Below are 230,686 nucleotides of genomic sequence, written 5' to 3' on the forward strand. Positions count from 1 at the left end.
GGTTGCGGCGCCCAAAAATATCTCCGGCACGACCGGCGGCAACCAGGGTGAGGCCGAAGGTCAGGGTGTAGCCCGCAACGATCCACTGGATCTCCTGGGATCCCGCGTTCAGGCTGGATTCAATGGAGGGAAGTGCAACGTTCACGATCGAGACATCAAGCAGGGTCATAAAGCCAACGGCAAGAATGATGCTGAATGGAACCCACTGACCCCGTAGTTCCGAACTTCCCCTAGCCACACTAAATCCTTCCGTTGCCACCTGCGGCAAAACACCACATCGCACCATGGACTACGGTGATGATATGCACACCGGTGATACGGATTTCGAGTACGAGCGCCGTTTTATCGCGCTCTCTTTACCCACTGAACTACTTGTTGATAATAGGCCAGACGTGATCGTCCAAACTTACTTCCTTGCATCAGAGGGGTATGGACTGCGAGTTCGTCTCCAAGCAACACAGCCCGAAGAGATTCTGCCCATGGATCTCGAAGGCAAGGAAGCAGTTGCGCTGTTTGCGGACCGATTTGACCTCTGCATGCTCACCGTCAAGGGCCCCTACATCGGAGGAACCCGCTACGAGGCAGAACGTCCCATTGATGTTGGCGTCGGCGTGCAGATGAGCCTCCTGGGGGGCCTCACTCTCGCAAAAAGACGCTTCGGAGTTTGGCTCGGCCAGGACGGTTGGGTTATCGACGAGTTCACGGGTGAGAATCGACCGTTGATCGTCGCCGAATGCGAACGAACCTCCCCTGTGATTAACCTCGAAATCCCCTCGTTTGTCACAGCCGAGATCACCGGAGACTCCCGGTTCTCCAATGATGAGCTTGTCAACAACCCCTACGAGAACTGGAAAAGCACCTACCTCGAAGAACTTGCCTCCCTCACCTCCCGCTTTGAGAGCGGGTTCGGTGAGAACAGGCATTTTTCAGCCTAGGAGCTCCGTTACATCCGGTCGGGCGCGGTGACCCCCAGCAGTCCGAGGCCGTTGGTGAGCACCTGGGAAACCGCATCGTTGAGCCAGAGACGTGCAACATGGGCATCGGTGACTTCCTCCCCCGCCCGCGGTGTCACGCGGCACTGTGAGTACCAACCGTGGTACGTCGATGCCAAAGATTCGAGGTAGCGCGCCACTCGATGTGCCTCTCGAAGAGAGGCCGCCTGTGCCACCAGGGCCGGGAACTGGGCCAGCGCCCCGAGCAGTTCCTTATCAGCGGGGTGATCCAGCAATTCCGGGTGGAACCCGGCCTCCTTTGATACACCGTGCTCGGCAGCATTTCGCGCCACCGAGCAGGTGCGCGCGTGGGCGTACTGCACGTAGTAGACAGGGTTGTCGTTGGTGTTTTGGGTCAGAATATCGAGGTCGATAATCAACTTGGTATCAGCCGAAACACGAACCATCGCATAGCGTGCAGCATCGACGCCAACCGCGTCGACCAGGTCCTCCTGGGTCACTACGTTGCCGGCACGCTTCGACATACGAACCGCGACGCCATCTTTCACCAGGTCGACCAGCTGACCGATGATGATCTGCATGTTGACTCCGGGGGTGTCCCCGAGCGCCGCACAGACTGCCATCATGCGCCCCACGTAACCGTGGTGATCGGCCCCGAGAAGGTAAATGGCGGTGTCTGCTCCGCGTTCACGCTTATCCAGGTAGTAGGCAACATCTCCCGAAAGGTAGGCGGGCTCCCCATCAGACTTGATGAGGACACGGTCCTTATCGTCCCCAAAATCGGTTGAACGCAGCCACAGTGCCCCGTCGTTCTCAAAGATGACACCCCGATCACGAAGCGCGTCGATAGCGCGATTAACCGCACCCGACTCATGAAGGGAGTCCTCATGGAAGTAGACATCGAATGCGACGCGGAAGTCGGCGAGGCGAGCTTTGATCTCTTCGAACATGATCGCCACACCCTCGCGGCGGTACACCTCAAGGGCTTCCGCATCATCAAGGGTGGCGGGATCCGGCCGACCCGCAGCTGCCTCTACTGCACGAACACTGTCGGCAATCTCAGTAATGTAGAGGCCGCCGTAACCATCCTCGGGTGGCTGCTGGCCGCGGGAGCGCGCCAGGAGGGAGGCAGAAAAGCGATCGATCTGCGCCCCGTGATCGTTGAAGTAGTACTCGCGGGTGACATCAGCGCCCGAAGCCTCGAGGAGGCGCGCCAAGGCATCACCCACGGCGGCCCAACGAGCCCCACCCAGATGCACCGGGCCCGTGGGGTTGGCCGAGACAAACTCAAGGTTGATCTTCTGACCGGCCAGGGCGTCATTCGAGCCGTAGGTCGTACCGGCTTCAAGAATTGTTCGAGCCAGTTCCCCAGCTGAGGCGGCATCAAGGCGGAAATTCAGGAAGCCTGGGCCTGCGACCTCAGCGGCTGCGATCCCGTCCTCTTCACGAATACGGGCAGCAAGAAGCTCTGCTAGTTCACGGGGGTTCATGCCCGCTTTCTTCCCCAGGCGCATCGCAACGTTGGTTGACCAGTCCCCGTGCTCGCGAACACGAGGACGCTCAACCACGATCTCTACTGGGACATCTTCTTCACTGATGGCAATGTCTCCTTCGGTGGAAGCCGAAAGGAGAGTCTGGCGGATTAGCCTACCGAGTTCTTCTGGGGTCATGTAGCCAGATTAGTCGGTTTGAGGCAGGACTCGACACTACGGGGATGCCTCTGGGACACGTTGACTGATAGTTCTCACACTTCGCGGTTCTCCACAGGCTCCATCACCCACCGTGGCGATGCAAACCGTAAATCGGCATTCTTGGTCGCACCGACCACTCTTCGGACCTAAGGAGATGCAGATGCCACCTGATGACTGCCCATCATGGTGTAGCCGAGAGCACGAGGACTTCTCCTCGGGTGAACTAGAGCCGGCCTTTGGCGATGACTTCAGTGACTACATCCATTCAACTAGGCAGGCTCCCGTTCCTGCCGTCACCTTGCGCAAGTGGGGGGTCGGCGCAGCCACGGTTGAAAACGAGGTGCTCGAAGTCGTCCTCTTCCAGTATCAGTTTCACCAGGGATCCCCGGGCCCGGATATCGCCCAGGAAGAGTGGGTTTTCATCGGCGGTGATGAGAACGCCTTCACCTTGACTCGCGAGAGCGCCAAACGGCTTTACCGCCAGTTGGGCACTGTGCTGGCCTACTAGGGGTGAACCTGCCCCCGTGCCCAGCGCCCTAGTGAAACTCTGGAAGATCTCGGGCCGGAAGGATATCCTCTACCCCCACATCGAGGGCATTCGCAATGGCTACCAGCGTCGTGAGGGTCGGGTTGGCAGTGGCACCCTGGCTATCCAGCCCACGTTCCAGGCGCTGATAGGTGTACCTCGAAAGACCCGCGGCGTAGGCTACGCTCTCCTGCGACATTTCCCGGTCTCGTCGAACACTGTGCAGGATATCGCCGAGATCCCGGGCGTACTCAGCCCACACCTCGGAATCACGGAGTTTCGACATGAGACTACCGTTCCGGACGGGGCCTACAAATACGACCTCATAGGTTAGGCCACTTATATGTGGCATCCCAGGGTGGAAGTTACCCTACGCTACGGGGGCTCCAACCCCCTCTGGACTGCACCTTTGTGGTTTCCTTCAGCTCCGGAGGGCCCGGGTTCGTCACATTGAACGAGCTAGGTGCTCATCCATGATTTCTCGGGCGGCAATCGTGATATCCCTCCAGCGGGGTTCTGTGCCGCCCATTTGGACCTGCCTTGCGAACTCCTCAAGTTCAAAGTGCATGCCTTCAACCGGAGCAGGGTGTGGAGCATCAAGCAGAACCTCACGCGTTCCTATGCGTGGAATGAGCTCTATGTGTGACGGCTGAGCCAAGTTATCGATAGTGAGCGCTCCACCCTCTCCCACAATCGTTGAGGGAGTGACACTGGAGATGACTTTCGAGTAAACGATGTCAACCAGCATCGAACCGTAGTCAAGGAGGATGGATCCAAGTGCTTCAAAGCCATTCTCAAGGCGCACACTGGTTCCACTGGTGGAGTGCGGGATTCCGAACCAATCGAGTGCCGGTTCGAGGCAGTAGACCCCTATGTCCGCTACCGCACTATTACCCAGGCCCGGATCAAATGCGTTGGGTGCCTCACCGGCCCGATGCCGGTCATAGCGTGAGGAGTACTGGAGATTTTCCAGGTGTGCGTAGCGCAACTTTCCAAGTCTTTGGAGAGCCTGCCTTATTAGCTCGTGATGGGGGGCGTGAAGGCTTCTGGTCGCCTCCATCGCCACAACACCCTTATCTTCAGCTGCCGCAAAAACTCGCCGCGTGATTTCAGCGTTCTCCGCCATGGTCTTTTCGAGGAGGACGTGCCTACCGCGGGCAATGGCCGCAAGCGCCTGTCCTGCGTGCGCCGAGGTCGGACTGGCAACATAGACGGCGTCGACGTCCTCGAACATCCCATCGAGGTCGCTGTAAGAAGCGGCCAGCCCATGCTGCTGCGCAAACGCGGCACCCCCCTCTATGGTGCGAGAGAAAACGCCGTGGGGAACCACCGCACCATTGGTTTGCCGTGCGGCCTCAACGAACCAACTGCTGACGAAGTTGGTTCCGATAATCCCAAATTTCATGGGACTAGTTCATGCGCTGCGCAAACGCACTCTCTGAGTGCACGTACCTCTCAAGGTGATCACGCTCTGCCTCTAGGTCATCGAGGCGCGCCTTGACAACGTCACCAATCGATACAATCCCGACAAGATGACCACCATCAACCACCGGCAGGTGACGGAAGCGTCCGTTGGTCATGACGGTGGCAAGTTCCTTCACTTCGTCATCCGGGGAGCACGTGGTGACGGCTGTGGTCATGATCGCCGTCACCGGATCATCCACGCTTCCTGCGCCGGCCAGGTAGCGAACCACGTCACGCTCAGAGGCAATGCCCGCCAGGGAGTCCTCATCCAGGATGACAATTGCGCCAATCCTCTTCTCCCACAGCAGGGAAACTAGTTCGGCTATCGTCGCAGTTGAAGGAAGCGAGACAACGTCGCTTCCCTTCTTTCTTATGATTCCAGTAACGTCCATGGGAAAAAAGTACCACTCGTGACGCAGATCACTGAAAGGTGTCCATTGCCCGGACCATGCTCACCCTGCCTAGAGTTGCCCCATGGAGATTGAGCTATATAGCGAAGAGCGCCACCGCGCCTTCTCAGAGATGTTCCTCGACTATTTCCTGGGCGACTTTAAAGCGCCCTTCTCAGAGGAGATGATCCGGGACGAGATTATCCCCAAGTACACCGAACTCTCGAAGCAAAACATCGCCCCCATCCTGCTTGCGGTCGAAGAGGGCGACCCAATTGCATTCATCAACTTTCAGATCGACTCTGAGAACAGCAACTGGAACGAACGCCCGGGGTGGGGCATGATCCGCGAGATCCACGTCAACCCTGGCTTCCGCAGGCACGGGGTCGGTTCCGTTCTGGTCCGAATCGCCACCCGTGTCATGAGGGGTTCCGGCGCCACACATGCCTACCTGACCACCGAGGACACCTTTGAGTTCTGGGAGAAACTGGGGTGGAAGCGCACCGATTCCATCGCCCCCAACGGAGGCACCATCATGGAAAAGGATTTGACCGAGGACGAGGACGCCACACAGTGAACCGTCACAGGATCTTTGACATACCCCTGGCAGACATCTACCCCCTCTACCTCACCAAGGTGACAAAGAAGGGGCGCAGCGAGGCTGAACTGACAGAGGTCATTAACTGGCTCACCGGCCTGGGTGACGGCGACCTTGCCAGGCACCTTGAGGCTCGCACCACGCTCGAAGACTTCTTTGCCTCCGTGGACCTCAATCCCAACGCCTCCCTGATCACCGGCAGCATCTGCGGATACCGCGTCCAGGATATTGAGGATCCCCTCATGCAGAAGATCCGCTACCTGGACAAACTGGTTGACGAGTTGGCCAAGGGACGCCCAATGGAAAAGATCCTCAGAGTCGGCTAGGTGACCCGGGGCCGCGCATCCAGCTCGTGGCGACACCGCCCCCTAGCCTGCAACCTCCATGCCCAGGGCAACGATCCCGCGATGAATCTCCTCATCCGAGAGATCCCTGAGGGTTTCATCGACGGCGGGCGCCACCAGACCCGTAAGGAACATTCCCACCTTCACCCTTCGAATGGGGTCGGGGTTGTCCCCAAGAAGCTGCTCTCGCATCTCTCTAAAAAGACTTCCTTCACTCCTCACAAGGGAGATAACAGCAACATCGCTGAGCATGACCGCGTAGAGACTCCGGTTGGCGATGGCTCCATCCGCAAGTCCCTCAACCACCGTTCTCACACGGTCCTCATGTTCGGAAGTTCCCCGGGCCGCCTCGACCAGAGATTGGAGACCTGTGATTGCCGGTTCGAGGACGGCGGCAACAATGCCGTCTTTCGAGCGGAAGTGATAATAGACAGCCGCTTTTGTAACTCCCATCTCGTTTGCAATCATCTGGAGGGAGGTCCCATGAACACCGTTTTTGGCAAAAAGTGCCAGTGAAACGTCAACGATGCGGTCCCTGGTAGAAAGTTCAGCGCTCATAGAAAGTAAATCTACTTGCCGATCGGCTAGTTTCGCTACACAATGGTACTGGTCGTCATGGAGGACGACACTAAATAGACAGAGTGGAGCCAAAAACCATGAGCAAATCTGTTGTCCCTTCGGGTCCTGTTGCACACGATACCGAGGTCGACCTTCTAGTTATCGGATCGGGCACCGGCCTGGCTGCCGCCCTTTCGGCAGACGAGCTCGGCCTCAACGTCCTGGTCGCCGAAAAGTCCGAAGTCGTAGGTGGTAACACCGCCCTGTCCGGTGGCGCCTACTGGATCCCAGGCAACCCGGCCCTCATCCGCGACGGCTTTGATGACACGGTGAAGCAGGGACACGAGTACCTTGAGGCAATCGTCGAGGACTCTCCGAAGGATCGCTGGGAGTCCTTCCTAGAGAACGGCCCCGAAGCAATCGAGATGATCGAGCGCACCACCCCCCTGGAGTTCTTCTGGGCTGAGGGCTACTCGGACTACCACCCTGAGAACCCCGGCGGCGCCGCCATCGGTCGTACCTGCGAGTCGAAGCCGTTTGACGCTTCCGTCCTCGGCGAAGAACGGGCCCGCCTGCGCGGCGGCCTCATGGAAGCCCCCATCCCCATGCCGGTCACCGGAGCCGACTACAAGTGGATGAACCTGATGGCCCGCACCCCGCTGAAGTCGTGGCCCAAGATCATCAAGCGCGCCGTTCAGGGTATTGGCGGCCTAGCCTTCAAACGCGAGTACACAGCGGGCGGCCAGGCCCTCGCTGCCGGTCTCTTTGCCGGTGTGGTTCAGGCCGGTATCCCGGTGTGGACCCGCACCTCCCTCGTCGACCTCATTGAGGAAGATGGGGCAGTCGTTGGCGCCGTCCTCGAACAGGATGGCAAGAAGGTTACCGTTCGCACCCGACGAGGCGTGGTTCTTGCCGCCGGTGGTTTCGAGCGCAACATGGAGGCCCGCCGCAAGTACCAGGGCGAGTCCCTCACCCAGGACCTCAGCCTGGGTGTGGATGAGAACCAGGGCGATGCCATCTGGATGGCTCAGCGCCTCGGCGCAGGTACCCGCCTGATGAATGAAGCCTGGTGGTTCCCTGGCGTTACCCCGATCAACAAGGGTGACAGGCCGGGCGTTTTGCTAGCCGAGCGTGCTCTTCCCGGATCGATGATCGTTGATGAGACAGGACGTCGTTTTGTCAACGAAGCCACCGGTTACATGGTCTTCGGGCAGACCGTCCTGGAGAACCGTGCTGCCGGTCGCCCGATCGAAGAAATGTGGCTGGTCGTCGACCAGGCTTACCGCAACCGTTACGTCTTTGCCGGTTCGATCTTCCCGACCATGCCGTTCCCGAAGGAATGGTATGATGCGGGCATCGTCGTTTCCGGTGACACTCCCCGTGAGCTTGCCGAAAAGATGGGCGTTCCAGTCGAATCCTTCCTCGAACAATTCAGCGAGTTCAACGCCATGGCCGAGGCCGGCATCGACAGTGATTTCGAGCGCGGTAACTCCGCGTACGACCGCTACTACGGTGACCCGACCCAGAAGCCGAACGCGAACCTTCGTCCTCTCGGTGGCAAGCTGTACGCCGTCAACATCTCCCTGTCCGACCTGGGAACCTGTGGTGGCCTGATGGCTGATGGATCCGGTCGTGTTCAGCGCGAGGACGGCACCGTTATCCCCGGCCTCTACGCCATCGGTAACACCGCGGGGAACGCTTTCGGTCACGTGTACCCGGGTGCTGGCGCCACCATTGCCCAGGGCATCGTCTTCGGTCACGCCGCAGCTAAGGACGCCGCGCGCAAGTAACTCAGTCTAGAGCCAAGACAAACCAATGGGGGCCCCTGTTACAGGGCCCCCATTGCCTTACCCGGGATCTAGGCTTTCGCCTCCTGGGCCAAGCAGTACCTGATGCTCTCACGGATAGCATCCTCGACAGACTCTTCACGCAAGCCCAGCAGCTCCACCGTTTCAGCCGGATCTGTGACGGCATCACGGGACTGGAACACGGCTGAGTCAGCCAGGTGGATTCCATGTTCGACGCCGGCTGAGGCAGCCTGGGCATCGTAGCCCTCCATGGTTTCCTTCACGGCTTCCAGTGGCACTGTGATCACCTGCGCCGGATCACGATCAAGCTCCTCACAGATGATCCTGTGGAAGTCCCGGTAGGACAGGTTATGCATGTTGATGGCGTAGCGCCCCTCATGGGATCCGTTCTCCATGGCTCCCACCGCAGCCTGCGCGACGTGACCAACTGTGACCGAAGAGGTCGAGCCCTCCTGGACAACAACGACCTCGGGCTGTTTACGAACGATGTCGATGAACATCTGCCACAGCGGGGTCCGTCCCGGCATGGTGCCAAAGATGAACGGCAGACGCAGTGTCATCACGTCCATTTCACCGGCGCCCTCTATGCAGGCCACCTCTTCCTGGAGGAGGCGCGTGCGCGGGTACCCGTTGCGGGTGGCATAGCCCAGCTCTGGCCACTCCTCGGCAAAACGTGCCGTGTAGGACCCATAGAGGACGAACTTCTTGACCCCGGCTTCACGCGCCAGTCGGGCGATGCGCTGGGTGGGGACAACATTCTGTTCGTAGAAGAAGTATGAGGACGGTGCCGGAGGTGTCACACGCTCATCAGCCCCAGCGGCGTAGAAGACCGCATAGGCGCCCTTGAAGATCGCGAGGATTTCCTCGTCGCTCATATCGTTGAGGTTGCCGAACAGAGATTCGACTCCCTCGGGGAAAAGGTCTTCGACAGGAAGCGGGGGAAGGGCGAGCGAAGTGACTTCGTACCCCTTGCTCAAGAGCTCCAGAGTCGTGTGGTAACCAAGTAGTCCCGTACCGCCGATAACGATTACCTTCTTAGCCATTTCTACCTCTATCTACTGGTTTAAATACCCTCAGATTAAGGTGCAGAAGCAGCAGACCAACCTGACTAAAGGCTCAGTTCAGGCGTGATCTAATCGGCTAGTTTCCTCAGTCACAGTGACTCGTCAAAACCTTGACCATCAGGTAGTTCTGCAGTTTGACCCCGTTCACCAAGACGGTTCGCTCTTCCTCGACCTCGAACCCTTGGGCCCGGAAAAAGGGGATCGCTGTGATGCTGACGTTCGAGGTCTTTAGTTTCAGGCACGGCTGCATCCGGTTTTCTGTCCAGGGGATAAATGGAAACATCATAACGTTGGCTTCACAGTGAAGGGGCGGAACCACCCGGGGGAATCCCCTCCAACCACCAATCGACAGGTGGGGGTGCCCATGCTGTACTTGGGCATGAAACTGTTGAAAAGGTATCGCGCTACCGGAGCCGACTTTCCGTTCGGGGACCCGACCAAAGCGCACCGTGGTGTTGCCATGGAGGGCTACTTCTGGCACATCACAGAACGCGAAGCCGGACGAACGCTCATTGCACTGTGCGGTGCCAATCGTGGCCCCGAGGGTCCCTGGGTCACCATCGGCCCCGGGTGCCCCTCGGTGGCCTTGGCCGGCTGATCCCTATGTCCTTTCGCATCGCGTACACCACCCGCACCTGCGGGTCGGGTCGACATCGATCGAAGCGAGTCGTGCCTGTTGACTGCACCGCTGCATGCCCTCCTTTTGAGCTCATTCCGTGTCTGGCGGTCCGCGGTTTAGGTCCAAATCCAGTGGGACGCACGGCGCGGGCTCGGGCGACCTTGGTTTTGGCATGTGGGGCGCTGAGTCTTCCACGCCTGAACCCGTTTCTTGGCCGCGAAGCGAACGGGGTGCCTTGGCCTTTTCTGCCGTAAGACGGCCTGGCAGCTGCGGTAGGCCGGGCCTGTTTCGACAGCTTCTCCGGTCAGACGCGCAGGGCGGTGCCTCAGAGAGCCGCCCTGACTGCCCCCTTCACTTCACCGGGTGTCGGCCGCCCGTGTTAAGATCTTCGTAGGTTCAAGAGTTGCAGCTTTCAGTACCTGGCTGGCTGCACGGCAACCCTCTCCATCGAGCGGGGTGCCCCGGGGGAAGAACCGGCATGAGCAGACGTTCATGCAAGTCGATGGGTCTTGGTGTGTTTGCGCTGGGATCCGGTGAGGAATGTTCCTATGTTTGTTTTTCCAGTTAATCCTGATGTTGAGAGAGCTGATGGTCGGGACCCCGCGGAGGCGTGGGGTGAGGTGCCTGAGGCTGATCGGTACGCGTGGTCTAGGTACATGTTGGATCACTGCCCTTTGTTTCCGGGGGCGGGCATTATGACGTTTATTGCTAGGGGTGTTGTTAACGGTGGCGATCACGTCCCGCAGGTGTGGAAGGAAACGGCTGCTGAGCTGCATGAGGCTGGATTTACACCGCTCTATTATTATCTGCTGGCTCAGTTGCTGTCGGAGAAGCACAGGCGGAATGAGCTGGATGAGGCAGCCCATGGGCATCTTTTCAAGCAGTGGTACGGGCAGCCGTTTCCGGACTTCCGGCTTGATGCGAAGGCGTGGGAGCCGTGGGTTCGGCGGGTGGCGCAGTCGGAGTCCCCAGGGCGCGCGCTGGACCACGTGCTACATGGGCCGGACTTGCCGGCGCTGGGGATGCTGATTTCTGCCGAAGGGGTGGTGCAGGCAGTGCGGGACTGACGGGGTTGGTGCGATCAGCTCAGCCGCTGCGGGATGCGGTTGAGCTGGTCTGCTAGGTGCTCCCACGGCGCACTGAGGTCCAAGGTATTGGCTGCGATTCGAGTGCCTTGGATCGTTACTTCAAGATTGGGGTGTTCCTTGTCGTCCGTTTTCGCGTATAACAACAGGCCGGCCACTGTCCCATCCTGATCAACATCCAAGTTCTTTGCGTAGGCCAAGATTTGGTAAAGATGGTCGGAACGTACCGTTCGCTTGCCGTGACGCCCTTGCGCCAATGGCTGCGAATAGTATTTGGCGTCGACAACTAAACGTTTGTTGCCTTTGCGTAAAACCAGGTCAGTGCTCATAGCGGGTAGCTGACTGTGAACATGCTGGCCCTCGCCCAAATCCCAAGGAACCCTAGGCGCAGACGGAACCAACTGGGGATGGTGAGACTTGAAGTACTCGAGCAAAAAACGTTCGTACAGAGCGTGCATTTCCTCTTCCGGTACCCAAGCCTCCAGGTTCGTGTCCCCAGGGGAGTCCTTGGGGAGAAGGCCGCGGACAATCAGTTCGCCCAGCAGCTCGGCGATGCGGTCGCCGAGGCCCATGCCGCCGCTCTCGCTCATGCGAAGCCGAGCATGGCCGTGTTCGTCGCCGAGGCGAACGCTCGCGGTGTCGAGGTCGTCGAGCACGATCACGCCGTCAAGAGCGGCGACCGTTCCGGTCACGCCGAGGGCAACACCGTGACCGGCATCACCTACCGGATGCGCGACGAGACCACACCCAAGCGCCGGATGCGCCGCCGCAAGGCGTCAGCGCCCAGCTCGGAGTTCACACATGACGCTCTCTGCGCCGAGTTCGAGCCGCAGCCTGTGCCTGTGGCACCGGGCCCCGCGCCGCAGCACGCGGCGTCGGCCCAGTACACGAGCCCGTCTGGTGTGAAGGCGTGAGGGTAGAGACCCCGAGGTTTCGCGCCTCAGGGTGTGGCTGATCTAGAGAGGTTCACCGCAGCTTCTGCAGAACGCCTCTCCGTCCTCGTACATCTGGCCGCAGCAATAGGTGGGCCCGCCGCTCACCTCGAAGCACTCTTCACCATTGAAGTCCATATGGCCGCTCTCAATAACTTCATCGCAGCCCTCGTAGATCAGTTCAGCCATGGCCTAGCCACGTTTCGGGTTGCGGCCCACGAGTCGAACGACGGCTTTGAAAGGGCCGCCGGACTTTTTCGTCCCGACGTAATCGCCGCGTTTGTTGTATTTGTCCCAGAGTCCCGTGCGAGAGTTCTTCTTCTGGTCACGATCCTTGACTAGCCCAACGCGCTTGCAAGCTCCGGTGTTCTTCGCCTTGCTGACCTCCTTGAGGCTCATCATAGCCAGCGTGGGCACTGCCGGAGCGACCAGAATCCAGTCGCAGAAACGCACCGCGTACCACTTTCGCGGAACTTCAGACGAGAGCCAGAGGATCGAGGTTCGAGCAAAAGGGTAAAGGGTGTAGACGCACCAGTCCCCACCGAAACCCGAGCAATCGACCGGGCGGGCGGTTCTCCTGGTTTACCAGCGTTCTGCTCACGCGCACGCACGCGAGTTAGTCGCGAGACCGCCGCAACCATGTACCAAAGTGCGTACACCCTTTCGCTTCTTGCGTTTCAAAAGGGTGTACGCGCTCTCGCCAGCCTCGCGACCTCGTTCTGCCGCGTGATTCCGCCACTTCTGACCGCTGATCCGCCGCAAATCCTGCGTACACCCTTTTGTGGAGCCCTCGACACCCGTCTGGTGCAGTACCTGACGGTGAGAGGATCCCTTCGCTCGTCAGGCGCTCGCGTGAGAAGGTGGGGTCTTGGTCTGAGGTCGTGTGGTGTTCTAGGAGGCGAGAATCTGCTTGGCGATTTCTAGCCCCGCTGGGCCGTCCAGTTCAGGAAGCTCTGCCCAGCGCCCGCCTGACACTGTTACTTCGACGCCTGGCACCCAAATTGTTGTTCCGATGACGGCAGAGATGCCGATGTCGACTGTCATCGTGAACGCGTCACCGTTGTTCACGGTTACCCATTCGTCGCTGACGCGCTCGAAGCCTGCCATGCCCTCTAACGGGCTGTAGTCGGGCTGCTCCGAGATCGCCGCGAATCTAACTTCCACCGACCGAGCATTATCTGGCGTGACGTCCTCTGGCGGCGTCTCCCAGCCGCAGTGAATATCAGTCTCGGAAACGCTGTTCCAGTCATAAGGGTTGAGCCCTTCCACCCAAGTCGCCACGAACGGTTGTACGTCATCGCAAGACTTAATATGGGCGAATGAGAAGTCGCCGTCAGCGCTAGCATGCTCGGCTGGGGCCTTCGTGGTGGCTTCGGCAGGGGAAGGGGTATCGTGCTGGTCAGCCGGGGCTGAGCATCCAAGAAGTGAAAACGCGAGAGCGGTCGTCACGCACGCTAGAAAGGTTATTCTCATAGCTAAAGTATAGGCCGGAAGGTGCTGTGAGTGGCCAACGCAGTTTGGGCGTGTAGCCCAGTAAGAACACGAGTTCAAGCCAGGGTCGTGCCAGCAAGTGATTCGCGGTATTGCGTGCTGAAGAGTGCGAACTAAATGGCGAAGTAGCAGCGCACAGCTTGAGTAAACATGCCTAGGCGTGTGCGCGAGCTTCCTGGTAGGCCCAGCCGCACCGGTCGGTGCCGTCAACCCGGCCTCGACAAACTCACCCCCGGAGAGTTTGAGATGAGCTACACGGACACAAAAGCGGCCTGATCGCCCAAACCCCCGAATGCGAATAAGACTTGGGGCAGCGCCGTTTCCGCAGTGCCGCCCGTCCCGGCGCAGCACCGGCGGCACGACGGTGCCCCGCACCCGCGAAGCGGGGGCGGGGCACCGTCACAGACCCGCGCAGAGCCCGCGCCAACCGATCAGCTCGCGCGCTGCTGGGCCATGCGGCGGGCCAGCTCGTCGTCGCGGTTCCCTCTCGCCTGGTAGCGCATCGCCGCCTTCACGGAGGAGTGCCCGAGGCGATCCATCGTCTCCTTCAGGGTCGCACCGGTCTGCGCGTAGCGGGTGCCCGCGAAGTGCCGGAGCCCGTGGAACGGCAGGTCGGGCCGTCCGGCGGCGACGACGGCCTTGTGCCAGTGCCGCCAGAACGAGGTCTGCGGCAGCCAGCCGGTGCCGTCGTGGTTGGTGGTCAGCAGGGCATTACCGATCTTCCCACGGGCCTGCTCGGCGATGATGCGGGCATCGTCGCCGTAGACGACGACGTTGCGCACGCCTGCGAGGGTCTTGACCTCGCCGACGTCGCGCCCGTTCTTCTTCGTGTACACGACCTGCCGGGAGACGCTGATGCGCACGCAATCGACCTCACCGGCCTCGTCGCGCTCGACCACGACATCCTTCGCCCGCAGTTCGGTGTTTTCGCCCCAGCGCAGCCCGGCACCGCAAGCGAGCACGACCAGCGCCTTATAGCGCTCGTCGATGCTCGACAGGATCACGTCCAGCTCGGCATCGGTCGGCGGCTCCACCTTCTTGCCGGTCGACGCCGTCGAGCCTCCCTGATCTGGCAGGGGTTCTTCTCGAGGATGCCGTCATCAACAGCAGTCTTGAGCACCGACTTCATGAGGTCCTAGGCGCGAGAGGTCTGCGAGACGCGCCCCGTCTCGATCTGGGCCGCACGCCAGTCGCGCACCATCTCGGGCGTGATCTCGCCGAGCCTGCGCACGACCATCTCGGCGAGCGGGCCGCCCTTGCCGATCTTGTCCTTCTTCGTGGCCACACCTGCCGGGCGCAGGTATCCCTCGTAGTTCTCCAAGGTGCGGGGCCGCAGCGGCTCCCCGCGCGAGTTCGTGCGGGTCTCGATCCACTTCGCGGCGTACTCGCCCAGCATCACCTCGCGGCGGGCGGCCTCTGCCGCCGCCTGCTCGGCCTGCGCCGCGCGCGCTGCCGGGGGCTGCCAACTCTCCTTGGCGATCTCGGCCTGCCGCTCCGCCAGCGCTTCACTGGGTAACACCAGAAGACCACCGGCGGAGACTCGGAACCCTCACGCTCTGGAGATCCGAACTCAGTCCTCGTTCTCCTGGGCCGCCCTCAGCAGGCGTCCGTACGCCAACACCGCGAGAGCCGCGGACTGCTCATTGAGCACCCCGTCATCAAACACTGCCCGCGGCGAGTGGTTGAACTCGGCTTTGTCGTAATCCATTTCTGGAGGGGTCGTGAAGAAACCTGCGAAGGTCGAGGGGATCTTATCTGCCACGAAAGCAAAGTCTTCGGATCCCATCATCGGCTCATTTACCACCACAACCCTCTTCTCGCCGAAGACTGAGCGCAGATCCTCAACCGCCATATCAGTGGTGGCAGAATCGTTGACGGTTGGCGGATAGATTCGCCTGAACTCAAAATCGACCTCGCAACCGTAGCCAGAGGCCACCCCTTCCAGCAGTTGCTTCAACCCGGTCTCGAGGTGGTCAACACTCTGGTCCGTAAGGGTACGAATCGTCGCCCCAAGTGTCACTTCTTCTGGGATCACGTTAACAGCGTTTCCGCCGGTGCTCACCTGGGTCACTGACACGACAACCGGGTCGAAGGCATTCATCATCCGGGTGACGAACGCCTGTATGGAAAGGATCGCCTGCGCCGCAACGGGCACCGGGTCGATCGCTCTGTGAGGCTGGGATCCGTGTCCTCCACGTCCTCGAATCGTCGCGTACATCTGATTGGAGGACGCTGTCGCGGTGCCGTCTTTGGTGGCAATGACTCCGCGTGGGCCGGGACCTACATGGAAGGCATAAGCTGCTATGGGCTGCTTTCCGGCGGCATCCAGTACGCCCTCGTCAATCATGATCTCGGCACCACCAAAGCCCTCTTCACCGGGCTGGAACATGAAGACTACATCCCCTGGCAGATCCTCTTGGTGAGCAGCAAGCAGTTTCGCAGCTCCCACCAGTCCTGCCGTGTGCATGTCATGACCGCAAGCGTGAGCAGTCTTCTCAAACTTAGAAGCGTACGGCAAGCCGGTCTCTTCCTGGAGAGGTAGGGCATCCGTATCTCCCCTCAGTAGAACGGCTGGACCTTCCCTGCCACCCCGAAGCACGGCGACCACCGAACTCAGTCCCTTCCCAAGAGTGATCTCCAGTGGCAGTCCCTCCAGGGCTTCCAGGATCCGCTTCTGGGTTTCTGGGTTGTCCAGGCCCAGCTCAGGTTCCTCGTGAATGGCTCGGCGTAGATTGACGAGGTCGCTCTGAAGAGCCTTCGCCTCCCCCACAAAATCTGGCATTGGTTTTTGTGCAGTCATCTTGCTCTACACCTTTTCTATTTGTTTCTATTTGTCCCGCTGCAATGTTGCAGATCTAAATGTTGCAGATCTAATCGACTTAAGTCAGTCGATCAACACACTGACTTTCTTGCGAGTATAGGCACAGACAAGTGTTCTCAACTCATTTGCGTGATTCATATGCAGCTAGCATTCCGGACGGGTCGTTGATCCTGATGCTCTACTGACCGGATCGGTCGCCCTTCAGCGCTTCGAGCCGGTTGCCGGGTGGAACGCGAAGGTCATCGAGCTCCGCCGCGTCATCATCGAATGCAAGCACTGATCGGCTTCCCCGATACGGTGCGACCGCTTCCTCGATCCTCTGCGTAGCTCGTCCTTATGTCCGCCGTCCGGGAGCCTGCGCCCACCGGCAATCAGCCCCGCGAGAGTGATGTAGGTGATCGCGACGTCGCCCGTCAGGGACACGAGCCACTCGACGACACGAGGCTCCGGCGAGGGACGAAAGATCTCCGAGATGACATTTGTGTCAAGAATGATCACTCGAAGTCCACCGCCCTTGCGACGTCATCGCGCGTCGGAATCGGCAGTTCATCGACCCCGCCGACGTCCCGTGCCACAGACAGCAGAACCATGCCAATGCGTGGCCGTCGAGCGGCCTTCGTCAGGATGTCACGAACCTCGGCCTCCATGGACCGCCCGTGCTCCTTCGCCTGCGATGCGAGCTGTTGCTTCACGTGGTCATCGAGACCACGCACGATGATGGATGACATCAGCGCCACCCCCCCTCTGCTATCAACTATGATCGCTCTCATTTTTCGATGCGGAAAGACCAGAACAAGATAACGAAGCCCCGCCGATTACGAAGATCGACGGGGTCCCCGAAGCAGAATCAGCTCACATCAAACGTTGAAGCGGAACTCCACCACGTTCTGGACACAACAACCATCAGAGATAAGCCGCCCCGACACGTCACCTCAGTGAGCGGTTCCTGGATCGAAAGTGAGCTCGGGTGGGTTGCCAGCACCACCTTGCTGCTAGGCTCAAGCGCATGGTTGAGTCGGTGCAAGCCACGCTGAGAACCGCTCTTTTCTCGGCAAGCCTGCCCGCACTGCTTGCCATCGCCTGGTGGCTTTCGCTCAGACAGCGCCTCCCCACACCAGACGAGCCCTGCAACTTGCAAAACTGGGGTTGCTCAACAGGGATATCACTTCTCGGGTCACTCCTTCTCTACGGAATTCCCGTAGTCTTCCCACTAGTGACCCTCTACGGCCAGCACCGCCTGATCTGGCGAAGCCAGACGGTTCTGACCATTCCCCAAATGATCGCATCGCTGTCTCCAGCGCCACTCATTATCAGTATCTTGGCATTCGTTCTGGGAGTGAAGGGCGAGGGCGAACTGGCAGCTCTAGCCGTCCTCGCCTACATTCCGACAATGGTCGTGGCTGCGCTCCAACAGGTTCTCATTCGCCACCAACTTTTGCGGCGGCAGATGGAGCGGCCAGCTTCAAGCCCGCCAGCGACGGCTTCGGCCAGCCTGCTCTTAGGTTGCTATACACTCCTCCTGCCGGTTGGTGCGATCCTCACGTGGGGCCCCTCCGGGAAGAGCTTCCAGCAGCTTCTTCCTGGAGCCACACTGGTTCTGCTCTTTCTAGCCTTCTGCGCCGGCTCCTGTGCAGCCTTTGCTCTTTATTTCCTCGTCCGTTCGTCTACCTCACCAAGTCCCCTGGGTAGAGCGTTCCGAGTGTTGAGTGCGCTCGCAGGGGTCACCGGTGTTGTCGTTGTGAGCGGGTGGGGACTGCTCACGGCGCTGATCCAGAATGAAGTCGTGGAGGAAGTGGCCGCGGCTGGTTCAACCTACCTGGGAACCAGGGGCGACTACCCGCCCACCTGCTACCACCTGTACAACGGTGGTCTTCTAATGGAACGGGCCTGCGTCTCTGCTGAACAGTTGGGGCTCGGCGTGCCCGATGCTGCACTGTCAAACGACCTGACACCTGAGGCCTCACTAGGTCCGCAATCACCGCAGTCTACACCGCCTCCTTCAGAGATCAAAACCTCGCCCGACGTCTATCCTGCTGAAAACGTCGTTGCTTCAAGCGGAAACTTGGGGATCGTCCAAACAGCTTCATCACTTGGCCAAAAAGGAACCTACGCCTTTGCTCAGCGCTCGAATGGGCCGTGGGTTCTTGGCGCAACGATAGTTGAGGATGCTGCCTTCACCGATTTTGTGAGGGTGGAGCACCTTCTTCTGGCAGCGTTCGCACCCAGTCCAAATTTTTCACTGATGGTCAGCATTGACGATGGCCGTACTTGGCAGCCTGCAGACCTGCAGTCCGCCGCAATCCCGGAGGAAATGCGGTATTTCCATGATCTCGTTTACGACAACGGCGTCTTCCTCCTCACCACCGGCTACGCTAGTTGGGTGGTCTCCGGTGGCGTGAACAAATGGATAAGCAGTGACGGCCTCACGTGGAAGCCGCTGGTTACCAGCCATTAGGAGGATGATCCTTCACCAGCAGAGGTGGCAACACGCGATCGCCGCAGAAACTCGACCTTCTGCTTGAAATCTAGTGCCGCTGCCGAGTGTTTCGACCAGGCGCAACCACATCGAACCCAGCAGCTGCGGACGCCTCTGTGAGTCGGTGGTCGTAGGTGAGAACGGCGTCGACGCTAAGCCGGATAGCCGCTTCCAAATGAAGCACGTCAAGAGTCCGGAGGTACCGCATCGGCAGCAACCCGGCCGAACGGTAAACGGCACGATCAAGCGCTGCCAACGAGACGCCATCAAGGATCGCGGTGACTCTGGCTTGGTCAAGCTCCTCCCTAACCGCAACCCGCCGCAGCTCCGTCTCCAGAAGATCACTCGACACTAGGTTGGCATCTACTTGGTCAAGCCACTCCACCAACGCCTCAGTCTCAGGTTGGCGTATGAGGAGTGCGGCGAGCGCCGAAGTGTCAACGTAAACAAGGGGGGCGCTCACACGCGGTCCTCCCGAAGCTCGTCAATGATGTCCGACATCGCACGGTCACTGCGGGTCGGCTGAGGTGCAAGTGCCGCCCAGCCGCCGACGCGCTTGGCTGGCCGAACAATCGGCAGCCCGGCCGGCTGAGCATCAAGCGGGACAATGCGGCCAACAGGAACGCCATGATTCGTCAGAATGAACGGCTGCCCCTGACTCACAAGGCGAAAAACACGGCCAGATTCGTTGCGCAGCTCGCGCTGAGACAAGCTCTCCACGGGTATTTCGCTCAGACTCATGCCACTATCGTAGCACGCGTGCTACACGTTGAAACGAAATTCAACCACGTCACCATCGGCCATCACGTAGTCCTTGCCTTCGATGCGGACCTTGCCCTTGGAGCGCGCTTCAGTCATGGTGCCGTGTGCAAGCAAGTCTTCAAAGCCAATGACCTCGGCCTTAATGAAGCCCTTCTGGAAGTCGGTGTGGATAACACCTGCGGCCTCGGGCGCAGTTGCACCCTTCTTGATGGTCCAGGCGCGTGCTTCCTTGGGTCCGGCAGTCAAGTAGGTCTGCAGGCCAAGGGTGTCAAAACCAACGCGAGCCAGCTTGTCCATGCCGGACTCTTCCTGACCGGTCTCAGCCAGAAGCTCACGGGCCTCGTCCTCATCAAGTTCGACAAGTTCAGCCTCAAGCTGCGCGTCAAGGAAAATCGCGGGAGCGGGGGCCACCAGGTCTGTCAGCTGCTGCTGCAGTGCTTCGTCCTCAAGACCATCCTGGTCCATGTTGAAGACGTAGATAAACGGCTTGGAAGTCATCAGCTGGAAGGTGCGCAGGGCGTCCTGATCCAGTTTGGCTCCCTCTGCTCCGGACAGAAGTTTGCCCTCAGACAGTAGCTTCTGGGCGGCAACCGCGGTGTCGAGAACGATCTTCTCGGTCTTCTTACCACGCACCTCTTTTTCAAGGCGGGGAATGGCCTTTTCGATCGTCTGCAGATCAGCCAGCAGAAGCTCGGTGGTGATGGTCTCGATATCGTCTTCAGGGTTGATGCGACCGTCGACGTGAACGACGTCCTCATCAGCAAAGACGCGGGTCACCAGGCAGATCGCGTCGGCCTCACGGATGTTGGCCAGGAACTGGTTGCCAAGCCCCTCACCCTGCGAAGCACCGCGAACGATTCCCGCGATGTCAACGAAGGAGACGACAGCGGGAACCAGCTTCTGGGAACCGTAGAGCTCAGCAAGCTGGCCGAGGCGGGGGTCCGGAAGCGGCACGATCCCAATGTTGGGTTCAATGGTCGCAAACGGGTAGTTCGCAGCCAGAACGGTGGCGCGAGTGAGGGCGTTAAACAGGGTCGACTTGCCAACGTTGGGCAGTCCCGCGATTCCAATAGTCAAAGACACGCCACAAGTCTAGGCGAGGACGAGCCCGTTTCACCGAGCCGATTCGGTGAGAACCGGCTCAGCGAACGAGTATTTCTTGAGGGTTCCTAGCGCGTGTGGTTAGGGGCCGGGGCGCGTCCCTTGACGTGAAGGGGCAGCAGTCCCTTGTTCTTGAGGTCGTTCTTCAGGTTGCGCGGCAGGGCAAAGGTGATGGTTTCGACCTGGGTGCGCACCTCCTCGACCTCGCCAAAACCACGGTCCTGCAGCCATTTAATAACGTCCTTGACCAGGATTTCCGGCACAGAGGCACCGGAGGTGACACCGACCGTGGTGACACCTTCGAACCAGGCGGGGTCAAGTTCGCTGGCCATGTCAACGCGGTAGGAAGCGCCCGCACCGGCATCGAGAGCAACCTCGACAAGTCGAACAGAATTGGAGGAGTTCGCGGAGCCAACCACGACCATGACATCAGCGCGCGCCCCGATGGCCTTGACGGCATCCTGGCGGTTCTGAGTGGCATAGCAGATGTCGTCCGAGGGCGGATCAATCAGCAGAGGGAAGCGTTCCCGCAGGCGACGCACCGTTTCCAGCGTCTCATCAACACTGAGTGTGGTCTGCGAAATCCACACCACTCGGGCGGGATCACGCACCACGACATCATCGACCTCATCCGGGGAGCCGATAATCTGAATGTGATCGGGAGCCTCACCGTAGGTTCCGTCTACTTCTTCGTGGCCCCGGTGCCCGACCAGGATGATGTCGTAGTCCTTGTCAGCGAAGCGCACGGCCTCTCGGTGGACCTTGGTCACCAGCGGGCAGGTGGCGTCGATGGTGCGTAGGTTACGTACCGCGGCATCTGCGTGAACCTGGGGGGAGACACCGTGGGCGGAAAAGACCGTCACGGCACCTTCGGGGATCTCATCGACTTCCTCAACGAAGATCGCACCGCGATCGATCAGGGTTTCAACGACGTACTTGTTGTGGACGATTTCCTTGCGCACGTAGACGGGGGCACCGTGCAGTTGCAAGGCCCTCTCGACTGCTTCGACAGCGCGGTCAACACCGGCGCAGTAGCCCCGGGGGGCTGCTAGGAGGATTCGCTTGCCATCCACACTGGCTGAGACCTGTGAGTTCATACCCCCAATCTATCGAACGATTGGGAGTTACTGACAGTGGAGTTGCGAACAGCTGACTGCCTCACGCCCTGTCGCCGGTTTCCTTTGGTGTCGGAGCCACGTGGCAGACTGCTTTCATGACCAGTAACCATGTTCCACCGAACGGTCTTGCCAGGACAGCACGTGAGACGACTGCGGAAAACCCGTGGCCGCTTCGCCTGCTCACCAGCAACATCCGTGTTTATGTGGAAAAGATGTCTGAGCTGTGGGTTGAAGGACAGGTCGTTCAGTACAACCCACGTGGCTCAACCCAGGTTTCGTTCTTCACCCTGCGGGATGTAAACGAGGACGTGTCCATGCAGGTCACCGCATTTGGTGGCATTGTCGCCAGCAGTGGTGATGGGTTCGGGGAGGGCGCTCGCGTTGCGGTTCGTGTCAAACCGTCATTCTGGGAGAAGAGGGGGACGCTCTCCCTCCAGGCTAAAGAGATCCGCCTGCAGGGACTCGGTTCACTTCTGGCCCAGATTGAAAAGCTGCGACAGCAGCTAGCAGCAGAGGGACTGTTCAACGCCGACCAGAAGAAGCCCCTCCCCTTTATCCCCCGACGCATCGGATTGATCTGCGGTAGGGATGCCAAGGCGAAGGATGATGTCCTAGAAAATGCTCGGGTTCGCTGGCCCATGGCCCAGTTTGAGATTCGTGAGGTCGCAGTTCAGGGACAGTACGCGGTGCACCAGGTTTCCAGTGCGATAGAAGAGCTCGATGCGATTCCTGAGATCGACGTGATCGTTGTGGCGCGCGGGGGTGGGTCAGTTGAGGATCTGCTGCCATTTTCAGATGAGCGCATTGTCCGAACGGCTGCCAATGCCACCACCCCGATCGTTTCGGCCATCGGGCATGAGGGCGACGCGCCCCTGCTCGACCTCGTCGCCGACTATCGGGCCTCTACCCCAACGGATGCAGCCCGGCGAATCGTGCCTGATTACCGCGAGGAACTGAAGGAAGTCCACCACTACCGGGTCAGGGGCAGTGCGGCCGTAGGACGCATGGTGACTCGGGAGTGGGAGATTCTAAACCTCCTGATGAGGTCCCCGGTCCTGCAGAGGCCGACAGCAACGATTGAGCAGCAGGCCGCCGGACTTGAGCAGGCTGTGATTCGCCTGAGGGCCGCAGCACAGAGAACCCTGTCGCAGAACCAGTCGGAACTGGCACAGCTGACGGGAATGCTCAGGACACTCTCTCCCACCGGAACACTGGAACGCGGCTACTCCATTCTGCGTACCTCATCTAAGAAGATCATTCGCAGTGCCGAGGAAATCAAGAGCGGAACCCTCATCGAGGGCATGCTCTCTCAGGGAACCTTCGTAGCCAACGTGGTTGGTTCAAACCCCACCGGATCCTTTATTACACCCCAGCCCACCGACGCCGAATCACAGGAGTAAGAAGATGACAACTGATAACCCCGTGGCAGCCCTCCCGGATCCCGCCACCCTCCCCTACGAAGCCGCAAAAGCCGAGCTCAAGCAGATTGTCCAGGCCCTAGAGGCCGGCTCAATCCCCCTCGAAAATACCCTAGAGTTATGGCAGCGAGGTGAGGCGCTTGCGGGTCGTTGCAAGGCTATCCTCGACGCGGCCTCCGCTCAGATTGAGGCTGTTACCAACCAGCAGTAGACCTAGTCGAAGTGGAGTAGGCAGTGGGCCGTGAAGTAACCCCATCGGTTCTTGTGATTGGCGAAGCCCTGATGGATCTTGTCATCCATTCGGGACATAGCATCGAAGATGCCGAAGCAGTTCCCGGTGGTTCACCCGCCAACGTCGCACTCGCCCTCGGCAGGCTTGGACTCAGTGTCGACCTGGTGACCTGGATTGGTCCCGATAGGTTCGGGAGGCAGATTCGCGAACACCTTGAGGACTCTCAAGTTCGAATCGACAGTGCCAGCTCGGGTGCTGCTCGAACCTCCACAGCCGAGGCGTACCTGGATGAGCAGGGGGCGGCCACATACACCTTCAAGCTTGACTGGGCTCCCAGGGTCCCCATAACTGTTCCCGACACTGCATTAGTCGCACATACCGGTTCGATTGCATCCGTCATCCAGCCTGGCAGCAATGCAGTTTTGGATGCCTTCAAGCGGGCACGTGAGACGGCACTGACAACATATGATCCGAATGCTCGGCCCTCCCTCATGGGTTCACGGGAAGAGGCTCGAGCCACTATAGAGGCGTTTGTGACTCAGAGTGATGTTGTGAAGGTTTCTGATGAGGATCTTGAGTGGCTGTTCCCGCAGCAGGATCCGCTCGACTCTGCCAAGCAGTGGATGGAGCGCTTCTCGCCAGCCCTCCTGGTGGTCACCCGGGGCGGTGAGGGACCGGTGGCTTGGACCTCACAGGGCGCCAAGGCTGAGCTGATGCCAGAATCAGTGTCGGTGGTTGACACGGTTGGTGCCGGTGACACTTTCATGGGGGGCCTGATTGATGCGCTGTGGCGCAGGGACCTCGTGGGACGCGAAGCTGCCCAGGCAGTTCGGGACCTCAGCGATGAGCAGCTGCTGTCGATACTCAGTGACGCCAGCAAACTGGCCTCGATTGTCGTTCAGCGCCGCGGAGCCAACCCACCATGGGCTGTGGAACTAGGTCGCTAGACCCCTATTTGCCGTGCCGCCGTTCCCTCTGGGAGAACGAACGCAGGGCTCGAAGAAAATCAACCTTCCGGAAGTCCGGCCAGAAGGTCTCACAGAAGTAGTACTCGGAGTGTGCAGACTGCCAGAGCAGAAATCCTGAAAGCCTCTGCTCACCGGAGGTCCTGATGATGAGGTCGGGATCCGGCTGCCCCCGTGTGTAAAGATGCTCGGTAATATCCGCGACCTTCAGCGACTTCGCCACGTCCTCGATGGTGAGCCCCTTCTGAGCCGCATCCTCAAGGACACCCCTCATGGCATCAACAAGTTCCTGGCGTCCCCCGTAGCCAACCGCGATGTTGACCTGCATGGCATTCTCAAGGGTCTCTGTCTTCGCGCTGTGGGCATTCACTGCCTCGACAAACTCCGGGGAGAGCAGAGTCATATCACCGACAATGTTCACCCGATACTCTCCGGTCTCAACCAGGCGAGCTACCAGCTGCTCAATAATGACGAGCAGTTCCGTTATCTCTGTTGAGGAGCGCGAAAGGTTGTCGGTGGACAGTAACCACAGCGTAACGACTTCGGTATGAACCTCGTTGGCCCACTTCAGAAAGTCCAAGACCTTTCCAGCCCCGGCACGATGTCCCTCAGAAGCCGGCGAACCACCAGCCTTGGCCCACCGCCGATTACCGTCCAGAATGACCCCAATATGGCGGGGAAGACTCTCTCGGTCGAGTGATCGTTGCAGGCGAAACTCATAGACTTCGTAAAGAAAATTCCCCTGCATGATTCCTGCCTTAGGTCGGTCAGAACAACTGTACCCAACCACCGGTATTGAACATTGCAATCCCACCCAACGTCACCACTTCGGGGGAGAAAGGCGGGGAAACTGTGCCCGTGCGGAGCTGGAGCATTGGGTAATGATGTAGCCTAATGAACCGGAGAGGATCCACATGCCAGTAGCTTCTAGACAGCCCGTCGCCTGGATACCGGGACACCCCGTGACCAGAAAACCACGTATGCGCGGATGGGTTCATTTCGCAGCTGCGCCACTGTCACTAGCCGCGTCCATCGTCCTCGTCGTCCTTGCCCCCACCACTGGGTTGAAGTGGGCATCGGTCGTGTACATGGCGTCCTCGTTTATCCTCTTCGGGATCTCAGCGCTGTACCACCTGTTCTACTGGACTCCGAAGTTCGAGATGGTTCTGAAACGCCTCGATCACTCCAACATCTTCCTGCTTATTGCGGGCACCTACACCCCAATTACCGTGGGGACACTTCACGGCAGCAGTCGCGTCACCCTTTTGACGCTGGTCTGGATCGGGGCCCTCCTAGGGATCGCCATCAACCTGCTCTGGCCCAAGGCACCACGTTGGCTCTCCACCCTCATCTACGTGCTGCTGGGTTGGACCGCCATCTGGTTCCTGCCTGAACTCTGGCAGAAGGGCGGTGCTGCAATGGTTATTCTGCTCGCGGCCGGCGGCGTCCTCTACACCATTGGCGCCGTTGCCTACGCCCTCCGCAAGCCCAACCCCTGGCCTGAATGGTTCGGTTTCCACGAGATCTTCCATGTCTTCACCGTGCTCGCCTGGGCCTGCCACTGCGTCGCTGCTTACATCGCAGTCCTGACCTGATTGCCGAGGACGGCCCTCAGTTCCCCATGGGACCGCGCCAATGCCTCACTGACCCGAATACGGGCGTAAGATCGCACCCATGGCAGACAAAACTTGGCTGACTCAGGGTCAGTACGACAAACTAAAAGGCGAACTCGATCAGCGCCGCGATGTGCGCCGCCCCGAGATTGCCCAGCTAATTGAGGCCGCACGACGTGAGGGCGACCTCAGCGAAAACGGCGGCTACCAGGCTGCGCGCGAAGAGCAGTCGATGAATGAAACCCGCATCCTCCAGCTCGAAGAACTCCTGCGAAACGCTGAAGTCGGCGCCATCCCAGAAGACAACGGTGTGGTTGAGCCAGGGATGGTGGTGGTAGCCAAGATCGGCGGGGTCGAAGAGACATTCCTGCTTGGCGCCCGCGACGCCGGAGAGGGCCTGAACATGTCGGTCTACTCCCCCACCGCACCCATCGGAAAGGCCCTGATTGGTGTAGCCGCGGGACAGACGACCTCATATGACACCCCCGCGGGAAAGTCGATTAAGGTCGAGGTCATTTCGGCAACCCCCTACAAGGGCTAAGCAAAGACAGAGAAGAGGGCCGGTCTGAGAAGAATGTTCTCGGACCGGCCCTCTCGTATGCCTATTAACTTCCTCAGGCCTCTTCAGCCGCAGCAGCCGGAACCGCCGGGTCAATCTCCACTTTGCCGTCATCGGCGTTACCGCGCAGCCGACTGGACTTCTTAACTGCGTGCGCCACCTTGTACGAGGCCGCTATCTGTTCGTCAAGGGAGCCGGGTGGGCCACCGGGCCTGTCTACATCGACAGCAAGGTCGGGGTACATGTCATGACCGTGCAGGTACATCGACGTCACATTGATGAAGGCGAGAAGCGGAACCGCAAATACAGCACCGACAATGCCCGCGACCGTACCCCCGGCAGTCACTGCCATGACCACGGCAACCGGGTGTAGAGAAACCGCACTGGACATGAGCCAGGGGTGCAGAACATTACCCTCTAGTTGCTGGACCGCCAAAACTACCACCAGCATGATAATCGCACTGGTGAGACCATTGTTGACCAGCGCGAGCAGAACCGCGACAGCACCCGATATGAAGGCTCCGATGATGGGTATGAAGGAGAAGAAGAACACCAGCACCATGATCGGAACTGCGGCCGGCACCCCAAGGGCCAACGCGCCAAGGCCAATTCCTATGGCATCAATGCCTGCAACCTTGAGCTGAGTACGGATGTACCAGCCGAGAGTAACCCACCCGCGGATCCCGGCTTCATTCGTCTGGTGGCGCCACTGCTTCGGGAGGCAGCGGACGAACCACACCCACATGCCCCGCCCGTCCTTGAGCAGGAAGAACAAGGTGAACAGCATGATTAGGGAGGAAGCAGCGAACCCAGCCGCTGATGACGCGACACTCCAGGCTTCCGTCGCGATAAGCCCCCCGTAGTTCTTGACCAGCAGCATCAGGTCGGACTGGAAGTCCTCAAGATAGGAGTCGAGGAACGAAACGTCTATCCCCAAAGCGCCGTCCTGAATCGCTGTCAACAGGGAGTTGATGCCTGTGAGTGCCTGGCTGGTCAACGTAGGGAGCTGAACCACCAGCTGTGTGGCCGCAAGCGTCATCAGGCCGAGGACGATGAGCAGGCCCGACAGTAACCCCACGGCTGCCGACGAGGCTTTCCCCATCTTCGCCTTGCGACGCAGGAAACTCACTAGGGGTGCCAGCAGCAGAGCGAGGAGCAGCGCCACCAGGAAGGCAATCACCAGGTCCTTGACGTAACGCATCAGCCAGACGAGGACGGCGAGGGTAGCGAGCATGATCAGGATTCGCCAGCTCCAGGCCGCGGCGACGCGAAGAGGCAGACTGACGTGTTCAGAAATGCTCTTTTCGCTAACCAGGTGTTCGCGCTTGGAACTTGTCTCTTGACTCATCTTGACCCTCACTGCTTGGTGTAAATGCTGGCGGACTATCGATCCCAGTCAAGGGAGATGCAAGGATAGAACCAACGTAACCGTCAGAACCTAAGGATCATTATGGCTGATACATCGGGTACCCATGTTGTACTAGGGACGCCTTTGGACATGCAGGCCGAGGACGGCAACCTTGAGATCTTCCTGGCCGGAGGCTGTTTTTGGGGTGTTGAGAGATTTATGTGGGAGACGCCGGGCGTCATCCTCACCTCGACGGGCTATATGGGAGGCAAGTCAACAGCCCCCACCTACGTCCAGGTCTGTACTGGATTCACGGGGCACGCTGAGACCGTTCGGGTCATCTATGACCCGAAGCGTGTCACCACCCAGGAGCTTCTGGCTGTGTTCTTTGAGAACCACGACCCGACCCAGGTGAACAGGCAGGGGAACGACCTAGGCACCCAGTATCGCAGCGCTATCTGGACGACCACTGCTGAGCAGTTCGAGGTCGCTCAACTGCTCAAGTCAGCCTATGAGGAGCGGATCATCGCTGCCGGCATGCCACCGATTGCAACGGAGATCCACTCCCCACCCCCACCGGTTTTCTACCTGGCAGAGGAGTACCACCAGGGCTACCTCCACAAGAATCCCCACGGTTACTGCAACCACGGATTCAACGGAGTGGAGTGCCCTAGCGGTGTTTTCTAACGCTTGATGGTCTCGAGAATGTCGGTGACGAAGACCAGGGTTGCACCGCCTGCGATACCTGCCTGAGGTACACCGCGGGGTCCGTAGCCCAGCTCTGAGGGGATGGAGAGAAGGACGCGTGAACCGACGCGCTGTCCGACCAGTCCTTCATCCCAACCTGCGATGACCATGCCGACACCGATTCCGAAGTCGAGCGGAGCACCGCGGTCGTACGAGTTGTCAAAGACGCTGCCGTTCCAGCTCTGCCCCAGGTAGTTGCAGACGATGGTATCTCCGGCCTCGACAATGTCTCCGGTACCCTCTTCGAGGACCTCAACAACGAGTCCCTCCGGGGGCGTGGGGGCTGAGAATGTAATGACCGGCTTGTCGCCGAACTCGCCGGTTACCTGTACGTTTTCCATGCTTTTCCTTCCGCGACCAGGTCGCCTTGTGTGGGTTTCTGAGCAGGTCAGATTCGTTGCTAACGCGACTGCATTCGCGAAAGAATATTGAGGATCTCGATGTAGAGCCACACGATGGTGACCATCATTCCGAACGCACTCATCCAGGCGTACTTTGCCGGCACGCCCCTCTGCACGCCGATGCGGACCTGGTCAAAGTCTGAGATCAGGCAGATGGCTCCGATGAACACGGCAAATACCGAAAGAACCACGCTGAGGGGGAAACCCAAAATGCTGGGACCGTCGATGCCCCCGATGGGCGCACCGAGAAGGCCGAGGACGAAGATCAGCAGTCGGGAGACGATGAGGCCGATAATCGAGATGAGGGCGAACCGCTGCATCTTCGGGGAGTTGCGGACCTTACCCGAAGCGAACAGAGCCAGTGTCACACCGAAGACAGCGAAGGTGGCTACCACAGCTTGAAGGACCACACCCGGCGCCCACATCTCCGTCACCATGCTCAGCGCACCCAGGCCCTCTCCCTCAAGTGCCGAGTAGGTCAGGATCAGCCCCGGACGAATTGTCTTCGAGAAAATGTTGACCATCGCGGCAACTAGACCAAGCAGAATGCCACCCATCATCAGCGGGGTGGCGAGCGCCAGGTTCTGAGCGGTTATGAACCATGATCCCGCCGCAAATGCGATGAGGACGATCAGGTTCAACGAGGTCTTAACGATGACATCGTCATAGGTCATGCGACCCGTATCGACGGCATCCGCAGACCTGCCCTGATACGACTGGCGTGCTTCTTCAAATGCCTTCTGGTCATAAACCGGTGGGTGGGTGGTCTGCGCCGTCTGTGTGGCCGCGGCAGACTGAGCCGCCCACTGGTCTTCCATGCGACTAAAAACCGGATTCGACATTAATGCTCCCAAGTCTTGAGGTACTACCCCAAGGTTTCCACATCTCGACCCATTCATGCCACGCCTTCCGCCCTCGGCAATACGCTCAAGGCGGACAGGCCGGGGCTTTCAGTTAAGGTGGGTCTATGCAGACCACTTCCAGTCGTGACCTCATAGTCGAGGGCGATAATCTCCAGGTCATCTCTTCCTTTCCGGATGAGACCTTTCGCCTGATTTACCTCGATCCCCCCTTCAACACGGGACGCACGCAGTCACGTCTAACTCGCAGTTCCAAGCGTGTCACCGGTTCCGGCCGGGTGGGTTTCAAGGGCGCGCGCTACGAGCAGGTCGTCGAGATGGTCACCTCCTACGATGACCGCTTCGCCGACTACTGGGAGTTCCTGGAGCCGCGCCTCGAGGAGGCTTGGCGCCTACTCACCCCCGACGGCACCCTCTACCTGCACCTTGACTACCGGGAAGTGCACTATGCCAAGGTGCTTCTTGATGCCCTGTTTGGCCGCGAGTGCTTCTTGAACGAGATTATCTGGGCCTATGACTACGGCGCCCGCACCAAGAAGAAGTGGCCCTCTAAGCACGACACCATCCTTGTTTACGTCAAGGATCCGGGCGCCTACTACTTCAACTCCGAAGAGGTCGATCGGGAACCCTACATGGCTCCCGGCCTAGTCACCCCGGAAAAGGTTGCCAAGGGGAAACTTCCCACCGATGTCTGGTGGCACACCATCGTCTCCCCCACCGGCAAGGAGAAAACGGGCTACGCCACGCAGAAGCCACTGGGTATCCTGCGCCGGATCATCCAGGCTTCCAGTCAAGTGGGCGACGTAGTCCTCGATTTTTTCGGTGGTTCAGGCACCACTGGCGCAGCCGCCCAGCAACTGGGGCGCCGCTTCGTCCTCATCGACCAGAACCCCGAGGCAATCGCGGTGATGCGGGATAGGCTTCCCGATGCCACAGTCATGAGCTGGAAGAAAGAGATGCGACTCAGCGAAGCGCTTCAACCGCCTGCCGAGCCTGCTCCGGAGTGAACATTTCCCCGTCCTTGCTGCTGAGCAGTTCATAGATGTCCTCGGCGGTGAGGTCGGGGTCCTGGCTGTAATCGACTGCCTTCACCTTGGCATTCTCAGCCCAGTCCCAGTTGAGTGAGTCGAGGGCGCAGGCCGCGGCCTCCTCGGTGAAGGCATCACCACCCTCATCCATTAGCAACATCCGCGCCATGGCCTCACTGACCCGCAGTTCCGCAGCGTAGTAGCGAGCGGGTATCAGGGCCGTTTCACAGCTGTCAACACCAGCGGTGCTCTCACCGGGCTGATCATCTTCCTGCACGTCTACCGCCGGGCCGCTCTGAGTCTCTTCCTCGTTCCCTTCGGGAACCACAATGGCCTCCTCCGACTGAAGTGCACTCTGCTCGGTAACCCTGTTGTCACGTGTTCCCAGCGCCGTCGCAATGACAAGTGCGGCAATGACCAGCAGCGTCAAGCCCGCCCAGAACGACCAGCGCCGGTACCAAACCGGGCTGGCTGGGGCGTGATGGACTGAAGAGCGGCTGGGAAGCGGCCTATCCGCTGACGTTGTCATCCCGCAATCCTACGGGACACGCAGAAACACCCTGCCTCTCACGCGCGCGCTGGGGTAGTAGGCGCGGGGGGGATATCTCTATCTGGGGCGTAGGGTGGGAACCCGGCCTTAGGGGGGTTGTACCCCCTGGGTGCCTTCAGACTACCGGCTCCGGCTCTGGTTCGGCTTTGAAGTTGCCGGGGCTACAAGGGCGCCTCGGGCGGGGCGCTGAAGGCGAGGCGCTCTCTCTCGGCGCCGTACTCTTCGAGGTCGACGGCTTCGATCGGGGTGTGGTCTCGGTCTTTCAGCCAGTCATCGACGGCTTCCTGTACGGCCTCACCGTCCTGTAGGGCTTGCCCAATCTCGATGATGGCGCTGTTCTGGGCCCTCTGTCGCTCGACCCAGTTGAGGGGGAAGTCCTCCGCCACCCAGTAGGTGTCGTAGGCGCCCTGCTCGGTGGACCAAACCAGCGAAATGTACCCCGCGGGATCTTCGATCCTGGTGCGTAGCCCTGGGCCTTGAAACTTTAGATGTGGGTACTTGCGCTTGGGTCCGACCGCGATTGCTGGTGCAACCTCGCCGAGGGGTCCTTCGCCAAAGGTGAGGTCTTCGGGGCTGGGATAGTTCGGGTCCATACCCACCACACTAGCGGGGTGAAGGCCCCCGCGGCCGATAATGGTGCAGGGGCCTTCTAGTGTGGGTAAGCGGTAGTCATTTGCAAGGTTGCCTTGATAGCTACTCGGTCACTGGTGAAGTAAACCGAACCGTCGGCTTCTACTTCGATGTCCTGGCGGATGATGAACTGGCCGCTACTTTGTACAAAATAAGGCCGCCGTCCTCTGCAATTGAGAGCAAATTGAGAACATCGGGGCTAGTTGAGAACAGCAAACCCCTCTGACCTGCGTGTTTGTACCCCCGGTCGGACTCGAACCGACACTTTGTCGATTTTAAGTCGACTGCCTCTGCCATTGGGCTACGGGGGCCTGCCCGAAACGGGCGCTACAACTCTAAGACATAACCGTCAGAGTCGTGAAAACGGACTACGACGACACGGGCTGCGTGGCGCTCAGAGCCAGTCCGTCGAGGATGTCGTGTTCCGAAACGACCACGACTGGAGAAGCACCCGTTACGGGGCACATGTCTGGGCTTCCCACCGGATCCGCGATGACGCCGAGACGAACCAGGATTCGCTCCCAGATCAGTGCGCCACCGCCGATGACATCGGCGCGACCCGGTGGCATGGCGGGCTGCAGGGCCTTCTCCACGACCGGATCGTTGATCATCCTCGAGATCGCATCACTCCACTGCTGCTCGGTCGGAACCAAGCCGTGGGTGATTTCTGGGGAGTACTCGGATACCCCACCGATGAGGGCGGCAATGGAGGTGACTGTGCCAGCTACCCCGACGAGGGTCGCGGCCTGGCGGATGTCGACCTCGACAGCGGCCTCATCAATCAGACCGTCAATCCAGCTGCGGGCCATCCCGAGCTTGTCAGCAGTCCAGGGCTCCGGCCCGAACCGTTCAGTAACTCGAACGGAGCCCATGTTCATCGATACCGACTGCTCGACCCCCTCTTTGCCGAGGACGAACTCCGTCGAGCCTCCCCCAATGTCAACCACCAGGTAGGGGCCTTCCAGGTCAGTTGGAAGGGAAGAGATGGCACCATTGAATGACAGTGCGGCCTCCTCCTTACCCGTGATGACCTCGGGTTCAATACCAAAGATCTCCCGCATGCCCCGGACGAAGATTTCGCGGTTACTCGCGTCGCGGCTGGCAGAGGTCGCGGCGATGCGAATGGTCGAAGCTCCGGCCTCTTCAATCCGCCTTTGGTAGCTCTGCGCTGCAGCCAGAGTCCGCTCGATTGCATCCGGGTTGAGAGCTCCCGTTTGGTCAACGCCCTGACCCAGTCGGGTGATCACCATGTCACGCTCAACATCAACCAGGTCTCGAGCCCCCAGTTCTCCCACAGGGCGATCGGCAATCAGGAGTCGAATGGAGTTGGTTCCGCAGTCTATGGCTGCGGCCCTCACAAACTCAGGCATCATTCTCTGCGTCCCTCGACAGTTCGAGGGCTAAAAGGGTGGTGTAACCGCTGGGGATCAGACCCCTGTCACGCATCTCTTCCAGGGCGATGTCACCGGCCAGGTTCACACCGGGTCCCGCGACCAGGGAGTGTCCGACTAGGGCGTGGAGGCACTTGACACGGTTGGGTAGGCCACCGGCGCTGATGCCGGCGATCTCCGTGACCTCACCTGTACCCATGAGTTCGGCGATATCGTTGCGGCGGGAAATGTAGTCCTCGTGAGCGGCTCGGTGGGCTGCGGCGAACTCCTCGTCCTCGGCAAGTTTTTCGGTGAGCACCACCATGTAGTGCTCGGCCTCAAGGGTGGAGCAGGCAACCGTAATCACCGGGTCTGTCAGGTAGAAGGTCGTCGGAAACGGGGTGCCGTCGGGAAGGCGAGGGGCGGTCACCAGCACGAGCGGGTGCCCGGATACGGTGCGTGAGCCAACCCCGAACACCCCCCGTGGTTCACGGCCTAGATCGGCGATGATGGCTTCACGATCGGCGTCACTGTAAACCAGTCCGTCAGTCCACTTCACATCCCCGGCGTTCTGCTCACTCATTGCTCTGTACCTTTTCTTCGTTCTGATTTGCCTTTGCCAGTTCGCCGGTCGTTGAGGGCTGGTCCGCCTCTCTCAGGGATTCGAGGACGACCCAGGCCCAGGGCTTCTCAGGCCCCGAGAGATTGTTATGTTCACGTCCGAGATCGGTTGATTCCTCAGGCTCCGGTGCATCTGTGACTACGAACTGGGTCTCCCCGGGACGCACAAAACCTATCCGCTCACGTGCCTGGGCCGCGATGTAGTCCTCGTCCTCCCAGCGTGCCAGCTGATCCTGGAGCTCACCCGCCCGGACCTCAGCCGCCTCAACCTCGGCTACCACAGCGTGGTATGACTGTTCTTGCCGCAGCCACTGCAAGCCCAGGGGGACGAGGACGACCACCAGAACTGCGACTATGACAAAGGCGACCAGGAGCCTCACAGAGACCGTCAGGCCACCAAACGACCACTTCAGCGGCTCACGCTTTGAGTGGATGCGGATGGGCTTCCGCGTGGCCTTTCCGGCCTCACTGGGTTTCTGAGGCATTGGTTTCGCGCGCTGCTCTCGCGCACCCGTCGGACGGGTTGTGCCGCTGGGCCGAGAGGTACCTGGTTTGTAGCCAAACCCATTCGCCGTGCTACGACGCACCCTAGTTGGACCCGTTGAAGAGGGAACTTCAGAGGCCTGCGGCGCAACCTTCGCCTCTTTTGGAGTCGTCACTGTTTGCTTCGTGGAAGCATCCAGCATGCTGCGCGTGCGAGGGCGCTGCGGGGGGCGGGGTGACGAACTCATGGGTTCAATCTTGTCCGATCTGATCCAGATGCCAAATCCACCACGCCAAAGACCCCCGGCAATATATGCCGAGGGTCTTCAGCCACTAGGTGTTAGGCGCGAGCCAAATACTTAGAACTTGGCGCGGGGGAATGCCGACTTACCTGCGTAGGCGGCATCCTGGCCCAGCTCCTGCTCAATGCGCAGCAGGCGGTTGTACTTTTCAACACGCTCTGAACGAGCGGGCGCACCGGTCTTGATCTGGCCCGAGTTGGTAGCAACTGCAAGGTCAGCAATGGTGGTGTCGCCGGTCTCCCCGGAGCGGTGCGAGGTCATCGAACGGTAGCCGTTGCGGTGTGCATCCTCAACAGCCTCAAGGGTCTCGGTCAGGGTGCCGATCTGGTTCACCTTGACCAGCAGTGCGTTAGCGGTGCCGGTCTCAATGCCGCGGGCGAGGCGGGCAGGGTTGGTGACGAAGAGGTCGTCGCCAACGATCTGAACACGATCACCGATGGCATCGGTGAGCTGCTTCCAAGCATCCCACTCGTCCTCAGACAACGGGTCCTCAATGGAAACCAAGGGGTAGTCGGAGATCAGCTTCTCGTAGTACTCAACCATGTACTCGGTGGTGCGCGCTTCGCCTTCGAACTGGTAGGCGCCGTCCTTGAAGAACTCAGTGGCGGCAACATCCAGGGCGAGAGCAACATCTTCGCCCGGCTTGTAACCAGCTCGTTCAATGGCCTCAACGATCAGGTCAAGAGCAGCCTTGTTCGAGGGAAGATCGGGGGCAAACCCGCCCTCGTCACCCAGACCGGTCGAAAGACCACGTTCCTTGATGACTGCCTTCAGGGTGTGGTAAACCTCTGCACCCATGCGCAGTGCCTCACGGAAGGTCGGAGCACCGATCGGAGCAATCATGAACTCCTGGATGTCAACGTTGGTGTCAGCGTGTGAGCCACCGTTAAGGATGTTCATCATCGGGACGGGAAGGACGTGAGCGTTCGGGCCACCCAGGTACTCGTAGAGGGGCAGTTCTGCGGACTCTGCAGCGGCACGGGCCACGGCCAGCGAAACACCAAGAATAGCGTTGGCGCCGATCTTGCCCTTGTTAGGGGTGCCGTCAATCTCCATCATTACACGGTCGATCTCACGCTGGTCACGTGCATCCAGTCCGATGATCTCGGGAGCCAGGATCTCGCCAACAGCGTCAACTGCGTCCTGAACACCCTTACCCTGGTAGCGGTTCTCGTCGCCATCGCGACGCTCAACAGCCTCAAATGCTCCGGTGGATGCACCCGAGGGGACACCGGCTGTGCCCTGTGCACCGTCTTCGAGGTACACCGATACTTCGATGGTCGGGTTGCCGCGTGAGTCCAGAATCTCGCGTGCTTCAATGTCTTCGATCATTGCCACGGTGTTTCTCCTTATTTCCTGTGGATTGTCGAGCAGGTCTAGTAGGGATAGAAGTCAGTTAGCCGGCGGTGCCGGTTTCAAGCAGGTTCCCGGTTACAGAGCCGGGAAGATCTCCGGGGCCCACAATGGAGCCGTCGGTGAAGGTGCCGTAGCGGGGGTTCAGTGTGACGTCCGAGTCCATGATGAAGGTATCAAGCTCAACGATCTGTTCATTGCTGATCGCACCGCTGCGAACGGTGTTGACCAGCAGCAGGTCCTTGAACATGTCCCGCACCGTTGGGTCGACATCAGCTACGTCGAGGTCGGAACCAAGCTGCGCGATCGCGCCCTCAAGGGTCGCCTGAATCTCCTCATCTGGGAGTTCGATACCAACCGCATCGGCTGCCTGCAGACGCAGATTCGTCTCAACCAGGAAGCCAACCATTTCGTCGCGTGGGATCTCAGTTCCCGAGAGCTGCGCCCACTGGGTGATCGCGTCGGTCAACGCGGTTTCAGAGATACTGTCGCCGTTGACGATGAACGCGGTACCGGGAGAACCTGACGTGCCACACGCCGTCAGTCCCAGAGCAACGCCCGAAGCGATGGCGATCGATGCGACCGCTTTACCAATAGTTCGAATTCTGTAGGCCCGAGCCACTTCGCCCCCCTGTCGGAAAAGTCCGCTCCCCAGTGTACGCCAAACTTCCCGGCACCCCCGTGCCGCTTAGGTCCCAAATGTTCACGCTTAGCGATGAAAGTGACATACCTGTCGTGGCTCCGAATCCTAGCGGGGCTGAGCCTTTGCGATCGGCGCAGTCAAGACCCTTATGAGCCCCTCGACCCATTCGATGAGCGTTTCGTCTGTCGGGGTCTCCTCTGAACTCATGCTGGGTTTCGAGATCGGCACCAGAACCTGACGCACCGCGGGTTTGATGGTGGTTCCCGGGTAGAGGCGCTGCAGTCGCAGGGCCTTCGACTCCGGTAGTTGCACCGGCCCCAGCCTGAGGTAGCGCCCCTGGGTGATCGCCTCGGTTATCCCCACCTGCCGTAGCTTCTCACGAAGGCGCGCCACCGCAATCATGAGGTCGACCTCGCGTGGGATCGGGCCAAAGCGGTCCGTGAGCTCCTCGCGCAGTTCCTTTTCGGTTGCATCCGAGTTGATGGCGGCAATGCGCCCGTAAGTTTCCAGCCGCAGCCGTTCTCCGGGGACGTAGTCCTCGGGTAGGTGAGCATCAACGGCTAGTTCGACCCGGACATCACTGTTGTCCTCTACGGCCTCACCCTTGAATGCGGCCACCGCTTCGGACACCATGCGAACATAGAGGTCGAAGCCCACCCCCTCAATGTGACCCGACTGGGCCCCGCCCAGCAGGTTACCGGCACCGCGGATCTCGAGGTCCTTCTGGGCGATTGCGAGGCCGGCTCCCAGGTCGGTGTTGGCTGCGATGGTGCGCAGGCGCTCCAGAGCTGTCTCTGAGAGGGCCTTGTTGGAGTTGTAGAGGAAATAGGCGTAGGCCCTCTCCCGCCCTCGCCCCACGCGACCGCGCAACTGGTGTAGTTGCGACAGGCCGAAGATGTCCGCCCGATCGACAATCAGCGTGTTGGCATTGGAGATATCGAGGCCGGTTTCCACGATGGTGGTGGAGACCAAAACATCGAACTCATGGTTCCAGAAGTCGACGATCACCCTCTCCAGTTCGGCTTCCGACAGCTTGCCGTGGGCAACCCGGATGCGTGCTTCAGGAACCAGTTCCTGAAGTCCAGCAGCCACCTTATTAATCGAATCGACCCGGTTGTGAACGAAGAACACCTGTCCCTCACGCAGCAACTCGCGGCGGATAGCGGCCGCAACCTGGGCGTTCGAGTAGGGGCCGACAAATGTGAGGACAGGTTGGCGCTCCTCGGGGGGAGTCTGCAGGACCGACATCTCACGGATCCCGGAGATCGCCATCTCCAGGGTGCGGGGAATAGGGGTCGCCGACATTGAGAGGACATCGACGTTGGTGCGCAAAGCCTTCAGGGTCTCCTTGTGCTCAACACCAAAACGTTGCTCTTCATCGACGATGACGAGGCCGAGGTCCTTGAACTGGACCGAACCTGTCAGCAGGGTGTGGGTACCGATGACGAGGTCGACGCTCCCGTCCCGCAGCCCCTCCTTGACCTTCTCTGCCTGAGCCCCGGTGGTGAAGCGGGACAGCTGCTCAACCCGGATGGGGAACCCCGCGTAGCGTTCAGCGAAGGTGTCGTAGTGCTGCTGGGCCAAGAGTGTGGTCGGAACGAGGATTGCCACCTGTTTACTGTCCTGAATGGCCTTGAAGGCCGCCCGGACTGCCACCTCGGTTTTGCCGTAGCCAACATCGCCTGTCAACAGGCGGTCCATGGGAACACTCTTCTCCATGTCCGCCTTGATTTCGTCAACCGTTGCCAGCTGGTCCGGGGTCTCCGTGTACTCGAAAGCATCCTCTAGTTCACGCTGCCAGGGCGTATCGGGCGCGAAGGCGTGCCCTTCTGACTTGGCCCGTTCCGCATAGAGGCGCACCAGTTCGGCAGCGATCTCCATGACGGCTTTGCGAGCCTTCTGCTTGGTCTTGGACCAGTCCGCACCGCCCATTTTGGAGAGCTTGGGGGCTTCGGACCCGGAGTAGGCCGAAACCTGGTCTAGTGATGAGGTGGGGACATAGAGGTTGTCTCCCGGTTGCCCCCTGCGGGAGGCCTGGTATTCGATGACCAGGTAGTCACGCTGAACCTTCTCATCGCCCTTACCCGTCGTCCTCGTCTCAATCCCGAGGAACTTACCGATACCGTGCTGAGAGTGAACGACGAAGTCACCAATCTTCAACGTCAGGGGGTCAACCCCCTTGCGTCGCTTCGCCGGAAGCCTGCGCATCTCACGGGTGTTGGCGCCAGCCCGGCCTGTCAGGTCCTGCTCGGTAATGACGGCCAGAGACTCGCTGTGCATGACGAATCCGGAGGTACCGGGGGCCGGAAGAACCGACACCACACCGGAGGGATCATCGGCAACAACCTCGTCGACCATTTTCGCAACCACGTCATTTTCGCGCAGCACCTCAACGATGCGGCGCCCGGCACCAGCCGCGGGGACCGTGACGATTAGTCGCCACCCCTCACGGGCAAGGGCCCGCAGGTCATGGGTAGCTCGATCAAACTCGCCCCGGTACGGGGCCACCGATCGCGCCCCAACCCTGGCAAGGCGGGCATTGACGACCACGGCCTCGACGGCAGCCCCCGAGGGTTGTGCGGTATCCGATTGGCCCTCCACCTCCCCGGGTTCGACCTCGGCAAGCTCAAGTGGAGGTAGGTCGGTGTACTCCCACCAGGCACGCTTAGCCCCCTGCCCCCAGATCTCATCGAAAGGGACGAAGGAAGCAGAACGGGCGAGGACGGGAATCGCCCCACCTGCAGCGGCGCTCCCCCAGGCAGCCGAAAGGAACTCCTCGGCGGTACGCAGAAGGTCAGCGCCCCTGGCCACGGTTCGTTCGGGTTCATCGAGGACGAAGAGAGAGTCATCTGGAAGCAGATCGGAGAGCATCTCCATCCCCGATACCAGGGATGGAGCCAGCGCCTCGAGGCCGGGCGCGTAAATCCCCTCCGCCGCCAGTTCGAGGATCTCTGCTGCGCCCGGCAGCTCCTTCTGAGCGGTGAGGGCACGGGAACGTACCTCCGGTGTCAGCAGCAGTTCACGTGCCGGCGGCGCCCACAGGCCGTCGGTGGCCAGACCAACGGTTCGCTGATCAGAGAGGTTGAAGTAGCGAATCTCCTCGACCTCATCCCCAAAAAGGTCGAGACGGATCGGGTGGGCACCGGTGGGGACAAAAACGTCGATAATCGAGCCGCGCAGCGCCACCTGCCCGCGGCGTTCCACCATGTCGACCGCCTCATAGCCGAGGGCGACCAGGCGCTCCTGCAGGGTGCCCGGATCCACCCAGTCCCCCACGCGAACCCGCACGGGCTCAATCTCTCCCGTCCCCCTGATCAGCGGTTGCATCAGTGTGCGCACCGGAACCACGAGAATGGAGATCGGACCGGCCCCGGCCACCGAGGGCTCGGGGTGGGCAAGGCGACGCAGAACCGTGGCGCGGCGCGCCATGGTGTCCACCTGCGGTGAGAGGCGCTCGTGAGGCAGGGTCTCCCAGGAGGGCATGACCGCTACGCCCTCGGTCCAGGCGGAAGCTGCCTGAGCAAACTTGGCGGCCTGGCGACCCGAAGATGTAATAACCACGACCGGCGAGTGCAGCCCAGCCTCACGCCGCTCTCGGGCAGCCAGCGCGACCACCGCGGGACGAAGCCCCTCCGGGACCACCAGGGTGCCGCGTCCGGGTCGCGCCATTGTGGGGACCGTGGCTTCAACCGCGACATCACGTTCGACCGTGGCGAGGAGTTCCGAGAGCTCCATTTGCTTGTGGCTGCTCATAATTGTGTTCTTTTCAGCTTCCGGTTGTTACGGTGCGCGCGAGCGTTAGTTGGCTGAGTGGAGAGCCATCTGGGTGGGGATAAACCCGTCCCGGATGATGTCTGCCGCAACCCCCGCTGCGAGCCTCTCGGTTACCGACCACTCTTCGCGCGCGGCTTTAGGCATCTGTGCGAGGACGTAATCAGCTGCGTCCTGGCGTCCCGGGGGCCTGCCGATTCCCATCCGCAAGCGCAGATAGTTCTTGCTACCTGTTGCCTGGGAGATTGACCGGAGGCCATTGTGTCCGCCCTCTCCTCCGCCTTGCTTAAGGCGCAGTCGGTGTGGATCGAGGTCGAGGTCGTCGTGGGCAACGATGATCTGCTCGACAGGAATCCCGAACTTCTTGGCAAATGCCGCGACGGGGGGCCCCGTAATGTTCATGAAGGTTGTCGAGTAGGCAAGGTATGCTCGCCCTTCACCGGGACGATCCCCCAGAAAGGCGTCGGCGACCATCAGCCCACTGCGGTCCCGACGGAAGTTGGACTGGTGTTCCTGCGCCAGCGTTACCACCGCATCCTTACCGACGTTATGGCGCGTGAACTGGTAGGTCGCACCCGGGTTGCCCAGACCTACGATCAGCCAGGGATGTGGCTTAGTCAAAGTGTCCCCCCCACGATTCTTCGGCAGTTGGCCTTGTTACTCGCTCCGTCCCGAAGCATACCCACCTGACTTCCCAAGGTCTCTTTTCGCAGCAAAGATGTGATCACCCGACCAATGTGCGGGGTAGACTCAGCGAAGTTAAGACAGGCAAACCAGGCGATTACCTTTGAGGACTGATGTACGTACCCGACAGAAGTGAGTCAGAGGAGTGGCTCGGCGTTGTCATAGCCGTACCGGAACCGTGGGTCTCCCTTCTTACCGAAGCCAGGTTGGGTCTGGGGGATGAGGCCGGGGCCAGGGTTCCCGCGCACATCACAGTCATGCCCCCCATCGCCGTTTCTTCCGACAACCGGGAGGCGGTCTTTGAGCACCTCGCTGCCATTGCTAAGCAACACAGGCCATTTCGGATCACGGTGCAGGGCACGGGTACTTTCCTTCCCGTCAACCCGGTGGTCTACCTCTCGGTTGAAGAGGGGGAACGTCAGTGCGCAGATCTCGCTGACGATATCCGTAATGGACCCCTTGATTATGATCCCCGCTTTCCCTACCACCCGCACATCACCCTGGCCTATGGTGAGGACCAGGGCATGCTTGAAAAGGCCATGGAATGGGGCGCCGACTTTGAAGCCTCGTGGATGGTTCCCGGTTTCCGCCTCGACAGAGTCGAAGCCACTGGCTCCTACGCTTCGGTAGCGCTCTTCAACTTCTCGTCCTAGAGCATTCGGAGGTCCTGCGATGCAGCAGAAGCGCCCCGCGGCAACAGCTGAACAGACCTACTCACTGATCCATGCCGACCAGTGGAAGTCACGTTTCCGTGACCTGGGACCCGCGCTGCGGACCAGCGGCTTCAAGAACAAGATCAAAGCCGTGGCTGGGGTGTACCAGCACCACAGGATTGGTCGCGGCCTCACCCGCTACTCCATGCAGAAGGGACGCCTTGCTGCCGGAGCCATCTCCTACATGGCGGTGTTCTCACTCAGCGCGGCCCTGACGGTGGCCTGGACTCTTTTCTCGCACTTCTTTACCGCCAACCCGGAGTTCCAGTCCCTGGTTCTCACCACCGTGAACCAGTTTGTCCCGGGCCTGGTCACCAACCCGACCACCGGCGTCAAGGGAATCATTGACCCGGGCGCCATTTCCCAAACCAAGACAACCATCATCGCGGGTATCGCGGCGTTTGTGGCAGCCGTATGGTCGTCAATCCAGGTGATTCGCTACATCTCTGACGGCATCCGCTCCATGTTCGGCCTCCTCAACTATCCCGGGACCAACCTGAAGGCATTTGCTCGTTACCTCCTTGGGATTGTCCTGCTCTTCCTCGGTGTGATGAGCACGGTCCTCCTCACGCTTGCTTCGGGATGGTTTGAAGAGGCGATTGCCTCTATCTTCCCCACTTCGGCGCACATCCTCGATACCAGGACATTCGACTTCTTGAGGACGGCTTTCCCCTCACTGATCGACTTCATCATGTTCGGGCTGATTGTTCGCTACGTGGCGCGCATCCGCGTCCCCAGGGCCACCCTGCTGACCGGCTCACTGGCATTCGCGATTCTCTCGACGATCCTGCGTTTTTCAGGAGAGGCCTTGATCCGGGCTTCTGACAACCCCGTGATAGCCACGATCGCCACGGCTGCTGCCCTGCTGCTGTGGGTCAACTTCCTCGCCCGGGCAGCCCTGATGGTTTCGGCTTGGATGGCAGATGCTCCCGCCGTGGTTATCAGGGTCAAGAAGGAGTACGTCCACGGCGGTTCCTTCCCGAACTTCGTCACCCTGCACGCACCGGAAACCCTGAAGTGGCCCCACAACCCGGTTACCGGTGACATCATTCCCGCCATCCCCATCAGTGCGCTTCCGGCCGAACTCTCAGATGAGCTTAAGGAAGAGCTTGTGGTGCAGATTGATGAGGCCCAGCGCCCCACTCCGAGAAGAAAAGACACCGGGCCTACAGATGACTCAAATCAGAGCATGAACTCAACGGTTACAGGGGCGTGATCTGACCAGCGGGTGTCATATGAGGGCGCCCGGTCGATCCGGTGCCTCAGGGCCCGCTCGGCCAGTGTCTTGGTGACGTACTGGTAGTCGATGCGCCACCCGGTGTCATTATCAAAGGCCTTGCCTCGCTGCGACCACCATGAGTACGGACCTGGAGTATCCCCGTAAAGGTCGCGCACGACATCCACCCAGCCCTCGAAGACCCAGCGGTTGAGGTAGACCATTTCTTCGTCAAGTACCCCGGAGGCCTTGTTGTAGTTGCCCTTCCAGTTCTTGATGTCGAGCTGGGAGCGAACCACATTGAAGTCCCCCGCGAGGATTACCTCCGGGCCCCCTTCCGCGCGGTCAGCCAAGAATCGCTTCAGCCGGCCATCGATTGCCTGCAGGTGGCGCATCTTTGCATCCTGCTTCGGGTCGTTGATGACGCCGGAGTGGAAGTAGGCCGACACCACTCGCACCGGATCGCCACTGGCAGTCTCCAGATCGACCTCGATCCACCGTCCCGAGTCGATCGGCTCCTCCACTTCCGACAGTCCAATGAGGTGGGAATGGTCTGCAGCCAGGCCCACCGCGGCAGAATCCTTACGGACTGCGACGGCAACCCCGGCCCTTCCCTTGATCTGTGAGGGCGCCACGAAGGTGTCGAAGCGGTCGGTAATCAGGGCCGCGGCAATGGGTTCTTCCGCACGCACCTCCTGCAGCAGGAGGACATCGGGATTCGCCTGCTCGACCCACTCGGCCATGCCCTTTCGGTAGGCGGCACGGATTCCGTTAACGTTTACTGAAGCAACTGAAAAAGTAGAGGTAGACACGGGCCCAGTATCTCAGAGGCACCTGTCAACTCTGGCCTACCCTCTGGGTCTAGGTGGTGCGTTTGACCACCGTTGCGATAGTTTCAGTCCTATGGCAGCTTCATCGCAAAACCCCGATTCCTCCTCGCACCCACACGGTCACTCTCACAGTCACGCCAGTGCGGCGACATCGCGGACAAGGCTGGCCTGGGCCCTCGGTGTCACCTCAATCATCCTGGTTGTCGAGGTCGTCGGTGCAATCTGGAGTGGTTCGCTTGCCCTACTGGCCGATGCCGGCCACATGGCCACGGACTCAATCGGACTGGCAATTGCCCTGTTTGCCGCACACCTCATGACCCGTCCGCCCTCGGACAAATGGACCTGGGGTTTCGCCCGCATAGAGACCCTTGCGGCCGGCCTGCAGGCAGGCCTGCTGATTGTGCTCTGCATCTTCATCGGCTGGGAGGCCGTAGGACGCCTGAGCAACCCGACCGTGGTTGAGTCTGGACCGATGCTGTGGGTGGGTGTCATAGGGCTGGTCGCCAACATCTTTGCGATGGGCATACTGTTTGGTGGCCGCAAGTCATCACTGAACATGAAGGCCGCCTTCCTTGAGGTCAGCGCCGACGCGCTCGGCTCCATCGCTGTCATCATCGCGGCCCTGGTCCTGATGCTGACCGGTTGGCCCTACGCCGACTCGGTCGCTTCTCTACTGATCGCGGTGATGATCGCGGTTCGAGCCGTCTCAATCCTCAAAGAATCGGTCTTTGTCCTCATGGAGAAAACCCCGGACGGGATAGAGCTGCAAGAGGTAAGGGACTGCCTGAAGAAGAACCCCCACGTCCTCGACATCCATGACCTTCACGTCTCTGCCATCGGGACCGGACTGAACACCCTGACAGCACACGTCATCGTCACTGAAGACTGCGTGGCTTCAGGATTGACCGTCAAGGTTCTCCACGACCTTCAAGAGACCCTGGAGGACCAGTTCGGCGTTGACATCAACCATGTCACGCTGCAGATTGACTCAGACCAGCACGCCTCACACGAACAGCTGGCGCACTAGGGGCAGGGCTTAGAGGATCTTCTCCGCCTGTCGCACCACATTCTCAAGCAGCATAACGCGGGTCATCGGGCCGACTCCTCCGGGATTGGGAGAGAGCCAACCGGCAACCGTTTCTACCCCCGGAGCAACATCTCCGGCAATCTTGCCGCCGCACCTCGAGACCCCCACGTCAACGACCGCGGCGCCGGGCCGTACGTCCTTGACACCAATCAGGTTGGGGACACCGGCTGCGGCGATGATGACATCGGCGGCCCGGAGTTCCTCAGAGAGAGCCCTGGTTCCCGTGTGACAGAGGATGGCCGTCGCCCCCACCGTCCTCTGCCCCAGCATGAGGCCTAGGGGACGGCCCGTAGTCAATCCGCGACCCACCACACAGACCCGGGCGCCCCTGAGCTCAACCCCGCTATCACGAAGCAGTTCAATGATCCCCTTGGGCGTACAGGGCTGCGGGGCATCGGAAACCCCGTTGATATCAGCAACGAGCAGGCCCAGGTTGTAGGGGTGGAGGCCGTCGGCATCCTTTTCGGGATCCATGGCCTGAAGCACTGCTGCTTCATCAAGGTGATCAGGTAGCGGAAGCTGGACAATAAATGCGGTGCAGAGCGGGTTCAAGTTCAACTCGGCTACCGCGGCCTCGACCTCACCCTGCGTTGCATCAGCAGGTAGGCGGATGTCCAACGAGTGCAGACCAATCTCGCGACAGTCCCGGTGTTTCGCTGCCACGTAGATCTCTGAGGCAGGGTCCGCCCCCACCAGGATGGTTCCCAGTCCCGGAACCACTCCCCTTTCTTTCAGGGCTTCTACGCGATCGCAGAGCTCCGACTTCTTTCGCGCTGCGAGTGCAGACCCATCGAGGGGGCGGGCAAGAACCTGGGGCTCACCCAAAGACGAGACGGAGGGCCAGGGGAACTTCACGCCATGACCCTGAGGGAGTCAATTTCTTCGTAGAGCGGGCGACGGGCCGCAAGCGCTGCCACGCGGTTCCGCAGTGCGTCCTCGTCCAGGGTGTCGGCCGCCCCGTCACGAAGCGCGGTGGCGACAATGTCCGCAACCTCGGTGAAGTCCTCCGTCTGGAAGCCGCGGGTGGCCAGGGCCGGGGTGCCGATTCGCAGCCCCGAGGTGACTCGCGGGGGACGTGGGTCAAAGGGAACTGCATTGCGGTTGATGGTGACACCGATGCGGTGCAGCAGATCTTCACCGTCAGCTCCGCTTAGTGTGCTCTTTTGCAGGTCGACGAGGGCGAAGTGAACATCGGTTCCTCCGGTGAGGACGGAAATGCCCTCGGCGCGGGTGTCGTCGGCCATGAGCCGTTCAGCCAGGATTGATGCCCCTTCGAGGGTGCGCACCTGGCGCTCACGGAACTCTTCAGAGGCCGCGATCTTGAGTGCCACAGCCTTCGCGGCCACAGCGTGCATCAGGGGACCTCCCTGTTGGCCCGGGAAGACCGCGGAGTCAATCTTCCTTCCCCACTGCTCTCCCTTCGAGGTCAGAATCATGCCGGAGCGGGGGCCACCCAGGGTCTTATGCACGGTGGTGGTCACCAGATCTGCGTAGGGCAGCGGGTTCGGGTGCAGCCCTGCGGCTACCAGACCCGCGAAGTGGGCCATGTCAACCATCAGTGCGGCACCGACCTCATCGGCGATCGAACGGAAGGCCTCAAAGTCGAGTTGGCGCGGGTAGGCCGACCAACCTGCGATAAGGACGGTGGGACGAACTTCAAGGGCGCGATCCCGTACCACATCCATGTCGATCAGATAGGTTTCAGGGTCAACGCCGTAGGAGTGGGACTCGTAGAAGCGGCCTGAGAAGTTGATCTTCATCCCGTGGGTCAGGTGTCCCCCGTGGGCCAGTTCGAGGCCGAGGATTCGGTCACCCGGGGCCGCCAGCGCCTGAATAGCGGCGGCATTCGCCTGCGCACCGGCGTGGGGTTGGACGTTCACGTGGTCAGCACCGAAGAGGTCCTTGGCACGCTGAATCGCAAGTTCTTCAGCAACATCAACCCATTCGCAACCGCCGTAGTAGCGGCGTCCCGGGTATCCTTCGGCGTACTTGTTGGTGAGGACGGAGCCCTGGGCCTCCAGTACGCCGTAGGGGACAAAGTTTTCGGAAGCAATCATCTCCAGGGTTCCTCGTTGGCGCCCCAGCTCCCCCTCGATCACCGCGTGGATTTCTGGATCAACCTCTGACAGTGGCTGGTACAGGCTCGAAGACAAAATGTCACTTCCCTTCAGTGCAGTAGACCGGCCCTCTCCGGGCGCCCCTGACCAGAGTACTGCTATCCCGCGGACGGTGGCTTCACGTTCTGAAGTGGAAGACGTCTACGCCAGCAGTGCCTTTGCCGTATCGGAGTCCGTGATGACAACGTTAGCAAGCCCCGCGCGCAGGGTTGCGGCCAGGGCCGGGATCCTCTCTTCACCCGCCCCGATTGCGATGGAGTAGCGGAACTTGCGTAGCGCCCCCTCGGAAACCGCAGGGAGTTGCATCGTCAGCTCCTTGGGAAGTACCTCGCCTGTCTCCGTCACAAAGTTACAGAGGACGCTGGCCCTGGCCCCACGCTGGTAGAGCTCACGGAGCTGGTGGACCGAGAGGACGCCGGAGCGCACCAGATTAGAGGACTCCCGAATGCTGCCCGGACTGAAGATCATCACATCCGCACTCTCGACCATGGAAAAGGCGGTGAGCTCGTCTGCCTTGAGCTTTGGCTTTGAGACTTCAGGTGCCAGGGGGTTACTTCCCGCGCGGGCCCTTGCATATCCATCCTCCTGGGGCGTCAACAACCTCACCGTCCCGGCACTTGTGACATCGCTGAGGACGTGGGGAGTTGAAGCCATCTTCAGGCGCGACCCGGTAACCCCCCAGGTTTCTTCGATAGCTTTGGCCACAGCCGATGTGGCCCGTCCCCAGCCAAGCCCGACTAGCTTTGGGCGGGGGCGAAGATCAAGGAGGTAGTCCGCCGCGGTCTGGGCCACCAGGGCCAGGGTTGCTTCTTCGCTCTCCTGGGTGGGAACAACCTCGGCATCACTGACCCCGAGTTTCTCTTCGAGGGCGGACTCTAGGTGAGGTTGGCGGGCCCTGGGGTGGAGCAACCGGGTCTCGATCATTCCGCTCTCAACGCCCTCTTTGAGGAAACGTCCCACGGTCCAGCGCGTACAGCCCATTCTTTCGGCAATCGCCGCCTGGGTTAGTCCATCCAGAAAGTAGAGTTGGGCCGCCCGCAGAACCTCGCGTTCACGGGTCCCGGCGAGCCGACTGTCCTTAAAAGGTGCTGTCTCCCAGTCTTCTACCACTGCCCCCAACTCCGGTAACGCACACTCTCAACCCCAGATACATTCAATATGAAAATAACCCTCAGCATGACCATCATAGATTGAACTTCTGCTGCTTATCTACCATTGTGTAAGGGGTCGAAGAGAGCTCTCTTCGACCCCTTACTGACACTTGGATGAGCTACTTAATGAAGCCCATTTCCTTTACTGCATCGTACTCTTCCTGGAGGGCGGCGATGTTAAAGTCAATGCCCGCACGGGTGCCTTCACTGACTGCCAGGTCATCAACGATCCTGTACTCACCATCCACAGAAATACAGGGGAACCCGAAGGACAGGCCCTTGGGAACGCCATAGTGGGTGCCATCCGAGTAGTGCCCGACTGTCACGAACTCTCCGGCCTTAGTGCCATTGACCCAGTCGTGCATGTGGTCGATTGCTGCCGAGGCAGCCGAGGCAGCCGAGGACGCACCACGGGCCGCGATGATGGCAGCGCCGCGCTTGGCAACGGTGGGACGGTAGTACTCAGCAAGCCATTCCTCGCTGACCAGATCATCGGCCGGAACACCATTCACGGTGGCGTAGGAGACATCGGGGTACTGGTCAGCAGAGTGGTTGCCCCAAACAGTGACGTTCTTGATGTCACGAACGGCGGCATTCGTCTTCTCTGCCAGCTGGGCGATGGCGCGGTTCTGATCCAGGCGGAGCATGGAGGTAAAGCGTTCTGCTGGAACATCCGGGGCCGCGTTCTGGGCAATCACCGCATTGGTGTTGGCCGGATTGCCAACAACAAGGACACGGATGTCATCGGCTGCATGATCGTTGATCGCTTTACCCTGGGGGCCGAAGATACCCGCGTTGGCCTCGAGAAGGTCGGCCCGCTCCATGCCTGCGCTCCGGGGTCGAGCACCAACTAGGAATGCCATGTTTGAACCCTCGAATGCCCTGTTGGCATCATCGAAGACCTCAACTGAATCAAGCAGCGGGAACGCTGAATCCAGCAGCTCCATAGCTGTGCCCTCTGCGGCGCGCACGCCCTGGGGGATCTCAAGCAGGTGCAGCTTCACCGGGGTGTCATCGCCGAAGACGGCGCCCGATGCGAGGCGGAACAGCAGTGCGTAGCCGATGTTTCCAGCCGCACCGGTGACGGTGATGATACGCGGGTCCTTCATATGACAACTCCTCTGTAGTCGTGAAAATCCTAGTTGTACTTCTGTATAATCCTAGTTTTGGAAATCCCGGCCGCCGGGGCCCTTAGGTCCCGGCGCCAGGCGCTCCACTACCTCTTACGGTTCTTCAGGTAGTACTCAATGAGCCCGCGGGTGGACGGATCCTGAGCCTCAAGAACCTCCCGATTGCCCTCGATGGCAGGCAGCAGACCCATGGCAAGAACCTTACCCAGCTCAACCCCCCACTGGTCGAACGAGTCAACCCCCCAGACGGCGCCCTCAACAAATGTCAGGTGCTCATAGAGGGCAACCAGCTGACCGAGAACCGACGGGGTCAGGGCCGGAGCCATGATTGAAGTGGTGGGTCGGTTGCCGGTAAAGACCCGAGCCGGGACCAAATCTTCGGCGGTTCCCTCTGCCCGCACCTCGTCCTCAGACTTTCCAAAGGCAAGCGCCTTGGTCTGGGCGAAGAAGTTAGAAAGGAACAGCTCGTGCATGTCTTTTTCACCGTCAACCAGCGGCCATGCCGGGTTGGCAAACGCAATGAAATCAGCCGGAATGAGCTGGGTTCCCTGGTGCAGAAGCTGGTAGAAGGCGTGCTGACCATTCGTTCCCGGCTCGCCCCAAAACACCTCGCCCGTGTCGTATGAGACGGGCGCGCCATCCCAGCGCACCCCCTTGCCGTTCGACTCCATGGTCATCTGTTGCAGGTAGGCGGGGAAACGGTGCAGGTACTGCGAGTAGGGCAGCACCGCGTGCGAGGACGAACCGAGGAAGTTGACGTACCAGACGTTGAGCAACCCCATCAGCAGGGGGACGTTCTTCTCGGCTGGGGCGGTGATGAAGTGCTGATCCATGGCATGAAGACCGGAGAGGAACTCTTCAAACACGGTCGGGCCAAGAACGATGGCGAGCACCGTGCCCACGGCGGAGGAGACCGAGTAGCGTCCTCCCACCCAGTCCCAGAAACCGAAGGCATTGTCTGGGTTGATACCAAAATCAGCCACGCGGTCGAGGGCGGTTGACACCGCAACGAAGTGCTTGGCTACAGCCTCTTTGGCTGACTCGGACCCAGGACCTTCGATGACACCTTTCTCAGCCAGTTTCTCAAGTAGCCAGCTGCGCACCACCCGGGCGTTGGTGATTGTTTCCAAGGTGGTGAAGGTCTTGGAGGTGACAATCACCAGGGTCGTTTCAGGGTCCAGGTCACGGACTGTGTCGGCCGCATCCGTGGGGTCAATGTTGGAAATGAACCGGGCCTCAAGACCATCTTGCGCGAAGGGTTTCAACGCTTCGTAAACCATGACTGGTCCGAGGTCGGAACCACCGATACCGATGTTGACGACTGTTTCAATCGGCTTGCCTGTAATGCCGGTCCAAGAGCCCTCGCGAACCTTTTCGGCGAAGCTGTAAACCCGCTTCAGTTCGGCGTGAACCGCTGGCATGACGTCCTCGCCATCAACGGTGACGGACGTCCCCTCAGGGTTGCGCAGCGCGGTGTGAAGAACCGCCCGGTCCTCGGTGACATTGATTCGGTCACCGCGGAACATGCGGTTACGATGCCCCTCAACTCCGGTCGCTTCGGCCAGCTGAAGAAGCTTCTCAACGACCTCGTCGGTCAGCAGGTTTTTCGACAGATCGACGTGTAGATCAGCTGCGGAGAAAGTGTAGTCACGCGCACGATCCGGGTTGTCCGCGAACCACCCCGCAAGGTCGGGAACGAAGTCCCCTGCCGTCTCTTCCAGTGCATCCCAAGGCGCGGTGCCCGAAGGATCTACTGGCTTTCCCATTGTCGATTGGGTGGTCATCTACTTGCTTCTTTCTCGACTTCATTCATGAGTAACTGCTCGGTTGAAGTGGTGGGCGGAGACTCTGGAATCTCAATTTTACGAACCGGAAGACCCGAGTTCTCCAGTGAAACAGTCTCTCCGATATGGCGTAGGGGCAGCCACCACTGGTGGCGCGGACGACGGTGCTCAACATCAACCAGCTTCGCCATCTCCCCGATGGGGTGCGCGCTGACTCCGTCGCGGTCCATACCGATGTAGACGGCCTCGAAGCTTTCCTCAAGGAAGGCAGACCGCAGGTGGGTTACAGCGCTGTGCGTGAGTCGCGTGGCGAGGATGCGGTCGAAAGCAGAGGGCATTCCACCCTGCTGAATATGGCCGAGGGCGGAGTCACGTACATCGAACAGCCCCTCACCGGCCGCTTCGATCGCCCTCGAGATGAACTCCCGATCGTAATGTGATGAGGTCTCTTCGTTCATGACGACCATGAAGACGCGCCGTCCTTCCTCGAACGACCGACGCATCAGGGTGAGGTCGTGTGAGAGCTCATCCAGTGTTAGTTCTTCCTCGTTGAGGTAGATGTACTCGGCCCCCGAGGCGATACCAGACATGAGGGCGAGGTAGCCGCATTTGCGTCCCATCGCCTCGGCAACGAAGGTACGTTTCGAGGCGGCGGCAGACTCCTTGATCCGATCAAGCGACCAGACGGCATTGTTGATCGCGGAATCCGCCCCGATACTCAGGTCGTTTCCCGGCAGGTTATTGTCGATGGAAGCCGGAATTAGAACCAGCGGAATGTTGAATGCTGGGAAGTGAACCCGGGCTGCGTCTAGGTTCTGGACTGCCTCATACGCGGTGTATCCCCCGATGATGAAGAGCGCGTCAATGTTGTTGCGATCAATGGCCCGTCCGATCGCGTAGTACTGCTCGGTCTTGGGAACGTGACGTCGGGTGCCAAGCACCGCTCCCCCGTCAAAGGCCCAGCCTTCAACGCCCTCCCAATCCAGGGGGCGAATCTGCTCGTCAATCAGGCCCTGCCAGGACCCCTCAATGCCCAGCATCTCCCAGCCGCTATCAATACCAAGGCGAACAGCCGCACGGACTGCGGTGTTCATCCCCGGGGCCAGACCCCCGGCATGAAGGATGGCAACCCGCTTCGTCCTCGGCTGCTGGCTGAGAAGTTGCGGCGGTGCTGACAGGGTCGCGAAGATACTGCCCATCTCGTAGTAGCTTTGACCCCGGGCTTTTCGGGCCGCAACGTACTCGCCACGCTGGATGAGGCCGCCGACGGCCCGGGTGTCCTTGATCGACTCTTCCAGGGGCAGCCTGGTGACGCGGTTGCGCCGGATACCAAGGATTGCCCCCCTCCCGTAAGCCTCCGGGTCGAAGAGTTCCTGAACTGCCGCGTAGCCGAGCAGGGTCGACATCCACCTGTCGTAGGCGGTTGGGGCACCTCCGCGTTGAATGTGCCCGAGGATGGTGACGCGAGCGTCCTCACCCAGACCATCCTGCAGCGCCTGTTTTACGTCCTCGGTTGTCAGGTCATTGCCATCTGTGTCGAGGGCGCCCTCGGCAACCAGGATGATTGACTCTCTACGTCCCGCATCACGTCCGAGCTGCAGCTTCTCGCACATATCGTCGCGCCAGTTACCGGTGGGCGGCTGCTCGGGAGTAAAGACGTAATCAGCTCCGCCAGCCACCCCCGCCATGAGCGGCAGGTAACCACAGTGGCGCCCCATAACCTCGACGATAAAGGTGCGCTGGTGCGAGGCAGCCGTGGATGCCAGCATGTCCATGGCCGAAATGATGCGGGAGAGCGCGGTGTCCGCCCCGATGGTCATATCGGTACCCACCAGGTCGTTGTCAATCGACCCAACCAGTCCGACCAGGGTGAGTTGCGGGTAGTTGCGGGCAACCTCCTCGGAGATCTGCCCCGCTGCCACAAGGTCCGAGAGGTGGCGCCCCCACTCAGAGCGGAACTCATCCGCGCCGGTCAGGGACCCATCGCCACCAATCACGATGAGCCCGTCAATCCGCCTATCGACCAGGTGCTTGGCCGCCTTTTGGCGTCCCTCAAAATTGCGGAACTCGGCGCTGCGCGCCGTTCCTATAGCAGTGCCTCCCCTACCCAGGATGGAGGAAACCGAAGACCAGTCCATCTGTTTGATGAACTCGCCCCCGCGCACCGCCCCGTCCCATCCCTCAAGGATGGCAAAGGGCTGGGCGCCCGCAGCAAGTGCTGTGCGCACGACTGCGCGAACAGCAGCGTTCATGCCCTGGGCATCACCGCCTGAAGTGAGGACTCCGAGACGGTAGGGCTCACCGGTTCGTCGGTTGGTACCGCTCACTACCTCATCTGGTAGGTAGTCGACGAGCCTCTTCACTGACATGTACGCTTCCCTTCGCTGCGGGATTCCTGCCCCAGCAACACCCTAGGCCAGTCGGGCCCTAAGGTTCTCATCGATCGCTTCGAGGAACTGCTCGGTGGTCAGCCAGGGCTGTTCCGGGCCGATCAGCAGCGCCAGGTCCTTCGTCATCTTTCCACTCTCTACCGTCTTGATGACAACGTCCTCGAGTGTCTCCGAGAAGTCACGAAGCTCCGGCGTCTCATCCAGCTTGGCTCGGTGGGCTAGGCCCCGGGTCCAGGCAAAGATTGAGGCAATCGGGTTGGTCGAGGTCGGGTTGCCAGCCTGGTGCTGGCGGTAGTGGCGCGTCACGGTGCCGTGCGCCGCCTCTGCCTCAACTGTCTTACCGTCCGGCGTCATGAGGACCGAGGTCATCAGACCGAGTGAGCCGAAGCCCTGGGCAACAATGTCCGACTGAACATCGCCATCGTAGTTCTTACATGCCCAGACGTAGCCGCCCTCCCACTTCAGGGCGGAAGCGACCATGTCGTCAATCAAACGGTGCTCGTAGGTCAGACCCGCGGCCTCGTACTGCTCCTTGTACTCTGCGTCAAACACCTCCTGGAAAATGTCCTTGAACTGGCCGTCGTAAGCCTTGAGGATGGTGTTCTTCGTGGACATGTAGACGGGGAAGCCACGCTGCAGACCGTAGGCGAAAGAGGCCCGGGCGAAGTCACGGATCGACTCGTTGAAGTTGTACATGCCCATGACAACCCCACCGGTTTCGGGAATCTGCACGACCTCGAACTCCATGGGTTCTGATTCATCGTCGGGCGTGAACGTCAGCGTCACGGTTCCGCCGGTGGGAGCCTTAAAGTCCGTGGCGCGGTACTGGTCACCAAAGGCGTGACGACCCACCACGATCGGCTTGGTCCAGGTTGGAACCAGGCGGGGAATGTTGTCGATGATGATCGGTTCGCGGAAGATCACGCCCCCGAGGATGTTGCGGATCGTTCCGTTCGGGGAACGCCACATCTTCTTGAGGCCGAACTCTTCGACACGTGCCTCATCCGGGGTAATCGTGGCGCACTTGATGCCCACCCCGTACTTCTTAATTGCCTCGGCTGCGTCAACAGTGACCTGGTCATCGGTGGCATCGCGGTTCTCGATCGAGAGGTCGTAGTACCGAAGGTCTAGGTCAAGGTACGGGAAGATCAAGCGATCCTTTATGAACTGCCAGATGATCCTCGTCATCTCGTCGCCGTCTAGGTCAACGACGGGACCGACTACCTTGATTTTTGCCATTTTCACTCCTGTGTGCCCGGCATCATTTTCCAGGAGCCAGCTTACTTGAGTGGGGCTGAAATGTTCCCGCGGGTCAGATAGTCAGACCAACCTGAACCGGTTCTGGTTCCAGGCGGACCCCGAAGTGCTCTTCAACCCCGTCACGAACAGCACGCGCCAGGGCGACAACGTCATCGCTGGTGGCCTCACCCCGGTTGGTAATGGCGAGGACGTGCTTGGTTGAGAGCCGCGCCTGAGCCCCGGGGGTGAGGCCGAAGCCCTTCTCAAACCCGGTCTGGGAAATCAGCCAGGCCGCAGAGGTCTTCACCTTGCCCTCGAGTGGATCCCGGTCAGAGTTCTGAACGGGGAAACGGGGAGCTTTAAACGGAAGAACCTCATCGGCATCACGCTTTGACAGGATCGGGTTCGTGAAGAAGGACCCGGCCGACCAGGTGTCGTGATCAGAGGGGTCAAGCACCATTCCCTTGGAACGACGCAGTTCGAGAACAGCCGCGCGGACTTCGTCCCCCGGTGCGCGCTCCCCGACCTCAACCCCGATCGTCCGGGCGAGTTCTCCGTAGCGCACAGGTGCGGACAGCCTGTCCTCGTCAAGTTCCAGCGTCACACTGAGGACGACCCAGCGTCCAGTGTTCTTCCAGGTCCGACCACCGCCGGGCTCCAGTTCATGTAGCGACCGCTTGAGGACAGAGTCGCGGTAGCCAAGGGCGAGGTTCCGGCGCGAAAGTGAAACTACCTCGCCTGTGAGACGGTCATAGGCCCTGACAGAAACCAGGTTGTCCCCGATTTCCCGGCCGTAGGCACCGATGTTTTGGATGGGGGCGGCCCCGACAGTTCCGGGGATCCCGGAGAGCGCCTCAAGGCCAGACCAGCGCTGCATCACCGTGTGAGAGACCAGGTCATCCCAGGTGGTTCCTGCGGTGGCCTCTACCAGTACCCTTCCGTCACGGTCGTGGCCGCGCACCAGGAGGTCACTGCGAGTATCAGTGACGACCGTCCCGCTAAAGGGTTTATCTGCCACCACCAGGTTGGACCCCCCGCCAAGGACTAGCAGGCCCTGCTCAGAGCTCTCTGACGCCGTTGGAACGGAATGCCAGGCCGAGGGGTTATCAATCTTCTGAGTGCCGTCAGAGCGTAGCAATCCGGCTGCACGATCGTGCTCTGCAACCACCTCGATCAGGTGGTTCTCCGTGCCGGCCTCAACGTAGAGGGTGGGCACACCGCCCGTGCGCAGGGTCGTTCGTTGGCGTAGAGGGACCGGTTGGCCTTCCATCGCTACTCCTTGATGCCTGTTTGTGAGCGGCTGGGCGTTCAGTTCGTCGTGAAGCATACCGGCTCTGTAGCGCAACCGGCTGTTTCAACCACAAACGCCCCGCATTACGGCGGGGCGTCAGGAAGTTTAGCTCAGGCTTAGCGGGTCTCGCGGTGTGCCTGTGACTTGTTGCAACGCGGGCAGAACTTGTTCAGTTCAAGCCTGTCCGGGGTGTTGCGACGGTTCTTCTTAGTGATGTAGTTGCGTTCCTTGCACTCCGAGCATGCGAGAGTGATCTTGGGACGAACATCTGAGGATTTGCTTGCCACTGTTGTTCCTAACGAGTCTCTATTTGCCGGTCGTGCCGACGCACCGAGAAGAGTTTACACTACGTTCCCATCGATGCCTGGACCAGTGAGGGATTACACGGACTCACCCCCACCGGCAAACGTTTGCCTCCGCACGACTCAAGGCACCCTCACATTCTGGCAGCGGAACCATCCAAATTGAAGAAATCAGCGAGAACGACGCCATAACAGGTAATACTTGAGGAATGACGAGCATTACGAGCGGCGTTGCCACAGCCAGCGACAACCTCTGGAACTGGGGTCTCACCCCCATTGTCATTGCGCTAGCACTGTACTTCACCCTCCGGACAGGGTTCGGTCAGTTGACATCGGTTCCCCAGATGTTTCGCACCATTACGCAGCCAGCGCCTCGAACTGCTGACGATAAGCCCCAGTCAATCTCGTCCTTCCAGGCCTTCACCCTGTCGGCTGCTTCCCGAGTCGGGGTGGGAAACATTGCCGGAGTGGGCACTGCCATCGCAATCGGCGGCCCGGGCGCCGTCTTCTGGATGTGGATCATGGCCCTGTTTGTCGGGGCTTCCAGCCTGATTGAGTCATCCCTGGCCCAGCTCTACAAAATCAAGGATCCGGACCGCTCATTCCGCGGCGGACCCGCCTACTACATCCAGCAGGGGTTGCGATCTAGGCCTTTCGCAATCGCATTTGCTGTGGCGCTAGTTCTGACCTTCCCCTTTGCATTCAACTCACTGCAGGCCAACACCCTCACTGACGCCGTGGTGCTCGCAACCAAGAACCCGGCGGCACTGACCTGGGCGCCCTTCGTTGTTGGCGCTGTTCTTGCCACCCTGGTCGGTTTCTCAATCTTCGGGGGACTGCACCGCATCGCCAATATTTCCCAGACAGTCATGCCTGCGGTTGCCATCGCCTACCTGATCCTTGGCATCGTGGTGGTAGTCATGAACTACGAGCAAATCCCCTGGGCCTTCTCAGCCATCTTCGAGTCGGCATTTGGCATCAGGCAGTTTGGCGGTGCTGCAATTGGGACGGTTATCGTGCAGGGTGTTCGTCGGGGCATGTTCTCAAACGAGGCCGGTTTGGGTTCCGTGCCCAATGCGGCAGCAGCGGCAGCAGTCACCCATCCCGTCAAGCAGGGACTGGTTCAGACTCTGGGGGTTTACTTCGATACCTGGCTGGTCTGTTCGATCACGGCGTTCATCGTCCTCGTCTCTTCCCCGGATCTAACCAACGCTCCGAGGGGTATCTACCTGACCCAGCACGCCCTCGCCACCACCCTGGGATCCTGGACTTCAGTGCTGCTGGTCGTCATCATCGCCCTGCTTGTCTTCACATCACTTCTCGGGAACTACTACTACGGGGAAGCGAACATCAGATTCATCTCAGACAACCCCCGAGTCCTCACCGGGTTTCGGGTCCTAGTCATTGCCACAGTGTTCCTGGGCTGCCTGGCAGAGGTCGATCTGATCTGGAGTCTGGCAGATGGGGTCATGGGAATCATGGCGCTCATCAACATGATCGCCATCGCACTGCTTTCTCCCATCGCGTTCAAACTGTGGAAGGACTACAAGTCCCAGCTTCGTGAGGGTAAGGATCCCGTCTTCACTGTCGACCGCATCCCCGGCCTCCACAACGTGGAGTGCTGGCAGAGCGAACAGGAGGTTGTGGGCTGGGGTCCCGGTGCCGAGGACGCGTCTGGGGACGAAGTGCGACAGGACCTGTGATTGCGGCGCCGTCTGGGCCGGGAAAGCAAAAAGTTCGAGTTCCCACCGAAGTGGTACCCGAACCTATCTCGTAGCGAGGGGGGGACTCGAACCCCCGACCTTACGATTATGAGTCGTACGCTCTAACCAGCTGAGCTACCTCGCCCCAACCATTCCTAGAATCATCTAGGGACAGTCAGAGCCCCGAAAGGGAATTGAACCCTTGACCTTCTCCTTACCATGGAGACGCTCTGCCGACTGAGCTATCGGGGCAACAGAGAAGAGATTACTTCAGAGAATGGCGCCCTTGCAAACCGCAAAGCCAACTTATGCTCCACATCACGACGGCGCCATTAGAGACGGCCGTTCAGATGCGTGAAAGGGGGCTGCTGGAGACGCGCGCATTGCAAACTTTCTCTCCCGCAGCCCCCAGCGTTCTTCCCTAGCGAGCCTCTTTCGCGGTGACGCTGAGCAGCGCATCCCCGGTGGCAACCACACCCTCAGCAACCGCCTCAACCGCGGCGAAACGCTTGCGGTTAGTGACAAGTACAGGCGTTATGGCAGAGTAGCCGGCGGCCTTGATGGCTGCGATATCAAACTCAACCAGAGGGTCACCCTTAGAGACCAGGTCCCCCTTCGTGACCAAGACCTTGAAACCGGCACCCTTGAGGTTGACGGTGTCGATGCCAATATGGATCAGCAGCTCAACACCACTGTCCATCTTGAGTCCCACCGCATGTCCGGTCGGGAACGTCATCAGCACCCGGGCACTTCCGGGAGCGACAAGAATTCCAGACGTCGGGTCGATTGCCACGCCCGCACCAACTGCTCCCGAGGCAAAGCCCGGGTCAGGAACGTCAGCGAGCGGGACGACCGTTCCTTCCAGCGGACTGTCAAGAACGACCGTGGCTCCCGGTGCGAGAGCCGCCGAGTCAGTTTTCGGCAGAACCTTGACCGCGGAGGCCATCTGCGCCTCCTCTAGGAACGGTCGCGCTTCGGCATCGGTAACCCCCTCTTGCTCAGCCGGGGTGAGGAAGCCGTCTTGCGCTTCTTCTTCGGCGAGGATATCGACGTGAGGTCCGCCCTCGGCATCCTGCTTAGCGATACGGGCAAGAGCCTCAGCCTTCTGTTCCGGGGTGCGGTAGTCGGTGATTACCACCAGTGCCATTGCCGTGAAGAAGGCCAACGCAATCGCGATGACGTAGAGGAACATAGGCGAGAACAGCGGAATGGTCAGCAGTGAGGTGAAGGCGAACGCGCTGGCTGTGACACCTGCGGTTCCGAGGAACATGGACCCGAGTCCAATGGTCAGGCCACCTACGAAACAGCCGACCAGCATCCGCGGATAAATTCGCGCGAATCGCAGGTGGATGCCATAGAGCGAGGGCTCAGAAATACCGCCGAACAGGCCGGCTACCAGTGCGCCCGTCGAAGTCTGACGCATCTGGGTATCACGTTCACGCATTGATAGGACCAGCACTCCGGCTGTCGCCCCAAAACAGGCAAAGTTCCACGCACCCATGGGCCCCTGAATGAAGTCGTAGCCAAGGGTGTCAATGTTCATCAGCATGAGGGCGTTCAGCGGCCAGTGCAGCCCGAGTGGGACGAGGAACGGGTAGATCATCGGAATCAGGATTGCGAATATCAAGGGCACCGTGGTGTTGAGCCAAGCCAAGCCGGTTCCAAGCAGTCCACCGAGCCAGACACCAAGGGGTCCGAGGATGAACCCCGTAATGGGAATCATGATCACCATTGACAGGAACGGGAGAAACACCAGCTGCAAGCTCTCTGGAACCACCTTTTTGATGTTGTGGTAGACGAGGGCGAGCAACGCAGCCATCATCAGCGGCACGAACACGTTACCGCCATAGTCAGATAGCAGCAGGGGAACACCAAAGACATCCACCTGACAGGACTCAGTTCCGAGGGCGACATTGGTGGTACAGACAATGTCATCACGTGAAGTCAGGCCGATGAACTCCGGGGTCATGAGGGAGCCCATGATCGCCGCCCCCAACCACGGGTCAACATTGAGTTTCTTTGCCGCGTTGTAAGCGACCATGATCGGCAGGAAGTAGAAGACCGAGCGCCACATGGTGTCAAGGAACTGCCAGCCCGCGGGCTTGACCTCAGCTCGGAAGTCCTGGACGCCGAAAGCATCCATCACCGCAGCAAAGGCAATGATCAGCGAAGCACCCAGAAGGACGCCGAGTATGGGCCGGAAGCTATCTGCAAGGTACTCAAAGAAGCTGTCCATCCAGACGTTCTTGCCACGGGGTCCTTTGGCACGCGCTTCCGCCTTGATCTCTTCTGCCGTCTTGTCAGCGCGCGACTTCATAGAGGGCAGGTTGTTGATGTCCTGAAATACACCCGCGACAGCTCCCCCGATGATGACCTGGTAGCGGTTACCCGCCTGCGGCACAGCTCCCATCACCCCCTCGGTACTGTCGAGGGCGGCTCCATCCACCAACTCGGAGTTCACCAGTTGGAAACGAAGCCTGGTTGCACAGTGCGTCAGACTGTCAATGTTTTCCGGTCCACCGACCGCATTCACGATGGCTTGCGCCGTTGACTCAACCATTCGAGCTGTCCTCTCGCGTTGTTGAGAACACCCCTATGCGCCCCCAAACGACACTCTATTATGACCTAGTTCATACATCTGTCACTGTGGGGTATACGGCCAGATGGGACTGCTGCGCGTTTGGGTGACAGGTTGGTCAGGCAGCTTTTGGGGCTGCTGCACGAGTAGGTGACAACTATGTCAGGCAGCGAGTGCGACCTGCTCGTACATTTTGGCTTTGCCCCCAAGTTCCGGTGGCAAACCAGTCGTCGTCGTTGATGTTGCCAGTGGCGGTTTGGAAAGGGCTGTCAACATAGATCACACTTCCACCGGACCGCGGAGCCGCACCTCGGGCTGACCTGGCAGCCCCCGCAGCCGATTCGCCATCATCACTTTGTGAGGTCGCCGTATCGTCAGTGGTGCCGTCAGAGCCATCGTTGGAACCATCAGGGTTGGATGCAGTGCCATCAGTGGAGTCCGTGGACTGAGGAACATCAGAAGAGCCGCCGTCACCCAAAGAAGATGAAGACCCCCTGTCATCACCGTCAACAGAGTTGACATCCCCGTCCGTGGAGATGGTGTCCATAGATACAGAACCATCCACTGCGGCTTCCGCAACCAAAGTGGCTTGCGGGGCAACAAGCAAAGCAGAAGTCAGAAGTGCGGAGCTGGCAAGGACAGCTCCGATGCTAAGTCCTCTAACTCGTGATCTTATTCAGAACTCCTTCTGAGGGGCATTCATTCATTTATGTCAACGTCAAGTCATTTGTCAGCGTCATTCAAGTGGAGAACATGCAGACATTCCCACAGTTGCGAAACCGTTTCCTGGATCCACGTGCTATGGACGCGAGGATATAGTCCTCCCGCAACGAACCGAACAAATACTATGTCATTAATTAGGTATATAGTGATTATTACAAGAAAGTTCCGTATCTTATCTCAACCACTTGAGACTACTTGACAAGCTGTGGCTGACCCCGTTATCCCACAAACGGTTCCGGGCTGTGGTGGTAAGGGAAAACATCAGTGTGAAGATGCGCCAACATTCGCTAATGCTGGTTTCACATCCGGGCCCGTGGACTCACCCACGCGGATCTCACCACGGATCCATTCCTGGCGGGCGACGTGGCGGGAGTTCGTCAACGCTTCAATCATCGCACGGGCAGTGGCGTAAGCGATTTGCTTCTGTGGTTGCACAACGGTCGTCAAAGAAGGCATGCAGTACTGCCCGAAGTCGAGACCATCAAAACCAGTGACAGCAACATCGTCAGGCACACGCAATCCGGCCTCGTTCAAAGCGCGCATCGCACCCAGGGCAATAGCGTCGCAAGAGGCAACCAACGCTGTGAAATCCCGGTCACTGGAAGACAGCCACCGCTTCACAGACTCATAACCATTAGACATGGAATACAACTCAACGGGATCTAATGAAGGAATAACAATATCAGGGTCCACCTCGATGTTGGCATCCTCTAGCGCCGTAACAAACCCCTTGTGGCGCAAGGACCAGGCATGACCATCAGTCAAACGGTTAGAATCAATGACAGTGGCAAAAGCAATTTTCGTGTGACCGCGGTCAATTAGGTACCGGGTTACTTCAGCGCACCCGCCAACATCATCTATTGAGACAGAGGAATGGCGAGACTGAGGGGTTGAAAAGTCTGCGGTCGTGCAGTGGACGACGGGGATCTCAAGCTGGGACAGCTTCCGGTTGATTTCATCCGAGGACGTGTGTTGGGGGTCCCCAAAACGACCCAGGAAAATGATGCCACCGGGTTTACGTTCCTGGGTTATGCGGTGAATAGTGTCAAAGTTGGCCTGGTGGTCAGGAACATGTTGCAAGAAAGCACTGAACCCTGCCTGTGAAAGCTGCTCCTGAAGGTCACTGAGAATCTGAATCAGCAGTTCACTGGTGTGACCCTGGATGATGACGGCAACAGTCTGCTCGCCAAGGATCTTCAGGCTGCGTGCGTACGCATTTGGAACATAACCGATCTCCCCCGCCTTTGCCTGAATCATTTCCCGAGTCGCACGTGAAACACCCACCCGGTTGTTCATAGCCCGAGAGGCTGTACTAACGGCAACACCGCATGCCTGCGCTAGTTGCTTAATTGAAACGTCACTCATTCGCATTCAGCCCTCCGCTTGGCCGCCGAGGCGGCCAAGCGAGCGGTCGTGGGTTACCTATCCCTTCACAGCACCAGCAACCACACCCTGAATGATGTGGCGCTGACCGAAGAGATAGAAGACTATAACAGGGATCATCGCTAAAACCAGGACACCCATCATTGCTCCCATATCAATTGCCCCGTAACCACCGCGAAGGCTCTGCACGGCAATCGGAATGGTCTGGTACTTCTTCAAATCCAATGTCAGGTACGGAAGCAGGTAGTCATTCCACAGCCACATCACCTCAAGGATGGTCACAGTCATGATTGCGGGCTTCAGAACAGGCATCACAACCTGGAAATAGGTGCGGACAGGGCCGCAACCGTCGATGAGGGCGGCCTCTTCCAACTCACGCGGAACACTCTTAACGAAGCCGGTGAAAATGAATACTGCTAAACCGGCACCAAAACCCAGATAGATGATCCACAGTCCGATCGGGTTCCCTAGATTGAGGAAATCCGTGAACCACGACAGGGTAAACATGACCATCTGAAAGGGGACCACCAACGAGAACAGAAATGCAAGGTACAGGACCTTTGCGTACCTATTGTCGACTCGGACCACCCAGTAGGCAGTCATCGAGGTGCAGAGAATAATCAGTGCAGTAGCACCAATGGTTATCACCATCGACCAGCCGAAAGCTGCGAAGAAGTTAGTTCTGAAGACCCCGAGTTCATAGTTTCCAAGACCCACCCAAGACTGAGAGTCAGGCAGGTCGAATGGATACCGGGCAATGAAAACTTTACCCTTGAACGAGTTCACCAAAACCAAGAAGATTGGGTATAGGTAAGCAAGTGAAAGGACTGCGAAGACAGCCGTCCAAATCTTTGGGCGTTTCACGTCGGTCATTCGACGGCCTCCTTCGAGCGGACCAACTTGTTCTGTATCAGAACAACAGTGGCGACAATTAGTAGGAACACAACAGCTTTTGCTTGGCCGACACCTTCAAAGCCGGATCGACCGTAAAACGTGTTGTAAATGTTCAAAGCCATCATTTCCGACATGCGTCCAGGCGCGCCATTCGTCAATGCGAGGTTTTGGTCGAACATCTTGAAGCCATTGCTCAAAGTAAGGAAGGTACACACCGTGATAGACGGCATCACCAGCGGAATGATCACGCTCTTCAGCGTCTGGGTGGAGCTCGCGCCGTCAACTTTGGCGGCCTCAAGCACATCGGTTGGAATTGACTGGAGCCCCGCAATGTAAATAACCATCATGTAACCAATTTGCTGCCAGCAAGTGACGATCACCAGACCCCAGAAGGCGTAGGTTGCGCTGTAAACAACGTTCTTCACCCAAATCTCCAAGACCCCGTTGAGGAGTAGAAGCCAGATATAGCCGAGGACGATACCACCAATAAGGTTCGGCATGAAGAACACAGAGCGAAAAATATTCTTGCCTTTGATCGCTTTGACAAGCATGTAGGCAAGAAAGAAGGCCACCACGTTAACCACGATGGTGACAACGACCGCGAAAGCTGCCGTGTACCAGAGGGAATGCAGGAAGATCGGATCCCCCCACACTCTTTGATAGTTGCTGAAGCCAACCCACTTGGCGTCAACAACAGTTACGAACTTGGTAAAGGAAAGGTAGACTCCGAGCACAAAGGGAATGACGAAGCCAATCATGAAGGCTACGACTGTTGGTCCGGTGAACAACCAGCCCCACCGTTTCAGGGACTTGTTCATTGAATGCTTTCTTTGAAAATGCCTCCGGGGCACGACATTAGCCGTGCCCCGGAGATGCTAGTTATTTTTCATGCTTTTTGATGTGTTCAATGGCACGTGACTACTTACTCGTCAGCGTTCCCCTCGTTCACAAGCACAACCTCTTTGGCCCAGCCATCAACGTAAGAAGTTTCAACGTCACTCCATTCGCCGGTGCCCTGCGCGTAAGCCAGAAGGCTCTGGCCAACGCCGTTCTTCCACTCTTCAGAAGGCATCAGGGTGAAGTACCAGGCAACAGGGGTCTTACCGGCAGCGAAGTATTCGCCATCAGCAAGAACCAGTGGGTTGGTGGACTCGTAGCCCTCGAAAGAATCGAAGGGGGTAACGAAGCCCATCTCATTGGTGAGGGAATCGCGACCGGTGTCGGAAGTGATAACCCATTCGAGGAACGCTTCGGAAGCCTTCTGGTCAGCTTCAGAAGCCTTGTTGTTGATAACCCAGTAGTTTTCCGAGCCGGTGGTCAGACCCTGGTCCTCTTCACCCTCAGCGCCGATGTAGATCGGGAGCATACCCAACTGGTCGTCAGTCATACCCGCTGCGGAGAGATCACCGTAAGCCCAGGTGCCGTTCTGCAGGAACACGGCCTCACCAAGTGCGAACTCAGCGGTGGCGTCCTCCATGGTCTTTGCGGCAAGAGCGGTGCGGTCAGTGGTGGAGTTATCAATGTAGAGGTCGAAAATGTCCTTGTAGTTGGACATGTAGGTTCCCTCAATGACCTCCGGCTGACCGGCAATGTCAGTGCCTACAAGTTCGTAGTACAAAGGCATGTTGGCCAGGTGGGTCTTGAAACGCCAGTCAGACGAAGCATCGAAGCCTGCAGAGGTGAATGCACCCTTAACGCCAAGTTCATCCTTGTCAGCCTGGATTCCTTCAGCGACCTTCTTCAAGGTTTCAAAGTTGTTGATCTCATCAACCGAGGTGACCGCTGCGTTCGGCAGCGCCATGTACTCGTCAAGAAGAGTCTTGTTGTAAATGAGGCCGTAAGTCTCAATGACGTAAGGAATACCGTAAACCTCAGAGTCATCAGCGTTAGCTAGCGCCATGCCCTTGTCCTTGAGGTGCTCATAGATAGCGGTGTCCTTGAGGTTTGCCGCGTAATCCTTCCAAGTCGCGAGGCCAACAGGGCCGTTAACCTGGAAAATTGTCGGGGCATCCGACTTAGCCATCTCCGAACGCAGTGTCTGCTCGTAAGTACCTGACGCAGCGGTCTGTACGGTGACGGGAACACCTGTCTCTTCGGTGTAAGCGTCGGCTAGGGCCACCCAGGCGTCTGCCTGTTCTGGCTTGAAATTAAGGAAGTAGACCGAGCCCTTTTCGCCCGAATCCCCGCCTGCAGAGCCGGACTGGTCGCTTCCGCTACCGCTACTGCAAGCTGCCATAGAACCAACAAGTGCCGCAGCCGCAGCGAACCCCGCGAGTGCCCTTGTCGTGTTGTTTCGTGTCATGCGCGTGTTCTCCTTCGTTGGACGCAAAACAGAGAGATCCGTAAGACCCAGGTCAAATCACAGACTAGAGCCAGATTCGGAATCGATTCCGCATTGTTCAGCATATGCCTGTTAGTTCGCGGCAAGCAAACTAAAATCGTCAACACAAGGAAAATTGGGACGACGGTCCTATGTGCTGTCTGGGTCAACGCCGGAAGCGCCCTCGGCTCCACCGGTTGAACTAGCTTAACCGGCATCGGGAACACCCTCGACCCACGGTTGCACCGTGCGATCCAAGAGGGGAATGGTCGCGTACACCACCATGGCGACACCACCAAGAAGTAGAGGAGCCAGCCAAGACGGCTCTCTGATGGCAACAACGACAGTCAGCGCAAGCAGACCGATTGTCACTGCGAGTGCGCCCGCAGCCCAGGGAAGCCGAGACAGGGGAATGAGGAATGCGTTCTTCAGAGTGTTCGCGAAGCCGGATTCAAAACGGATTTGCAGGAAGAAGAAGAACGGGAACACCAGAAGGTACACCAGGCTGAAAAGCGTCTTCACAACGGTTAGCTCTGCGATGGGCAGGAAGAACCAAGAGAAAACCAGGGCGAAACCAATCGGGCCCACTATTGCCCACGTTGCTGTTGCACGCCAGAAGTTGTCGCGAAAAGAGCGGAAAAACATGCGGGTAACCCCGCCTCCCCTGTCATCGTGTATCCGCTCCGCTACGTCGTAAAGGGCGGCGAAGGATGCGCCCATCGTGACGAGCGGTAGCGCGGTGACAGTGAAATAGACGTTGAGGATCACAATGTCGGCAACTCGGGACACGCCGCGCCAAAATGGGCTCTCAGAATCAAAGAAGCGCCCCAAAATCTTGTCCCGTCACGAGTCGAAGGACAGGGTACCTGTCCGCGGGTCCTTCCCATCGTACGGGACTGCCGCGCTAAATCACCAAAAAACCCGGCTCAAAGCAACACATTCTGTCCACCCAAGCTGTTGACCCCAACCAGCAGCTAAACCAACTTTCCCGCGCCACACCAACCAAAAGTCCGAGGCCCCATCTGTCCTATAAGCCTATAAGCCTGATACGGCCCCGGAAGGTTTGGTTACCGGATTAAAAGACAAAAATGGTGGAACACCGATCTACGGTGTCCCACCACTTCAAAAGTGGCGGATGAGGGATTCGAACCCCCGTAGCGTTACCGCGGCTGATTTACAGTCAGCTCCCATTGGCCACTCGGGCAATCCGCCTTGCAGTCATTTCTGGCTGCCGTGAAAGATTATCAGGGTTCAACCCCGATCTTCCACTTTGGCCCGTCCTCACAAGCGTGACTTGTCGCACCCAGGTGCGAACGGGCTGATTTTCATCTAGCGGTAGTTGACGAACTGTAGGGGAACGTCAATATCCGCCTTCTTCAGAAGGGCGATGACATCTTGCAGGTCATTACGTGACTTCGAAGAAACCCGGACCTCATCTCCCTGGATCTGCGCCTTCACACCCTTCGGACCCTCATCGCGGATCATCTTGGTGATCTTCTTGGCAGTGGCCTGGTCGATCCCCTCCTTGAGGGGAACCACCAGACGGTAGATCTTTCCGGAGATCTGCGGTTCACGGTCCTTGAGGTCAAGCACCTTCAGTGAGACTCCGCGGCGCACCAGCTTGGACTGCAGGACATCCACGACCGCCATGACGCGCTCAGCCGTGTTCGCCTCAATCACCATGGTGTCGCCAACCTGCTTCAATGAGGCATCAACACCGCGGAAGTCGTAGCGGGTCCCAACCTCCTTCACCGCCTGGTTGACCGCGTTGTCAACCTCCTGTTCATCGATCTTTGAGACAACGTCGAATGATGAGTCAGCCATCAGCTCTCCTTAGTTCTGGTCTATCTCAGCCTGCATCGCGTGGAGGCGGGCAATCCGGTCCTCCATTGGCGGGTGGGTCGAGAAGAGATTCTTGAGGTCCTTGCCTTGGAACGGGTTGGCGATCATCATCGCCGAAACGCTTTCGTGATCCGGGGTCTGTGCCATGGGGACCTGTTTGCCCACCCCGTGAATCTTGTTGAGGGCGAGGGCGAGCCCCACCGGGTCATGCGTCAGCAGCGCACCGTCCTCGTCCGCATCATACTCACGGGAACGGGAGATCCCGAGTTGAACAATAGAGGCGATGAGAGGCGCAGCGATCGCTCCGATCACACCGACCGCGCCCGGACCCTGGTCACGGTTGCGGCCACCAAACAGCAGGAAGAACTGGGCGAGGCTGGTGATCAGACCCGCCATCGCGGCGGCCACTGACGAGGTAAGAATGTCGCGGTTGTAGACATGCATCAGCTCGTGGCCGAGGACGCCCCGCAGTTCACGTTCGTCGAGAATCTGCAGGATCCCCTCTGTACAGCAAACCGCCGCGTTCTGGGGGTTCCTCCCCGTCGCAAACGCGTTGGGGTTGGGATCCGGGGCCACCCAGATGCTTGGCATCGGCATCTCTGCCCGCGTCGCCAGGTCCTCAACGATCATGTAGAGGCCGGGTGCCTGCTCCCGGGTGACCGGATACGCCCGCATCTGCTTGAGAGCCAGCGTGGCTGAGTTCCAGTAGGTGTAGAACGTCGATACCAGCCCGAGACCCGCAAAGACCCACAGCCAGGTGGGACTGTTCGTTCCCGCGGCGATGAGCGCCCCGAGCGCCAACAGGATGGCCCACATGAAAACGAACAGACCGAAGGTCTTTGCCGTATTTGAAACTGCACGATTCATGGCACCCAGCCTAGCGCGGCCCAGAGTCTACGACTCCAGTGGTCCCGAGTAGTCCTTGAAGCGCTCCTGGGCCGTAGGACTTCCGAGCTCACCCGGGGTGCCGACGTGGATGTCATCCTCCCAGTCATCACCCGTGGCAACCGGCGCAGTCTCTGTGACCTCGCCGCGGGAGATTCCCATCATCTGCTCACGTGAGGAGACCTTGATGCGTTCGCGAGTGCCACCCGAGGGGAGTTCACCCCAGTTCTCACCGAGTTCCTGCTCATAGGCATCGAGTAGTTCCCAACCCTGCCAGTCTGTGAAGATGACACCGCGAGCTCTAAGGAGTTCCTCTACGGGCCCTTCAGTTGGTTCAGGGAGACGCCCGGCCTCCGCATCCTCAACCAGGTGGGTGATGGTTTCACGAGCATCGGACTTGGTGGAGCCAATCAGACCGACGGGACCACGTTTGATCCAACCTGTGGCGTAAAGGCCGGGCACAACCCGGTCAGAACTCGCATCTTCAACTACGCGACCGCCCTCGTTTGGGACCACCCCGCGAGTTTCGTCAAACGGTACTCCCGGCACCGGGGAGGAAAAGTAGCCAACTGCCCGGTAGACCGCTTCAACCGGCCACTCGGTCAGCTTGCCGGTGCCCTTGACGTTTCCGTCCCCCACCAGTTCTGTCCGCTCGGTGACGAGGGCGCGAACATTTCCGTCCTCGTCAGCCAGGATCTCTTCCGGGGCTTCGAACATGTGTAGGTAGATCCGCCTGCTGGCCTTGTGATCATCCGGGTCTGCTGAAGCATACGAGGTCAGGGTCTTGACGACCTGTCGCTGCTGATTTGAAGACTTGAGAGCACGCTGCGATCCCTCATCAAAGTCAAAGTCCTCTTCGGAAACGATGATGTCCACGTCTGCGACATGGCCTAGTTCGCGAAGTTCCAGGGGGGTGAACTTGACCTGGGCCGGGCCCCTGCGCCCAAAGAGGTGAACCTCCTTGACGGGATTCTTCGCCAGCTGGGCCGCGACGTTGGCAGGCACATCCGTCGCGATCATCTCAGGCATGTGCTTGGCGAGGACGCGGGCGACGTCGAGGGCGACGTTTCCGGCCCCGATGACCGCAACCCGTTCGGCCTCTAGAGGCCAGGTGCGTGGGAAGTCCGGGTGACCGTCGTACCAGGCGACAAAGTCAGCTGCACCGTATGACTGAGGAAGGTCAACCCCCTTGATGTCCAGCTTGGCATCACGGTCTGCCCCGGTAGAGATGATGATCGCGTCGTAACGCTCACGCATCTCTTCAATGGAGATATCCCGACCGACCTCAACGTTCGCAAACAGTCGAATGTCCCCGCGCTGCAGAATGCGGTACAGGGCAACGATGATCTGCTTGATGCGGGGGTGGTCCGGAGCGACCCCGTACCTCACCAGACCATAGGGCGCTGGGAGCCGTTCAAACAGATCGATGGAGGTGTCAAGATCAGACTTGGCGAGGATGTCGGAAGCATAGATCCCAGCGGGACCGGCGCCAACAACAGCCACTTTCAGGGGACGGGGCACGTAACACTTCTTTACTAGACCAATGAAACAGTTCCCAATCTTAGTGGCGGTTAGGCTGCCCTATCCACCATAAGGACTGCGAACGCGACCAATGCCTCTTTCGCCTCTGACTCGGGCAGAGCATCTAGGGCCGCAATGGCAGCTTCCGCCCACTCTCGAGCCAGCGCACGCGTCTGTTCAACCACCGAGTGCCTACCCAGGAGTTCAACAACGGCTGCCAGGTTCTCTTCATTCTGGAGGTCGCCCGCCAGTAGCTCGAGGATCTGCGCCCCCTCAGAATCGAGGGTGCCGTCCGCCAACTGTTGACGGAGCAGCAGCAGCGGCATCGTGTCGACCCCCTCCAGGAGGTCGGTTCCCGGTGTCTTGCCTGTTACCTCTGCGGGTGAGGTGATGTCGAGGACGTCATCGGCCAGTTGGAAGGCCACTCCGATGTTCTCTCCAAACTCACGGACGGCTTCGGCAATCTCAGGGCCGGCGCCGGCATGGAGTGCGCCAAAGAAGGCTGCCGCGGCAACGAGGGAACCCGTCTTGTCTGCGAGAACCTGAAGGTAGAAATCAACGGGGTCCTCCCCCTCCGGGGGCCCGAATGTCTCGTTGAGCTGTCCCATACAGAGCCGCTCGAAAGTCTTAACGTGGAAGAGGATTGACTCTTTACCAAGGGTAGCCATCAGGGTTGAGGCGCGGGCGAAAAGCAGGTCTCCCGCCAGGATTGCCCGGTTGTTACCCCAGATCATCTGTGCTGAATCAACGCCGCGACGTGAGGGGGCGGAGTCCATGACGTCATCGTGATAAAGCGAGGCCAGATGGGTAAGTTCCACACCGGTCGCGGCTGTGATCACGGGGTCGGACTGAGCCCGGTGCGGTGCACCAAGGTGGCTGCAGATCAGGGAGAGGACAGGACGCAGACGCTTCCCTCCGGCAACTGCCAGGTGGCGGGTCAGATCGTCGACCAGGTCCCTGCTTGCAGCCACGGAGTCGGCCAGCAGGGCCTCGACATCCTGGAGACCCTGCTGAACCTGCAGCTCTAGTTCACGCTCAGCTGCTGACTCGTTTGCCGTGATCACGGGATCAGTACCGTGATCTGGTTGAGGAAGTCGATCACCGGTGCGGGGAAGATACCCAGCAGGATCGTCAGTGCCGTCGTGATGGCAATGGCCACCCCTGCGGTGCCCTCAGAGCGCACAACAGTCACTCCTTCGGCAGGCTCGCGGAAGAACATCACCTGAACCACGCGGAAGTAAACGGCTGCGGTAATCACAGATGCACCGAGGCTGATGCCGACAAGCCATCCCAGTCCGCCCTGGATACCAGCGGCGAAGACGACGAACTTACCGACGAATCCTGCGGTCAGCGGGATACCCGCGAACGAGAGCAGGAAGATCAGCATTGCAAAGGCAAGTGCCGGTGAGCGACGGCCAAGGCCAGCCCACTGCGAGACCTCGTTGGCCTCTCCGCCAATCGCACCCTCCGGTGACTGCGCGCGTACCAGGCCAACCACGGCGAAGGCGCCGATTGTGGCGATGCCGTAGGTGAGCAGGTAGAAGGCTGTCGATCCGGCAGAGGTCGGAACCAATGCGAGAACTCCGATGAGGAGGAAGCCCGCGTGAGCAACCGACGAGTATGCCAGCAGACGCTTGATATTGCCCTGGACCAGGCCACCGAGGGTACCGAAGATAACCGTGGCTGCGGCCAACAGAGCGAAGATCAGAGCAAAGTCCCACTTCAGGTGTCCGGCAACGGAAATGTAGAAACGGAGCAGTGCGCCGAATGCCGCTACCTTGACACCGGCCGCCATAAAGCCGGTTATCGGTGTCGGTGCACCGGTGTAGACGTCCGGTGTCCACTCGTGGAACGGGAAGGCAGCCACCTTGAACAGCAGACCCACCATCACCATAAAGACACCCGCTAGCAGGATCCAGTCCATACCTGACACTGCGGGAACCGCAGCCGCAATGGCACCGAGGCGCAGTGATCCACCCGAAAAGCCGTAGAGCAGTGCGGAACCCATGAGGAAGAATGCCGAGGAGAACGACCCCAGGATGAAGTACTTGATCCCAGCTTCCTGGGAGATGTTGCGACGCCTACGCGATGAGGCCACGAGGATGTAAAGCGGCAGCGACATAACCTCAAGAGCCACGAACATGGTCAGGAGGGAATCGGTGGCCGGGAAGAGCATCATGCCACCGATGCTGAAGAGAACCAGCGGGAAGAACTCACTGCGCTGATATCCCTTGGCCAGACTCAGCGACTCTTCGCCCGAACCGGGTCGGTCCGAAGGCTGTGCGGCAAACGCACCGTCCTTCAACTCGGAGCGGTCGGCAATGACAAGCAGTGCCAGAAGGCCGAGGAGGGCCGTGATGATCTGGAGTGCGACCGTCCAGGTGTCATTGACGTACTCTCCGATCACCGTGGCTTCCGCGAAAGTGCGAATCCACTGGCCGCTTGCCAAGACAAGGGCAGCGGCGACAACCAGGAGCGACCAGACGATGTTGATGGTCCGCCTGTTTCGAACCGGGGCAAATGCCTCGATCAGAACGCCCACCACAGCGCCGCCGAGGACGATGATGACGGGAAGGAGCGGAACCCAGTCAATCTGGGGCGCAGTGAATGTGGGCGCCAGAGGAATCAGCGAAATCACTGTGCATTCCCTTCAGTTAGGTCGACGGTGTTGGAAAAGTCGGCAATGAAGTCAGCTGGAGCACCAGTCACCTCACCGGCCGTTTCACCCGGGAAGTCAATGTTCGGGGCCAGGTGTTCAGAAACCTGGGCCAGCGAACCGACCAGCGGAGCGGACCAGATACCAAGCAGAACCATGCCGATAACCAGCGGGGTCACAACGGTCTTTTCGCGGCCATCGAGGTCAGGTAGGCCCGCCTGCTCCGGGTTGACTCGGCCCGTGAACATCTTTTGGTACGGAAGCAGAATGTACATGGCAGCAAGGATGACTCCGAACACGGCGAAGAGTGCCAGCGGAATCGAGACCCGGTAGGTCCCCATGAGGACCATGAACTCAGGAACGAACCCTGACAGGCCCGGAAGTGCAATCGAAGCCAAGCCTGCGAACAGCCAGGTACCCGCGATCAGCGGAGTGACTCGCTGGAAGCCCGAGTAGTCAGAAATCTTGTCGGTACCACCGCGCTGGATCAGGAAGCCAGAGATGAGGAACAGGGCTGCGATAGAGAAACCATGCGCAACCATGTAAACCATCGCACCGGTCAGTGCCAGTTCGGAACCGATGAAGATACCGAGGACGATGAAACCAAAGTGAGACACTGATGTGAAGGAAACCAAACGCAGCAGGTTCTTCTGTCCGTTGGCCGCGAAACCACCCCAGAGGATCGAGACGACAGCCAGGATCAGGATCGTCATGCGAGCCGCTTCCGTTGCGGCAGGCAGGAACGCGACGGCCATGATGATCATGCCGTAGGTACCGATCTTGTCCAGGACACCAACCAGAATGGTGGATGTGCCAGGCCGTGCCGACTCAGCTGCGTCAGGCAGCCAGGTGTGGACGGGCACCATCGGTGCCTTGATGGCGAATGCGATGAACAGCGGGATGAAGATCGCCAGCTGCCAACCGATCGTCAGCATCGGCAGGGTGGCCTGCAGTGTGTCGTAGCGGAACAGCGCATCGCTGGTTCCAAGACCGAGAGCCGCGATGACGACGATACCGCCCAGCATGATCAGACCGCCAGCCAGCGAGTAGAGCAGGAACTTCATGGCCGCACGGCCACGGTTCTCTCCCCTGCCGTAGCGGGAAATCATGAAGAACACCGGAATCAGCATTGCTTCAAATGCGATGTAGAAGAGCACCAGGTCGTATGCCGCAAAGATCATCACGATGAACGAGAACAGCAGCATGATCCAGGCGGCGTAGCCACCGGCCCTGGAGCTATCCGTGTCTTCGTTCTTCGCTGCGATCAGAACCAGCGGAACCAGCAGACCCGTAAGCAGCAGCATGACCAGGCCGAGGACGTTGACGCCCAGCGACCAGGTGATACCGAGCGGGGGGATCCAGGCGTAGGACTCAACCAGCTGCGTTGCCGCGGCGTTGGTCCAGTCAAACGCAATGGCCACCCCGATGAAGCCCGCGAGCTCAACGATTGAAGCCAGGAAGGCAATTTCGCGTCCCCTGGCCCTTGCCTGCGGCACAAGCCAGATGACCAGCGCGATAACCGCGGGGAACAGCACCAGCAGCGAAAGCGCGGGTCCGGTTCCAGGGATGGCAATTGAAGGCGCGAAGCCCGTTGCCGTTGGAATGAGATTCAAACTTTCCACGATTCTCCTCCGGCCCTAGAGCCTGAATCCTAGGACGATCGCCAAAATAACCACGATGCCGCCGAGCATGTAGCCCGCGTACGAACGTAGGTAACCGGTTTCTGTCCACGAGAGGACCTTGCCGCCGAGGACGCTCAGGCGTCCCAGGCCGTTGACTGCGCCGTCAATGCCTCGTTCATCAACCACGGTGACGCCCTCGACAATGGCACTGACCGGAGCCACTGCCACGACCTCGTTGACCTCATCCTGGTAGAAGTCGTTCCGCGCAGCGCGAGCAAAGGCCGTGCCGTAGGGAACGGTTTCTGGAACAGGCTTGACTGCGAACTTGATGTAGGCAGCAATTGCGGCCAAGACGACCAGCGTGAGCGTGATGATCTGAATTACCACCACCGGCAAGACAGGCTCAACGTGCTGAACCGGACCGATAGCGGGATCCAGCCATGTGGTGAACATGTCGTTGATCGACAGGACACCACCAAGTCCAACGGCGAAGACAGCCAGGATGATCATCGGAATGGTCATGATTGGCTTCGACTCGTGTGGGTGAACAGGAGCTCCCTCATTCTCGGTCCAGCGCGCCTTACCCGAGAAAGTCATGAAGAACATGCGCGACATGTAGAAGGCCGTCAGACCTGCACCAAGGACCGCAACAAACCCGAAGACCCAGGGGGCCCACGGGGCGTCAGCCCCACCGAAAGTGGTCGCCGAGAAGGCGGCCTCAATGATGTGGTCCTTCGACCAGTAACCAGAGAACGGCGGGATACCGAGGATTGCCAGCCAGCCGGCCATAAAGACCAGCCAGGTCACGACCATGTACTTACGCAGGTTACCGAAGCGCCTCATGTTGACCTGATCGTTCATACCGTGCATGACCGAGCCCGCCCCAAGGAACAGCAGTGCCTTGAAGAAGCCGTGTGTCAGCAGGTGGAAGATCGCGAATGCCCAGCCAATCGGGCCGAGTCCAGCGCCGAGCATCATGTAGCCGAGCTGCGACATGGTCGAAGCTGCCAGGGCCTTCTTGATGTCATCCTTGAACGAACCGATAAGCGCACCCATGATCAGGGTGATGACACCGACTACCACCACAACCGCCATTGCTACCGGGGCGTGGATGAAGACGGATCCCGACCGCACGATCAGGTAGACGCCAGCGGTAACCATCGTTGCCGCGTGGATCAGGGCTGACACCGGAGTCGGACCGGCCATTGCATCTCCGAGCCATGCCTGCAGGGGGAACTGAGCCGACTTGGCACAGGCCGCCAGAAGCAGGAACAGCGCGATGACGGTGGCGGTGCCCTGATCGACACTCGAGATACCCGCGTTGACGTCGGCGAAGCTGGTCGAGTTGAATGCCGCAACCATTGCCATCATGGCGATAAGGAAGCCCATATCGCCGATGCGGTTCATGATGAAGGCCTTGTTGGCTGCAGATGCGTTCGACGGGATCTGGTTCCAGAAACCAATCAGCAGGTAGGAGGAAAGACCGACGCCTTCCCAGCCGAGGAACATGACGGTGTAGTTGTTGCCAAGTACCAGGACCAGCATCGAGGCGATGAACAGGGCGAGGTAGGCGAAGAAACGCCTACGATCCCGGTCCTCTGCCATGTAGCCCACCGAGTAGACCAGGATGAGAGAACCCACCAGGGTCACCAGCATCACGAAGGTGACGGACAGCGGGTCGATCAGGATGCCAAAGTTGACCTGGAAGTCACCCGCCGGCATCCAGGAGAAGAGCTCCTGGTTGAGGCGGCGCTGGTCTGCTGGCATACCGAGCAGCTGGATAAGAATAATCAGGCCGAGGACGAACGAGAACCAGGAGGCTCCGACGGCAAGCCAGTGCCCCCACTTGTTGGTGCGGTTGCCCCCGATTAAAAGCAGACCCGCAACCACCAGTGGGACCAGGAACAGAAGGTAGGCCAGCGAGGCTGCCCCGGTGGCTGCCTGGGTGGCAACCGGGCCGGTCCAGGCCTCTGAGGCGGGAAGAACTGCGGCAGTGGCCGCGAACATGGAAGTCATCTCTCCTCTACTTCCTGAGCGCGACGGACTGGTCGAGGTCCGTGGTTGCCCGGTTCTTGAAGATCGCCACGACGATCGACAGTCCAACAACGACTTCTGCGGCCGCAACGATCATGACGAAAAACGCCATGACCTGACCGGAGTAGTCGCCGAGAAGACGGGCGAACGTAATGAAGACGAGGCTTGCTGAGTTGAGCATGAGCTCCACTCCAAGAAGCGAGATGATGGCCGACTTACGGACTACGACCGTCACCGCTCCAATCGAAAAGAGAATCGCTGCGAGGGCGATGTAGTAAGCGAGACTCACTTCGTTTCCTCCACGTCTGGCGTTTGGGTATCTTCCTGGCGGATCTGCTGGAGACCACGCGGGGCCTTCTCACCGGCCATACCCCAGGCCTTGGACTGTTTGACGCCCCTGTTTGAACCCCAGGGCGCCACGCTGTGATCTCCGCTGCGAACCAGTCGCATAGCCGAGGCAACCTCGGGGCTAACCTCACCCATGGGTTTCTCAATACCCTTGATGCGAAGCACACGCGGAACAGACTCTTCAGCAATCTCAAGGGTGTCACCTGCGATGGCAGGGTTATCGACGGCGTTGCCGCTAGCCCAAACACCGGGTGGGGGCAGCTGGCCGATGTGGCGCCCCCTGTTCTTGTAGAGCATCATTCGTGCCTTGGCTACCGTCTTCTGGCTTAGCTTCGGACCCAGGTTGTCACTGTGGGTCAGCAGCACTGCACCGACGGCGGCGGTAATCAGAAGAGCAGCGGTCACTTGAACCGTCAGCCAGTGATCCTGGAACAGGTCCACAGCCAGGGCAGTAACCGGCACGTTTGAGTACGGATCAGCTGGAATGTGTCCGGGACCCGGCACGGTCGAGACCATGATCGCGGCAACCAGCAGGATCGCCAGGGCACTGCCGAACAGCGCACCCGCGACGATATAGCCTCGACGCTGCTCCTGGTAGCCATCGGTTGCTCCAAGACCAATCATCATGATGACGAAGAGGAAGAGCATCAGGATGGCACCCGTGTAGACGATGACCTGAACCGAACCATTGAAGGGTGCCTCAAGTGCGAAGTAGAGGACGGCGAGGCCGACCATAACGACAACCATTGAGAGCACCGCATAGGCGGCCTTGCGGAACAAGAGAACACCCAGTGCCCCAGCAACCATCAGGGCCGCGACGATCCAAAAGAGAACCGCCTCTCCCGCGCCGCTCATCTGGGGCCATTCCCCCATGGGCAAGAGAGCCATCAGTGGGCCTCCTTCTTTGCCTTGGTCTCAACCGCGACTGCCTTGGCAGTTGCGAGTGAGGGATCGTCGGGTCGATTCTTTTTAACCCAATCGATCTGCTTCTGTGTCGGTCCGGTTACTTCACCACGGTAGTAGTCGGTGTCACTGAATCCCTCAACCATTGGATGCGGTGCAGCAACGGCTCCGTTTGGAAGCTTCGCCAGCAGCATGTCCTTGTCGTAGATATCAGAAAGACGTTCGTACTCAGCCAGTTCGAAGTCATTTCCCATTGTCAACGCGCGCGTTGGGCAGGCCTCAATGCAGAAACCACAGAAGATGCAACGCAGGTAGTTGATCTGGTAAACCGCGCCGAACCGCTCACCCGGTGAGAACTGCGCCTCAGGGGTGTTAGAGGCAGCCTCAACCAGGATGGCATCCGCGGGGCACGCCCAGGCGCAGAGCTCACACCCGATGCACTTCTCCAGGCCATCGGGGTAGATGTTGAGCTGGTGACGACCATGGAAACGGGGCTGAACACGCGCCGCCTCGAACGGGTACTGCTCCGTGACGACGGGGCGGAACATCGACGAGAAGGTAACACCGTAGCCAGCTACCGGTGCAAAGAACTCACCGATGGGACCCTTTGGATCCTTCTCATAGCGCATCTGCTTGTGATCATCACTCATTGCTGTTCTCCTCAATCAGGGGAGCTGATTCATCTGCACTGTCACCGGGTGCCGCGACGGCTACCTTGGCCCGTCCAGCACGTGGTGATGGCGGTAGAGTCTGTCCAAGAATCGGCGGTGTCGGGTACCCACCGAGGAAGGCATCGAACGGTGCGTCCGGATCGATCTCGTCCTCGTCATCTGCTTCATCGGAGGGCAGCGCAACCAGGTAGACGATGACTGCCACGACTATGACCACCGCGAGCATGACCGCGAAGAGGACGAGCCAGGAACCGGAGACCCAGGTCTGGACGCCGCGCATCACGGAAACCAGAACGATCCAGACGAGGGCGATCGGAATCAGGCCCTTCCATCCGAGGTTCATAAACTGGTCGTAACGGAAGCGGAGTAGGGTGCCTCGGGTCCAGATCATCGCAAACATGAGGACCCAGACCTTGAAGATGAACCAGAACATGCCCCACCAACCATCGTTGAGCGGTGCGATGTGGCTGAAGGGCCACGGCGCGTGCCACCCACCTAGGAACATCGTGGTGGCAACCGCCGAAACATTGAGCATGTTGATGTACTCAGCCAGGTAGTACCAGCCAAACTTCATAGAGGAGTACTCAGTCATGTGACCGGCGACCAGTTCGCCTTCAGCTTCGGGAAGGTCGAAGGGAAGTCGGTTGACCTCACCCACCATCGAGATCAGGTAAACGACGAACGCGGGTGCGAGGGCGAATGCCCACCAGATGGTTCCCTGGGAAGCGACGATCTCCGAGGTCGACATGGAGCCAGCCATAAGGAAGACAGAGACCAGCGCCATTCCCATGGAGAGTTCGTAGGAGATGATCTGAGCTGATGATCGAACCGCACCGTAGAGGGGCAGGGTCGAACGAGCTGACCAGCCACCGAGCACGACGCCGTAAAGGCCCAGAGAAGTGATCGCCAGGATGTACAGGGTCGCGACCGGCATATCGGTGACCTGCAGGGGGGTCGAGTGGCCAAACATGGAAACGTTTGGACCGAAGGGAATCACCGCGAGGACCGAGAAGGCAGTGAATGCCATGATTGCCGGAGCCAGGAAGTAGAGGAACTTATCGCTTCGTTTCGTCCAAATGTCTTCCTTGAAGAGCATCTTTCCGGCGTCTGCGAGGGCCTGGAACAGGCCGAGCGGACCGGCAACATTTGGACCCAGGCGGGTCTGCATGCGGCCGAGTGCACGACGCTCAACCCACAGGGCCATGATGACCGAAAGGATCAGGAAGAGAACGATGAAGACTGCCTTGATTAGGACCAGCCACCAGGTTGTGTCTGAGAAGTCAGCCACCGTGTACTCGGGGGCTCCCCAGGCGGGAAGGACTTCCCCACCAAGGGCCGGTAGCGCTGAAATAGTCAGCCCGCTCATTACTGGGCCACCTCTCTTGCAGGAGTGACGGTCACGGAAGAACCGGCGGGGGCGAGGTCCTGGTTGACACCGTTACCAACGGAGCATTCCGGGATCCACACGACACCGTCGACAACTTCCGAAACCTCAACGGGCAGGATCACTGAGCCGCGAGGACCGGTGACCCGAACGTTATCGTCCTCGTTCAGACCCATTGCGTCGAACGAAGAACGAGAAAGGAGGGCGACAGCACTGCGTGCCGACAGACGCAGATCAACCGCACCATCCAGCATGCGACCGAGGTCGACCATAACCTTGTGCGAAGCAAGAACCAGAGAACCGGGATCAACCTTGGGTGCAACCCCCTGGACCCCAACCGGACTCTTGATCCTCGCGCCGCGCCAGATCATGAGCGGGTTGACCTCTTCATAAAGGCTGTTCAGGTCGTCAATCCCCAGGTCGATGCCGAACTCTCGCGCAATCATGTTGAAGACCTCACGGTCGGGCATGGTGCGTGAAGCGATCGACTGGCCGAAGGGGCGCAGGCGACCCTCCCAGTTGATAAAGGTACCGTTCTTCTCAGCCGGAGGTGCCACGGGGAAGACCACGTCGGCAAGCTCGGTGGCCTCAGAGGGGCGGACCTCAAGGGCTATAACAAAAGGTGCCTTCCTAATGGCTGCCGCGGCCGCGGCCGGATCCTCCCAGTCACGCAGGTCGATTCCGCCGAGGACGAGGGCGCCGAGTGATCCTGAAGCAGCCGCCTCAAGCATTCCAGCTGCCGAGAGCCCATTTTCGGCGGGGATCTCTCCCCAGCCGAGGGACTCACGAGCATCGGCGTCCTCAACGGGGCGACCGAAGGGAAGCAGGTTGGGTAGCAGGCCTGCATCGACCGCTCCCCTGTCTCCGCTTCGACGCGGAACCCAGGCGACCTTGGCTCCGGTGCGGGCAGCGAGGCGTTCCACCGCCGCGAAGAGACCCGGCGTCCGAGCTGCGCGCTCACCCACCAGGATGACTCCGCCTTCGGCGAGGTCGGCCGCGAGGGCCCCGTACTGGCATCCCTCGGCAATCTGATCTAGAGCTGCGACCTCTTCACCCGGAATGGCCGGGATCAAGGTTGCGTCCAGCTTCTCGCTGCCACGGGAAAGTACGGGAGCCACAGTTGCGACCCTGACCGTACCGCCGGTGACCCCCTTGCGCAGGCGCAGGAACAGCGAACCGATCTCGTCCTCAACCTCAAGTGCAACGAGGAGCGCCGAACCGGCCTTTTCGACGTCCTCGTAGGTAACTCCGAGTCCTCGGCCCGCAACGCGGGATCCGATGAACCCGAGCTCCTCATCACTTTGGAGACGCCAGCGTGAGTCAATGCTGTTGGTGCGAAGGACGACGCGAGCAAACTTGGACCATGCCCAGGCATCCTCGAATGAGGTACGTCCTCCGGGAAGAAGGCCCACGCCTCCTCCCTGGACGGCTGCTGCGAGTCCCTTTGCCGCACGATCGATGGCATCGGACCAGGAGGTCGGAACCAGCTTGCCGTCCTCACGAACCAGGGGAAGTGTCAGGCGATCCTGCAGCTTATACCAGGGGAACGCGAAACGGTCCTTGTCAGTAATCCACTCTTCGTTGACCTCGGGGTCATTGCCGGAGAGTTTCCTCAGGACCTCACCTCGGCGCACATCAATGCGTACCGCACTGCCCGATGCATCGTGCTCTGCCACCGAGGGGGTGGAGACGAGGTCGAAGGGGCGGGAACGGAAGCGGTAGGTGGTTGAAGTCAGCGCGCCGACCGGGCAAATCTGGATGATGTTGCCTGAGAAGTACGATGCAAAGGTACGGCCAGCCATATCCTTGCTCGACTTCTTCTCGGGTCCCGCGTAGACCGAAGAGATGATTCCCTCCTGGCCGTAGGGGCCGGAGATATCTGAGCGCTTCGGGCCATCCGTGCCCTTGACGTAGAAGTCCAGGACCTCTGCGTCAAAAGTACCCACCTGTTCACCCATGAACTTGTGGTCATCCTCCGGTGATGAGCCACCGCCACGACCCTGCAAGTCGAGGAAGGGGTCACCGGGGATCTCCTTGGCAAAACGCACGCAACGTTGGCAGAGGATGCAGCGGTCACGGTCAAGCAGGATCTGGGTGGTGAGGCCGAGCGGCTTCTTGTAGACCCTCTTGGCACCGTTGAACCGGGTGTCGTCCTCCCCCTCGGTCATCGCCTGGTTCTGCAGGGGGCACTCGCCGCCCTTGTCGCAGATCGGGCAGTCAAGTGGGTGGTTGATGAGGAGGAACTCCATCACACCAACCTGGGCCTTCTTGGCTACCGGCGAGGTGTGCTGGGTCTTCACCACCATGCCCGGGCTAATCTCGATGGCGCACGAAGGCTGTGGCTTCGGCATCATGCGGAGGTTGCCCTCACGGTCGGGGGTGCCAACCTCGACGAGGCACTGACGGCAGGCAGCGACCGGCTTCAGCAGCGGGTGGTCGCAGAAGCGGGGAATACGAATCCCCACCTGCTCGGCGGCGCGAATGATCAGCGTGCCTGCCGGGGCCTCGACGTCGGTACCGTCAATGGAAAGAGTCACCATGTTGTTCTCAGTCACTGAGCACCTCCCTGAGGAAAGATGGTTGAACGCTCGTAGGGGAAGAGTTCCCATGCGGGCGTGGTTAGACCGGCCTCAAACTCTTCCCGGAACAGCTTCAGGGCAGAGATCACTGGGGTTGCGGCTGCATCTCCGAGGGCGCAGAACGAACGACCCAGGATATTTCCGGCCACATCATCAAGCAGCTCGAGGTCGCCGGGGCGTCCCTCTCCGCGCTCAAGGCGGATCATGATTTCCTTCATCCAGTAGGTGCCCTCACGACACGGGGTGCACTTACCGCATGATTCGTGCTGATAGAACTCAGTCCACATCCGGATGGTCCGCACCACCGAGACCGTCTCATCGAAGATCTGCAGCGCGCGGGTTCCCAGCATGGACCCGGCGGCCGCAACGGCCTCGTAATCCAGGGGAACGTCCAGGTCCTTCTCAGTGAAGAGAGGCGTTGAAGAGCCACCCGGGGTCCAGAACTTCAGCTTGTGACCGCCGCGGACCCCACCCGAGAACTCAAGTAGCTCCCGCATGGTGATCCCGAACGGCGCCTCATACTGGCCGGGCTTCTCAACGTGCCCGGAGACGGAGAAAATGCCGCAGCCCTTGGAGCGCTCGGTACCCATTGAGGAGTACCACTCGGGAGAGTGACGGAACACCAGGGCCACATCAGAGATCGTCTCAACATTGTTGACAACCGAGGGGCGGGAGTAGAGGCCGGCGACGGCTGGGAACGGAGGCTTAAGGCGCGGGTGACCACGACGTCCCTCGAGTGAATCGAGGAGCGCGGTTTCTTCACCACAGATGTAGGCGCCTGCCCCCGCGTGAGCGGTGATCTTGAGGTCGCCCAGCAGGCCCGCATTCTCGGCCTCGTAGATGGCTTCCATCAGGCGGCGGTAGACGTGAACGACCTCCCCGCGCAGGTAGATGAAAGCGTGCTTACAGTTGATGGCCCGCGATGCGATCGCCACCCCCTCGATGAGGGTGTGGGGGTCAGCCATGATCATCGGGATGTCCTTGCAGGTTCCCGGCTCTGATTCGTCGGCATTCACCACCATGTAGCGGGGCTTACCGTCGTCCGGAGGAAGGAATGACCACTTCAGTCCGGTGGGGAACCCCGCACCACCACGTCCTCGAACACCCGAGTCCTTGATGGCCTGAATGATGTCCGCGGCCTCCATGGTGTTGGCTCGCTTCAGACCCTCATACGCGCCGTTCTTCAACGCCACATCCAGGGTCCACGACTGCTCGGTCCCCCACTGCTTGGTGAGGGCGGGCGTCAGTGTGTCTGCCTTTGTGAAGGTGGGCATCACTTGTCTCCCTTCGCTTCAATGGTGTTGTCGGGCCAGACATAGGTCTGAGGGTCCTCGGGTTGGGGAGCCACCCAGTCGTGCTCTTTCGCAATCTCGAGGCCATGCACCGTGGGAACCCCGGCGCTGGGGCCCTGGTTTGCGAGGCCGTCTCGGAAACCCGCCAGGGTACGCTCGTTCTCTTTGAACGTCCGCATCACGTTCGGTCCGCGAGTCGGGTGAACGGGCGTACCGTCCTTCAGATCATCGACCAGCTTCAGGGCCGACTCGGGAGTCTGGTTGTCGAAGAACTCCCAGTTGACCATGATCACCGGCGCAAAGTCACAGGCGGCGTTGCATTCGATTCGCTCCAGGGTGATCTTGCCATCCGGGGTCGTCTCGTCGTGGCCAACCTCAAGTGCCTCTGAGAGCTCATCAAAGATCTGCTCTCCGCCGAGGACACCACATAGTGCGTTGGTGCATACACCCACGTTGTAGTCGCCGTTGGGGTGACGTTTGTACTGTGTGTAGAACGTCGCCACCGCGGAGACCTGCGGCTGTGTCATCCCGAGGAGCTCAGCGCAGAGCGAGATTCCATCGGCGCTGACAAAGCCATCTTCGGACTGCACCAGGTGCAGCATTGGCAGAAGTGCTGATCGCGCGTGGCCCTCGGGGTAACGAGCGATGATCTCCTGAGCATCGGCGACAAGCTTCGCCTTCGTTTCGGGAGAATAGGTCATCGGTCAACTCCTCCTGCAACTGGATCTAACGAAGCCAAAGTTACGACCACGTCGGCCAGCTGGCCGCCCTCGGTCGCCATGGATAGGGACTGTAGGTTCGAGAAGGAGGGATCCCGGAAGTGCGCCCTGAAGGGGCGGGTTCCACCGTCAGAAACCAGGTGGACACCGAGGATTCCCTTGGCGTGTTCCACCTGCTGGTAGACCTGGCCGGCCGGAACCTTAAATCCCTCGGTCACAAGCTTGAAGTGGTGGATCAGTGCCTCCATGGACTGGCCCATGATCTTTTCGATGTAGGCCGGGTTGTTACCCTGCCCGTCGGGGCCGACCGTCAGGTTGGCTGGCCAGGCGATCGACTTATCGGCAATCATGACCGGCGCACCCTCTGTCTCTTCGAGACGCTTGAGGACCTGGTCGACAATGCGGAACGACTGGTAGCACTCATCAAAGCGCACCAGGGTGCGGTTGTAGGCATCCGAGTAGTCGTAGGTCGGTACATCAAACTCGTAGTTTTCGTAGCCGCAGTACGGGGCATCCTTGCGAAGGTCAGTGGCAAGACCACCCGCACGAAGGGACGGCCCTGTCAGGCCGAGCGCCATCATCCCGGCCATCGGCATGTAGCCGGTCCCGATGAAACGCTTCTTGAAGATCGGGTTCTGCAGCGTCAGGTCCTGCAGTTCACCGATATCCCTGCGGACGTTGGGTAGAAGTGAACGAACGTACTCGACGGTACCCTCTGGTATATCCAGCGGAACACCACCGGGACGCACGAAACCGTGGTTCATGCGCAGGCCCGTGATGCGCTCGAAAATCCTCAGGATGTCTTCGCGTCCCCGGAAACCGATGGTCATCATTGTTGTCGCGCCCAGCTCATTACCACCGGTACCGATTGCCACCATGTGTGAGGCAATGCGGTTCAGTTCCATCAGGAGGACACGAATCAGGGTGGCGCGCTCTGGGATCTGCTCCGTTACGCCGAGAAGCTTCTCTACGGCGAGGCAGTAGGCAACCTCCTGGAAGAACGGCGCAACGTAATCCATGCGAGTAACGAAGGTGGAACCCTGGGTCCAGGTGCGGAACTCCATGTTCTTTTCGATACCTGTATGCAGGAAGCCGATGTCCGTCCGTGTCTCACGGACCTGCTCGCCATCCATCTCGAGGATCAGGCGGATCACGCCGTGAGTGGAGGGGTGAACCGGGCCCATGTTGAGGACGATGCGCTCGGAAGAGATTCGACGAACCTCTTCAATGACGTCTTCCCAGTCACCACCCGTGGCAATAACCTCGGGGTAGTCATCAAGGCGGGGGTCGTCACCGCCGGGCGTTGCATAGAACTTAGTCTGCTCGCTCATCAGTTGTAAGACCTCCGTGTGTCGACCGGGGGAATGGTTGCTCCGCGGTACTCAATCGGGATTCCGCCCAGCGGGTAGTCCTTGCGCTGCGGGTGGCCGTACCAGTCCTGTGGCATCTCGATGCGGGTCAGGGCCGGGTGTCCTTCAAACACGATCCCCATGAGGTCCCAACCCTCACGTTCGTGCCAGTCGTTACCCGGGTAGATGTCGACGATCGAAGGAATACGGGCATCGTCCTCGGGAACGGAAACCTCGAGGAAAATGCTGCGATTATGCGTGAAAGAACGGAACGGATAGAGGGCGTGGAACTCTCTTCCCTTGCTCTCCGGGTAGTTCACGGTCGACACGCCCAGGCACATCTCGAAGCGCAGGTCCTGGTCGTTTCGCAGGTTCAGGGCCACGAAACGAAGGAAGTCACGGTTGACGTGGATGATTAGCTCGTCACCCTGGTTGACCACGACCTTCTCGATTACTTCGGTAACCTCAAATCCGGCCTCTTTGATCAGCTCTTCGAGGACGTCCACGGCCTCGTCAAACCAGCCGCCGTAGGGGCGTGAGCTCGCACCCGGCAGCTCAAAGGTCTCTACCAGCCCCCCAAAACCAGTTGTGTCACCATCATCCATCACACCGAAGGAACCGTGGCGAACCGAGATAACCTCTGGCTGTTCGAATCGGTTCTCTGGGCGCTGCAACTCACCGTTGGCGTCAGGCCCGGTGTTCTCGCGGTCCAACTCTGTCATGCGAGGAGTCCCTTCATCTGGCTGGTCGGGGTTGCAGCAAGAGCTGCGGCCTCGGCCTTCTTGGCAATTTCGCGTCGGTGCTCGCCAAGGGGTTCCTTGCCGATCTGCTCACGCAGGGTGAGGACAGCGTGGATCAGCGCCTCTGGGCGCGGTGGGCAACCCGGCAGGTAGACATCGACAGGAACGATGTGGTCACAACCCTGCACGATGGCATAGTTGTTGAACATGCCACCGGTGGAGGCGCAGGCCCCCATGGAAATAACCCACTTCGGTTCGGGCATCGAGTCGTAGACACGGCGTACGATCGGGGCCATCTTTTGGCTGACACGACCCGAGACGATCATCAGGTCAGCGTGGCGCGGCGATGCTCGGAACACCTCCAGGCCGAACCTAGACATGTCGAATCGGGGGGTACCGGCTGCCATCATTTCGATGGCGCAGCAGGCCAGCCCCATTGTCACCGGGAACTGTGAGTGTTTCCGGGCAAGGCCAAGCACGGTTTCCATGCTGGCCAGTCCCACCCCGGCGGGGAGCTTTTCTTCAAGACCCATGATTACTTCTCCTTAGGTCCAGTCCAGGCCCTTGCGGCGCAGCTCGTAGATGTACGGCACCGTGATCAACCCCAGGAACAGCAGGATTGAGAACAGTCCGAAGAGGCCGAGCACATTGAATGTCACGGCCCACGGGTAAAGGAAGACGACCTCGATATCAAAAATGATGAAGGTCATGGCCACCAGGTAGTACTTCACGGGGAAACGTCCGTCCTCAAGACGCTGAGGTCCCGGATCAATCCCGCACTCATAGTTCTCTGCCATGACAAGGTTCTTCTGCTGGGGTCCCAGAATTGCGGACATCCCCAGACCACCGACAGCGACCGCGAGGGCGACTGCTGCCATGATCAGAAGCGGCACATAAGGATTAGTCATTGTTCCTCCCGGTGGCTCCGTCTAGTTTTTTCATACTTTTGCCACCACCTTGGTGAGCAGGGTTATCAGTTGGTCGTCAATGTCGCCGCCACTGCGTTCGTAACCGTCTGAAAGCAGCTTATTGACAAGTTTCATGAGGCGTTTTCGAGGCAGCCCATAGTAGGTGCAGATCCGCATGATCTTCGGGTTCTCAATTAGCGCCACAAAGATTCGGCCCAGTGAGTAGTAGCCCCCGTAGGTTTCCGTCAGCATCTCGGGGTAGGAGCTCATGGCCAGGTCAAAGCCAGCCTCTGTTGTCCGAGAGAACGCCAGGGCTGCGGCATCCGCCAGGTAGCGCCCCGCCTTCATTGCCGGCGCAATCCCCTCACCGTTGAAAGGAGAGACCATTCCGCCAGCGTCGCCCACCAGGGCGAGGCCGTTGGTGTAGTGCGGCTTCCTGTTAAACGACATGGGCAGTGCCGCCGAGCGCAGGGGCCCCACCTGATTCTCCGGTGTGAACTCCCAGTCGGATGGAAGGTGCTTAACCCACTGGTTAAAGACCTGCTTGTAGGGGATCGAAGTGGCTTTGGCCGAGGACGAAACCGATCCGAGGCCCACGTTGACCAGGCCGTTGCCCACGGGGAAGATCCAGCCGTAACCGGGGAGCAGCGGGGAGTTCCCCGGCTCTCCGTCCCACAGTTCAAGGTGTGACTCCATGTAGGGGTCATCCGCGCGGGGTGACCGGAAGTAGGTCCGCGCCGCAACTCCGAGGGGCCGGTTCGCCTTCTTCTCTATCCCCAGTGAGGTTGAGAGGCGCGCTGACACTCCCCCGGCGTCAACCACCAGGGGGGCCTTGAAACGCACCTGCTTGGAATCAGAGCCACGCCCCACCCGGGCTTCGACCCCGTTGACACGTCCCGTCGTGGATCGCAGCGCCCCGGTCACCATGTGGTTCTCATAAAGACGTGCGCCTGCGGCCTGGGCCTGAGCGACCAGGTCTGCATCCAGCTCCATGCGGGAGCGTGCCATGCCGTAGTCGGGAAGTGTCGCCTGTCCCGGCCAGTCGAAATAGACCTCATTACCGCCGCCGATCACGCGCAGGCCCCTGTTGCGAGTCCAACCCGTGGTGTCGACGCCCATCAGCGCGATCTCAACGACCGCCGCGGGGGTTAATCCGTCACCGCAAATCTTGTCGCGCGGGAACTCTGACCTGTCCAGCAAAGCCACATCAAATCCCAGCGAAGCCAGGTGGTATGCCGCTGAAGCCCCGCCCGGTCCAGCCCCGACGATGACGACATCAGCTTCGACGTCGAAGCGCAGTTCGTCAGACAACGGAGTCTCCTTAGGCATGAAAAAGCGGATGCGGTTCGCAAACTAGAGTACAGATCGGCAACTTGAACCGTGGAAGTGGCTTGATGGCAACGAAAATACCCCCGGCCTAGGACCTTTTGGCCCAGAAATTAGAAACACCCTGGTATCTAATATCAGGTTCTCTAGGCGAGCGGTTTGAAACCCCTGTGGAGCGCCACCGTTCCGTAGGTGAGATTGCGATAGGAGATGTCCTGCCATCCGGCGGCATCCATCATCGCGCCGAGGGCATCCTGGTCATACCACTCAAGAATCGACTCACTGAGATAGTCGTACGCACCGCCTGCTGCCGAGGCAAGCCGGGCCACCCGCGGGGCAACCTGGCGCAGGTAGAAGTTATGGGGAGGACGCACCAGGGGGATGGGTGTCGAGAACTCGCAGATGACGATGCGACCGCCAGGCTTGGTCACCCTGTACATCTCTTCCAGCGCCTTCGGGACATCCTCTACATTGCGGATTCCGAAAGAAATGGTCACCGCGTCGAACGTATCGTCGTCAAAGGGGAGGTCGGTCGCACTACCAAGAACGAAGTCGACCTCGGGATGCTTCTGCTCTCCGACCTCAATCATTCCGCGCGAAATATCGCAGACCACAACGTCCGCACCACTTCGGCTGAGGATGGCAGCGGACGTTCCGGTCCCGCCGGCAACGTCGAGGATCAATGCACCTGGCTGGGGATCGATGGCATTTCGTGTCGCCCGGCGCCACAGGTAGACCTGACCCAGGGAAAGCAGATCATTGGCGAGGTCGTAGCTGGGAGCAACCACGTCAAACATCGCGGCGACCTCGTTTGGAAACTTGTTCTCATCCGCCCGAACATTCGCCACGTCTAGCATTTCGTCCACGTCTACCCCACTTATTGACCGGTTGTTTCCGGACCTATTGTTCCATCCCCAGACAAAGCCTAGCGACGCCCATTCGAGGTGCCCGATAGAGTTAGTTCACGCTAATGCGTGGTAACCGACTACTTGGGGGCTCAAAATGTCTGAGAAATCCTTGCATCAGGTGCAGGTACGGGTCCGGGAACTAGTTGACACACCCGAGCAGTTGCTCGCGCTGGTACCCGATGCCGCCGGTGTCACCGCCTGGCTTGGTTCCGGTGTTTCCCTTGTCGGCTGGGGCGAAGCAGTGCGCCTTGAGTTCATGGGTCCCCACGCCATGCGCCAGGCTGCGCGATCCTGGGAGAAGCTGGTCGCGGACGCCGTTGTTGAGGGCGATGGTGGCGAAGCACCCCTGCGGTGGCCCATCGCGATGGGATCGTTCGGATTTGCCGACCAGTCCACCGGGTACCTGGTGGTTCCGAAGTTCGCCCTCGTCCGAGTTGATGACCGGGCCTGGGCCGTCTCAGCCGCCTCCGGGTCCCGTCCCGCCAACCCGCTGGAAGCACTGAGCGGCAATGATCTCCAGGTCTCCAACCCGTCGGGACTGTGGACCGAACCCGGTCGAATGACGCAGAACAAGTGGAAGGACGCGGTGCGGCGCCTTGCCAAAATGCTTCAGTCCGGAGCCGCCTCCAAGGTCGTCCTCACCCGTGACATCGTCGTTTCAGCCGCGCAACCGATTGACGAGCGCTACCTGATTGGCGCCCTTCACCAGCGCTACCCCTCAACCTGGGTGTTTGCGGTCGAAGGACTCATCGGAGCCACCCCCGAAATGCTCGCCTCACTGCGCGACAACCTGTTTGTCTCCCGGGTCCTCGCGGGAACCTCGGATCCGCGCGAGGGCGAAGGGCTACTCACCTCCGCCAAGAACCGCACCGAACACCACCTGGCAGTGGAATCGGTAACCCGTGCAATGGCCCCACTGGCAGAGAACATGGTGGTTCCCAGCGAACCCTCGCTACTGGAACTCCCCAATGTCACGCACCTCTCGACCGATGTGGAAGCCACTGTGCGAGATGGCAACGTCCTCGACATCGTCGAAGCTCTTCATCCGACAGCCGCCGTCTGCGGGACGCCCACCAACCTTGCCTTCAGCATCCTCGAGAACCTGGAGGGGACCCAGCGGGGACGCTACTCCGGCCCCGTGGGCTGGCTTGACGCCAGCGGAGACGGAGAGTTCGGTATCGCCCTGCGCTGCGGCCAGCTTTCCGATGACCACCGCCAGATCCGCGTTTTCGCGGGCGGGGGGATCATGCCTGACTCGGTCCCCGACCTTGAGCTAGCCGAGACCCGAGCCAAGATGCGTCCCGTTTTGGAGGCACTGGGAATCGAGTGATTCCCAGCCCCTAGCGGGCCTGAAGCACCGCCTTAACCTGCTGGAGCTGACCGTCCCTCACCACATCGAGGACGACGGCGCTTCCTGCCACATAGCGGCGCACGAATCCCGTCAACGACGGCCCCGAGGTGACGGAGTTTCCATCAATCCCAACGATGACATCACCCTCAAGAAGACCGGCCTCATCTGCAGACCCACCCGGACTGACCGAGGCGACAAGGGCGCCAAGTCGACTCTCTTCGCCAACCTGAACCGCGGTGGTGCTAATCGTGACGCCAAGCAGTGCGTGTTCAACCGTCCCCGTCTCAATGATCTGGGTGGCAATCGACTTCACCAGGTCGACTGGGATCGCGAAGCCAAGGCCAATCGACCCCGCATCAGATGAGGACTGTCCTATTGAGGCAATCGAAGAGTTAATACCAATAACCGCGCCGGTGTCATCAAACAGCGGACCACCTGAGTTACCGGGGTTGATCGAGGCGTCGATTTGAATCGCATTGGTGATTACTACCTCACTCTGACCCGAGCTTGAAGATCCGCCACTGACCGCAACGGGTCGGTCAAGCGCGGAAATCACACCGGTGGTCACCGTGTCCGCCAGTCCGAGGGGTGCGCCGATTGCCATGACCGGCTGACCGACCGCCAGCGAGGACGAGCTGCCGAGGAGAGCGGAAGTCAGATCTGTCGGCGGGTTCTCCATGCGCAGTACCGCCAGGTCTGTGGTTGCGTCAGTGCCAACGATGGTGGCGTTATAGAGGCGCCCGTCGTGAAGGGTGACCGTAATACTGCCACCCTCGGTGGCCCCGGAGACCACGTGGTCATTGGTGACAATGTGACCCTGGCCGTCAATGATAACGCCCGAGCCCGAGGCGCTCCCGTCACTCCCCTCAACAATGATTGAGACGGTGGCGGGACGCACGCTTGCGGCCACGGCCTGCCAGTCCGGAGCATCACCCGGGGTGATGACCGGTTCAACCACCTCACCCTCGACCTCGGACACCGAGTCGTCGGTCATGTTCGGAGCCGCTGAGAACGGCGAGTCGGCACCCCAGACTGCGAACATGACGGCCAGTGCCGCGATGAGCGTGAGGAACATGCCAATGATGAGGGCGGCCCAGCCCGGGCCTCGCCGCACCGCCACCACCTGGGGGCGAACCTCGGCTCGCGTGGGGGGAGCCGCCGCGTAGACAGACTGGACCGGAGGGAGGTTTGGCAGCGTTGGCTGCTCCGCAACGGTCTCGACTACCTCGACAGTCTCCACCGGAGGGGCCTCGGGGGCAGGCGGTGTTGATGAGGGCGCAAACCGGTTGTCGTTCTCCAACGGAATGCGTAACGGGCGCTGTGGCTCAGTCATTGTCTTCCCTTCGTACAGGCGATGATGCAAGTATGCGATCAAGGCCGTGATGACGCGAGGGCCGATCCAAAATTCAGGTAATAGCGAAGTGGTACGTCACCTGGGAGCAAACTGTTACTGGCAAATCTGGCTGTTGATCCTTTTGAAGAGCCCGGCGGGTCGAGGAACCTTGAGGTGCAGAAGTGACCTGCCCTGGACCGGGTCCGCAAGCGCTGCCTCAAACTGGTTGAGAGTGGTGATATCACGGGCATTCCAACCACAGGCCTGCGCAACCTGGATGATATCGAGCTGCTGTGGGACCGCGAAGTACCTCTCGTAGATCTGCTCGGGAGCCTGGCCGTGTTCCAGCGAGGCAAAGATTGAGCCCCCTCCGTCATCAAAGACGATCAGCTGCAGGTCGGGGGGCGTCCCGGGGCGGGCCGCAAGACTGGGTAGATCGTATGTGAAGGTCAGGTCCCCCATGACGGCGCGCAGCGGGCGTCCACGCATGGCCTGCACCCCCAAGGCTGAAGAGATGCTGCCATCGATACCCGCCAAACCGCGGTTAGTAAAAACACCTGTTCTACCCGGAGCCGATACCCCCAGGTCGAAGGCCCGTACCGTGTTGGAAGCGCCCAACCACAGGTCAACCTTCGGATCAGCGGACCAGATGGCCCGGGCTGCGGTCAGGTAGTCCAGTTCTCCATCCAGGTCATGTCTGACAAGGACATCATCGGCCTCCCGTGCAACCAGTTGCCAACGTGCCAGCCAGGAACCACCTGTTGAATCCACCTCACCTTTTGAGGCTCTGAGCCCCGGAACCACAGTGGTTTCACCATGTCCGGAACCGGGCCACTGCTCGTGGTCGGCGATAACAACGATGCGCATGTCTTCGCGGCTGAGCAATCGGGCGACAGGACGGGACAGGGTTGGTTTTCCCACCACAATGACCTGCTCGACCTCATCCGCCAGTCTCTCGAGGAGCCACGGTTGATGGGCAATCCAGTTCGGTGAGTCAGTCACTCCCGATGACGGCTCAGCAAGCAGCGGTAGGCCGCGGAGCGCCGCCTGCTCGACCACGGAGCGGGCGATATCCTGGCCACGAGGCTCCACCGCTCCCGCCACGACAACGGTGCGAAGCTGCGGGTTGACGACCTCGTCCCAGAGCGGGAACGACTGCGGTACACACTCGCGTGTGAGGGCAAAAAGGGCTGGGTTCTTCGCCGAAGCCGCGTCACCCTCGGGGCTTTCGGGGGCGAAGTAGGTCTCCATGTCTTCGGGGACGAGGGGGTCTCGAAGTGCCACATTGAGGTGGGCGGGGCCGGGGCGACCACCAAGTCCCAGGGTTCGTGCCAAGACCCGGAAAACTCGGTTCTGGATTGCGGACCCGGAGGAGTCCGCCGGGATGTCGACCTCGGCAATGACAGCCGAGGCCAGCAGCCCCTGCTGACGCGTCGACTGAGAAGCCCCCACTGCCGACATCTCAAATGGCCGATCAGCCGTAACGGCGACAACGGGAAGGCCCTGGTGCGCGGCCTCCTCAAGGGCCGGATGAAGCTCTGCCACGGCCGTCCCCGAGGTGGTGAGGACCGCGACGGGGGTCTTCCCCCCTAGTGCCTGAGCAGCTCCCAGGGCCCAGAACGCAGCCCCGCGCTCCTCCGCAAACGTGTGGACCCTGACGCGTCCCGCAGCCTCTGCCCGGGCAAGGACATAGGCGAACGGGGCGTTGCGAGAGCCGGGACAGTAGGCGAAGTCCCTGGTCCCGGATCCGATCAGGGCTTCGACGACCCGGTGGGCGGCCTGAAGACTAGGGGGCAGTGAGGCTGTCATCGTGTTTCATCGGCCTTTCTGATTGCCAGTGCCATCTTTTCCAGGCGGGAGCCCCACGCTTCGACGAGATCCGGGTCGACCCGGTCGCTGTGGGGGTTTAGCTCAGAGTTCAGTGTCGCGCGGGCTCGTTCGAGACTAAGCACGCCGCCCTCGGCAACAAATGGGTCGGCGAGGACGTCCGCCGTAAACATGGTGGCCGTGTTCAGTCCGCAGGCGTAGTTCAGGTTGGGTAGGGCGGCCGCGAGGATCACCCCGGCGGCAATACCAACCGAGGAGTCGAGGGCGGAGGAGACCACCGGGGGAAGGCCGAGCTCACCCGTAAGGCGGTAGGCCGCACCAATGCCTCCGAGTGGGGCCACCTTCAGAACAGCGACATCGGCTGCCTGCAACTGCCGCACCCGCAGGGGATCAGCTGCCCGACGAACCGATTCGTCCGCGGCAATAGGCACGGGCGAAAGATGGCGCAACCTGGCCAGTTCCTCAACACTCAGGGTGGGCTGTTCGGCGTACTCGAGCCCCCCGGCAGGCGCCGCGGCCAGGTTCAACTCCCGCAGCATCACCAGCGCCTCATCCACGCTCCAACCGGCATTGGCATCAATGCGGACCCGCGCGTTTGAGCCGTGGAGGCGTACCAGTTCGGTCGCGACCACCCTCACCCGGTCAATGTCCTCGGCCCCCAGCTGGCCAGCCTCAGCAACCTTGACCTTGGCGGTGCGACAGCCGGCTTGAGCCCGCACTCTCTTCAGAGCGGTGTCGACATCACAGGCTGGAATGGTGACGTTAACGGGGACACTCGATCGAACAGCCTGTGGGAAGCTCTCCACGGCAGTGGTGATTCCCCCGCGAAGCCAGCGGGAGGACTCCTGCGTGTCATAGTTCCAGAAAGGAGCCGCCTCGCCCCAGCCGTTCCGCCCCCACAGGAGCAGCCCGTCCCGTCTGGTGATGCCCCGAAAACGAATGTTCATCGGAAGGCTGTAGACCACGACCTCATCAATCTCACGAAGAACCGTGCGAACGTCATCGTTGAGGGCGTCGAGGTTGAGGGCAGTTAGTCGGGGACGGGCATCGTTTGTCACCACTGCAGTCTATATAGTGAGCCCATGGTTCTGATTGCACTGGTTGGTGGAGTACTTGGCCTCATTGCCTCCTGGGCCCTCCGCCGTGATACCCAGCGGGCACGTTCCCTACGTAACTCAAAGGGTGTGGCCGACGAGAGGTTTGTTCTGCTCCTTCTTCCGGGGATCTCCCTGTTCCTCCTCGGCGCAGGCCTTCTCGGCATTGTCATTCCGGGCATCGGCGGAGCACTTGGAACCGTGGGCGGCATCCTGCTGGCAATCCCCTGCCTGGCGGTCCTCGGGTTGGGCATTTTCCTTGCCGGTCTCGGCATGGGTTCCGGTCCGGTACCGACCTGGGCCAAGCCCAGGTGGGATCGCTAACCTTCGCTGTAGATCGTCCTGGTCCGCCACCCCTCGGGTAGCTTGAAAAGGTACTTCACCTCGGGCTGTGGCCCGTTGAACCCCTCCCCCTCCAGCTCCGGGTAGACGGTGCCGAACTCGAAGTGCCAGGGTTCTTCACGGGAGGTCGCAAACGCCTCGTGGGTGGGGTTGCGCCAGCCGTAGCTGGGAGCATTTTCAACCAGCCACTTCACCTCGGGAAGGTCGTAGGAGGTGTAGTTGTCGATATCGAAGTCCACAGCCAAGCCCCAACTGTGGTTGGAAGCCCCCGGAAGTGTCGTCATAGTTGGTGAGTTCTGGTGAACCAACTGCTGCTGCTCGAAGCTTCGATAGCCACTCTGCACCGGAAGGTTCCTACCGAACTCTGCGTTGAAGGCCTCATTGAGTCGGACCAGGTTCGGCAGGGCGACGCAGAGGACGCGATACTCGTATCGGTTGGGCCACGGAACCGGACAGAGCATCTCGTCGGGGATTCGCCCATTCTCGAGGTCGGAGAGATCCGGTAGCGAAGCTGCGAGGCGCCGGTCGCTCTCCACCCTAAAGGTGGGCCCGGCCCCGGCTTCAAGCAGCTCGTTCAGCTCCCCATCCGTCAGATCAGCCGGGTCGACTGAACTCTCGCCGAGGAGGGCGATCCTGCGCGGTGCCGGCAGGCTGGCAAGGAAGGCCTCAACATCCTCTTCAAAGCGTTTCTGAGCTGCTGCCTTTTGTGAGCGTAGGGCCTCCTGCGCCGAAGTCGTCTCCCTCGCCACATAATCGGGCTCAGGCTCCATGCTCGTGCCCCGGACTACCGGGACGCTGAGGAGGGCTGCGACAGCCACAGCGGCGGTCCCAACCAGCAGGCCACGTTGCGCCCAAGACGAGCGTCCTCTTCGGAACCGCCCCCTGGACCCGGCGTGTGCCGGGGAGGGGTGTGGTTCTCCGAAGAGGCGAGCCACGGGACTAGATCCTGCCTAGAGAGCGGACCATGGCCGCCTTGATGGTGTGCAGACGGTTCTCAGCCTGGTCGAAAACCACGGAACGTGGGCCGGAGAAGACCTCATCGGAGACCTCGATCCCATCCAGTCCATACTCTTCAAAAATCTGCTGTCCCACGGTGGTGTTGAGGTCGTGGAAGGCGGGCAGACAGTGCATGAACTTGGCGTTGCCGCCCGCCAGCTCCATCAGGTTTTCATCAACCCTGTAGGGCATGAGCGCCTCGATGCGCTGCGCCCACACCTCCTTCGCCTCCCCCATCGAAACCCAGACGTCGGCGTGGACAAAGTCGGATCCGACCACGGCTTCGATGTCGTCCGTGACGGTCACCTTCGCCCCGGTCTGCTCAGCAACAGCTTTCGCGGCCTCAATCACCTCGTCCTCGGGCCAAAGCTCTTTCGGAGCCACAATTCGTACGTCGCAACCCAGCATGGCGCCGTTGATGAGAAGGGACCGCCCCATGTTGTAGCGGGCATCGCCAACGAATGAGTAGGTGATATCTGAGAAAGAGCGTCCCGGGGAGTGCTCCAGCATCGTCAGTGAGTCGGCCAGCATCTGGGTGGGGTGCCAGTCGGCCGTCAGCCCGTTCCACACCGGAACCCCGGAGTCCCGCGCCAGGATTTCAACGTTGTTCTGCTCTGAACCACGAAACTCGATGGCGTCGTAGAAGCGGCCGAGGACGTGCGCTGTGTCCGAGATCGACTCTTTGTGACCCATCTGGGAACTCTGCGGATCGAGGTAGGTGGTCGCAGCCCCCTGGTCGGCAGCCGCCACCTCAAACGCACACCTCGTCCTCGTCGAAGTCTTCTCAAATATGAGGACAATATTGCGCCCCCTGAGGTACTGCTGCTCGGTTCCGCTCTTCTTCTGCTGCTTGAGAATCGCCGAGAGTTCGATGAGGGCGAGCCAGTCCTCCGGAGTTTCATCCAGTTCCTTGAGGAGGTGGCTTCCGGGCTTGAGATACGCGGTGATGTCGGTCATGTCGGTATCCTACGGGCTATCGTTACGAGGTGAGCTCTTTAGATTTTGTTTCAGACACGTTTGACCCCTCCCGCTGGAAAGTGGTTCCCGGCTTCGATTTCACGGACATCACCTACCACCGTGGCGTCTCCCGGGGTGACGAGGACGGAGCACCCGTCGGGACCCTGCTCCCCTGGGTTCGGGTTGCTTTTGACCGCCCTGAGGTTCGCAATGCCTTCCGCCCCCAAACGGTTGACGAACTCCTCATCGCCCTCGACGACGCCCGCACGAACGCCGAGGTCGCAGCGGTCATTCTCACCGGAAACGGACCCTCTGCAAAGGATGGTGGTTACGCCTTCTCCTCGGGGGGAGACCAGCGTGTCCGAGGCCGTGATGGATATCGTTACACCGTCCAGGTTCCGAAGGAAGGCCAGGTCAGTGAGACCTCCTCTGCCTCGGCCAAAGCCGCTGCCGGACGCCTGCACATCCTTGAGGTGCAGCGCCTGATCCGCACCATGCCGAAGGTTGTCATCGCGGCTGTTAACGGCTGGGCGGCGGGCGGCGGACACTCGCTCAACGTCATCTGCGACCTCTCGGTGGCCTCCAGGCAAAATGCGAGATTCAAGCAGACCGATGCAGATGTCGGCTCTTTTGACGCCGGTTACGGGTCGGCCCTGCTGGCCCGCCAGGTCGGTGATCGGCGGGCCCGGGAAATCTTCTTCCTGGCCCGGACCTACACCGCGGAGCAGGCGGAAGCGTGGGGCGCCGTCAACGAAGCCGTTGACCATGATCAACTCGAAGAGGTTGCCATCTCTTACGCCCGCTCTATTGCGGGTAAATCACCACAGGCGATCCGCATGCTCAAGTTTGCCTTCAACCTGGCCGACGATGGTCTGGCTGGCCAGCAGCTCTTCGCTGGTGAGGCCACCCGCCTTGCCTACATGACCGATGAGGCTCGTGAAGGCCGCGACTCTTTCCTGGAGCGGCGCGATCCCAACTGGTCCGAGTTCCCCTACTACTACTAGGTCCGACCTAGTAGTGGCTGAGTACCTTGGTGCCAACCGAGGCCCAGTCGTAAAGGCTTTTAGCGGAGTCCACCGGCATGTTGACACAACCGTGTGATCCCGCGGCCCCTGCGTCGTAACCGAACGAGGAGCGCCAGTAGGCACCGTGGGTTGCATAGCCGCCGTGGAAGTAGAGGATCCACGGAACATTGGGCGTCTCGTACTTGGTTCCATCGACATTGTCACCACGCATTGTCTGGGTTGGTACCTTCGCCCACACGCTGTACTCGCCCGTGACCGTCGGGGTCAGGGGAGCACCTGCCACCATCGGTGACTGCAACACCGGCGTGGCGCCCTCGTAGGCGGTCACGGTGTAGTTAGAGAGGTTGATGTCGATCCACTTTTCACCGGGAGCAGCGGCATAGGAGAGGTTCTCTGCACCATCTGCAATGAGGCGGTCCTGGACGGGACGCTCTTCCGTCTCGTACTCCACCACCCCGATAAACGGGGCGGGAGCCTCAACTGTGGCCAAAATAGCCGTGGTCAACGCCTCCGCGTTGTTCGCAGCAAACCCATCGGTTCCCTCACGCGAAACTGAGAGGACACGGCCCGCAGCAGTCACATTCTGCACCTTGGGTTCCGGTTCAACATTGGTCTCTGCGGAGTGCTCCTCTACCCAGGCCCTCACCAGTCCCTGGTCCAGTGACATCCCCACCGGATCGACGTCCTCGTTGAAAACAACCCACTTTGCCTTAGTCTCTACATCGGCCGTGTGGGAGACCCCAAGGCGATCCAACAGTGAGACCTCTATGTTGAGCCACTGGTTTGCCCGGTCCGCGGAAGCACGCGCCGCCTCGGAGTCGAAGTCCGGAACCACCTCTTCGAGGACGACTGTGACAGGTTCAAAGTTGAGTACGGTTCCAGCCTCACCAAGGCTCTGTGCTAGGGCCTGCGTGTCTATGGTGTAGCCGGGCTTCGCATCCTGTGCCACGAAGACCAGGTTCTCAGTGTCAAACTGAACGGCACCGTTGGTGGCATCCGTGAGCCCATCACCTTCGATTGTCCCCGCAAACTCCGCGACCTTCGCCTCGTCGACCGTGACAACAGGAGTGATGTCACGACTTTCGAAAAGGGCTGTCATCCGGGTAAAGAAACCACTGTTGGCTGAAAATGCCTGCGCCACGGTCTTGTCGACATCGACGGTCACCCCGGCCTCAGCAAGCGTCACCTCAACCGGTTCAACATCGCCCTCGACCACGATCAGCTGATCCGAGACCTGCCGCAGGTTCTCTGCCACCTGGTCGCGAGTCAGACCGGAAATGGACTCACCCGCGACCCTTGTCTCAGGCAGTCCGTGGCTGCCGTAGAAGGTAGAGACGCCGGCGAAGATCGCAACCGCGATAGCGAGCAGTCCGAGGACGCTCGCAGTAATGACCTTGGGCTTGGAATCAAACAGCTTCTTCATCTCTTACATTCTACGATTTCGCACTTTTGTCTGGGATACCGGCTTGGTGACGAAGACACTTCATGCCCCTCGTCATCGATTCGCCTTCATCGCACTAGGCTGAATCACCATGGGCATTACCTTCGTCGCGGCGTCCGACCGCTCAGCTGCCGCAGCCGAGCTAACGAACTACCTCCTGCACGGCCACACCGGCCTGGCAGTCCTCGGAGATAATGACCGTTCCTCGGTACAGCGTATCGTCGAGGCCGAAGGTTCGGACCGCCGGTTTTCCAGCGATCCGTCACACTCGCTGATCGTTGCAACCTCCGGCTCCACCGGGGGTTCCCCCCACCTGGTTTGCCTGAGCAAGGAAGCCCTCATCGCCAGCGCCAATGCCACCCACGACTTCCTCGGTGGTCCGGGACGCTGGCTGAGCGCCCTCCCCCTGCAGCACATTGCGGGGATGCAAACCGTCCTCCGCTCCGCGCTTAGTGGCCACGCACCCTACCTGCATGAGGGGGAACACTTCGCGGCGCCAGACTTCCTAGCCAGTGTTGCCCGGGCCCGCGCCACCACCGACTCGGGCGTTCCGCTCTACACCTCCCTGGTATCACCGCAGTTGGCCGCATGCCTCGACCTCAACCCAGAGGTGCTGAGCCAGCTGGACGCGATACTTGTCGGCGGCGGTTTCATTGATCCCACACTGCTGGAGAGGGCCCGCCACGCCGGCATCAATGTCATCACCACCTACGGTATGACCGAAACCGCCGGTGGCTGCGTTTATAACGGCTTCCCCCTGAGCGGAGCAGAGGTGAAAGCATCTGACAACGGCACCCTTCTTATTTCCGGACCGATGGTGATGAATGGTTACCTCGATCAACCTTCCCCCCTTCTTGAAGAGAACGGGCGGACCTGGTTCGTCACCTCTGACCTGGGTGTCATTGGTGGGGACGGACGCATAAGCCTCACTGGAAGAACGGACGACATCGTCAACACCGGCGGGGTCAAGGTCAACCTGCGCGACATTGAAGAGCACTCAGCGAAGGTTTCGGGACTGCGTTCTCACGTCCTCAGCCTCACCGATCCCACCTGGGGCCAGACCGTGGCACTGCTGCTGGAAGATCCCCGGGCTGATTCCATTTCAACAGCGCAGATTGAGAGCCGCGCCCAGGCGGTTCGGGAGGGTGTTCGGGATGCGTTAGGCCCCGCCTCTGCCCCCAGGGTGGTGAGCATCACCACCGCGATCCCCTCCACGGCCCTCGGCAAAGTGGATCGCGTCGCAGCCCGGACGTTGATGGAGTCCCTGATTGGCCAAGGTCGGGCCTGGCGGCGTTAGATAGGCCCATGGCAACACCAAAAGACTGGCTGGAAGGCGCGCGCCTGCGCACCCTACCCGCAGCGGCCGCACCCGTCCTCGTCGGGGCCGGAGCTGCCATTCACCTCGGATCCTTTTCCGCAGTCCGCTCGCTCCTCGCCCTTGGCGTGGCCCTTGCGCTGCAAATCGGAGTCAACCTTGCCAACGACTACTCGGACGGGATTCGGGGAACAGACGAGGTTCGGGTGGGACCCACCAGACTGACCGCTAGCGGATTGGTTTCTCCCCGTCGAGTGCTCGCATGGGCGCTGGCATGCTTCGGTCTGGCGGCCCTCCTCGGCCTCATCCTCATTGTCCTCTCGGGACACTGGTGGCTACTGGCCGTCGGTGCCGCCTCCGTTGGTGCCGCGTGGTTTTACACCGGAGGACGCCGTCCCTACGGTTACGCCGGGGTGGGACTGTCCGAACTGTTCGTCCTGGTTTTCTTCGGCCTGGTGGCAACCGGCGGAACCGTCTACGTTCAGACCACGAACCTGCCCTGGTGGGTGTGGACCGGTGCGACCGGGATCGGCCTCATCTCGGTGGCACTGCTGATGATCAACAACATTCGGGACATTCCCACCGACATTAAGGTCGGGAAAATCACCGCCGCCGTGCGCATGGGTGACTCGGTGTCACGGGGGGTCTATGTTGCCCTGGCTGGTGCCGGTGTCATCCTCGGCTCCATCACGGTGCTCGGAGCAGGAAGCTCACTCTGGTGGATCGCGACGCTGCTGCTTCTCATCCTCGCTTTCCCCGGTGTACGTGCAGTCATGACGGGCGCTTCGGGCCGGGAACTGCTCGGGGCACTTCGCAACACGGGACTCTCCGCCCTCGGCTACGGGGTGGTAGTAGGCACCCTTCTGGCACTCACCTCGGCTCTGGCGGCCTAAACGCCTAGAGTGGAACAATGGGACGCATTATTCTTCTGGTACTCGCGATTGCGGTAACGATCTACGCGATCTTCGATTGGATCGCGCGCTCCCGCACGTGGACGCCCGGCCGTGTCAACCGCTGGGTCTGGCTTGCGATCATCGTCCTCATTCCCATCATCGGGCCTCTGTCCTGGATGATCACGGGCTGGGTAACAAGGGCTGAACAGTCGATCTACGGCGAAGCTCCGCAAGGGGAACCACGCCCCTCACGTCCTGACGATGATCCAGACGCCATCTCGGATCTGGCTGATCGAATCGCCCGGCGTCAGAAACGCACCCGTCCTCGCCCCGAAGAGAAGGGCACTTCCGATCCTCACACGGAAGAGGGCGACAGCAACGGAGAAGATCCGCAGCCGCCACCCTCGACGCCCCCTGCCTAGCGGGCCACCTGGGCCTGGGAGGAACCCGGGCTCATATCGTGGGCCCGCAGCAGCAGCTCGGCAGCTGGCTCTGCGTACTTCCACCCCACCAGCTGGTCGCCCTCGAACGTCAACGATGTGACCGAGGCCAGCGAACACTCCCGCCAAAGCGGGTTGTGGGACAGTGGCTTGCGGTCCAGGAACCTCTGGACCGTCACCACCGGCAGCTGGTGAGAGACCAGCAGGGCTTCATGTCCCCGCGCCTCATGAACCGCTGAAGCCACGGCCCCACTCATGCGCTGCAGGATCTCCCGGTACGGTTCGCCCCACGACGGCTCATGAAGGCGCGTGTAATACTTCCAGTTTCTCGGGTGGGCGAGGGCCCAGCGGTTCTTGTTGATCTGCATGCCCTCGAAGTAGGACCCCGCCTCAACCAGCCGAGCATCAGCTTCGACCCTGAGCCCGTAGGCACGAGCTGTCGGCAGGGCCGTCTCTTGGGCTCGCTTCAGGGGCGAGGCAATCACATGGGTGATGTCAGCACCCTCAGCTACCAGGTAGTCAGCAACGACCTGGGCCATCTCTTTGCCCAGTGGGGTCAGACCAAAACCCTGCAGGCGTCCGTAGAGCACCCCCTCGGGGTTGTCGACCTCTCCGTGTCGCATAAGGTGAATGGTTGTCACGGTCATGGTGATCAGCCTGTCAGTTCGCGAGGAGCCACGCGGTGGTTTCACCGGGAAGCTTGCCGTCGATCAGTGGACGTGAGGTGAGCAGGAGGGTGCCCTGTGGGAGAGCTACAGGCTCATTCGAGAAGTTCATGATGACGCGCCAGCCGTTGGGACGGATGAACTGCAGGACCTCATTGGAGCCCGTGTCCTCCCACTGAAGCTTTTCTTCCGTCAGCAGTCGCTTGCGCAGCGCCATGGCACTGCGGTACAGGTTAAGCGTTGAGTTCGGGTCGGAGTCCTCAACATCAACCGCGTGGCGGGCGAACCAGTGCGGCTGGGGGAAGTGGGGGGACCCGGTACCGAAGCCAAAACCGGCCTCGTCGGCCACCCAGGGCAGAGGCACGCGGGCACCATCGCGACCCACATCAACTCCGGTGTTACGGAAGAAAGTGGGGTCCTGGCGGTCCTCATCCGCAATATCCCCCACCTCGTGGAGGCCGAGTTCCTCGCCCTGGTAGATGTAGGTGCCGCCCGGAAGCGCCAGCAAAAGCATGGTTGCCGCATCAGCGCGTCGGTTCCCCCGCTCCAAGTGCACCTCATCCGGGTTCCCACCGCGCAGAAGCCAACTCTGACCGACAACGTCCTCGACGGACCGATCGAGGTCGGGCAGGCCGTAGCGGGTGGCGTGACGGACCACGTCGTGGTTGGAGAGAACCCAGGTGGTTGAGGAGTTCGACTTTTCAGCCAACTCAAGATTGTGATCGATAATTTCTTTGAACTGGGGGGCGTGGAAGTCGGCGCGCAACAGGTCGAAGTTGAAGGTTTGACCCAACCCCTCAATGCTGGCGTACCGGGCCCGGCGCTCCGGGTCGTCAACCCAGGCCTCCGCCACCGCCACGCGGGGCGGATCGTAGCGGTTGAACACTTTGCGCCAGCCGCGATAGACATCGTGGACCTCATCGCGATCCCAGATGGGGTGGCTACCATCCCAGGGCATCTTCTCCATCTCTGCCCAGGATGGAAGTGGATCCGGACCAAATACGACCTCCTGGTCCTTGGTCAGGGAGTGTGCCACGTCAATCCGGAATCCGTCGACACCGCGGTCTGACCAGAAGGCAAGAATGTCCTCAAACTCTTGGCGAACCTCAGGATTCTCCCAGTTGAGGTCGGGCTGCTCAGGAGCGAAGGTGTGCAGGTACCATTGGCCATCTTCGACCTGGTCCCACTGCGGGCCACCAAACATGCAAATCCAGTCGGCGGGAGCAACGCTGTTGCCGTCTTCATCAAGGGGTCCGTCACGGAAAATGTAGCGGTCGCGCGCCGGAGAACCCTTCGGGGAGTTCAGTGCCTCTTGGAACCAGACGTGCTTGTCAGAGGTGTGATTGGGGACGATGTCAACGATAACCTTGATACCGGCCTCGTGGAGCGCTGCCGTCATCTCATCAAAGTCCTCAAGGGTACCCAGTTCCGGGGCAACATCACGGTAATCCGCCACGTCGTAGCCACCGTCTGCGAGCTCCGAGGGGTAGAACGGGCTGAGCCACACGGCGTCAATCCCCAGTTCCTTCAGGTAGGGAACCTTGACCGTGACGCCGCGGATGTCACCAAGGCCATTGCCGTCGGCATCGTAGAACGACCTCGGATAAACCTGGTAGACCACCGCCTGACGCCACCACTGGTCATCCGGAACCTCGATGGGGACAATGTCTTCAAGCGAGGCGTGCAAGTTCTGCGGAGTCATTGGGCGGATCCTTTCACATCGTTATGGCAGTCCCGTAAAGCCTACAGTGGACCACCCCTGTGAGGGTCCGCGGAACCCTTCCTAAATGGCTGAGTAAAGCGCCCTAACCGCATCATCAAACTGGCGGTCTTCGACCCCGATGAGGATGGATAGTTCCGAGGCGCCCTGCGTGATAATGCGGATATTGATCTTGGCTCGAGCAAGCTTGGTGAAGACCCGCGCCGCGATTCCGGGGGTTGAAACCATGCCGCGTCCCACAACCGCGATCAGGGAGATACCGTCCTCAACATGGACGGCGTCCGGGTGGCAGAAGATCCGAATCTCTTCGACAACCTTGCTGAGGTTGAAGCGCACGGCGTCGCTACGTACCACCACAGAAACCGAATCGATGCCAGAGGGGATGTGGGCGATCGAAACCCCGTTGGTCTCAAACACAGAGACCAGCTTCCGCATAAAGCCCTTCTCTTCGTCCATCAGTGTCTTCTCAAGGGTGATCACCGTGAACTGCTGCTTGCCTGAGATGCCGGTAATACCGCTCTGCCCCACCCGTTCCTGATCGGAAACGATGAGTGTTCCGGAGTCCTCTGGACGCTCAGTGTTGCGGACATTGATCGGAATGCCCTTTTCACGCACCGGGAAGATGGCTTCTTCGTGGAGGACGGAGGCACCCATGTATGACAGCTCACGAAGCTCCTTGTAGGAGACGGTTTCGATCGGGGCTGGGTTGTCCACCACCCGCGGGTCAGCCTGCAGGAACCCGGAGACATCCGTCCAGTTCTCATACATGTCGGCATCCACGGCGCTGGCGATGATTGCGCCGGAGACATCCGAGCCACCGCGGGAGAAAGTATGCACCTCTCCGTCCTCGTCTGCCCCGTAGAATCCCGGGATCACCGCGCGGGGAACATCGGCAAGAACCTCCTGAAGTCGAGCTTCTGTGCCCACCGGGTCGTACTCGCCCTCCCTCGAAAAGACAATGACATCCGCGGCATCAACAAACTCAAAGCCCAGGTACTCGGCGAGGAGCAGCCCGTTCAGGTACTCGCCTCGACTGGCGACGTGCTCGGTGGAAGCGCCCCCTGCAATCTCACTGCGGACCTGTTCGAGGGCGGCCTCAAGGTCCTGCTTCAGTCCCAGCCCCTCATAGATCTCGCGGTACCTCTGGGCGACCAGGGCAAAGACCTCACCGAAGTCGATACTGTGCTGTGCCAGCTGGTTGCACATGTAGAGCAGGTCCGTCACCTTGTGATCGTCCCCGCGGCGCTTACCGGGGGCGGAAGGCACCACGTAACGACGCGCCTCATCCCGGGCAATAATTTGCTTCGCCGCCATAAAGTGCTCGGCATCTGCCATGGATGATCCACCAAATTTTGCGACAACAACGCGTGACATGCTTCGACCTTTCCCTGCTTCTCTGGGTCGCGCCAAGTCTAGGGCCACCGTGCAAACCACATGTTTTCGGTTCGGGTTTTGGTCGATTCGGGGTAAACTCACGGCAGTAAATGCCTCGCGGGCCCAGGCGCCCCACACGAAAGGAACACACGTGAGCGATCACCACCACAGCGATCACAAAGAAAACCTCAACCGCATGGAGCGCCGCGGAGAGGCAGAAGCCGTACACGTCGACGACCTCGACCTCAACACCGAGCTGCAGTCGGACCCCAACCTGGGTGAGTTCACCAAGGATGAGATTCAGACCGGCGCTGGCAAGGACACCCCGGGTGAGAACCCGAACCGTGAGTGGGCTGTTGATGAGCGTGAGGCGCAGAAGGACCTTGACGACCGCTCGTAGTTCCTCATTACTCTGATAGAGGACCCGCTACCGTAACGGTGGTGGGTCCTCTTTGATTAGGTGGAAAGCCAAGGCGGAAGTTCAAGTGAGGGGGCGTGTTGAAGCGAGCACAGCGAACATGGGCAGCGATTCGATCGCGCTCTAGACTATCGGCACCGCAGGTGATTGCAACGGCGTTGGCCGCCATCACCATGGCGGTCGTGTCGTCGCGCCTGACTTCGTTTTCGTCCTCAATCCTGATCGTCGGCGTCATCTCGGTGGTTTCCGCCCTGTCCAGCGAGTTCTATCGGATCGTCATCACCTCCAGCGCTGAGAAGACGAAGCAGGTTGTGGCTCCGATCCTGGGGCATGTCGATCCTGCGCTGGCGGAGGATGCGACAGCCGTCCTCGGCAAAGTAGATGAGGGGGAAGCCGCCGACGGGGAGGCTTTAGACCAGACGAAGGTGCTCCCTGTTCCGGAGGCCGACGTCATCGAGGGAACTGTTACAGTTCCCGAAACAGATGAGAAAAGGCCTGGTTTTTGGCGCATCATGCTCTCCAACCAGGTTGTGCAGATGTCTCTGATTTTCCTGGTGGTCGCACTGATTACCGTTGGTGTTTCCTACGGGGTAGCCCGCGCCCAGGGTGGGGATGAATACAACAGCAACTACTACACCAGCATCACTCAGTCTCTGTCCGAGGAAGATAAACAGGCTCTGCTAGATGCGGCAGCGGCTATTGCCAAAGCCGAAGCTGAGGCGAATGGCCAGCAGAGCTCCTCCGTTACTCCGGAGGTCAATCCTGAGCTTGAGGGCGCCCTCGCAAAACTCGAGCAGCTGGTGAATGAGAATGCCCAGCTTCAGGCAAACATCGACTCCCTCAGCCAGTCCCTGGAAAGCGAGCAGGCGAAAACCAACGAGCTCCTGGCCCGCCTGGAGGCGCTGGAGGCCCTTCTCGGGCCCCCGACCGAGGACACTCCGGCCGAGCCCTAGTGCTTTGAAGCCACGTCCTTACGTCGTACTACATCGACCAGGTTGGCCACCAGCGCAAATCCCGAGGCGAGCGGAATCCAGCCACGACCCTGCTGCGGGTAGAGGGTCATGATCAAGAAGATGGCGGTGAAACCCGCAAAGTAGAAGAAAGACGCCGTGACACCAAAAACAAACGAGGAATTCTTGTAGAGTCGCGGATCCAGGAGTGCGGCACCACCACCCCGGCGATAGGACTTCTCCCAAAACAGCAGGACGATGATCAACGCAGCCAAAACTATGGAGAACTGCCCTATGTTTTGTCGGATGCTACCGCCGCTATCGCCCTGTGTCGTAGCAACTTGGTCTTGCGTCAACCTGATGCCCTACCCTAGCTAGGCATGGGCCCCTCTAACCTGCGCACCCTTGCCCGGTATGTAAAGTGCCCCGAACAGTGTCTAGTTGCTGGACTTAGTTCACTGATGTCACGGAACATCATTCACAAAACAGTGTGGATGTTGCACTACATCCCTCACCCCCACAACTTTCACTTCACACAGATATTGCTAGACATGGGGCCTTTGCATATCTCGGTGATGGCTTTGTCAGACAGTAAGTGTGGCTTGCTCTTGCACTGTGGTCTCGTACTCGACCGGCGTCGAATGTCCCAGTTTGGCTTGTCGGTGATGACGGTGATAGGCACGTGCGATCCAGATCACGATTGCGAGCCATAGCTCTTTTCTGGTGATCCAGCTGCGTCGATTGAGGAAGTTGCTCTGTAGCAAACTGAGAAACGCTTCCCTCGCCTTTGTACCGCATTTCTTAGTACCCTGAGCGCAGATACTTACGGTTATCTACTATCTATCCTCGCTAACAATATCTTTAGCTTAATACCCACATTCCTCATAGAATGTAACAATGTCAAACGACACGACCGAATACCCTCAAGGGACTGCCCAGATTTTGCGTCCAAAGGACGAAGAGCCCCAGTCTGTGGAGAGTTCGCTTTATGACGTCAACGCCAGCGACCCGCAGGGACGCCTCGTCGACCGATCCGCGCTCAGCGTTGAAGATGTTGCACAGATCACCCGCCTTATGAACTCGATGGCAAACCTGAGGCGTTCTGAGGAAGAACTCTCGAAAGCGTCCCAGAAGTTCATGCAGCTCAGCGAGAAGGAGATGCAGGCAATTCATTTCTTGATTGTGGCCGCGAACCAAGAACAGATCGTGACTCCGGGCGCGATCGCACGGCACCTCGGCATCACCAGTGCTTCAACCACAAAGTTGCTTGACCGCCTGGAGCGAGATGAGCACATCGTACGAAGTCCGCACCCAACGGACCGGCGCGCACTGTCGATCAGAGTCACAGAACAGACTCACGCTATAGCCCGTGACACGGTTGGAAGAACACATGCCAATAGATTTATTGTCGCAGCGGCTCTCGATCCAAGGGAGCGTGAAGTCATAACGAAGTTTCTCAATGAAATCGCCGACCGCATGAGGCAAGGTCACGAAGGATGGAACGTCACGAGAGTCCGGCCCTGAGCGATGTGAGCGTCGTCTGGTTTCGAGACGACCTGCGTACTTCTGATAATCCTGCACTTACCGCGGCGCTCAATCGAGGCTCATCGGTGTTGGCGCTGTACGTTCTCGACGAAGAGTCTCCGGCGATCAGGCCACTAGGTAGGGCTTCACAATGGTGGCTGCACGAGAGCTTGCTCTCGCTGGAACAGTCCCTTGCCGAGCTCAATATTTCGCTAGTGCTACGAAAAGGAGCTGCGGGATCGGTGGTTCCCGATGTCGTCAGAGACTCTGGAGCAACTTCGCTCTTCTGGAATCGACGCTACGGACCTGGCGAGATCGCCGTCGACACAGAACTGAAGCAGAGGCTTCGCGCTGAAGGCGTACATATTGAGAGCTTCCAGGCGTCGCTGCTCTTTGAGCCTTGGACAATCAAGACTGGCCAGAGCTCTCCCTACTCCGTGTTCACGCCGTTCTGGCGCGCATGTCGCAGCAAAGCCGATGCATTACGGCTCCCACTCCCCACCCCGCCTCGCTGTAACCTTCTGGCACCTGCACTCGGCTCAGAAGATATCACCACCTGGGCGCTGCAACCTACGGATCCTGACTGGGCCGAAGGATTACGGCAGACCTGGACACCTGGCGAAACGCGTGCGCACGAGCGACTTTATAAGTTTCTTGAAGATGGTCTCGAAACATACTCCGTCGGCCGCGATGTGCCTGCAGAGCACGCAACGTCTGGCCTTTCGCCGCACCTTCGTTGGGGTGAGCTGAGTGCTCACCAAGTGTGGCATGAGGTGCAGCAAATCCGAACTCACCTGTCACCCGCAGCATCCGAGGGCGCAACGAAGTTTCTCACCGAAATCGGGTGGCGCGAGTTTGCGTGGCACGTACTCTTTTACTTCCCAAACCTCTCTGAATCCAACTGGAGAGTCGAGTTCAATGAGTTCCCCTGGAGCAGAGCGCATCCGGACGAGCTTTTAGCATGGCAGCGTGGCACAACCGGATACCCACTGGTCGATGCGGGGATGCGGGAACTCTGGAACACCGGCACCATGCACAACCGGGTACGAATGGTCGCTGCTTCGTTCCTAACAAAGAACCTGCTCATAGATTGGCGCGTAGGTGAGCGATGGTTCTGGGACACACTCGTTGATGCAGATCAGGCCAGTAACCCCTTTAACTGGCAATGGGTGGCGGGTTCCGGCGTCGATGCAGCCCCGTATTTCCGGGTGTTCAACCCTGAGTTGCAGGCGAAGACGTTTGATCCTCAGGAATCCTACATTCGGCAACATATCCCCGAGTGGGGTTCCCAAAGGTACCCACAGCCAATTGTTGCCCTCGACGAATCGCGACGTGCCGCACTCGCCGCCTACCAAAGAGTAAAACGTCCAGGCTCATGAAACCTGAGTCAAAATACTTATTGCTCGGATAATAGTTCTCTGGTTAGAATGACTCTTGGCTAGCAACTCTTGGGTTTTGTGGAAACCGAAGATGGTGCTCGGCTGAGTGTTTTCATTCCGACAGGAGCGCATATGTTTAGGGAACATTCGACGCCGCTACTGGTTGATATCGACGGGTACCGCAATGTCACTGAACTGCTGAAGCGGCGTGCAGAAGATGCCCCCCAGCATGTTGCGTTTGAAGTCCCAGAAAAATCCGGAGATCTTTCTGCGCCGTGGCAGCCCATTTCAACACAGGACTTTCTTGCCGAAGTCTCAGAGTTAGCAAAGGGATTCATTGCGGCGGGCGTGAAGGTAGGGGATGCCGTAGCAATCATGTCGGAAACTCGGTACGAATGGGCAGTAGTCGATTTGGCTGCCTGGTTCGCCGGAGCCGTCGTGGTGCCAATTTACGACACGGCTTCACCCGCCCAAGTTGCCGCAATAATTCGAGACGCAGACGTGCAAATCGCTGTGGGAGGAAGCCCTGACCAGATAGACGTTCTTCGCCAGGCGGTTCGCGAAACCGATATGGATGTGCTCGGCGTCTGGGCAATGAGTGCTGGTACTACGGGTCTGAACGACCCAACAATCAAGGACCTTGCGGCACGTGCAACTGAGGTGTCTGATGACGAACTCGAACAGCGTCGCTTGGCAGCAGGCCCCGACTCACCTGCAACCATCGTCTATACCTCCGGTACAACCGGAGACCCCAAAGGCGCGGTTCTGACCCATCGAAACTTCATCGGCCAGGTACTGAACATCGCTGCAGCGTACGGCGACGTGGTCCACCCCGGTGGAAACACGATTATCTTCCTGCCACTCGCGCACGTACTTGCCCGTGGGTTGCAGCTCATCTGCATCGCGAGCGGAATGCGCATCGCCCACCTTGCAGACCCGACAAAGGTGGTGGCAACGCTCAAAGTCCTCACACCGACTTTCCTGGTCGTCGTGCCACGAGTTCTCCAAAAAGTGCAGGAAGCCGCATCACAGAAAGCGGCAGATATGGGTCTGTCTGCTCTCTGGCGGGCTGCATGCTTGACTGCGATCGAGTGGGGAAAACAGCGCGAAGAGGTTGACTCTGGAAGTGCACAGTTGCCATCACTTGGGCTCCGTATCCGCCATTCTTTTTTTGATCGACTGTTCTTTCGTAAGCTTCGTGCAGTTCTGGGGGGCCGGGTCGATTACATTCTTTCCGGCGGGGCCACCCTCGACGCAGATCTGTCATTGTTCTTCCGCGGAATCGGAGTACCAGTCATCGAAGGCTACGGGCTCACCGAAACGACGGCACCGCTGACGGGTAACTTGCCCGGATCTATTCGTTCAGGAACTGTTGGCGCACCGCTCCCCGGCCTTTCCGTGCGTATCAGTGACGACGGAGAAGTGCTTGCGAAGGGAATCGGCGTCTTCGAAGGGTACCGAGATCCTAAACATGACATTGGCGCATTTGTCGATGGCTACTTTCGCACAGGGGATCTTGGAGTACTTGATACTGATGGGAGGCTCACACTGAATGGCCGGCTCAAAGACGTGATCGTCACTGCGAATGGAAAGACTGTAGTTCCGACGGTTTGGGAGAATGCTGTCGCAGCACATCCACTGATCTCTGACGCAGTGATGATCGGTGAAGGAAGACCGTACTTATCAGCTATTCTGCTGCTCGACCCAGAAGTGATCACCGCGTGGGCGGGAACCGCAGGCGTCAAAAGCCAAATCTTTGACACCACGAGCTTCGACGAAATTAAAGACTCCCGTCTGCTGGAAGAACTACAGTGCGCCGTCGACACTGCCAACGCACTTGTGGCACGGAGCGAACAAGTGCGTCGCTTCGCACCTGTTGCTGCCACGCCAGGCGACAACACACTCACCACACCGACAATGAAGATCAAACGCCGCATCGTTCTTGAACGTGGCGCTCACGTCGTGGACAACCTCTACCGATGACCACCGCGACTGAGAGGAAGAAAAGACCCAACATGTCACGTGCAAATCGATCCGCCCTCTTCACGATCATCGTCGTGCTCGCGATAGGTGCGCTCGTCGCACTTGCGGGTGCGCAAGATAGCGCAGAAATCGACGGAATCCCACTCTTCACCCTTGCTGTTGCTGCCGCCTTCACCATTCAGATCATTGCTTACATCCCAGCAATGATTTTGAAGACTGAGAAGTTCTTTGATCTCACGGGGGCAGGAACATTCACTCTCATTACAATTGTGCTGCTTATTCTCTCTCCTTCGCCGGACACTCGCAGTTGGGTACTAGCGGCCATGGTAATTCTGTGGGCGGTACGCCTGGGCCCGTTCCTGTTCTTGCGAATCCGTAAGGCCGGTGCCGACAACCGATTTGATGACATCAAAGGCAGTCCGCTCGTTTTCCTGCGGGTCTGGATCCTGCAAGGCCTTTGGGTGAGTCTGACCGCATCAGCAGCATGGATTGCAATGAGCAGCAAAGCCGCGTTGCGAGAGCCGATCGGTTGGATTTCAGTTGCGGGAATCGCCCTTTGGGTGATTGGAATGACGTTCGAACTAACCGCTGACCTACAGAAGTCTGCATTCAAGGCAGACCCCAAAAATGCGGGTTCCTTCATTCGCACAGGTCTCTGGTCGCGCTCTCGCCATCCGAACTATTTTGGCGAGATTATCCTCTGGGTTGGAGTGTTCCTGGTGGCAGCTCCTGTGCTTCACGGCTGGCAGTGGATTGCCCTACTATCGCCGATTTTTGTCACCTTGTTACTTACACGAGTCAGCGGAATCCCTATGCTCGAAGCAAGCGCAGACAAGCGTTGGGGCGGCAAGGACGATTACGAAGCATACAAAAAACACACCCCCGTGCTAGTTCCGCGTCTGACTGCTAGCCCACACGGCCAAATGTAGTCAATGGAGCGGCGGCACCCAGACCTGGCCTGGACCACCCGGGCTGTATTGGTGTACTGGTTCTTTATTCACTCTGGTCATGGGGTAGTTTGAGTCTGAATTTTGGGTAGTTGAAGAGGTCGCAGATTGCCCGGGTGAGACCCTTTTGCGTAAAACTCCCACCGCTTCAGGCGTGAACGCTGAAGCGGTCAAGCAAGAGCTACCAACCAAAAGCCCACCACAAGGTGAGCGATGACCCGCAACATCACCGCCAGATAGCAACGAAAAAGGCGAGACAAAGAATAAACTATGTCTCGCCACATCTCAAAGCGCCCCGAACAGGACTCGAACCTGCGACCTTCCGCTCCGGAGGCGGACGCTCTATCCACTGAGCTATCGGGGCAACATCGGCTGGACCAACGCCGATCTACTCTACCAGTTGATTGAAGGGGTCAAACCGTATGCCCCAAAAAATCACCGTCAAGTACCGGGTTTCACACTTCCTGATCGGGCCACTGACCGCGTTCAATCAGAACCTCTTTAAGGAGGCTGGGCCTGTCAGTGACAATGCCATCGACACCCCAGTCGAGGAGACGTTCCATTTGGGAGCGCTCGTTGACTGTCCAAACGTGAACGGCGAGGCCTGCGGTGTGCGCCGTTGCAATAAAACGTGGGGAAACTACCCTCACCCCACGGGTTTTCTCAGGAACCTGCACGGCTCGTGCCTGGTGGCGGGGACCCGGAATGTGCCAGCTCTCAGCATTCGAAACCGTCTCAGATGCCAGCAGAAGACGAACGACGGCGCTGACACCGAGAGATGTTGACAGCTCCGGGCTGCCCAACTCACGGATTTTTTCAAGGCGCTTCTCAGAAAACGAGGCCACCATCACCCGATCTGAGGCCTCGGCCTCGGAAAGGGCGAGCAAAAGGGGTTCAACAACCTCATCCGACTTGGCATCGATATTGAAGTACATCTCAGGGAACATGCTGAGGACGTCAACCAGTCGGTGCGGCGGCTCATCGGCTTCATTGCGGAACTCCTGAAGCTCCGCAAATGTGTAGTCGCCGTAGCGTCCACCCTGTCCGTAAGTCCTCTCCAGGGTCTCATCATGTGCGATGACGACCTCGCCATCCGCGGTGCACTGCACGTCGGTTTCGATGTAGCGAAAACCAAGGTCACGGAGCCTCTCAAAGGCAGCCACCGTGTTCTCAACGGCCTCTTCGCCACCACCGCGGTGGGCCAGAACCAGGGGGAATGGGGCCGCGACGACGGGAATCACTAGCAGTCCTCACCCAGGTAAACAGCACCGTACTGCTGCAGCCACTGCGATGGGGCAAGTGCGTTTCCACTGGCGTCACGGATCTCAAGGTGCAGGTGGGGGCCGGTCGAGAGACCGGAGGATCCAACGGCCCCAATCTGTTGACCCGCAGAGACCTCTTGCCCAACGGAAACCACGACCCCACTTTCATACTGGTGCATATACCAGGAGTCATAGACTGAGCCGTCACTCATAGTGTGGCGAATGACCACGTGGTAGCCGCTGCCCGAATCCCACTCAGCCTTGGTGACAACACCGTCAGCCACCGAGTAGATGGGGGTGCCTGACGCCGCCGTGTAGTCGTCGCCCTCGTGCAGTTTGGAGTAGCCGTAGATGGGGTGGATGCGGTATCCGAAGTAGGAGGTGCCCGCGAAGGTCCCCTCGCGCAGCGGCATGTAGACCATCTGCTGCGCACTCATCTGCCTGGACCCATTGGCCGCTACATCGACCTCTGCAACACAGGGTCGAACCTCAAGGGGAACCCGGTAGCGGGCACGCGAAGCAGCTGCGGGATCACGTCGGAGTTCAACGGAAGAGCCCTCTTCGACGTTTGACTTCACCGAAGCCCACGACTCTTCGACGCCGAATCGACCCGCCACTCGCTCACCATCAGTCGAGGATCCCTCAGTGGCGGAAACCGCGGGCGCGGCCAGGACGGCGGCCAACATGCCGGTAGTAGCTGCAACGCCACTCCAGGTTAGAGCTGCTCGGTTGCGCAGCGCCGGCCCAGCCTGAGGTTTGCGAGGGCGTGAGTAGCCTTCTAGCGAGAGCTCCCCACCAAGACGTTCATGTACTGAACTGCGCTTCGGTAAGGGGCAATCCACCGGGCTCCCACTCGACATCCGTTCTCCAAAATCTCTAGCTGACAGTTCGTTCGGAACATTTCCGAAAAACCAACGGTCCTGAGTCTACGACTTCACCACCGGGGGTTCAGTTGCGTCCATCACAATGGGTCTTGTTTTTCCTGGTAAATGCGTCACGGCATTGGCCGTTGGTAGACCAAGGTCACAATCGTATCTCGGTTTGGGCGCCTTCCCTACCGAATGGCAGGTGCGGTTTCAGACCTGCCCCCGCTGGAGGGAGTCTCGCACCTGACCAACCAGTTCCTCCCACAGGTCCTCCATAAAGAGGGCTCCGACCATCTCACCGCTTTCCTCATCAACGACCCCCACCAGGTGGCTTGAGGTCGCCTGCATTTGACGCAGGGCGTCCTCGGCGCGCAACGAGGAAGAAAGGTACTGGGGGGCGCGGATTCGCCAGGGTTGAATGGGGGAGGTTCGCTCTTCCTCCGTATCTGCATAAAGCACGTCCTTGAGGTGGACATAGCCGACGACTCGCACCTCAGTCCCCTCACCTTCTGTAACGGGGAAGCGGGAGAAACCAGTCTTGGAAACCATGGCTTCCACGTCCTCCGGCGTAGCGGGTAGGGGAATGGTCGCCAGGTCCGCAAGCGGGACCATCAGGGTCCCGGTGAGCGTCTCAGCAAACTCAAGCGAGCCGGCCAGCATTCCCAAATCGTCACGCAGCTTCCCTTCTTCACGGGACACTTCCACGATGTTCGCCACCTCTTCAACGGTGAAGGTGGCTGCGATCTCTGACTTGGGTTCAAAGCCGAAGTGGCGGATGAACCAGTTGGCGGTGTTATCCATCACCACCACGACCGGCCGCAGGAAACGTCCGATGGCAACCAGCGAGGGAGCCAGGATCAACAGGGTACCGGTTGACTTGGCGATCGAGAGGTTCTTCGGCACCATCTCACCAAAGACCACGTGTAGGAAGAGGACCAGGATCAGCGCGACCACAAAGGCAATCGCGTGAGCCACATCCATTCCGACGCCGAAGTGCTGCAACGGTACGTAAATGAGGTGGGCTATCGCTGGCTCCGCGATGGCACCGAGCGAGGTGGACATAACGGTGATTCCCAGCTGGGAGATGGCTAGCATCAGTGAGACGTGCTGGAGGGCGTACATCGCCTGTTTGGCTCCGCGAACCCCCTGCTGCGCCAGGGGTTCGATCTGGGAGCGTCTCGACGAGGTGACTGCGAACTCCGCTGCGACAAAGTAGGCGTTCACCAGGAGGAAGAGGACGGTGAGGAGGATACCTAGACCGGTGTTCATGCGGACACCTCACCCTCGATATCCGAATCTTTACCAACTGTACGAAAGACGTGCAGGCGCGTCACGCGGCGCCCCTGCATCGCCACCACCTCGAGGGTCACGCCCCCGGCGGTGACCTCATCCCCAATCTCGGGTATCTCCCCAAGTTCATTCATGATGAAACCCGCCAGAGTTTCGTAGGGGCCGTCCTCGTCCACAACGATCCCGGTCTTGGCCAGAAGCTCATCGGGACGCAGGGTTCCGGGAACCATGTAACCGCCCTGGGGGGAGGTCTTGATGCCGCGACGACGCCGGTCGTGTTCGTCACTGACTTCACCAACGACCTCTTCAACGACATCTTCGAGAGTGACAATGCCGCTGGAGGAACCGTACTCGTCAACCACGACCACCATCTGTACCCCGCCGCGTAGTTCAACCAGCAGGGGAACTAGGCCGACCGTTTCGGGGACCTGGAAGGCCGGAACTGAGATGGATCTGGATGACACCGGCACCTCCCCGCGACGTTCGTGGGGAATCGCGATGGCGCGGCGCAGCAGCGCCACAGCCACGTAGTCATCCCCGTCGTCACCGATGATGGGGAACCTGGAGTGACCGGTCTCGCGGGCCAGGTTTACGAGGTCTGCCGCAGAGGCGTTCGCGGGAATGGCCCTCACGCGGCCCCTGTCAGTCATGACATCAATAGCCGTGAGGGACTCCATTGAAACCGACCTGGTGAACAGCTCCGCGGTCTCTTCGTTCAGTGTCCCCTCCTCCGCAGAATGCTGGACCAGCGCGGCAAGTTCCGAGGCGGAGCGGGCACTGGACAGCTCCTCGACAGGCTCCACTCCAAAAAGACGAAGAACCGCGTTGGCAGTCCCGTTCAGAACCTTGATGATGGGGGTGAAGATCCAGGTGAACCCAAGCTGAGCCGGCGCCGTGAGGCGCGCAGTCCTCATGGGTTCCGCAAGCGCCATGTTCTTCGGCACCAGCTCGCCGAACAGCATGGAAAAGGCGTTGACGAGGACGACCGAGAGAATCGCACCGATCGCCGCTGCGAGCGTCAGGGAGAGGCCGAGGTGTCCCAGACCGGAGCTGAACAGTCGGACGAGGGCGACCTGGGTGGTGTAACCGAGGAGAATCGTCGTCAGTGTGATACCGACCTGAGCTCCGGAGAGCTGTGTTGACAGGGACTTGAGCGCGCGCATCACCCTGGTGAGGCGCCGGTCTCCGCCGTCAAGCTTGCGTTCAACTGAGGCTGGGTCGAGAGCGACGAGTGAGAACTCTGCTGCCACAAAGATTGCGGTTCCGAGAGTGAGGAAAATACCGAAGAGAACGAAGAGCGAGTCAACAACAAGCGGAGGCATAGTAGGCAACACTATATAGGGGTCTGCCCCACCAAAATATGCGCTGTTTTCAACACGGGCGAGTTGCGGACGAGTCGAGACTTAAGTCCGGGACCTCTCTACACTTGGATGTTGAGTGCACCACCTCAAGTCAAAGGAGCTTTTGTGGCGAGCATTGCGGACGACGATCTCGGTCCCAACGACTGGTATATCGGAATGATGTATGACCAGTTTGTAGATGATCCCAACTCGGTCGACGAACAGTGGCGGGCCTATTTTGAGGCATACCCTGACCTGGGCGCGCGCGCTTCGGCCGCCTCCGCGGGAACCGGGGTCGGGGCACCTGTCGTGACCGACCAGATCAGGCCTGCCACCGAGGGGTCATTCTCGGCCGAGGATGCCAACCCGGGTCAGGTTCCCGAACCTGTCACGGCGCCGGCGGGTCAGACCAACCCGGTTAACGTCACCAGGTCTGACCTACCCCCGGCACCCCCAACACGCGCCGATGAGGCCACCTCCCCCTACACTCGCGCCAAGGTCATTGGGGCTGCCTCGAACCTGGGGGACGGTTCGCTGATTGAGGACAGTCTGGAACCCATCCGAGGGGCCGGACGCTCCATCGTGAAGAACATGGAGTCTTCACTTTCGGTTCCGACCGCAACTTCGGCCCGGGAGATTCCTGCCAAGTTACTGATCGAGAACCGCTCGGTGATCAATGTTCACCTTGATCGCACAGTCGGCGGCAAGGTCTCCTTCACCCACCTCATTGCCTACGCCCTCGTCGAGAGCCTGGTTGAGATGCCCTCGATGAATGTCCGCTACAGGAATGAGGACGGTAAGGCCCAGATCGAACACCTGGCCCATGTCGGTCTCGGCATCGCCATTGATGTTCCCCGTAAGGACGGTTCGCGTTCCCTTCTGGTCCCGGTGGTCCAGAAAGCCGACACGCTGACCTTCCCCGAGTTCGTTCGGGCCATGAACGACCTCATCGTCCGTGCTCGCGACAACAAGCTGGTAGCAGACGACTTCCAAGGCGCGTCGGTTTCACTTACCAACCCGGGAACCATCGGTACCACGCTGTCAGTTCCGCGCCTCATGGCCGGCCAGGGTGCCATCATCGGCATCGGTGCCACCGACTACCCGGCGGAATGGGCGGGTCTACCGGGCCAGCGCCTGGCTGATCTGGGTGTCGGCAAGGTCATGTACACGACCTCCACCTACGACCACCGCGTCATCCAGGGGGCCGGATCAGGCCAGTTCCTGAAGATTCTCTCTGAGAAGCTCAGCGGCAAGGACGGGTTCTACGACCGTATTTTCAACGCACTTCAGGTCCCCTACCCTCCCTACCATTGGGAACGCGACCTCGTCTACGATCCTGATGCTGAGAAGAGCAAGCACACCCGAATCGTTGAGCTGATCCACGCCTACCGTTCACGCGGTCACCTGGCAGCAGATACCGATCCCCTGGCCTATCGGGTGCGCCGCCATCCCGACCTCGAACTGGGGCGCTACGGCCTCACCGTGTGGGATCTTGACCGAGAGTTCCCCACCGGTGGGTTCGGCGGTGTGCCCCGCATGCTCCTGCGTGACCTACTGCGTCGTCTGCGCGACACCTACACCCGCTCGGTGGGCATCGAGTACATGCACATTCAGGACCCGACCCAGCGCCTTTGGGTGCAGGCCGAGGTCGAAGCGCCCTACGAGAAGCCCTCCCCCGCGAAGCAGAGGGAGATCCTCTCCACCCTGGTCAAGGCAGAGGCTTTTGAGGCGTTCCTGCAGACCAAGTACACGGGTCAGAAGCGCTTCTCACTCGAGGGTGGAGAGTCTCTAATCCCCCTGCTTAACGAGGTCCTCACCGAAGCCGCAACGGCCGGCCTCTACGAGGTCACCATCGGCATGGCTCACCGGGGGCGCCTCAACGTCCTCGCCAACCTGGCGGGCAAGTCCTACTCTCAGATTTTCTCTGAGTTTGAGGGCAGCCCCCACCTGCGGGGAACGGAAGCTTCGGGGGACGTCAAGTACCACCTCGGAACAGAGGGGGTCTTCACCGCGGGTGACGGGGTGGCAACCAGGGTCTACCTGGCGGCCAACCCCTCACACCTGGAAGCCGTGAACGGAGTCGTCCTCGGCATCAGCCGGGCCATGGATGACCGCCTCGGTGAACCGGGTTTCCCCGTCATGCCAATTTTGATCCACGGTGATGCAGCCTTCATCGGTCAGGGTGTGGTCTACGAGGGGCTCAATATGAGCCAGCTTGAGGGCTTCAAGACCGGTGGAACCATGCACGTCATCGTCAACAACCAGATCGGTTTCACCACCGGGCCCACCTCGGGTCGCTCGACGCGCTACCCCACCGACCTCGCCAAGGGGCTGCAGATCCCCATCTTCCACGTCAACGGGGATGACCCGGAGGCCGTGGTCCGCGTGGCGGCGCTGGCGTTCAAGTACCGCGAAGAGTTCAACAAGGACGTCCTCATCGACCTGGTTTGCTACCGCAGGCGCGGCCATAACGAGGGCGATGATCCATCGATGACCCAGCCGGTTATGTACGGGCTGATCGACTCCCTTCCCCCGACGCTAGAGGTTTACACCCGCAACCTGGTTGGTCGCGGCGATATCACCGAGGCCGAGGCGAATGAGGTCAGTGAACAGTTTGAGTCTGAGCTGAACCACATCCTTGATGAGACGCGTTCTCGTGGAGGGATGCCCGATCCTGAGGAGCGCACGCAGACCGGAATCAAGGAGCGCGTCGACGAGCGCTACGGCCTGGAAGTTCCGGAATCTCAGCAGCCCGGCGCCGGTCTGATGATCGGCTGGGACAGCGCAGTAACGCGCGCGGAACTGGAGCGGGTGGGCCAGGCTTACAACTCGTTTCCCGAGGGGTTCACCCCACACAAGAAACTGCTGCAGCTCAGTGAGCGTCGCATGTCTATGGCCCGGGGCGAAACCCCGATCGACTGGGGCTTCGCGGAACTGTTGGCCTGGGGCACCATGCTCATGGATGGCACTCCCGTCCGCATTTCTGGTCAGGACGCTCGACGCGCCACATTCGTGCAGCGCCACGCGGTTCTTCACGACCAGAACGACGGCCGAGAGTTCACCCCCCTCGACTTCCTCACGGAAGACCAGGCCCCCCTGTCAATCTACGACTCACCCCTGTCCGAGTACGCCCCGCTGGCATTTGAGTACGGCTACTCGGTGGAGCGTCCCGAGGTCTTCGTGGCCTGGGAGGCGCAGTTCGGTGACTTTACCAACGGGGCCCAGACCGTGATTGATGAGTTCATTTCTTCAGCGGAGCAGAAGTGGGGTCAGGCATCATCGCTGACCATGCTGCTTCCCCACGGTTATGAGGGGCAGGGACCAGACCACTCCTCGGCTCGGATAGAGCGTTACCTGGCGCTTGCCGCAGAGGACAACATGTGGGTGTGTCAGCCCTCAACGCCGGCCAACCACTTCCACCTCACCCGCCAGCAGGCCTACCGGCGCCCTCGTACCCCCCTGATCGAGTTCACACCAAAGCAGCTTTTGCGCCTTACGGCTGCGACCTCGCAGGTTGAAGAGTTCATTTCCGGTTCGTTCCAGCCCGTAATCGGTGAGGTCGAGCCCGCGGTCAACCCCGCGCAGGTTCGTAAGGTGCTGGTCTGCTCGGGCCGCATCTACTACGACCTCGTTAAGGAACGGCAGAAGCGCGGCGCCCTCGACGTGGCAATCATCCGCCTCGAGCAGTTCTACCCGCTGGCCACCGAAGAGATGGAGGCAGCCCTGGCCCCGTATGGGGACGCGCAGGTGGTGTGGGTTCAGGATGAGCCCGCCAACCAGGGAGCCTGGCCGTTCCTCTCGGTGAACCTGTTCCCCAGCCTGGGTCTTCTTCCCAACTTTGCGGGACTGGCCAGCGGCATTCCCTCGGTGTCAGTGGTATCTCGGGTTGAGGGTGCCTCGCCCTCGACCGGACTGTCCTGGCGTCACGACGAGGAGCGGTCCTCAATCCTGGCGGAAGCCTTCGTCTAGGAGAACTTCAAGTAGTGCGATGTCGGGAGGCCCACCGGGGTCTCCCGACATTCTTTTGCAGGCAGCAGAACGGTTTGGATATGCGAACGGCCCACGGGTTACCGTGGGCCGTATCGACCTCAAAGAGATCGAAGGTTCAGCTGTTGGGGCGCTTGCCGTGGTTCGCTGCCTTCTTGCGGCGATCGCGACGCTTCCGTCCTCGCTTGCTCATGTCCTAATCCTTCCGTCTGTGCCGTATGGCGCACAACAGTGCTAATAATCGCATACAAGGGGCCCTCTGCATAAGTCGTTGGCAGAGTTTTCAGTCACGGAAAAGCCCCGCTGTGAGGAAAAACGCAAGTCTGAGCGTCCACTTAGTCCCCGTGGGGGCCCATCTGCTGCCGTTTGATTGTGAAGATAATCCGTGCCCGCAGACTCGGAGGGGGTGTCACACACAGGCAGTCCCGCAGCGCCTTGACAATCTCGTCCGTACTGAGATCCAGGTTGTCGTCCACATCTAAATGGGTACTGCGGAATGCTTCTGCGGCGCAGTCCCCCACATTGAGCCGGATGAACCCGAGGGGAACCACGAACAGACGCTCGTCGTCGTCTAACCCATCCCAACCGTACCTGCCCGGTTCAGCCACGCTTCTCACCCACTCCCAAACTCGCTTTACTCCGGATCATTTGCCCTCCGGGTCGTGTCACGATCTCTCGTAACCTGCGGCGCCCCCTGTGCACTCGACTGAGCACGGTGTTCTGGGGAACCTCCATGATGTCTGCGATCTCCCTGGTGGTCAGGCCCATGACATCGGAAAGGTAGACCGAAGTGCGCTGGGCCTCCGGAAGCATCCCCAAAACCTCGTAGGCCTCATCTCGCGCCAGACGATCCATCGCTTCAGACTCTGCCGAGGGCGAGAACGCGCGCCCCAGAGCCCCCCCGTCATGGTCAGCTCCCGATGAATCGGCCGTCGCATCTCCCCCGATCTGCCAGTCCTCAGGCAGGGGCTGGCCGATGTGCTGCAGGTCGCGGGAGGACTTGCGGTAGTTGGAGATGAAGGTATTTGAAAGGATGCGATAGAGCCACGCCCGCACGTTCGTGCCCTGCTCAAAAGATGCGAACGCAGAGTACGCCTTCAGGAAAACCTCCTGCGTGAGGTCCTCGGCATCGGCGGGGTTTCTCGTGAGGGCGAGGGCGGAGCCGTACATTTGGTCCAGCAGGGGAAGAACTTCGCTCTCAAAGCTGTGCTCCACGTCCTCGACCCCCTCCCGGAGGGGGTCCTGCGCTTCGCTGTCCATTCCAAATCCTGACGTTGAGCCGCCCAAAATGGCGGCCGCTGTGGCAAAAGTCGGCGCCCTTGACCACAATGCTAATCAAGCACAGTTGGTTCCCGTAAGGGTCCCGACCTACATTTCACTAACCGCGGAGGTCCTGTGTCCCCCACCAACAGCCGAACCGCCGGGCTCTGGGCGGCCCCTACCGCCACCCGGCCCATCAGCGCAACCGTTGTGCTACCGGGTTCCAAGTCCCAAACCTCCCGGGCTTTCGTCATCGGCACCATTGCCCAGAACCCGACTCGCATCAGCGGCGGTCTCGCCTCGAGGGACACCTATCTGGCGGCTCGGGCCATGGTTGATCTCGGTGCCACCCTGGTGTTTGAGGACGAGGGCGACCTCGTCATTGAGCCTCCCCAGACCCTCCAAGGCGGCGCCACAATTGACTGTGGACAGGCCGGGACGGTGATGCGTTTCGGTTCTGCCCTGGCGGCCTTCGCCGATGGTAAGACCAAGCTGATCTGTGATCCCACAGCTGAGGCCCGCCCCATCGGCCCACTGATGGACTCACTCTCCGCCCTCGGGGCCAAAGTGCGCTATGGAAAGCGTAAGGGGTACCTTCCGGTGTCGATTACCGGCATTCCCGCTCGAAAGAGAAAACCCCAGCGCAGTGAGGACGACGAGTGGCAGGTTCTCATCGATACCTCGAGCTCCTCGCAGTTCCTCTCCGCACTGCTACTAACCTCCCCGCTGATCGAAACCCCCACGGTTCTGCGAGCCGAAGGGCGCTTACCCTCTTGGCCGTACGTTGCGATGAGCCTGGAGATGCTGCAGGCCCAGGGCGTTAACATCCAGCAGACCTCTTCGTGGAGCTGGCGCACCAACCCCACGCGGCCTGTCGGTAACCCCATCCAGGTTGAACCAGACCTCGCCAATGCCGGACCCTTCCTTGCTGCCGCGGTGCTGGCAGGGGGTTCTCTCACCGTTCGTGACTGGCCGACCAGGACCGATCAGGTCGGGCGCTACTGGGTAGAGATTCTGCCCAAATTCGGTGCGAGCGTGGCTATGACGGCCGAGGGCCTCACAGTGACCGCACCTCCCGGTCTCACCTGGAGCGGCGTCGACCTCGACCTGGGGCCCTACGGGGAACTTGCCCCGACGGTGGCCGCACTGTGTGTTTTTGCCACGTCCCCCTCCACCCTTCGCGGCATCGCCCACCTGCGCGGTCATGAAACTGATCGCCTTGCGGCAATGGCCACTGAAATCCGTCGCCTGGGCGCTGAGGCACGGGTCCTTCACGATGGCATCCACATCATTCCGGCCCCCCTTCGGGCTGCCCAGCTGGCGACCTACGAGGATCACCGCATGGCCACGTTTGCCGCGATCGTGGGCCTGCGCGTTCCCGGGTGTCTGGTAGAGAACATCGGTACCACCGCCAAGACTCTCCCCCAGTTCACCACCAGGTGGCAGGCCATGCTTGATGGCACCAAGTCCCCTCTTCCCCTTACCATGGAGGAGATCTTCAAGGACCCCAACCTCATAGAAGGATCTGACTAGATGTCTCGATTCGACACGGGAACCGATGATGCCCGAGTGCGGGTTCGAGCAACGAAAGGTTCACGTCCCCGGACAAAACGTCGTCCCGACTACTCGGGTCGCCCCCTGGGTCGAATCGTCGCCATTGATCGAGGTCGTTTCACCGTTGCGCTTGAGGACGGGACCCGCGTCTACGCGGTAAAGGCCCGCGAGATCCCTCGGGGTGCGGTCGTCATCGGCGACCTGGTTCGCCTCACGGGCGATCTCACCGGACGCGAGGACACCCTGGCCCGGGTCGTTCAGGTTGAGGAACGCACCAACGTGTTGCGCCGCAGCCTTGAAGAAGCCGATGATGGCCGCGCAGAAAAGGTCATCGTCGCCAACATCGACCTCATGGTCATCGTGACGGCCTCCTCAAACCCGACCCCCCGGGCTGGAATGGTGGAACGTACCCTGGTGGCCGCACAGGAAGCCGGCATTCCGGCACTTCTGTGCATGACCAAAACCGATCTTGCCGACCCGGCTGATTTTATCGCTCAGTTCAACGGCTTCGACCTCGAAACAGTCACCGTTGACTCGGTGACAGGTGATGGTGTTGAGGCCGTGGCAGAGCGCCTCACGGGCCTGTTCTCCGTCCTAATCGGCCACTCGGGGGTTGGAAAGTCCACCCTGATCAACGCCCTCATCCCCGGCATCAACCGGGCGGTTGGTGAACTGAACCTAGCCACGGGGAAGGGACGCCACACCTCGACAAGTTCGGTAGCCCTCGAGCTTCCCGAGGGCGGCTGGCTGGTTGATACCCCCGGGGTTCGCTCATTCGGCCTCGCCCACACCGAGGTGGAAGATGTACTGGCGGTTTTCCCCGACCTCGCGGTGGTCACTGAGTTTTGCCTTCCGAACTGCACCCACGTTGACACGGAGGTTTCGTGCGCGCTTGATGAGTGGGCGTCGCAGCAGGGGCCATTCGCTGAGGGTGGAGAAGCACCGGAGATGACTGTTGCGGCCGGGCGCCGGTCCGAGTTGGTCGGCAGAGCCCGGGCGCTCATCAACGGCCTGCAGCAGACCGGTTGGTAGCGGGAAGCTAATCGAGGTTGGCGACGGTCCAGATCTCGATTGCCTCCCGGATCACCTCGGCATTTTTCTGGCCCCCATAGGTGGCGGCAAACCGCTGGTCAGCCACATACATGTCCGCCAGGCCCCGGTAGGCACCGCTGCCGGGAACCCTACCACCCCACATTTTCATGACCCAGGCGTGGTGCTTTGAGACCAGGCCTTGGAACTCTTCCCCTGCAGGGTCCAGGCCGGAATCTGCGGCTCGGCACAAAGCCGGGTTGATATCCAGGCTGGCCTGGTTGTCCGCCTGGAGCTCCTCCTTCGTCATTTGCTGGCGGCGCTTTACACTGCCCTCCCACGCGTTATCACCCCACCGTTCGCGGACTTCGTCCTCGTACTTGGCTTCGTCAAACCCGGCAAAAATCTCATCAACAGTCATTGTCTGTCCCCTTTTCACGGCGCGGAGTGCGGCTTGGGCGGCCTCAATCCGGCGGTTGGTCAGTTCACGCTGCCCCTGAAGCAGCACTAGGCGCTCCTCAATAGCTTCGGTAAGCGTGGCTTCGTTATCAAGAATTTTACGAATGGTGGCCAGGGGAAGATCCAACTCCCGGAGGGAGAGGATGCGGTACAGCCGGGCCACTTCCGCATCCCCGTAGAAGCGGTAGCCGTTGGCGGCGACACGCGAGGGGTGCAGGATCCCGATCTGCTCGTAGTGACGCAAGGTTCGACTGGTGACTCCAGTGGAACTCGCGACTTCCCTGATTGGCCATTCACTCATGACACTCAGCCTGCCAGTTGACGTTACGACAGAGTCAAGTCCTTTTGACCACGATTTCTAGCGGGGTTCGAGGCCGCTGATCGCCGCCGCATGAAGCAGGCCGTTGGTCGCCACCGCGTTGCTACCCCAGGGGCCGTCCTCGCCATCCAGGGAGGTGAAGCGCCCACCGGCCTCCTGAACAATCGGAACCAGAGCCGCCATGTCGTAGAGCGCCAGTTCTGGTTCGGCAGCGACATCAACCGTGCCCTCGGCGACCATCATGTAGCTCCAGAAGTCGCCGAACGCGCGGGTGCGCCAGCACTGCTGCTGAAAATCCAGAAAGCTGCGTCCTCTCCCGGCAGCCAGCCAGCCTTCAAGAGACGAGTAGGAGAAGAAGGCGTCTTCAACCTGGGAAACCTTGGAAACTTGAAGCTGTTTCGCCCTCATCAGCGAGGTTCCCGCGAAGGCCCCCATGTCCTTGGCGGCCCACCAGCGTCGCTTCAGCGCGGGAGCTGAGACCAGTCCCACCACGACCTCACCGTCCTCCACCAAACCAATCAGGGTGGCCCACACCGGGACGCCGCGGACAAAGTTACTGGTGCCATCGATGGGATCGATGATCCACTGCCGACTTGACGAACCTGTTGTGCCGCGTTCCTCACCGAGGACGGAGTCCCTTGAGCGAGAGGTGCTGAGCTGGAGACGAATCTGGTCTTCGACGGCCCTATCCGCATCGGAGACCAGGGTAAAGTCTGGCTTCTCTTCAACGACGAGGTCGTCGGAGTGGAAGTGAGCGAGACTCTGGTGGTCGGCCTGATCCGCGAGAACGTGGGCGAGGCGGAGGTCATCGATGTAGCGGCGCGATTGTGACATGGTTAGAGACTATCGCTTCCGATGCCGACTCAACCCACTTTGGCACCCCCTGGGACCCCTCCCGTTAGACTGCGGATATGGCACGACGTTTCCTAATGATGACCACACGGATTTATGAGAAGGTGGCGGTTTCCGAACGAGAGGCCCTGCTGAAGCTATCAGGACTTCGTGAAGATGAGCTGATCAATGTGCGTTTGGAACGCGAGCCTTTCCCCGATCTTGACCTGGGTCAGTGGGATGGCATTATCCTCTGCGGTTCACACTTCGACACCTCGGCACCCGAGTCAAGCAAGAGCCTGCGTCAACTCGATGTGGAACGAAACCTTCGGCGGCTAACAGCGGAGGCCATGGAACGAGACTTTCCGATTTTGGGGATCTGCTACGGCCTGGGCGTGATGACCCAGATGTTGGGGGGAACCGTGGGCACCGAGATCTCAGAGGAGATTGGGGCGCCGGAGCTGACACTGACAACCGAGGGGCGACGCGATCCCCTGCTGCGGGGAGTACCGCGGGAGTTTCGCGCCTATGTGGGGCATCACGAGTCTGTGATTGAGCCGGCCGCCGGGATGGTTCCGCTGGTGACGGGGAAGGTGGCCCCGCTACAGATGGCGCGGATTGGCAAGAACATCTACCTGACCCAGTTTCATCCGGAGCTGGATTATGACGGCATCATGGTCCGCATCGAAGTTTTTGCTGACCACGGCTACTATCCGAAGAAAGAGAGAGCACTGGTCGAAGAGAGGGTGACGGGGGTAGATGTCAGCCCCGCCCACCTGATCCTGTCAAACTTCGTCGACCGCTTCGGTACCCAGGAGGGCGTGGCCTAGCTCCACCCTCTCACTGATGTCGAACCACATCAGCTCCTCATCGAACAGTTGCTCCATGACCGCATCCGCGTCCTCCTGGGTCGCAGTTGCGAAGAGCTTTGCACACAGTTCACGTCCCGGGTTGTCATCCGCATAGATCTCGTCTACCTGATCCCAGGTGGTAAAAACGGAGTCCGCAGAAGCTAGTGATCCGCTAATAACCAGGCGGGTGGCAGGCATACCTTCCTCGCGGCTCATTTCAAGGGAGAGAACGGCAGCATCGTCCCGGCAGTCTTCCGATGTCTCGTCCCATGAGGACCCATCAGGGACATCTGCGCTCTGCACGTAGAGGGGCGGACGGCCGGGAGGAGTCTGGGCCAGAAGCTCGGCCGCAGTGAGTGCTAGGTAGTGCTGCATAGCTCCAAGTGTGCCACGGTCACGCCGACTGACGCCATGCACAAAAATGGGCCCGTCCCCATGGTCGCGAAACTTTGTTATCCACAAATTATATAAGTGGCAGGTGTCAACAGGAGCTTCGGTAGCCTCGGCGCCACCGGTGGTGAGACGCGTAAGAAAGGGAGCGTCACAGACACAAACGGAGAGGCAGTCACCATGGGCAAGATGACACATCAGACAGTTCGGCTGGGACCCGGGCAAGGCAGGGAAGGTAGTCGGCGCAGGCATGATGCCACCCGCAGAGCCTGGTTGAACTGGCTTTGGGAGCTGGTCGGTGCCGTCATACTTTTCCTTCTTGTCTCCGTGGTGGTGGGGCCCGCAGCCACGGCGCTCGGCCCTTCGGCCCTGCCGCTTGCACTGGTTGGAATGGCGGGTGAGGCCGTGGTCCTCTGGCGACTGGTGTGGACCTCCCTCGCGCTCCTGTCTGCCAGTTCGGTGCTCCCTCGTGGTCTCGCTGTCGTTCTCAGCGGTGCCGTATCCATGTGGGGTACCAAATCGGCCCGCCAGACTGCCGCCGGGCTTGCGGCTGCCACCGTAATCACCGGGGGAATCTTCTCCGGAGTTGCAGTGGCCGCCCCCGCGGACGAACTCTCTACGGAGGACTTCCTCTGGGAGGCCGATACCCAACCCATAGTGCAGGTTCACCCTCTCGAGGTCGCCCTCCCCCTCGCCCCAGCACCTGTTCCCGTCCCCGCGGACGTGGAGGTTGCACCGACCGAACCCTCCCGTGAGGGGGACGAAGTAAAGGGACAGACACAGGAGAAGGTCAGTGTCGTGGCCCCGGTGGTTGAGTTGCCGCGGGCGCTCCCAGACACTCCGGCTGCGGCGAACTCCCTTCGAAGCCGGGGCCTGACCATCCCGGATCGGGTTGAGGAAGTGCGCGATGAACCCCATCGGGCAGTCTCGTCTGATGTGCACACAGTTGTCGCAGGTGAGTCGCTGTGGGTGATTGCCGCAGACCTCCTTGGCCCGCACGCCGACGACTTTGCAGTTGACGCGCAGTGGCGCGAGATATATCGCGTGAACCGCGAGGTTGTGGGAGAAGATCCCGACCACATAGAACCCGGAATGAGGCTGGAACTAGCCGACTTCAAGCAAAACTAAGTTAGGAGAAAGCCTTGGATGCAATGAAGCAGACCGAGCAGAGAGTGGTTGGGATCCGGCGTCCGCATGGTCCCACCCCGGCGGGGCGCCGGCCCCGTCTTGGCCCCAGCGTCTCGGGAGGCGCCTCCCCCTCGGTGAAGCGCAGTTCCACCACGGACCTGCACCCTGTTCCCCGGGGGATGCCCGACCCAGCCGACTGGGCGAAACACCTGTCCGTGGCCATCGTCGATGTCATGGGCGGACGTAGAGAAGCTCGAAGCATTCAGCGCTGGATGACCCCCGAGGTCTACAACCAGATCAGGGCCGTGTCGCAACGAACCAGGTGGCAGGGAGGGTCCATGCCGGCGTTGGCGATGACGGCCCGGGCCTGCTCCGTGGCCCCGGACTCCGTCGAGTTCGCGGTGACCATCTGGGATCAGGACCGCGCCCGAGCCGTGGCGGGGCGCCTGAAGATGGTTCGAACCCGCTGGCAACTCAACGAGTTCGAAACACAGTGAGTTCCCCCTAGCGCTTCTTTTTTGCCTGGGCGCGACGCTGCGCGCGGTTGAGGTTCTGACCTCCACCTGCCGGGGCCGTAGCTCCTCTGGCTGTGGTTGCTTCTGTTCCACCCTGTTCGCTAGGTCCCTGCATCGTCAGGCGCCTCGAAGCTGCCTGGCGGCCAACATCGCCCATGACTGACTTCGGGGAGGCGGCCAGGGGCCGCTGTGCAACGCGCTGCGATTTCTTAGGCTTAGAAGAAGCTGGGGCCTTGGGAGCCTCAGCTGCCGGAGCCTGAGCCGCAGGAGTTTCAGGTGCTGAACCGTCCTCAACGGCAGCCCCCTTGGCAATCAGCTCTTCACGCTGTTCGTTCGCCTTCTGGAACTGGTAGTGGTAGGCAAACAGCTGCTGAACCGACTCTTCCTGAATCCGTTCCATCATGGCCTGGAACATCTTCGAGGCCTCATCCTTGTACTCAACCAGGGGGTCGCGCTGACCCATGGCGCGAAGCCCAATACCTTCCTTGAGGTAGTCAACCTCGTAGAGGTGCTCTCTCCACAGCCTGTCGACGGTTGAAAGTACAACGCGGCGCTCAAGCTCCGCGTGCGGAGTCTCGCCCAACTGGGCCATCGCAACCGGGTTCACATCAAGCGCCTCGACTGCTGCCTCATGGGCCGCCCTGATATCTCCGCGAAGCTCGAACTGGATGTTCTCACGGGTCAGGTTTCCCCTCCCGCCGTACTCAGACTCAACATCCTCAATCGAAACGGCAACCGGGTAGTAGCCCCGCAGCTCGGTCCACAGCGACTCCAGCTCCCACTCATTCGGGTCATCCGCAGCCGTGTACTGGGCAACCATGCCGGCAATCAGCTGTCCCTGGAAGTGCTCGATCTGTTCGGTGAGATCCTCACCCTTCATGACGCGAGCGCGCTCTTCATAGATCAGTTCACGCTGACCGGTCATGACATCGTCGTACTTGAGGACGTTCTTACGAATCTCAAAGTTACGTGCTTCAACCTGCGACTGTGCCGAAGCAATTGAACGCGAGACCAGCTTGGACTCAAGCGGTGCATCCTCCGGGTAGGCGCCGGAGGTCATGATCCTCTGAGCCATTCCGGAGTTGAAGAGACGCATCAGGTCGTCTTCCATCGACAGGTAGAAGCGGGACTCACCCGGGTCACCCTGACGTCCGGAACGACCACGCAGCTGGTTGTCAATACGGCGCGACTCATGTCGTTCGGTTCCAAGGACGTAGAGACCGCCTGCTTCGGCGACCTCATCATGCTCTTCAGCGACGGAGCGGCGGGCGCTTTCAAGCGCTTCCGCCCACGCCTCGCGGTACTCTTCGGGATAGGTCTCAGGGTCCAGACCTCGACTCTTCAGGTTGGCCTGTGCGATGAACTCGGCGTTGCCACCGAGCATGATGTCCGTGCCTCGACCGGCCATGTTCGTGGCGACCGTAACGGCGCCCTTGCGGCCCGCCATGGCAACAACCTGAGCCTCACGCTCATGCTCCTTGGCATTGAGGACCTCAATCGGAATCCCCCTCTGTTTCAGCAGGGCTGCCACCAACTCCGACTTTTCAACGGAGGTGGTACCAACCAGGACCGGTTGCCCCTTCTTGTGTCGCCCGACAATATCCTCGACGATGGCGTTCATCTTGCCCTGCATCGTGGGATAGACGAGGTCGGGCTGGTCAATGCGAAGCATGGGCCGGTTCGTCGGGATGGGAATGACCCCGATCTTGTAGGTGGACGCGAACTCAGCGGCCTCGGTCTCTGCGGTACCGGTCATGCCGGCTCGGGACCCCTCGGGATAGAGGCGGAAGTAGTTCTGCAGGGTCACCGTTGCGAGCGTCTGATTCTCCGCTTTAATCTCAACGCGCTCCTTGGCCTCAATGGCCTGGTGCATGCCGTCGTTGTAGCGACGCCCGGAAAGGACACGGCCCGTGTGCTCGTCAACAATCATGACCTCACCGTCTTTGACGATGTAGGAATCGTCGCGGTGATAGAGCTCTTTAGCCTTGATGGAGTTGTTGAGGAAACCGATCAGTGGCGTGTTCGCGGCCTCATAGAGATTGTCCACCCCCAACTGGTCCTCAACCTTCTCAATGCCGGCCTCGAGGATACCGACATTGCGCTTCTTCTCGTCGACCTCGTAGTCGACGTCGCGCTGCAGCATCTTGGCAATGCGAGCGAACTCTACATACCAGTGGTTGAGGTCGCCGGCAGCGGGACCCGAGATGATCAGAGGGGTTCGCGCCTCATCAATCAGGATCGAGTCGACCTCATCAACAATCACAAAGTTGTGGCCGCGCTGAACCATGTCTTCGGGGCGCTGGGCCATGTTGTCGCGCAGGTAGTCAAAACCAAACTCATTGTTGGTGCCGTAGGTGATGTCCGCGTCGTAAACCTTGCGACGCTCCTCAGGGGTCTGGCCCGCCAGGACACAACCGACACTCATCCCGAGGAAGCGGTAGACGCGTCCCATCATCTCTGACTGATACTCAGCCAGGTAGTCATTCACCGTGACGACGTGGACGCCCTTACCGTCGAGGGCACGCAGGTAGGCCGGCATCGTGGCCACCAGCGTCTTTCCCTCACCGGTCTTCATCTCTGCGATGTTGCCTCCGTGAAGGGCAGCGCCCCCCATGACCTGAACGTGGAAGGGACGAAGGTGCAGAACCCTCCATGCTGCTTCACGCACCGTCGCAAAGGCCTCAACCAGGAGGTCGTCCAGGGTCTCCCCTTCAGCAAGACGCTGCTTGAATTCAGCGGTCTTTCCCTGAAGCTCTTCGTCCGAGAGCTTCTTGAAATCCTCTTCCAGGGCATCAACCTGATCAGCAATGCGGTCAAGGCGCTTGAGCTGGCGTCCTTCGCCAGCCCTGAGGATCTTGTCAATAATCGACACGGGGACTCCTTGGTTGGGCCTGCAGTTCCAAGTCTTGGACTACGGCGTACCTTTCAGTTTACGTAACATACGCGCACATAGGGGTGGGCCCCAAGACCTGCGGCCATGGGACCCACCACACAAGCTACGCCAAAGCGCCGCGACACCTAAGCATTCTCCACCTGGGAGAGGCGGGTGTTAAGGCGAAGAATGCCGTACGTCCACCCCTTGCGGTGGTAGGCAACGCAGGGCTGCATCGTGTCCTTGTCCACGAAGAGGAAGAAGGGGTGTCCCACCAGTTCCATCTGGTGCAACGCCTCATCCACACTCATCGGTGGGGCCTCGTGAACCTTCTGACGCACGATGACCGGGGAGTCGCCCAGCTGTTCCTCTCGGACCTCACCGGGTTGCATATCGTGTGCTGAACGCAGGACCCAGTCCTCAGCATTCCTCATGTCTGCATCCACGCCCTCGGTCAAAGTTTCGTCCTGATCGATGTCTGGCACACCGTCAAACTGGAAACGACGGTGGTCCTTCGCGCGATCACGAAGGCGACGAAGCCGCTCAAAGAGCTTGGCGCTAGCCAGATCGACTGCTGAGTATCGGTCTGCCGATTCGGCCTCACCCCTAATCACAGGTCCTTTTCCGTACACCGTCAGTTCAATTCGCTCCGAGGTGTCAGCCTGACGCGGGTTGCGCTCATGCGTCACAACCACGTCCACTCTCTGTGCTCGGGGGTAGAACTGGGTGATCTTGTCGAGTTTGCCCTCAACAAAGTCACGGAAGCTGGGGTGAATTTCGGCGTTACGGCCGGTGACAACGATGTCCATGGGGATCCTCCAGGAGCCTTTGGAATGAATAAGCACCGCAGGCGTTCCACGCCTGCTTCGAGTAGAACAACCCTCCTTCAAGCAAACGAGCCGGGGTTCCCTTCATCCACCGAGTGGATGAGTAGGGTTTCCCCATTCTAGGCCACTGAGACCTTTTTCACTTTGAAAATCCCGAATTTGGTAATCGTTCACCATCTGCGAAACCAAGAGACTGCCCGCCGAGACCATCACGCGGCCGCCAGGGCCGACGTAAGGACCACCCCGGGACCGAGTGCCCCCATCACCGCTCGCATCGTGGCCCCCGTGGTGACGACGTCATCAACCACCACCATCATGGCCCCATGCGGAGGCTGGTACACCAGGCGCATCGCACCGGATCGGCCTGAACTACGAGCTCCTGCGGACCGCCCACTCTGACCTGAGATTCCTCGACGCAGCTCGACGGCCGGTACGGAATCAACCGGACTTCCGATGCTTCGCTCCAGTCCATTGGCTACCCCGGATGCAATCAGGGGGACAATCTCCGCCCTCCTCCTTCTTCGAGCGTGAGAAGAGGGGGCCGGCACAACCCAGATCGCGTTCCGCGGGTGAGCCGCAAGCGCATTCTTGAGCCGCTCTCCAACCGCGGTTCCGAGCGTCTCCCCAGCCGCATAGAGGAAGTCCCCCAGGTCTCGATTGACATCATGTTTGGCTGTGAGAATCAGAGAACGCAGTGCGCCCTCATAGGAACCTAGGCACAGGAGCTCGGTTTCAGGCAGACCTTCGGCGTCCTCATGAAACCTGGACACCGGTACCGCCCTGGCAATCTCCCAACACTGCGGGCAGATCTCGACATCCCACAGCCCGCAACCGGGGCACTGAACCGGAAAGAGAATGTTCTTGATGCTGCTCAGCATCAGTCCAATCGTACTCATACACCAATTTTTGGCGCCTCAAACCGGGCGGACCAGTAAAAATGGCAGGGCTGTGGACAGTGCCAACCACCCCACCCTGGGGAGTACTAGCCGGCGAAAGACACCTGAAGGACGTCCCCCGTCAGTTCGATCCAAGCCGCACCGGCCCGCTGAAAGGTGGTTCCGTCCTCGCGCTGCACCAGCAGTGAACCGAGCATTCCTGCACCTGTTACCCGCGATATCTCAGGTGGTGCCGCAATCACCTGCATCCATCCCCCCACCCCGTAGAGCTGCAGGGCAGAGCCCTCCTGGGACCCGGGGATCAACGCTGCAATCGTCGTCTCCCCCACCCAGGTCAGATCCACCACCTCGGGTGAGAAGAGGCTAATTGTGTTCGGGCTTTGAAGTGTGACCTGCCCGGTCCCAGCAGCCCCGCGATGCACAGTCGCAATCGTCACCTGGGCTCCCCCGGCACCACGGGTGAGAAGCAGTGCCCTCGACCCGTCCGGCGAGACACGTATCTTCACGGCTTCGCCGTCAAAGGGAATGGGCACCTGGATGGGCTCACCCCCGGAAGGGACAGCCCACACAGCACCCTCCAGTTCGGGACTGGCCACCCACACCGTACCGAAGCGATCAACCGAGGGGGCTGTCGGCCCCTTGATTTCAAACCTCCGGGGCTCCGAGGCATTCACGGCCATGATCGACAGCGTGTTCGTTTCCGGACTGACCCAGGCTACCGAGCTGCTCTCAACCGGTCCGATGGTGGGGTTCTGCGCGTCCTTCCCCGCAGTCTCCGCCGGAATGTAGACCCCGGAGGTTGCGGTGGAACCCATGACGACGGCTCCGTCCTCCACCCCAACCAGGCGGTCCAGACGGTAGCGGGGACCACGGGGCAGGTTCGACTCGTCCTGCACCACCCCGTTGATACGAATTTCAACGTCCTGGACCGAGGGAATCTGTGTGAGGGTGGACAGGATTTCCCAGATCAGAGCGTTTCGTTCCAGTTCCGAGTTCGGCGGGGTCCCCTCGAGGTTAACCTGGGCGACCCTGTCGTGAACCTCAACCCCGGCTGTCGGCAGCTTTAGTTCGGCCCCCAGGTCCCCGACGACCGCCGGCGCCAGCGCTTCGCTTGGTCCGTCCAGAAGCCCCTGCATCAGGTAGGAGCTGATTCTCGTGCGCGGATACCAGCGGGGATCTGGCGAGAGAGCCGAGAGGTCCTCGGAGGGAAAGAGTAGGTTGACCGACTGGTAGGCACTGTTGAACGCCGACTCAGAGAGAATCAGCCCGTCCTCAAGAGCTGCGATCCTCCATTCCCCCTCTTCGTTCTGCACCAGGGTGAACTCAGCCTGGCTGGATCCGTGTCCCGCCGTCGCACTGAGAACACCGCTGGCATTAATAGTGCCCATGGTGGTGAGGGCGAGGACGACTTCGGTCTCATCGTCCTCGGTCTTCAGTTCGGGGCGCGGCGTGAAGTCAGAAGGGAAGACTGCGACCTGCTGGTTGGGCTGCCAGGTCGAAGCGACCTCCGGAGTCAGGTAGAGCCGTGCGGTAGCGAAGTCGTCGTATATTCCGGCTGCGCAGGCACGGAGAAAGTCCTCGACCAGAATCCTTGGGGTTGAACCCTGCTGTGGAGCGGAACCAAACTGGTGGATGGGGTCGCGCTGCGGGGCCTCGATATCAAACTCATGCAGGGCTCCCGAGGTGGGGATGGCGGAACAGGCAGCCGGAAGCATCACGGCACAGGCGGCCAGAAGCGCCAGGAACACGCGGGGAACTCTTCTCACTCGTCCTCCCAAACCATCAGGGGAAACTCCGTCACCGCACTTCCTGCCACACGCGGCAAGGTGACAACGAAGGAGCTTCCCTTCCCCAGCTCTCCCCAGGCATTGATGACCCCGTTGTGCAGAATCACGTCCTCCCGGGAAATAGCCAATCCGAGTCCGGTCCCCCCGGTTGTGCGTGTTCGCGCCGGGTTCGCCCGGTAGAAGCGGTCAAAGACACGCTTTACAGTATCGGGGCTCATCCCCACCCCGCGGTCGCGAACCCGGAAGGCCACCGAGGTTTCTCCCGAGGCCACGGTCAGTTCCACAGGGTTGCCATCGGCGTACTCGCAGGCATTGACCAACAGGTTGCGCACCACGCGCTCCATGCGGATCGGGTCGAGGGGAACCGAACAGCGCTCCGGCCGAGGGCCCAACACCAGCTTGACCCCAAGGTGATCGGCCAACTCAGAGTTGGCATTGACCACCTTTTCAACCAGGGAGTACAGGTCGGTCATTTCCGCATCGAAGTTAGCCGACTGGGCGTCGTAGCGGGAGATCTCCAGCAGGTCGGCGAGCATCTGTTCAAAGCGACTTACCTCAACGTGGAGGAGCTCGGCGGAACGTTTTGATGCCGGGGGAAGCGCATCTCGGTCATCAAAAATGATCTCATCAGCCATGCGAATCGTCGTCATGGGGGTGCGCAGCTCATGGGAGACGTCCGAAACGAAACCCTGCTGGAACTTCGACAGGGTGTCGTAGTCGGTGATCTTGGACTGCAGCGACTCGGCCATGTCGTTGAATGTGGCTCCCAGCTGCGCCATCTCATCACGCCCTGCGACACGCACGCGGCTGGTCAGGTCACCCGCGGCGAGTGCGCGGGCAGCCACTGCCGCATCTCGCACCGGGGCCAGCAGGCGGTAGACCAAAATGAACGACACCATTCCCATCAGTATGAGGACGGGGACCGACCCGATGGTGAGCACCTTGATGATCGATTCCAGTGTCGACTGTTCCTGGGCTAGGGAGTAGATCACGTACATCTCGTACGGGCCAGCCGTGGGGATGTCGATCAGTGCCCCCACCACGATGCCAGGAACGACCCCCGTCTCAGTTGGCAGTGCCACCGACTGCCACAGCCCCATGTCGTGGGCGAGGCCGGTGCGCATCTCACTGTTGATCGCATCGGCATAGTCGGGGTTGCGGTACTCATTGATGCGGAAGACCTCGGACGACTGGGGTGAGCGCATCAGCAGGACATCGACGGCACCCGCACCTGCGGCTGACTCGCGGATGGTGGTCAGAACCTGGGTGACTGCATCCTGCACCTGGTTGGTCGTCACAGCAGTCGACTGGTCGAGGGCGTTCTGTGCTTGAGAAAACCGGACTGAAGCATCCGCCAGGATCGTCTCCCGGCGCGTCCCAAAGAGGTCTGCGCGCAGCATGTTGGTGGCCACAAAGATGAAGACCACCAGGATGATCGTTAGTACCAGGGCCAGGGTGACGGAGATTCTGAGCGAAAGTGATCCGCTTAGGAACCGGGGCAATCTACGACGCCAGGGCACCCGCTCCACACCGTTCTGGCTCCCTGTGTCCCTCGGAGTTGAGGTTCCGCTCAAGACCCTGTTCCAGCGCGGTAACCCACCCCGCGAACCGTAATAACCAGTGAGGGACTCTCCGCGTCCCTCTCAATCTTCGAGCGCAAACGTTGCACGTGCACGTTGACCAGGCGGGTGTCGGCCGCGTGGCGGTAACCCCACACCTGCTCCAGTAGCTCTTCGCGAGTGAAGACTCGCCACGGGGCTCGAGCCAGGGCGACCAGCAGGTCAAACTCAAGGGGTGTCAGGGCCACACTCTCTTCACCCCGACGCACCTCGTGCCTGGAGACATCGATGGTGAGGTCGCCGAGCGTCAGCTGCTCCTCATCGGCCTCATTCTGGCTGCGCAGACGCGCCCTCACCCGCGCCACCAGTTCTTTGGGCTTGAAGGGCTTGGGAACGTAGTCATCGGCACCAGCCTCAAGACCGGCGACAACATCGGCCGTATCTGAACGAGCCGTAAGCATGATGATGGGAACGTTTGAGACCGCCCGGATATCCTCACAGATCTGAATCCCGTTGCGGCCGGGAAGCATGACATCCAGCAGGACCAGATGGGGATCACAGGCTTCAAATGCAGCCTGAGCACCACTGCCATCAAAGCACTCAAAAACCTCAAATCCCTCAGAGCGCAGAACAATCCCAATCATCTCTGCGAGTGATGCGTCGTCATCGACAACAAGAATCCGTGAAGCCATATGCAGATCGTCCCATGATCAAGGCCCCCTGTCACCTGTACAGTCCGGCACAATAGGGAAATGAGTTCATATCCGACTGCCCCCTGGCCCTTCGACCCACAGAATCAGGGCTGGGGTGGCCCGCAAACCCCACCGCCCCCGGTCATTCCCTTCCACCCCCTGACCCTGGGCAACCTCTTCGACGGCACTTTCGCAGCGATCCGTTCCAACCCCAAGGTGATGTTCACTGTCGCCCTTGGTGTCTCGGGGGTTCTCGGTCTCATCTCGGGTCTCATCGCCGCAGTCCTGCCCGTCCAGGACCTGACCATCGGTGACGGCGTCACCTATGAGTACGAGGCTGGTTTCGACACCATGGTCCCCGTCTTCGCGGGGATGTCCGTCCAGGGGATAGCCGGGATCATCAGTGCCGCTGCCATCGTCCTCGTCACCGGCATGCTTGTCTTATCAGTCACCAACGCGGTGGTGGGGGTCAACCTTGATCTCAGAGCCACCTGGGAGGCTGTGAAGCCTCACATCTGGCGCCTGATCGGAACCGCCCTGCTGGTGTGGCTGATCATTCTGGCCCTGGTTGCACTGACGATCGCTCTACCCGTCACAATCCTCGTGGTGGGAATCGCCTCCGGCACCGAGAACTTCGGCATGATCACCCTGGTGATGGCCCTGCTCATCCTCGTCGGGATCGTCCTCATCGTGTGGATCAACATCCGCCTCTACTTTGCCCCCGTAGCAACGGTTGTCGAGGGTGCCTCTCCAACGGTGGCAATCTCGAGGTCGTGGAAACTGAGCCACGCAGCTTTCTGGCGCATGTTTGGGCGCGTACTCCTGATGGGCATCATCCAGTCGATCGTGGTTGGACTGCTCAGCGGCACACTGTCGATGCTGGTGGTTCTGGGAGGCTCCGTGATCCCCTGGTCTATCTCGGTCTTTCTGCTGACCTTGCTCACCAGCCTGGTCACGGGCCTGGCGATGCCATTCGTCGCCTCCTACACCTCGCTAATGTACGTCGACGAACGGATGCGCAAAGAGGACCTGGGAGCCAGCCTCCAGGCCGCCCTGGACGCCCAGCGCGCCTCCGGGGCAACAGCCTAGGCGACTACTCTTCCAACCCCTGCCCCGTGATGACCGTGAACCGGTCCCTACGGCGCAGGGGTGCATACTTATCTTCGCGGTCCTCGCCGCGCATTCGCACCGGCTCGTTCATCATTTCGGGGACCTCATCGACCTCCGGCTGACCAGCCACATCACGAATGGCTTCAACGAGGGCTAGCAGGTCGTCGGGGGATGGGGGCGCCGGATCGAAACGAGTCTGCAGGCGCACCACCTGCCAGCCTCGGGGAACGGTGAGTGATTCGGCGTGAACATCACACAGGTCGTAGGTATGAGGTTCCACCTGGGTGGCTAGAGGACCGAGAACCGCGGTTGAATCCTGGTAGTCATACGTCAGTGTGGCGACAGACCCCCGCGTGCAGCCGGGCTTCGAGCAAAGTCTCACTTGGTCTCCTCTAGAGAATCGGCAGCCCCAATCAAACTGAGCTGCCACGCCCAACTATGCTACCGCCCACCCGAGTCAGATCGGACTAGCCTTGACCCATGTCCGAGCACACCTACCGCAGCCCCGACCGACTTCGCCTTACCGCGTTGACATCCGGGATACCCCGTCCCAGCGCCCCGGTTGCCCCCGTGCGCCGCAGGGACCGCCACGGACGCGGAGCTCGCGGACCACGTTTCCATCCCGCGCTGCCGGTATGGGCCACCCGAAAGGAACGCTTTTACGAGGAGGTCGTGCTGGCGGTTTCTGATCTGTCAGCCCGCGAACCCGCCATCTCTGAGATCGAGTTTGGCATCCAGGACGTTCCCCCTTCCGACCCCGCCGAATGGGAGTCGCACGACGTCGTCCTCGCACGCACCTTCCCGCGGGACCGTAGGCGCGGCCTTGGCGACCGAATCGTCCTCTACCGCCTCCCCATCATGTCGAGGACGAAAGAAAGCGAAGTTGCCCTAGCCCTTCGCGTCATCCTGGCCGAACGTATCTGCGACGTCCTTGCCATTCACCCCGAAGACCTGCTGGGTTAGCATCAGCTCCGGTCCGGGAACAGTTCGACCAGCCTGGCCTGAGCCAGGACCCCTTCGGTTCCGAGCCCCGCAACGGAACGGATCTCCCCGGCCGGGGTTTCAACTGTGACGATGTAGGCGGCGTAGATCGGGGCAGTAGCCACCAGTTCGGCCTCGGTCTGAGACCTGAGGAGAGGGAACAGGACAGACTCTTGAGACCCGATGGTCTTGGTGGCGCCCTGCACCTCAACCTGGACTTCCTCATCACCGGTGTTAGCAACCACCACCGCAACGCTGACCCCCGTGAAGCCCAGTTCCCCAGCAACCTCTTCAATCTGTGTCACCGTCGGCATCTGGGCCCCGGTAATGGCACGCGCCGGTCCCACCACCGTTCGTGATCGGTAGTGACTATCGCGCACTTCGGGGTGTTCAGCTCCGACCGCAGTTTCGGTCACCGCCGCCACCAGGGGTTGATCACCACGGATAACGAGGGCGTACGCCCCACTGGGAAGGGCGGAAAGATCAACTGAGCTGGTCGCTCCGGAGCCTACCGAGAGACCTTCGGCACCCGGTAGGGGTTCCTCACCCCGCGCACTCAGAAGCGACACCTGCACCTCGGTTCTTTCCGCACCGGTGTTGCCAATGCGAAGGACCGAGTCACTGATTGAGCGCACCCCCGGGATGACAACGGTTTCCTCAGGGGCGGTTCCCGGACTGCGACTAAGTCCCAGGGGAACCTCACCGTCGAGGCCCGAGGTCTGTAACCAGGCCGCCACTCGGGAACCATCGGAACGCAGGACGATCATCGGGTTTTCGGTGTCATCGGCCCAGGCTGCGGGCAGCACACTGACGGTGGTGGCAGCGGGAACCGTGAACTGAACGGGAGTTTCCAGAAGTGAACCACTGTCGCCATAGAGCGAGGCCGTGACGTCGACCGCCTTCTCGGTGGGGTTCGACACCATCAGGATGGAGTTCTCACCGAGGGTGGTAGCACCCGAGGCAAAGGCCTGCTCACGACTGGGAATCGAGCAGCCCGTGGCCGTGAATGAGAGCAGGTCACCGGCGGATACTCCGGAGAGTGCCATGCCGGTAAGGTCACCGGCCTCGGAGGCGCTATCGAGAACGCGGACTTCACCGCCCCCGGTCAGGTCGATGCCCTCGCCCAAAGCCCAGGACTCGGTAGCGGAAAAGCGCGCCCTCCCCTGGTCAAAGTTTTCACTGAGAACCACCTCAACCCGGGTGGGGTCGATTATGCCCGGCGGGCACACCAGCGGAACCTCACCCATCTCGACCCGAATTGTTTCCGGCGAGGTCGTCGCAGGCTCTTCCGTGGTCTGCGGAAGCAGGACCGCACCTGTCAGTGCGAGGCCCAGGAGGCCGGCGCCCCCCAGGAACGGCAACCAGCGCGACGGTTTGGCGGGGTTAGACATCGCCTTCCTCCCCCTTTTCAAGCTGCGAGTCATCCTCGGGAACTTCCACTTCCCGCACCTCTGACTCGTAGCTGCGAACAGCCACCAGCCGGCGACCCTTAACTTTGCGCGGAACAGACAGGGTGAGAAGCAGCAGCAGTGTGACACCCAGGGCTGCCCACCACCAGTAAAGGTAGGGGGCCCGGTATGTGACCTTTAGTTCGCCGCCTCCACCGGGCAGTTCAAATGCCTGCCTCCAGCCACCCGTCCCCGGATCCGCCACGGGAATGAGGGGCTTGCCGTCGAGCGTGGCGCGCCAACCCGGATCAGCGGTTTCCGCCAGAACCAGGGTGCCGTAAAGGTCCGGCGAGATCTTGGCCTCGACACGAACGGCGTGCGAGGTCACAGGAACGGCAACTGCCTCCTCGCCCTCAACCCCCTCCGGCAGGATTCTGGCTCGGGCCGGAAGCTGTCCTCCCGGACGCACCCGCCACAGGGTTGACCCCTCGATGTTGCCGATACGTTCGAGGCCGGGGGTGGCATCCATAATCTCCTGAAGGGCATCAAAGCTCTCCGAGGTTGCGGAAAGAAGGATAATCTCCACGGCGTGATCCGCGAGAGCCGCAGCGGTCGCGCTGCCAGGCTGAGCCGTCAAGGTGGCGATGGTGGCCAGCAGGTGGTCGCGGGCAGCGCCCACCGACTGTGATGAGGACGAGGCCGGGGCCGGTGATGCCGAAAGGTCGGCCTCCTGGATCCCCACCCCCCGAAGCAGGTTGGCACGCACGACACCCGAGGACATACTGATGGTCAGCAGCCGCGCAGCGCGGGGTCCATTTTGAGCCTCCTGGGCAATCTTGGGAATGCGGGGAACGGAGGCGGGAGCGATAAACTGCCCCACCTTGCTCTCCGTCTCATCTCCAGGGCCATCTTCGTCAGAGTCCACTTCTCCCTCTACCCCACTTGGGACCTTGAGGAGAGGGTCGGACAGCTCGAGTTGATCCCCTGCCGCGGGCAGCTTGGGTTCCTGGGCCAGGGCCCCGGTGGGGCCGAGGACGAGCAGGCTGACCACCGCTACAACAGAGGCGAGCATCCCAAGCGTTGCGGGTAGTCCCCGTGCCCAGCGCCGGGCATGATCGAGCGTCGGCACCAGCTGCGCCACGGTGAGGGCATAGCCCGAGTAACCGGAGGCAACAGCTGCCACAAACGCCATTCCGGCGCCCGCGAGAAGGAGGGGTGAAGCCTGGGACGAACCCACAGCCCAGACTTCGGCCACAGAGAGGAGGATCAGGACGACACCGAGGAGCCACCACCCGCTCACCTGACGCCGACTCTCGCTGCTCTTCGAGGTGGTAACCAGGGCCGTCAGCAGGGCCCAGAGCGCCAGGACTGTCCCGGATGCTGCCCCGCCAATAACGAGAACGAGGGGAATCTGATGGGCTCTGGCAGCCTGCTCCAGAGTGAGCGTGGCCTCGGCCAGGGGAAGCGCCGCCGGGAGACCAGCGAGAACACCGAAGTCTATGGATCCCGGTGTTGAGCCCGTCAGCCAGGTGAGGAACCCTGAGAAATCACCGCGAACCACCTGGGCGATTAGTGACGGCAGGACGGTGACGAGACCGGGAACTGTCACCGCAATGAGAGCTGCCGCCTTCATCCTCGGACTCACCGGGGCCAGTTGGCCCCCGGGCGCGGTTGCAGTCCGTCTAGCCCCCGCCTGTACGCCAGCCACCACCGCAATGAAAGGAAGGACCAGCAGTGCTTGGGGTTGCGCCGCAACCACGACCGTTGAGGTGAGGCCGGCCAAACCGAGCCATGCCACAGGGTTGTGCGACGGGATAGCCGCAACCTCTTCAACCCCGCGGGCCACCAGGGCCACCGGCGCGTGCAGGCCGCGAACCAGGCCGGTGAGGACGAGGGGCAGGGAGAGGTAGAGGCAGAGGGCTGCAAGGTCACCCTGCATCAGCGTGAACAGCAGGGTCCCCGAGCTTGCCCACAGCGCCCCCAGGCCGAGGCGAACCACGGTGGACCGCGTGAAGGAGGAGGCGAGCAGCCAGCCCGCAGCCGCAGCCAGCGGGAGGGAGGCAAAGACCAGCAGGTCCCCGAAAGCCAGGGGCTCAACTCCCAGCAGGGCGAACGGTGCTGCAATCACACTGAGTGGAATCAGAAGTGGTGAGGACGGACCGACCAGACCATCCCCTGAAACCTGCCAACCACTGAACGCCTGGGCCACCAGGACGGTCCACTTAGAGGGGAGAGAGCCCCAGCTGCCCCCGGCTACACCGCTGGCATAGGGGTACCAGGCAAAGAGGGACACCAGGGTTGCCAGCGCAATGAGCGCCAAGAAGGCACCAAGCTCACGGTTGCGGTGCTGGCGAAGTGCTCCGACCTCGGCCTCCCCCAATACGACTTCCGTATCGGTTCCGCGGGCCAGAATCTTCCTCTGGTTGCGGCGGTAGCGGGTGATTTGGATGGGGCTGGCCTCAAGGGGGACTAGGACCCCACGCGGAACCCTGGTCACCTCGCGCAGGCGGCGACGCGCCCGCAGGAGCGCGGGAGTCATGCGAAGAAGGCGGAAGTAGGCAGTAATCTCGCCGAACGCCAGGGTGGGGTTCGGACTGAAAAGCCGGGCGAGAGCCCGCCCCAGGGTGAGGAAGGGGGCGGCGACCATCAGCAGGACAAGCTGCATGGGGGGCAGCGCCAGACCCCAGTTGTACATCTGGCTGGCCCGGCGTGCCCCAAACGAGGAACGCCCCTGATTGTCATGACCGTAGGAAACCTGGGCGTGCTCAATGACCGCCCTCGGGGCAACTACCACCCGGTAGCCGCTGAGCCAGAGTCTGCGACCGTACTCAAGACCGTCACCGAATGGTCCGAGGGCCGGATCGAGGCCTCCGCTTTCCACCCAGACAGTCGAGCGCACCAGCATGCCGGCGGTTCCTACCGCGAGGACGTCCTCGCGACGATCGTGCTGCCCCTGGTCAATCTCATCAGGTTCGACAATGTAGACACGTCGGGCTTTTGCGGTGGCGTCAATGCCGATCTCAAGGAGGAGGTCGGGACGCCCGAAGTGGACCTGCTTGGGGCCGACCACGCCAATATTGCCGCCGGGCTCACCCGTGGAGACCAGGACCTCGAGGGCATCATCGTGGGCGACCATGTCGTCGTGGAGTAACCAGAGCCAGTCGCATTCCAACGCCTCGGGAACGGCCTCTAAGGCCAGGTCGATGGCCTCACCAAATCTCTTGACACCGGGGGCGCTGACCCGAACAACCCGTGGGCCGTGACCGTTCTTCCCTTCGTCTTGAGGTAGGCCGAGCTCCTGGAGTGTCGAGCCCGTGATGTCTTCCGCCACCGGATCATCGTCACCCTCGCACGCCTCAACGATCAGGATGAGGCGCGGGGGAACCTGTTGCTGGAGGACCGAAAGAACCGTATCCAAGCGTCCCACGGGATCGGAGTCACGGGGGACGAGGGAAAGGACCACCAGGGCCGCGACATCCCTCTGTCGGGTTGGCTCTGGACTATCGGCCGCAGAACTAAAAGTCATCTAGCCGAGAAGGCGCTAGGAGACCGCACGTCGGAGGCGACGCCTCTCTCGTTCTGACAGACCACCCCAAATCCCGAAACGCTCATCATTCATCAGCGCGTAGTCGAGGCATTCTGCCCGTACCTCACACGAGGCACACACACTCTTGGCCTCGCGGGTTGAGCCGCCCTTCTCTGGGAAAAACGCCTCCGGGTCAGTCTGGGCGCACAGCGCCTCCTGCTGCCAGGCCAGGGGTCCATCGTCCGCGGCATCTTGAGCCTGGGTGCCCTGCACAACGGTGAACGTGATGGCGCCTTCACCAAAGATGTTCCACATGCTGCCCCCGGAAGATTAGTGCCGCACCCCGCGGCCCCCTAATTACACTGGTGTTGTTCGATGATTGTCAAGCGGAAGCCACAAACTCGAGCGCCTATCAAGGATCTACCCCGCGTGTCGCGAAGTCAGCGCGATGACGCGGGTTTATCATCTCGAGTTACCGGTTAGGCTGACGGTGTGAACCAACTTGATGCGACCGTACTCACCTCTTTGCTCTCTCCCCGGCCCGGCCCCGTGCTGACCTGGTTTGAGAGTCCCGCCATAAAACTAGATGGATCGGTTGACACCGCGCAGGGCAGGGACCGGATTGAGCTCTCCGGGCCCGTTGCGCGTCGCTGGATTGCCAAAACCGATAACTTCATGGCCTCAGAGTTCCCCTTCGGGGCCACCGGTTTCACCACCTCACTGCCAGCCCACTGGCGCACCCCGTTCTGGATTGCGGTGTGCTGGATGAGGGGGCTGGAGAAGCGAGCCGGAGGAACCACCGGGGGGCTCGATCTGGCAGTTAGTGACAGCCTGGGCTTCCTGACCGCGCTTCAGGAAGAGATCGGCCCGGACGTCCTCATCGCACAGACCACGGACTCGCTTGCTTTTGCCTGGCCCGGCGAGCTTCCCTTTGGGATCACCGACGGAATCGCCGATGTCATGTCTTACGCGGACGAGGTCGAGATGCCCCACACCGCTAACCAGGACACACTCCTGGTTTCCGAGGGGGTGGAATGGTTTTCAGCAGACCTGGCCGCAGGGGCTGCGCCCCTGACTCTCAAAGGCATCCTGGCGACCGACTACCTGGGTCTTGATGAAGAGGCACTCAATGACCTGGCGGGACAGCGCGTCCTCGTCACCACTGGCAACCCCACCCTGTTCACCGTTCAGCTGCTGCAACTATGGCTGCACGGAGCCAGTGTCGTCTGGGTGCCCGGGGGACATGACGCCGAACGCATCGGCAGTTCAGAGCGGGTCACCCTGACCATCGGAGAAGGGTCACCACACTCCGAGTAGGCATGCAGTTGCGAGGGCGACCTGTTCAACGGGTCGCCGCCTCATGCTGCGTGCCCGCCGAGCCACCTCAAGTCGCCCCCGCGCGGAAGTATCACAGAGGATCTCGTGCCATTTCATCAGCCCCTCAAGGAACTGCTCATCGCGTTCGGCATCAACCGCCGCGTTGAGGGCGACCTCGGTCATCAGCAGGAACTGCGAGCGGTAGTGACCGGAACGCAGCAGGTGCCAGCGGTTAACCTTCGCCCGGACTCCCCGGTGAGCCCCAGCCACGTTCCGTTCGTGCTGACGGTAGGCCACGTGGGGACGCGGGTCGATGGCCCAGGGCACCCCCGCACCGCGCAGGACCGCGTAGACGAACCAGTCGTGGACCGCAACGTCTTCCGACCCCCACTGCTCCAGATAGTCCACCAGGATCTTCCACGCCACGTAGTCAAACACGTAGGTGGATCCGGCTCCGGGGGCCTCGAAGATAAAGTCCCACTCGGTTTGAGGCTGATCCTTATGGATCACCGTCCTTGTTACCTCACCGTCCGGGAGGACCGTGAAGGCAGCGACATTCGAGGAGACTGCCCGCGCCCCGGCCTCGTGCATAAACTCAATCTCTTCGATGAGTTTGCGCGGCTGCCACAGGTCGTCCTGATCGGTGAATGCGGCGTACTGCCCCGGCTGAACGTCGAGGTGGCGCAGTGCGTAGAGGAAGTTGGCCGCCACCCCGGCCTCGCCCACCCGTTGTGGAAGGACCCGCACGCGCGAGTCGGTGGACGCCAGTTCCTCGGCCCACTCCCGTGTGTTGTCGGTCGACCCATCGTCAGAAATGACCAGGCGTACCTCGACATCCTCCTGGTCGAGGATGGTCTCTACCTGGCGACCTATCCACGGCTGCCCGTTATAGGTCGCCATGGCGATATTGACGACGGGTCGATCCATCACTCGGTCCTAGTGGCCCTTCTGTGCGTACTTGGCCTCAACGCGTTCCTTCTCGCCCTTCCACCAGTCCTCGTGCTCGGTGTACCAGCGGACCGTCTCTTCAAGACCCTCACGGAACGAGGTGAATGACGGGTACCAGCCCAGCTCTTCGTGCAGCTTGGTGGCGTCGATGGCGTAGCGCAGGTCGTGACCGGCACGGTCCGCCACGTGGTCGTAATCATCCTGCGGGTGACCCATGATCTCGTTGAGCATGTGGACGACCTCTTTATTCGAGGCCTCTCCGTCAGCGCCGATCAGGTAGGTATCACCGATCGTGCCCCTCTGCAGGATCTCCCAAACCGCCTCGTTGTGGTCGAGGACGTGGATCCAGTCCCGCACGTTGGCACCCTCACCGTAGAGGCGAGGACGAATCCCCACCAGGCGGTTGGTGATCATGCGGGGAATGAACTTTTCAATGTGCTGGTAGGGACCGTAGTTGTTCGAGCAGTTCGAGATGGTGGCCGGGATGCCGTAAGTGCGCATCCAGGCCCGAACCAGCATGTCTGAACCAGCCTTGGAAGCCGAGTAGGGCGAGGACGGGTTGTAGGGGGTCGTGGGCGTGAACTTGGCGGGATCATCCAGTTCCAGGTCACCGTAAACCTCATCGGTGGAGACGTGGTGGAAGCGAGTGCCGTACTTGCGCACGGCCTCGAGCAGGGTGAAGGTACCGATCAGGTTGGTCTGGATGAACGGTGCCGGACCGGTGATCGAGTTGTCATTGTGGGACTCTGCGGCAAAGTGGACCACGGCATCGGCATCGCGGACGACCTCGTCCACAATCTCCATGTCAGCCACATCCCCGCGGGTGATGGTGAGTCGCTTCGCCTGCTCCGGGGTGATGTCAGTTAGCGAGCTTTCGTTAGCCGCGTACGTGAAGGAGTCGAGGACGTTGACATCGACCTCAGGGTGGTCATTCAGAAGGGTGTGAACGAAGTTTGCCCCGATAAACCCGGCTCCCCCAGTTACGACGATACGCATGTGTGCTCCTCTTCTGGCGCTTCTTGGCCCCTCGCGAGGTCGGGTCCGACCTGGCACTGGAGCCGGTTACGATTCAGTTAGATCAACGCCAGTCTAGCCGTGCTTCCACGGAGAGAAACGGAGGACGGATGTCCAACGGTACGAGAACCACCGCCGTGGTGGTGACCTACAACCCTGACGCATCCGAACTGACGGCGCTGCTCAGCGCACTTCTGCCGCAGGTTTCCACCGCCGTGGTCGTCGATAATGGTTCGAAGAATGAGGGCGCGGTCGCTGAGATCACCTCCAACCTCAACGCGGTGTTTCTTCCCCTGGGTGAAAACCTGGGGATCGCCACCGCGCAAAACCGCGGGATTACCTGGGCCATGAAGCGTGGGACCGACTATGTTCTGCTTTCCGACCAGGACTCAGTTCCGGCCCCCGACATGGTTGAGAAGCTGCGAGAGTGCTTTGAGAACCCCCCGCTGCCGGATCAACCCACCGGGCTCACACTGCTTTCCGTTGAGGACGAAGAGGGGCTGGCGCAGTTCCCGGGCAGCGTTCTAACCGGCCCTGTGGCTGCAGTGGGCCCCGTGCCCCTTGATGACCGCGGTGGTGAGGTTGAAAACGCCCTCGTCTACTCGTTCACCAAGTGGGGCGCAATGCGGCGCCAGGTCCCCGGCCCTGGTCAGGCTTTGGCCGTCCCCTTCGTCCTCGCCTCCGGGTGCCTCATCTCTGTTGAGGCCCTGCGGGAGGTGGGTCCGATGAACGGCTCCCTCTTCATCGATCACGTCGACCTGGCCTGGTGCCTGCGTGCCCTCGAAGACGGCTACCGCATTCTGGTCACCGGTGACGCCCTCATCTACCACTCCCTGGGTGATGAGGTGGCGAAGGTTCCCGGACGTAAGCAACCGGTTCACCTTCACTCCGCCGTCCGCAACTACTACATCATGCGCAACACGCTGCTTCTGCAGTCGGCCAGCTTTTTGCCGTCGCGTTGGAAGCGTCGCTACCTGATGTGGATGGTGAAGTATATGGGCTACTACATCCTGGCGCCCGGGCGGAGGCAGCGGGTCCCCCTGCTAACACGGGGGGTGCGCGATGGCATTATGGGGAGAGTTGGCCCACAAAAGACCTGGAAGCGGTCTCGTTAGCGTGAAAAGGTTACCTATCCTGGCAAGGCTCGGCAGTTTGCCATGGGTACTACCGAGAGTTTCTGTTGCCTAGACCGAACTACTCTATGTTGACTACGCCGACCGCTGTGACGCCCCAATCCTTCCCGCCCGTTTCCAAGGGCAAAGAGGAGAAGCCTGCCCGCTCGGCCCATAGAGGGGATATCCAGGGACTGCGCGCGATCCTCATGGCGCAGGTTCTCCTGTTCCATGCCTGGACTATCGGCTCCCCGATTGGGGTGGATGCTTTCATCCTGGTTTCGGCCTACCTAATGACGTCCTCATTCGTGAGACGCTCTGAGGCCGGTCACATGCCGTTCTTCATCGAACGCTGGGGCAACACTTTCAAGAGACTGCTACCTCCCCTTGTCGTCACGGTCCTAGCCACGCTTGGAGCCTCCTTCCTGCTGCTGCCAGCCACCCGCTGGTACGAAACCACGGTGCAGTCTTTTGCCTCCCTCACCTACTGGGAAAACTGGCGCTTAGTCCAGGTCGCCTCTGACTACTACGCCAACGATCACGGCCTCTCCAGCCCACTGCAGCACCTGTGGTCGATGTCGATGCAGGGACAGATCTTCCTGCTCTGGCCCGTGCTCATGAGCCTCTGTGTGCTGTTCGCCCGCAAGATGGGCGTGAGCATCCGTAAGACGGTTGCCGTGGCTTTCGGTCTTCTAATGGTCGGCTCACTGGTGTGGCTTGTGCTTTGGGCGCCACAAGATGGTTCGGTCTACTTCGATACCCGCGCCCGCATCTGGGAGTTCGCCTTCGGCTCGATGGTGGCCGCCCTCGCTCCACGGCTCAAGCTCGGCAAGCGTGCCTCCGCCGTAATCACCGCGATCGCTCTCGCGGTTCTATTGCTCTTCTGCCTGGTTTCGATCGGCACGTACCCGGGCCCCATGGCAATCTTCCCCATGGCTGCAACCAGCGCTCTCCTGCTCTACGTCCCTAACCTCAAGGGCGGTGGGACCGCGAAGATTCTCAACTTCGCACCGCTAGTCGCCCTAGGCGATATCTCCTACTCGGTCTACCTGGTGCACTGGCCCATCTTCGTCCTCTACCTGGCCAGCACCGGCCAGGCGCGACTGAGCTTTGTCGAGGGCATCCTCTTGATTGCCATCTCGATTCTGGTTGCGTGGGGACTCGCCAAACTGGTTGATGATCCACTACGCAAACTCCCCTGGGCCAACAAGTCGACACGCAACAAGTACCTCGTCGTCGTCATCAGCCTCGCCATCGGCCTGGCTCCAGTCGGAGCCGTCTACTGGTGGATAAACACGGCCGCAGGCCGCGCCGAGCAAGCCGCCGCCGATGAACGCGCCGCCGCGCTGGCCCTCCAACTGGAGTACTACAAGGCCATCCCCGAGACCGGTCTAGGTTCCGCAGAGTTCCCAGGCTCACGCATCCTCACCGAAGACCGAGGCGAACCCAACTTCTACGAAGCTCCGATCCCCGGCCCCCTAGAGGGCCTCCACTTCTCCGGTTGGCCAGGCAAATGCGCCGACGCCTTCCACGAGGCGGTCGGCGGCAATGCAATAAACTGCTACGTGTTCGGAGACCAAGAAACTTCCGAGGCGCGAGTCATGGTCGCGGGCAGCAGCCACGCACAGCAGGATCTAGTGGCTCAGATCACTCCCCTAATGAAGGCCAACAACTGGTCTGGGTACACCGCGGTTCTCGGTGGTTGCTCTTGGACGCTTCCGGGGATTGACCTCGACATTGAGGATCCTGCCAAAGCCAAGGCCTGCAATGACTTGAACAAAGGTGTCCTCGAGCAGATTGATGAACAAGACATCGACTATGCATTCATGGTCGTCACCACAACCAACAATGGGCCGACCAAGGAGGAGCTGGTTCCAGGCATAGCCGACCTCATCAAGGAACTCACCGACCGTGGCGTCACCGTCATCGGAATTCGGGACAACCTCCGCGCCGACTTCGACCTGAGGGAGTGCTCAGATGAGCGCCCAGCAGACAAGTCCTACGGCGGCTGCTTGCTGAAGGAAAGCGTCTACTTCCCCGACGTTGACCCGACCCTGGAACTGCAGCAAATCCCAGGCTTCCACATGGTCGACTACCGCGACCTCTACTGCACCGACGGTGTCTGCCCAACCATCATCGGCAACGTAGCCGTCTACATGGACTCCAACCACATCACGGGCGAGTACGCAATCACTATGGCACCAGCCTTCTCCGAACGCGTGGCGGAGACTTTGGGACTGCAGATGCCGTCGGCACCTGCAGATGGGACGAAGTAGCCTGCCGCGTTTGCTGGAACCCACGTACTCGAAAGAGTGGAGCGAAGCTTTTTCCAGTCTGCTGCAGTGGGGGATCGCCTTCCCTCGCTGTTGCAGGCTCTGGGTGACGGCCTTCTGGGGAGAGTTGGACCACAAAGACGCTGATCACGGCCTCGTTAGCCGGAAAAGGGCAACTATCATGACATGTCCCGTTTATCCGCTGTGCGGAGTAATCGGGCCTTCTACTGCCTAGACCGAAATGCTCTGCTTTGACGCTCCCCACCGCTGTAATGCCCCCGTCCTATCCGCCAGCAAGTCAGGCAAAGAAGAAGCCTGCGCGCTCGGCCCATCGGGGAGATATTCAGGGCTTGCGCGCGATTCTCATGGCTCAGGTTCTCCTGTTCCATGCTTGGACTATCGGCTCCCCGATTGGTGTGGATGCCTTCATCTTGGTCTCGGCCTACCTGATGACTTCCTCATTCGTGAGGCGCTCTGAGGCCGGGCACATGCCGTTCTTCATTGAACGTTGGGGCAACACCTTCAAACGGCTCCTGCCACCCCTAGTAGTCACGGTCCTCGCAACTCTCGGGGCCTCTTTCCTGATACTGCCGGCTACCCGCTGGTACGAGACGACCGTGCAGTCTTTTGCCTCCCTCACCTACTGGGAGAACTGGCGTCTAGTTCAGGTTGCCTCTGACTACTACGCCAACGATCATGGGCTTTCCAGTCCACTGCAGCATCTGTGGTCGATGTCGATGCAGGGACAAATCTTCCTGCTCTGGCCAGTCCTGATGAGTCTGTGCGTCCTCTTCGCTCGCAAGATGGGCGTGAGCATCCGCAAGACTGTTGCCGTTGCTTTCGGCCTCCTCATGGTTGGCTCACTGCTCTGGCTGATTCTTTGGGCCCCACAAGATGGTTCGGTCTACTTCGACACCCGCGCCCGCATCTGGGAGTTCGCCTTCGGCTCCATGGTCGCCGCCATCGCCCCACGTTTGAAGCTGGGGAAGCGGGCCTCTTACATAGTTACCACCATTGCACTGATCGTCCTGCTGGTCTTCTGCTTGATCTCAATCGGCACCTACCCGGGCCCGATGGCAATCTTCCCCATGGCGGCCACCAGTGCTCTGCTGCTTTACGTTCCTAATCTCAAGGGCAATGGCACGGCAAAGATTCTCAACTTCGCACCGCTGGTCGCCCTGGGCGATATTTCCTACTCGGTGTACCTAGTGCACTGGCCTATCTTCGTCCTCTACCTAGCCAGCACCGGCCAGGCGCGACTGAGCTTTGTCGAGGGCATCCTCTTGATTGCCATCTCGATTCTGGTTGCGTGGGGACTCGCCAAACTGGTTGATGATCCACTACGCAAACTCCCCTGGGCCAACAAGTCGACACGCAACAAGTACCTCGTCGTCGTCATCAGCCTCGCCATCGGCCTGGCTCCAGTCGGAGCCGTCTACTGGTGGATAAACACGGCCGCAGGCCGCGCCGAGCAAGCCGCCGCCGATGAACGCGCCGCCGCGCTGGCCCTCCAACTGGAGAACTACAAGGCCATCCCCGAGACCGGTCTAGGTTCCGCAGAGTTCCCAGGCTCACGCATCCTCACCGAAGACCGAGGCGAACCCAACTTCTACGAAGCCCCCATCCCAGGTCCTTTAGAAGGCAATCATTACAGCACCTGGCCAGACAACTGTACTGAAGCGTTTAAGGAAAAGATTGGTGGCGAGCTGGATAACTGCTTCTCGTTTGGGGACCAAGACACCTCCGCTGCCCGAGTCATGGTCGCAGGCAACAGCCACGCAGAGCAGGATCTAGTGGCTCAGATTACCCCGCTAATGAGCGCTAACAACTGGTCTGGATACGCAGTACTCCGTGGTTGGTGTCCATGGACCATCCCGGGGATTGACCGTGGCGAAGAGGATCCCGCCGCGGCCAAGGCCTGCGATGACATGAACAGGGGTGTCCTCGAGCAGATTGATGAACAAGACATCGACTATGCATTCATGGTCGTCACCACAACCAATACCGGGCCGACCAAGGAGGAACTGGTTCCAGGCATAGCCGAACTCATCAAGGAACTAACCGACCGTGGAGTCACCGTCGTCGGCATCCGTGACAACCTCCGCGCCGACTTCAACCTGCGCGGATGCTCTGACCAGCGCCCAGCAGACAAGCCCTACGGCGGATGCCTGTTGAAAGAGTCCGTCTACTTCCCCGACGTTGACCCGACCCTAGAACTGCAGCAAATCCCAGGCTTCCACATGGTCGACTACCGCGACCTCTACTGCACCGACGGTGTCTGCCCAACCATCATCGGCAACATCCAGGTCTACATGGACTTTAACCACATCACGGGCGAGTACGCCTCCACTATGGCACCAGCCTTCTCCGAACGCGTCGCAGAATCCCTTGGACTATTAATGTTGCCAGAGAATTCAGAGTAGGGGTTGAACTAGCGGATCTTAGGAGGCTGCCGGGGCTGCCTCGATCTCGGCTTCCACTTTCTCCATATCCATTGCCTCAAGCTGCTCAGCCTTGGTCACTGCAAGCATGATTGCGAAGATGATCGCCACCACGCCGCCGACCAGTTTCCCTGCCATGACGGGCACAATCAGGGTGGGCTGGAAGTTCGCCGTGAACGAGAGATGGTCACCGAAGAGGAATGCCGCGCAAACTGCGAATGCAAGGACAATAACCTTGTCGCGTGCCCGCAGCTTCTCCACCATTGCCAAAGCTGCCAGGACGTTTGCGGAAGCCGCGAATAGACCCGTGGTTGCTTCTGGGCTCAGTCCAACCACTCGACCGGCCCCGGCCAGGGGCTTTTCCAGATACTTCTGCATCAGGTAAACCATTGGGAACGCGCCGCAGAGCATCATGCCGATGGCTCCTGACACTTCCAACGCCCGGAACGGATCCACATCGTCTGCGATGATCGGGTCGAAGCCAAAGGATCCGAAGATCTTGGAGAACACTCCGGTGAAGTACTCGACAACAACAAGTACAAAGACGATCTTTAGCGCGGCTTCGAGCACCTTACCGAAGACGATAAAGCCTTTGATCATTACATCAGGGGCGAACTTCAGTCCCAGTGCGAGCGCCACACAGACGATCAGCAGTGGCACCAGGTTCAAGAAAATTTCGCCAAAGCCGAGGGCCAACTGGTAGCGCGCATCTGCGTTAGTCGAGATTCCCTCGCGGATCAGCGGGTTCGAGAAGGCAATGATGGAGGAGGAGACCAACACGCCAACCGGAATAGCTAGGAGACCACTCATAACACCCAGTGCGAGGAACTTTCTATCCTTCTTCACCAGCATCTTGAGGGCAACGGGGATGGTGAACACGATGGTTGCGCCAGCCATGTAGCCGGTCATCATCGCCATGATCCACCCCTCTCTGGTCTGTGCTAACGCATCCGCCAGCTGGTATCCACCCATGTCGACTGCGATGAAGGTTGTGGCTGCCATGGCAGGGTCCGCTCCGAGCGCTCCGAAGGCCGAACCGAAGACATTTCCTACGAAAGCAGTCAGGTAGGGGGCTGCTGCCATGATTCCCGCAACGGGGAGGAAGATTGGGCCGATTGAGTCGATACCTGCGACGAACTGCTTACCCAGCTCGCTGTCCGGACGAAATGCAGACGCCAGACCTCCTGCTATGGCACAGACCATGATGATATAGACAATGATTGTCCCGATAAGTTCCATACGCTTAGCCGTTCTGTGTTGAGTTCAGGAGTGAGTCAGTCGAGCCATCGTTAGCCGCCTGCCCATAGAGTTTCAGCGCCGCCGCACCATAAGTTCTCGCGGCCCGGTACCAGAGGTAGAGCCACTCGCCCACCGGATCCCCGGTAGCAGTCTTATATAGCGCCCAGACGAACCAGTAGTACGACGACAACCCAACGAAAGCGAGGGAGTGCCGTAGTTCCTCAGGCGACGCTTCCCGCTCGAAGTACATGTTGATGACATCTTGGGCCTGCTCCAAGGTGTAATCCGAGCAGCAGATGAATGTTCCCAAGTCGCTGGCGTAGTCAGCCATCGCCGAGTACTCCCAGTCGATCAATTCCATCCGGTCACCTGCTACCAAGAAGTTCGGCGCATAGAAGTCGTTGTGGCAGAGCACCGGCTCCACCTCATCGCTCGCAACGAGCTCAGCCAAACTCCTAGCAACCTGGTTCATTTCGGCGAAGTCAGGAAACTCGGGATAGCGCCTTGAGCGCAGAAATCCAACAATCTCAGATGCCTTTTCAAAAATATCGAAGGACCATTCTGAGCTGGCACCACTGGCGTGTAGTCGTCGAGCTAGCTCCATGGCACGGGCAACGTGGTCGGCGTTGTGATAGTCGAAAGGGATGCAGTTCTCGACGTACGTTGAGATCTTCCACCCGATTTTGGGGTCCTCGTAGACAAAGGTGGTGTCGATGCCAAGTTCCTTGGCGATTTCTTGGGATCGAGCCTCGGCTGCCCGGTTGATAATCTCATCGGTGCCGGCGCCAGGGTGCCTATAGACGTAGGTTCTCTCAGTGTTTCCGCCAGTGACGTCGAACCGAAAGGAAAGGTTCGTGAGACCTTCCTTGATGGGGACGATTCCGCCGATCTGCGCTCGTTCGCATCCGAGAACTCCGCAGATGTTGTCAAAGATTGAAGAGTCGACGTTGACGATGAAGTCCTGATCAAACTCCGCTAGGTCCCTGACTGAGTCGAACTCGAAGAGAACTCCAGAGGGGTACTCTCGTACCACCATTGACAGACTATCCATATGGTCGATATAGATGTCTTCCCATAGCTTTCCGCTCGTCTCTGGGTCGTCATAGACGTCGCTCAGGATCTCCTTGAACCGCGTCGCAAAGGCACGGTCGAAGTAGGCATGTCCAATCATGACGAGCGAGTCTCGACCACCTACCGTCACATCCGTAATCCGTCCCGACGGGGACGCGACAATGCAGTACTCATCGGTCTCTCCTTCGACGAACTCTGCGGAGTAAAACGAGCGGTACACATAGGCATCGAAGGGATTGGTGACGAAGTAGTTGTCCGAAGAGCAAATGTAGGTGTTTCCGAGGCTCTCGACAACTAGGGCAAGGCTGGAATGGTTGTTGCGGACCGCATAGTCTTCGTTGACAACGGTCTTGATCCCAAACTTGTCTTCAAGATAGAAGAAGGCCTCCTTCATGTATCCGACGACCACGGTGATGTCGCTAATACCAACTTCTTGAAGCTGCCGTATCTGTCTCTCGATAAGCACCTCACCCCGGACCTCAAGAGTTCCCTTGGGCCGCTCGTATGAAACAGGTGCAAAGCGCGAGGAGAACCCCGCTGCCATGATGACCGCATTCCGCACTCGATAGGGCTCAAGCTCCTCTTTGCCGCTGCTAGTGATCTTGCGATCAGCAATGTAACCGAGAGCGACCAGCTCCCGGACTACGCTGTTAACGGTGCCGAGTGCCAGCTCCGTTCGGTCTGCCAGATCCCGCTGAGTTAGTCCATCCGGGGAATCCAGAAGTGCAAGAAGTACATCAAACTGATTATGTGTAAGAGACACTGCCAACCTTCGTTCGAGAACCGGAATCTTCCAGTTTGTTCGAACTAAAGATACACTCACTAACTGTCGAACATGCCTCGCGGTCTAGCGTTTTTCAGCACATCTTCTAGAGTCGAGGCATACTCCTCCGAGCGCGCCTCCCACGTCCATTTAGCGATCTCCTCTGCGCCTGAAGGCTTCAGAGGGTTCTCCAGCATCTGGCGTAGTGTGGAAACAAGGGCTGGAACTGACTTTTCGGTGGCAACCAGAACCGGAAACCCCTCTGCCACGAGTCGTCGTGACCCGGGGACAGGATATGCAACGACTCTTCCTCCCTCCGCGACTGCTTCCAACATGACGATTTGGAAGCCTTCTGAAAGCACCGAGGGGTTAACCAAAGTCGCACCCCGAAGTTCCTCGCGCACTTCCTGCGAGTCGGCACGCCCACGTATATCGACCAACTGATCGACGCCGAGTTTTCGCGCCATCTCTCGCGCTTGGTCCAGGTCTGGACCATCCCCCAAGAGCGCTCCGGTGACCGGATATCCCTCGTCACGAAGCTGAGCGAAGGCGGAAAGATAGTCATCCCACCCTTTGCCTTCGACTACACGTCCGACGAACACTAGGTGGCTCGCCTGATGAACTGCGGTGCTTTCAGATTCTGGGGCCACGATGGCGTTGTAAAAGACGCCTGCATTACGTCCGCTGAGTCGTTTCACGAACTGTATGACCTCTTCAGAGACCCCGAGCACGTGGCTCGCTCCGCGCATGACAGCTCGGCCAAGGGTGTAGTCGACCATTCTGCTGGCAAGCCTCATCGCGAAGGAACCGCTTGCAACAAAGTCACTGCCATGCTCGGTGTGAATGATGGGTATCCCTGCTCGGCGAGCTGCGCGCATCCCTACATAGCTCATCGGGAAGAATCGCGTGTGCGTGGCAACAACGTCGATGTGGTTCTGTTTGAGGAACTTCGCGAGGCGTTTAGTAGTTCCCCAGGCCGGAAAACTGATGATGTCGGCGATGGGAAAGTGTGCTTTACCCGTGTATACACGCACCGAGCCACGCTTGCGTCGTCCGGAAGAACTGTCGAGTGTCACTACCGTAACCTCATGCCCTAACTTGGCGAGGCCTTGCGTGAGGTGGTCGACGTGTCGTTCCAGGCCACCCACTCGTGGGGGGAAGCTGTTGACAATCATCGCAACTTTCATTTCATTTCCCTCCGCTAAGGACTCTCTTCTGCCGTACCAAGTGGGTATAAAGGATTACGCCGAAGAACAGGGCGAGGACGAACATCGACGCCCCGTAGGCGAGCGAAGCCCCCATGATACCAAGACGAGGTACCAGAACTTCGGAAAGGCACCAAACCAACAGTGCAGCGATGACGTAGCCAACTAGTAGTGCGTGCTGCTTACGCATGGTGGTCAGACCGTAGTACAGGATGATCGCGACAGAGTTGAAGGCACCCCCGGCGACTAGGACAAGCAGTTCGCCTCTGAAACCGTGCAGGTCTACCGCGTAGAGGAGGTTGAGGATCGGGATGCCAACAAAGTAGACCACCGCCCCGGTGAGGACGAACGCTCCCAGTACCCCTTGAAGACCTCTAACGATTAGCTTCGAAAAACCCTCCACGTCCGACGTTGCCCATCTCGTCGCCATGCGGGTCAGGAGCGGGCGGAAAATAAACATCGCCAGGATGTTGATAGCCAGCGCTGGCATGAACAGGATCGCGTAATACCCCTGGTAGTCAGCGTCCATGAACTTCTCAATAGCAAACCGAGGCGCGTTCGCCAAGTACATGGCGAGGAAGCCTCCCGCGAAAAGCGGGAAGCAAGCCACCAGTAAAGAACGCATCGGGCCGAATGCAAAGGAAGGCCGAAGGTTAAACATCTGGCGGGCTGGGGGCACGATCAGAACCACGAGGGCCACTGTTGACGCAAGAATGGTCAAACTTGTCGCAAATAGTAGGTCCGTTGTGATCCACAGTGTCACCGTGAACACGGACATGGTGACTAGAACGCGGAAGAAGTTGGCTCGACCCGCAATATCCAATCGGCCGAGGCGCTGGAACTCACCGTAGAAAACATCCTCGAAGGCATCAAATATCCGTAGCGACGCAACTAAAAGCACTACGACCACACCGTCGGTCACCCGCCCAATGAACAGGGTGTAAACAACGATGGCGACCGCCATAAGGATCACCGTAATAATGCGGGTGGCGTAGTAGGTGCCGAACGAGTGACGCTTGTTGACATCTGTCGCCTGGAAGGGCCTCACCTCGTAGGTACCAACGGTTTGAAACTGCTGCCCAATAGCCGTCGCTAGCGAGTAGATGCCTCCCATTGCGACCCCACCTACTCGGGTCACCACTAGAAGCATCAGGACCATTGAAATGGATCCCAGCAAGCTGCTGGCTGTGTTCCAGATATAGTCCTGTCCCAGCTGCGACTTTGTCCGAGAGGACACTACACCGGATCCACTTCCGCATAGGGTCCAAGGTCAACAAAGTAGGGCTGGTGATTCTTTCGCCTCTCCACGGGAGGTAGCTCCATGTAGGCCCCGTAGCCCCGCGTCAAGATGACGTCGGCTTCATGAGGCAATGGAAATGTCATTCCCTCAAACGGCGCGTCAACCGAGGGATAGAGCTCCTCGGAAGAAACTTGCCACGCTTCGGGAGTACGGTCCGTAAAGTCTGTAAACATTCCGGTCCGAGCATTCTCGGACCGGCGCGCTGCGCGCTCCCACCTCTCTTGCAGAGCTCGTGGAGTAACTCGCAGGACTTTCATTGCATAATATACGACGGCCGTGGCGGCATGAATGACCCTGCTCAATGCAGAATCGAACCCTAGGTAGGGCTTCGGGGTACCCTGCAAGTACATGAGACGCCCCCAAAACCAAGCCTCCTTGATCTGCCTGCGATATTCCTTAGGATCCGCTGGAACGGCGTCAAAAGGAAAGATGTCAATGGCCAAAGGCATGCGGTAGGGGCTGTGCTTGATGAACTCGGAGACGAACACCGTGTTCCGTAGCCCCAAGATCGAGAACATGTTGGGAAAATCTGCATTCACCCTCGAATTCTCAATCACATACTCGGACTTTAGGAGAGCAGGGGCTTCTTGAAGAAAGCGCTCGTAGTCGGATCTCAACATGCAGACGTCAACGTCATCGTCCCAAGGAATGAACCCCTCGTGGCGAACAGCGCCGATCGCTGTGCCGCCATAGAGGGTGTAAGGGATATCAAGGTCTGTGCACACTCGGTCAAACTCAGACAAGCATTTCGTTAGCAGTTCCTGAATACGCCTGAGCAAGAGGGTATCGTCGTAATCCTTAAACAATATGGCTCCTAAAGATTCGTTAGATGTTGCAGGTGAAGTTAACTGATAGGAAACCCCAGTTTGGTCTCCGGCCCGCAGTTCTCAGTCAGAGTCCTGATGGATGTCAGCCGACTGCTGTTTTCCTTCCAACCGCTTAACACGCAGTGAAAGAAGTGCAACCTCTTCAGCAAGCCTGCGTTCAGTATCTGCTGACTTGGAAAGATCCACACTAAACTGCAGAGTCATCAGCAGGAGGACGATCCCGCCCACAAATAGGCCTAGATTGAGTGGAACCTCGACCCCGAGGTGAACGGAGAGGAACTTAAGGACACCGGGGAAGATCGAGATAATCACGACGATAACGCCGATCAGGATCCACCACGTTGCGTAGCGCTCTTTCATGCGACCTGAACGCAGGTTGTAGAAGATCGCGGCAAAGACAATTAGGGCGAAGACTATCCCAAAGATGTAGCTAGTCGGACTCACTGTGGTGACCTCCCTTTTCGCGATGGGGACTCTCGGTGAGTGCAATAGCCAGTGCGAACCAGGCCCGCAGGAGGAAGCGGGTTGACTTCAATGCACCGTGCGACGGATCTCCTCCGGCACGCTGACGCATCTCTACGGGCACCTGACGGATCCGCAGGCCCTGCCGTGCTCCAATAGTCAGTGCTCCAACTGTGTCCCCGAGGTACTCGGCGGGGTAGTCCCTTGAGAAGAGAGCAATCGCCTTACGGGAGTTCAGCTTAAAGCCCGAAGTGGTGTCGGTCAGTTTGGTCCGGACGACCGGTGAGAGCACCTTGGACATGACGCTCATTGCCCACTTACGTGGACCCTTCGCGGCATAGTCGCCTTTTCCAGCGAAACGCGCTCCAATGACTAGGTCGGCGTCTTCGTCTTGGGCTTCTTGAAGCAGAAGAGGAATGTCCTTCGGATCGTGCTGGCCATCCGCATCCAGTTGGACGGCCCAGTCATAATCATTGCGGTGGGCGTAAAGGTAACCTGTTCTCATCGCAGCACCGACCCCAAGGTTGAGCGGTAACTCAAGTACCGCGACACCTCGGGATTCGGCGACTGCAACTGTCTGATCGGTGGAACCATCAGAGACGACAAGAACGTCAGCTTCTGGGACTTCAGTGCGAAGCTCATCAAGGACTGCCCCGATGGTTTCAGCCTCATTCCAAGCAGGAATGATCACCAGCAATCTTGGGTACTTGCCATGCGAACCACTCTTGTTGCTCGCTTGCCCACCTTCAGTTTTCATCTCGGGATGGGGTTCCTAATCCTGTTCCTGCTCAACGAGGTCGACTAGGTACTGACCGTAGCCTGACTTGATGAGGGGTTCAGCGACCTTGAGAAGCTCTTCGTCGCTGAGGAAACCCTTGCGCCAACCGACCTCTTCCGGCGAGCCAATCTTCATACCCTGGCGATCCTGGACGGTGCGGATGAAGATCGCGGCATCTGAAAGGTCGTCGAACGTTCCGGTGTCCAGCCAGGCCGTGCCACGTGGTAGGACCTGTACCGTCAGCTCGCCGCGCTGCAAGTACTCCTTATTGACGTCCGTGATCTCGTACTCTCCGCGCGCTGAGGGCTTCAACTCTTTGGCGATCTGCACGACCGAGTTGTCGTAGAAGTAGAGACCGGGAACCGCATAGTGGGACCGCGGGTGCTCAGGCTTCTCCTCTAGGGAAACTGCCCGATTGTCATCATCAAACTCAACGACGCCGTAGGCCGAGGGGTTTGAGACACGGTAGGCAAAGACAGCGCCGCCCTCAAGGTCCGTGAGGTTCGAGAGTCGGGTTCCCATGCCGGGACCATAGAAGAGGTTGTCACCAAGTACAAGAGCAACCTTGTCGTCACCGATGAAGTCAGCACCAATCACAAAGGCCTGTGCAAGCCCGTTCGGGACCTCCTGCTGCGCGTAAGTAATGGAAATTCCGAACTGGGAGCCGTCTCCAAGGAGACGCTCAAATCCGGGGGCATCATGCGGGGTTGTGATCACCATGATCTCGTCGATTCCCGCCAACATCAGGGTCGTCAGTGGGTAGTAGATCATCGGCTTGTCGTAGACCGGCATGAGTTGCTTCGAGGTTCCGAGAGTCAACGGGTGTAGGCGTGTGCCTGACCCCCCTGCCAGAATGATTCCCTTCATGGTTATCCAATCCTTTGAGTTGCGATAGTTCGAGCTGAGTTCCGCTGGTCCCAACCTTACTCAGCACCGCAGGACGTTCCTGCGACGCATGTGGGAGCAACGTCAAGATAAGGAGTGCACCCGACCCGACTGCGAAGGCAAGTGCCCCTCCACCCCATACCAGTTTCGCTGGAATCGACCACGGCCACCAAGCTGCATCTCCCATGGGAGTGTAGGCGTTATAAAGCCCTGAAGCGTACCTGAGAAAAGTGTTTCTGAGGGTAAATCCATTGGAGACCGAGATGATGAGCCAGAACAGAACCTGCTGGAGCGGCGCGTCAAGGATCGGCTTGCCGCGCTTAACCGTTTGTACCCAGACCAGCAAGAAAACACCCAGTAGGGGGAGCATGTAGCGTCCCTGGTAATAGAAGACGGGAAAAACCTGACGCATCGTCATCGAGACAACAGGGACCCCAACCAACGCACCAAAAAGCACGAGAGATGCCAAGCCCTTGCGCCAGTTCAGTTCTCTCGCGCCAATGAACAGAAGCGCACCGAAAAGCACAATCATCGTCAGGGTTGAGGCGGACCGCAAAGGAACATCAAACCAACCGGGTCCCCATTCCACTCCCCAGAATGCTCCGATGTACTCTGGGAGCGTCATCAGATTGTTGGTGAATATATGGATCATGGAATCGTCTGGGTGAGTCGGCCATCCGCCGTCGCTCGTCAAGTTTCCAGTTTGAGTCGTGGACAAAAGCACCGCGATACCACAGAAGCCCAAAACCGCAGAAAGAATGAGTTCAGGCCTTAGTCGTCTGCCAAAGGGCAACAGGAACCAAATAGCAAGTGCCACTACGAAAACGAAGAAGGCCGAATCAGCTCGAGCCATCATCGCCATGCCAGCACCTAGCACCCCAAGCACCAACAGCACCCATCGGCGCCATCCGTGCGACTCAGCGGCACTCAGGACTGCAGAAGCAAAGATCATCAGCCCGCTGATTGCCCAGCCACTTGGGTTATTCGACGCTATGAAGTAGACCCCCATCGGTACCCAAGCAACCGCCGAAGCAACAAGGATGCTATTACGCCGTCGGGGTGGAGCCAAGAATCCGACTAGGAGAACTCCGCCTAGTCCAAGGGCTATATTGGCGATTCTCATGTTCACCACGGACGAATGAACATCTGGGCCAACAAATAGGTGTTGGAATGCGTAGAAGCCAGGCGGATAGGCGCCCTCATCAAACCGCTCGGAAGGAACGAGATTGGCGTCGGAGAACCCGTCCGCGCAAGCCGCTGAGATCGTCTGATCGAAGACATAGCATCTCATACCCTTCGCAATAGTTTCGGGGACAACCACTGCGGTTACTTCGCCACCGGCAGTCTCTACTGCGCAGGACCCTCCCTCGGTTGGGTTGGGACACCAAGTGCTCCCTAAGTGGTAGTCATCGTCGGGGGATCCTCCGACCGGTGAGACCATTGCCCAAGCAACGAAACCCCACAGGAGTCCCAAGGTGCCGACTACACCCAGAGCCCACCGAACTCCAACGCTTCGCCGCCAGTCAGTTTTCGGCTCAGCTACGGTTCCGCCTGCCTTCGATGCTCTAGGAGAATGCAACGTTTCGCACCGCCAGCAAATAGGTTATGCCGAAACGTTGGGTGGGCTCAAGAACTGCTGACTCGGCCCACTCATTCCAAGCATTGATGAACACTAAACGGTGCTGCGGATGGCGGTCCGATACTGCTTTCATGGCCTCGCGAAGCCAGCGGTGGAACACGTATGGGTTCGAGCCCCACCAAATGTCAGGACGCCACTGTCGGCGAGCTGTATTGTCGAACGACACCATGACGCCCGGATAGTGATCGGCTGACGACTGACGCGCTCGTTTAGCTCCTGCCTCGGCGGTTGCCTTGTATGAGACGAAGTTTCCTCTAAACCGAGGGTCCAAAGAAACTCTGTGAGCAGGTGCGGCTTTCCAGGGCAAGGCGTGTGGCGGGAACCCCATACTGCCGTCGAGACCCCACTCTTCTGGGGAGCCCTTAAGACCACCAAAGCTCTCCGCTACCTCTACGGCAAGAAGGAACAGGCCCGGCAGACCGGCCTCTTCAGCACGCTCCCTCCAGTGTGCAACGACATCCTTAAAGTCTTCCATCTGAGCGGGGCGATACACCGCCAGGACAGGTTTACCGTCCACCTTCAGGTAGCGCGGGTCCGTCAGGAACTCCATGACGTCATCAATAAAATCTGTTGCAGGAACTTCGTCGTAGCGCTGTCCAATGAGGACATTGGACTCGCGCCCATCCCACGCCCGTGTCCAGTTCTCGTTTGCCCACATGATGCAGAACGGCTGGTTCAGGCCTTCTTGCGCAGCCAACTTCTCAATCGGGAGATTGAGGATTCTCTTTCCCGCGAACCAGTAGTAGTAGTACATGAAACCTTCAACACCAGCCCACGAAGAGAGCTCGTATTGAGCCTCGCGGACTTCGTCCAAGCGCAGGTCGTAGAAGCCAAATCGTCCTGGGAGCAAAGGCTGCTCGTGTCCTCTGAAAACGGGCTGAGAGTTCGTTAGGTTAGTCCACTCGGTGAACCCTTCGCCCCACCATCTGTCGTTCTCTTTCGAGGGGTGGAACTGGGGCAGGTAAAAGGGCACGAAACGCGCGCTCGCATGTTGAACGGCATCGGGTAGCCATCGCTGCCATGCCTCGTCCTTCAGTTCGTCATCCAACTGGGAGCTCTCCGTCAGCCTCAGCCCTGCTTGAACGGTAAGCACGCCGAGTAGACGCTCAATAGCGTGCGCAGTCGTCCCATCAATCTGTCCGGCTTCGTCCTCAAAATCCACTGCGGACAGTTGAAGGGCTCGCAACCCCTGTAGGAGAAAGCCGCGGATCCAGTACATTGATCCTGCGGAGAACTCAAGGGAGGCCGCCTCCAGCTCAAACTCCAACCGCATGGCGAGTTCCTTCGTCAGAGTCTCATCGGATCCCCAGAATTTCTCTCCCAGAACATTTCCATCAGCGGTAACACTTCCGATGGAGGTATCGTTCGCGAAGGAAGCCAAGATTCCCTCAACGACGTCCCGTGAACCAAGCATTTGATCTAGGAACTGCGACTTCCACTCCTCGCCGGACCCCGCGAGATCCTGATGGCCCTCACGCCAGGCACTTTCTTTGGTGTGCACCTTAAGGACCAGCTGGTAGGCATCAAGGAATCCGGCGTTGACAAGCTGAATCAGTGGGAAGATGTCTCGACCACGGTTTTCGACCTCGAGAACGGCTACGTTCCGTGCTTCGCCGACGTGAAACTTTGCTTCATCAAGTTGCTGTCCTGATGAGTTGGTGACAAATAGGTCAAATGGAACTGGAATCGAAGAGAGCCTGTCCTGTATTTCAGCGAGGCGTTCCAGGTAGTAGACATGAATGACCACAGCCACGCGAGAAGGTTCGGGGACAGGCAAGTCCTCTATCAGCCTCCATTCGGCGGGGAACCCATCGGCAGGGCGTCCAGCTTTACGCCTTGACCATGCCTTCAGTGAGGCGGGATGGGCGGGGCGACCTGGGCGACTCCCTTCGAGTATTACGGTACTTAGCAATGACTGCGCGCGTCCAAATGCGGTTAATGCGCGTCGAGAAGCCGCTTGCTGAAGTCGAGAAATCATTTCTGAACCGTTTCCGCTACCGGCAGTGGCAGCCAGTCTTGCACGTTCACTCCGCGCGTTTCTTTCAAGTACAACTCCGCCTTTTGAGCCTCCGCTGCCAACGAGGGCTCATTCCAAAGGGTGCGCTTAACGAATGGAAAGCCTAGGTCAAGCAGGTCCTGCCACGCTACGATGGCCGAGTTCTCATGCGTAACCTGCAGAGCGGTCGCGGGATACAGTGCCTGCCAGCCATATGCTCCAGCTACGCACTCTCTCGCAACTGCCCGCTCATACTTGTACACCACATCCATCTTGGACTTCTGCGAGCGAACTCCGTCGAAGAAGTGTCGCCACGCTAGATCGTCGAGAATGCCATCCTTGAAGTGCATGAAGTATGACTGCAGTGAGTGCCCAATCTGGAACGAATCAGTCAACGTAGTGACGGAAGCCGCGCTTGATTCAATGCGCCTTAGGATCGGCTCCACCGACTCGAACGGACCGACCATCGAATCATTCGTTAGCAAGACATGGTCCGCGCTTCTGATGGCTGGGACTGCATTAAGTGCTGCAGCCCAAGACCCGAAGTCGTACCCAATGTTCCGTCGTCTTACGACCACTGCTGACTCGGCGAGGCCGTGAGGCCAAACTAGTGGGAGTTGTGTCTTTCCCGTGAACACAACCAAGCTTGTGTAACCAGCCTTGGCGAGGCTCTCAACGTACCGAGACAAGGATAACGACATGACATTACCGGCGTCCCATGAAGCGATCACGGCGACTCGTCTGGCGTTGTCGAGCGAGGAAAGAGTTCCACTTTCCAACTGAAGATAGGCTCCGAGCCCACTGACAACAGGCGGAACTACTAACGAATGCAGGGCCAACTGAAGGCGTCTAAACATAACCGTTATCCCACGACTCAGAATCGCAAGAACTGTTTGCTGACCCGGAGCGGGGCCGTTAGTTTCCACGACTGCGAACCACGGATCAAGCCGAGCTGAATCCATGCCTCTTGTGCGCTTACTGCCGCTTGATCTCGGACGGCAAGAGCGTGATCTGCCTCCCTGAGTGCCAGGTTTGACTCCGCCTTGAACTCACGAATTAACGCCCGGAGTCTGCGATTTTCGTCGAGTGCCTCAGCGAGCTCAAGCTCGAGCGCTTTGCCTCCATTTGATGGGACATGGTCTTTGTCTTCACTCATTTGCGCTTGAACCTACCTAGTAGCACCTTCATACAATGGCCCCCAGTCGCCTTGTAAACGGAAGTAACCGGGTTCGACTTGTCCTGCCGAGGTCCGGACGACCAACTGTCCTGCGTCCTCGGAGTAATCAAAGGTATGCCCCTTCTTGCCTATTGATGCCGCAACGAAGTATGTGCCTGGTTGCAGTGGCATCGAAGGCAGCTCAAACCGAAGTGTTGAGTGCCCTCTAGGGATGTCGTAGAGTCGCTTAATCTCTGCTGAGTTTGATCCCGAAATGAAGAGACCGTTCTCGGTGACTATGCCCATACCAACAACGGCATCTGAAATTGATTCAGAAGAGTCAATCGCGAACTCCATCATCACATCTTGGCCCGGCGAGACAAATGGAACTGCCTCACCGTTGGCATCCAAGATCTTGATGTCACGGATGCGCGCTTCCCCGCTCCCTCGACGGCTGGCTGAAGCGATGTCTTCTTCTTCGGCAGCGATTTCTCCCCTGTTTGCTGCCTCATCGCGGTTGACCTCTGCAATGTACTGGCTGACGACTCCATCGACGGGTCCAAGCGCACGCTTGTGCCCGTGCTCCAGCCAGATCGCATCATCACAAAGTTCTCGCGCAAGCCCCATTGAGTGCGTGACCAACGCGATCGTCACGCCGCGCCTTCTTAGCTTGAACAGATAGTCAAAACACTTACGTTGGAATTCCTCATCACCTACAGCGATGATCTCATCGACAATGAGGATTTCCGGATCCATGGTCACAGCAACAGCAAACCCAAGGCGCACGTACATGCCGGAGCTGTAGACCTTGACCGGCACGTCGATAAAGTCACCGATGTCCGCAAACTCAATGATCTGGTCCATGGACCGCTCAATTTCGCGTTTACTGAAGCCCAAAATTGCGCCGTTCAAACGAATGTTCTCACGGCCGGTCAGCTCGCCATGGAAGCCGGCGCCCAACTCCAACAGTGCTGAGACTCGCCCGTCGACACGAATTTCTCCCGAAGTCGGTCGATACACACCGGCCAAAAGTTTGAGCATCGTTGACTTGCCGGAACCGTTATGACCGATGAGTCCAAAAGTTGACCCTTTTGGAACTGAGAATGACACATCATCGAGAGCTCTAAAAGTATTGAGGCCCTTGGCCTTTCCTCGGACGAATCGTTCCTTGAGGCTATCTCTAGTCTCGCGGTGCATCCTGAACTCTTTGGTGACAGAGTCGACAACAATTCCACCGTGGCTCATACGTGCTCCCCCAGATCTCGACCCTTCGCATTGGTCACCCAGCGGGCAAGCATCAAGGATGCTGCAGACCAAATAAGTATGGACACCCACTGCGTCCAACTTCCGACATCAAGTCCGTAGATCAATGAGCGGAACAGCTCAACGAACTGTGTTAGAGGGTTGATCTCTAAGATTGCCTGCAGATTGATGCTTCCCCGCCAATCCGTAGGCACAATCGACATCGGATAGATGATCGGAGTCATATAGAACAGCAGTTGGAGTGCAATGGCTACTAGATGAGCCAGATCTCGGAAGTAAATATTGAGGATGGAGACCGTGACTGCAAGTGAACTTGTGAAGATTATGAAAATTATGGCCCACAAGGGAATTAGCAGCCAGCTCCAGCCCACGTTCAACAAGATTAAGAGGACAACAGCGAGAATCCCCACCTCGATTCCCCACTGAACTCCGGAGGCCAAGGCCGCACCGAGTACTGGGGCATACGCAGGAAAGTACACCTTTTGGAGAAGCGCACCGGTCCCCAGTAGCCCGCTCATGCCAGCGTTGATTGTTGATGAGAAGAAGGTCCAGGCCGTCAGGCCGCAGAAGAGCCAAATGACAAAGACGCCCTGTGAACCATTTCCCATCTCCGGTGGCTGCGCACGAAAAATGATGGAGAAGACGACCGAGTAAATACCGAGAGTCGCAAGCGGTACCGCCAGTGACCAAAGCCAACCCAGGGCAGACCCTTTGAACTTCGTCTTCAGGTCACGCTGCCCAAAGTTGTGGATCAAGTTCCACTGTCGCAGAAGCGGGCTCCCACTTAGAGTACTCAAACGAAACTCTCCAATCTTTTCAGGCCTCGTGCTGACAGCCCGTGACACCTTACATTACTAGTCACAAGCCGTGATCCTAAGAAGTTTCCAGTTGTTCGTCTGTGAGATGAGAGTGAAACCTTCTTGGATGTCAACATCCGCAAACCCTGAAAAGTCACTTTGCACAGGTATCTCGCGCGCTTTCGTTCCGTAATCAAGATAGTAGTAAGCATCAGACTCTCTGATGATTTCGCAGACTCGCGGATCAGCTCTGAAGTTGCTGAAGTGTCCTGCAAGATATCGTTGATCCGCCGTGACCGGTGGCGAGATTCTGAAGTAGGGGTTGATCCCTTCCTCCAAGAACAAGTAGTCCATGGTTGAGGTGGGCAATGAAAGGACGAGGGCATCGGATGGGACCTCGCCCTCTAACTTACGAAGTTCCTCAACGTCCTCTGGCGATTGCTCGATCCGAGCAGCCGAGGGCGAGTACGCCATCGACATGTATGCGGCCTTCATTCGTGGAATCACATTGCCCATCCAGGCATTAAGGGCGAGAACAGAGACCAGAAGGATCACTCCGGCAAAACCGAAGACAATGCGGTCATCGACTGCGCTGCGCCTGGCGATCCACCCGATCCCCTCCGCGACTGCGCCACCGGCAAGAATCATGACCACTATCAGGACCGGCACCGAAAGCCTTTGGTAGTCCTTGTACCAAGGCCCAGTCAGAATACGAACCCAGTTGTCAGGCCCGGCAGAGGCAATGTAAAGCAGAACAAAGAAGACACCGGAAAGTACTACGACCTTTCCATTGAAGGTGCGGTGAACGAGCCACACACCACAAGCTGTGAGGACGAGCACTAGGAGCCATTCGTAACGCGAAGTTGTAAGAATGAACTCTCCATTTACCAACGTTTTGAGAGCCTCTGTGTAAGTAAACGATGGACGACTAAACCTACCCAGGGCCTGCACATATGACGAGTTCAGCAGCACCACGATCAACAGGGTTAGAACGCCGCCCCCCGCCAGCCATGCACTTATGACGCGCCATCTATGCGCACGGCGCCATGCTCGGACTGAAGCGTAGGAGGCCCCAACGAACAGCACTGCGGAAATCGGCACGATGAGCAGTAGCGCAACGGAAGGTTGCGCAAACAACGTTCCTGAGACGCCAATCAGTAGGAGAATCCATAGCTTCGCATCCCTGGAGGCTAGGGCTAGGAGCCCCACTCCGATGACAGCGGGGAAAACGGCAATCCCAAGACTGAACGGGTAGATGGCGAACCCTATAAGAACAGCGGCAGGAAAAATCACGCACCCCACCGCAAACAGGCTGGAGAATAAGGGCGCCGCCGGAGCCTTCGGAAAGAGAACGATTGAAAGTAGCGCCAGAGATAGTGGCCAGACGACAAACGCAACTACGAATACGGTCACATTGGTGGCGACGACGACCCCAGCCAGTGGGGCTATTAGAGCTGTGAACGCATGCCATAGCAGCGGGTAATACGCCGTCGTCCCGGGCGACTTATCGTACATGAACGCCAGCGCGTTAATTGGGTTTGCATTGCCACTCTCCGCGACGACATTGGTCCCGTAGAGATGGAAAGTGGAGTCGCCAGTCATCGGCAGTGCGTCAGGGGTAACCAGCGAGTGACCAAACGCAAATGAGCCTGCTATCACCGTGACTGCAACTCCGACTAACCCAAACATCAAGGCCTGATTGCTAATGCCAGACTGGACCACGTCCCTTGTGGTGCGACCTCTACGCCGCGATGCTACGCACCAAGCAATCACCAAGACCGTAAGCATCGCCAAGTAGCTAGCCCAGCCCCACTGAACTCCCAGGAGACCCAGCCCGGTTGAAGTTAGGCCCAAAACTCCAAGACCAAGCGCAGGAGATGCCAGAACTGCCCATCCGCGCGACAACAAAGTAGTACGCGCGACCAAATATCCTGGAGCCGTTAATACAAGTGTCTGTAAGACGACCAGGCCCGCGAATATCCACCAGCTCATTCTTGGATCATTCGTCCGGTCTAGGCTCGTCCCAGACCAAATAAGACCTGCAAGGAAGCGCCGTAATTTCGAGTCAGGGTCACTCTCCTATCACCAGCCTCGGCGTTCCTGCCCAGTTCTCCGCCTTCGTGACGCGACGCCCATCGAAGAGCAGCTTGATACCGGGGAAATCCGCGGGAGAAAGATCCGCGTAAGACTTGTGGTCGGCCTGAATGATGACGGCGTCGACTTTTTCTCCCAGGTGATACGGCTTCCAGCCGAACGCTTCCAGTTCCGCATCCTCGTACATCGGATCCTCAACCGAAACCAGTGCGCCCTCGCTACGTAGCGAACGCACGGTTTCGAAGATGCCGCTGAAAGCCGTCTCCTTCACACCACCACGGTAAGAAGCACCCAGCACGGCCACCTTGACGCCCTTAAGTGAGCCAAGCAGATTCTTGACCTGACCCACCACGTAGTCCGGCATGGCGGCGTTGAACTGGCGTGCGGTGCGCACAATTGAAGCCTCGGGGTCAGTCGAGAGGTACAGACGCGGGTAAACCGGAATGCAGTGACCGCCCACCGCAATACCAGGCCGGTGAATATGACTGTAAGGCTGCGAGTTGCAGGCATCAATCACGCGGTTGACGTCGATGCCTTCCTTATCCGCATACACAGCAAACTGGTTGGCAAGGCCAATGTTGACGTCACGGTAGGTGGTCTCTGCCAACTTCGCCATTTCGGCAGCTTCGGCCGAACCCATATCCCACACTCCGTTGGGTCGATTCAGGTCGGGGCGCTCATCAAAGGTAAGAACCTGCTCGTAGAAGTCGATTCCCTTCGCGGTCCCGGCGTCGCTGAGTCCGCCAACCAGCTTGGGGTACTTGCGAAGGTCCGCGAAGACCCGTCCGGTAAGGACCCGCTCTGGAGAAAAGACGAGATCGAAGTCTTCGCCCTCGGTTAGACCAGAAATTCGTTCCAGCATTGGCTTCCAGCGGTTGCGGGTCGTCCCGACCGGCAGGGTGGTCTCGTAGGAGACCAGGGTGCCTGGGGTGAGGTGAGCCGCAAGCGACTCGGTCGCCGCATCCATCCACGCGAAGTCAGGCTCCCAGGTCTCGTCGTTGACGAAGAGTGGAACCACCAGCACAACGGCATCGGCGTCAGGAATCGCCTCGGCATAATCGGTGGTTGCGCGCAGTCGACCCGCGGGGACCAGTTCGGTGAGCTTGTCCTGCAGGTGAGCCTCGCCTGGGAAGGGCTCCTGGCCCTGATTGACGAGGTCGACCGTCGCCTGACTGACGTCGACGCCAACCACTTCGTGACCCGCGTCGGCAAACTGCACCGCCAGGGGAAGTCCGATTTTTCCGAGTGCCACCACAGCGATTCGCACGTTTCCCTCCAAGGGCTGCTACCAGTTGACAAAAATCTCCGAAGTAAGTCTAACTGAGCATGCTTTGACCACCTGGTTAGACTAACCACATGCGCGTTTTATCTGTTGTGGGGGCCCGGCCCCAGTTCGTCAAGTTGGCGCCAATCGACAAGGCCTTGCGCCGAGCCGGAATCGAGCACGTCATCGTGCACACCGGGCAGCACTACGACCCGATGCTTTCCGACGTCTTCTTCCGGGACCTCGGCATTTCTGCACCCGCGGAGCATCTTGGGATTGGTTCAGGCTCACACGGTAAGCAGACCGGGGCGATGATGGGTGCCCTCGACGGTGTTTACGCCAAGCACCAGCCTGATTTGGTACTGGTTTATGGCGATACCAACTCAACTCTGGCGGCCGCCATCTGCGCCGCAAAAATGCACATACCCCTCGCTCACCTTGAAGCGGGCCTACGCTCTTTCAACCGTCGTATGCCTGAAGAGCACAACCGTGTCCTCACGGACCACGCCTCCGACATGCTCTTCACCCCCACCACCGTTGGTGCGCAACACCTTGCGAATGAGGGTATTACCGAGGGCGTGGTGATCACCGGTGACGTAATGACTGACGTCCTCTACGAGACCCGCGACATGGTGGCGGGTGCACCGTCACCTTTCAAGGACAGTCTTGGTCTGGCGGATGGGTCCTACTCGGTAGCCACGATCCACCGCGCTGAGAACACGGATGATCCAGAGCGTCTGAGCGAGATCATTGAGTCGCTGGGCCGCGTCGATCATCCGGTTGTTGTCTTGGCTCACCCGCGGCTTCTTGCCAAGGCAGAAGACTTCGGGATCTCCTTGAACCAAGGCAACCTCCAGGCGCATGCCTCCGTGTCCTACCCGGAACTGGTTTCCGCTGTCCTGCATTCCCGCGGCGTCATTACTGACTCGGGCGGCCTGCAAAAGGAAGCGTTCCTGCTTCGAGTCCCATGCACAACGGTTCGTCCCGAGACCGAGTGGGTGGAAACGGTTGAGTTGGGCTGGAACATCCTCGTCGAACCGGGGAAAGCACTAACCGAAGCGGCCTCGCGCCCTCATCCAGCGGCTACTGACGCGGAGCCGTACGGCGATGGGCATGCCGCCCAGGCGGTCGTGGCGGCCCTGCTGGCGCACAGCTAGATTCACAATCCTTCCCCTCTAGGGTTCTCCACATTGCTACTTCTTGTTGCGCCATCACGGCAGTTCTACAATGTAGAACATGGGAGTAGTTGGAATTAGAGACCTAAAGCAGAACGCGTCTGCCATTGTGGCGCGCGCGATCGAAGGGGAGGTCGTGACGATAAGCCATCGGGGTCGCCCGGTCGCTGTTCTAACCGGCCTAGAGCAGACCAGCTTGGGACGAATGGTCGAGCAGGGCCTAGTTGAAGAGCCGACCGTCGAACTGTGGGAGCTGCCGCTAGAGCCCTCACGCCGTATGCAGGGTGAACAGAGCCTCAGCGAGACTCTTCTTCAAGAGCGTGAGGGAGAGCGCTATTGACCTCACTGACCTATATCGACACCTCCGCCTTCGTGAAACTTTTGAAGGAAGAGGACGAGTCCGCTGCCCTACTCTCCTGGCTGCGAACAGAGAAGCAACGTCTGGTCACCTCCGACCTCACAACGACGGAGCTCCTCAGAGTCTGCCTCCGTTGTGTTCCGCACCGACTTGCAGTGGCCCATTCACTTCTCTCCGCCGTGACGCGTCTGCCCGTCTCGTCGACGGTCTTGCGTACTGCAGCTGTCCTTGCTCCCAGCACCCTCCGCTACCTAGATGCCGTGCATCTCGCCACAGCCCTGTAAGTCGCGGATGAAGCAAACTCGGTGCTCACGTATAACTTAGGAATAGCGGAAGCGTTCTTAGAACACGGTTTTGCTGCTCTCCAACCCGGCACGTAAGACCGACTCGTTACTTTTCCATTACTCAGCGGGACCTCACGCCCAAGTGGACAATGGGAAAGTCTGGGGACGCAGCACTGGTTCAAGTTATGACTGCGCCCCCAAAGCTTCGTCAAGGGGGAAGAATGCCGCACAACGATGGAATCTATATTGAGGAGAGTGAGCTGCCAGGGATCGGCTTACGCGACGACTTCCTAACCTCCAAGGGACTTCGTGTTGGCGTCATTACCCACCGCGACGGTCACCGCGACCTCCTCGTTTACAAGAAGGGTGACCCGGACTCGGTTTCCGAGACCATCTCCCTTACAGAAGGCGAAGCGGACACGCTCGCCGAGTACCTCGGCACCCGTCGCGTCGTGCAGCGCCTCTCGCGCCTCACCGATGCGATTGATGATCTTGAGGCAGTCAAAGTCAAAGTCAACGCGGGCGACTACATGGCTAACAAAACCCTTGGCGAAGGAACCATCCGTACCGACACGGGAGCCTCGATCGTGGCCGTCTGGCACAACAAAGAAGTCACGACCTCACCCATGCCCGACTATGTTATTCGGCCCGGCGACATACTGGTTTTGGTCGGTAGTGAAGCATCGATTGCAGCAGCACGCGAGATTATCAACGGAGTTTAGTAGTGGATTTGGCCCAGACGTTACTGGAGCTTGGTGGAATTATTCTGGGGTTGGGGATCCTCGGACGTTTCGCCAGTTTGATTGGACTTTCACCCATTCCCTTCTACCTGCTCGGAGGGCTACTCTTCGGTTCCGGCGGCGTCATTCCGCTCACCGCGCTGAGGACGAGTTCATTGAGATCGGCGCGGAAATCGGCGTCATTCTGCTGCTCTTCTTACTCGGCCTCGAGTACTCGGCCGAGGAACTGGTAACTAACCTGAAAACGCACTACGTCTCAGGTCTGTTCGACTTCGTCCTCAATGCGACCCCCGGAGCTGTCGTTGGCATCATGATGGGCTGACCCCCGGCCGGAATCATGGCGATGGCTGGCGTCACCTATGCAACGTCCTCGGGCATCGCAGCCAAACTGCTGGGGGAACTGGGGCGTCTCGGTAACCGTGAGACACCCATCGTGCTGTCGATCCTCGTCTTCGAGGACCTGCTTATGGCCCTCTACCTGCCGATCCTGACGGCACTTCTTGCTGGGGTCGGCGTCATCGGCGGACTGGTCTCTGTGGTCGGCGCGCTGACTGCGGTCGCCGTAGTCATGTTCATAACTCTGCGCTTCGGGAAGCAAATCAACAAAGCGGTCTTCTCGACCAACGATGAGTTGCTCCTCCTAGGTGCTCTCGGACTCGTCCTCGTTGTGGCTGGCTTCGCGGAAGAAATGCACGTCTCGACAGCGGTGGGTGCCTTTCTGGTTGGAATCGCCCTTTCCGGGCAAGTCGCGGAAAGTGTGCGAGCAGTTATCACTCCGTTGCGCGACCTTTTTGCCGCGGTCTTCTTCGTCTTCTTTGGGATGCAGACTAATGCTCACGAAATCCCCCCGGTCCTTGGAGCAGCACTCCTGCTGGGCCTCGTAACGATGGTGACCAAGATGATCGTCGGCGTGGTCGCCGCGCAGAAGGCAGGGATCGGCCTTCCCGGCCAGGTCCGTGCCGGAACGCTCATGATCCCGCGAGGCGAGTTCAACATCGTTATCGCAGGGCTTGCCACCTCTGCCGGGATCGCCGGAGTCGGGCCGCTTGCGGCTGCCTACGTCATGGTGATGGCTATCGCGGGGCCGATCCTGACGCGCTTCGCCGACCCGCTTACGGCACTCTTCATGCGACGTAAGAACGAGAGACTCGAAGCCTAGGAACCTGACCCGGTCAGCGCCAGTCCAGCAAGAGCAGCAAGGACAGCGAGAACTAGCGTTCCGAAACCGTAGAACAAGGCTCGACCCCACTTTCCGTCCTCCGCCAGTGTCACGCCTTCGAGGCTGGCGGAGGAGAAGGTGGTGTAGCCACCAAGTAGCCCAACCGTGAGGGCCGGCCCCCAGACCATGCCGCTCAAAGGGCCTACGATCAGGCCAAGAACGAAGGAACCGCTGAGGTTGATGAGCCAGGTTCCCCAGGGGAACTGGGCCCGCGCTCGCGCAAGAATCGACGCATCAATCAGGAAGCGTACCGAGGCACCGAGCCCACCTCCCAGTGCGACGAGGAGGGCGAGGACCAGACCGTTCACGGTGCCACCTTACCCGCTGCTGAACCCGTGCGGGCTAAGCGCCTGCCAACGAGAAGTCCTACGAGGCTCAAGCCCGCTCCGACGACTACAGTGCCCAAGGAGTAGACCACTGCACTCCCCGACAGACCCTGCTGCAGGTTAGTGGCAGTGTCGAGGGCGAGCGTCGAGTAGGTGGTGAACCCACCCATCATGCCGGTCCCCAGTAAGAGCCGGAGTCGCTGCTGACCAATCGTCGGAGAACCCGCCCCTGTAACCCAGCCAACCAGCAGGGCCAAGAGGAACGCGCCGCTCAGGTTGATGAGGAAGATGTCCCAGTCGAAGACACTCTCGGACCCCGCCAACAAATCAATCAGGTAGCGCAGCAATGCCCCGACCGCTCCCCCGGCAAAGACGAGAACGACACCCACGTAACGCGACTTCGCCTTCACAGCGCCCACTCCAACCTCATCTCCCAGTCGACGGTTCGATCGATTCCCCTCGAACCTTACCGCCCAGCAGTTTGCAGGCTCTTCACAGTTGAGGCTGTAGTTGGTGGCCCTTCCGGGGGATGGTGTTGGTGTCGAATCAATATCAAGCCGCCGGGAGGGCCTGTGTTGAAGTTTACCGCGCCGCGGATGGAATCGGTGTTTCGGGTTGATGAGTTCGGTTTAGTTATCACTGGTCAGGCTTGGCAGGAATGGCGGGGACGTAAGGAACTAGTTCTGGAGTGCCGCTTAGCGCAGCGGCTGGGGTGGTGCCAGGGGTGTGGGTGCCAGGGTAGGGCTCGTGGCAGTCGGCGGCGCTGGCTTATTCATGCTCCTTGTGGGACAAGACCGGTTCGTTTGTTGGTGCGTCTTCGTCAGTTCACTTGTGACGCTTGTGGGTCTTACTGGTCTGAGCAAATCCCTGGCGTCCCACCGCGCAAGTAAGCTCTCCCCGCACGCGGTGACGTGGGCTTTAGCGGCGGTGGTAATGGACTCCATGTCAATCCGGCGGGTAGCACTGAACTTGGGGGCCGCGTGAAACACAGTAAATGAGGCAGTGCTGAACGCGGGGTGGGACTACCTGATCACTGACCCCAGCAGATTGACGGGGGTCACCACGATTGGGGTGGATGAACACTGCTGGTCTCACACAGTGCGCGGCGACAGGTATGTCACGGTGATCATTGATCTAACACCCAGGAAAGAGGGGAAGCCAGCAAGACTGTTAGATATGGTGCCAGGACGGTCTAAACAAGCGCTCAAGGCCTGGCTTGAGGCCCAAACCAGCAGTTTTGCGGCGGAACATCAAAGTTGCGGCGATGGATGGTTTCACCGGCTATAAAACTGCGGTAGGGGAAGTGCTACCCCGCGTAGTGACAGTGATGGATCCTTTCCACGTGGTCCAGCTCGCTGACCAAAAACTGACTCAATGCCGGCAACGATTACAGCAAGAAACGCTGGGGCGTCGCGGCAGGAGTGGGGACCCCTTATACCGGATCCGTAGGCCACTGCTGTCCCGTCCTGCCTACTTGAGTGAAACCAACTGGGCCAAGGTCATGGAAGCGTTAGAAAACCCCGACTACACGGCACTGGCTCGCTTGTGGCAGGTCTACCAATCCTTCATCCAGGCCTTTGAAAACCCCAACAAACAAAAAGCCCGCAGCAGGCTTGGTGCCATCATTGATGCCCTCACCCCAAAAGTCACCCGAGGTCAACCCGAACTACGGGCCCTAGCACGAACCCTGAGACGCAGACGAAATGACATCCTCGCTCATTTCACCCACCCCTACTCCAGTAACGGGCCAACCGAAGCGATAAATGGCCGCCTAGAACACTTACGCGGCATCGCCCTAGGCTTCACGAATCTTGGCAACTACATCACCCGCAGCCTCCTGCACAGCCGCGGATTCAAACACCAACTACAGCCTCAACTGTGAAGAGCCAGTTTGCACCTTAGAACCGACTGCCTTCCTCCCCTAGCGAGCAAGGCAGTGAGTGTTCTCACCGATCTCTGGCAGCCTTGCTGCCGCTCCGTTAGGTTGGTTGGAAGACACGAGCCCGGAGGTGGCCTTGCAAGATCCGGCAGAAGAGTTGGCGCAATCGTTGGAGTTCGACGTCCTCAAAGCACTCTTCGAGGACGGCCCTGCGGTCCTGCTGACCGGTGCCGGAATAAGCACTGACTCTGGGATCCCCGACTACCGTGGCGAGGGCACTCCGCCCCGCACACCGATGAGCGTGCACCAGTTCCACAGCGATCATCACTACCGCCAGCGGTTCTGGGCTGAAGCTCGCGTAGGTGAGCACCACTTCCGCACCATTGAACCCAACGCTGGACACTTCGCGGCCGCTCAACTTGAGGCTGCCGGGCTCCTCACCGGTGTCATAACCCAGAACACCGATGGCCTGCACCAACGCGGCGGAGTCAAATTCGTCGCGGAACTACACGGCAATGGCACCGTCTTTCGTTCCGTTGACCATGGTCACCGCTGGGGACGAAGCGAAGTCTTGCAGTGGTTTGACGTGGCGAACCCCGGTTTCATCGACCTCAACAAGAATGCCCAACTGAACCCAGACGGTGACGCCGACGTGACCGAGGTTGAGGATGTTGTGGTTCCGATCTGCCCGGCCTGCGGCTCGATGCTTCGCCCCGACGTCGTCTACTTCGGCGAACACACCTCACCAACGACGTTCGCCCTCGCGGAGCAACTTCTTGGTGAAGCCAACTCTCCGCTGGTGGCGGGTTCCTCTCTAGCTGTGAACACACCGATTCGCATCGTCAACCGAGCTCAGCAGCGCGGGGTTCCGATCGGGATCATCAACCGAGGCAGGACCGCCATTGATGGACGACCTTCGGTAGAAGTTCGCATCGACGGTGGTGCCACCGAGTGGCTGGTGGCATTGGCAGACGAGCTGACCTAGTCACTAGTCGAGGCGCAAACACCTACGAGTTGGCGCCTCCCACGAGGCCGTCATAGATGGTCCGGTAGGCATTCGCAACTGCACGTGGACTGAAGCGGTCGCGGACCGACTTGGATATCTCGTCAGCACTTACACCCCTCGTCTTATCGCGGAGCCGCAACAGGGCATCTGCGTAAGCCTCGGGGTCTTCCTCCGCGACGATTTCCGAGAAACGCTCATCCGCATACTCAACGTGGCCTCCCTGGTCGCTCGCGCAGAGAGGCCGACCACTAACCAGTGCTTCCGCAGCCGCCACGAAGAAGTTGTCGCCCTTGGTAGGGGCAAAGAAGATGTGGGAGTCAGCAATCTCCTTCTCGACCTGCGCCGGACTGCCGGGGCCAAGGAACACCGTGTCCACCCCTAGCTCTTCCGCTAGTTGGGCCGCCTCTTCTCTTTGGTCGCCCTCCCCCGTCCAGCGCAGCGATGCCTTCACTCCACGCTTATTGAGGGCGAAGAGCGTCCTCACCGCCAGCAATGGGTTCTTACGTTCGATTACTCCCCCCGTCGACGAGAGCCGCAGCGTCTCGTCCGTGGCGTCTAGGGGAACGACCTGCGTTGGGACAGGCACGATACAGGGGATCAGCTCGACCGTTTTTGCTCCTCGAAACTGCCTGATTGGCGCGGCCAGCCGTTCACTCTCGGCCACGACCACGTCGGGCAGCCGCAAGAGGGCGGCAAACGCTGGGCGCACCAGACGCAGAAGACGCGAAGCTGAGGCCGGAGCACTAAGCGCAGACCAGTGTTCCGTGTGAACCCAGGGCAATCGGCCCCGGGCAGCTGCAACCGCGGGCAACACGGAAATCGCGTGGGAGTTGACGAGGTCGAAGTTGCGCAGTGCAGACCGAAGAGTGCGGGTCGCACAGGCGACGGAAGCAGGCCGGGCCGGGTTCATCCCAATGTGGAGGACGCGCACGCCCCCTCGCACTTCTCGTTTCAGTTGCCCGTCGGGAACCTCGCGATCAAGATGGATAACACTGACGTCCGCACCTGCCTGCGCAAGTGCTTCAACCTCACGCGCGACGAAGAGGCCGGAAACCTCGTTCGTCGCCGTCGGATACCACGGGGTCACGACAGCTACCCGGGGCTCCGGGGCATGCTCCGAGCGGCGCTTCCCCTCCGCCACGGTCGACAGGAAGGACACTGCCTTCTTTGCCGTGGCCCTGATCGAACGGTTCTCAACCACCCAGCGCCGCAGTCGAGCCGGATCCCCACCGGGAGCAGCCGCGTCAAGATAACTCAGCACCGCGATCGCGATCTCGTCGGGATCGTGAGCAGTGACGACCCCCAGATGATGCTCGGCAATATCGCTTGCTGCCGGACCTTTGCCCGCGTAAACAACAGGAACTCCAGCTGAAGGAGCCGCCAGAACCTTGGTTGGATAGGCAAAGTCATAACCCAGATCGGGGACGATTGAAACCAGTGAGCACCGGGCCCCGCTCAAGAGTCGAGCAACTTCCTCGGGCGAGGAATGTGGTAACTGCACGATGACATCGCGCCCGTGGCGCGCATTTACGTCCTCGGCAATGGCAGCAATGGTGTCCCATTCACTGCCCTGACCGACAAACACCAGCTGCGCAGTCGTGCTGAAGAGGGCGACCACATCGAAGGCGCGCGCAAATACGGAGGCTCCCTGCCATTCGGAAGCCGTTCCCGCGTAGATAGCGTAGGGGCCTGTAATGCCAAGCGCTTTACGTTCGTCCTCGGCAAGAGGGGCCGTATCGAGGCGATAGACCTCGGTGTCGATCCCGTTGGGAATGACCGCTATGTTGGGAGCCCCCAGTTCGCGGACGCGCTCGGCCACCCCCTCCGAGACTGCAATTACCCCTGCGGCCCCACGAATCGCGAACTTCTCCACCAACCGCAGCACACTGACAACTAGCTTGGGTGCGCCCGCAATCTCACTAGCATCTGACCAAATGTCCGCCGCGTACCAGACGTAGGGGAAGCGGCGCAGCGTCGCGGCAACCCGGGTTACTGCTCCGGTAGTGGGTGGCGGTTCCACGAGGACGACGTCGGGACGGCGCGCAGCGAGGAGTCTGAAGAAGAGCGGGAGATCAAACGACATGTAGGGCAGATAGCCGCGAATGTAGCCTGTCGCATCGCGCAGGGCGGGCCAGCGACTGACCGAGTAGGTGAAGGTAGCTGGAAGACTACGTGCGGATGGAGCCGGCGTTGTGGTGAGAACCCTGACCAGCGCCCCCTCGTCCTCAAGCGCCTTGCAGACTGCCCCGAGCCGGAACGAAGCCGCTGCTGGTTCCGGCAGAAAAATGCGGCTGGCGACGATTACAGAAAGCCTTCCCCTAGAGTGACTCACGCTCCTACCTCCTTCAGAACGCCTGCCGCGTAGGCTGCGCGCGCTTCCCAAGTGTTGCTCTGCCCGGCCTTTGCCGCATTTGCGGCTTTTGCCGCGACCTCTGCTGGAGCGGCTTTGAGTCGCTTGAGCAGATCCGCAAGCGAAGCCGCATCGAAGTCCGCTACCCAACCGGCATCGGCTTCTTCAACGACTTTAGCTGCCGCAGTGTCTCGCGAGGCAATGATTGGCTTTCCACGCCCCAAGTACTCGTAGAGCTTCACAGGGGCTGCAAAGGAGCGGTACTCCTGAGGGCGCATGAAGAGGAGCGCGATGTCCGCCTGATCGTAGAGAGGATCCAGAGCGTCGCCTGATCCCATCACGAATGATGTCGCCTCACCCAAGGTCTCCGCGTACTCCGCCTCCGCGGCCCTTCTGTTCTCCTCGCGGGTACAGATGGTGAGTTCTACGTCCCGGCTCCTCTCAACACCTTCGATCAGCGCGCTGACGTCATAGTGCTCGCCCCCAACGGCGCCCACATAGAAAAGCCGAAGTGAGCCGTCCGTGTCATGGCTTTGACCCGACCCAGTCTGGGGGTCCGCTCCCGGTGGCAGTGCAACCTGCAGGGGTCCGTTGAGGCCGGGAACGTAGCGCCCCATCTCGACGGAGGGCAGGAAGACCACGTCCGCGTAGCGATTAAAAGTCTTGATCTCGCGGGAGTAGAGCAACTTCATGACGGTTGCGGTGGGAACGCCGACGCCTTGCACATAGTCATCGAAAGCCCAGTAGACATCCCTGTAGAAGACGCCGATGGGGGTCCCGTGCTCGTGCAGAAATCGGAAGATCTTTCGGTCCAAGTTGAGGATCAGCGGGAAGTGGCGCGGTTCTGTGAACGATGAGGGGATCGTTGCCGCCTCGGAGTAGACGAAGTCAGGCTTCCAGCCCGCTGCCACGCCGCGTCGCAGAGAGGCAAATCGTCGACGCCGTTCCGCTGCGTAACCCGTGATCTGAAAGACCTCAAAGCCCAGCGCTTTGAAAGCCTGCAACATTTTCCAGGGACGAATCGCGGAAGCAGTGTTGGCGCCTGCGCTAACCGGGAACGGCGTATGAAAGACCATTCGCCTTGGTGCCGGTCCCGCTGAACCTGTCCCAGGACCCCTCATGCCAGCCCCCCTCCCTTGCCCTTACATCTGGCGGTCTACGTCGAGTCAATCGAAAAAGCAATGCCGCCCCGCTAGACTAGAGCGTACCGCGGCCTACCGCACAGCAGCGGAAGAGGGGAAGCAAACCGTGGGTGAAGTTGGCAAACCGGGTGGGAAAGCCCTCCTCGTCTCCTACACCGATATCGACCGTGATCCTCGAGTCAGGCGTGAGGTCAACTGGCTGGTCGAGGACGGATGGACCGTCGACACCTTAGGACTGGGCAATCAGAAGGTCCCAGGTGCAGCCCACAGCTACTTCCTTGAGCCTCCACGTCGGTGGGTGACCTCAAGACTGGGCTACCTCATAGCCGGCGCAGTCCTGCCCCGAAAGGTCTCCTTCCGCCGTCAGCTGCTTGATCGTGTTCCCACGGCTGTAATACAACGGGTTAAGGCTGGGTTCTACGACCTCATTGTTCTAAATGATCAGGAGTTTCTCCCCTGGCTCACGGATGATCGCGCTCTTGGCAGTGCCCTCGACGTGACGCAGTTTCACGTCGACATGCATGAGAAGAGGAACCCTCGTTTCCGACGTGACACCGTTGGAGCGCGACTGGCCGCACCGTACTACCGGTGGCGCTACCGACAATTGGCGAACCCGAGGATTCACTCACGCACAGTCGTCAATCAGCCCATCGGCGCCCTTTACGCCGAAGAACTTGGCATTCCTGACCTGACGCCCATTCGCAACATCCCGCCGTTTGAAGACCTCACCCCAGTTGATCGGGGTGACGGAAAGATCAAGCTGCTCTTTCACGGCATGGGAGGGAAGCTGCGCGGGATTCAGGAAATTGTCGAAGCCATGGGCACGTTGCCTGACCGCTTCGAGGCGACTTTCATGCTCATGCCGAGCCCCGACCAGCACCTGTGGCTGAAGGAGATGATTGAGGCAAGTCCAGCGCGAGGGCGCATCGAGATTGTCCCGCCCGCTCCCATGACTGAGATCGCCAAGTCGATTAACCGCTACGACATGGAAATTATCTATTTACCCCCATCGAACATGAATCTGACCTACGCCTCCCCCAACAAGTTCTATGAGGCGCTGCAGGGGCGCCTTGCACTTGCCGTGCGAGACGACTTCATCATGGCGCCACTAGTGCGCGAATGGGGTAACGGGGTGGTCGTGCCAGGACACAGTGGGACACAGCTTGCCGATGCTCTACGTGACCTGACTGTTGAGGAAGTCCAGCGGATGAAACTGGCCTCGAACACTGTCGCTCAGGAAGTTAACGCAGAAGCTGAGGGAAAGACCTTCCTACGTGCAGTGCGGGACGGCGCGCCCGACAACGCCTAACTCGTTTGGCTGAGGAACTGCGCCACTTCCAGGGCCCGATGACGCCAGGTCTGTTCGGAACTGTACTTGCGGACCCGTTCTGAGCGGATCTCAATCTCTTGAGGATCCGAGCCGACCTCGATCAGCCAGTTACGGAAACTTTCCACGGAGTACGGAAGCACCCAGCCCAGTCCATTCTGCTCGATTAACTCGGCGGCATTCGTTCCTGCTGAAGTGACAATCGGTTTGCCTCTGCCCAGGTACTCGTACAGCTTCATAGGTGCAGCCATACTTCGGTACTCATCGGGCTTCAAGAACAGGCACCCCACCTCAGCCCAGGAGTAGAGAGCATCAAGACCGCTTCCAGAGGCATGCACAACGTGGGCACCGTCGGTGGTGACACCGTCCTCAGCCTGCGCGACGCTCGGATAGAGGGACTTCCTGGAGGCCCACTCATCGGGTCGAACGCAAAGTAGAAGCGTCCCGTTAGGGGCCGTTCCAACCGCTTCAACAACCTTGTGGAGGTCGTACGCTGCACCGATTCCACCCACGTAGAACACGTGTGGCTGGCTACCCCCAGAGGGGGTCGGCTCGCTGGAGAAGTCCAAATCCAAACCCGGGGGCAGGGGCTCCACTCGGGGAAAGCGACTCCGGCCAGGAATGTAGTCGGCAAACTTTCGTGACGGGACGAACAGCACGGAAAGTGCATGCCTGTAAGCCCGCAAGTCAGCCCGGTAGCGCCACACGAGGAACCTTCCCAGGGCTCCCTTGGGCGCATGCTCAGTGAAGTTCCAGTAGATGTCCCTGTAGAACAACCCGGTCGGGATTCCGTGACTGCGGCAAAACTCGATGAACTTCAAGTCGCGACTAAGACTGGTGTGACGCGTCACGGGTTCACCCAGACCCGTGGGGGTTGTCTTTGATTCCGAGTAAAGGAACTGTGGTCGCAGGCCGGCGGCAATCGCGGCTCGCAGTGCCTTCATCTGCCGACGTCGAGTGTCATGGTTTCCCGAAACTTCAAAGACCCTGTAGCCAGCTTCTTCAAACGCCTTGCGCATCTTCACAGGGCGAATGCCGCTCGCACTCTTGGAGTTTGGGTCGAGCTTAAAGGGAACGTGGAAGATCATACTCGGCTTCGCGTCGGGCCCGAACCGGTCGGCGAGCGCCGCGATCGCCCTCGTCCAGTCCCCGACGTGCTGCTCGGCCGAAAGAGGCCAGGCAGCCTTGTCGGCATTGGCCTTGAACCTGGCTACCGACTCTGGGTCGAGCGCATCAATGGCCTCCGCGAGGCTTGCAGCCGTAAAATCCTTGGTTATCAGCCCAAGATCGTTCTCTTCGACGATCACTTCGATGGGCACAGTGGGGCCGGAAATGACTCCGAGCCGAGCCTGGACGTAGTCAAATAACTTGTTCGGCAGCGTCATCCGTAGGTTCGAAGTCGTGGGCGGGAAGAAGGGCAACCCGATGTCGTACTGGTTCAGCGTCGAGATCAGCTGCCGGTGGGGCACCGGGGGAAGGACCCGAACCCGGCCACCGGTGCTTTCTGCGAGTGAAACCAGGCTCTTGTGGTAATCGGTCCCCTCACCCATGAGGAGAAGATCGAGCCGAACATCAGCCGATGCAAGACTGACAGCCTCAATTAGCGTCTCAAGACGGCGGTTGACGTTGCTGGCGCCGGAGTGAACCAGTCTCAGAGGCTCATGGACGGGTGTCGGAGAACTTTCGACGAAGTAGGAGGCATTGGGAACCACGCCGCACTTCAAACCAAACTCTTTGGAGTAGTGTTCTGCCAAAGCGTGGTTGATCGTGGTGACCGAGTGGATCCGGCTGGCCCAGTGCTTCAGCATCCACTCGAAATAGGGGCGCCGTAGACGATTCCACGCCGGCTCGTTGTCGCGCAACCCCACCCAGTACTCATGCAGATCAAGATGGATTCTGTTCGGGTCGGTAACCGCGAGCGCCACTCCCACGGAGTCGAGGTCGTTGGCAAGAAGGATATCGAAACGTGCTTGCTTCAGTGCTGTACGTGCTTGTCGGACTGCCCCATCGGACCAGTAAGCCAGTTCGTAGGCCTTGGCATGCCAGAAGGCGGCGCGAATCTTTTCCTCGTTGGCCGTGATGGTTCGTTCAATCTCAATGTGGGGGATATCTTCGGCAACCGGGCCCCCGAATCCACAGGTGGTGACTGCGTAGTCATCCCGAAAGGTCTGCACCTGACGCAGGATCCGCGCATCACTCGCCAGGTTGGAGAATGACAAAATCATCAGCCTAGGTTTACTCATCACCACTCCGGGCTCGGTCGACGGACAGCACTCCCCCAGCGTATTGCAATTGCCCTGCTCTGAAGACAGCTCCGCTGCTGGGCTGGGGAGTTGCGGATATCGGCCTCTTCACCGAAATACTTGCTAACGTGTCCGATGAAGCCACAACTTGGCCCGGTCTTAGTCGGCTCCCCAGCGGTACTGGAGGCAAAATGCATGTCTTGTTCGTTCCCTCGTGGTACCCGAAAAATGCCGGTGATATTGCGGGCTCCTTCTTTCGTGAGCAGGCCGAGGCCCTCTCAAGAGGCGGGGTTCTAGCAGGCGTGCTCGCGTTGACGCCCGACCCCATCTACGCGAAAGGGCACAAGCCGCAGCGGCCACTTCAGGTCAGCAAGGAAAACGGGCTCGGTGTTGTTCGGGGCTCCATCACATTTCTGCTTCCCCTGCAGCGCTGGCTCGATGTTCAGCTCTCGAAGCGACGCCTGTATCACGCTTGGGAAACGTACGTGGCCAACTTCGGCAGGCCAGATGTGATCCATGCTCACAGCCTGTTCCCAGGCTCATACTTCGCCGACGTACTCTCCAAGAAGTATGGGGTCCCCTTCATCTACACGGAACACCGGACTCTGGGCCATCTGCTAACCCGATCACGACTAAGCAAGAGAGTCGCCCAAGAGATCGTCCGAGCGGCGCATAGCCGTCATGCAGTATCGAAGGGGCACGCCAAGCACCTAGCGGAGAGGTTTGAGACTCCAGACTGGGAGTACACCCCCAACCTGCTTCCGCCCAGTTCCGAAGTCGAACAGGAGCTGACTTGGTCCGAAGGGGAGGCAGCCTCCCACTACACCTTTGGGCACATGTCCATGCTCGTGGCCTGGAAGCGCGCCGATATGCTGCTCGAAGCGTTTGCCAGGGTCCATGAGAAGGATCCGAACGTGCGCCTTGTCATTGGCGGTCCCAACCCTGAGCAGGCAGGCCTTCTCGACCTTGCTGAGTCGCTTGGTATTAGCGAGGTCGTCACGTTCCTGGGGCTTGTAGACCGTTCGACGGTGGCCGATTTCTACCGATCAATCGACTGTTTCGTCCTCCCCTCCGCCACTGAACCGATGGGCGTGGTCCAAGTTGAGGCATTAGCAGCGGGTGTCCCTGTCATCAGCACAAGGACATGGGGCGGCGAGACTGTCATCGAAGAGGGCGACGGCTTGCTGGTGGACATCGATGATGTCGATGGACTTACTGAAGCCATGTTTCACGTGAAAGACGAACCCGAGTCCACCTCGGACCGTCTGAACCGCCGCGAGCGGAGTGTTCGCAGGTTTGGCTCGAAAGCATTTGTCGATCGGTACCGAACGGTCTACGGCGCCGCGGTGGCAGCTGGAAGGTAGAAAGCTCTAGTTCTCGTCAAGAAGCCCGGCTAGCGCAGCCTGCTGCGCAAACTCCGGCACTTGGGTAACTACTTCCATGAATGTTCCCGAGCCGAGGATGCGACCCTGATCTAGGTAGCAGATCTGGTCGTAGTCACGGATAGTCGCCAGGCGATGCGCCACGGTGATGAAAGTGACGTCACCCTGGAGTTTCTCTAAAGACTCAGTGACTCGACGTTCAGTCGCAGTATCGAGGGCGCTCGTGGCCTCATCCATCACCATGATGAGGGGATCAGAGTAAAGGGCGCGGGCTATGCCCAGCCTCTGCTGCTGCCCTCCGGAGATCGATGCGCCGCGCTCCCCTACCTTCTCGGCAATGCCGTCGCCCCGCTGCGCCAGTTCATGGAGGTCAGCGCGTTCCAGGGAGGAAATCACGCGATCGCGGTCGTACTCAGAACTCCAAGTCAGGGCAACGTTCTGGGCGATGGAAGCATCGAAGAGGGCGACGCGCTGCGGTACATAACCGACTCGAGCCCGCCACTGCCCCATCACGGTCTTCAGTGGCAAACCGTCGATTGTCATCGTGCCGCGACTCGCTTCGCTGAGGCCGAGAATGACGTCGACCAGGGTGGATTTACCGGCTCCTGAAGGCCCCACAATGGCAAGGGTCGAACCAAAGGGTACGGTCAGGGAGATGTCATCGAGGACGTCCTTGTCGGCCTTCGGGTAGCGGAAGCCAACTCCAGCCAACTCCAGCTGCCGGGGGTTCTCCGGGAGGACTTCCGTGTCCTTCGCTAGCCGCTCGACCTCGTCAACCTCGACCTTCTTTAGCTCGCGAATAACATCCTTCGCGTAAACCTGGTTCGCAGAGGCCTGTGCCAACGTGGCCTGAATGGAGTTGAGGGCCGGGATCATCCGGAAACCCGTTACACCGAACAGGGCCACCGCGAACAGCGCTTGGTTCAGTCCACCAGTCGCATAGGCCACGCCGCCGACCAGAAGGAAGCCCCCGATTAGTGCGGACTCCATCGCATACTTGGGGACAACCCCTAAAAAGGAGATGTTGGCTCGCGCTCTGGTCGCGCGCCGACGGTTCTGCTGAAGCACTTCGCCAACCTCATCCAGCTTCCCTCGCAAGGTAACTTCCTTGAGGGCATCAACCATCTCCGTCATGATGGTCGCCACCCTGTAGGCAAACTGGCGGTTGTGCAGGCCGGCAAGACGCATGCGGCGGTTCAGCACCACCATGATCAAGAGGGCAACGATGCCGAGGTAGACCAGGGCGATCAAAGCGATCCACGGCTCGGCAACGACGAGGACGAGGAGGATTGAGACAAACGTGACGACGTTCCCCGGAACCTGCGAGAGGGGAAGGATAAAGCCCAGGTTGGTATTTGCCATCGAACTGTCAACGATGCGAGTCACTTCTGCCGTACTCAGTTGTGAGCGCTGTTCCCAAGTCGAGCGGGTGTAGGCCCGGAAGAGGTCGTTGCCAACCTCCAGCTCATAGCGGGCGAACCTCCGCGTTGCGAACCAGTGCATCATCACGGCAACGACACCCTTAAGGATGAACAGCAAACACATGACGAGGACGAGCCCCAGGGTCCAGCTCTCAGGAATAGGGCCAAAGATTGGCAGAGTCATCTGGGTCCCGGTGACCAGTGGAGTGATGACAAGAAGCATCAGCCCAAGCGCAACGGTCTCAACGAGGCCGAGGGTGCCGGAGATTATGGCGTACCAAATGTAGAAGGGTTTGGCGCCACGAGGAAGCACCTCGAAGAGCTCAGAGAGAGTTCCAAGCAGCTCTCGAACCCCCGCTCGCTTTGGGGCAGAGTTCCGTTTCGTCATTTGGCAAGCCTAACGCTGAATTGCCGACTTCTTTCGGGGAGCTCCGTCACGCCTAAGGAAGTTTTCATCCAGAATCTGGGCCACTTTGTTGGGATTGTGAACCTCGGACAGGTAACGTCGTCCAGCCCTCCCAATCTGCTCGCGCTGCTCACTGTTCGCCGCCAGGTCAGCCACCACCGCCGCAAGCGTCTCAGCCTGTGCTTCGACTAGTGGCACTGTGAAGCCCATTCGGTCTAAAATCCTCTGCCGAACTGAATCTCCGACCTCGGCAATCACCGGCTTACCTAGCGACAGTCCTTCGAGAGCCGCCACTCCGTACAAACCCATGCCGACCTGATCGAGGACGATATCCGCTTCTCGAATGGCCTCAACGACCTGGGCTGGCGTCAGGCCCTGAAGTTCCCGGTACTCAACAACTCCGTCCAGATGACGCATCGCTTCGCGAATCGACGCGGTCCCCTTGAGGGCCACCCGTGAGGGCACATGGACCACGATGGGGAGCCTTCCAGGCAGGTGACTCCTTGTGGCTTCGGCGCCTGGTTTGTCAGGCTGCCACAGCTCAGCATCGTGCAGGGTGGGCAGCCACACCGCGTTGGGGCGATAGTCAAGCAGGTCTGGGGTTGAGGCAAACTCGGTCAGCCGCAGTCGGTCGGCCAGCTCAGCATTCTTCCGGGTGCTCCCCTCCAGCTGATCCGTCAGCCCTCCTAGGTCCGCGGCAAAAGGCGAACTGTTGTGAGTCGCCCAGTGTGCAGATGGACGGCGAATATCAGAACCATGCCAGACAAGACCGACTTCAAGTCCGGCCTCCTGCAGAACCTCAACTTCACGCTCTAGGTCTCGACCAAGCCGCGTCCCCAGAAGCGGCGACGCTGACTCGATCAAGACATGGGAGAAGTTAGACCGGAGCGCTCGAAGCTGACGCTTTGACCAAGTCGGGGAATGCCTCAGGGCGTTAAGTGAGGTTATGGCATCAGCGGGAAAGCGAATCGGACCATTTCCACGGGTAACGCCGAGACTGGCAGAAGCGACTTCAGGGAGCAGGGCTGCCGCGTCAGCCCACCGCTTCGCTTGTCCCGCGGTGTTGAGCGGACCGATGAGGAGGGTTCGATCTGCGGGCCCGACTTGGGGGACTGCGCTGTCATCGGCTCTACTCCACTGATTCTCTGCTGGAACCAACCGGTCTCGCACTGGTTGTGGAAGGTAGGGCGTGGCAGAAAGGAGACCCCATCGCGCTGCCTTGAGAACTCTTGAGGACACTGCTCGCACCTTTCCACTCGAGCGGGAGCCAGACCACTAGGGTCACGTCCGTTTCCCTTGACCCGTACCGCTACTATGTCTGCGATGACTAAACCTATTACGACCGTGCCAGAAGCCAAGCCAAGTACTGTGACCACGCCACTTAAGAAGCGCCGGATCACCTCGCTGGACTGGGCGCGCGGCTGGATGCTGATTGCTAGCGTAACCGTAAACTCGCTCCTCATGACACCGGCCTGGTTCGATCACGCCCCGTGGCAGGGAGTACATCCCCTTGACGTCATTTTCCCGATGTTTGTGACCCTATCGGGCTGCGGCCTGGCCTTTGCCCTCGGGCGCGTCGTAAAACCTGGCCCGCTGATCAAGCGGTTCGTCGTCCTCATGCTGGTTGGTCTGGTCTACAACGCGGTCATGGCCTGGAACCTGGACGTCTTCACCTGGCGCATCTCGGGAGTCCTACAGCTTTACGCCGTTTTGGTGGCCCTGATCAGCCTTCTTCATATTGTCACGAAGAGCTGGCGCGGCTGGGCACTGCTTACCTTTATCCTCGCCATCGCCCATTCCACCGTCTTGCTCTCCTATGGCGCAGGATGTCCCTCCGGCGTCCTCACAAAGAGCTGTAACCCCAGCGGACCCCTGGACTCACTTATCCTTGGCACGAACCACATGTACGCGCTGGGAACGCAGGGCTATGACCCCGAGGGGATGGTCGTCATTACCGGTGCCCTAGTGTCCGCGGCAGTTGGCGCCACGGTTGGTCACCTTCTCCAGGCCTACTCCAGGCGTGCTCACGCCACAGGGCAGGGACCCGAGGTTGCGGTTCGCCCTCTGCTGCTTGCCACCGCCTACTTCCTGGTACTCGCCGGGTTCCTCAAGTTTGTCTACCCGATCCTCTTTGGGGCGGACCTCCCGGTCATGAAGAAACTGTGGACCGCACCGTTTGCCCTGCTTATCGGCGCCGGTACCACACTGCTCCTGCTCCTCGGACACCTTCTGCTTGATCGCAAGACGGTTTCGGCGCCGTTGAGGTCCCTGTCCTACCCTCTGGTCTCGTTGGGTCGAAACTCTCTCTTTGTCTACTTCGGATCCCACGTCCTCATGAGCCTCTTGAACCGGCCCCTCTTCTCAGACGTCTCTGTAGGTGCATGGTTTGCCGGACTGTTCCCTTCGCAAGTCCTGGCACAGGTGGTGTGGACGGGGTTCCTGCTGGCGCTGTGGATTAGTCTGGCCGTCTTCTTTAACAACCGAAAGATCTACCTTCGACCATGAGCAACCTTCAGTCCCCATCCCCGGCCCCGGCAACCTCGAAGCCCTTCGGCTGGAAGAAAGCCCTGGGCTGGGCCCTCATCCTGGTCGTTGTCGTTGGGACTAGCCTGGGCGTCCTCGCCGTGGCACAGCAACGTGCTCCACATCACGCCACCGCCAACCTCTTCATCTCTCCGCACCCGGACGACGAGTTTCAAATGTGGTCTCTGGTAGAGAACCGGCCGGAAGAGTACAAGATCTTCGCCTTCATGACTCGCGGCGAAGAGACTGGTTTCTGCATCCCCGAGACCTACGCTGCCAACCTCCAGGAGGACCTCGGTGAGGTTCCTGCTCTCGAAGTTCCCGAGGGCCGCTGGACTTCCTCCTGCGAGGAGTCCCGCATCGCCTCTCTCCTCGGCTACTTGGCACAGATGTCCGAGACCGACACCAGCATCCCTGGCAACTTCGGTGAGCCCGATCTGTTCGAGCTTCCTGAAAGCGATGAGGTCGAGCTCTGCCGCGTCGATGATGGCGTTGAGGACTGCGGAGAGGGTCCCCGCGAGGTTCGGGTCTGGCTGGATAGTGCCAACCGCGGAGCCGTCGTGTTCTTCAACCTGGGCGACGGCGACCTCACTCCCGAGGAAGTCACCTTCGCGGTAGAGATCCTTCTCAGCAGCCGCGCTGAGTGGGGACTGGCCCCCGAACTGCCGATGGCCTCCCTGGTTGGGGCCTTCTCAAACACTGGGACCCGCTGCTACTCCTACCCGCACCCCGACCACGCGGCCATCCGCAGTGCGCTCTGGGACACCAACTTCCACTCGGGACCTCAACTAGGAGCCACCTGCTACATCAGTAAGTCCCAGCAAATGAGCGCCCTGGTTTCAGACTCCAGCTCAGCGGCCTCCTTCACCCTTGGTGAAGACGGGACCCGCTTTGGCGCTCACGAACGCCACTACGGCTGGTTGCACGGAAGCACCTATCCGCTCGCCACGACTCAGACCGAGCTGTTCCACCGCCTCCAGTCCTTCTGGGTCCGCTTCAACTAGTCGAGGTTCCCCAACTCAGGGGCACTCTGTCAGACTGGCAACTGACGGTGCCAAGACTCCGGATCCGCCGACAATCCGGACGCTCTTGACCTTGGAGGTTGCAGAGTTAAGCCACTGGGAGACCACAGGTTTCGGGATGCACTTTCCGTTGCTGAGGACGAGGCGCTGGCCCGCTAGGCCCGCGGGAACTGCCGCAGAGAGCGCATCTGGGAAGTCCTTTCCGGTGGCAATCCAAACCTTGCTCGGTGCCACTCCACCGTTGCTACCTAGGTAGTCGTTGAGCGCCAGGTTGGTGGCATAGCGGTCCCGGCCGCTAACACGTTGGGTTCCCGGATAGGTGCGCCTTAGGTTCCCTTCGAGCGTGCCGTTAACTGCTCCCTCACCGCCTACGATAATGACCCTGCTCGGCTTCTTTGCAGCCAGGAAATCTGCAGCCTGCTGCCCGAGCCTCTCGGTCTGGACACCATTAACTAGGAGTACCGGTGATGCCAACGCCCCAGCCACAGAAGAAGCGGTCAGGGCATCAGGATAGTCGCGCCCTGTTGCAATGAACACCGAGGCAACTGCGCGGCCCTTGAAGAATTTCTCCATCAGAGCAGCGGAGGTCCCGTAGCGGTCTCGACCGGAAATGCGTGTCACAGCAGTTCCCGGCGCTACTTTCTGGAGTTGCGTTGCCACCTTATCTGGAACAACTGAACTGCCACCGACGAGGAAAACCTCCGAGGGACGGCGCACCTTGATTAGGTCCAGACTGGCGGCATTCAGCCCTCCGGAACTGGAGAGCATCAATGCCCCACCGGTTACTGCTGCAGCAGGCCCTGCTGACAGCGCGTCAGCATAGTCACTCGATGTAGCAATAAAGAGCGGGCGGCCCGACTTCATGGTCTCCTGGTTTACTGCGACGTTGGTTGCGATGCGGTCTGCCCCCGAAAGGCGCACGACCTGGTCTAAGGGGAAGGTCGGCGGAGGGGTGGTGATGACCGCGTCCGGGAAGTACCTCTTGTAGATGTCATAGAAGCTCTTCGCACCCACTGCGGAACAGCCAGCTACCGAGGAGTTACCGATGTAAGGGGTGTACTCATACAACGAGGCGGTAGCCACGTTGGCGAACTTCACTGATTCTGATCCACATGCAGTGCTGGGATTATGAAGGACGGTCATGGCACGTCCCGCCTTGAAGGCGTCAACGTGGCCGGCCTGGGACTGCAGGCGGTAGGAGACCAACTTGTCTGCCCCGTAGTAGACCTGCTTTTCGAAGCCACCCTGCGCCGGATCGCAGCCGCTCCCGTCAGGGCATCCGCTTCCCATCGCCTTGGCCCAAACAGCGGCGCTCTTTGGCTGGGTCAGACCCGACTGCTCCTTCTGCAGCGTCGTCAAGATGACCTGTGGGTTCAGCCCGCATGCCTTGGCCGCTTCGGAAATAATCGTCCACGGAGTCTGCGTGCCACTCAGGCTGAGCGGCTTGCAACCACCGCGCAGAGTTGTCAGGTTGACGGTCGAGAAGGTGGTGTCCTTCAGACAGGTGGTTCCAGCGCCAGGTTTACAGTCTTTCCCTGTCGTCTCGATGAAGGTCTTGATCTCCGACGTGTTCATTACACCAGAGTTGTAAAACAGCTCGTCGCTGATGACGTTTCCAGCACTAAAGGTTGCTGGAAGACCTGGAAGGCTGGTGCCGGGCGGAACCACAGTATTGGCACCCATATAAGCCGTCACGGCGGTGCGAAGGGCGGGTATCCGTGCGTAAAGGGCGTCCCCTGGGCAGTCAGTCCATCCGACGTCACGGTGCCCGGACACGACGGGGACGTTCTTAAGAGTCCCGTCTTCGTGCTTGACCGAAGTTGTCCCCTCTACCGAGTTAATGCCATGCAGCTGCAGTTTCCAGGCAATCGTCTTGGCGAGGGAGTCCTCGACTACCTTGTCGGCGGTCACCGTCATGAAGTTGCCAAGCACTGTAATGCCAACAGTTTGCCCGTTGGCATTTCCTGCGTGGGCAGCATGCACCTGGTTGCTGAGGCCACCCGCCCTGCCTTCCCAGACCCCGCCGAAGCGGTCGACAATGAGGTTATAGCCGATGTCGCCCCAACCCAGTGTTACCGCGTGATAGTAGTAAATGTTGCGAATCTGCTGGGCAACCTGATCCTTGGTGTAGTTGCCAGAGCTTTCGGTATGGTGCACGACCACACCCTGGATCGTGTTGGGCTTTGGCGGCCAAGTCATCAGCGACTCATCGGCGCCCCAGCCCTTGCGGGTGTTGATCTGCAAGCCCGCGTACTCTGCATCAAAAACTGTGGCAGTCGAGTTGAGCACCGTGGGCAGCAACCCGGCCTGAAGTGCGACCCCCTCACTGGTTGCCGCTCCGTCGAGGTCGAGCAGCTCATCCCCGGCCACCTCGGGTCCTCTGCTCTCTTCTACCGCGTGTTCCTCAAGAGCTGGGGTGTCTTCTTCGACAACCTCCACGGAGTTATCTGTCACGGGAGCGACGAGGGCATTCTCGATCTCTCCCGTGGTTTCGGCGTCGATGACGGTCAATGTCAGACCGGGGACTGGGATCCCGTCGCTACTCCGTGCTAGAACCTCAACCGCATCTGCGTAGAAGAGAGTGAAGGGCTGCGTCGCACCGAGGGCTGGCCTATCAGTTTCCGCACCGCCAACTTCGGTTTCGATGCCCAGCTCAATCCATTCAGACCAGTCGCCTTCAAGTAGGTAACGGAGCGTAATAGCTTCGGGGTCTGGGGCGTCTGCGTCCCACGTGACAGCAATGAGGGCGTTATCGGTCTCCAGGTTGGCGCGGACCAGGTTGACGTCGAGGAGGCCCTCCGGCACTTCCTGCTCCACAGCGACACTTGCGACAGCCGACAGCTGTTGCTCGTTGCCAACCCCTTCTTCCACTGGCCCGCCAGTCGTGTAGTCCTCGGAAACTGCGGCAGGCGTGAACTCTACGCTACTCTCAGTGGGTTCCAGGCTTGCCGACTCGGGAGAGTCTGCGAAGGCTTGCTCTGAGGAAGTAAAGGTCAATCCGGCTAGAACCAGGGCTGAGCAGGCCCCAAGCCCCAAGAGCCTCGGGGTTACTCGATCAAACCGAGTGCGCAGCTGCGACATGTTTGCACGTCCTCAAGAACAGACAGCAGGTGGACTGTTAACCTCATTGGTCACATTAGCAACAATCGTAACAGCTGTCTCCAACGTGACAAGCTTCAGGATGCATACGACCTGTACGCAATTAGGGGCCGGTCAAAGATTGACCGGCCCCTAATTGGTAGGGAGGATTGCTTCCGAGAGGACTAGGAACTGAGGCGAACGCTGTTCCCAGTGGCTGCGGACTCAAGGATCGCCTCTGTGACCCTAAGTGCTGCAAGAGCCTGTTCCATGGTGACGTGGTTCTCTGCCACCCCATTGATAGCATCGCGGAAGTTAGCCTGCTCAACCGCAAGGGGCTCGCGCTTCTTTAGGGCGTAGCGGGTTACCTGCCCCTCAGAGACACCCCGGAAGGCAGCAATCTGGTCCCACTGCACCGGGAATGAACCATTCTCGAAGAAGGTCAAGTCACTCATTGCCGTATCAGCGACAAGGGCACCGTGTTCACCGGTGACAACGGTGAGACGTTCCTTGAAGGGGCTAAGCCAGTTGACCAGATTGGAAACTAGGACGTCATTTTCGAAGCGACCAGACACGGTCACCATGTCCTCGTGCTCACGACCACTGCGGTGCGCGGTCTGCGCGAAAACGACCTCATAGGGAGAACCGGCCACCCAGGCCGCTAGGTCAACGTCGTGAGTCGCCAGGTCCTTGACCACGCCGACGTCACTAATCCGTGCGGGATAGGGGGATTGACGGCGGGTGACGACCTGATAGACCTGTCCCAACTGCCCTTCGGTGATGCGCTTACGCATTTCCAACAGGGCCGGGTTACAGCGTTCAACATAGCCAACGGCACCGACCAGGTCGGCCTCTTCAAAGGCACGCGCGATGCGCTCACCTGACTCGACTGAGTCCGAGAGGGGTTTTTCGATCATGGTGTGAACCCCAGCTGCAGCCAACTTCAGCGCCGCTTCCTCGTGATAGACCGTGGGAACGGCAACGATAGCGGCATCAATGCCTGCATCTATCAGAGCGTCGACGTCAGACAGGACCTCAAGGTTGCCTGCTACACCGAAGTTGTCCCCGGACGGGTCGGCGACTGCGACCAGGTCAAAGCCCTCTAGAGCGCGAGCGTTTCGTACATGGTGGCGACCCATCGAACCAATGCCGAGGACGCCAACCCGGAGATTACCTTTCGCCATCCTTACGCACCGGCCTTTGCTGTGGCATTAACAGCTGCGACGATGCGCTCCAGGTCGCCCTGGGTCAGCGAGGGGTGAACCGGCAGGGAGATAACCTGGGCGGCCGCCTCTTCAGTGACTGGCAACTCAAGGCCCGGGGCGTACTTGGCCAAAGAGACCAACCGGTGGTTCGGGATCGGGTAGTAAACGCCGGAGCCAACGTTGTACTCGCTTCGCAACGTCTCAACAAAGGCGTCGCGCTCGCCCTCGGGAACACGAACCGTGTACTGGTGGTAAACGTGCACTGCGCCGTCAGCAACGGGAGGTACGACGACACCCTGCAGGTTTTCGTTCAGGAACTTGGCGTTGGCCCGACGCTGCTCGGTCCACTTGGCCAACTTACGCAGCTGGACGCGCCCGATGGCAGCATGAATGTCCGTCATGCGGTTGTTGAGGCCGACCAGTTCGTTGGCGTACTGGCGTGCCATGCCCTGGTTGCGGAGGATACGTGCACGACGCGCGACCTCTTCACTACCGGTGGTGATCATGCCCCCCTCGCCGGAGGTCATGTTCTTAGTGGGGTAGAGCGAGAAGCCTGCGCCAAGGCCGAAGGTACCGGTCTTGCGGCCATCTAGCGATGCGCCGTGAGCCTGTGCGGCATCCTCGAAGAGGGCGATGCCGTACTTGTCAGCCAGCGCCTCGAACTCTCCCATGGCAGCCGGGTGCCCGTAAAGATGGACCGGCATGATGCCCTTGGTGCGCTCTGTAATTGCGGCCTCAGCGGCCTTGGGATCGAGGCAGAAGTAGTCGGCCTCAATATCAGCGAAGACCGGAGTGGCCCCCGTGATGGCAACCGAGTTGGCGGTGGCTGCAAAAGTGAATGAGGGGACGATGATTTCGTCCCCCGGACCGACGCCTGCTGCCAGCAGTGCCAGGTGCAAGGCAGAGGTCCCTGAGTTCACCGCGATAGCAAACGCTCCATCAACCAGCTCCTCGGAGAACTCTTCTTCGAATGCTGCGACCTGAGGGCCCTGTGCCATCATTCCTGAGCGGATCACTGCGCTAACCGCCTCGATCTCTTCCTCACCAACGACTGGCTTAGCCGGCGGAATGAACTCCACAACACTCGGTTCGTTACTCACAATGGGACCTTTCTTCGCAGCCGGTTTGGCTGCAGCGACTTCTGAGAAGAAACTGCTCGACTATCAGAATAGTTCTGCCAGGCGACCGTCGTTACCGACCTGGTAGAGCTCCCCGGTCTTCGGGCAGCGGAAACGACCACCTTCACCTTCAACGGCCTCGAGGACCTCACCGGAGCGTCCCACCCAGCCGGTTTGACGAGCCGGAACACCCATTACTAGTGCATAGGGGAGGACGTCCTTAGTCACTACCGCGCCGGCTGCCACAGTAGCCCAGCGCCCAATGGTGACCGGAGCGACACAAACGGCCCGCGCTCCAATGGCAGCACCGTCCTCGATAGTGACTCCTACAGGGCGCCAGTCAGATGCGTCCTTTATGGACCCGTCCGGGTTGATTGCACGGGGGTTGTGATCGTTGGTGAGGACAACCGCGGGACCGACGAAAACACCGTGGCCCAGATGGGCCGGTTCATAGACGAGAGCGTAGTTTTGCACCTTGCAGTTATCACCGAGGTGGACACCGGTGCCGATGTAGGCGCCGCGCCCAACCACGCAGTTCTCTCCGAGTACCGCGTCTTCGCGGACTTGAGCGAGGTGCCAGACACTGGACCCCTCACCTATCGTTGCCTCCGGGGATACATCTGCCGTCGAAACGATGCGAACCATGGCTCTCCCTTCGGTCCGGGACCGCGTTCTTCGAAGCACTTGGACCAGTGGCAATCCTAGCGCACTGACAATATGTAAGGAGGTGACACAATAGGGCTATGCATGAACTCAGCCCCCACTATGACGACACCTGGCTTGTCATTCCCCTCTACAACGAAGCCCCCGTGATCGGACAGGTTCTTGATGAGGCGCTGAGGACGTTTCCCCACATTGTCTGCATTGATGACGGATCCTCCGACGGTTCGGCGGCCATTGCTCGCGCCCACGGCGCGGTTGTGATTCAGCACCCCTTCAACCTGGGACAGGGCGCCGCACTGCAGACCGGGATCGAGTATGTCCGCCGCAACACACACGGACGCTACCTGGTCACCTTCGATGCCGACGGGCAGCATTCAGTCGAGGACGCAACCGCGATGGTTGATCGTGCTCGAAATGAAGACCTCGCCATCATTTTTGGTTCCCGGTTCCTTGATGACAAGACGAAGGTGGGCTGGTCGAAGAAACTGGTGCTCAAGACAGCAGCCAAGGTCACCAAACACAAGACCGGACTCGACCTCACCGATGCCCATAACGGATTGCGCCTACTTCGTCGCGATGCAATGAGGGTCGTCAATATCCGCCAGGACGGGATGGCCCACGCCTCTGAGATCGTCAATCAGCTGGCTGAGTCAAGGTTGCCCTGGGCGGAGATGCCGGTTCACATCGAGTACACGGACTACTCCAAGTCCAAGGGGCAGTCCCTGCTCAACTCCGTCAATATTCTGGTCGACTTGGTGATGAGGTAGAAGATGTCTAGTTACTGGCTCATCAAAGCCCTGCTGATCCTCAGCCTCATCATCATCACCTACATCCTGGTTCGTCCTTCTCGCAGCGCCAACTCCCTGGCGATTAGACGCATCGGCATCTTCCTGATCCTTGCCGGAGCCGTGTTCGCCATCCTTTTCCCCGGTATCTTCAACAGCTTCGCCCGCACCATCGGTGTCACCAACGGCACCAACCTGCTGGTCTACCTCCTGGTCATCGCCCTGTTTGCCCAGATGGCAACCTCTTATAGACGCGATGCCCAACTCAATGAGAAGCTGACGACACTGGCTCGGGAGGTGGCCCTAGCCAGACGGGATGATGAACAATCTGGCTAGGATGGTTCCGCTGATCCGCACCAATCCTAGCCCGGCGATTTTCACCACTAGTTAATAATCCGCATCGTTCCAAGGTCTAGACTCGATTTTGATGAGCACAGAAGAAGTCTCCCCTCGCCACATTCCTCCGGCCCACTCTGCAACAGTGCGGCGTTCCTGGATGTGGCTGTCAGTCCTGCTTGCTTCCGTTCTTGGCGTGGGGCTGTTCGTGGGAACCGCCGGTGCCATTCTCTACAAGAGTCTGAGCAACCAGGCCAGCAGCTCCGTCCTCGACACCTCTCACCTGCGCCCCGACAGTCAATCGGGCGACACGGTTGAAGAAGAGAAGCCGAAGGATGGCTTTGCGGGCCGCGACGTCAATATTCTGCTCATGGGTATCGACTCCAGACAGAATCAGAGCGGGGACATCATCAACCCCGATGACGACGACGAGACGATTCGTTCTGACACGACGCTGATGCTCAACATCAGTGCCGATCGCCAGTACGTCAACATTATTTCCATCCCCCGCGATATGTGGGTCATGATTCCCGAGTGCTACCGCACGGACGGTTCGGTGTCATATGAGCAGTGGGGCCAGTTCAACTGGGCCTTCTCCTACGGATCACTCGGCGATGACCTAGCGGCGGGCGTGAACTGCACCCAGGCACTCACAGAAGATCTGACCGGGATTGTCCCCGATGGGTTTGCGGTCATTGACTTCACCGGATTCAGCAGAATGATCGAAGCCCTGGGAGGCGTTGAGATCTGCCTGCACGAAGAGGTGAACGATCCGATGTACCTGGATCTAGTCCTTCCCGCGGGCTGCCAGCACCTTGACCCCACCACCGCCACCCAGCTGGCGCGCGTTCGCTACACCGGCGATGGTTCCGATATGGGGCGCATCCAGCGTCAACACCTGCTGCTCGGCGCCATGGTTCAAGAGGCTATGGGACAAAACATCCTTACCGACACCCCGAAGCTCTACGCCTTCGTCAGCACCGCACTTGATGCCCTGAAGCTTTCCCCCTCCCTGTCGAACCTGCGCACTGATGCGGGCCTCGCCTCTTCGATGAGCCACACTCCGCCGGAAAACTTCCGCTTCCTGGCTATGCCGGTAGTGACCGCAGACTTTGACGCCAATCGACTGCTACCCAAGGAGCCTCAGAACACCGAGTTCTGGCAGGCCATTGCTAACGGAACTCAGCTTCCGGTGGGAACGGTCTACTCCGACCTCAACGGCAACTACTTCACCGTTGGTGAGGGCGGAGAGATCATCGAGGGCGGCAACCCCCGCACCGATGACGAGATCGGCTCCCTCTCCTACGGTGACGGATACTAGGTCAACCCCCCGACCAGATGAGCAAGCCGCCGAGTGTTCCCCCTTCGTTCAGCCCCCAGGGCGGACGGCAGCGTCCCGTGAGGGATTCCAATCCGACCCCCGAGGCCGAGCAGGCTCCCCGCGTGATTCCTCCGGTGGTCCCGCCGCCCTCTATTCCTCCTGCCAGCCCCAAGCCGAACCCGGTCCCCCCGGTCCGCCAACAGCCCCAGAAGCCCGTACGGCAGTCCATCCTGGCCCCTGACCAGCAGCCGACTCCCCCCTCTTTCACCCCGGCAAATTCGGCGCCGCCACCCGCGGTGGCTCCGGTGCGTGTTCAACCCCAGCAGCCAGCTGTTGAGCCCACCCTGATTGCCTCCCCTATGCCCGCGGCCTATGCGCCCACTCGTAAGGTCCAGCCGTCTCCCTCTACCCCGGCTCAGTCACCCACCTCGCGGTACGCCGGCTCGGGATCCGGCACCCGCCCCCCGGGTCCCCGCCCGCCCGGTCAACCCGGGGTCTCATCACCACGGCCGAGCAGGCCCGGCTCGACCAGGCGCAGGGTCCTCACCACCCTGGCGATCGTCCTCATCATCCTGATCGCGTGGCCCAGCTTCCTGGTGTGGAACACCAACTCTGGAATGGAGCGGGTTGAGGCGACCTCAACTTCGGTAGATACCCGGGGGACCACCTACCTGTTCGCGGGATCAGACTCCCGTGAGGGATGGAACCCTGATGACCCCACCGAGGGGCAGCGCTCGGATTCAACCATCCTGGTCCACAAGGCTCCCAACGGGCAGGCCTCCATGGTCTCGCTCCCCCGTGACTCCTACGTCAACATTCCCGGCTACGGGATGTCAAAGCTGAACGCGGCATTCGCCTACGGCGGCCCCCAGCTGCTGATCGAAACCGTCGAGGAAGCCACCGGACTACACGTCGACCACTACGTCCAGATCGGCATGGCCGGGGTGACCGAAACAATCGATGCCCTCGGCAGCGTGGAACTGTGCTGGGACGCCGATGTTTCCGACGAGTTCTCAGGTATGGAGTGGACCGCGGGCTGCCACCGCGTCGGTGGCGTGGAAGCCCTGGCATTCAGCCGCATGCGCTACTCCGACCCCACGGGTGACGTGGGACGACAGCAGCGCCAGCGCCAGGTCATGAACGCGGTTGTCTCCGAGGCACTGAGCCCGTCGGTGTTTATCAACCCGGTCAAGCAGTACCGACTCTCAGAAGCTGCTGCCAATGCCCTCACCGTCGGCAACCACACCAACATCTTCAATGTCGCGCAGCTGATGTTGGCGATGCGCAAGGCCACCGCCGACGGACTGGTGGGCGTACCTCCCATCGCCTCGGTGAATGCCTCCAATGAGGCCGGTTCGGTCATACTCTGGGACGAAAGTGCCGTCCCCCAGTTCTTTGAGAACATGGCGAACGGCACTCTGACCCAGGCCGAAATGAACCAGATCGGCAACTAGGACCCAGCTACTCGGTGGGAACCTTAACGGGCTTCTTGCCAGCCTGATTCGCATCCCAGGCAGACTGCAGAATATCTTCCAGACCAAACTGGGCCTGGAAGCCCATGTCCGTTTCAATGCGTGAGGAGTCGGCAACCAGGTAGGCCGGATCACCCGCGCGGCGCCCCGCCACCTCAACCGGGAAGTCCCAGCCCGAGATATCACGGATCCCCTGCACCACCTCAAACACCGAAGAGCCGGTCCCCGTCCCCACGTTGTAGGCCGAGTGCTGCGCCCGGCCGTCCCGCAGGGCGTCGAGGGCAAGTAGGTGCGCGTTGGCCAGGTCCATGACGTGGATGTAATCGCGCACGCAAGTGCCATCGGCGGTGTCGTAGTCATCCCCGAAAACGACCGGATCCCTACCGGCACGCAGCCGATTGAGGATGATCGGCACCAGGTTCAGAGCCGCCGGATCCTCCAAGTCAGCCCAACCCGTCCCAGCCGCATTGAAGTAGCGCAGGGCGATGCTCTTCAAACCCCAGGCTGTTGCGCAGTCAGCCAGCATCCACTCACCGATCAGCTTGGTTTCGCCGTAGGGGTTGATTGGTTTCTTCACCACGTCCTCGGTCACCATATCCACATCAGGCAGTCCGTAGACCGCGGCAGATGAAGAGAAGATCATTTCGTGGACGCCCGCGTCGAACATCGCGCGCAGCAGATTGGCGAGGCCGCCGATGTTCTGGTGGTAGTAGGTCGCCGGGCGCTCCACCGACTCTCCGACCTGCTTCTTGGCAGCGAAATGAATGACAGAGTCGACATCCTTGTCAATCATGAGGTCGGTGAGGACGCGGTAGGCCGCGTCACTAGCCAGATCAATCTCAACCAGCTGCGCATCACCAATGCGAGATGCCGAACCGGTCGACAGGTCATCAACAACAATGACCTCCTCGCCGCGTTCCTGCAGCAGGCGGACAACGTGAGCGCCGATGTAGCCGGCGCCCCCTGTAACCAAAATGCTCATGATTCTTTTTCTTTCTTCTCTCGGGGGACCTAAGGGTCCTTAAAATCTGCGGGTCTTACGGCTTACCGAGACGATCGGGGCCCGGGGCAAAACAAGGTTGGGGTCAAAGTTGGCCGGGATGGCCGGCAGGGACACGGTGAAAACGGTGGGGTTCAGGGAGGACAGCTCAAGGCGCGCCCCCATTGACTTGGCCAGATCCTTGGCCAGTGCCAGGCCGATGCCAGAGGAGCCGTGGCTGGAGAAGCCCATGTCAAAGATCTCCGCGGCAATCTCTGGGTCAATCCCGTTGCCCTCATCTGAAACATCCACCAGAACCGCGCGCGAAGAACCTGCCTTGCGGGTCTTCACCACCGTCGTTCCCCGGCCGTAACGCAGGGAGTTCTCGAGAAGAATCGCCAGGATCTGCGCCAGCTTCCCCTCTTCAGCCAGAACCAGCTGCGCCGCTTCATCAATAAAGAGCAGTGAGCGTCCCGCCTGGGTGAACTGCGGCTCCCACTCTTCCCGCTCCGTGTTGAAAACCTCCAGGACCTGAACTACCTCGGTGTTCGAGGACGAACGACGGCTACTGTCCAGCAGGTCGTTGACCACGGTGGTGAGGCGCTCAACCTGGCCGAGCGCGGCTTCGGCCTCTTCCTGAATTTCCGTTTCGGTAGAGATCATCTGGATCTCTTCCAACCTCATCGACAGCGCCGTGAGGGGGGTTCGCAACTGGTGGGAGGCATCCGCAGAACGCTGCCGCTCGGCCGCCAGACGGCGCGCCATCTTCTCTCCCGTGCGCACCAGTTCTTCCTGAACGAGGTCGATCTCTTCGATTCCCGAGGGTTTGACCTGGGCGCGAACCTGTCCCGACCCAATCTGCTCCGCCTGAGCGGCCAGATAGATGAGTGGCGCGGACAGGCGCCGGGCCATGACATTTGCGAGGTACCAGGCCAGCAGGACCGACAGCAGGACCCCCACCAGGATCAGCGCCTCAACCACGATCAGTTGACGCAGCGCCTTGTTGGCACTGATCTCAGTTTCAACCCGAACACCCTGGGAGGAGGTATAGGTCGCCTTGATGACGGGTCCGCTGTGCGGCACACCAGAGACGACTGTGTAGCGCCCCGGCAGGGTGACGACAACGTAGGCATCCGCCTGCCCCTCTCCGGCACTGGCCCAGGCAGAAACTACCGCCTGCGTGACGAAGTCGTTGTCATTGAGTCGCCGGTCAACAGCGCGGGCAACGATCTGGGTACGAACCTCAACCGCCAGTTCGTTGGTGTTCCACACCAGCACCCCGGCCATGATGGCAGCGGGGACACCGAGGACGAAGACGACGGCTAGCACCGCCGTCATAATCATCCGGGTGGCCCTGCGGCGCATAGTCGATCTGCCTCAGTTAGTTAGCTGTTCCAGGCCGAACTCTACTCTTCGAAACGGAAGCCCAGGCCCCGCACCGTCGTGATGTAGTGGGGGTCATTAACGTTGTCCCCCAGCTTTCGACGCAGCCACGAAATGTGCATGTCCAAGGTCTTGGTTGAGCCCAGGGGATCCTGTGCCCAGACCTCTTTCATCAGGTCATCACGTGACACCATGTTGCCGGCCTCTTTGACGAGGACGCGCAGCAGCTCAAACTCACGGGCCGTCAGTGACAGTTCACGGTCCCCAACGTAGGCGCGGTGGGCTGGAATATCGACGCGGACATCCTGGGCCACCAGTTCACCATCAGCGCTTTCGGCGCCGCCCCTGCGCAGCAGGGCCCGAACACGCGCCAGCAGCTCAGCCAAACGGAAGGGCTTCGTGACGTAGTCATCAGCACCCGCGTCGAGGCCGATCACCATATCGGCTTCATCCGTGCGGGCCGTGAGGATGAGAATCGGAGTTTCAAGTCCGCGGCGACGGATCTCACGAGCCACATCCAAACCGTCCATGTCGGGCAGTCCCAGGTCAAGAACAACCAGGTCAGCTTCCTCTACCTCAGACAAGCCACCCGAGGCGGTGCCGTGAGAACGCACGTCATAGCCCTCACGCCCAAACGCGCGGGCGAGAGGTTCTGCAATAGCAGGGTCATCTTCGATGAGAAGTACTGTAGTCATAACCAAAAGCCTACTCCTCTTTATGAAGTCTTGCACGTTTCTTTACCATTGAATCTCTGCTCGGTAACGAAACGACGGCCGAACCGTTACCGCCTAACGCGCCGCCCCCGGCCCGGTGGTGCGAATATCCCGCTTCCCAGGGTCCAGTCTCTTGAGCCCCGCACCCGGCCGTTCCTTCGGAGAGTGATCCGAACGTCCCTCTACCGGCACAATCAGCTCCTGGGCAGCATCCACCCCGCCGACCTTGACCTGCAGCGCTGGATCCAACGTCCTCTTAACGAGGGCGAGGGCAATCGGTCCCATCTCCCAGTGTCGCGCCACGGAGGTGAGCACACCGACCTGACGACCGTTCAGTTCCACCGCGGTCCCCGGAGCGGGCAGTGACTCCGCCGATCCGTCCAGCTGCAGGAAAACCAGTCTGCGCGGCGGACGCCCCAGGTTGATGATCCGCGCCACCGACTCCTGACCCCGGTAACAGCCCTTTTCAAGGTGAATGGCGGTGCGCATCCAGTCCAGCTCGGCAGGCAGGGCACGGTCATCGACCTCGCTACCCCGCAGGGGACGCCACGCGGCAACCCTGGTCGCTTGCGCCGCAAACATCCCCACGGGTTGCATCGGGGGCAGAACTGCTCCCCCCTCTGTCACCCCGCCGCTGAGCAGCAGCTCAAGCAGTTCATCGACCTCTACTACCGGGACCGTGAACAGGCGGAACCGGGCGTTTCGTCCCGGGTGAACCCCCGTGAAGTAGCGGGCACCGCCCACCGTAACCTCGGGCCAGGGGTCCGTCCAGGTTCTTCCCCCCAGCGCCGAGACCTTCTGCGAGACGACCTCGGCGCCCGCCTCGGTCTGATTGCTGGTAAGGACGGTGGTGAACGACCGGCTGCGGTCCGTCACCTCAACCCGCAGCATGAACTGCATCGACTTGAGGAACCCTGCCAAGTCGGCCGCAAACTGGGGTTCGGTCAGTAGCCACAGGGTCTCACCGTCATCGGTGGCGGCAAACTGGAACTCGATGTGACCCTGCGGGTCCAGCAGCAGTCCCTCCGCGGAGTCACCGGGTTGCAGATCCGTCAGCACCTGCGAGGTAAGCGTCGTCAACCAGGTCAGCCGATCGGGTCCCGAAACGGTGATGAGGCCGATGGAGCCAAGGTAGGTGAACCCCCGCCCGGCCTCAAACCGCTCCTGCTCATCAGCCGGCCAGCCGTAGTGCAGGGGCAGTCCCAGCCAGTTTCCGTCCTCGGCCACCACGGTCTTGCCGGTGACAAGGGCGTCCGGCAAACCTGTCATCTCATTCATCGGCAACATCGTTCGCGGAGGCCGTGCGCTGCAGGCGGCCGGTCATCTCGGTGACAAACTCACCGTTCGTGGGCATCGATTCATTCGCCCACATCAGCTCTCCGCCCACCAGGCCGTACATGCGGGAAAAGTGGTCGATCTCGATGGTTCTCGGGGCGCGCACCAGCGCATCCGAAGCCAACTGGATCCGCGGTCCCATGGCCACACCGGCCCAGAGCACCGAAAAGCCCCTGGTGTCAGAGCCGACGACACGCAACTCACGGGGCTCGTCCTCTCCGGCGGGAACAACTGCCAGCGGGGTGTCAACCGACCAGTAGGTTGTCTCTTCCCCCAGCAGCTCCCCGGGACGGATCTGGTCTAGGCCTTGGGCGGCAGTCCACATCGGGTCAAAATCACCTTCAAGCACGCCCATGTAGGTGCGGATACTCATTCGCATCTGCTCCCCCACTATGACCGCTTCGATGTCTTGAAGGATGGCCTCAAAGTTAAAGTCTGCCTCTTCCCCAGTAGTAGGTGAGTCAGAAGTGGATTCGGCCGGAACGGCGACCGTTCCCCAGCCTTGCCAGCGGCCCAAAAGCCAGGCCAGAGAACTTAGTTTCAGCGGAAGATCCGAAGGAATTTCAAACATTCTTCAATCGTAGCGACTTCGCCGAGCCGGGTCACCGGGGCTTTCTGCGGGCTTAAGCGCGCGGCCTCCCGAAAAGGCAGTTGGCTACGATTAGTCCTGACAACTCCCACGAACGTTTGCCGGAGGCACCATGTCTTTCCTATCCGATGAACTCCTAGCCCAGATCCACTCTCGGGCCGCGCAGTACGACGCAGAGAATGTCTTCCCCCAGGAGGATTACGACGAGCTTCGCGACGCAGGCTACCTCGCCGCCTTTGTTCCGAAGCAGTACGGGGGTGCCGGCCTCAGCCTGAACGAAATCGCGGCCGAGCAGACCCGCCTTGCCAAGGCCGCCCCGGGCACCGCCCTCGGCATCAACATGCACCAGATCATCGTGGGGCTGGGCCGCTACCTGGTCCGCGCCGGCCTGGCTCAGGGCGAGCAGATCCTTCGTGACGCCGCTGACGGTCACCTCTTTGGCTTCGGCATTTCCGAACCCGGCAACGACCTGGTGCTCTTCGGTTCCATCACGGAGGCTCGCCCCGATGGCGAAGGCGGCTACACCTTCTACGGCACCAAGGTCTTCACTTCGCTCTCTCCCGCCTGGACGCGCCTGCTGACCTTTGGTTCTGACACAACCAGCGAGGACGCCCCCAAGTCAGTCTTCGCCATCCTGCACCGGGACCGCGGCGGGGTCGATATCAAGGACGATTGGCACGTCCTTGGCATGAGAGCCACCCAGTCCAACACCACGGTTCTGAATGCGGCACCCGCAGGGGCCTCACAGGTTCTCGGTCGCATCACCCCGGGGCCCAGCCTCGACCCCGTCATCCTGGGGATCTTTGCCCACTTTGAGATCCTGCTGGCAGCCACCTACACCGGGGTCGGCCTGCGCGCTATCGAGGTGGCGGTGGAGCACGTCAAGAAGCGCCGCTCGCTGATGAACCAGACGGTTTACGCCAACGACCCCGCGATTCGCTGGCGCCTGGCCGAGGCCGCCCTGCTGATGGACGCGGTCGGCCCGCAGATCCGTGAGCTTGCGACCCTGGTCGAGTCGGATGAGAAGCCCAGCCTGGCCTGGCTGCCCCGCTTCTCCGCGGTGAAAAACGCCGCCTCTGAGGCTTCACTCCGTTCCGTCGAACAGTGCATCCGCGCCTGCGGTGGCTCCTCCTACTACGACAAGAACGAACTGTCCCGCCTCTACCGCGATGTCCTGGCCGGCCTCTTCCAGCCCTCTGATCAAGAGTCCCTGCACGGCGCCTGGGCCAACATGCTGCTGGGCCCCATCGAGAAGTAGTGGCCACTGATAAGGGGACCCGGGAAGCCGTCCAAGTGGTCGGAGCTGTCATCATCCGTGATGGCAAGATTCTCTGCGCCCAGCGGTCCGCTCAAATGGATCACTCGGGTCTGTGGGAGTTCCCCGGGGGCAAGGTCGAAGCCGGTGAAAGTCCCCGGGAGGCACTGCGCCGCGAACTGGTTGAAGAGCTGCGCTGCGTCGCCGAGGTCGGGGAGCAGCTGGAGTCGACGACACACCGCTACGACTTCGCAACAATCACCCTCACGACATTTTTCTGCAGGCTTGTCGAGGGCGAACCGCGCCTCACCGAACACTCAGAAATCCGCTGGATGACGCCGGAAACCCTCGATGTCCTGCCGTGGGCGCCAGCGGATGTTCCGGCCGTGCGCAAGCTGCAACACACCCTGGTTTCTACCCGTTAGTTCCGGGCGTGCACTACAATGGCTAGTGACGTCGGGTCCGTTGCCCCGGGCTCCAATTTCAGCCGCTTCGAGCGGCCCTGTCGCCGACAGGCGCATGGGCCCGGCGTCATTAATCCTCTTCCCTAATCAAGGTTGCAGCTCTCGGCGCGGCCTCGACACTCAGGAGCACTCCCTCCCTCACCTGCAGTTCTGCCCGCCAGGTTTCCGTGGTGGCGTTGAAGATTACCAGGACACCGCGACCAGCCGTTCCGTCCTCGTAGCCCTCACCGTCGATGTGCATGGCAATCACTCCGGGCCGATCCGCCCCAGCTTCACCGGTGGGCAGGAAACGCAGTCGCGCACGAATCTCGTCTGCGGAACCCAGGGTTAGCAGGGGCTCATTCGCCCTCGTCCTTAGCAACTCCAGGGACTGCTCACGGCACATCGCCATCGCCGCAGCATCGGGACGCAGCTGCTCCATTTCAAGTAGCGGCGCCATGTGCGACCAGTACTCAGCATTGCGGCCCGCGCTGGGAAGACCGCGGCCAAACTGGCTGCGCTGACCCGTCCAGTCGATGGCGTTGAACCAGTCCCCCGAGTTGTAGGAGTCGCGGTCCAGGGACTTCGATCGCATCAGTTCCGTGCCGGAAGCCCAGAAGGCCACCCCCTGACCGAGGGCGACGGTGGCATTGGCCAGAACCTGAGCTCGCACTCGGTCCTCCATCGAGGTCGTGAGTGGCAGCTTCCAGATCGAAGAGTCATAGAGCGACTCATCATCATGGGCTTCAACGTAGTTAACGCATTCCGAGGGTTCCTCGGCAAAAGCCGCATCCTGCCCCGCATAGTTAATGTCCTGGGACAGCACCGTTCCGGAGCCATCTGACAGGGGCAGGGGGTAGTCCCGGATCGCCCCGATCAGACTGATCTTGACCAGGTCCATGAGGCGGTACAGCTCTGCCTGAGCTGTCTGCCGAGCGGCCTTATCCCCTAGATTTTGCGCTTCGTTGGGGTCAACCAGGAGACCGGTGGCGAAGCCTTGGCGTTCACTGTGATTCTGATCCATCGGGTTTCCCCCGCGAACCGCATCCCTCAGTCGGTCATTGAAGACACCGATCCCACTGCCGCCAATGTTTCTCTGGGTCGCCTGAATGAACAGGACATCATCGGCGACCTCACCGAAGTTCCACCCCTCGCCGTAGAGGTAAACCGAGCGGCCGTCCACCCCGTCCTCCTCAACTGTCAGAGCGTCGAGGGCGGCCCGAACCGCCAGCATGTTCTGCAGCGAATGGTGTCCCATCAGGTCAAAGCGGAAACCATCAATGCGGTAGTGCACGGCCGCGTCAAGAATGGCATCAACCATCAGCTTCTGCGCCATGAGGTGCTCGGTGGCAACATTGGGGCAGCAGGTGGAAGTTTCGACCTCTCCCGCAGGACTGAGACGGTGATAGTAGCCGGGGACAATCTTGTCGAGGACGGAGTCGCGGCACTGCCCGCCCCCAAAGGTGTGGTTGAAAACCACGTCTTGCACCACGCACAGTCCCAGACCGTGCAGGGCCTCGATCATCTCGCGGTACTCCAGGGTGCGCCCCCCGCCGTACTGGTTATCTTCCGTGGCGTAAGACCCCTCCGGCGTCATCCAGTGCGCCGGGTCGTAACCCCAGTTGAAGCCGTCCTGGTTCGCCACCTCACTCACCGCGCCCTGCTGCAACCGTGAGGATCGCGACCAACCAGAGACCTTCTCCAGCTGCTCCTCGTTTTCAGGTAGCAGAGCAATCCCCTCCACCTCGGGGACCCGCTGCTCAGAACGAATCTCTGGAATCGATCCGGTGGCGATGTCGTAGGTGGGCAGCAGGTGCAAGGTGGTGATCCCCGCTGCGACCAGGTTCCGCAGGGCGCGGATCCCTGCACTGTCACGCTCAAGGAATGCGCGGTAGGTACCACGAACCTGTTCGGGAACACTGCTGTCCCAAATGGAGAAGTCGCGCACGTGCAGTTCGTAGATGGACTGGGCAGCCGGATGGCGCAGCTTTGCCGCGCGGGCACTGCCCCAACCCTTCGGGGTCCATCGCTCCCGGCTTCGGTTGAGGATGACGGACTTGGTCGAATCCGGACTGAGTCCCACCGAGTACGGGTCGGTGACCCGGTTCGTCACCAGGGAGCCCAGGGCGGGCACGTAAACCCGCACCTCCCACAGGTAGGGGCGGTCCTCCCAGTCGGCCTCGCCCTCAACCAACCACACCCCGTTGTCATCGCGGACCGCGGGGACCAGGGCGGCTTCAGGGCCTGAGCCAAGCCGCAGCTGAACGTTCTGTGCCGTCGGCGCCCACAGTTTCAGGATGGGACGTCCCGAGTCCCACCCCACCCCGAGGGTCTCCGCAGATGCTCCGGGGTAGAGGTCGTCGAGGACCCTTGCGATCTGGATGCCACTGCGGGCAAGGACCCGGCCGTGCCGGACCAGTTCCAGCCGCAGCGGCCCACGCAGGATCTCAGCTGCCTCCCCACGGCTCAGCGGCTCCCCTCCCGGTCCCTCAAGATAAAGGGCCAGGTAGTCGGCGTGGTGGGTCCGCAGGTCCAGGTCCCGCACAGACTCCGCAAGCGGTCCGGACCGGATCTTCACCTCCGGGTGGTTCTGCAGGCGGTAGGTCGCCCCCACCCGCGTCTTGGTGAATGGGAAGGCCATGGTGGACCGATCCAGCCACAACGCCCATTCACCGTCACCACCACAACCACAGTTTTCTTCGGCGTGTGTCATTGCGGTCCTTCCCAACTGGTCTACCGAACGATTGCTGCGTCTCGCGCCTGTCCCACCCCGATGGTGGAGATGCGGCACCCCACCTGCTCCTCAATAAAGGTGACGTAGTCGCGGGCCTCAGTAGGAAGGTCCTCAAATCGGCGCACCCCGGAGATGTCTTCCTTCCACCCCGGCATTTCACGATAGACGGGAACAGCCCTCGCAAAGTCGCGCTGCAGGACGGGCATTTCCGCCATGAAGATCCCGTCGACCTCATACCCCACCGCCACCTGGATGGTGTCGTAGGTGTCGAGGACGTCGAGCTTGGTGAGGGCGATGTCGGTGAGACCGTTGACCCGGCGCGCGTAGCGCAGGATGACGAGGTCGAGCCAGCCGACCCGGCGGGCCCGCCCGGTGGTGACGCCAAACTCTCCGCCGAGGTCGCGCAGGTGTTCGCCGTCCTCGCCGTGCATTTCGGTCGGGAACGGACCCGAACCCACCCGCGTGGTGTAGGCCTTCGCCACCCCGATGACGCGGTCGATCAGGGTGGGACCCACCCCGACTCCCGCCAGCGCCCCCGCCGCAATCGCGGTCGAGGAGGTGACGTACGGGTAGGTGCCGTGGTCGATGTCCAGCATGGCTGCCTGACCGGCCTCAAACAGCACGGTCTCTCCGGCCTCGAGGGCATTGTTGACCAGCAGTGAGGTGTCGACGATGCGAGGTTCGATGCGCCTGCCGTACTCCACCAGCGTCTCAACGATGGAGTCAATCTCGAAGTCTTTCTTGAAGTCCTCGGGAATCTGCTCCTCAGGGAAACCTCGCAGCTTCGCTTCAACGTTGAGGGTGACCTGGGATCGGACCAGTTCGGGGTCCAGCAGGTCCTGGATGCGCAGACCCGTGCGGTTCATCTTGTCCGCATAGGTGGGGCCGATTCCTCGCCCGGTGGTCCCAATCAGGGACTTACCCAGCGCGACCTCGTTCAGTTTGTCGAGGGAGCGGTTGTAGGGGGGAATGACGTGCGCGTTGGCGGAAATCACCAGGCGCGAGCAATCCACTCCGCGCGCCTCCATGGCTTCGATTTCCGAGAAGAGGGCGTCGGGATCAACCACGACGCCGGCCCCAATGATGGGGGTGGCTTTTTCAGAGAGGATTCCCGCGGGAAGAAGGTGCAGTGCGTATGACTCACCATCGACAACCACGGTGTGACCCGCGTTGTTTCCGCCGTTGAACTTGACCACCATGTCGACGTCTCCGCCGAGCTGATCAGTTGCTTTGCCTTTGCCTTCGTCACCCCACTGGGTGCCGACAACGATAATTCCTGGCATGACTGCTAGTCCTTTTGCTAGGGACGGCTTACCACCAGAGTGTACGCGGTCCCCGGGGAAGGACGCCCTCACCGACCAGTAAGGGCGCCCCAGGGATTAGCTTTCAGCGAGAACGCCCTCGGTAATCGAGGTCGGATTGCCGTATCTGTGGTTGGAAATCGACACTGCCTGCTCGTGTAGGAAGGGCAGAGCCTCGACTCTGGCGGCAACTGTTGCCGGGCCGTCCCAGACAGCTACCCGCAGGTCAGCGCCTAGTTGCTCCTGAATTTCAGCGCGGGTGGTGCCAAGGGCGCGGATCCTGATTTCCGCGTCTTCCGGCCTGCCTTCGTCGAGGGCGATGCGGGTGAGGAACTCCTCGTGTGATTCGGTGCGAAGAGTGAACCCGTAGGTTTCAGCCCACTCGGCAACCTCGGCGGGTAGCACCCGGGTTGAGGAGAGGGTGACCAGCGGGGTGTTCACCGCGTACTCGGGAGACTGACCCGGGGCAACGCGGACTAGGCGGCCCGCCCTGTTATCGAACTCGAAGGATCCCACCGCAACCGCCGCTGCCGCCACGGTGAGGATGTCACCCAGGCTGACTCCGTCCTCGACCCTCAGGGTTGAGGGGGCGGGCAGGTAGCGCAGAACGTTGCGTTCAGAAACCAGCGCGCTGGGGTCGCTGAGTCGGTCAAGATGCTGCTCTGCGTTGTAGGCAGCTCGAATCACCCGGACCAGGTCCTCTTCCGGCAGGGTCTGCTTGGCCGCATCAACCAGGGCGAGCAACTGGGGCTTGGTGATGTGCGGGTCGATATCAGCCCGGTTCCCCGCCAGGGGGGCCACGGCCTCAACCGAGATCTCCTCGGGAACCAGGGAGCCGAAACCGTAGAGGTAGTTGGGGCCACCGGCCTTGCAGGTGGCGCCGACACTGGACTGCTTCCAGCCCCCAAAGGGCTGGCGCTGCACAATCGCCCCGGTGATACCACGGTTGACGTAGGCGTTACCCGCCTGAACCCGGTCCAGCCAGAAGCGAATCTCGCTGCTGCTTAGAGAGTGCAGGCCGGCGGTCAGGCCATACTCGGTGCCATTTTGCACCTCAATAGCCTCCTCTAGGGTCTTGACTCGGATCACCCCGAGCAGGGGACCGAAGTACTCAACCTGGTGAAACTCACTGCCCGGCTTGACACCGGCGCGGATCCCCGGGGCCCAGAGGCGGTCGGTGTCATCGAGCGGGTAGGGTTTCAGAACCCAGGACTGGCCGCTCTCTAGGGTGGTGAGGCCGCGGCGCAGCTTCTCTCCCGGAACCGTGGTCAACGTGTCCATCTCTGTCGAGAGGTTCGTGGGCCAGTCCACCACCAGTGACGAGGTGGCATCGACCAGCTGGTCGTGGATGCGGCGCGACATTCCGGCCGAGCCGACCAGGATTAGCAGTGAGGCCGCCGAACACTTCTGGCCGGCATGCCCGAACGCCGACTTAATGACATCGCGGATAGCGAGGTCGTAGTCGGCTGAGGGGGTGATGATGATGGAGTTTTTCCCCGAGGTTTCTCCCATTAGACCCATGCTGGGCTTCCAGTCCAGGAACATCTGGGCGGTCTGTGAGGATCCGGTGAGGACGACCCGCTCCACCCCATCGGCCTCAACAAGGGCACGTGCCACCTCTCGGTTGCCCGGGATGACCAGCGGTGCCAGGTCCTTCGGGACCCCGGCCTTCCACAGGCATTCCATGAGGACGGCGCCGCAGCGAGCAGACACTGAAGCGGGCTTGAGGACGGCTGCAGAACCCGCGGACAGCGAGGCAGCAACCCCGCCGAGGGGGATGGCCACCGGGAAGTTCCACGGCGGAATGACAGCGGTAACGCCAACCGGCTTGAAAGTGGCGCCGTGAATCTGCTCCAGGGCCAGACCCTGCTGCGCGTAGTAGTGCGCAAAGTCGACGGCCTCCGAGACCTCAACATCGGATTCACCGACGGCCTTCCCAACCTCGGCCCCGGCCACTTCGATCAGGTCACCGCGGCGGTGAGCCAGTTCGACTCCGGCTCGGTGCAGGATATCTGCCCGTTCAGCCGCCGTCTTCTTCTCCCATTTCTTCTGGGCCTTGGCGGCCTTAGCCAGAACCTTCTCAAGCTCAGCCACGGAAACCACGGTACTGGCCTTGACGGTGGCGACCCCCAGGTCAGAGGTGGGGATACGGGCTGCAATCTGCTCGATCCACTGCCGGTTCGCAGGCAGAGCAGGATCCGTGTCAGGGGTGTTGTGGAAGCGCCAGCCGCCACCCGGCGCCCTCATGGTGGCCTCAAGTTGGCGCGTGGTTTCCTTGGCTCGGTTCTGGGTGCGCGAGGGGTGGCAGCGCTTTTCACCCTCACTGACCACCATCTTCATCGCGGCATCGAAGCGAGCCTTCTCCTTATCGAAGGCGCGTTGATCAGTCGCCAGATCAAAGATTGAGGCCATGAAGTTCTGCTCCGAAGCGCCCTCTTCAAGGCGTCGCACCAGGTAGGCAATAGCCACATCAAACTCACTGGGCTGCACCACGGGAACATAGAGCAGCACATCCCCGACCTCAGCGCGGATAGCACCGGCCTGAGAGTCGGCCATACCAACCAGCATCTCAATGTCCATGCCCTCGCGTACGCCGCGGATGCCCGCCAACTCCCAGGCCGTGGCCAGGCTGAAGAGGTTGTGTCCGGCAACGCCGACCTTAATGTTCTCTACCCGCTCCGGGGTCAGGGACCAGTCAAGGATGCGCAGGTAGTTGGCATCGGTGGCTTTCTTGGACTCCCAGGTCGTCAGCGGCCAGCCGTGCTGTTCGGCATCAACCTGCTCCATGGCCAGGTTCGCCCCCTTTACCAGGCGCACCTTGATCGGCGCCCCACCTCGAGCCCGGCGGTCAGCCGCCCATTCCTGCAGGCGCTTCATGGCTGCCAGACCATCGGGCAGGTAGGCCTGAATGACGATGCCGGCCTCAAGACCCAGCAGTTCCTCACGATCCAGCAGGCGCTCGAAAACATCCAGGGTGAGGTCGAGGTCGCGGTACTCTTCCATGTCCAGGTTGATGAACTTATCGGTGGGTTGCGCGGCAGCGTACTGGTACAGCGGCAGCAGCTTGGCCACCGCGACCTCCACGGCCTTTTCATGATCCCAGGGACTGTGTGGACCAATCACCGAGGACACCTTGAGCGACACGTAGTCGACATCATCCCGCTGCAGCAGGCGGAACGTCTCGGAGAGGCGCTTCGTTGCCTCGGCCTCACCGAGGACGGCCTCGCCCAGCAGGTTGAGGTTGAGGCGCGAACCGTTCTCACGCAACTTTGCGATGGCCGCCCCCAGCTTTTCGTCACGGGCGTCGAGAACCAGACCGGAAACCAGTTCCCAGAACACGCGCCGAGCCGCGGCTACCACCAGCTCTGGAGCAGCCAGCGCGGCCTTACCGCCGATGCGGGCGGGCAGGCGCAGCCAGGTGGGCAGGAAGTCGGGGGACTTTTTCATGAGGGAGCTGAGGTTGCGAGCCGCCACCTTCGGGTCCTCCGGCCGGATTACCCCGTCGACGAACTCAACCGTAAAGCCCAGGCCCGAGGGGTCATCCAGGACGTCCGAGAGCAGCTTCGCAGCACTGGCAGTGGGGTACTCGGTGGCCAACTGGGTCCAGCGATCCGCGGTATGGACCGCGAGCTCTGCCGCCCGCTCAATATCACCAAACTGCTGCCCAGCTGCCATTTCTTGCGCCCCTTTGTCGATGGTGGGGACCGCCGGACACAGCACTGTGCGCCGCTTTGAACCGGGTCCCCAGGTTGGTTTCCCCCAGGATACTCCGGCCCTAAGTGCGGCACAGGGTCTTAGGAACTAGCGTGCTTCAGCCCGCGTGGCAGCGATTTCGTAGAGCGCCACAGACGTCGCAACGGAAGCATTCAATGACTCAACGTTTGACGTCATGGGAATGGAAACAATCATGTCGCACGTATCACGTACCAGGCGTGACAGCCCCGAACCCTCGGCACCCGCCACCAACACCAGGTCGCGGTCCGCCAGACCCATGTTGCGGAGCTCGCCGTCCCCGTCCCCGGCCAGGCCGACCACGAAGAAGCCCTCTTCCTTCAACTTTCGCAAAGCCTGGACAAGGTTCGTCACCCGCGCGGTGGGAACCCGGGCCGCGGCCCCAGCAGAGACCTTCCAGGCCGTGACGCCAACACCGGCGCTGCGACGTTCCGGCAGGATCATTCCGTTGGCACCAAATGCGGCCCCGGAGCGCAGGATGGCCCCGACGTTGTGCGGATCGGTGACGTGGTCAAGTGCAATCAGCAGACCGGGTCGGTACTGCTGCTTGGCGTCAATGATCAGGTCTTCCAGATCGACGTACTCGTACTCATCGACCTCAACCGCGATCCCCTGGTGAGCCGCCCCATCACTGACGCGGTCCAGATCACGCTTCGTGACCTCAACGAAGGGCGCATTGGTCTGTGCCAGCAGCTCAAACACCTCACGCATCTTGCCCTGGCTGGGATCCGAAGCGATGAAGATGCGCGACACCTTGGTCCCGGCGTTGACGGCCTCAACCACGGGGTTGCGGCCAACAATCAGCTCGCTGCCCGGGCGCACCCGCACGGCACTGCGGGTCAGAGACTTCTCCCGCAGAGCGGCCTTCTCAGCCTCTTTTTCCTTGGCTACCTTCGCCTTGTAGGCGGGATGCCAGGTACGGTCCTCTGCCTTCGGTGTCGGCCCCTTACCTGAAAGGGCACGGCGGTGCTTGCCGCCTGAACCCAACTTCGGGGGTGCGTTCCTTCGAGAGTCTTTCGACACCGCCCCGCGCCTGGACTGATTTCCCTTGGCCATGCGCGCCTCCTCGCTGTTAGTAGCGCCTGGGCGCTGATTTCGATACGACAGAATAGTCGCTACTGGTTCTTAGGTGCCACCTGCCAGGTGGCGCCACCCGGACCGTCCTCCACAAGGATTCCGGCGCCGGCCAGGCGATCACGTAACTCATCGGCTCGGGTCCAGTTCTTTTCGGCCCGGGCAGTCGCCCTCTCTGCCAAGACCTCATCAATCATCACTCCGAGGGCGGATTCCAGCAGTTCAACCTTTCCACCGGGTCCCGCTTCAACCTGCGCCCACTGCTGCGAACCCGGGTCAACCCCCAGGACATCCAGCATGGAACGAACCGTCTTCAGCTCAACCGCCACCGCTTCCAGGTCGCCCTCAGCCATCGCGCGACGCCCCGTCTTGACGTGTTCGTAAACCACGGCCAAACCGGCCGCAACGTTGAGGTCATCGTTGAGTGCGGCAGTAAACTGCGCCGGCAGTTCTTCCGGGGTCATGAAGATCGAGGCGGGGTCTCCGACCAGTGCGGCCGCCTCGGCAACAAACGAAGACACCTTGTCCCAGGACTTCCCCGCCAGTTCCAGCGTCGTCTCTGACCACTCAATCATCGAGCGGTGGTGGACTGAAGAAAGTGCAAAGCGAATGACCGCAGCAGGGGCCTGCTGCAGCAGAGACTGCAGGTCAAGGGTGTTTCCCACCGACTTGGACATCTTGTCGCCCGCGATGGTGACCCAGGCGTTGTGAACCCACAGGTTTGCGAAGTCGTAGCCCGCGGCGTGGGACTGCGCCTGCTCATTCTCGTGGTGCGGGAAACGCAGGTCGATGCCACCGCCGTGGATGTCAAAGGCTTCACCGAGGTAGCGGTGCGACATCGCGGAGCACTCCAGGTGCCAACCGGGCCGCCCCCTTCCCCACGGCGCCTCCCATGAGGCCGTCTGCGGCTCTTCGGGCTTGGTTGCCTTCCACAGGGCAAAGTCACGGGTGTCCCGCTTGCCAGCCAGGATCGCCTCCGTCTCGGCCTCGCCCTCAGTCGTCCGCATCTGATCCAGGGACTGGTGAGTCAGCGACCCGTAGTCGGGCTGGCTGTGCACATCAAAATAGACGTTGCCGGTTTCATCGCTGTAGGCGTGGCCGCGCTGAATGAGGCGCTCAATAAATGCAATCTGGTCGGTAATATGCCCGGTGGCGCGCGGTTCAACCGTGGGTTCAACCAGCCCGAGGGTGGCGTAGGCCTTCTGGAACTCACGTTCGTACCTGGTTGCCAGCGCCCACCACTCTTCACCCGACTCTGCGGACTTGCTGAGAATCTTGTCGTCAATATCGGTGACATTGCGGACGTAGGTGACATCGAGGCCGTAGCGCTGCAACCAGCGAATCAGCACGTCGAAGGAAGTGGCAGCGCGCAGATGACCAATATGGGGCATCCCCTGCACCGTCGGACCGCACAGATAGATCCCCACCCGACCGTCCTGGATGGGCACCAGGTTTTGCAGGGTGGCGGTTTTCGTATCGTAAAGACGCAGATCCATGGGCCCCATCGTACTTGGCTCCAGGTCCGACAACAGTCCCCCGGCACTGCGATGCCGACTACCCTGGCTTCTATGACTTTTGAGATTCGGGTGGGACAGGGCGTGGATGTCCACGCATTCGTGGTCGAGGACGGGGCAGACGAGGGCGCTTCAGGGCGCTCCCTACACCTCGCCTGCCTGGAATGGCCGGGGGAAACTCCTCTTGAGGGGCACTCTGACGCGGATGTTGCCGCTCACGCCGCCTGCGACGCGCTTCTGTCCGCAAGCGGACTTGGTGAACTGGGCAGTGTCTTCGGCACCTCCGACCCCCGCTGGGCCGGCGCCTCCGGCGCCGCCATGCTGGGTGAAACCTTGCGCCTTCTCACAGGGGCCGGGTGGCGGATCGGCAACGTCGCCATCCAGGTCATCGGCGAACGTCCCCGCATGTCGGGAAGAAGAGAGGAAGCCGCAGCCGCCCTCTCAGCCGCCCTCGACGGCGCAACTGTCTCCCTTGGCGCCACCACCACCGACAAGCTGGGCTTCCTCGGGCGCACAGAGGGACTGGCCGCCATCGCGACCGCCCTCGTCATCAGGGACTAGCCGCCCGAAGGGATCAGCCCCCGTAGGGACTACTTGGCGGCTTCGCCAATCATGTGCTTCTCAGACTTAACCGGAAGCATCAGCAGCAGGCCGAGGACGATGACAACCACGATGCCCAGAATGCCCCAGTGGGTCGCATCCTGTCCCTCGGGAAGAACCTTTGTACCAATCGTGATCGCCAGACCGTAGAGCAGGGGCGCCAGGAAGGATACGGCGCGACCCGTGGTGGCGTAGAGACCGAAGATCTCTCCCTCACGACCCGCCGGAATGACGTTGGCCAGGAAGGTGCGGGATGCCGACTGCACGGGGCCGACAAAGATGGTCAGGACCAGGCCGAGGACCCAGAAGGCTGTCGCGCCGTACTTGGCTAGGAAGAAGACGCCCAACCCCGCCACGATCATCAGGCACAGCGAAATCATGATGATACGCCTGGAACCCCACCTGTCATCAAGGGGACCGAACGCCATGGTGGCCAGTCCCGCCACCACGTTCGCCGCCACGGCAAAGATAATGACCTCACCGGCGGTGAAGCCGAAGACCGAACCTGCGATGACACCCCCGAAGGTAAAGACTCCTGCGAGGCCGTCACGGAAGACCGCCGAGGCAATCAGGAAGCGCAGGGTGTTGCGGTTATCCCGCCACAGCGAAGCCACGGTTTCAAACAGGTGACGGTAGGAGTCCGCGATCGACTCACGCGGAACACTGTGGTCGATCGGCTTCCTCTTCGGTGGGTTGATGAGGACGGGGATGGCGAAGATCCCGAACCACAGGGCTGCGAAAGCCATGGCGACTCGAACGTCCAGTCCGCCCTCTCCGGTGACCCCAAAGAGACCAACCTCGGGGTTGATAAACCCGAAGTAGAGGAACAGGAGCAGGACGATGCCGCCGATGTAACCGGCGCCCCAACCGAAGCCGGAGATGGCACCGCGGTTCTTAGGGGTGGAAAGATCGTTCAGCATGGCGTTGTAGTTGACGGAGCCGAACTCGAAGAAGACGTTGCCAATCCCCAGCAGGCCGATGCCCAGCCATAGGGCCCCGATGGGTCCCAGGGGGGAGTCCGGGGTTACGAAGAACATCAGCGCCAGGCTGATAAAGACCAGGAATGAGAAGATGCCCAGCATCCTCACGCCCTTACCGGCCCGGTCTGCCCTCTGTCCCGTGATGGGTGCCAGCAGGGCGATGATGATGCCCGCGGCGGTCATTCCCCAGGAGAGGTACTGGTTGGCGGTGGCCTTGTCCGTGAACATGCCGTCCGAGGTCAGGTAGACGGTGAAGACGAACGAGGTCGCCACCGCGTTGAAGGCCGCCGAACCCCAGTCCCAAGATGCCCAGGAGATGATCTTGGACCTGGAGGCCTTGGGGGCAGCCTCAACGACCTCCAGTGCGGACTCAATATCGGCCAGCTTGGGAGGGCCAGAAATGCCATCTCGGGCCAGAATGCTTCCGGTTGGACCCCCGACTTCTTCGGGCGGGGTCTGGGTGTTGCTCATGCGTCCTCATCTACTCGCTCAACACTGGGCACTTCTGGAGAGTAGCAAGTTCCCACCCCAGTAAATCACCACAACCTCCGAGTTGGGACAAATTTTGAAGTAAATCTACGTTGGCAAACCCGCCTCAGGCTCACCGAGCGCAGCCGCCAGTCGTTCCAGGTCAAGGGGAGTGGTCACTTTGAAGGCCTCGGGGGATCCTTCAATCACTTCGACTGTGCCACCGGCCTCTTCCAGCAGAGCGGCATCGTCTGTGGCGGCCGTGGCCTCAGAGGCGGCGCGCCCCTCAGCGAAGAGGTGCAGGTCCAGGAGGCGGTCAAAGTTGAAGGCCTGCGGGGTTTGTGCCAGCCTCAACAGCCCTCGGTCGGGGGTGTGAGTCACAATCTGGCGTCCGGAGTCATCGATATAGATCTGCTTGACGGTGTCAACGACAGGCAGACCCGGGAGGACCCCCTCCGCACCGGACTCAACCGCCTCGACCAGGTCTTCCATTAGAGAAGTGGGGGCCAGGCAGCGGGCAGCATCGTGAACGAGGACGATATCGAGGACTTCCCCGTCCTCATCCTCTACAAACGACTCTCCCGTTTCTTCCCGCAGCAGGTTGCGCCGGTCTCTAATCTGTTCCAATCCGGCTTTCACCGAGGCCTGACGGCTGGCTCCCCCGGCAACGAAGGTGACGGACACCAGTTCACGCGGGCCAAGCTCAGCGGCCGCCGTCTCTTGGAACAGCCCCTCAAGGCCTTCGGGGCAGGTCACCACCACACCGGTGAGGTCCCGGACCGCCAGCAGCCGCTCTAGCGCCAGCCCCAGGAGGGTCCGGCCCCCGCAGCTAACCAGGGCCTTGGGCACTTCCGCCCCCAAACGGGACCCGGAACCAGCTGCCGTAAGGACCCCCCAGACCCGCACGGAAACTACTTCTTCTTGGTCTCTGCTTCGAGGGCCGCCACGGCCTCCATACCTTCCACCAAGATGCCGTCTAACATTTCTGCCGCAGCGTCCTCATCAATGTCACGGGCCAGCGCCAGCTCTGAAGTGAGGATCTGGCGCGCCTTGGTCAACATGCGCTTTTCACCGGCGGACAGGCCCTTGTTGGCATCCCGACGGGACAGGTCACGCACAACCTCAGAAACACGGACGATGTCGCCGTTAGAAATCTTTTCCTGGTTGGCCTTGAAACGGCGCGACCAGTTCGAAGGCTCTTCAACATCTGCCTGACGCAGGACGTCAAGAACCTCCTCAACTCCCCTGTCGTCAACAACATCGCGAACACCCACGGCCTCGACGTTTCCGGCGGGAACCTGAATCATCAGGTCGCCCTGGTTCACACGGAGCACCAGGTACTCGGTCTCAACTCCCTTGATCTTGCGGATCACGATCTCTTCAATCGTTGCCGCACCGTGGTGGGGGTAGACGACAGTTTCGCCGACTTTAAAAGCCATTAAGTTTGCTCCTAGGCAACAGTTAGTTCACTTTTCACCCAGCAAAATGCCGAGCCGAACACCCCATTCTACCAGCCAAAGCGCCCCCGCTCGAGGTTGGTTCCCCAACGTTTTGTTGAGGCCCATTGCCGGGCGGGGGCGCTTCGAAAGTCGCTACCCCAGGGGCGCAAACAGGCTGGTGGGACTACTTACCCTGGTTCGCCACAGCGTCGATCTTCGCCTGTGCGTCAGGATCCAGGTAGGTTCCGCCCTTCTTGATCGGCTTCAGCGTTTCTTCATCCAGTTCGTAAACCAGTGGAATACCAGTCGGGATGTTGACACCAACGATTTCGTCGTCCGAGATGTCGTCGAGGTACTTGACGATCGAACGCAGCGAGTTACCGTGGGCCGCAATCAGAACGGTCTTCCCGGTCTGCAGCGCGGGAACGATGTTGCTGTCCCAGTAGGGGAGCATGCGCTCAAGAACGTCCTTGAGGCACTCGGTGTGGGGGACGGGGTCGCCTGCGTAACGCGGGTCGCCGTCCTGCGCGAACTCTGAGTTGGGGTCGATGGCGGGCGGCGGGGTATCGTAGGAACGACGCCACAGCATGAACTGCTCTTCCCCATACTTCTCACGGGTCTCCGCCTTGTCCAGGCCCTGCAGAGCGCCGTAGTGACGCTCGTTGAGGCGCCAGCTGCGCTGCACCGGGATCCAGGAGCGGTCGGCCTCATCAAGGGCCAGGTTGGCGGTCTTAATCGCGCGCTTCTGCATCGAGGTGAAAAGCAGGTCGGGCAGAATCCCGGCCTCCTTCATCATGACGCCGGCCTTACCGGCCTCCTCGATCCCCTTCTCCGACAGGGGCACATCTACCCAACCGGTGAACAGATTCTTCTTGTTCCACTCGCTTTCGCCGTGGCGCATCAGGACAAGTGTGTAGGTCATTGCGACGCTTTCCTTCTCTCTTTGCAGGTGCATTACACCTGAGGACACTGTGCTCCCATGACAGGATCTGACATCTCTAATCTAGTACGGACTTGCTTGTCGAAAGTCCCAGACCGTCAGCCAACTAACCGATGAGGGCGAGCAGGCGGAAGAAAATCGAGACCGCAAACGGCAGTGCCGACAGCACGGTGAACGTCACCGTCCACTTCGGGAACATCGCCAGGATGGCAATGAACTCACGCAGCTTGGCACTGGCCCAGAAGTAACGCACTGAACGTGCCCCCACGGCGTTCCCCGGCAGACCCTGCTGGCTCATCAGCAGCGCGGCCCTGAAGGCATGGAAGTCACTGCTGACCACCATCCACGGCCCGTTCACCCCACGCGCCGCTATCAGCTCCGAAGTGAACTCCAGGTTCTCTTCCGTCGAAGCCGAACGGTTCTCCACCACCAGCTCTGCAACCCCGCCTCCAGCTACCTCCGGCAGCCCGGAGTCGAGGACGTAGCGACCCATCGCCTCACCCTCTGCAACAACCTCGTCGCTTCCCTTCCCCCCGGAAACAACCAGCAGCGGCGCCTGCCACTTTCGCAGCGACTTACGGTACATCTCGAGACCAAGATCCAGGCGGCGTGCCAACAGTGGCGGAACCCGGTCCCCAATCAGACCGGAACCCAAGACCACGACCACCTCGCCCGGCCTAGCCCAACGTCGCGCCCACACACCGTAGATGCCCGAGTAAAGCAGGTAGGAAAACAGCGTGAAGCCGAAGAAGAAAATGGGCAGAACCAGCAGCATCAAGTCCACCTCCAGTGCACGGTTATTGCCGAACACAGCGATTAGTCCCAGGGCAAGGTAGCCCAGAATCCCAGCTCCCACGGCCAGGGAAAGCGAGTGGGACACACTGAGCCCCTCACGAATCAGCAGTACCACCCCGGCCCAGATCAGGAACACTGCCACACCCAGCACAGTCAGCGCCGCCACCACCAGGAATGCCAAAAGCACCCACGGGGCCGTCTCTTCACTGATGACACCGGAGACACTGAACAGCAGTGGCACCAGCCCCATCACCAGCGAGAACAGCGTGAGACCCAACCCCACAGCAGCCCGCATTCGCCGCGGATTACGCAGCGTCACCACCAGGGTGTAAACCGCCAGCACCAACACCGGCGACCAGTAGATGATCGAGCTCAGTGGTCCATCCCCTCGTTAGTTATCCAAGCAGCAGGTCAGCCATTCAGCACCAACCCCTAGGCACCGATATTCTCTGGATTGAGTCCCTCAGAAAGTCGGTTCAACAGTTCCAAATTCGAAGGGGTGAGTTGAATGGTCACCCCTTCCATCAGCGGCCCGACCTGGGCTGCCGAACGGGCCGATGCCACGGGAGCTGTGACTGTCGGGTTTTCCAGCAGCCAGGCAACCGCCACAGCAGCCGGGTCAACGTTGTGTTCGGATGCAATCTGGCGAACTGCTTCCACCACCTCGAAGGCACGTTCACCAGCATGGCGATTCACCGTTCCGGCCCGCTCACCGACAATCGCCGCGGTGCTCGCGTACTTGCCCGTCAGCAGACCCCCGGCCAGAGACCAGTAGGTCATGACCCCCAGCGAGAACTCTTCGACAACCGGCTGCCACTCTGTTTCATACTTGACCCGGTTCAGCAGGTTATAGGGGGGCTGCAATGCCACGGGACGGGCAACACCCTGCCGATCAGCCTCTGCGATCCAGTTTCTGATCTGCTCGGGGGTCATGTTGGAGAGGCCGACCTCTCGGATTCTTCCAGCCGCCTGCTCCTCGGCAAACACCTCTACAGACTCTGCCACCGGGGTTTCCGGATCGAACTTGTGGGCGTAGTAGAGATCGATGTAATCAGTTCCAAGTCGGCGAAGTGAGCCTTCGACACCGCGACGCACTGCCGCGACTGACAGCTCACCGGAAGGCTTCATGAACCCAACCTTGCTGGCAATCACCAGTTCCTCGCGGGGTCGACCGGAAAGCCAGTGGCCGATCATCTCCTCTGATTCCCCACCGACATTGCCCGCCTTGTGGCGCCCGTATACATCGGCGGTATCTATGAAGTTCCCACCGTTCTCCGTGTACTCATCGAGGACGGAGCAGGCACCTGCCAGATCAGCAGTCCACCCAAATGAGTTGGTGCCTAGGCAGAGGGGATAGACATCGAGGTTCGAGAGGCCAATAGCTGTCATTTCTCCTCCAGCGAGATACGTGCTGGGTTTAGCCCCAGCTAAGGCCCCCATCGTAGCTGCGCACCAGCGCATCGCCACCCCACAGCCACAGGCCGCCATCCGGTGCGAAAGCAAGTGAAGTCTGTCCGCCGCCCATCGCTGTCACGGTTGCACCTGATGCTCCCTGAGCGCCAGAGACACATGCGGTCTGCGTCATCTGCAGACCATCGACACCAGTTCCGTACGAGGTCAGGACTGCACCATCACAGTCGGGAGCATTGACGGAAGCAACGAAGACATTGGTTCCACCCACAACCACAGAGTCGGGGGTTCCGCCGGCAGCAGCCAGCGTTCCCTCGTCACCAACCCAGTTGGCACCATTATCGGTCGAGACGCGCAGGGCCCCGTCTTCACAAAGAACAGCCATGGGGCCTTCTGCACCAACCGACTGCCGAGCAATCGTGCATCCAGCATCAACGGCAATGCCGCCTGCTCCTAGAAGCACGGTGGGCTGGGCCGGATCAACCCGCCACAGGTTCTCCGTCTCCAGGGGAAGCCAAGTGGTAGTTCCTACCACTGACGAACCCGCGGACAGCTGCGAACATTCCTGTGCGTTGTATCCGAGCGCCCCGACTAGGCCATCGCCAATATCAACCAGACGGTTCAAAGACACCATGGGCAACGTTGCCCCCAGGTTGTCGCCCGTCCATGTCGCGCCGGCATCAAACGAAGTCTCAACCACGGCTTCCACCGTCGGGCACGGGCCAGTCAGACCACGCAGCACCGTGTCCCCACCTAGTGCAACCATCACCCGGTTTAGCTCAGCAACGGGCTGCACCGTAACGACAACTTCCTCGTCACCATCGGCATCTTCGGCGGGCTCTTCAGGAATCCCAGACGACTGTGGCTCTTCAGACTGTTGCGCCGGGTTGTATCCCGGTGTCCCACCGGCACCCTCGACAGTCTTACCCGCCTTAGAAATTACCAGCACTGAAAGAGCAACCGTCAGCGCAACAAGCACCCCGATCGCCAGGACCTTAATCCATGTCGAGCTTGAACGAATGCCTGCGTTTTGACGTGCCATTAAAGCGCCTCACCCACCGCAATCTTTGACCTTCTTGGGACAAACAGTCTCATCGGCCGGTCTCCCCTGCGCTTAGCTTCTTGGCGGCGCACCAGGGCCCGACTAGGGAAGGGAATAACATCCGCACTCCCAGCTTCATCACTCTGAATCGAGTGATGATGCGCAGTCGCAGTCTCATGCGATGTAACGTCGAACATGCTGCAAATGGCCTTGAGGAAGTCCGCGGTCACCTGCGCTGCTGGAACCAGTTCATCCCGTGAGTGCTTGTAGATAGCCTTGGACTGACGGAACGGGTCAATCACGTCAAGTTCACTAGAGCTCTGAGGCGGGGGCAGGAGGCCACGCTTCTGATTGATTATGTCGAGAGCCCACGTCACTCCGGGTACAGAGCACTTCATCTAGAGGTTGAGAGGAATGGACGGACGATTGAGGTGCAGCTGCGGTCGGCCGCGATGCACATGTGGGCAGAAACTGCAGAGGCCATGGGGGATCTTCTCGGCCTCAACTTCAAGTGGGACGGTGATACGCCAGTGCATGAGCTGCTCCGCCTTGTCTCGAAAGCGCAGCACGCCGAAGAGAGTGACTCCTCTCTAGATGAACACGAACTCAGCCAACGAACATTGCTAACAGGCGAAGTCGCTGGTTTACTGAAGCAACAAGTAGAGGGAGAGGGGCCATCGTGAGTGTGGACATACGCCATTTCCTCCTTGTCTATGACCGTCGCAA

At 60.0% G+C, this 230,686-nt stretch carries 206 protein-coding genes, 5 tRNA genes, 3 pseudogenes and 1 riboswitch (2 of these 215 cut by a window edge); of the genes and pseudogenes, 65 read left to right on the forward strand and 149 right to left on the reverse strand.

The window, feature by feature from the left end:
• Positions 1–238: the 5' portion of an MFS transporter gene (locus CS903_RS00830; RefSeq protein ID WP_164996626.1), read on the reverse strand. It extends 1,238 nt beyond the left edge of the window; the window shows 238 of its 1,476 coding nt (coding positions 1–238); the start codon lies at positions 236–238; the stop codon falls past the left edge of the window.
• A gap of 46 nt (positions 239–284) precedes the next feature.
• Between CS903_RS00830 and CS903_RS00835 the strand changes: the two genes are divergently transcribed.
• A complete protein-coding gene (locus CS903_RS00835; RefSeq protein ID WP_207203708.1) occupies positions 285–935 on the forward strand; it encodes a CYTH domain-containing protein in 651 nt (216 codons plus the stop codon).
• A gap of 8 nt (positions 936–943) precedes the next feature.
• Here the strand turns inward: CS903_RS00835 and argS are convergent, their stop codons facing one another.
• The gene (gene argS / locus CS903_RS00840; protein ID WP_099331657.1) at positions 944–2,623 is read right to left on the reverse strand and encodes an arginine--tRNA ligase; all 1,680 of its coding nucleotides are present in this window, start codon (positions 2,621–2,623) and stop codon (positions 944–946) included.
• A 181-nt stretch (positions 2,624–2,804) separates the two neighbouring features.
• Between argS and CS903_RS00845 the strand changes: the two genes are divergently transcribed.
• Positions 2,805–3,152, forward strand: a complete 348-nt coding sequence (locus CS903_RS00845; protein WP_099331658.1) for a DUF6907 domain-containing protein — start codon at positions 2,805–2,807, stop codon at positions 3,150–3,152.
• A gap of 28 nt (positions 3,153–3,180) precedes the next feature.
• Here the strand turns inward: CS903_RS00845 and CS903_RS00850 are convergent, their stop codons facing one another.
• The 3 genes from CS903_RS00850 to CS903_RS00860 form a co-directional block, all read right to left on the reverse strand.
• Positions 3,181–3,456, reverse strand: coding sequence for a helix-turn-helix transcriptional regulator (locus CS903_RS00850; protein WP_164996627.1), 276 nt, complete (start codon positions 3,454–3,456; stop codon positions 3,181–3,183).
• 159 nt (positions 3,457–3,615) lie between these two features.
• Positions 3,616–4,575 carry a Gfo/Idh/MocA family protein gene (locus tag CS903_RS00855; protein ID WP_099331660.1) on the reverse strand — a complete coding sequence of 320 codons (960 nt, stop codon included), beginning with the start codon at positions 4,573–4,575 and terminating at the stop codon, positions 3,616–3,618.
• 4 nt (positions 4,576–4,579) lie between these two features.
• Positions 4,580–5,026: a CBS domain-containing protein gene (locus CS903_RS00860; protein ID WP_099331661.1), complete on the reverse strand. Its 447-nt coding sequence runs from the start codon at positions 5,024–5,026 to the stop codon at positions 4,580–4,582.
• Between the two features lie 82 nt (positions 5,027–5,108).
• Between CS903_RS00860 and CS903_RS00865 the strand changes: the two genes are divergently transcribed.
• Together CS903_RS00865 and CS903_RS00870 are read left to right on the forward strand one after the other, a co-directional pair.
• Positions 5,109–5,600: a GNAT family N-acetyltransferase gene (locus tag CS903_RS00865; protein ID WP_099331662.1), complete on the forward strand. Its 492-nt coding sequence runs from the start codon at positions 5,109–5,111 to the stop codon at positions 5,598–5,600.
• A complete protein-coding gene (locus tag CS903_RS00870) occupies positions 5,597–5,947 on the forward strand; it encodes a DUF2200 domain-containing protein (RefSeq protein ID WP_099331663.1) in 351 nt (116 codons plus the stop codon). Before CS903_RS00865 ends, CS903_RS00870 begins: the two co-directional genes overlap by 4 nt.
• A 42-nt stretch (positions 5,948–5,989) precedes the next feature.
• Here CS903_RS00870 and CS903_RS00875 read toward each other — a convergent pair whose 3' ends face one another.
• On the reverse strand, positions 5,990–6,523 hold the full coding sequence (locus CS903_RS00875; protein WP_099331664.1) for a TetR/AcrR family transcriptional regulator: 534 nt from the start codon (positions 6,521–6,523) through the stop codon (positions 5,990–5,992).
• Positions 6,524–6,621: 98 nt separating this feature from the next.
• On the opposite strand from CS903_RS00875, the gene CS903_RS00880 reads away from it, so the two are divergent.
• Positions 6,622–8,313, forward strand: a complete 1,692-nt coding sequence (locus tag CS903_RS00880) for a 3-ketosteroid-delta-1-dehydrogenase (protein WP_099331665.1) — start codon at positions 6,622–6,624, stop codon at positions 8,311–8,313.
• A 68-nt stretch (positions 8,314–8,381) separates the two neighbouring features.
• On the opposite strand, the gene CS903_RS00885 is transcribed toward CS903_RS00880, so the two are convergent.
• Complete coding sequence (locus CS903_RS00885) at positions 8,382–9,374, reverse strand: NAD-dependent epimerase/dehydratase family protein (protein WP_099331666.1); 993 nt, start codon at positions 9,372–9,374, stop codon at positions 8,382–8,384.
• Positions 9,375–9,759: 385 nt separating this feature from the next.
• Here CS903_RS00885 and CS903_RS00895 point away from each other — a divergent pair, with 385 nt between their 5' ends.
• Complete coding sequence (locus tag CS903_RS00895; RefSeq protein ID WP_207203709.1) at positions 9,760–9,993, forward strand: hypothetical protein; 234 nt, start codon at positions 9,760–9,762, stop codon at positions 9,991–9,993.
• 415 nt (positions 9,994–10,408) lie between these two features.
• A riboswitch (SAM riboswitch) is annotated at positions 10,409–10,521 on the forward strand.
• A gap of 188 nt (positions 10,522–10,709) precedes the next feature.
• Positions 10,710–11,081 (forward strand): hypothetical protein, encoded by a 372-nt coding sequence (locus CS903_RS00900; RefSeq protein WP_207203710.1) that lies wholly within the window; start codon positions 10,710–10,712, stop codon positions 11,079–11,081.
• 14 nt (positions 11,082–11,095) lie between these two features.
• Here CS903_RS00900 and CS903_RS00905 read toward each other — a convergent pair whose 3' ends face one another.
• Positions 11,096–11,557 carry a 5-methylcytosine restriction system specificity protein McrC gene (locus tag CS903_RS00905; protein WP_099331668.1) on the reverse strand — a complete coding sequence of 154 codons (462 nt, stop codon included), beginning with the start codon at positions 11,555–11,557 and terminating at the stop codon, positions 11,096–11,098.
• Between CS903_RS00905 and CS903_RS09490 the strand changes: the two genes are divergently transcribed.
• Positions 11,507–12,013 (forward strand): hypothetical protein, encoded by a 507-nt coding sequence (locus tag CS903_RS09490; protein WP_242491713.1) that lies wholly within the window; start codon positions 11,507–11,509, stop codon positions 12,011–12,013. The genes CS903_RS00905 and CS903_RS09490 overlap by 51 nt on opposite strands.
• 33 nt (positions 12,014–12,046) lie before the next feature.
• Positions 12,047–12,373 carry a hypothetical protein gene (locus CS903_RS09335; RefSeq protein WP_164996628.1) on the forward strand — a complete coding sequence of 109 codons (327 nt, stop codon included), beginning with the start codon at positions 12,047–12,049 and terminating at the stop codon, positions 12,371–12,373.
• Between the two features lie 549 nt (positions 12,374–12,922).
• On the opposite strand, the gene CS903_RS00920 is transcribed toward CS903_RS09335, so the two are convergent.
• The 6 genes from CS903_RS00920 to CS903_RS00945 all read right to left on the reverse strand — a co-directional run bounded on the left by CS903_RS00920 (position 12,923) and on the right by CS903_RS00945 (position 17,071).
• Positions 12,923–13,504 (reverse strand): hypothetical protein, encoded by a 582-nt coding sequence (locus CS903_RS00920; protein WP_129587550.1) that lies wholly within the window; start codon positions 13,502–13,504, stop codon positions 12,923–12,925.
• Between the two features lie 449 nt (positions 13,505–13,953).
• Positions 13,954–14,556: a tyrosine-type recombinase/integrase gene (locus CS903_RS00925; RefSeq protein WP_164996629.1), complete on the reverse strand. Its 603-nt coding sequence runs from the start codon at positions 14,554–14,556 to the stop codon at positions 13,954–13,956.
• A 101-nt stretch (positions 14,557–14,657) separates the two neighbouring features.
• Positions 14,658–15,041, reverse strand: coding sequence for a hypothetical protein (locus CS903_RS00930; RefSeq protein WP_099331672.1), 384 nt, complete (start codon positions 15,039–15,041; stop codon positions 14,658–14,660).
• A 51-nt stretch (positions 15,042–15,092) separates the two neighbouring features.
• Positions 15,093–16,322 carry a M20 metallopeptidase family protein gene (locus CS903_RS00935; protein ID WP_207203711.1) on the reverse strand — a complete coding sequence of 410 codons (1,230 nt, stop codon included), beginning with the start codon at positions 16,320–16,322 and terminating at the stop codon, positions 15,093–15,095.
• Positions 16,323–16,544: 222 nt separating this feature from the next.
• Entirely contained in the window at positions 16,545–16,841 is a 297-nt protein-coding gene (locus CS903_RS09795; protein ID WP_207203712.1) for a PIN domain-containing protein, read from the reverse strand.
• Positions 16,838–17,071: a FitA-like ribbon-helix-helix domain-containing protein gene (locus tag CS903_RS00945; protein WP_099331674.1), complete on the reverse strand. Its 234-nt coding sequence runs from the start codon at positions 17,069–17,071 to the stop codon at positions 16,838–16,840. Before CS903_RS00945 ends, CS903_RS09795 begins: the two co-directional genes overlap by 4 nt.
• 278 nt (positions 17,072–17,349) lie before the next feature.
• Between CS903_RS00945 and CS903_RS00950 the strand changes: the two genes are divergently transcribed.
• Positions 17,350–18,798: a hypothetical protein gene (locus CS903_RS00950; RefSeq protein ID WP_129587551.1), complete on the forward strand. Its 1,449-nt coding sequence runs from the start codon at positions 17,350–17,352 to the stop codon at positions 18,796–18,798.
• 70 nt (positions 18,799–18,868) lie between these two features.
• Here CS903_RS00950 and CS903_RS00955 read toward each other — a convergent pair whose 3' ends face one another.
• The 4 genes from CS903_RS00955 to CS903_RS00970 form a co-directional block, all read right to left on the reverse strand.
• On the reverse strand, positions 18,869–19,282 hold the full coding sequence (locus CS903_RS00955) for a type II toxin-antitoxin system VapC family toxin (RefSeq protein WP_099331676.1): 414 nt from the start codon (positions 19,280–19,282) through the stop codon (positions 18,869–18,871).
• On the reverse strand, positions 19,279–19,539 hold the full coding sequence (locus tag CS903_RS00960; protein ID WP_207203713.1) for a type II toxin-antitoxin system Phd/YefM family antitoxin: 261 nt from the start codon (positions 19,537–19,539) through the stop codon (positions 19,279–19,281). The genes CS903_RS00955 and CS903_RS00960 overlap by 4 nt, the downstream gene beginning before the upstream one ends.
• A gap of 42 nt (positions 19,540–19,581) precedes the next feature.
• Positions 19,582–20,664, reverse strand: a complete 1,083-nt coding sequence (ychF, locus tag CS903_RS00965; RefSeq protein ID WP_099331678.1) for a redox-regulated ATPase YchF — start codon at positions 20,662–20,664, stop codon at positions 19,582–19,584.
• Between the two features lie 86 nt (positions 20,665–20,750).
• On the reverse strand, positions 20,751–21,779 hold the full coding sequence (locus CS903_RS00970) for a 4-hydroxy-3-methylbut-2-enyl diphosphate reductase (protein WP_099331679.1): 1,029 nt from the start codon (positions 21,777–21,779) through the stop codon (positions 20,751–20,753).
• A 116-nt stretch (positions 21,780–21,895) separates the two neighbouring features.
• On the opposite strand from CS903_RS00970, the gene xseA reads away from it, so the two are divergent.
• From xseA to CS903_RS00985, 3 genes are read left to right on the forward strand one after another with little or no spacing between them, the layout of a single operon-like run.
• On the forward strand, positions 21,896–23,200 hold the full coding sequence (xseA, locus tag CS903_RS00975; RefSeq protein ID WP_099331680.1) for an exodeoxyribonuclease VII large subunit: 1,305 nt from the start codon (positions 21,896–21,898) through the stop codon (positions 23,198–23,200).
• Between the two features lie 4 nt (positions 23,201–23,204).
• On the forward strand, positions 23,205–23,429 hold the full coding sequence (locus CS903_RS00980) for an exodeoxyribonuclease VII small subunit (RefSeq protein ID WP_099331681.1): 225 nt from the start codon (positions 23,205–23,207) through the stop codon (positions 23,427–23,429).
• Between the two features lie 23 nt (positions 23,430–23,452).
• Positions 23,453–24,397, forward strand: coding sequence for a carbohydrate kinase family protein (locus CS903_RS00985; RefSeq protein WP_099331682.1), 945 nt, complete (start codon positions 23,453–23,455; stop codon positions 24,395–24,397).
• A 4-nt stretch (positions 24,398–24,401) separates the two neighbouring features.
• Here the strand turns inward: CS903_RS00985 and CS903_RS00990 are convergent, their stop codons facing one another.
• The gene (locus CS903_RS00990) at positions 24,402–25,166 is read right to left on the reverse strand and encodes an isoprenyl transferase (RefSeq protein WP_099331880.1); all 765 of its coding nucleotides are present in this window, start codon (positions 25,164–25,166) and stop codon (positions 24,402–24,404) included.
• A gap of 163 nt (positions 25,167–25,329) precedes the next feature.
• Here CS903_RS00990 and trhA point away from each other — a divergent pair, with 163 nt between their 5' ends.
• A complete protein-coding gene (gene trhA, locus CS903_RS00995) occupies positions 25,330–26,010 on the forward strand; it encodes a PAQR family membrane homeostasis protein TrhA (RefSeq protein ID WP_099331683.1) in 681 nt (226 codons plus the stop codon).
• A 79-nt stretch (positions 26,011–26,089) separates the two neighbouring features.
• Positions 26,090–26,569: a transcription elongation factor GreA gene (gene greA, locus CS903_RS01000; protein ID WP_099331684.1), complete on the forward strand. Its 480-nt coding sequence runs from the start codon at positions 26,090–26,092 to the stop codon at positions 26,567–26,569.
• Between the two features lie 73 nt (positions 26,570–26,642).
• On the opposite strand, the gene CS903_RS01005 is transcribed toward greA, so the two are convergent.
• Positions 26,643–27,935 carry an AI-2E family transporter gene (locus CS903_RS01005; RefSeq protein ID WP_099331685.1) on the reverse strand — a complete coding sequence of 431 codons (1,293 nt, stop codon included), beginning with the start codon at positions 27,933–27,935 and terminating at the stop codon, positions 26,643–26,645.
• A gap of 102 nt (positions 27,936–28,037) precedes the next feature.
• Here CS903_RS01005 and msrA point away from each other — a divergent pair, with 102 nt between their 5' ends.
• On the forward strand, positions 28,038–28,622 hold the full coding sequence (gene msrA, locus CS903_RS01010) for a peptide-methionine (S)-S-oxide reductase MsrA (protein WP_099331686.1): 585 nt from the start codon (positions 28,038–28,040) through the stop codon (positions 28,620–28,622).
• Here the strand turns inward: msrA and CS903_RS01015 are convergent.
• Entirely contained in the window at positions 28,619–29,023 is a 405-nt protein-coding gene (locus tag CS903_RS01015; RefSeq protein ID WP_099331687.1) for an FKBP-type peptidyl-prolyl cis-trans isomerase, read from the reverse strand. The two genes, msrA and CS903_RS01015, sit on opposite strands and share 4 nt — an antisense overlap.
• Before the next feature lie 59 nt (positions 29,024–29,082).
• On the reverse strand, positions 29,083–29,925 hold the full coding sequence (locus CS903_RS01020; RefSeq protein ID WP_099331688.1) for a Bax inhibitor-1/YccA family protein: 843 nt from the start codon (positions 29,923–29,925) through the stop codon (positions 29,083–29,085).
• A 125-nt stretch (positions 29,926–30,050) separates the two neighbouring features.
• Between CS903_RS01020 and CS903_RS01025 the strand changes: the two genes are divergently transcribed.
• Positions 30,051–30,950 (forward strand): DNA-methyltransferase, encoded by a 900-nt coding sequence (locus CS903_RS01025; protein WP_099331689.1) that lies wholly within the window; start codon positions 30,051–30,053, stop codon positions 30,948–30,950.
• On the opposite strand, the gene CS903_RS01030 is transcribed toward CS903_RS01025, so the two are convergent.
• The 10 genes from CS903_RS01030 to pth all read right to left on the reverse strand — a co-directional run bounded on the left by CS903_RS01030 (position 30,907) and on the right by pth (position 41,315).
• Positions 30,907–31,500 carry an Ltp family lipoprotein gene (locus CS903_RS01030; protein ID WP_099331690.1) on the reverse strand — a complete coding sequence of 198 codons (594 nt, stop codon included), beginning with the start codon at positions 31,498–31,500 and terminating at the stop codon, positions 30,907–30,909. The genes CS903_RS01025 and CS903_RS01030 overlap by 44 nt on opposite strands.
• A gap of 182 nt (positions 31,501–31,682) precedes the next feature.
• Positions 31,683–32,114 (reverse strand): hypothetical protein, encoded by a 432-nt coding sequence (locus CS903_RS01035; RefSeq protein ID WP_099331691.1) that lies wholly within the window; start codon positions 32,112–32,114, stop codon positions 31,683–31,685.
• A 275-nt stretch (positions 32,115–32,389) separates the two neighbouring features.
• Positions 32,390–32,462 (reverse strand) — tRNA-Leu (locus CS903_RS01040).
• A 57-nt stretch (positions 32,463–32,519) separates the two neighbouring features.
• Positions 32,520–33,524, reverse strand: a complete 1,005-nt coding sequence (locus CS903_RS01045) for a Ppx/GppA phosphatase family protein (protein ID WP_242491683.1) — start codon at positions 33,522–33,524, stop codon at positions 32,520–32,522.
• A complete protein-coding gene (locus CS903_RS01050) occupies positions 33,514–34,104 on the reverse strand; it encodes a DUF501 domain-containing protein (RefSeq protein ID WP_099331693.1) in 591 nt (196 codons plus the stop codon). The genes CS903_RS01045 and CS903_RS01050 overlap by 11 nt, the downstream gene beginning before the upstream one ends.
• Complete coding sequence (locus CS903_RS01055; RefSeq protein WP_099331694.1) at positions 34,097–34,873, reverse strand: FtsB family cell division protein; 777 nt, start codon at positions 34,871–34,873, stop codon at positions 34,097–34,099. Before CS903_RS01055 ends, CS903_RS01050 begins: the two co-directional genes overlap by 8 nt.
• Positions 34,874–34,984: 111 nt before the next feature.
• Entirely contained in the window at positions 34,985–36,265 is a 1,281-nt protein-coding gene (gene eno, locus CS903_RS01060; protein WP_099331695.1) for a phosphopyruvate hydratase, read from the reverse strand.
• Between the two features lie 58 nt (positions 36,266–36,323).
• On the reverse strand, positions 36,324–36,902 hold the full coding sequence (locus CS903_RS01065) for a SurA N-terminal domain-containing protein (RefSeq protein WP_099331696.1): 579 nt from the start codon (positions 36,900–36,902) through the stop codon (positions 36,324–36,326).
• A gap of 126 nt (positions 36,903–37,028) precedes the next feature.
• Positions 37,029–40,658 carry a transcription-repair coupling factor gene (gene mfd / locus CS903_RS01070; RefSeq protein ID WP_099331697.1) on the reverse strand — a complete coding sequence of 1,210 codons (3,630 nt, stop codon included), beginning with the start codon at positions 40,656–40,658 and terminating at the stop codon, positions 37,029–37,031.
• A 63-nt stretch (positions 40,659–40,721) separates the two neighbouring features.
• Positions 40,722–41,315 carry an aminoacyl-tRNA hydrolase gene (gene pth, locus CS903_RS01075; protein ID WP_099331698.1) on the reverse strand — a complete coding sequence of 198 codons (594 nt, stop codon included), beginning with the start codon at positions 41,313–41,315 and terminating at the stop codon, positions 40,722–40,724.
• A gap of 176 nt (positions 41,316–41,491) precedes the next feature.
• Between pth and CS903_RS01080 the strand changes: the two genes are divergently transcribed.
• Together CS903_RS01080 and CS903_RS01085 are read left to right on the forward strand one after the other, a co-directional pair.
• Complete coding sequence (locus CS903_RS01080) at positions 41,492–42,031, forward strand: 2'-5' RNA ligase family protein (RefSeq protein ID WP_099331699.1); 540 nt, start codon at positions 41,492–41,494, stop codon at positions 42,029–42,031.
• A gap of 19 nt (positions 42,032–42,050) precedes the next feature.
• The gene (locus tag CS903_RS01085) at positions 42,051–43,307 is read left to right on the forward strand and encodes a YihY/virulence factor BrkB family protein (protein WP_099331700.1); all 1,257 of its coding nucleotides are present in this window, start codon (positions 42,051–42,053) and stop codon (positions 43,305–43,307) included.
• Here the strand turns inward: CS903_RS01085 and CS903_RS01090 are convergent.
• On the reverse strand, positions 43,274–44,050 hold the full coding sequence (locus tag CS903_RS01090; RefSeq protein ID WP_242491705.1) for an exodeoxyribonuclease III: 777 nt from the start codon (positions 44,048–44,050) through the stop codon (positions 43,274–43,276). The genes CS903_RS01085 and CS903_RS01090 overlap by 34 nt on opposite strands.
• A 160-nt stretch (positions 44,051–44,210) precedes the next feature.
• On the opposite strand from CS903_RS01090, the gene CS903_RS01095 reads away from it, so the two are divergent.
• The gene (locus CS903_RS01095) at positions 44,211–45,164 is read left to right on the forward strand and encodes a cation diffusion facilitator family transporter (protein WP_099331702.1); all 954 of its coding nucleotides are present in this window, start codon (positions 44,211–44,213) and stop codon (positions 45,162–45,164) included.
• A gap of 9 nt (positions 45,165–45,173) precedes the next feature.
• Here CS903_RS01095 and CS903_RS01100 read toward each other — a convergent pair whose 3' ends face one another.
• The 9 genes from CS903_RS01100 to rpmG all read right to left on the reverse strand — a co-directional run bounded on the left by CS903_RS01100 (position 45,174) and on the right by rpmG (position 56,613).
• On the reverse strand, positions 45,174–46,079 hold the full coding sequence (locus CS903_RS01100; protein WP_242491684.1) for a bifunctional methylenetetrahydrofolate dehydrogenase/methenyltetrahydrofolate cyclohydrolase: 906 nt from the start codon (positions 46,077–46,079) through the stop codon (positions 45,174–45,176).
• Complete coding sequence (gene glyA / locus CS903_RS01105) at positions 46,076–47,377, reverse strand: serine hydroxymethyltransferase (protein WP_370737629.1); 1,302 nt, start codon at positions 47,375–47,377, stop codon at positions 46,076–46,078. The genes CS903_RS01100 and glyA overlap by 4 nt, the downstream gene beginning before the upstream one ends.
• A gap of 105 nt (positions 47,378–47,482) precedes the next feature.
• Positions 47,483–48,451: a sugar-binding transcriptional regulator gene (locus CS903_RS01110; RefSeq protein ID WP_099331704.1), complete on the reverse strand. Its 969-nt coding sequence runs from the start codon at positions 48,449–48,451 to the stop codon at positions 47,483–47,485.
• A gap of 160 nt (positions 48,452–48,611) precedes the next feature.
• Positions 48,612–49,601, reverse strand: coding sequence for a malate dehydrogenase (locus CS903_RS01115; RefSeq protein WP_099331705.1), 990 nt, complete (start codon positions 49,599–49,601; stop codon positions 48,612–48,614).
• 107 nt (positions 49,602–49,708) lie between these two features.
• The gene (pgi, locus tag CS903_RS01120; protein WP_099331882.1) at positions 49,709–51,388 is read right to left on the reverse strand and encodes a glucose-6-phosphate isomerase; all 1,680 of its coding nucleotides are present in this window, start codon (positions 51,386–51,388) and stop codon (positions 49,709–49,711) included.
• A 14-nt stretch (positions 51,389–51,402) separates the two neighbouring features.
• On the reverse strand, positions 51,403–53,775 hold the full coding sequence (locus tag CS903_RS01125) for a 6-phosphofructokinase (RefSeq protein WP_099331706.1): 2,373 nt from the start codon (positions 53,773–53,775) through the stop codon (positions 51,403–51,405).
• Between the two features lie 42 nt (positions 53,776–53,817).
• Complete coding sequence (locus tag CS903_RS01130) at positions 53,818–55,035, reverse strand: NADP-dependent isocitrate dehydrogenase (RefSeq protein ID WP_099331707.1); 1,218 nt, start codon at positions 55,033–55,035, stop codon at positions 53,818–53,820.
• A 73-nt stretch (positions 55,036–55,108) separates the two neighbouring features.
• Entirely contained in the window at positions 55,109–56,305 is a 1,197-nt protein-coding gene (locus CS903_RS01135; protein ID WP_164996630.1) for a UDP-N-acetylmuramate dehydrogenase, read from the reverse strand.
• 137 nt (positions 56,306–56,442) lie between these two features.
• On the reverse strand, positions 56,443–56,613 hold the full coding sequence (gene rpmG / locus CS903_RS01140) for a 50S ribosomal protein L33 (RefSeq protein WP_099331709.1): 171 nt from the start codon (positions 56,611–56,613) through the stop codon (positions 56,443–56,445).
• Positions 56,614–56,837: 224 nt separating this feature from the next.
• Here rpmG and CS903_RS01145 point away from each other — a divergent pair, with 224 nt between their 5' ends.
• On the forward strand, positions 56,838–58,331 hold the full coding sequence (locus CS903_RS01145) for an alanine/glycine:cation symporter family protein (RefSeq protein ID WP_099331710.1): 1,494 nt from the start codon (positions 56,838–56,840) through the stop codon (positions 58,329–58,331).
• Positions 58,332–58,402: 71 nt separating this feature from the next.
• On the opposite strand, the gene CS903_RS01150 is transcribed toward CS903_RS01145, so the two are convergent.
• The 30 genes from CS903_RS01150 to CS903_RS01295 form a co-directional block, all read right to left on the reverse strand.
• A tRNA-Met gene (locus CS903_RS01150) sits at positions 58,403–58,476 on the reverse strand.
• Positions 58,477–58,510: 34 nt separating this feature from the next.
• Positions 58,511–58,583 (reverse strand) — tRNA-Thr (locus tag CS903_RS01155).
• A 169-nt stretch (positions 58,584–58,752) separates the two neighbouring features.
• On the reverse strand, positions 58,753–60,891 hold the full coding sequence (locus tag CS903_RS01160) for a glucose PTS transporter subunit IIA (RefSeq protein ID WP_099331711.1): 2,139 nt from the start codon (positions 60,889–60,891) through the stop codon (positions 58,753–58,755).
• 175 nt (positions 60,892–61,066) lie between these two features.
• Positions 61,067–61,456 carry a hypothetical protein gene (locus CS903_RS01165; protein WP_099331712.1) on the reverse strand — a complete coding sequence of 130 codons (390 nt, stop codon included), beginning with the start codon at positions 61,454–61,456 and terminating at the stop codon, positions 61,067–61,069.
• A gap of 437 nt (positions 61,457–61,893) precedes the next feature.
• The gene (locus CS903_RS01170; protein ID WP_164996631.1) at positions 61,894–62,997 is read right to left on the reverse strand and encodes a LacI family DNA-binding transcriptional regulator; all 1,104 of its coding nucleotides are present in this window, start codon (positions 62,995–62,997) and stop codon (positions 61,894–61,896) included.
• 57 nt (positions 62,998–63,054) lie between these two features.
• Entirely contained in the window at positions 63,055–63,888 is an 834-nt protein-coding gene (locus CS903_RS01175; protein ID WP_099331714.1) for a carbohydrate ABC transporter permease, read from the reverse strand.
• Complete coding sequence (locus CS903_RS01180) at positions 63,885–64,727, reverse strand: carbohydrate ABC transporter permease (protein WP_099331715.1); 843 nt, start codon at positions 64,725–64,727, stop codon at positions 63,885–63,887. Before CS903_RS01180 ends, CS903_RS01175 begins: the two co-directional genes overlap by 4 nt.
• Positions 64,728–64,831: 104 nt before the next feature.
• On the reverse strand, positions 64,832–66,211 hold the full coding sequence (locus CS903_RS01185) for an ABC transporter substrate-binding protein (RefSeq protein ID WP_099331716.1): 1,380 nt from the start codon (positions 66,209–66,211) through the stop codon (positions 64,832–64,834).
• 225 nt (positions 66,212–66,436) lie between these two features.
• Entirely contained in the window at positions 66,437–67,018 is a 582-nt protein-coding gene (locus CS903_RS01190) for a DUF624 domain-containing protein (protein WP_164996632.1), read from the reverse strand.
• 340 nt (positions 67,019–67,358) lie between these two features.
• A tRNA-Tyr gene (locus CS903_RS01195) sits at positions 67,359–67,441 on the reverse strand.
• Positions 67,442–67,558: 117 nt separating this feature from the next.
• Entirely contained in the window at positions 67,559–68,053 is a 495-nt protein-coding gene (locus CS903_RS01200) for a YajQ family cyclic di-GMP-binding protein (RefSeq protein WP_099331718.1), read from the reverse strand.
• A 9-nt stretch (positions 68,054–68,062) separates the two neighbouring features.
• Positions 68,063–68,938 (reverse strand): M48 family metalloprotease, encoded by an 876-nt coding sequence (locus tag CS903_RS01205; RefSeq protein WP_242491685.1) that lies wholly within the window; start codon positions 68,936–68,938, stop codon positions 68,063–68,065.
• 27 nt (positions 68,939–68,965) lie between these two features.
• Positions 68,966–70,477, reverse strand: a complete 1,512-nt coding sequence (locus tag CS903_RS01210) for an FAD-dependent oxidoreductase (protein WP_099331719.1) — start codon at positions 70,475–70,477, stop codon at positions 68,966–68,968.
• A gap of 50 nt (positions 70,478–70,527) precedes the next feature.
• Positions 70,528–71,541 (reverse strand): polyprenyl synthetase family protein, encoded by a 1,014-nt coding sequence (locus CS903_RS01215; protein WP_370737630.1) that lies wholly within the window; start codon positions 71,539–71,541, stop codon positions 70,528–70,530.
• The gene (nuoN, locus tag CS903_RS01220; protein ID WP_099331885.1) at positions 71,538–73,112 is read right to left on the reverse strand and encodes an NADH-quinone oxidoreductase subunit NuoN; all 1,575 of its coding nucleotides are present in this window, start codon (positions 73,110–73,112) and stop codon (positions 71,538–71,540) included. The genes CS903_RS01215 and nuoN overlap by 4 nt, the downstream gene beginning before the upstream one ends.
• A complete protein-coding gene (locus tag CS903_RS01225; RefSeq protein ID WP_242491707.1) occupies positions 73,112–74,746 on the reverse strand; it encodes a complex I subunit 4 family protein in 1,635 nt (544 codons plus the stop codon). Before CS903_RS01225 ends, nuoN begins: the two co-directional genes overlap by 1 nt.
• 24 nt (positions 74,747–74,770) lie before the next feature.
• Positions 74,771–76,771, reverse strand: a complete 2,001-nt coding sequence (gene nuoL, locus CS903_RS01230) for an NADH-quinone oxidoreductase subunit L (protein ID WP_099331720.1) — start codon at positions 76,769–76,771, stop codon at positions 74,771–74,773.
• A gap of 7 nt (positions 76,772–76,778) precedes the next feature.
• Complete coding sequence (gene nuoK, locus CS903_RS01235; protein ID WP_099331721.1) at positions 76,779–77,078, reverse strand: NADH-quinone oxidoreductase subunit NuoK; 300 nt, start codon at positions 77,076–77,078, stop codon at positions 76,779–76,781.
• Positions 77,075–78,025, reverse strand: a complete 951-nt coding sequence (locus tag CS903_RS01240; protein ID WP_099331722.1) for an NADH-quinone oxidoreductase subunit J — start codon at positions 78,023–78,025, stop codon at positions 77,075–77,077. Before CS903_RS01240 ends, nuoK begins: the two co-directional genes overlap by 4 nt.
• The gene (gene nuoI, locus CS903_RS01245) at positions 78,025–78,690 is read right to left on the reverse strand and encodes an NADH-quinone oxidoreductase subunit NuoI (RefSeq protein ID WP_099331723.1); all 666 of its coding nucleotides are present in this window, start codon (positions 78,688–78,690) and stop codon (positions 78,025–78,027) included. The genes CS903_RS01240 and nuoI overlap by 1 nt, the downstream gene beginning before the upstream one ends.
• Positions 78,683–80,077, reverse strand: a complete 1,395-nt coding sequence (gene nuoH, locus CS903_RS01250) for an NADH-quinone oxidoreductase subunit NuoH (RefSeq protein ID WP_099331724.1) — start codon at positions 80,075–80,077, stop codon at positions 78,683–78,685. The genes nuoI and nuoH overlap by 8 nt, the downstream gene beginning before the upstream one ends.
• Complete coding sequence (locus CS903_RS01255) at positions 80,077–82,635, reverse strand: NADH-quinone oxidoreductase subunit G (protein WP_242491708.1); 2,559 nt, start codon at positions 82,633–82,635, stop codon at positions 80,077–80,079. Before CS903_RS01255 ends, nuoH begins: the two co-directional genes overlap by 1 nt.
• Before the next feature lie 11 nt (positions 82,636–82,646).
• Positions 82,647–83,948: an NADH-quinone oxidoreductase subunit NuoF gene (gene nuoF, locus CS903_RS01260; protein ID WP_099331726.1), complete on the reverse strand. Its 1,302-nt coding sequence runs from the start codon at positions 83,946–83,948 to the stop codon at positions 82,647–82,649.
• Positions 83,948–84,667 carry an NADH-quinone oxidoreductase subunit NuoE gene (gene nuoE, locus CS903_RS01265; protein WP_099331727.1) on the reverse strand — a complete coding sequence of 240 codons (720 nt, stop codon included), beginning with the start codon at positions 84,665–84,667 and terminating at the stop codon, positions 83,948–83,950. The genes nuoF and nuoE overlap by 1 nt, the downstream gene beginning before the upstream one ends.
• Positions 84,664–86,016: an NADH-quinone oxidoreductase subunit D gene (locus CS903_RS01270; protein WP_099331728.1), complete on the reverse strand. Its 1,353-nt coding sequence runs from the start codon at positions 86,014–86,016 to the stop codon at positions 84,664–84,666. The genes nuoE and CS903_RS01270 overlap by 4 nt, the downstream gene beginning before the upstream one ends.
• On the reverse strand, positions 86,016–86,756 hold the full coding sequence (locus CS903_RS01275; protein WP_099331729.1) for an NADH-quinone oxidoreductase subunit C: 741 nt from the start codon (positions 86,754–86,756) through the stop codon (positions 86,016–86,018). The genes CS903_RS01270 and CS903_RS01275 overlap by 1 nt, the downstream gene beginning before the upstream one ends.
• Positions 86,753–87,307, reverse strand: coding sequence for an NADH-quinone oxidoreductase subunit B (locus tag CS903_RS01280; protein ID WP_099331730.1), 555 nt, complete (start codon positions 87,305–87,307; stop codon positions 86,753–86,755). The genes CS903_RS01275 and CS903_RS01280 overlap by 4 nt, the downstream gene beginning before the upstream one ends.
• A 12-nt stretch (positions 87,308–87,319) precedes the next feature.
• The gene (ndhC, locus tag CS903_RS01285) at positions 87,320–87,682 is read right to left on the reverse strand and encodes an NADH-quinone oxidoreductase subunit A (RefSeq protein WP_099331731.1); all 363 of its coding nucleotides are present in this window, start codon (positions 87,680–87,682) and stop codon (positions 87,320–87,322) included.
• A 30-nt stretch (positions 87,683–87,712) separates the two neighbouring features.
• Positions 87,713–88,993: a geranylgeranyl reductase family protein gene (locus tag CS903_RS01290; RefSeq protein WP_242491686.1), complete on the reverse strand. Its 1,281-nt coding sequence runs from the start codon at positions 88,991–88,993 to the stop codon at positions 87,713–87,715.
• 161 nt (positions 88,994–89,154) lie between these two features.
• On the reverse strand, positions 89,155–89,865 hold the full coding sequence (locus tag CS903_RS01295) for a class I SAM-dependent methyltransferase (RefSeq protein ID WP_099331887.1): 711 nt from the start codon (positions 89,863–89,865) through the stop codon (positions 89,155–89,157).
• 145 nt (positions 89,866–90,010) lie between these two features.
• On the opposite strand from CS903_RS01295, the gene CS903_RS01300 reads away from it, so the two are divergent.
• Complete coding sequence (locus CS903_RS01300) at positions 90,011–91,246, forward strand: isochorismate synthase (RefSeq protein WP_099331733.1); 1,236 nt, start codon at positions 90,011–90,013, stop codon at positions 91,244–91,246.
• Positions 91,247–91,256: 10 nt separating this feature from the next.
• Here the strand turns inward: CS903_RS01300 and CS903_RS01305 are convergent, their stop codons facing one another.
• The 3 genes from CS903_RS01305 to CS903_RS01315 all read right to left on the reverse strand — a co-directional run bounded on the left by CS903_RS01305 (position 91,257) and on the right by CS903_RS01315 (position 95,485).
• Positions 91,257–92,600, reverse strand: a complete 1,344-nt coding sequence (locus CS903_RS01305; protein ID WP_099331734.1) for a S1C family serine protease — start codon at positions 92,598–92,600, stop codon at positions 91,257–91,259.
• A gap of 114 nt (positions 92,601–92,714) precedes the next feature.
• Positions 92,715–94,409 (reverse strand): 2-succinyl-5-enolpyruvyl-6-hydroxy-3-cyclohexene-1-carboxylic-acid synthase, encoded by a 1,695-nt coding sequence (gene menD, locus CS903_RS01310; RefSeq protein ID WP_099331735.1) that lies wholly within the window; start codon positions 94,407–94,409, stop codon positions 92,715–92,717.
• A complete protein-coding gene (locus CS903_RS01315) occupies positions 94,406–95,485 on the reverse strand; it encodes an o-succinylbenzoate synthase (protein ID WP_242491687.1) in 1,080 nt (359 codons plus the stop codon). Before CS903_RS01315 ends, menD begins: the two co-directional genes overlap by 4 nt.
• 24 nt (positions 95,486–95,509) lie before the next feature.
• Here CS903_RS01315 and CS903_RS01320 point away from each other — a divergent pair, with 24 nt between their 5' ends.
• Positions 95,510–95,845 carry a hypothetical protein gene (locus tag CS903_RS01320; protein WP_099331736.1) on the forward strand — a complete coding sequence of 112 codons (336 nt, stop codon included), beginning with the start codon at positions 95,510–95,512 and terminating at the stop codon, positions 95,843–95,845.
• Here the strand turns inward: CS903_RS01320 and CS903_RS01325 are convergent.
• Together CS903_RS01325 and argF are read right to left on the reverse strand one after the other, a co-directional pair.
• Positions 95,842–96,681, reverse strand: coding sequence for a M15 family metallopeptidase (locus CS903_RS01325; RefSeq protein ID WP_099331737.1), 840 nt, complete (start codon positions 96,679–96,681; stop codon positions 95,842–95,844). The two genes, CS903_RS01320 and CS903_RS01325, sit on opposite strands and share 4 nt — an antisense overlap.
• Before the next feature lie 121 nt (positions 96,682–96,802).
• Positions 96,803–97,816 carry an ornithine carbamoyltransferase gene (gene argF / locus CS903_RS01330; protein WP_099331738.1) on the reverse strand — a complete coding sequence of 338 codons (1,014 nt, stop codon included), beginning with the start codon at positions 97,814–97,816 and terminating at the stop codon, positions 96,803–96,805.
• Between the two features lie 29 nt (positions 97,817–97,845).
• Here argF and CS903_RS01335 point away from each other — a divergent pair, with 29 nt between their 5' ends.
• Positions 97,846–98,820 (forward strand): 1,4-dihydroxy-2-naphthoyl-CoA synthase, encoded by a 975-nt coding sequence (locus CS903_RS01335; protein WP_099331739.1) that lies wholly within the window; start codon positions 97,846–97,848, stop codon positions 98,818–98,820.
• Between the two features lie 7 nt (positions 98,821–98,827).
• Here the strand turns inward: CS903_RS01335 and CS903_RS01340 are convergent, their stop codons facing one another.
• Positions 98,828–100,264: a L,D-transpeptidase family protein gene (locus CS903_RS01340; RefSeq protein WP_099331740.1), complete on the reverse strand. Its 1,437-nt coding sequence runs from the start codon at positions 100,262–100,264 to the stop codon at positions 98,828–98,830.
• Between the two features lie 109 nt (positions 100,265–100,373).
• Between CS903_RS01340 and CS903_RS01345 the strand changes: the two genes are divergently transcribed.
• Genes CS903_RS01345 through CS903_RS01355 form a run of 3 tightly spaced genes read left to right on the forward strand, consistent with a single transcriptional unit; the run spans position 100,374 to position 102,912 of the window.
• Positions 100,374–101,579, forward strand: coding sequence for an AMP-binding protein (locus CS903_RS01345; RefSeq protein ID WP_099331741.1), 1,206 nt, complete (start codon positions 100,374–100,376; stop codon positions 101,577–101,579).
• An 8-nt stretch (positions 101,580–101,587) separates the two neighbouring features.
• Positions 101,588–102,490 carry a 1,4-dihydroxy-2-naphthoate polyprenyltransferase gene (locus tag CS903_RS01350; RefSeq protein ID WP_099331742.1) on the forward strand — a complete coding sequence of 301 codons (903 nt, stop codon included), beginning with the start codon at positions 101,588–101,590 and terminating at the stop codon, positions 102,488–102,490.
• Between the two features lie 17 nt (positions 102,491–102,507).
• Positions 102,508–102,912: a PLD nuclease N-terminal domain-containing protein gene (locus tag CS903_RS01355; protein ID WP_099331743.1), complete on the forward strand. Its 405-nt coding sequence runs from the start codon at positions 102,508–102,510 to the stop codon at positions 102,910–102,912.
• Here the strand turns inward: CS903_RS01355 and CS903_RS01360 are convergent.
• The 3 genes from CS903_RS01360 to CS903_RS01370 all read right to left on the reverse strand — a co-directional run bounded on the left by CS903_RS01360 (position 102,909) and on the right by CS903_RS01370 (position 106,689).
• On the reverse strand, positions 102,909–103,577 hold the full coding sequence (locus CS903_RS01360) for a histidine phosphatase family protein (RefSeq protein ID WP_099331744.1): 669 nt from the start codon (positions 103,575–103,577) through the stop codon (positions 102,909–102,911). The genes CS903_RS01355 and CS903_RS01360 overlap by 4 nt on opposite strands.
• A 13-nt stretch (positions 103,578–103,590) precedes the next feature.
• Positions 103,591–105,297, reverse strand: a complete 1,707-nt coding sequence (locus CS903_RS01365) for a glycoside hydrolase family 13 protein (RefSeq protein WP_099331745.1) — start codon at positions 105,295–105,297, stop codon at positions 103,591–103,593.
• Between the two features lie 81 nt (positions 105,298–105,378).
• Positions 105,379–106,689, reverse strand: a complete 1,311-nt coding sequence (locus CS903_RS01370; protein ID WP_099331746.1) for an aspartate kinase — start codon at positions 106,687–106,689, stop codon at positions 105,379–105,381.
• Between the two features lie 151 nt (positions 106,690–106,840).
• On the opposite strand from CS903_RS01370, the gene CS903_RS01375 reads away from it, so the two are divergent.
• Positions 106,841–107,089 carry a hypothetical protein gene (locus CS903_RS01375; protein ID WP_099331747.1) on the forward strand — a complete coding sequence of 83 codons (249 nt, stop codon included), beginning with the start codon at positions 106,841–106,843 and terminating at the stop codon, positions 107,087–107,089.
• 161 nt (positions 107,090–107,250) lie between these two features.
• Complete coding sequence (locus tag CS903_RS01380) at positions 107,251–108,060, forward strand: hypothetical protein (RefSeq protein WP_129587552.1); 810 nt, start codon at positions 107,251–107,253, stop codon at positions 108,058–108,060.
• On the opposite strand, the gene CS903_RS01385 is transcribed toward CS903_RS01380, so the two are convergent.
• Positions 108,057–108,413 carry an MFS transporter gene (locus CS903_RS01385; RefSeq protein WP_129587553.1) on the reverse strand — a complete coding sequence of 119 codons (357 nt, stop codon included), beginning with the start codon at positions 108,411–108,413 and terminating at the stop codon, positions 108,057–108,059. The two genes, CS903_RS01380 and CS903_RS01385, sit on opposite strands and share 4 nt — an antisense overlap.
• A gap of 541 nt (positions 108,414–108,954) precedes the next feature.
• Here CS903_RS01385 and CS903_RS01390 point away from each other — a divergent pair.
• The 4 genes from CS903_RS01390 (at position 108,955) to CS903_RS01405 (ending at position 113,872) form a co-directional block, all read left to right on the forward strand.
• Complete coding sequence (locus CS903_RS01390) at positions 108,955–109,581, forward strand: MarR family winged helix-turn-helix transcriptional regulator (RefSeq protein ID WP_099331750.1); 627 nt, start codon at positions 108,955–108,957, stop codon at positions 109,579–109,581.
• Positions 109,554–110,960, forward strand: coding sequence for a cryptochrome/photolyase family protein (locus tag CS903_RS01395; RefSeq protein ID WP_099331751.1), 1,407 nt, complete (start codon positions 109,554–109,556; stop codon positions 110,958–110,960). Before CS903_RS01390 ends, CS903_RS01395 begins: the two co-directional genes overlap by 28 nt.
• Before the next feature lie 132 nt (positions 110,961–111,092).
• Positions 111,093–112,943: an AMP-dependent synthetase/ligase gene (locus CS903_RS01400; protein WP_099331752.1), complete on the forward strand. Its 1,851-nt coding sequence runs from the start codon at positions 111,093–111,095 to the stop codon at positions 112,941–112,943.
• Positions 112,940–113,872, forward strand: a complete 933-nt coding sequence (locus CS903_RS01405; RefSeq protein ID WP_207203715.1) for a DUF1295 domain-containing protein — start codon at positions 112,940–112,942, stop codon at positions 113,870–113,872. The genes CS903_RS01400 and CS903_RS01405 overlap by 4 nt, the downstream gene beginning before the upstream one ends.
• Positions 113,873–114,181: 309 nt before the next feature.
• Here the strand turns inward: CS903_RS01405 and CS903_RS01410 are convergent.
• The 5 genes from CS903_RS01410 to CS903_RS01430 all read right to left on the reverse strand — a co-directional run bounded on the left by CS903_RS01410 (position 114,182) and on the right by CS903_RS01430 (position 118,630).
• Positions 114,182–114,254: transfer RNA gene (locus CS903_RS01410), tRNA-Arg, on the reverse strand.
• A gap of 91 nt (positions 114,255–114,345) precedes the next feature.
• Positions 114,346–115,131 carry a glycerophosphodiester phosphodiesterase family protein gene (locus CS903_RS01415; protein WP_242491688.1) on the reverse strand — a complete coding sequence of 262 codons (786 nt, stop codon included), beginning with the start codon at positions 115,129–115,131 and terminating at the stop codon, positions 114,346–114,348.
• Positions 115,131–115,994: a M23 family metallopeptidase gene (locus CS903_RS01420; RefSeq protein WP_164996633.1), complete on the reverse strand. Its 864-nt coding sequence runs from the start codon at positions 115,992–115,994 to the stop codon at positions 115,131–115,133. Before CS903_RS01420 ends, CS903_RS01415 begins: the two co-directional genes overlap by 1 nt.
• A 234-nt stretch (positions 115,995–116,228) precedes the next feature.
• A complete protein-coding gene (locus CS903_RS01425) occupies positions 116,229–117,287 on the reverse strand; it encodes a hemolysin family protein (protein ID WP_099331755.1) in 1,059 nt (352 codons plus the stop codon).
• The gene (locus CS903_RS01430; RefSeq protein WP_099331756.1) at positions 117,284–118,630 is read right to left on the reverse strand and encodes a hemolysin family protein; all 1,347 of its coding nucleotides are present in this window, start codon (positions 118,628–118,630) and stop codon (positions 117,284–117,286) included. The genes CS903_RS01425 and CS903_RS01430 overlap by 4 nt, the downstream gene beginning before the upstream one ends.
• A 144-nt stretch (positions 118,631–118,774) precedes the next feature.
• Here CS903_RS01430 and CS903_RS01435 point away from each other — a divergent pair, with 144 nt between their 5' ends.
• Positions 118,775–122,617 (forward strand): multifunctional oxoglutarate decarboxylase/oxoglutarate dehydrogenase thiamine pyrophosphate-binding subunit/dihydrolipoyllysine-residue succinyltransferase subunit, encoded by a 3,843-nt coding sequence (locus tag CS903_RS01435; RefSeq protein ID WP_277984859.1) that lies wholly within the window; start codon positions 118,775–118,777, stop codon positions 122,615–122,617.
• A gap of 136 nt (positions 122,618–122,753) precedes the next feature.
• Here the strand turns inward: CS903_RS01435 and CS903_RS09685 are convergent, their stop codons facing one another.
• The 3 genes from CS903_RS09685 to CS903_RS01450 all read right to left on the reverse strand — a co-directional run bounded on the left by CS903_RS09685 (position 122,754) and on the right by CS903_RS01450 (position 123,895).
• Positions 122,754–122,828 carry a 50S ribosomal protein bL37 gene (locus tag CS903_RS09685; RefSeq protein ID WP_099331890.1) on the reverse strand — a complete coding sequence of 25 codons (75 nt, stop codon included), beginning with the start codon at positions 122,826–122,828 and terminating at the stop codon, positions 122,754–122,756.
• Between the two features lie 142 nt (positions 122,829–122,970).
• The gene (locus CS903_RS01445) at positions 122,971–123,243 is read right to left on the reverse strand and encodes a hypothetical protein (RefSeq protein WP_099331758.1); all 273 of its coding nucleotides are present in this window, start codon (positions 123,241–123,243) and stop codon (positions 122,971–122,973) included.
• Positions 123,236–123,895 (reverse strand): sigma-70 family RNA polymerase sigma factor, encoded by a 660-nt coding sequence (locus CS903_RS01450; RefSeq protein WP_099331759.1) that lies wholly within the window; start codon positions 123,893–123,895, stop codon positions 123,236–123,238. Before CS903_RS01450 ends, CS903_RS01445 begins: the two co-directional genes overlap by 8 nt.
• A gap of 135 nt (positions 123,896–124,030) precedes the next feature.
• On the opposite strand from CS903_RS01450, the gene aroA reads away from it, so the two are divergent.
• Both aroA and rsgA read left to right on the forward strand, forming a co-directional pair.
• Positions 124,031–125,428 (forward strand): 3-phosphoshikimate 1-carboxyvinyltransferase, encoded by a 1,398-nt coding sequence (gene aroA, locus CS903_RS01455; RefSeq protein WP_099331760.1) that lies wholly within the window; start codon positions 124,031–124,033, stop codon positions 125,426–125,428.
• The gene (rsgA, locus tag CS903_RS01460) at positions 125,429–126,481 is read left to right on the forward strand and encodes a ribosome small subunit-dependent GTPase A (protein WP_099331761.1); all 1,053 of its coding nucleotides are present in this window, start codon (positions 125,429–125,431) and stop codon (positions 126,479–126,481) included.
• A gap of 7 nt (positions 126,482–126,488) precedes the next feature.
• On the opposite strand, the gene CS903_RS01465 is transcribed toward rsgA, so the two are convergent.
• Positions 126,489–127,238 carry a MerR family transcriptional regulator gene (locus CS903_RS01465; RefSeq protein ID WP_099331762.1) on the reverse strand — a complete coding sequence of 250 codons (750 nt, stop codon included), beginning with the start codon at positions 127,236–127,238 and terminating at the stop codon, positions 126,489–126,491.
• Positions 127,239–127,295: 57 nt separating this feature from the next.
• Complete coding sequence (locus tag CS903_RS01470; protein WP_099331763.1) at positions 127,296–128,090, reverse strand: inositol monophosphatase family protein; 795 nt, start codon at positions 128,088–128,090, stop codon at positions 127,296–127,298.
• A gap of 77 nt (positions 128,091–128,167) precedes the next feature.
• Between CS903_RS01470 and CS903_RS01475 the strand changes: the two genes are divergently transcribed.
• Complete coding sequence (locus CS903_RS01475) at positions 128,168–128,917, forward strand: glutamine amidotransferase (protein ID WP_099331764.1); 750 nt, start codon at positions 128,168–128,170, stop codon at positions 128,915–128,917.
• On the opposite strand, the gene CS903_RS01480 is transcribed toward CS903_RS01475, so the two are convergent.
• Positions 128,873–129,313 carry a hypothetical protein gene (locus tag CS903_RS01480; protein WP_099331765.1) on the reverse strand — a complete coding sequence of 147 codons (441 nt, stop codon included), beginning with the start codon at positions 129,311–129,313 and terminating at the stop codon, positions 128,873–128,875. The genes CS903_RS01475 and CS903_RS01480 overlap by 45 nt on opposite strands.
• 204 nt (positions 129,314–129,517) lie before the next feature.
• On the opposite strand from CS903_RS01480, the gene CS903_RS01485 reads away from it, so the two are divergent.
• Positions 129,518–130,456 carry a LysM peptidoglycan-binding domain-containing protein gene (locus CS903_RS01485; RefSeq protein ID WP_164996634.1) on the forward strand — a complete coding sequence of 313 codons (939 nt, stop codon included), beginning with the start codon at positions 129,518–129,520 and terminating at the stop codon, positions 130,454–130,456.
• Between the two features lie 23 nt (positions 130,457–130,479).
• Entirely contained in the window at positions 130,480–130,953 is a 474-nt protein-coding gene (locus CS903_RS01490) for an Rv3235 family protein (protein WP_099331767.1), read from the forward strand.
• A gap of 7 nt (positions 130,954–130,960) precedes the next feature.
• On the opposite strand, the gene secA is transcribed toward CS903_RS01490, so the two are convergent.
• From secA to mtrA, 6 genes are all read right to left on the reverse strand, one after another.
• The gene (gene secA, locus CS903_RS01495; RefSeq protein WP_099331768.1) at positions 130,961–133,843 is read right to left on the reverse strand and encodes a preprotein translocase subunit SecA; all 2,883 of its coding nucleotides are present in this window, start codon (positions 133,841–133,843) and stop codon (positions 130,961–130,963) included.
• Between the two features lie 146 nt (positions 133,844–133,989).
• A complete protein-coding gene (hpf, locus tag CS903_RS01500) occupies positions 133,990–134,652 on the reverse strand; it encodes a ribosome hibernation-promoting factor, HPF/YfiA family (RefSeq protein ID WP_099331769.1) in 663 nt (220 codons plus the stop codon).
• 227 nt (positions 134,653–134,879) lie between these two features.
• A complete protein-coding gene (locus tag CS903_RS01505) occupies positions 134,880–135,566 on the reverse strand; it encodes a competence protein ComF (protein ID WP_099331770.1) in 687 nt (228 codons plus the stop codon).
• A gap of 86 nt (positions 135,567–135,652) precedes the next feature.
• The gene (locus CS903_RS01510) at positions 135,653–137,332 is read right to left on the reverse strand and encodes an LpqB family beta-propeller domain-containing protein (protein WP_129587555.1); all 1,680 of its coding nucleotides are present in this window, start codon (positions 137,330–137,332) and stop codon (positions 135,653–135,655) included.
• Positions 137,329–138,855, reverse strand: a complete 1,527-nt coding sequence (mtrB, locus tag CS903_RS01515) for an MtrAB system histidine kinase MtrB (protein WP_242491689.1) — start codon at positions 138,853–138,855, stop codon at positions 137,329–137,331. The genes CS903_RS01510 and mtrB overlap by 4 nt, the downstream gene beginning before the upstream one ends.
• A gap of 68 nt (positions 138,856–138,923) precedes the next feature.
• A complete protein-coding gene (gene mtrA / locus CS903_RS01520; RefSeq protein WP_099331772.1) occupies positions 138,924–139,604 on the reverse strand; it encodes an MtrAB system response regulator MtrA in 681 nt (226 codons plus the stop codon).
• Positions 139,605–139,664: 60 nt separating this feature from the next.
• Between mtrA and CS903_RS01525 the strand changes: the two genes are divergently transcribed.
• Positions 139,665–140,693 (forward strand): glycerophosphoryl diester phosphodiesterase membrane domain-containing protein, encoded by a 1,029-nt coding sequence (locus CS903_RS01525; RefSeq protein WP_099331773.1) that lies wholly within the window; start codon positions 139,665–139,667, stop codon positions 140,691–140,693.
• A 4-nt stretch (positions 140,694–140,697) separates the two neighbouring features.
• On the opposite strand, the gene CS903_RS01530 is transcribed toward CS903_RS01525, so the two are convergent.
• Complete coding sequence (locus CS903_RS01530) at positions 140,698–141,096, reverse strand: DUF3499 domain-containing protein (protein WP_099331774.1); 399 nt, start codon at positions 141,094–141,096, stop codon at positions 140,698–140,700.
• A gap of 98 nt (positions 141,097–141,194) precedes the next feature.
• Here CS903_RS01530 and CS903_RS01535 point away from each other — a divergent pair, with 98 nt between their 5' ends.
• Positions 141,195–141,677: a metallopeptidase family protein gene (locus tag CS903_RS01535; protein ID WP_242491690.1), complete on the forward strand. Its 483-nt coding sequence runs from the start codon at positions 141,195–141,197 to the stop codon at positions 141,675–141,677.
• Positions 141,678–141,679: 2 nt separating this feature from the next.
• On the opposite strand, the gene CS903_RS01540 is transcribed toward CS903_RS01535, so the two are convergent.
• From CS903_RS01540 to CS903_RS01550, 3 genes are read right to left on the reverse strand one after another with little or no spacing between them, the layout of a single operon-like run.
• A complete protein-coding gene (locus CS903_RS01540; RefSeq protein WP_099331775.1) occupies positions 141,680–143,086 on the reverse strand; it encodes a DUF5719 family protein in 1,407 nt (468 codons plus the stop codon).
• Positions 143,079–146,609, reverse strand: a complete 3,531-nt coding sequence (locus CS903_RS01545; protein WP_099331776.1) for a glycosyltransferase family 2 protein — start codon at positions 146,607–146,609, stop codon at positions 143,079–143,081. Before CS903_RS01545 ends, CS903_RS01540 begins: the two co-directional genes overlap by 8 nt.
• A gap of 15 nt (positions 146,610–146,624) precedes the next feature.
• Positions 146,625–146,924 (reverse strand): WhiB family transcriptional regulator, encoded by a 300-nt coding sequence (locus tag CS903_RS01550; RefSeq protein ID WP_099331777.1) that lies wholly within the window; start codon positions 146,922–146,924, stop codon positions 146,625–146,627.
• Between the two features lie 177 nt (positions 146,925–147,101).
• Here CS903_RS01550 and CS903_RS01555 point away from each other — a divergent pair, with 177 nt between their 5' ends.
• Complete coding sequence (locus CS903_RS01555) at positions 147,102–147,926, forward strand: TIGR03089 family protein (RefSeq protein ID WP_099331778.1); 825 nt, start codon at positions 147,102–147,104, stop codon at positions 147,924–147,926.
• Here the strand turns inward: CS903_RS01555 and CS903_RS01560 are convergent.
• Positions 147,909–148,853 (reverse strand): glycosyltransferase, encoded by a 945-nt coding sequence (locus CS903_RS01560; RefSeq protein WP_099331779.1) that lies wholly within the window; start codon positions 148,851–148,853, stop codon positions 147,909–147,911. The two genes, CS903_RS01555 and CS903_RS01560, sit on opposite strands and share 18 nt — an antisense overlap.
• Positions 148,854–148,862: 9 nt before the next feature.
• Positions 148,863–149,870 (reverse strand): dTDP-glucose 4,6-dehydratase, encoded by a 1,008-nt coding sequence (gene rfbB / locus CS903_RS01565; protein WP_099331780.1) that lies wholly within the window; start codon positions 149,868–149,870, stop codon positions 148,863–148,865.
• Positions 149,871–149,998: 128 nt separating this feature from the next.
• Here rfbB and CS903_RS01570 point away from each other — a divergent pair, with 128 nt between their 5' ends.
• The 3 genes from CS903_RS01570 (at position 149,999) to CS903_RS01580 (ending at position 155,696) form a co-directional block, all read left to right on the forward strand.
• Positions 149,999–151,003 (forward strand): glycosyltransferase family 2 protein, encoded by a 1,005-nt coding sequence (locus CS903_RS01570; RefSeq protein WP_099331781.1) that lies wholly within the window; start codon positions 149,999–150,001, stop codon positions 151,001–151,003.
• An 86-nt stretch (positions 151,004–151,089) separates the two neighbouring features.
• Positions 151,090–153,276 carry an acyltransferase family protein gene (locus CS903_RS01575; protein ID WP_099331782.1) on the forward strand — a complete coding sequence of 729 codons (2,187 nt, stop codon included), beginning with the start codon at positions 151,090–151,092 and terminating at the stop codon, positions 153,274–153,276.
• Between the two features lie 248 nt (positions 153,277–153,524).
• On the forward strand, positions 153,525–155,696 hold the full coding sequence (locus CS903_RS01580; RefSeq protein ID WP_164996635.1) for an acyltransferase family protein: 2,172 nt from the start codon (positions 153,525–153,527) through the stop codon (positions 155,694–155,696).
• A gap of 18 nt (positions 155,697–155,714) precedes the next feature.
• Here the strand turns inward: CS903_RS01580 and eutH are convergent, their stop codons facing one another.
• From eutH to CS903_RS01655, 15 genes and pseudogenes are all read right to left on the reverse strand, one after another.
• The gene (eutH, locus tag CS903_RS01585) at positions 155,715–156,953 is read right to left on the reverse strand and encodes an ethanolamine utilization protein EutH (RefSeq protein ID WP_099331784.1); all 1,239 of its coding nucleotides are present in this window, start codon (positions 156,951–156,953) and stop codon (positions 155,715–155,717) included.
• A 4-nt stretch (positions 156,954–156,957) separates the two neighbouring features.
• A complete protein-coding gene (locus CS903_RS01590; RefSeq protein ID WP_099331785.1) occupies positions 156,958–158,787 on the reverse strand; it encodes a phosphotransferase in 1,830 nt (609 codons plus the stop codon).
• A 59-nt stretch (positions 158,788–158,846) separates the two neighbouring features.
• On the reverse strand, positions 158,847–159,974 hold the full coding sequence (locus CS903_RS01595; protein ID WP_099331786.1) for a glycosyltransferase family 4 protein: 1,128 nt from the start codon (positions 159,972–159,974) through the stop codon (positions 158,847–158,849).
• 1 nt (position 159,975) lies between these two features.
• Positions 159,976–161,229, reverse strand: coding sequence for a lipopolysaccharide biosynthesis protein (locus tag CS903_RS01600; protein WP_099331787.1), 1,254 nt, complete (start codon positions 161,227–161,229; stop codon positions 159,976–159,978).
• Positions 161,229–162,017, reverse strand: coding sequence for a LicD family protein (locus tag CS903_RS01605; RefSeq protein ID WP_242491691.1), 789 nt, complete (start codon positions 162,015–162,017; stop codon positions 161,229–161,231). The genes CS903_RS01600 and CS903_RS01605 overlap by 1 nt, the downstream gene beginning before the upstream one ends.
• A gap of 162 nt (positions 162,018–162,179) precedes the next feature.
• On the reverse strand, positions 162,180–162,563 hold the full coding sequence (locus tag CS903_RS01610; protein WP_099331789.1) for a DUF2304 domain-containing protein: 384 nt from the start codon (positions 162,561–162,563) through the stop codon (positions 162,180–162,182).
• On the reverse strand, positions 162,550–163,338 hold the full coding sequence (locus CS903_RS01615) for a glycosyltransferase family 2 protein (protein WP_099331790.1): 789 nt from the start codon (positions 163,336–163,338) through the stop codon (positions 162,550–162,552). The genes CS903_RS01610 and CS903_RS01615 overlap by 14 nt, the downstream gene beginning before the upstream one ends.
• Before the next feature lie 15 nt (positions 163,339–163,353).
• Positions 163,354–164,226: a glucose-1-phosphate thymidylyltransferase RfbA gene (gene rfbA / locus CS903_RS01620; protein WP_099331791.1), complete on the reverse strand. Its 873-nt coding sequence runs from the start codon at positions 164,224–164,226 to the stop codon at positions 163,354–163,356.
• A gap of 385 nt (positions 164,227–164,611) precedes the next feature.
• A pseudogene (locus CS903_RS09510) lies at positions 164,612–165,823 on the reverse strand (DUF2142 domain-containing protein); the annotation flags it as partial.
• Entirely contained in the window at positions 165,810–167,636 is a 1,827-nt protein-coding gene (locus CS903_RS01630; RefSeq protein ID WP_242491692.1) for a glycoside hydrolase family 99-like domain-containing protein, read from the reverse strand. The pseudogene CS903_RS09510 and the gene CS903_RS01630, both read right to left, overlap by 14 nt.
• Before the next feature lie 221 nt (positions 167,637–167,857).
• Positions 167,858–168,841: a rhamnan synthesis F family protein gene (locus CS903_RS01635; protein WP_099331794.1), complete on the reverse strand. Its 984-nt coding sequence runs from the start codon at positions 168,839–168,841 to the stop codon at positions 167,858–167,860.
• A gap of 206 nt (positions 168,842–169,047) precedes the next feature.
• Positions 169,048–170,280 carry an ABC transporter ATP-binding protein gene (locus tag CS903_RS01640; RefSeq protein ID WP_099331795.1) on the reverse strand — a complete coding sequence of 411 codons (1,233 nt, stop codon included), beginning with the start codon at positions 170,278–170,280 and terminating at the stop codon, positions 169,048–169,050.
• Positions 170,277–171,095: an ABC transporter permease gene (locus CS903_RS01645; protein ID WP_242491694.1), complete on the reverse strand. Its 819-nt coding sequence runs from the start codon at positions 171,093–171,095 to the stop codon at positions 170,277–170,279. The genes CS903_RS01640 and CS903_RS01645 overlap by 4 nt, the downstream gene beginning before the upstream one ends.
• Before the next feature lie 57 nt (positions 171,096–171,152).
• Entirely contained in the window at positions 171,153–173,087 is a 1,935-nt protein-coding gene (locus CS903_RS01650) for a DUF6541 family protein (protein WP_306345666.1), read from the reverse strand.
• 79 nt (positions 173,088–173,166) lie between these two features.
• Entirely contained in the window at positions 173,167–174,456 is a 1,290-nt protein-coding gene (locus tag CS903_RS01655) for a nucleotide sugar dehydrogenase (RefSeq protein ID WP_099331798.1), read from the reverse strand.
• An 89-nt stretch (positions 174,457–174,545) separates the two neighbouring features.
• On the opposite strand from CS903_RS01655, the gene wecB reads away from it, so the two are divergent.
• From wecB to CS903_RS01680, 5 genes and pseudogenes are all read left to right on the forward strand, one after another.
• Positions 174,546–175,610: a non-hydrolyzing UDP-N-acetylglucosamine 2-epimerase gene (gene wecB, locus CS903_RS01660; RefSeq protein WP_099331799.1), complete on the forward strand. Its 1,065-nt coding sequence runs from the start codon at positions 174,546–174,548 to the stop codon at positions 175,608–175,610.
• 79 nt (positions 175,611–175,689) lie between these two features.
• Positions 175,690–175,968, forward strand: a complete 279-nt coding sequence (locus CS903_RS01665; protein WP_099331800.1) for a type II toxin-antitoxin system Phd/YefM family antitoxin — start codon at positions 175,690–175,692, stop codon at positions 175,966–175,968.
• Positions 175,965–176,270 carry a type II toxin-antitoxin system VapC family toxin gene (locus CS903_RS01670; protein WP_099331801.1) on the forward strand — a complete coding sequence of 102 codons (306 nt, stop codon included), beginning with the start codon at positions 175,965–175,967 and terminating at the stop codon, positions 176,268–176,270. Before CS903_RS01665 ends, CS903_RS01670 begins: the two co-directional genes overlap by 4 nt.
• A 221-nt stretch (positions 176,271–176,491) precedes the next feature.
• Positions 176,492–176,992: a cation:proton antiporter regulatory subunit gene (locus tag CS903_RS01675; protein WP_164996637.1), complete on the forward strand. Its 501-nt coding sequence runs from the start codon at positions 176,492–176,494 to the stop codon at positions 176,990–176,992.
• Positions 176,907–178,169, forward strand: a pseudogene (locus tag CS903_RS01680) (cation:proton antiporter). Before CS903_RS01675 ends, CS903_RS01680 begins: the two are co-directional and overlap by 86 nt.
• Here CS903_RS01680 and CS903_RS01685 read toward each other — a convergent pair.
• Both CS903_RS01685 and CS903_RS01690 read right to left on the reverse strand, forming a co-directional pair.
• Positions 178,166–178,537 (reverse strand): fluoride efflux transporter FluC, encoded by a 372-nt coding sequence (locus CS903_RS01685; RefSeq protein ID WP_099331803.1) that lies wholly within the window; start codon positions 178,535–178,537, stop codon positions 178,166–178,168. The pseudogene CS903_RS01680 and the gene CS903_RS01685 sit on opposite strands and share 4 nt — an antisense overlap.
• Entirely contained in the window at positions 178,534–178,965 is a 432-nt protein-coding gene (locus CS903_RS01690) for a fluoride efflux transporter FluC (RefSeq protein ID WP_164996638.1), read from the reverse strand. The genes CS903_RS01685 and CS903_RS01690 overlap by 4 nt, the downstream gene beginning before the upstream one ends.
• A gap of 162 nt (positions 178,966–179,127) precedes the next feature.
• Here CS903_RS01690 and CS903_RS01695 point away from each other — a divergent pair.
• Both CS903_RS01695 and CS903_RS01700 read left to right on the forward strand, forming a co-directional pair.
• A pseudogene (locus tag CS903_RS01695) lies at positions 179,128–180,437 on the forward strand (ISL3 family transposase).
• 133 nt (positions 180,438–180,570) lie between these two features.
• On the forward strand, positions 180,571–181,419 hold the full coding sequence (locus CS903_RS01700) for a Sir2 family NAD-dependent protein deacetylase (protein WP_207203716.1): 849 nt from the start codon (positions 180,571–180,573) through the stop codon (positions 181,417–181,419).
• A 22-nt stretch (positions 181,420–181,441) separates the two neighbouring features.
• Here the strand turns inward: CS903_RS01700 and CS903_RS01705 are convergent, their stop codons facing one another.
• On the reverse strand, positions 181,442–183,772 hold the full coding sequence (locus CS903_RS01705; RefSeq protein ID WP_099331805.1) for a glycosyltransferase: 2,331 nt from the start codon (positions 183,770–183,772) through the stop codon (positions 181,442–181,444).
• Positions 183,769–184,866, reverse strand: a complete 1,098-nt coding sequence (locus tag CS903_RS01710) for a glycosyltransferase (RefSeq protein ID WP_164996639.1) — start codon at positions 184,864–184,866, stop codon at positions 183,769–183,771. Before CS903_RS01710 ends, CS903_RS01705 begins: the two co-directional genes overlap by 4 nt.
• 172 nt (positions 184,867–185,038) lie before the next feature.
• On the opposite strand from CS903_RS01710, the gene CS903_RS01715 reads away from it, so the two are divergent.
• Complete coding sequence (locus CS903_RS01715; protein WP_099331807.1) at positions 185,039–186,241, forward strand: glycosyltransferase family protein; 1,203 nt, start codon at positions 185,039–185,041, stop codon at positions 186,239–186,241.
• Here the strand turns inward: CS903_RS01715 and CS903_RS01720 are convergent.
• Positions 186,238–188,502 carry a glycosyltransferase gene (locus CS903_RS01720; RefSeq protein WP_129587558.1) on the reverse strand — a complete coding sequence of 755 codons (2,265 nt, stop codon included), beginning with the start codon at positions 188,500–188,502 and terminating at the stop codon, positions 186,238–186,240. The two genes, CS903_RS01715 and CS903_RS01720, sit on opposite strands and share 4 nt — an antisense overlap.
• A gap of 191 nt (positions 188,503–188,693) precedes the next feature.
• On the opposite strand from CS903_RS01720, the gene CS903_RS01725 reads away from it, so the two are divergent.
• A complete protein-coding gene (locus tag CS903_RS01725; protein ID WP_099331809.1) occupies positions 188,694–189,866 on the forward strand; it encodes a glycosyltransferase in 1,173 nt (390 codons plus the stop codon).
• 6 nt (positions 189,867–189,872) lie between these two features.
• On the opposite strand, the gene CS903_RS01730 is transcribed toward CS903_RS01725, so the two are convergent.
• Both CS903_RS01730 and CS903_RS01735 read right to left on the reverse strand, forming a co-directional pair.
• A complete protein-coding gene (locus CS903_RS01730; RefSeq protein ID WP_099331810.1) occupies positions 189,873–191,693 on the reverse strand; it encodes an ABC transporter ATP-binding protein in 1,821 nt (606 codons plus the stop codon).
• A gap of 9 nt (positions 191,694–191,702) precedes the next feature.
• On the reverse strand, positions 191,703–192,950 hold the full coding sequence (locus CS903_RS01735; RefSeq protein WP_099331811.1) for a glycosyltransferase family protein: 1,248 nt from the start codon (positions 192,948–192,950) through the stop codon (positions 191,703–191,705).
• 84 nt (positions 192,951–193,034) lie between these two features.
• Between CS903_RS01735 and CS903_RS01740 the strand changes: the two genes are divergently transcribed.
• Together CS903_RS01740 and CS903_RS01745 are read left to right on the forward strand one after the other, a co-directional pair.
• The gene (locus tag CS903_RS01740; protein WP_164996640.1) at positions 193,035–194,216 is read left to right on the forward strand and encodes a heparan-alpha-glucosaminide N-acetyltransferase domain-containing protein; all 1,182 of its coding nucleotides are present in this window, start codon (positions 193,035–193,037) and stop codon (positions 194,214–194,216) included.
• On the forward strand, positions 194,213–195,238 hold the full coding sequence (locus CS903_RS01745; RefSeq protein ID WP_099331813.1) for a hypothetical protein: 1,026 nt from the start codon (positions 194,213–194,215) through the stop codon (positions 195,236–195,238). The genes CS903_RS01740 and CS903_RS01745 overlap by 4 nt, the downstream gene beginning before the upstream one ends.
• Before the next feature lie 15 nt (positions 195,239–195,253).
• On the opposite strand, the gene CS903_RS01750 is transcribed toward CS903_RS01745, so the two are convergent.
• From CS903_RS01750 to CS903_RS01765, 4 genes are all read right to left on the reverse strand, one after another.
• Entirely contained in the window at positions 195,254–198,337 is a 3,084-nt protein-coding gene (locus CS903_RS01750) for a cell wall-binding repeat-containing protein (protein ID WP_099331814.1), read from the reverse strand.
• A gap of 182 nt (positions 198,338–198,519) precedes the next feature.
• Complete coding sequence (locus CS903_RS01755) at positions 198,520–199,518, reverse strand: Gfo/Idh/MocA family protein (protein WP_099331815.1); 999 nt, start codon at positions 199,516–199,518, stop codon at positions 198,520–198,522.
• Between the two features lie 2 nt (positions 199,519–199,520).
• Entirely contained in the window at positions 199,521–200,639 is a 1,119-nt protein-coding gene (locus tag CS903_RS01760) for a DegT/DnrJ/EryC1/StrS family aminotransferase (RefSeq protein ID WP_242491696.1), read from the reverse strand.
• Positions 200,640–200,702: 63 nt separating this feature from the next.
• Positions 200,703–201,302, reverse strand: coding sequence for an acyltransferase (locus CS903_RS01765; protein ID WP_099331816.1), 600 nt, complete (start codon positions 201,300–201,302; stop codon positions 200,703–200,705).
• Between the two features lie 98 nt (positions 201,303–201,400).
• Between CS903_RS01765 and CS903_RS01770 the strand changes: the two genes are divergently transcribed.
• From CS903_RS01770 to CS903_RS01785, 4 genes are all read left to right on the forward strand, one after another.
• Positions 201,401–202,087, forward strand: coding sequence for a glycosyltransferase family 2 protein (locus CS903_RS01770; protein ID WP_099331817.1), 687 nt, complete (start codon positions 201,401–201,403; stop codon positions 202,085–202,087).
• A gap of 3 nt (positions 202,088–202,090) precedes the next feature.
• Positions 202,091–202,441: a DUF2304 domain-containing protein gene (locus tag CS903_RS01775; RefSeq protein WP_099331818.1), complete on the forward strand. Its 351-nt coding sequence runs from the start codon at positions 202,091–202,093 to the stop codon at positions 202,439–202,441.
• 91 nt (positions 202,442–202,532) lie between these two features.
• On the forward strand, positions 202,533–203,762 hold the full coding sequence (locus CS903_RS01780) for an LCP family protein (RefSeq protein ID WP_099331819.1): 1,230 nt from the start codon (positions 202,533–202,535) through the stop codon (positions 203,760–203,762).
• Positions 203,763–203,779: 17 nt separating this feature from the next.
• Entirely contained in the window at positions 203,780–205,216 is a 1,437-nt protein-coding gene (locus CS903_RS01785; RefSeq protein WP_099331820.1) for an LCP family protein, read from the forward strand.
• A 7-nt stretch (positions 205,217–205,223) separates the two neighbouring features.
• Here CS903_RS01785 and galE read toward each other — a convergent pair whose 3' ends face one another.
• From galE to CS903_RS01810, 5 genes are all read right to left on the reverse strand, one after another.
• Positions 205,224–206,216: a UDP-glucose 4-epimerase GalE gene (gene galE / locus CS903_RS01790; protein ID WP_099331821.1), complete on the reverse strand. Its 993-nt coding sequence runs from the start codon at positions 206,214–206,216 to the stop codon at positions 205,224–205,226.
• 39 nt (positions 206,217–206,255) lie between these two features.
• Positions 206,256–207,578 (reverse strand): ATP-binding protein, encoded by a 1,323-nt coding sequence (locus CS903_RS01795; RefSeq protein ID WP_099331822.1) that lies wholly within the window; start codon positions 207,576–207,578, stop codon positions 206,256–206,258.
• A gap of 41 nt (positions 207,579–207,619) precedes the next feature.
• On the reverse strand, positions 207,620–208,291 hold the full coding sequence (locus CS903_RS01800; protein ID WP_099331823.1) for a response regulator transcription factor: 672 nt from the start codon (positions 208,289–208,291) through the stop codon (positions 207,620–207,622).
• Between the two features lie 93 nt (positions 208,292–208,384).
• Positions 208,385–209,587 carry a CAF17-like 4Fe-4S cluster assembly/insertion protein YgfZ gene (gene ygfZ, locus CS903_RS01805; protein WP_164996641.1) on the reverse strand — a complete coding sequence of 401 codons (1,203 nt, stop codon included), beginning with the start codon at positions 209,585–209,587 and terminating at the stop codon, positions 208,385–208,387.
• Entirely contained in the window at positions 209,580–210,215 is a 636-nt protein-coding gene (locus tag CS903_RS01810) for a heme-binding beta-barrel domain-containing protein (RefSeq protein WP_099331825.1), read from the reverse strand. Before CS903_RS01810 ends, ygfZ begins: the two co-directional genes overlap by 8 nt.
• A 130-nt stretch (positions 210,216–210,345) precedes the next feature.
• On the opposite strand from CS903_RS01810, the gene CS903_RS01815 reads away from it, so the two are divergent.
• The gene (locus CS903_RS01815) at positions 210,346–211,491 is read left to right on the forward strand and encodes an acyl-CoA dehydrogenase family protein (RefSeq protein ID WP_099331826.1); all 1,146 of its coding nucleotides are present in this window, start codon (positions 210,346–210,348) and stop codon (positions 211,489–211,491) included.
• On the forward strand, positions 211,491–211,913 hold the full coding sequence (locus CS903_RS01820) for a (deoxy)nucleoside triphosphate pyrophosphohydrolase (RefSeq protein WP_099331827.1): 423 nt from the start codon (positions 211,491–211,493) through the stop codon (positions 211,911–211,913). Before CS903_RS01815 ends, CS903_RS01820 begins: the two co-directional genes overlap by 1 nt.
• Before the next feature lie 109 nt (positions 211,914–212,022).
• On the opposite strand, the gene pulA is transcribed toward CS903_RS01820, so the two are convergent.
• From pulA to cysS, 5 genes are all read right to left on the reverse strand, one after another.
• Entirely contained in the window at positions 212,023–214,644 is a 2,622-nt protein-coding gene (pulA, locus tag CS903_RS01825; protein ID WP_099331828.1) for a pullulanase-type alpha-1,6-glucosidase, read from the reverse strand.
• A 20-nt stretch (positions 214,645–214,664) separates the two neighbouring features.
• Positions 214,665–215,948, reverse strand: coding sequence for an adenylosuccinate synthase (locus tag CS903_RS01830; protein WP_099331829.1), 1,284 nt, complete (start codon positions 215,946–215,948; stop codon positions 214,665–214,667).
• A 96-nt stretch (positions 215,949–216,044) separates the two neighbouring features.
• On the reverse strand, positions 216,045–219,641 hold the full coding sequence (locus CS903_RS01835) for a proline dehydrogenase family protein (RefSeq protein ID WP_099331895.1): 3,597 nt from the start codon (positions 219,639–219,641) through the stop codon (positions 216,045–216,047).
• A gap of 126 nt (positions 219,642–219,767) precedes the next feature.
• Entirely contained in the window at positions 219,768–220,754 is a 987-nt protein-coding gene (gene rlmB / locus CS903_RS01840) for a 23S rRNA (guanosine(2251)-2'-O)-methyltransferase RlmB (protein WP_099331830.1), read from the reverse strand.
• Positions 220,755–220,813: 59 nt separating this feature from the next.
• Positions 220,814–222,268: a cysteine--tRNA ligase gene (cysS, locus tag CS903_RS01845; protein ID WP_099331896.1), complete on the reverse strand. Its 1,455-nt coding sequence runs from the start codon at positions 222,266–222,268 to the stop codon at positions 220,814–220,816.
• A gap of 72 nt (positions 222,269–222,340) precedes the next feature.
• Here cysS and ispF point away from each other — a divergent pair, with 72 nt between their 5' ends.
• On the forward strand, positions 222,341–222,847 hold the full coding sequence (gene ispF / locus CS903_RS01850; RefSeq protein ID WP_099331897.1) for a 2-C-methyl-D-erythritol 2,4-cyclodiphosphate synthase: 507 nt from the start codon (positions 222,341–222,343) through the stop codon (positions 222,845–222,847).
• Between the two features lie 29 nt (positions 222,848–222,876).
• On the opposite strand, the gene CS903_RS01855 is transcribed toward ispF, so the two are convergent.
• From CS903_RS01855 to CS903_RS09265, 8 genes are all read right to left on the reverse strand, one after another.
• Entirely contained in the window at positions 222,877–224,337 is a 1,461-nt protein-coding gene (locus CS903_RS01855) for an MFS transporter (RefSeq protein ID WP_099331831.1), read from the reverse strand.
• 105 nt (positions 224,338–224,442) lie between these two features.
• Positions 224,443–225,240 (reverse strand): IspD/TarI family cytidylyltransferase, encoded by a 798-nt coding sequence (locus CS903_RS01860; protein WP_099331832.1) that lies wholly within the window; start codon positions 225,238–225,240, stop codon positions 224,443–224,445.
• A gap of 5 nt (positions 225,241–225,245) precedes the next feature.
• Positions 225,246–225,773, reverse strand: coding sequence for a CarD family transcriptional regulator (locus tag CS903_RS01865; RefSeq protein WP_099331833.1), 528 nt, complete (start codon positions 225,771–225,773; stop codon positions 225,246–225,248).
• Between the two features lie 184 nt (positions 225,774–225,957).
• Positions 225,958–226,695, reverse strand: coding sequence for a phosphoglyceromutase (locus CS903_RS01870; RefSeq protein WP_099331834.1), 738 nt, complete (start codon positions 226,693–226,695; stop codon positions 225,958–225,960).
• Positions 226,696–226,819: 124 nt separating this feature from the next.
• Entirely contained in the window at positions 226,820–227,851 is a 1,032-nt protein-coding gene (locus CS903_RS01875; RefSeq protein WP_129587560.1) for a YdcF family protein, read from the reverse strand.
• 89 nt (positions 227,852–227,940) lie between these two features.
• Positions 227,941–228,897 carry an aldo/keto reductase gene (locus tag CS903_RS01880; protein WP_099331836.1) on the reverse strand — a complete coding sequence of 319 codons (957 nt, stop codon included), beginning with the start codon at positions 228,895–228,897 and terminating at the stop codon, positions 227,941–227,943.
• 28 nt (positions 228,898–228,925) lie between these two features.
• A complete protein-coding gene (locus CS903_RS01885; RefSeq protein ID WP_099331837.1) occupies positions 228,926–229,960 on the reverse strand; it encodes a hypothetical protein in 1,035 nt (344 codons plus the stop codon).
• Positions 229,960–230,358: a hypothetical protein gene (locus tag CS903_RS09265; protein WP_242491698.1), complete on the reverse strand. Its 399-nt coding sequence runs from the start codon at positions 230,356–230,358 to the stop codon at positions 229,960–229,962. Before CS903_RS09265 ends, CS903_RS01885 begins: the two co-directional genes overlap by 1 nt.
• 33 nt (positions 230,359–230,391) lie before the next feature.
• Here CS903_RS09265 and CS903_RS09515 point away from each other — a divergent pair, with 33 nt between their 5' ends.
• The gene (locus tag CS903_RS09515) at positions 230,392–230,643 is read left to right on the forward strand and encodes a hypothetical protein (protein ID WP_242491699.1); all 252 of its coding nucleotides are present in this window, start codon (positions 230,392–230,394) and stop codon (positions 230,641–230,643) included.
• Positions 230,640–230,686: the 5' end (the start) of a hypothetical protein gene (locus tag CS903_RS01895; RefSeq protein ID WP_207203717.1), read on the forward strand. Its footprint extends 208 nt past the window's final position; the window shows 47 of its 255 coding nt (coding positions 1–47); the start codon lies at positions 230,640–230,642; the stop codon falls past the right edge of the window. The genes CS903_RS09515 and CS903_RS01895 overlap by 4 nt, the downstream gene beginning before the upstream one ends.

This window comes from Actinomyces minihominis (genome assembly GCF_900187855.1).
Lineage (GTDB): Bacteria > Actinomycetota > Actinomycetes > Actinomycetales > Actinomycetaceae > Scrofimicrobium > Scrofimicrobium minihominis.

Bases quoted from the DNA above. Each gene is read 5' to 3' on its own strand.
- CS903_RS00835 (WP_207203708.1), top strand. From the start codon at position 285: ATGGACTACGGTGATGATATGCACACCGGTGATACGGATTTCGAGTAC.
- argS (WP_099331657.1), bottom strand. From the start codon at position 2,623: ATGACCCCAGAAGAACTCGGTAGGCTAATCCGCCAGACTCTCCTTTCG.
- CS903_RS00845 (WP_099331658.1), top strand. From the start codon at position 2,805: ATGCCACCTGATGACTGCCCATCATGGTGTAGCCGAGAGCACGAGGAC.
- CS903_RS00850 (WP_164996627.1), bottom strand. From the start codon at position 3,456: ATGTCGAAACTCCGTGATTCCGAGGTGTGGGCTGAGTACGCCCGGGAT.
- CS903_RS00855 (WP_099331660.1), bottom strand. From the start codon at position 4,575: ATGAAATTTGGGATTATCGGAACCAACTTCGTCAGCAGTTGGTTCGTT.
- CS903_RS00860 (WP_099331661.1), bottom strand. From the start codon at position 5,026: ATGGACGTTACTGGAATCATAAGAAAGAAGGGAAGCGACGTTGTCTCG.
- CS903_RS00865 (WP_099331662.1), top strand. From the start codon at position 5,109: ATGGAGATTGAGCTATATAGCGAAGAGCGCCACCGCGCCTTCTCAGAG.
- CS903_RS00875 (WP_099331664.1), bottom strand. From the start codon at position 6,523: ATGAGCGCTGAACTTTCTACCAGGGACCGCATCGTTGACGTTTCACTG.
- CS903_RS00880 (WP_099331665.1), top strand. From the start codon at position 6,622: ATGAGCAAATCTGTTGTCCCTTCGGGTCCTGTTGCACACGATACCGAG.
- CS903_RS00885 (WP_099331666.1), bottom strand. From the start codon at position 9,374: ATGGCTAAGAAGGTAATCGTTATCGGCGGTACGGGACTACTTGGTTAC.
- CS903_RS00895 (WP_207203709.1), top strand. From the start codon at position 9,760: ATGCTGTACTTGGGCATGAAACTGTTGAAAAGGTATCGCGCTACCGGA.
- CS903_RS00900 (WP_207203710.1), top strand. From the start codon at position 10,710: ATGACGTTTATTGCTAGGGGTGTTGTTAACGGTGGCGATCACGTCCCG.
- CS903_RS09490 (WP_242491713.1), top strand. From the start codon at position 11,507: ATGGTGAGACTTGAAGTACTCGAGCAAAAAACGTTCGTACAGAGCGTG.
- CS903_RS00905 (WP_099331668.1), bottom strand. From the start codon at position 11,557: ATGCACGCTCTGTACGAACGTTTTTTGCTCGAGTACTTCAAGTCTCAC.
- CS903_RS00920 (WP_129587550.1), bottom strand. From the start codon at position 13,504: ATGAGAATAACCTTTCTAGCGTGCGTGACGACCGCTCTCGCGTTTTCA.
- CS903_RS00935 (WP_207203711.1), bottom strand. From the start codon at position 16,322: ATGACTGCACAAAAACCAATGCCAGATTTTGTGGGGGAGGCGAAGGCT.
- CS903_RS00945 (WP_099331674.1), bottom strand. From the start codon at position 17,071: ATGTCATCCATCATCGTGCGTGGTCTCGATGACCACGTGAAGCAACAG.
- CS903_RS00950 (WP_129587551.1), top strand. From the start codon at position 17,350: ATGGTTGAGTCGGTGCAAGCCACGCTGAGAACCGCTCTTTTCTCGGCA.
- CS903_RS00970 (WP_099331679.1), bottom strand. From the start codon at position 21,779: ATGAACTCACAGGTCTCAGCCAGTGTGGATGGCAAGCGAATCCTCCTA.
- xseA (WP_099331680.1), top strand. From the start codon at position 21,896: ATGACCAGTAACCATGTTCCACCGAACGGTCTTGCCAGGACAGCACGT.
- CS903_RS00980 (WP_099331681.1), top strand. From the start codon at position 23,205: ATGACAACTGATAACCCCGTGGCAGCCCTCCCGGATCCCGCCACCCTC.
- trhA (WP_099331683.1), top strand. From the start codon at position 25,330: ATGCCAGTAGCTTCTAGACAGCCCGTCGCCTGGATACCGGGACACCCC.
- greA (WP_099331684.1), top strand. From the start codon at position 26,090: ATGGCAGACAAAACTTGGCTGACTCAGGGTCAGTACGACAAACTAAAA.
- CS903_RS01005 (WP_099331685.1), bottom strand. From the start codon at position 27,935: ATGAGTCAAGAGACAAGTTCCAAGCGCGAACACCTGGTTAGCGAAAAG.
- msrA (WP_099331686.1), top strand. From the start codon at position 28,038: ATGGCTGATACATCGGGTACCCATGTTGTACTAGGGACGCCTTTGGAC.
- CS903_RS01015 (WP_099331687.1), bottom strand. From the start codon at position 29,023: ATGGAAAACGTACAGGTAACCGGCGAGTTCGGCGACAAGCCGGTCATT.
- CS903_RS01020 (WP_099331688.1), bottom strand. From the start codon at position 29,925: ATGTCGAATCCGGTTTTTAGTCGCATGGAAGACCAGTGGGCGGCTCAG.
- CS903_RS01025 (WP_099331689.1), top strand. From the start codon at position 30,051: ATGCAGACCACTTCCAGTCGTGACCTCATAGTCGAGGGCGATAATCTC.
- CS903_RS01030 (WP_099331690.1), bottom strand. From the start codon at position 31,500: ATGACAACGTCAGCGGATAGGCCGCTTCCCAGCCGCTCTTCAGTCCAT.
- CS903_RS01035 (WP_099331691.1), bottom strand. From the start codon at position 32,114: ATGGACCCGAACTATCCCAGCCCCGAAGACCTCACCTTTGGCGAAGGA.
- CS903_RS01045 (WP_242491683.1), bottom strand. From the start codon at position 33,524: ATGATGCCTGAGTTTGTGAGGGCCGCAGCCATAGACTGCGGAACCAAC.
- CS903_RS01050 (WP_099331693.1), bottom strand. From the start codon at position 34,104: ATGAGTGAGCAGAACGCCGGGGATGTGAAGTGGACTGACGGACTGGTT.
- CS903_RS01055 (WP_099331694.1), bottom strand. From the start codon at position 34,873: ATGAGTTCGTCACCCCGCCCCCCGCAGCGCCCTCGCACGCGCAGCATG.
- mfd (WP_099331697.1), bottom strand. From the start codon at position 40,658: ATGGAGCTCTCGGAACTCCTCGCCACGGTCGAACGTGATGTCGCGGTT.
- CS903_RS01080 (WP_099331699.1), top strand. From the start codon at position 41,492: ATGTACGTACCCGACAGAAGTGAGTCAGAGGAGTGGCTCGGCGTTGTC.
- CS903_RS01085 (WP_099331700.1), top strand. From the start codon at position 42,051: ATGCAGCAGAAGCGCCCCGCGGCAACAGCTGAACAGACCTACTCACTG.
- CS903_RS01090 (WP_242491705.1), bottom strand. From the start codon at position 44,050: ATGGCCGAGTGGGTCGAGCAGGCGAATCCCGATGTCCTCCTGCTGCAG.
- CS903_RS01095 (WP_099331702.1), top strand. From the start codon at position 44,211: ATGGCAGCTTCATCGCAAAACCCCGATTCCTCCTCGCACCCACACGGT.
- CS903_RS01115 (WP_099331705.1), bottom strand. From the start codon at position 49,601: ATGAAGGACCCGCGTATCATCACCGTCACCGGTGCGGCTGGAAACATC.
- pgi (WP_099331882.1), bottom strand. From the start codon at position 51,388: ATGGGAAAGCCAGTAGATCCTTCGGGCACCGCGCCTTGGGATGCACTG.
- CS903_RS01125 (WP_099331706.1), bottom strand. From the start codon at position 53,775: ATGTCAGTGAAGAGGCTCGTCGACTACCTACCAGATGAGGTAGTGAGC.
- CS903_RS01130 (WP_099331707.1), bottom strand. From the start codon at position 55,035: ATGGCAAAAATCAAGGTAGTCGGTCCCGTCGTTGACCTAGACGGCGAC.
- CS903_RS01135 (WP_164996630.1), bottom strand. From the start codon at position 56,305: ATGGAAGGCCAACCGGTCCCTCTACGCCAACGAACGACCCTGCGCACG.
- CS903_RS01145 (WP_099331710.1), top strand. From the start codon at position 56,838: ATGACGAGCATTACGAGCGGCGTTGCCACAGCCAGCGACAACCTCTGG.
- CS903_RS01160 (WP_099331711.1), bottom strand. From the start codon at position 60,891: ATGGTTGAGTCAACGGCGCAAGCCATCGTGAATGCGGTCGGTGGACCG.
- CS903_RS01165 (WP_099331712.1), bottom strand. From the start codon at position 61,456: ATGGACACCATCTCCACGGACGGGGATGTCAACTCTGTTGACGGTGAT.
- CS903_RS01170 (WP_164996631.1), bottom strand. From the start codon at position 62,997: ATGAGTGACGTTTCAATTAAGCAACTAGCGCAGGCATGCGGTGTTGCC.
- CS903_RS01175 (WP_099331714.1), bottom strand. From the start codon at position 63,888: ATGACCGACGTGAAACGCCCAAAGATTTGGACGGCTGTCTTCGCAGTC.
- CS903_RS01180 (WP_099331715.1), bottom strand. From the start codon at position 64,727: ATGAACAAGTCCCTGAAACGGTGGGGCTGGTTGTTCACCGGACCAACA.
- CS903_RS01185 (WP_099331716.1), bottom strand. From the start codon at position 66,211: ATGACACGAAACAACACGACAAGGGCACTCGCGGGGTTCGCTGCGGCT.
- CS903_RS01200 (WP_099331718.1), bottom strand. From the start codon at position 68,053: ATGGCTGACTCATCATTCGACGTTGTCTCAAAGATCGATGAACAGGAG.
- CS903_RS01205 (WP_242491685.1), bottom strand. From the start codon at position 68,938: ATGAATCGTGCAGTTTCAAATACGGCAAAGACCTTCGGTCTGTTCGTT.
- nuoL (WP_099331720.1), bottom strand. From the start codon at position 76,771: ATGACTTCCATGTTCGCGGCCACTGCCGCAGTTCTTCCCGCCTCAGAG.
- CS903_RS01240 (WP_099331722.1), bottom strand. From the start codon at position 78,025: ATGGCTCTCTTGCCCATGGGGGAATGGCCCCAGATGAGCGGCGCGGGA.
- nuoI (WP_099331723.1), bottom strand. From the start codon at position 78,690: ATGAGTGATGATCACAAGCAGATGCGCTATGAGAAGGATCCAAAGGGT.
- nuoH (WP_099331724.1), bottom strand. From the start codon at position 80,077: ATGAGCGGGCTGACTATTTCAGCGCTACCGGCCCTTGGTGGGGAAGTC.
- CS903_RS01255 (WP_242491708.1), bottom strand. From the start codon at position 82,635: ATGGTGACTCTTTCCATTGACGGTACCGACGTCGAGGCCCCGGCAGGC.
- nuoF (WP_099331726.1), bottom strand. From the start codon at position 83,948: ATGCCCACCTTCACAAAGGCAGACACACTGACGCCCGCCCTCACCAAG.
- nuoE (WP_099331727.1), bottom strand. From the start codon at position 84,667: ATGACCTATTCTCCCGAAACGAAGGCGAAGCTTGTCGCCGATGCTCAG.
- CS903_RS01270 (WP_099331728.1), bottom strand. From the start codon at position 86,016: ATGAGCGAGCAGACTAAGTTCTATGCAACGCCCGGCGGTGACGACCCC.
- CS903_RS01275 (WP_099331729.1), bottom strand. From the start codon at position 86,756: ATGACAGAGTTGGACCGCGAGAACACCGGGCCTGACGCCAACGGTGAG.
- CS903_RS01280 (WP_099331730.1), bottom strand. From the start codon at position 87,307: ATGGGTCTTGAAGAAAAGCTCCCCGCCGGGGTGGGACTGGCCAGCATG.
- ndhC (WP_099331731.1), bottom strand. From the start codon at position 87,682: ATGACTAATCCTTATGTGCCGCTTCTGATCATGGCAGCAGTCGCCCTC.
- CS903_RS01295 (WP_099331887.1), bottom strand. From the start codon at position 89,865: ATGCTAGACGTGGCGAATGTTCGGGCGGATGAGAACAAGTTTCCAAAC.
- CS903_RS01300 (WP_099331733.1), top strand. From the start codon at position 90,011: ATGTCTGAGAAATCCTTGCATCAGGTGCAGGTACGGGTCCGGGAACTA.
- CS903_RS01305 (WP_099331734.1), bottom strand. From the start codon at position 92,600: ATGACTGAGCCACAGCGCCCGTTACGCATTCCGTTGGAGAACGACAAC.
- menD (WP_099331735.1), bottom strand. From the start codon at position 94,409: ATGACAGCCTCACTGCCCCCTAGTCTTCAGGCCGCCCACCGGGTCGTC.
- CS903_RS01320 (WP_099331736.1), top strand. From the start codon at position 95,510: ATGGTTCTGATTGCACTGGTTGGTGGAGTACTTGGCCTCATTGCCTCC.
- argF (WP_099331738.1), bottom strand. From the start codon at position 97,816: ATGACCGACATCACCGCGTATCTCAAGCCCGGAAGCCACCTCCTCAAG.
- CS903_RS01340 (WP_099331740.1), bottom strand. From the start codon at position 100,264: ATGAAGAAGCTGTTTGATTCCAAGCCCAAGGTCATTACTGCGAGCGTC.
- CS903_RS01345 (WP_099331741.1), top strand. From the start codon at position 100,374: ATGGGCATTACCTTCGTCGCGGCGTCCGACCGCTCAGCTGCCGCAGCC.
- CS903_RS01350 (WP_099331742.1), top strand. From the start codon at position 101,588: ATGGCAACACCAAAAGACTGGCTGGAAGGCGCGCGCCTGCGCACCCTA.
- CS903_RS01355 (WP_099331743.1), top strand. From the start codon at position 102,508: ATGGGACGCATTATTCTTCTGGTACTCGCGATTGCGGTAACGATCTAC.
- CS903_RS01360 (WP_099331744.1), bottom strand. From the start codon at position 103,577: ATGACCGTGACAACCATTCACCTTATGCGACACGGAGAGGTCGACAAC.
- CS903_RS01365 (WP_099331745.1), bottom strand. From the start codon at position 105,297: ATGACTCCGCAGAACTTGCACGCCTCGCTTGAAGACATTGTCCCCATC.
- CS903_RS01370 (WP_099331746.1), bottom strand. From the start codon at position 106,689: ATGTCACGCGTTGTTGTCGCAAAATTTGGTGGATCATCCATGGCAGAT.
- CS903_RS01390 (WP_099331750.1), top strand. From the start codon at position 108,955: ATGTCAAACGACACGACCGAATACCCTCAAGGGACTGCCCAGATTTTG.
- CS903_RS01395 (WP_099331751.1), top strand. From the start codon at position 109,554: ATGGAACGTCACGAGAGTCCGGCCCTGAGCGATGTGAGCGTCGTCTGG.
- CS903_RS01400 (WP_099331752.1), top strand. From the start codon at position 111,093: ATGTTTAGGGAACATTCGACGCCGCTACTGGTTGATATCGACGGGTAC.
- CS903_RS01405 (WP_207203715.1), top strand. From the start codon at position 112,940: ATGACCACCGCGACTGAGAGGAAGAAAAGACCCAACATGTCACGTGCA.
- CS903_RS01425 (WP_099331755.1), bottom strand. From the start codon at position 117,287: ATGAACACCGGTCTAGGTATCCTCCTCACCGTCCTCTTCCTCCTGGTG.
- CS903_RS01430 (WP_099331756.1), bottom strand. From the start codon at position 118,630: ATGCCTCCGCTTGTTGTTGACTCGCTCTTCGTTCTCTTCGGTATTTTC.
- CS903_RS01450 (WP_099331759.1), bottom strand. From the start codon at position 123,895: ATGGACAGCGAAGCGCAGGACCCCCTCCGGGAGGGGGTCGAGGACGTG.
- rsgA (WP_099331761.1), top strand. From the start codon at position 125,429: ATGTCTCGATTCGACACGGGAACCGATGATGCCCGAGTGCGGGTTCGA.
- CS903_RS01465 (WP_099331762.1), bottom strand. From the start codon at position 127,238: ATGAGTGAATGGCCAATCAGGGAAGTCGCGAGTTCCACTGGAGTCACC.
- CS903_RS01470 (WP_099331763.1), bottom strand. From the start codon at position 128,090: ATGTCACAATCGCGCCGCTACATCGATGACCTCCGCCTCGCCCACGTT.
- CS903_RS01475 (WP_099331764.1), top strand. From the start codon at position 128,168: ATGGCACGACGTTTCCTAATGATGACCACACGGATTTATGAGAAGGTG.
- CS903_RS01480 (WP_099331765.1), bottom strand. From the start codon at position 129,313: ATGCAGCACTACCTAGCACTCACTGCGGCCGAGCTTCTGGCCCAGACT.
- CS903_RS01485 (WP_164996634.1), top strand. From the start codon at position 129,518: ATGACACATCAGACAGTTCGGCTGGGACCCGGGCAAGGCAGGGAAGGT.
- CS903_RS01490 (WP_099331767.1), top strand. From the start codon at position 130,480: ATGAAGCAGACCGAGCAGAGAGTGGTTGGGATCCGGCGTCCGCATGGT.
- hpf (WP_099331769.1), bottom strand. From the start codon at position 134,652: ATGGACATCGTTGTCACCGGCCGTAACGCCGAAATTCACCCCAGCTTC.
- CS903_RS01505 (WP_099331770.1), bottom strand. From the start codon at position 135,566: ATGAGTACGATTGGACTGATGCTGAGCAGCATCAAGAACATTCTCTTT.
- mtrA (WP_099331772.1), bottom strand. From the start codon at position 139,604: ATGGCTTCACGGATTCTTGTTGTCGATGACGACGCATCACTCGCAGAG.
- CS903_RS01525 (WP_099331773.1), top strand. From the start codon at position 139,665: ATGAGTTCATATCCGACTGCCCCCTGGCCCTTCGACCCACAGAATCAG.
- CS903_RS01535 (WP_242491690.1), top strand. From the start codon at position 141,195: ATGTCCGAGCACACCTACCGCAGCCCCGACCGACTTCGCCTTACCGCG.
- CS903_RS01540 (WP_099331775.1), bottom strand. From the start codon at position 143,086: ATGTCTAACCCCGCCAAACCGTCGCGCTGGTTGCCGTTCCTGGGGGGC.
- CS903_RS01545 (WP_099331776.1), bottom strand. From the start codon at position 146,609: ATGACTTTTAGTTCTGCGGCCGATAGTCCAGAGCCAACCCGACAGAGG.
- CS903_RS01550 (WP_099331777.1), bottom strand. From the start codon at position 146,924: ATGTGGAACATCTTTGGTGAAGGCGCCATCACGTTCACCGTTGTGCAG.
- CS903_RS01560 (WP_099331779.1), bottom strand. From the start codon at position 148,853: ATGGATCGACCCGTCGTCAATATCGCCATGGCGACCTATAACGGGCAG.
- rfbB (WP_099331780.1), bottom strand. From the start codon at position 149,870: ATGCGTATCGTCGTAACTGGGGGAGCCGGGTTTATCGGGGCAAACTTC.
- CS903_RS01570 (WP_099331781.1), top strand. From the start codon at position 149,999: ATGTCCAACGGTACGAGAACCACCGCCGTGGTGGTGACCTACAACCCT.
- CS903_RS01575 (WP_099331782.1), top strand. From the start codon at position 151,090: ATGTTGACTACGCCGACCGCTGTGACGCCCCAATCCTTCCCGCCCGTT.
- eutH (WP_099331784.1), bottom strand. From the start codon at position 156,953: ATGGAACTTATCGGGACAATCATTGTCTATATCATCATGGTCTGTGCC.
- CS903_RS01595 (WP_099331786.1), bottom strand. From the start codon at position 159,974: ATGAAAGTTGCGATGATTGTCAACAGCTTCCCCCCACGAGTGGGTGGC.
- CS903_RS01615 (WP_099331790.1), bottom strand. From the start codon at position 163,338: ATGAAAACTGAAGGTGGGCAAGCGAGCAACAAGAGTGGTTCGCATGGC.
- rfbA (WP_099331791.1), bottom strand. From the start codon at position 164,226: ATGAAGGGAATCATTCTGGCAGGGGGGTCAGGCACACGCCTACACCCG.
- CS903_RS01635 (WP_099331794.1), bottom strand. From the start codon at position 168,841: ATGGATTCAGCTCGGCTTGATCCGTGGTTCGCAGTCGTGGAAACTAAC.
- CS903_RS01640 (WP_099331795.1), bottom strand. From the start codon at position 170,280: ATGAGCCACGGTGGAATTGTTGTCGACTCTGTCACCAAAGAGTTCAGG.
- CS903_RS01650 (WP_306345666.1), bottom strand. From the start codon at position 173,087: ATGAGCTGGTGGATATTCGCGGGCCTGGTCGTCTTACAGACACTTGTA.
- wecB (WP_099331799.1), top strand. From the start codon at position 174,546: ATGCGCGTTTTATCTGTTGTGGGGGCCCGGCCCCAGTTCGTCAAGTTG.
- CS903_RS01665 (WP_099331800.1), top strand. From the start codon at position 175,690: ATGGGAGTAGTTGGAATTAGAGACCTAAAGCAGAACGCGTCTGCCATT.
- CS903_RS01675 (WP_164996637.1), top strand. From the start codon at position 176,492: ATGCCGCACAACGATGGAATCTATATTGAGGAGAGTGAGCTGCCAGGG.
- CS903_RS01710 (WP_164996639.1), bottom strand. From the start codon at position 184,866: ATGGTCTTTCATACGCCGTTCCCGGTTAGCGCAGGCGCCAACACTGCT.
- CS903_RS01720 (WP_129587558.1), bottom strand. From the start codon at position 188,502: ATGAGTAAACCTAGGCTGATGATTTTGTCATTCTCCAACCTGGCGAGT.
- CS903_RS01725 (WP_099331809.1), top strand. From the start codon at position 188,694: ATGCATGTCTTGTTCGTTCCCTCGTGGTACCCGAAAAATGCCGGTGAT.
- CS903_RS01730 (WP_099331810.1), bottom strand. From the start codon at position 191,693: ATGACGAAACGGAACTCTGCCCCAAAGCGAGCGGGGGTTCGAGAGCTG.
- CS903_RS01740 (WP_164996640.1), top strand. From the start codon at position 193,035: ATGACTAAACCTATTACGACCGTGCCAGAAGCCAAGCCAAGTACTGTG.
- CS903_RS01745 (WP_099331813.1), top strand. From the start codon at position 194,213: ATGAGCAACCTTCAGTCCCCATCCCCGGCCCCGGCAACCTCGAAGCCC.
- CS903_RS01750 (WP_099331814.1), bottom strand. From the start codon at position 198,337: ATGTCGCAGCTGCGCACTCGGTTTGATCGAGTAACCCCGAGGCTCTTG.
- CS903_RS01755 (WP_099331815.1), bottom strand. From the start codon at position 199,518: ATGGCGAAAGGTAATCTCCGGGTTGGCGTCCTCGGCATTGGTTCGATG.
- CS903_RS01765 (WP_099331816.1), bottom strand. From the start codon at position 201,302: ATGGTTCGCATCGTTTCGACGGCAGATGTATCCCCGGAGGCAACGATA.
- CS903_RS01770 (WP_099331817.1), top strand. From the start codon at position 201,401: ATGCATGAACTCAGCCCCCACTATGACGACACCTGGCTTGTCATTCCC.
- CS903_RS01775 (WP_099331818.1), top strand. From the start codon at position 202,091: ATGTCTAGTTACTGGCTCATCAAAGCCCTGCTGATCCTCAGCCTCATC.
- CS903_RS01780 (WP_099331819.1), top strand. From the start codon at position 202,533: ATGAGCACAGAAGAAGTCTCCCCTCGCCACATTCCTCCGGCCCACTCT.
- CS903_RS01785 (WP_099331820.1), top strand. From the start codon at position 203,780: ATGAGCAAGCCGCCGAGTGTTCCCCCTTCGTTCAGCCCCCAGGGCGGA.
- galE (WP_099331821.1), bottom strand. From the start codon at position 206,216: ATGAGCATTTTGGTTACAGGGGGCGCCGGCTACATCGGCGCTCACGTT.
- CS903_RS01795 (WP_099331822.1), bottom strand. From the start codon at position 207,578: ATGCGCCGCAGGGCCACCCGGATGATTATGACGGCGGTGCTAGCCGTC.
- CS903_RS01800 (WP_099331823.1), bottom strand. From the start codon at position 208,291: ATGACTACAGTACTTCTCATCGAAGATGACCCTGCTATTGCAGAACCT.
- ygfZ (WP_164996641.1), bottom strand. From the start codon at position 209,587: ATGAATGAGATGACAGGTTTGCCGGACGCCCTTGTCACCGGCAAGACC.
- CS903_RS01810 (WP_099331825.1), bottom strand. From the start codon at position 210,215: ATGTTTGAAATTCCTTCGGATCTTCCGCTGAAACTAAGTTCTCTGGCC.
- CS903_RS01815 (WP_099331826.1), top strand. From the start codon at position 210,346: ATGTCTTTCCTATCCGATGAACTCCTAGCCCAGATCCACTCTCGGGCC.
- pulA (WP_099331828.1), bottom strand. From the start codon at position 214,644: ATGACACACGCCGAAGAAAACTGTGGTTGTGGTGGTGACGGTGAATGG.
- CS903_RS01830 (WP_099331829.1), bottom strand. From the start codon at position 215,948: ATGCCAGGAATTATCGTTGTCGGCACCCAGTGGGGTGACGAAGGCAAA.
- CS903_RS01835 (WP_099331895.1), bottom strand. From the start codon at position 219,641: ATGGCAGCTGGGCAGCAGTTTGGTGATATTGAGCGGGCGGCAGAGCTC.
- rlmB (WP_099331830.1), bottom strand. From the start codon at position 220,754: ATGGCCAAGGGAAATCAGTCCAGGCGCGGGGCGGTGTCGAAAGACTCT.
- cysS (WP_099331896.1), bottom strand. From the start codon at position 222,268: ATGGATCTGCGTCTTTACGATACGAAAACCGCCACCCTGCAAAACCTG.
- ispF (WP_099331897.1), top strand. From the start codon at position 222,341: ATGACTTTTGAGATTCGGGTGGGACAGGGCGTGGATGTCCACGCATTC.
- CS903_RS01855 (WP_099331831.1), bottom strand. From the start codon at position 224,337: ATGAGCAACACCCAGACCCCGCCCGAAGAAGTCGGGGGTCCAACCGGA.
- CS903_RS01865 (WP_099331833.1), bottom strand. From the start codon at position 225,773: ATGGCTTTTAAAGTCGGCGAAACTGTCGTCTACCCCCACCACGGTGCG.
- CS903_RS01870 (WP_099331834.1), bottom strand. From the start codon at position 226,695: ATGACCTACACACTTGTCCTGATGCGCCACGGCGAAAGCGAGTGGAAC.
- CS903_RS01880 (WP_099331836.1), bottom strand. From the start codon at position 228,897: ATGACAGCTATTGGCCTCTCGAACCTCGATGTCTATCCCCTCTGCCTA.
- CS903_RS01885 (WP_099331837.1), bottom strand. From the start codon at position 229,960: ATGGCACGTCAAAACGCAGGCATTCGTTCAAGCTCGACATGGATTAAG.
- CS903_RS09265 (WP_242491698.1), bottom strand. From the start codon at position 230,358: ATGAAGTGCTCTGTACCCGGAGTGACGTGGGCTCTCGACATAATCAAT.